Below are 193275 nucleotides of genomic sequence, written 5' to 3' on the forward strand. Positions count from 1 at the left end.
GCCAGCACGGCCGGTGCGGTGTAGGTCAGGGCCAGGATCATGGCCGGATCGGCGCCCCGCATCAGGGCCTGGGCGATGCGCAAGGCCAGGCTGGTGGTCTTGGCGGCACCGGCATTGGCCTCGATCAGCACATGGCGGGCGCGCGTGGCCTGGATCCGCTGCTGCTCCTCGGTCGGCGCGAAATGCTCGGGCACGAACAGGGCTTCGGGCTGCTCCGTGATCGATGCTTCGGCAGGATTGGCCAAATGGGCGGGTGGCTCGGCGCCCGGCGCCGCACCGGTGTCTGAAGCGCTCACCGGCCGCGGCTCAGTACTCGTCACCGACCGGGCTGACATAGTCCGGCGACAGGTTCTCGAACTTGGTGTGCATGCGCTGGAAGGCCAGCTTGATGGTGCCGACCGGGCCATTCCGCTGCTTGGCGATGATGATCTCGGCCACGCCCGGTTCCTTGCACTCTTCCTTGGTGTAGTACTCGTCGCGGTAGATGAACATGATGATGTCGGCATCCTGCTCGATGGCGCCCGATTCGCGCAGGTCGGACATCATGGGGCGCTTGTCAGGCCGCTGCTCCACCGAGCGATTCAGCTGCGAGAGCGCGATCACCGGGCATTTCAGCTCCTTGGCCAGGGCTTTCAGGCCGCGCGAGATTTCGCCGATGACGGTGGCGCGGTTTTCTTCATTGCCGCCGCCATTGCCACTCATCAGCTGCAGGTAGTCGATGATGATGAGGCCGAGCTGGCCGCTGATTCGGGCCTGGCGGCGCGCACGCGCGCGCACTTCGGACGGGCTCAGGCCCGGGCTTTCATCGATGTAGATATGGGCCTTGCCGAGCTTGTCCACCGCCTCGGACAGTCGCCCCCATTCGTCGTCATTCAAGCGCCCGAGGCGCAGACGGCTCTGGTCGATGCGGCCCACCGAACCCACCATCCGCAATGCCAGCTGGGCGGCGCCCATTTCCATGGAGTAGATGACGACGGGCAGGCCTTCGTTGATGGCCACGTTCTCGCCGATATTGACCACGAAGGCCGTCTTGCCCATGGAGGGTCGCGCGGCCAGGATGATCAGGTCGCCGGGCTGCAGGCCGGCGGTTTGCTTGTCGAGGTCGTAGAAGCCGGTGCGCACGCCGGTGACGTCCTCGGCGCCGTTCTCGGCCAGTTCGTTGACCCGGTCGATCAGGTCCACCACCAGGTTGTCCATGCTCTGGAAACCCTGGCCGCTGCGATTGCCTTCCTCGTTGATGCGGAAGATCTTGCCCTCGGCCTCGTCAACGATTTCCTTGACCGCACGGCCCTGCGGGTTCATGGCGGCGCTGGCGATTTCATCGCTGGCCGAGACCAGCTTGCGCAGCACGGCCCGCTCGCGCACGATCTCGGCATAACGCCGCATATTGGCGGCACTCGGCACGCTTTGCGCCAGGGCATTCAGATACGCGAGGCCACCGCATTCCTCGGCCTTGCCGACCGAGGTCAGCTCCTCGAACACGGTCACCACATCGGCCGGCTTGGCGGCATTGATCAGCTTGCCCAGGGCCAGATAGATGTGCTTGTGCTCGAAGCGGTAGAAATCCGATTCGCTCAGCAGATCGCCGGCGCGGTCCCAGGCGCTGTTGTCGATCAGGAGGCCGCCCAGCACGCTCTGCTCCGCCTCGATCGAGTGCGGCGGCACGCGCAGGCGGGCCACATCGTCATCGCGGCCGGCGCTGCCGCCTGGCAAGGAACCTGAGGATCCGGGCAAGGGAGTGGGAGAGAAAGTGGCGCTCATGGATGGCAGGAGGGGTCGCAGTTCGGGCGGGCTGAACAGGGCAAGGCAATCAAGACCGGGCTGTCCACAGGCCTGCCCTGTGGACAAGCCTGTGGATAGCCTGGGGGCAGCGTTGTATAAACCGCCGCCCAAAAACGCAAAAAGCCGACACTGCGGACAGCATCGGCTTTTCGACTGTCTGACCGCTGACGGTCAGTGACACCGGAGTTTACTCGGCGTCGCGCACCACTTGCACGCTGATTTCGACGACCACATCGGTGTGGGCGGCGACAGCGACGGTGAACTCACCGACAGCCTTCAGCGGGCCATTGGGCATGCGCACTTGCGCCTTGGCGATGGAGAAGCCCAGCTTCACCAGGCCTTCGGCCACGTCGGCGTTGGTCACCGAGCCGAACAGACGGCCGTCCACGCCAGCCTTTTGGCTGATGCGCACGGTCTTGCCGGCCAGGGCTTCGCCCACGGCTTGTGCAGCGGCCAGCTTTTCAGCAGCGGCCTTTTCCAGTTCGGCGCGCTTGGCTTCGAACTCGGCGATCGCGGTGGCCGTGGCACGACGTGCCTGGCGGGTCGGGATCAGGAAGTTGCGTGCGTAGCCGTCCTTGACCTTGACGACGTCGCCCAGGTTGCCGAGGTTCGCGACCTTTTCAAGCAGAATGATTTGCATGTTGGGTTACTCCTCAGACCTTGTGCTGGTCGCTGTAGGGCAGCATGGCCAGGAAACGGGCGCGCTTGATGGCGACCGTCAGCTGACGCTGGAAGAAAGCGCGGGTGCCCGTCAGGCGAGCCGGCGTGATCTTGCCGTTTTCGCCGATGAAATCGCGCAGGGTGTCGATGTCCTTGTAATCGATCTGCTCAACACCGGTGACGGTGAAGCGGCAGAAACGCTTGCGGCGGAACAGCAGGGATTGGGTGTTGCGCTTGGGCTTCTTGTCTTTGGAGAAGCGACCCTTGCCACGTGGTGGTGCCATCGTATGACCTCTTTAATTTAATCCGGATTCGAACAATTCGGTGTTCAGTTGGGTGTCAGAGCGGTGATGTGGAAGATGGTTCCACGGCCGTTCTTCTGAGCGCTGAGGAAGCCTGTGAACAGTGCATTGCCTCCCACTCCCAGCGACTGCAGGCGCTTGCCGATCTCACCGATTGCGACCGCCTTGATTTCCATGGAAACCTTGCGCGGCTTGCCAGCTTCCTGGACCTGGGATTCGTGCTTGAGCATCGCATCCAGGGCCATCAGTCCGGCCGGTGTGTATCTGACAAGCCCCAGCTCCAGCAGCTGTGCTTGCAAAACCAGTTGGTTCAAAGTGAAAGAGAACGCAGTCGGGTCTTGAAAGGCACGCTGGTGGCCAGTTCGCTGGCAACCTTCATGAACACGGAGCTAAGCCTGATCAGGCCGTTGCGACTTGGGGCGCCTTGCGGGCGTCTTCGCGTTCCACGGTCTTCATCATCACCGAAGGCGTGGTTTCAGCCTTGGCCTTCACCACGGTCAGGTGGCGCAGGATGGCGTCGTTGAAGCGGAAGCCGGTTTCGAGCTCAGCCAGGGTTTCCTTGCTGCATTCGATGTTGACGCACAGGTAGTGAGCCTTGGCCAGCTTTTGAATCAGGTAAGCCATCTGACGACGGCCCCAGTCTTCAACGCGGTGCACAGCGCCGCCATTGCTGGTGATCAGGGTCTTGTAGCGCTCCAGCATGGCCGGAACTTGTTCGCTTTGATCCGGATGGATCAGCAAAACGATTTCATAGTGACGCATAAATACTCCTTGTGGATTCCAGGCTGAGCCGGCCGACGCCCGACAGTGGACCGCCCTGCTTTCGCCTGTGGAAGCCGCGCCACAGCGTCAGTTCACGTGGTCACGGCAAGGGGGAACCCGCGATTGTAGCGCAGTTTCTCGATTTCCACCAAGGTTTGCGTGCACGCAAAGCGGCGGGTTCGAGCTCAGAACTGTGTCGATGGCGGCTGCGGGCGCGGCGGGCTGCGCAACTGATCCAGCATATGGGCCTGCGCCGCCGAGGGCCGCGGCGTCAGCCAGCTGACCAGCACAATGGCCAGGAAACCGGCCGGTACACCAAACACCCCAGCCGAGACGGGCGCGATGCCGCCGATCAGCTGGGCCGGCCCCGGCACGCCCAAGGCCAGGCGCAAGCTGGGGCTGGCCGCCACCATGTAGTACACCGTCACCGCCAGACCGGTCAGCATGCCGGCCAGTGCACCCCAACCATTGGCACGGCGCCAGAAAATGCCCAGCACCAGCGCGGGGAAGAAAGTGGCGCCGGCGATGGAGAACGCCGCTGACACCAGCAGCAGGATGTCCGCCGGCTTTTGCGCCGCCACGGCGGCGGCCGCCAAAGCCGTGGCCAGCAGCAAGGCCTTGGACAAGGTGACGCGGCGCGTCATCGAGGCCTGCGGGTTGAAGAGCCGGTAGTAGACATCGTTGGACAAGGCGGCCGAGATGGTCAGCAACAAGCCATCGGCCGTCGACAGCGCCGCTGCCAGGCCACCGGCCGCCACCAGGGCCGAGATGACGAAGGGCAGGCCCATCAGCTCGGGCGCCATCAGCAGGATGATGTCTCCACTGATGCGCAGCTCACCGAGCTGCAGGATGCCGTCGCCATTGACGTCGCTGACCGCCAGCAAGCCGGGATCGACCCGGGTCCACTGCATGATCCAGCCGGGCAACTGCTCGAAGGGCGTGCCCACCAGATGGGTGAAGACCTCGTACTTGACCATCACGGCCAGGGCTGGCGCGGTGATGTAGAGCAGCGAGATGAAAAGCAGGGACCAGGCCACCGAACTGCGCGCCTCGCGCACCGTGGGCGTGGTGTAGAAGCGCGTCAACAAGTGCGGCAGGCCGGCCGTACCCACCACCAGGCAGAACACCAGGGCCAGGAAGTTGCGCCGCGACTCCTCGAACTTGTGCTGCTCCGGCGCACTGCCCTGCGGATGGCCCGCGTAGGCCAGCGCATGCTCCGGCATGCCGCCCAGCGGTTGCGCCCGCGCCTCGTTGTAAGCACGGCCTCGTTGCCATTGCTCGGCCGCCTCATGGGGCGTGCGAGGCAAGGCCGCCTGGCGCTTCTCGGCCGCCTGAATGGCGGCCAGCGGGGCATCCTGCGCCTTGAGTTCCGCCACCTGCCGGGCCGCCTCAGCACGCTCGGCCGCCAGCGCCTCGGGCACTTCTTGCAACTTGCGCTCAAAACCGGCTGCCCGCTCGGCGAAGGCGGCTCGCACCTGCAACTCGGCCGGGTCGCGCAGCAATCGCTGCTCGGTCACGCTGATCTGCTGCAGTTGCTGGCCGTAGCTGAGCTGGGGCAACGGCATGCCTGTCTGTTTGACACTCATCCAGATCACCGGCACCAGATAGGCCAGCAAGAGCACGATGTACTGCGCCACCTGGGTCCAGGTCACGGCCCGCATGCCCCCCAGAAATGAGCAGACCAGCACGCCGCCCAGACCGAGAAACACCCCGATCTCGAAACTGAAGCCCGTCAGGCGCGCCGTGATCAGGCCCACCCCGTAAATCTGCGCCACCACATAGATGAAGGACACCAGCATGGCCGCCAATGCGCCCAGCAGACGCGGCGCCATGCCGCCGTAGCGGGCACCGAGAAAGTCCGGGATGGTGTATTGCCCGAACTGGCGCAGATACGGCGCCAGGCACAAAGCCACCAGACAAAAGCCGCCCGTCCAACCCAGCACATAGGCCAAGCCGCCATATCCACTGAGGTAGAGCGTGCCGGCCAGGCCGATGAAGCTGGCCGCGCTCATCCAATCGGCACCGGCCGCCATGCCATTGAAAATGGCCGGCACGCGACGGCCGGCCACGTAGTACTCGTCGGCATCGGTGGTGCGACTGAACAGGCCGATGCAGGCGTAGACCACCACGGTGGCGGCCAGAAAACTGATGCCAATCGCGCTCTTGGACAGACCCAGCCGCTCCAGCACCGCCAGGCACAGCAGGAAGAACAGAAAACCCAGGGTGAAGCCCAGGTAGATGCGCTTCATGCGTGCCGCCAGAGGCAGCGGTGGCCGGGGGGCAAAGGAGCGGGAGCGAACAAAAGCCACGGTGGGTCTGCAGGTCTGGGCGACGAGAACACGAAAGAGGTGGCAGCGAGGGATGCGCCAGGGCCGGTGGCCTGCCCCCATCATGCGAGCCCCGGCCCCCTGCTGTCGATACCGAAAACCCGAGGCTTGCCGCCCCGAGGTCCGGCGGACGCCCAGACGCCCTTGCAAGAAACAAAAACGGCCCGCGTCAAGCGGGCCGTTCGGTCTCAATCCATCGAACCGGCGCCCAAGCACCGGCCCGTGGCCATCAACGCTTGGCCAGGCGCTGCCAGGTTTCGATCACTGTGTCCGGGTTCAGGGAGATGGACACGATGCCCTCGCTGGCCAACCAGTCGGCGAAATCGGGGTGGTCGCTGGGGCCCTGGCCGCAGATGCCCACGTACTTGCCCGTGGCGCGGCAAGCGGCGATGGCGCGCGAGATCATGGCCTTGACGGCCGGGTCGCGCTCGTCGAAATCACCGGCCAGTTGCTCCAGGCCCGAATCGCGGTCCAGGCCCAGGGTCAACTGGGTCAGGTCGTTGGAGCCGATGGACATGCCATCGAAGTGCTCCAGGAACTGCTCGGCCAGGATGGCGTTGCTGGGCACTTCGCACATCATGATGACGCGCAGGCCGTCGCTGCCGCCGTCGGCCGCACGCTTGAGGCCACGCTCGGCCAGCATACTGACCACCCGCTCGGCCTGGCGCACCGTGCGCACAAAGGGCACCATGATCTCGACATTGCTCAGGCCCATGTCGATGCGCACGCGCTTGAGCGCCTCGCACTCCATGGCAAAGGCATCTGAGAACTCACCGCTGATGTAGCGCGAGGCGCCGCGGAAACCCAGCATCGGGTTCTCTTCATCGGGCTCGTAGCGCGAGCCACCAATCAGCTTGCGGTACTCATTGCTCTTGAAGTCGGACAGGCGCACGATCACCGGCCGCGGGTAGAAGGCCGCCGCGATGGTGGCAATGCCCTCCACCAGCTTGTCGACATAGAAGGCGCGCGGCGAGGCATGGCCTCGGGCCACCGACTCCACCGCCTTCTTCAGATCAGCATCGATGTTCGGATAGTCCAGGATGGCCTTGGGGTGGACACCGATGTTGTTGTTGATGATGAACTCGAGGCGAGCCAGGCCGACGCCGGCGCTGGGCATCTGCGCGAAGTTGAAGGCCAGCTGCGGGTTGCCGACGTTCATCATGATCTTGATCGGGCAGTAAGGCAGCTCGCCGCGGTGCACCTCGCTGACTTCTGTTTCCAGCAAGCCGTCGTAGATGTAGCCGGTGTCGCCTTCCGAGCAAGCCACGGTGACCAGCTGGCCATCCTTGAGCGTTTCGGTCGCATTGCCGCAACCGACCACGGCCGGAATGCCCAGCTCGCGCGCAATGATGGCGGCGTGGCAGGTGCGGCCACCACGATTGGTGACGATGGCGCTGGCCCGCTTCATCACCGGTTCCCAGTTCGGGTCGGTCATGTCGGTGACCAGCACATCGCCGGGCTGCACGCGCTCCATCTCGGCCACGCTCTCGACCAGGCGCACCGGGCCGGTGCCGATCTTCTGGCCGATGGCACGACCTTCGGCCAGCACGGCGCTGTGGCCCTTGAGCTTGTAGCTGTGCTCGACCTGGCCTTCGGCCTGGCTCTTCACCGTCTCCGGGCGGGCCTGCAAGATGTAAAGCTGGCCATCGACGCCATCACGGCCCCACTCAATGTCCATGGGACGCTGGTAATGCTGCTCGATGATGAGCGCGTACTTGGACAGCTCGATCACTTCCGCGTCGTTCAGCGAGTAGCGGTTGCGCGCCTCGGGCAGGGTGTCCACGGTCTTGACCAGCTTGCCGCTGGCGGCCTTTTCCTCGGCCGAAGTGAACTCCATGCGGATCAGCTTGGATCCGAGGTTACGTCGGATGATGGGCAGCTTGCCGCGCGCCAGGGCCGGCTTGTGCACATAGAACTCGTCCGGGTTCACGGCGCCCTGCACCACGGTTTCGCCCAGGCCGTAGCTGGAGGTGATGAAGACCACATCCTTGAAGCCGCTCTCAGTGTCGATGGTGAACATCACACCGGCCGAGCCGAGGTCGGAGCGCACCATGCGCTGCACGCCGGCCGACAGGGCCACGTCGGCATGGGCAAAGCCCTTGTGCACGCGGTAGCTGATGGCTCGGTCGTTGTAGAGGGAGGCAAACACCTCCTTCATCTTGTGCAGCACCTCTTCGATGCCCACCACGTTCAGGAAGGTTTCCTGCTGGCCGGCGAAGGACGCATCCGGCAGGTCTTCGGCCGTGGCGGAGGAGCGCACGGCGAAGGACACGTCCGGGTGGTCGGCCGTGAGCTTGGCGAAGGAGCTGCGGATCTGCGCTTCCAGATCGGCCGGGAAAGGCTGCGCCTCCAGCCAGCCGCGGATTTCCGCACCGGCCTCAGCCAGGGCGCGCACATCGTCGGTATTCAAGGTCGCCAGGCGCGCTTCAATGCGCTTGTCCAGGCCCTCATGCTTGAGGAATTCGCGGAAGGCATGGGCCGTGGTGGCAAAGCCACCCGGCACACGGACGCCCGAGGAGGACAGCTCCGAAATCATCTCGCCGAGGCTGGCGTTCTTACCGCCAACGACCTCGACGTCGCTCATCCTCAGATTCTCAAAGGGGACGACCAGGGCGGTCGGCTCAAAGCGTGCAGACATGGGAAAACTCCGTGATGTTGAAAATTCCGGAGTCCCGCCGGGGCGCCCACGGCGCCCCCCATGAAATGCAGCCACACGGCATCCCGGCCGATTCTTGATTCTGTTTGTGAGGATGGGATGGTCATGGCGCGAAGGCAGGACATTTCGAACGATTCTACGGGCTCGCCCGACTTATGATGAAGAAAGACTCTAGAGCCTGCTGACCATGCCCAATCGCACCGTGTACTTTGTCTCGGACGGTACCGGCATCACTGCCGAGACCTTTGGTAACTCCATCTTGGCCCAGTTCCCGGGCAAGCCGCGCCATGTGCGCCGCCCATTTGTGGACACAGCCGAGAAAGCCCACCAGGTGGTGCACGAGATCAACCAGACCAGCGAAGAGGAAGGCCGGCGCGCCATCGTTTTCGCGACCCTGGTCAATCGCGAGGTGCTGCAGGTGGTGCGCGAACATTGCAAGGCCCTGGTGCTGGACATGTTCAACACCTTCATCGAGCCGCTGGAGGAAGAGTTCCAGGTCAAGAGCAACCACCGGGTCGGCCGCTTCTCGGATGTGGCGCGCAGCCAGGAGTACCACGACCGCATCGAGGCCATCAACTTCTCGCTGGCCCATGACGACGGCCAATCGGCCAAGAACCTGGAATCGGCCGATGTGATCCTGGTCGGCGTGTCGCGCAGCGGCAAGACGCCCACCTCGCTCTACCTGGCCATGCAGCACGGCATCAAGGCGGCCAACTACCCACTGATCCCGGAAGACTTCGAGCGCAGCAAGATCCCCTCGATGCTCGAGCCGCACAAGCGCAAATGCTTTGGCCTGACAATTGATCCCGAGCGGCTTTCACAGATCCGCAACGAGCGCCGCCCCGGCAGCAAATACGCCGACCTGATGAACTGCCGCTACGAGGTCAACGAGGCGGAGGCCATGATGAAGCGCAATGGCATCTCCTGGCTGTCCTCGACCCACAAATCCATCGAAGAAATCGCCACCACCATCCTGCGCGACATCCGGCCGGACCGGTTGATCTACTGACGCGCCAGCTGGCGAGCGGGCTCAGCGCGGCGCCAGCAGACGCTGGCGCGCCGACTCGTACAGACAGATGGACGCGGCACTGCCCACATTGAGCGATTCCTCGCCGCCCGGCTGCGGAATGCCCACCGTCAAGGAGCAGCGCGCCATCAACCCGGGCTGCACGCCCTGCCCTTCGTGGCCCATGACCCAGGCGCAAGGGCTGGGCAGCGCGATCTGGTGCAGCTGCGCCTCGGCATAGGAGCTGGTGGCCACCAGGGGCACGCGCAAGCCGCCCAGGTCCTCGGGTGCCAGGCCCTCAATCAGGCGCAGGCCGAAATGCGCCCCCATGCCGGCGCGCAGCACCTTGGGCGACCAGAGTGCCGCCGTGCCCTTGAGCGCCAAGACCTGGCGAAAGCCCATGGCCGCCGCGCTGCGCAGAATCGTGCCGACATTGCCGGCGTCCTGCAGGCGATCCAGCACCACGGTGTCCGCCTCCGGGGCCAGGTCTTGCCCGGCGTCCAGCGGCACCTCGAAGCCGATCTGGGCCGGCGACTCCAGGCCACTGATCTGCTTGAACAGCGCCAGCGGCACGACCAGCTGACGCGGCGCCGCATCGGCCAGGGCGCGCAGCACCGGATCGGCCGCCGCGGCCTCGGTCAGCACCGCCTGCAGCACCGGATGGCCGCGCTGCAGGCAGGCGCGCACGAGATGGTCGCCCTCCAGCCAGACGCTGCCCAGCTTGCGGTAGGCACTGCCGTCCTGGCTCAGCTTGCGCAGGCGTTGCAGGGCCGGGTTGTCACGCGAAGTGATGTGAAGAATCGGGCTGCTGGGGCTCATGCGTTCTCGAGGATGTCGCGCACCGGGCCGAAACTGCGCCGGTGCCAGGCCGTCACGCCATGGGCGCGCAAGGCGGCCAGGTGTTCGGCGGTCGGGTAACCCTTGTGACCGGCAAAGCCGTACTCGGGGTGGCTGTCGTGCATGGCCAGGCACTGGCGATCGCGCGCCACCTTGGCCAGGATGGAGGCGGCCGAGATCGCCTGCACCTTGGCGTCGCCCTTGACGATGGCCTCGGCCGGGATCTTGAGCACCGGCAGGCGGTTGCCATCGACCAGCACCTTGGCCGGCTTGAGGCGCAAGCCTTCCACAGCGCGCTTCATGGCCAGCAGGGTGGCCTGCAGGATGTTGAGCCGGTCGATCTCTTCCACGCTGGCCTCGGCAATGCAGCAGCACAAGGCCTTGGCGCGAATCTCGTCGAACAGGCGTTCGCGCTTTTTCTCAGTCAAGGCCTTGGAATCCGCCAGCCCGGCGATCGGGTTGGTATCGTCGAGGATGACGGCGGCAGCCAACACCGGGCCGGCCAGCGGGCCGCGGCCGGCTTCGTCCACGCCGGCCACCAGCCCCAGGCCATCCCAGCTCAGGCCGAGTTGCTCGGGCACACGCAGCTCAGGCTTGCAGGACTTGCGCGATCGCATCGCAGGCCTTTTGCGCGGTATTGCAGCGCAGCAGCTCGTGTTGTTGCTGAAAAATGGCCCGCACTCGCTCGCAGCGCGCCGTGTCGTCCAGCCAGGCCAGCCCCTCGCGGGCCAGGGCCTCGGGCGTGCATTGATCCTGAATCAGCTCAGGCACGATGAAGTCGCGCGCCAACACATTCGGCAGGCCCACCCAGGGCTGGTAGTTCTTGCCCTTCATGCGCCACCAATTGAGCGCATGCATGCGGTAGGCGATCACCATGGGCCGCTTGAACAGCGCCGCCTCCAGGGTGGCCGTGCCGCTGGCCACCAGGGTGATGTCACAGGCCGCCAAAGCCTCGTGCGAACGGCCGTCCAGCAGATCGAATTGCAGGCCCGGGGCGTGCCGAGCCACCAGCGGGTCAATCAGGGCGCGCAGGCCCGGTGCCACCGGCATCACAAAGCGCAGCTCGGGCCGCGCGCGTTGCATCAGGACGGCGGCGCGCAGCAAGGGCTCGGCGATGTAGCGGATCTCGCTGCGGCGGCTGCCGGGCAGCAAGGCAACCACGGTGTCGGCTCCGTCTAACTTCAGAGCTGAGCGGGCCTGAGCCTGCGGCGGCTGCAGCGGAATCGCATCGGCCAGGGGGTGGCCCACATAGCTGGCGCCGATGCCATGGGCCTGCAAAAGCTCGGGCTCGAAGGGAAACAGACACAGCACATGGTCGGCCGAGCGCTTGATCTTTTCGACCCGCTCGGCACGCCAGGCCCAGATCGAGGGACAGACAAAATGCACCGTCTTCACGCCCGCTTCGCGCAGGCGCTGCTCCAGGCCGAAATTGAAATCGGGCGCATCCACACCGATGAAGGCCGCCGGTGGCTGGGCCAGCAGGCGGTCACCCAGCTGGCGGCGAATCGCCAGCAGCTCGCGGATATTGAGCAGGGCATCGACATAGCCGAAGACCGAGAGCTTGCTCGAAGGCCACCAGGCCTCGAAGCCCTGGGCGGCCATGCGCGGGCCGCCGATGCCCTGGGTCTTCAGCTCGGGCCAGCGCGCTTTCAGGCCCTGGATCAGCAAACTGGCGAGCAGGTCTCCGGAGGCCTCGCCGGCCACCAGGGCTAGGCTCAGCGAAGGCTCAGCCATGGGATCAGCGCACCAGACCGCGCTTGGCGCCGGCGATGAAATCCAGCATCAGCTGCACATCGGCCTGGGCATCCTGGGCCTGCTCGTCCCGCAGTGCGGTGATCTGCTCGACCGCTTGCTCCAGCGTCAGGCCACTGCGGAAGATCAGCTTGTGCAGCTGGCGGATCACGGCGATGCGCTCATTGCTGAAACCACGGCGGCGCAGGCCGGTCAGATTGACGGCGCGCACGGCCAGCGGGTTGCCGTCCACCGTCATGAAGGGCGCAACATCCTGCGACACATGGCCCTGGAAGCCGATCATGGCGTGGGCGCCGATCTTGACGAACTGGTGCACGCCGGTCAGGCCACCGATCACCGCCCAGTCACCGACATGGACATGGCCCGCCAGCGTGGCGTTGTTGGCCAGCACGCAGTGGTTGCCCAGCTGCACATCATGGGCCAGGTGCACATAGGCCATGATCCAGTTGTCGGAGCCGACCCGGGTGACGCCCTCTTCCTTGAAGGTGCCGGTGTTGAGCGTGCAGAACTCGCGCACCGTGTTGCGGTCCCCGATCACCAGCTCGGTCACCTCACCGCCATGGCTCATGTCCTGCGGCATCGCGCCGATGGAGCTGAACTGGTAGAACTGGTTGTCGGCACCGATGGTGGTGCGCCCCTCGATCACGCAGTGCGGGCCGATGCGGGTGCCCGCGCCGATCTTCACCTGCGGGCCGATCAGCGTGTAGGCACCGACCGTGACCGAGCTGTCCAGCTCGGCTGCAGGGTCGATGATGGCCGTCGGGTGAATCCTGCTCGTCATGGCGCGTCAGGCCTCAGGCGTCGATGCGGCGCATGGTGCAGATCAGCTGCGCCTCGCAGGCCAGCTCCTCGCCCACCATCACCTTGCCGCTGAACTTGTAGATGCCGGCCTTGGCGCGGTCCAGGGTCACGTCCAGCAGCAGCTGGTCACCGGGCTCGACCGGGCGCTTGAAGCGCGCGTTGTCGATGCCGGCGAAGTACACCACCGTGTTTTCATCCAGCACCGTGCCATTGCTGTCCAGGGCCAGCAAGGTGGCGGCCTGAGCCATGGCTTCCAGCATCAGCACGCCAGGCATGACCGGGCGGTGCGGGAAATGGCCGACGAAATACGGCTCGTTGATGCTGACGTTCTTGATCGCCTGGATGCGCTTGCCCTTCTCGATCTCCAGCACACGATCCACCAGCAGCAGCGGATAACGGTGGGGGAGCTTCTTCAGGATCTCGTGGATGTCCATCATGTTGAATTCTTCTTCTCGAGTGCGCGGATGCGTTCGCGCGAGGCGGCGCTCGACCTAGGTCAAGCGCCTCTTTTCTCTAGCGCCCTGAGGCGCTCTCGCAAAGTATGCAGCTGACGCAAGGTCGCCGCATTCTTTTCCCAGCTGGCATTGTCGTCGAAGGGGAAGACGCCGCTGTACTGGCCGGGCTGCTTGATGCTGCGGCTGACCACGGTGGCAGCCGACACATGCACATGGTCGGCCAAGCTCAGATGCCCCAGCACGATGGCACCGCCTCCAACCGTGCAATGCGCGCCGATGCGCGCGCTGCCCGCCACACCGGCGCAACCGGCCATGGCCGTGTGGGCACCGACATGGACGTTGTGGCCGATCTGGATCAAGTTGTCGAGCTTGACGCCGTCTTCGAGCACGGTGTCCTCGAGCGCACCACGGTCGATGCAGGTGTTGGCGCCGATCTCCACATCGTTGCCGATGCGCACGGCGCCGAGCTGTTCAATCTTTTCCCACTGACCCTGATTCGGCGCGAAGCCGAAGCCATCGGCACCGATGACCACCCCGGCGTGCACGATGCAGCGCTCGCCGATCTGGCAATCGAAGCCCAGGGTCACGCGGGCGGACAGACGACTGCCGGCACCGATGCGAGCATTGCGCTCGACCACACAGTGCGGACCGATCTGCGCGCCATCGCCGATGTTCACGCCAGCCTCGATCACCGCCAGGGCGCCGATGCTGACATCCGCGCCGATCACCGCGCTGGGGTCAATCACAGCGCTGGGATGGATGCCGGCCACCGGGCGCGGACGCACCCGCGCCGCCCACCACTGGGTGAGCCGCGCGAAGTACAGGTAAGGATCAGGCGTGACGATGGCCGCGCCGCGGGCCGCGGCCGCTTCGGCAAAGGCCGGCGCCACGATCACGCAAGCGGCGGTACTGCCAGCCAGCTGCGCCTGGTAGCGCGGGTTGGACAGAAAGCTCAGGGTGCCTGCATCGGCACCCTCAAGCGGTCCGATGCGCGTGATCTGCGTTTCGGACGCACCATGAAGATCGCCGCCCAAGGCGGCGATCACATCAGCCAGTGAGACTGCGCCCACCGATTACTTCTGGGCGTTGAGCGCGTCGATCACCTTCTTGGTGATGTCCACGCGGGCACTGAAGTGGATGGCGTCTTGCAAGATCAGGTCGTACTTTTCAGCATCGAAGATCTGCTTGATGACCTTGTTGGCGCGGTCGACGACGGCTTGCAGCTCTTCGTTCTTGCGCTGGGTCAGGTCTTCCTGCCACTCGCGGCGCTTGCGCTGCAGGTCGCGGTCCAGTTCCATCAGGTCGCGCTGGCGGCGGTTACGTTCGGCTTCCGACAGGGTCGGCGCGTCTTTTTCCAGCTTCTCGGCCGAGCTGCGCAGCTTGGTCTCGATGTCCTTCAGCTCTTTTTCGCGCTTGCCGAATTCGATCTCGAGCTTCTGGGTCGCAGCCTTGCCGACATTGGCCTCACGCAGCACGCGATCGCTGTTGACGTAGCCAATCTTCAATTCCTGCGCCTGCACGCCCAGCGTCGACACAGACATCATGGCAGCCACAGCCACCGCCTTAAAAAGCTTGCTCTTCATCAGAATGCAGTCCCGATCTGGAATTGGAATTTCTCGATTCTATCCGTTGGATGTTTACGCAAAGGCACGCCATAGCTCAGGCGCAGCGGGCCCATCGGAGACACCCAGCTCAAACCGAAACCTGCCGAGGCACGCAACATGGAGGTGCCGTTCTTGAGGGTATCGAGATTGATCTTTTCATGCTCGGCCCAGACGTTGCCGGCGTCAACGAAGCCAAACAGACGGAAGGTCTTGTCATTGCCGCTGCCCGGCACAGGCAGGTACAACTCGGCATTGAAGTTGATGCGACGATTGCCACCCGAGTAGGAGCCGGTCACATCCACCGGACCGAGCGAGCCGGCCTCGAACACCCGCACCGAACCCAGGCCACCGGCGTAGAAGTTCTTGAAGATCGGGTACGGCTTGCCGCCGATACCGGCGCCCCAACCCAGCTCGCTGTTCAAGCCCAAGGTGATCTTGTTGGTGATGGGGATGTAGTGCTGGTACTGCAGGTTGGCGCGCACATAGCGGGCATCGCCGGCCGGGCTCATTTCCAGGTTGATGCGCTGGTACTTGCCGACCATGGGCGAGATGATGCTGTCACGGCTGTCACGCTGCCAGCCGATGGTCAGCGGCAAGGACAGGCTGTTGTTGCCGAAAGCGCGCCCGTAGAGCAAGTAACTCAGGGGCAGGCCCTGGTTGGTGGTCAGCTTGGTGCGCTCGTAGCCGGCACCGAAGAACACGGTGTCCTGCTCGGAGAAAGGCACGCCGAAACGGATCGAGCCGCCGTGCGTGACCAGCTCGAACTGCTCACCCAGGGTGTTGATCGGCTTCTGCGTGCGGTAGAACACATCGAGCGCGCGCGAGACGCCATCGACGGTGAAGTACGGGTCCACGGTCGACACCACCAGGGCTCGGCCGACCGAGGAGGTGTTGACTTCCACGCCCAGGTAATTGCCCGAGCCGAAGACGTTCTCCTGCTTGATGGCACCGCTGAAGGACAGCTTTTGCTGGCTGGAATAGCCGGCACCAACCTGGATGTTGCCGGTCGGGCGCTCTTCCACGGTCAGGATCACATCGACCTGGTCCTGTGCGCCCGCCACCTCATTGGTGTCGATGGTCACTTCCTTGAAGTAACCGAGGCGCTCCACGCGGTCGCGCGAAGCCTTGATGCGGCGACCGTCGTACCAGGCCGATTCGAACTGACGGAACTCGCGGCGGATCACTTCATCGCGGGTGCGGTTGTTGCCGGCGATCAGCACGCGGCGCACATAGACGCGGCGAGCCGGCTCGGCCACAAAGGTCACCACCACCTGGCCGGTGGCGCGATCGATCTCGGGGCGGCTGTCGACGCGAGCAAAGGCGTAGCCGAAGCTGCCGTACAGATCGGTGAACGCACGCGTGGTCTGGGCCACGGCCTCGCCCTGGTAGGGCTGACCGGGGCGCAGCAGCACCAAACGGCGGAAATCGTCTTCACGGCCCAGGAACTCGCCTTCCAGCTTGACGCCGGTGACGGTGTAGGGCTGGCCTTCATTGACCGTGATGGCGATGCTGATGCTCTGCTTGTCCGGCGAGATGGTCACCTGGGTCGAGGTGACGGCAAACTCCAGATAGCCGCGGTTCATATAGTAGGAGCGCAGGGTCTCCAGGTCGGCATTGAGCTTGGTGCGCGAGTAGCGGTCGGTCTTGGTGTACCAGGTCAGCCAGCCGCTGCTGGTCTGCTCCAGCAGGCCCAGCAAGGTGCCCTCAGAGAAGACCTTGCTGCCCAGGATGCGCACTTCGGCAATCTTGGCCGGCTCGCCTTCGGTCACGTTGAAGCTCACGTTGACGCGGTTGCGCTCCAGCGGCGTGATGGTGGTGGTGACTTCGGCACCGTAGAGGCTGCGCGTCAGGTACTGGCGCTTGAGTTCCTGCTCGGCGCGGTCAGCCAAAGCGCGGTCGAAGGGCTTGCCTTCGCCGATGCCCACATCCTTCAGCGACTTGCTCAGCGCCTCGGTGTCGAACTCCTTGAGGCCCACAAAGCTCACATTGGCAATGATGGGGCGCTCTTCGATGGTGATGACCACATCGTTGCCATCGATGTTGATGCGCACGTCCTTGAACAGGCCGGTGGCAAACAGGGCGCGCAAGGCGGCGGCGCCCTTGTCGTCGTTGTAGCTGTCGCCGACACGGAAGGGCAGGGACGCAAAGACGGTACCGGGGTCGGTACGCTTCAGACCCTCAACACGGATGTCCTTGAGAACAAAGGGATCCACCGCCCAGGCGGCGCCTGACTGCAGTGTGGCCGCAATGGCCAAGGTCAGGATGGAGGGGCGCAGGGGCGCTCCCGTTCTAAAGAATGAGGACATGCAAGTAGAGTCAATGCAGGCCCGTCAAGCGGGCCACGTCGTTGGAAAGGGCCAAAGCCATCATCAGCATCAGGATCAGCGCGCCCGCGCGCTGCAGTTGCGTTTGCCACCACTCCGAGACGGGGCGGCCGCTCAAACCCTCGAAAAGATAATACATCAGGTGTCCACCATCGAGCATCGGCAGCGGCAGCAGGTTCAGCACACCCAAACTGACGCTGACCAAGGCCAGAAAGCCCAGGTACTGCGGCAGACCCGACCGCGCTGACTGACCTGCGTAGTCCGCAATCGTCAGCGGGCCACTGAGGTTCTTCAGCGAAGCCTCTCCGACCAGCATACGGCCGAACATCTTGACGGTCATGGCCGAAACATCCCAGGTGCGTTCGACGCCCCGAAGCAGGCCATCCCACAGGCCGTAACGCACCAGCACCATGGCAGGCGCTGCGCCCACCATCGCTTCGATGCGGCCGATCTTGCGGCCGGCATCGACCATCACCTTGGGCCGCACCTCCAGCTCAACCATCTGGCCATGACGCTCCACCTGCCACTGCATGCTGCGCGCCGGCTCACTCTGGCCCGCCTGACGGATCAGTTCGCGCAAGCTGGCGGCGTCGGCCACTGCCACGCCATCGACACGGCGCACCAGATCGCCCTCCTTGAGCCCAGCAGCCTCGCCCGCGCCACCAGGCGTCAGGCGACCCAGCACCGGCTCGCTGAAGGCCGGGCCCAGACCCAGCTTGCTGACCACCTGGGCATCGATCTCATGGGCACCGAGGCTGTCGGTGTCCAGCACCACGCTACGGCGGCCATGGCCCTGGGCATCGCTGAGCTCCAGATGCAACTTGCGACCCTGCTCCACAGCCTGGGTCAGCTGCCAGCGCAGCTCGGCCAGGGACTGCAGCTCGCGCCATTGCTGGCCATCGGCGGACACGGCCTGCACCCAGTCACCAGCGCGCAAGCCCGCGCGTTCGGCCATGGATCCCGTTAGCGGCGCGCCCAGAATGGGCTTGGGCTCCTCTTGACCGACCCAGTTGACGCCGGCGAACAGCAAGGCGGCCAGCAACAAATTGGCCAGCGGGCCAGCCGCCACCACCGCCACGCGCTGGCGCAGCGGCCGATTGTTGAAGGCCTGCTCGCGCAGACCGGCCGGCACCGGGCCTTCGCGCTCGTCAAGCATGCGCACATAGCCGCCGAGCGGCAAGGCGCAGAGGGTGAACTCGGTCGAATCGGGCGTGCGCTGATGGCGCCAGAGCACGCGGCCAAATCCCACCGAAAAGCGCAAGACCTTGACGCCACAGGCGCGAGCCACGCGGTAATGCCCGTACTCATGCACGACCACCAGCACCGCCAGGGTCAGGATGAAGGCCAGCACGGTGCTCACGCGCCGAGCTCCTCAATCAGGGCCAGGGCCTGGCGGCGCGCACGCTGATCCAGGCCCAGCAAGCCTTCCACGCTGCTGCACTCACCGGCCTGCGGCAGGGTCTGCTCCAGGCTCTGGGCATTGACGCGGTGGATGTGATCGAAGCGCAGGCGGCCGTCGAGGAAGGCTGCGACGGCCTCTTCGTTGGCGGCATTGAGTACGGCAGTCGAACCCTCGGCCGCGCGCAGCGCTTGCCAGGAGAGATACAGACCGGGGAAGCGGCGCTCGTCCGCCTCTTCAAAGCTCAGCGCGGGCTGGGTCAGCAGATCGAGCCGGCTGGCGCCGGCCTCGATGCGCTCGGGGAAGGACAGGCCGTAGGCGATGGGGACGCGCATATCGGGCGTGCCCAGCTGGGCCAGCACCGAGTTGTCGCGGCACACCACCATCGAATGGATGATGCTCTGCGGATGGATCAGCACCTTGATCTGCTCGGGCTTGAGCGAGAACAGCCAGCGCGCTTCGATCACCTCAAGTGCCTTGTTCATCATGGTGGCCGAATCGACCGAGATCTTGCGACCCATCACCCAGTTCGGGTGGGCCACAGCCTGGGCCGGCGCCACCTCGTGCAGGGTGGCCGGGTCGCGCTGGCGGAAGGGGCCGCCGGAGGCGGTGAGCACGATGTGATCGATGCGCTGCGCCCAGGTGCTGCGATCCTCGGGCAGGCATTGGAAGATGGCGGAATGCTCGCTATCGATGGGCAGCAAGGTGGCACCGCCTTGCTCCACCGCCTGCATGAACAAGGCGCCACCGACGACGATGGCCTCCTTGTTGGCCAGCAGCAGGCGCTTGCCCGCTTTTGCTGCCGCCAGGCAGGGCGCCAGGCCGGCCGCGCCGACGATGGCGGCCATGACCATGTCCACCTCGGGATGGGCCGCCACGGCGGACAAGCTGTCCACGCCGTCCAGCACCTCGGTGCGGCTGCCCTGCTCGCGCAATTGGCTGCGCAGCTGCGCGGCCAGGCTCGCATCGGGCAAGACGGCAAAACGCGGCTGCCACTGCAGGCACTGGGCCAGCAAGGCATCCACCCGGCTCATGGCGCTCAGCGCGAAGACTTCGTAACGCTCGGGATGGCGACCCAGCACATCCAGGGTGTTGACGCCGATGGAACCGGTGGAGCCGAGCACGCAGATGCGCTGCGGACGGGTATGAAGACTCATGGCAGGGAGGAACTCAGGGAACTCAGCGCCAGGGCCAGCGGGAAGACCGGCAGCAAGGCATCGACGCGATCGAGCACACCGCCATGGCCCGGCAGCAACTGGCTGCTGTCCTTGGCGCCGACCGCACGTTTGATCAGGGATTCGAACAGGTCACCGACCACGCTCATGCTGGCCAGGAAAACCAGAGCCAGCAGGCCGATGGCCAGGCCCTGCCCTTGCAGCAGGCGCTGGTAGAGGCTGGCGGAATCGACCGCGAACTGGCGGTCGATGACAAAGGTCCAGAACAGACCCAGGGCGAGCACGCCGGCCATGCCGGTCCAGACGCCCTCCCAGCTTTTGCCGGGGCTGATGGTCACGGCCAGCTTGCGCCGGCCGAAGGTCCGACCACCGAAGTAGGCGGCGATGTCGGCCATCCAGACCAGGCAAAAGATGGAGAGCAGGAAGTTGATGCCGGTGGCCTTGGCCTCCAGCATGGCGCCCCAGGCCGCCCACAGCGCCAGGGCGCCGAGCAGCAGGCGCAGGGCCTTGGAGGCCTGCGGCCAGGCTGCCGGGCCGCCGCGCAAGGCATAGGCCCCGCCCAGCACCCAGATCAAGCCCGCCAGCCACCAGCACCAGGCCGGGCGCGGCGCCAGACCGAAGAACCAGAGCGTGCCCGCGCAGGCCGCGGCCAAGGCCGCACCGAAGGCCAGAGCCGGCAGGCCACCGCCAGCATTGAGCCTGCACCACTCCCAACCGGCCGCGCCGATCATCAGCAGGGTCAGCAAGGCGAAAGGCCAGGGCGAGGCGGCGAACAGAGCGGGCAACAAAACGGCCAGCAAGGCCAAGGCCGTGATGATGCGGGCTTTGAGCATGGGGTTCAAACGCCAGCCAGTGCCGGCGCCTCTTTGACGCCGCCAAAGCGGCGGTCGCGTTCACGGAAAGACTCGATGGCCGCGTCCAGCTGCGCCTCACCGAACTCGGGCCACAGGCAGTCGGAGAACACAAACTCGGTGTACGCGACCTGCCAGAGCAGGAAATTGCTGATGCGCACTTCACCGCCGGTGCGGATGAAGAGGTCGGGGTCGGGCGCGTAGTTCATGGCCATGAACTCGGACAGGCGCGCTTCGGTCAGCTCGGCCGGCGGCACGCCCGCCTGCATCGCTGCCTTGCAGGCCTGCACCACATCCCAGCGGCCGCCGTAGTTGAAGGCCACGGACAGGGTCAGCTTGCTGTTGTGCGCCGTGCTGCTCTCGGCCTCGTTCCAGGCATTGCGCAGCTTGTCAGACACTGCCTCGCGGTCACCGACGATGCGGATGCGCACCCCCATGGCCCCCATGCGCGCCAGGTAGCGCGACACGGCTGCCAGCACCAGACCCATCAGGCCCGAGACTTCATCGCTGGGGCGCTTCCAGTTCTCCGAGGAGAAGGCAAACACCGTCAGGTACTCGATCTCGCGATCGATGCAGGCCTGCACGATCTTGACCAGGGCATCGACGCCCTGCTTGTGGCCGAAGAAGCGCGGCAGAAAGCGCTTCTTCGCCCAGCGGCCGTTGCCATCCATCACGATGGCCACATGGCGGGGCACCGCCTTCTTCTCGGTCGTCACTGTCGCGAGCTCGCTCAGACCGCCAGGATTTCGGCTTCTTTGGCCGCGACCAGCTTGTCGATCTCGGCGATGGTGCGATCGGTCAGCTTCTGCACATCGTCCAGGCTGCGGCGCTCGTCGTCTTCGCTGATCAGCTTGTCCTTGGTCAGCTTCTTGGCTTGCTCATTGGCATCGCGGCGCAGATTGCGCACGGCGATCTTGGCGTCTTCGCCTTCGTTGCGCACCACCTTGGTCAGGTCGCGGCGGCGCTCTTCGTTGAGCGGCGGCATCGGCACGCGGATCAGCTCGCCTTGCGAAGCCGGGTTCAGGCCCAGATCGGACTCACGAATCGCCTTCTCGATCTTGGCACCCATGCCTTTTTCCCAGGGCTGCACGCTGATGGTGCGGGCATCGAGCAAGGTCACATTGGCCACCTGGGTGACGGGCACCATGGAGCCGTAGTAGTCGACACTGACCTGATCGAGGATGCCGGGGTGGGCGCGGCCGGTGCGGATCTTGTGCAACTCGTTCTTCAGCGCCTCGACCGACTTGGCCATCTTGGCTTCAGCGTTCTGCTTGATGTCTGCAATGCTCATGATTCTTGACCTTGAAAACCTTTGTTTCTCAAACGTGCACCAGCGTGCCTTCGTCTTCGCCCATCACCACGCGCTTGAGCGCGCCGGCCTTGAGGATGCTGAACACGCGGATCGGCAGCTTCTGGTCGCGGCACAGCGCGAAAGCGGTGGCGTCCAGCACCTGCAGATTCTTGGTGATGGCCTCGTCAAAGCTGATGCGCGAGTAGCGGGTCGCACTCGGGTCCTTCTTGGGATCGGCGGTGTAGACACCATCGACCTTGGTGGCCTTGAGCACGATCTCAGCGCCAATCTCGGCACCACGCAGCGCGGCGGCCGTGTCGGTGGTGAAGAAGGGGTTGCCCGTGCCGGCCGCGAACACCACGACCTTGCCTTCTTCCAGATACTGCAGGGCCTTGGGGCGCACATAAGGCTCCACCACCTGCTCGATGCCGATGGCCGACATCACGCGAGCGACGATGCCTTCCTGGCGCATGGTGTCGGCCAGGGCCAGGGAGTTCATCACCGTGGCCAGCATGCCCATGTAATCGGCCGTGGCGCGGTCCATGCCGACCGAGCCGCCCGCGACACCGCGGAAGATATTGCCGCCACCGATGACCACCGCCACCTCCACGCCGAGCTCGGTGACCTCGCGGATCTCCTGCACCATGCGCACGATGGTCGCGCGGTTGATGCCGAAAGCGTCGTCGCCCATCAGGGCTTCACCGGAAAGTTTGAGCAGGATGCGTTTGAGCGCGGGCATGAGGACCTCTTGATGGCTGCTGTTGCTGAATGGGATGTCGGGCTTGTGCCGCGTCTGCAGACCGCCGGGTAGGCAGCCATGCAGCCCAAGAATGGGGCCGCCGACTTCAACGGGCACAAGTGTAAAGGGCGCCAGAGGCGCCCTTTGTTTGCTTCAGGGCTTACTGGCCCTTGGCGGCGGCCACTTGCGCGGCCACTTCGGCGGCGAAGTCGTCCACCTTCTTCTCGATGCCTTCGCCCACCACGTACAGGGTGAAGCTCTTCACCGTGGTGGCCTTGTCCTTCAGCATGGCGGCGACGGTTTGCTTGCCGTCAGCGGCCTTCACGAAGACTTGGTCCAGCAGCGAGACTTCCTTCAGGAACTTCTGCACGGCGCCGTCCACCATCTTGGCGACGATGTCGGCCGGCTTGCCGGACTCGGCAGCCTTCTCGGCAGCGATCTTGCGCTCCTTCTCGACCAGCTCAGCCGACACTTCGGCAGCCGACAGGGCAGCCGGCTTCATGGCAGCCACGTGCATGGCGACGTCCTTGGCGGCCACTTCGTCGCCGTCGAACTCGACCATCACGCCGATGCGGGTTCCGTGCAGGTAGGAAGCCAGCTTGGTGCCCGATGCATAGCGCTGGAAGCGGCGGATCGACATGTTCTCGCCGATCTTGCCGATCAGACCCTTGCGCACGTCTTCCACGGTCGGGCCGAAGCCTTCTTGCGACAGCGGCAGCGCCGACAGGGCGGCCACATCGGCCGGGCCTTCGGTGGCGACCAGGCCAGCGACCGCGTTCACGAAGGCCAGGAAGGCATCGTTCTTAGACACGAAGTCGGTTTCGCAGTTCACTTCCAGCAGGGCGCCCACGCCGCCGACCACGGCCGAGGCGACCACGCCTTCAGCGGTCACGCGCGAAGCGGCCTTGCCCGCCTTGTTGCCCAGCTTGACGCGCAGGATTTCTTCGGCACGACCCAGATCGCCTTCGGCTTCGGTCAGCGCCTTCTTGCATTCCATCATCGGGGCATCGGTGCGGGCGCGCAGCTCAGCGACCATGCTTGCGGTAATTGCAGCCATTTGTTTCTCCGTTACTCAATGAACCTGCCCGGTTTCACGCGGGCAGACACTTCAACCAATTTGCTTTGAAAAAAAGGGGCTGAACACAGCCCCTTGATTCGGCGTCAGCCTGGCCGCTTGAAACTCAAGCGCCTTCGGCGACTTCCACGAACTCGTCGCCAGCCGGGGCAGCGGCTTGCACGACTTCGTTGCCGGCGTTGGCACGGCCTTCGATCACGGCGTCAGCGACGGCGCGAGCGTACAGCGCCACAGCCTTGGCGGAGTCGTCGTTGCCGGGGATGACGTAGTCGATGCCTTCGGGCGAGTGGTTGGTGTCAACCACGCCGATCACGGGGATGCCCAGCTTCTTGGCTTCGGCCACGGCGATCTTGTGGAAGCCCACGTCGATCACGAAGATGGCGTCGGGCAGACCGTTCATGTCCTGGATGCCGCCGATGTTCTTTTCCAGCTTGGCCAGATCGCGTTGGAACAGCAGGGCTTCCTTCTTGATGGCGGGCTGGGTGCCGGCTTCGACCTGGGCTTGCATGTCCTTCAGGTTCTTCAGCGAGGCCTTGACCGTCTTGAAGTTGGTCATCATGCCGCCCAACCAGCGTTGGTCGACGTAAGGCACGCCAGCGCGCTGGGCTTCCAGGGCCACCACTTCACGGGCTTGGCGCTTGGTGCCAATCATCATGATGGTGCCGCGCTTGGCCGACAGCTGGCGAATGAACTTCAGAGCCTCTTCAAACGCAGGCAGCGTCTTTTCGAGGTTGATGATGTGAATCTTGTTGCGGTGGCCGTAGATATACGGGGCCATCTTGGGGTGCCAGAAGCGGGTTTGGTGACCAAAGTGGACGCCGGCTTCCAGCATTTCGCGCATCGTAACGGACATGTTTTTAACTCCGAAGGTTGTGTCTAAAATCCGGCCCGAATTGCTCTGCTTCGTGACCTCTGCCCCATATCCAAACGGGGCCTGGCCTCTTGCAACAACTTGCAGCAGCAACACCTCTCAGTGGCCGGTTTGCGATTGATTCACCAGCACAAACCCCGGGCAAAAATTGCCTAGGGCGTCCGGCAAAACCCAAAGAGTATACACGACCTATGCCCAACGACCTGAGCAGTGCCTTGGCTGCCCTGCATGAAGGCCGCCTTCACGCTCTGGATGCCCTGCAGTCCAGCCAGCACGCCGCCCATTCCGACGCCTGCCGTCACGCCTACATCGACGACTCCCTCGATCGCATGGCGCCCGCCGCGCAAGCCGCCGCCGAGGCCTGCGATGCCGCGGCCCGCGCCGGCGCCCCCCGCCCTCGGCTGGGCGGCCTGGCCATCGGCATCAAGGACTTGTTCGATGTGGCCGGCGCCACCAGCAGCGCCGGTTCGCGCCTGCTGCAGGGCCATCCGCCCGCAAGCAGCGACAGCCCCGCGGTGGCCCGCCTGCGCCAGGCCGGCGCCGCCCTGCTGGGCCGCAACACCATGAGCGAGTTCGCCTTCTCCGGTGTGGGTATCAACCCGCACCAAGGCACGCCCGCCAACCCCGTCACCCAAGCCCTCGATCGCCACGAGCGCATCCCCGGAGGCTCCACCTCCGGCGGCGCGGTTTCGGTGGCCACCGGCGCCGCCTGGGCCGCCCTGGGCTCGGACACCGGTGGCTCGATCCGCATCCCGGCCGCCCTGCAAGGCCTGGTCGGCTTCAAGAACACCGCCCGGCTGACGCCGACCGAAGGCTGCATCCCCCTGTCCACAACACTCGACACCGCCTGCGCCATCACCCGCTCGGTGCGCGACGCCGTGCTGCTGCATGAGGTGCTGGCCGCGCGCACCGTGCACCTGCAAGCACGGCCGCTGAACGCCTGCCGCTTTGCCGTGGTGAAGAACCATTTCCTCGACGGCATGGACGACGCGGTCAGCACCGCTTTCGAAGCGAGCCTGCGCCTGCTGCGCCAACAAGGCGCGCAGATCGAAGAGATCCAGCTGCCCGCCTTGCAGGACCTGCCCCAGCTGCAAGCCCAAGGTGGCTTTGCCGCGGCCGAAAGCTGGGCCTGGCACCGCCCCCTGATGAACGCCCACGGCGACAGCGCCTACGACCCCCGTGTCGCCACACGCATCCGCCGCGGCGAGGCCATCAGCGCCGCCGACTACATCGACCTGATCCACGCCCGCCGCCGCTGGATCGCGGCGATGGAATCGCAGCTGCAAGGCTTCGATGCCGTGCTCAGCCCCACCGTGCCGGTGGTCGCCCCCCTGCTGCAACCCTTGCTGCTGAGCGACGAGGCCTTCTTCACCACCAACGCCCTGCTGCTGCGCAACCCCTCGGTGGTCAATCTGCTCGATGGCTGTGCCCTGTCCCTGCCCTGCCATGCGGCGGGCCAGTTGCCGGTCGGCCTGATGGTGTGGGCACCAGCCCTGCAGGACGAGCAGGTCCTGAGCCTGAGCCTGCACATCGAGCAGGCCCTGCGCGCGCACACCTCCGGCGAGGAGCACTGAGATGCGCATCGCCATCATCGGCGCCGGCGTGGCCGGCGTCTGCAGTGCCTACGAGCTGGCCGCGGCCGGCCACCAGGTCACCGTCTTCGAGCGCCGCGGCAGCGTGGCCGCAGAAGGCAGCTTTGCCACCGGCGGCCATATCGCGCCGGCCCTGATGCTGCCCTGGCTGGCCCCCGCCTTCCCGCGCCCCGGCGCTGGCCCGCTGGGCTGGCAATGGCAGCGCTGGCGCCAACAGCGCAAGCCGGCCACGCAAGAGGCGCAAGACCGCCTGCTGCAACTCGCCCGCTTCAGCTTCGAGCGCCTGCAAGCACTGCGCCGCCATCTGCAGCTGGATCACGAGCGCGCCGAGGGCCAGCTCGTGCTGCTGCGCCAGGACAAGGATCAGAAGGCCATCCAGGCCGGCCTGGAACGCCTGCAGCGCCTGGAGCTGCCGCACCGCCTGCTCGATGCCGCGCAATGCCTGGCCCTGGAGCCCGGCCTCAACCCCGAGATCGCCCTGCATGGCGGCGTGCAACTGGGCGTGGGCGAGGTGGGCAACACGCGCCAGTTCTGCCACCTGCTGCGCAGCGAAGCGCAGCGCCTGGGTGCGCGCTTTCGCTTCCACACGACGGTGCGCAGCCTGGAAGCGGGCGCGCCCACCCGCCTGGTGCACGAATACACCCCGACCGACGAGCAACTGGGCAGCAGCCCGCGCCGCAACGAGCCCCAGGAGGCCGGCGACACCCAGCCCGCGCCGCTGGGCCCGCAGGAAGAGCGCTTCGACGCGGTGCTGGTCTGCGCCGGCACCGGTGCAGCGCCGCTGCTCAAGGCCCTGGGATTGAAGCCTCGCTGGCGCGAGCTGCACACCCTGTCGATCACCGCACCACTGCGCGTGCTGGAGGCCCACCCGCATCTGGGCCCGGCGGCCGGCCTGCTGGACTGGCAGCGCCAGATCGGCATCGCCCGCATCGGTCAGCGCGTGCGCGTGTCCAGCCTGCCCCGGCCACATGCGCTTGAATTGAAGGCCAGCACCCTGGCGCCCTTGCATGAGACCCTGAACGACTGGTTCCCTGGCGCCATGCAGGCCGGCCAGGTGCAGAAGTGGCAAGGCAGTCATCTGGTTCTTGATGACGGCCTGCCGGTGCTGGGCGCCAGCGGGCAGCCCGGCATCTGGCTCAATCTAGGCCAGCAATCGCTCGCGCATTCAGGCTGGACCCTGGCCTGCGGTGCGGCCGCCGTGCTGGCGCATCAAATCAGCGGCAAAACAGCCAGTGACATGCACGGCAGCGAGCCGCCCGATATCCGCGGGCTGGACATCACGCGCTCCGCCTGACAAGCTGGGGCCGTGCTGCTCGACCTCCAACACCCCGCCCACGCGCTGCCCCTGCACAGCGCGGCACAAAGCCGCGCCATCGAGGCCGCAGCCCTGGCCCATTCGCCCTCGCCACCCTTGATGGAGCGGGCCGGCCTGGCGCTGGCGCGCCTGATCCTGGCCTTGCCGCGGCGCGGCGAGGGGCCGGTGCTGTTCGCCTGCGGGCCCGGCAACAACGGCGGCGACGGCCTGGTGGCCGCGCGCCTGCTGCATCAGCACGGCCTGCCTGTTCAGGTTCAGCTGATGGACGCCAGCCGCGCCGGCAGCCAGCGGCCTGCCGATGCGCAAGCAGCCCTGAAAGCCGCCCAAGCCGCCGGCGTGCCCATCCAGGTCGGCTGGCAGGCGCCGGAGCGCTGCAGCCTGGCCGTCGACGCCTTGCTGGGGCTGGGTCTGCAGCGCGCACCCAGCGGAGCGCTGGCCGAGGCGATCCGCGGCTTGAACGCCCTGCCCGCTCGCGGGTCCGGCTGTGCCCTGCTGGCGGTGGACCTACCCAGCGGACTGATGGCCGACACCGGCATGCCCGCCCCGGGCGACTCCACCAGCCCTGCCACTGCTGTACAAGCCCAGCATTGCCTGAGCCTGCTGACCTTGAAGCCCGGCCTGTTCACCGGCCAGGGCCGCGCTTTGTGCGGCCGGATCTGGTTTGACGATCTGGGCGTGGACCTCGGCGGCAGCGCCGCGCTGGCCCAGCTGATCGCGCGCGACAGCCTTCAGCCCTGGCTGCGCGGTCAGGGCGGCGCTCGGCACCTGCAGCACAAGGGCAGCCAAGGGGATGTGCTCGTGATCGGCGGTGCGCCGGGCATGCGCGGCGCCGCACGCCTGGCCGCCCGCGCCGCCTTGGCGGCAGGCGCCGGCCGGATCTACGCCTGGCTGCTGGACTCAGCAGCCGACGCCGACGTGGACCCGCAGCGCCCCGAGCTGATGCGCTGGAATTCCCCGTTATCCGATGGCAAGGGAGGCACCTGGCCTGGGCGCACCGTGGTCTGCGGTTGCGGCGGCGGCGAAGCCGTCGGCGGCGTGCTCGCCGAGGTGCTGGGCCATGCCGAGCGCCTGGTGCTCGATGCCGATGGACTCAATGCCGTGGCCCGCGAGCCCCGCCTGCGCGCCCTGCTCTCGGCTCGCATGGGCCTGGGCCTGGCGACGGTGCTGACACCCCACCCGCTGGAGGCCGCGCGCCTGCTGGGCTGCACGGTGACCGAGGTGCAAGCGGACCGGCTCCAGAGCGCGCGCAAGCTGGCAGATCAGCTGCACTGCACGGTGCTGCTGAAAGGCTCCGGCAGCGTGATCGCATCACCGAGCCAGGACCACACACCCCTCTCACACCTCACGCCCCTCACACCGCAAATCGCCATCAACTCCAGCGGCAATGCGGCCCTCGCCACACCGGGCAGCGGCGATGTGCTGGCCGGATGGCTGGGCGGCCTGTGGGCGCAAACGCCCTCGCTGCAACCCGCAAGCGTGGCCGGCGCCGCCTGCCACTGGCATGGCCTGGCGGCTGAAACGCAAATCGGCGGCCCCTTGCGAGCCGCCGATCTGGTGGAGCGCATGCATGCGCTCCATGCGCAAGCGCAGGCCTGAGCCCGGGTCTGAGCCCGGGTCAGAACCCGCACTCAGGCCGCAACTCAGGCCGTAGCCTTAGCGTCGCTTGCCACCCGTCTTGGCGGACGCGGCCGCAGACTTGCCGGCCTTGGCCGATTTGCCTGACTTGCTGGCCTTGGACGCCTGGTTCTTGCGTGCCACCTGACGCGCCAACTCCACGGGGTGCGGCGCTTGCGCCGCGGGGCTGCTGGCACCGCCGCTGCGGCTGCGGCCCGCCGTGCCGCGACGTGCCGCCTTGGCCACGGCCTTGACTTCCCGGTCGCGGCTCAGCAATTGCTCCAGTTCTTCTTCGGCAGTGACCGGCAAGGCCAGGGCCGCGGCGCGCGCACCCTGCCCAGCCTTGTCGCGAGCCGCACGGGCCAGCAGCTTGGCCTCGCCGCTCTCCTGCACCAGCCGGAAATCAATCTTGCGCGCATCGAGATCAACGCGGCCAACCTGCACCTGCACCTTGGCACCGGTCGCGTAACGGATGCCGGTGCGTTCGCCACGCAGCTCCTGGCGCACCTCGTCGAACTTGAAGTACTCGCCACCGAGCTCGGTGATGTGGATCAGGCCCTCGACGAACAAGGCGTCGAGCTGCACGAACAGGCCAAAGCTGGTGACCGCGCTGACGGTGCCGGCAAACTCCTCGCCCAGGTGCTCGCGCATATAGCGGCACTTGAGCCAGGCCTCGACATCGCGCGAGGCCTCGTCGGCGCGGCGCTCGTTGGCGCTGCAATGCGCGCCCACCACCTCCCAGCGTTCCAGCTCGGTCGCGGCCTTGGCCGGATCGATGGGCGCCGCGCGACCCGGGCGCTTGGCGGGCATGGGCACATCCATCTTGCCGGCGTCGAGCTGGTACTTCTTGTCCGACAGGATGGCCTTGATGACGCGATGCACCAGCAAGTCGGGGTAGCGTCGGATCGGGCTGGTGAAGTGGGTGTAGGCCTGGTAGCTGAGGCCGAAGTGCCCGGCGTTCGCGGCCGTGTACTGCGCCTGCTGCATGGAGCGCAGCAGCATGGCGTGGATCTGGGTCGCATCGACCCGGTCCTTGGTGGCCGCGGCAATGGCCTGGTACTCGCTGGGCTTGGGGTTGTCGCCGATGGAAAGGCCCAGGCCCAGGGCGCGCAGATAGGCCTGCAGCGCGACACGCTTCTCCGGCGTGGGACCCTCGTGCACGCGGAACAGTGAGCCGTGCTTGGAATGCTCGATGAAATCGGCCGCGCAAACATTGGCGGCCAGCATGGCCTCCTCGATCAGCTTGTGCGCCTCATTGCGGGTGCGCGGGATGATTTTCTCGATGCGGCCGTTGTCGTCGCAGACGATCTGCGTTTCCACCGTGTCGAAATCGATGGCACCGCGGCGGTGGCGCTCGCCCAGCAAGGCGCGGTAGACCTCGTGCAGGTTCAGCAGATGCGGCACCAGATCGCGGCGCTTGGCAGCCTCGGGGCCATGGGTGTTGCCAAGAATCGCCGCCACCTCGTTGTAAGTGAAGCGCGCATGGGAGCGGATCACGGCCGGGTAGAACTGGTAGGCCGAGACTTCGCCACTTTCGTTGACCAGCATGTCGCAAACCATGGACAGGCGGTCTTCGTAGGGGTTCAAGGAGCACAGGCCGTTGGACAGCTTCTCCGGCAGCATGGGGATCACGCGGCGCGGGAAGTAGACCGAGGTGGCACGCTCGTAAGCGTCGCCATCGAGCGGGTCGCCGGGTTTCACGTAATGGCTGACGTCGGCAATGGCCACCAACAGACGCCAGCCGCTGAAGGCCGTCTTGCCTCGCCCCTGCTTGTGCGGCTCGCAGTAGACGGCATCGTCGAAATCGCGCGCGTCTTCGCCGTCGATGGTGACCAGGGCGACATCGCGCAGGTCGATGCGGCCTTTGAGATCGACGGCGCGCAGCTTCTCGGGCAGCTTGGCTGCCTGCGCCAGCGTGGCGGCGCTGAAGCGGTGCGGCACGTCGTACTTGCGGACGGCGATCTCGATCTCCATGCCGGGATCGTCAATCTCACCCAGCACTTCAACGACACGACCCACCGGCTGGGCATAAAGCGAAGGCGGCTCGATCAACTCGACCGCCACCACCTGACCCGCCACGGCATTGGCAATGCCGGCCTTGGGAATCAGGATGTCCTGCCCCATGCGCTTGTCCTCGGGCGCCACCAGCCAGATGCCGGACTCAAGCAGCAAACGGCCGATGATGGGCTTCTTCTTGCGCTCGAGGATCTCCAGCACCCGACCCTCGGGCCGGCCGCGCTTGTCATAACGCGTGATTCGCACGCGCAGGCGATCGCCGTGCATGACGGCATGCATTTCCTGCTGCGAAAGGTAGATGTCTTGCGTGCCGACATCGGGCAGCAAGAAACCGTGGCCATCGCGATGGCCTTGCAGCGTGCCCTCGACCTCGCTCAGCAATCCGGGGGTTTCGGCAGGCGCGGCTGCTTTCGCATTCGCGGTACTTGAGTTCTTAAAGTTTTTGATGATAGAATCCTTGCTTTCCTGAAACGACAGGGCTTACTCGATACCGATCGAAAGATACTTGGAATCGAGCTCAGCTTTGAACCTTGCCCAGGTGGCGGAATTGGTAGACGCACTAGTTTCAGGTACTAGCGGGTAACTCCGTGGAGGTTCGAGTCCTCTCCTGGGCACCAAATCCATCAAAGGCCGATATCGCAAGATATCGGCCTTTGTCATTCTCGCGCCCAGAAAGCAAAGTCCGGCGGACTTTGCGTGAGGACGAGAAGGCTTCGCCCCAAAGGAGCGAAGCGGGGTCGCAGCCATGTGACCGAGTCCTCTCCTGGGCACCAAATCCATGAAAAGCCGGTATCGAAAGATACCGGCTTTTTTCTTGCGCGCACCCAATTCAAATTCGAGATCAGGTGCGACGCGCGCATCCGACAGTGCGGATGCCGCGAAAAAGAAAGTAGAGAAAAAAGAGAAAAGCCGGCCGACGCCGACCTGCATCAGGTCAGCGTCGCCGGCTTTTTGCATGGCCTGCAGCGTAGGCTCAGACAACGAATTTCTTGGCCAGCGCATCGGGGCGCATGTCGTCGTACTCTTCGAAGGGCTGATGGATCCAAGGGCTGGTTTCCAGCATTTCGACGTAGTAGTCGGGCGTGTAGCTGGACACACCCTTGGTCCAGATCACCGCGGAGCGCAGCTCGCTGATCGCCGGCATGCCGCGTAAGCGCTCGACCACCGCCTTCAGCGTCACGCCGGAATCCGCCAGGTCATCGACCAGCAGCACGCGGCCGGCCAACTCGCCCTTGGGCATGGTGATGTACTTGGCGATGTCCAGGCGGCCCTGGATGGTGCCGGCTTCGGCGCGGTAGGAGCTGGTGGACATGATGCCCAGCGGCTTGTCGAACACGCGGGACAGCACGTCGCCGGGGCGCATGCCACCACGGGCCAGGCACAGGATTTGATCGAACTCCCAGCCGGAAGCGTGGATCTTGAGCGCCAGGCGCTCGGTCAGCATGTGGTATTCGTCCCAGGACACGTACAGATGCTTGCCGTCGTCGGTCAACATGGATGGTTTCTCCTGTGGAGTGGGCGGGTGAGGCTCAAAAAACTAAGAAAGACTGGCCCTGCAGCGAGCGAGGCCAGAGCAGCGCGAGCGCGAGGCTCAGGCCGTGTAGGGATGACGCAGCAGGATGGTGTGCTCGCGGTCCGGACCGGTCGACACCATATCAATCGGCGCGCCGATGACTTCCTTGATACGTTGCAGGTAATTGCGCGCATTCAGCGGCAACGCGTCCCAGGAGGTGGCACCGAAGGTGGTCTCGGTCCAGCCCGGGAAGGTTTCGTAAATCGCTTCGCTGCCGACGATCTCATCGCCATCGAGCGGCAGGATGTCGAGCACGCGGCCGTCGGCCAGCTTGTAGCCCACGCACATCTTGATCTCGCTCAGACCATCCAGCACGTCGAGCTTGGTGATGCACAGGCCCGTGATGCCGTTGATGATGACCGAACGCTTGAGCGCCGCGGCATCAAACCAACCACAGCGACGGGCGCGGCCGGTCACGGTGCCTTTTTCCTGGCCCACGGTGGACAGGTGGTAGCCGACGGTGCCTTCCTTTTCCCACTCGAGCTCGGTCGGGAACGGGCCCGAGCCGACGCGGGTGGTGTAGGCCTTGGTGATGCCCAGCATGTAGTGCAGCATCTGCGGGCCCACGCCAGCGCCTGCAGCGGCATTGCCAGCCACGCAGTTGCTCGAGGTGACATAGGGGTAGGTGCCGTGGTCGATGTCCAGCAGCGTGCCTTGCGCGCCTTCGAACAGGATGTTGGCGCCTGCCAGATGCGCCTTGTGGATCATGTAGCCCACATCGGCCATCATGGGCTTGATCACCTCAGCCATCTTCATGGCCTGATCAAAGATGGGCTGGAACTCCAGAGCCTTGGCATTCAGATAACCAGCCAGCGCAAAGTTGTGCAGCTCCAGCAGCTCGCGCAGCTTCTTGGCAAAACGATCAGGATGCTTCAGGTCTTGCACACGCAGGGCACGGCGGGCGACCTTGTCTTCGTAGGCCGGGCCGATGCCCTTGCCGGTGGTGCCGATCTTGCCGGCGCCGCTGCTTTCACGCAGGGCTTCGCGAGCCTTGTCCACTTCCACATGGAAGGGCAGGATCAGCGGGCAGGACTCGCTGATGAAAAGGCGCGAACGCACTTCCACGCCCGCCTTCTCCAGGCGCTCGATCTCACCGAGCAAATGGGTTGGATCGACCACCACACCGTTGCCGATGTAGCAGGCCACGCCGTCGCGCATGATGCCCGAGGGGATCAGCTGCAGCGCGGTCTTCACGCCCTTGATGACCAAGGTGTGGCCGGCATTGTGGCCGCCCTGGAAACGCACCACGCCCTGGGCGTGGTCGGTCATCCAGTCGACAACCTTGCCCTTGCCTTCGTCACCCCATTGAGTGCCCACAACAACCACATTGCGGCCACGAGCGATTTCGCTATTCATCTTGATAACCCGATGATCAAAAGTAATTCCTGGCGACACGCGACTCAGAGCGCGCGCACCACCCACTGAGTGTCGATCTGGACCAGCTCGCGGTCGCAGTCGAATTCGTCGCCTTCGTGTTCATGCCCTGGCAGCACGCACACCACGGTTTCACCCGCCTCGCGCAGCCGACGCACCGCCGCCCGCAACTCGGCATCCTCGCCCCAGGGCGCCCGGACCGCCGCCCGCAAGGGGCTGGCCGGGCTCAGGGCCTCGAGCGTCTTCAGGTCGAGGCTGAAGCCCACCGCCGGGCGGCGACGGCCAAACACCGCCCCCACCTCGTCGTAACGACCGCCGCGCAGCACGGCATCGCTGAAACCCTCGGCGTAGAGCGCGAAGCGCACGCCGCTGTAATAGGCATAGCCCGTCAGATCCGCCAAGTCAAAGCCGATGCGGATGTCCGGATGGCTGTGCTGCAGGTGCTGAGCCAGCCATTGCAGATCGTCAAGCGCGGCCGTGATCAGCGGATGCGCAGGCAAGACCTCGCGCGCGCGCGCCAGCACCTCGACACCTCCGAACAGCGACAGCAGACTTTGCAAATGCGCCTGCACCGCCGCCGGCAAATCGACCGACAAGGCGCGCAACGAACCGGCATCCTTGCTGGCCATGGCACCCACCAGGGCATCCAGCTGCAAGGCCGACAGCTGCAGATCACCCAGCACACCACGCACCAGACGGGCATCGCCCATGTCCAAGGCGGCGTGCTTGAGGCCTGCACGTTGCACCGCATCGAGGGCCAGCTCCTGCACTTCCAGATCGGCCTCAAGGCCGGCATGGCCGTAGATCTCGATACCGAACTGCAGCGGCTCGCGGGTCGCATGCAAGCCCGCCGGACGGGTGTGCAGCACCGGGCCGCAGTAGCACAGGCGGGTCACACCGGCGCGGTTCAGCAGGTGCGCGTCGATGCGAGCCACCTGGGGCGTGGTGTCCGCGCGCAGGCCGAGGCTTCGACCCGAGAGCTGATCCACCAGTTTGAAGGTTTGCAGGTCCAGCGCGTGGCCGGTTCCGGAGAGCAGCGAGTCCAGATGCTCCAGCAGCGGGGGCATCACCAGCTCGCAACCGTAGCTGCGCGCCATGTCCAGAAGCTCGCGGCGCAGCTCTTCGATGCGGCGCGCCTGGGACGGCAGAACGTCAGCGATATGCTCGGGCAGCAGCCAAGCAGAGGCCATGGGGATTCGGGAGGGGGTTAAAAACGCATTGTACCGGCGCTGCGGCCGGATTGCCCCTCGGGCATCCCCAATTCCCCGCTTTCCCCCGTTTTTCCGCGCTCAGCGGCGCAAATCAAACACGCTTCACTGCGAAATCCACAACAAAGCGAGCAGCCCCGCCAGCATGCTGAGCAAGCCGACAAAACGGATCTGCCCGTCGGTCATGGCCAGCATGCGGGCGAAGACCTGGCGCCAGGAGGCCGGGCTGAGCAGGGGCAACAAGCCTTCGATCACCAGCATCAAGGCCAGCGCCGTCAACCAGCTGTTGCCACTCATGCGCCCTGCCCTCCTCGCGTGTTGCCAGCGATGCCGCGTTTACTTGCGCGGACCGGAGGTCGCCGCACCACCGGCAGCGCCGGAGCCACGCATGGCCCTGAAGAAGTCGCTGCTCGGGTCCACCACCATCACATCCGACTTGTTACGGAAGGTGCTGCGGTAAGCCTCCAGCTGGCGGTAGAACTGCGCAAACTGCGGGTCACGACCGAAGGCTTCGGCGTACAGGGCCGAAGCCTTGGCATCGCCCTCACCCTTGATCTTCTGCGCATCGCGGTAGGCCTCGGCCACGATCACTTCGCGCTGACGGTCGGCATCGGCCTTGATCTTTTCAGCATCCGCGCCACCGGTGGAACGCAGCTCATTGGCCACGCGCAGGCGCTCGGACTTCATGCGGTTGTAGACCGAGTCGGTGATGTTGGCGGAGAAGTCGACGCGCTTGATGCGTACATCCACCACCTCGATACCGAACTGCTTGGCCTCGTCTTCCAGGCGCTTGCGCACATCGTTCATGACCTTCTCGCGCTCGGTCGAGAGCACGGCCAGCACGGTGCGCTTGGTCACTTCTTCGTTGAACGCCGCTTGCACGATGGGGCTCAGGCGGTTCTCGACGTTACGCATGTCGGAGCCGTTGTTGCGGATGAACTGGCGCGGCTCGGCCACGCGCCACTTCACCAGCCAATCGATCACCAGGCTCTTCTTCTCGGCCGTGAAGATCGGGCGCGACTCGGGGCTGTCCAGGGTCTGCACACGGCGATCCAGCAAAACTGCGTTCTGCAGCGGCGGCGGCAGCTTGACCTTCAGACCGGGCTCGGTGATGACTTCCTTGATTTCACCCAGGGCGTAGACGACCGCGAACTGGCGCTGGTCGACGATGAAGAGCATGGAGCTGGCCAGCATGAAGGCGATCAGGGCGCCGACCGCGATGGAGGCAATACGGTTCATCTCTATCACTCCCTGAAATCAACGGCCGTCGCGGCTGCGCAGGCCGTCGCGCGAACGCATGTCGTTATTGCCCACGGTGGCCGGGGTCTCGCTGGACGGCACAGCCGCCGGCACGGTGCTGGTGACACTGCCACCGGCCTGCTGGATCAGCTTGTCCAACGGCAGGTACAGCAGGTTGGAGCCATTGCGGCTGTCCACCATCACCTTGCTGACGTTGGAATAAACCTGTTGCATGGTGTCGGTGTAGAGGCGGTCGCGTGTGACCGCCGGTGCCTTCTGGTACTCGGCCAGCACACTCTTGAAGCGCTGCGCATCACCTTCGGCCTGCGCCACCACACGAGCCTTGTAACCCTCGGCCTCTTCGCGCAGGCGCGCCGAAGTGCCTTGGGCCTTGGGGATCACGTCGTTGGCGTAGGCCTGGCCTTCGTTCTTCAGGCGCTCGCGGTCGGCGCCGGCCTTGAAGGCATCGTCGAAGGCAGCCTGCACCTGCTCGGGCGCCTGCACGTTCTGCACGTTCACGGCCTTGATCAGGATGCCGGCCTTCAGACGATCCATCTGGGCCTGCACCGACTTGACCAGCTCGGCCGCGATGGCATCGCGCTGCTCGTACAGCACCGAGTCCATCTTGCTTTTGCCGACGATCTCGCGCACGGCCGATTCGGCCGCCAAGATCACCGCCTCATCGGGCTTGTTGTTCTCGAACAGGTAGTCGCGCGCATCCTTGAGGATGAACTGCACGGTGAAGCGGATGTCGACGATGTTCTCGTCCTGCGTCAGCATGGAAGAGTCACGCAGCCCCGTGGCCGCCACCACCGAGTTGCGGCCCACCTCGACCTGGCGCAGCTGGGTCACGGCGACCACCTCGCTGGCCTGGAAGGGGAACGGCAGGCGCCACTGGAAGCCGGCATCGACCGTCTTGCTGTACTTGCCGAAGGAGGTGATCACCCCTTGCTGGCCTTCCTGCACGATAAAGAAGCCGCTGCCCAGCCAACCGACCAACACCACGCCGCCGATCAGCAAAGCGCCGACGCTGGCGCTCTTCATATCGGGCTGGTAGTTGTTGCCACCACCCGAGTCGCCGTTGTTGTTATTGCCGCCATTGCCGGCGGGCTTACCACCGAACATGCCGGAGAGCTTGCGATTGAAATCACGCCAGAGCTCATCCAGATCCGGCGGGCCGTCATTGCGGCCGTTGTTCAGCAGACGTCCTGCCCGCCAGTTCTGGGGCCACAGGCCGCGCAGCAAAGCGGCAGCCGCGGCCGCCAGAGGCTTGATGCGGCCGGCAGCGGGGCTGCTCATCACGGGCCGCTCGGGGCTCACGCGCTCGTAGGTGTTCATGCTCATGCCTGTGTGGGATGGGTGTCGGCAGGGTCGCACGTCACGGCGTCTGCCAGCGGTTGTTCGGAATCGTCGAAATCCAGTGAGGCGAAGTCCACCCCTGCATCTGGGGTGAGACCTGGGGAATTCAAGTCGGCCGGGCGCTGCGTCAGCAGGGCCTGCACGATCTGCTCGCGCAGCACATCAAGGCCGCTGCCATCGAGCGCGCTGACGAAGACACGCGGCACCCGCGCACCGACGCTGCCATCGCTCTGGCGCTCGATCCAATCCATGCCACTGCGTGGACGCTGGCTCTCTTCCAGCATGTCCTGCTTGTTGTAGACCAGGATCTGCGGGATGTGGTCGGCGCCGATTTCCTCCAGCACCCGCTCCACTTCCAGCATCTGCTCTTCCAGCACGGGCGAGGCCGCGTCGACCACATGCAAGAGCAGGTCGGCATCGGCCGCCTCCTGCAAGGTGGCGCGGAAAGCCTCGACCAGCTTGTGCGGCAGGTCGCGGATGAACCCCACGGTGTCGGACAAGGACACGCTGGCGCCGGCCTGCTCCAGATAGAGCGATCGCGTGGTGGTGTCCAGCGTGGCGAAGAGCTGGTCGGCCGCGTAGGTGCGCGCCTTGACCAAGGCATTGAAGAGCGTCGACTTGCCGGCATTGGTGTAGCCGACCAAGGACACGCGGAACACGCTGTTGCGGGCGCGCGCGCGCTGCTGGGTGCTGCGCTGGCGCTGCACTTTCTTGAGCTTTTCCTTGATGGCCTTGATGCGGTCATCGATCATGCGGCGGTCCAGCTCGATCTGGGCTTCGCCGGGGCCGCCGCGCATGCCGATGCCGCCGCTCTGTCGCTCCAAATGGCTCCAGCGGCGCACCAGGCGTGTGGCCAGGTATTGCAAGCGGGCCAGCTCGACCTGCATCTTGCCTTCATGGCTCTTGGCACGGGCGGCAAAGATCTCCAGGATCAAGGCGGTGCGATCGGCCACGGGCACGCCCAGCACACGCTCGAGATTGCGCTGCTGCGCCGGCGAGATCGCCTGGTCGAACAGCACGGTGTGGGCCTGGTGCATCTGCACCAGCAGCTTGATCTCGTCGGCCTTGCCAGAACCGACAAACAGCGCTGCATCGGGCGACTGGCGGCGGGCGATCACCCGGGCCACCGGCGTGTCGCCGGCGGATTCGGCCAGCAAGGCCAGCTCGTCCAGGGTGGGATCGAATGTGGATGCGAACGAAGACTTGGCGTGGCGGCCGAAATCAACGCCCACAAGAATGGCACGCGCCGCCTCAGAAGGCGGCGACGTGTGGGTGGAGTCAGCGGAACTCAAGGTGTGGGCAAGGGGCAAAAGCCCAGGTTTCAGTGCGCTTCGTCAGCGCTGTCGGCGGTGTGGAAATTCACCGCACGACCCGGCACCACCGTGGAGATGGCGTGCTTGTAGACCATCTGCGTGACCGTGTTGCGCAGCAGAACCACATACTGGTCAAACGACTCGATGTGACCTTGCAGCTTGATGCCGTTGACCAGGTAGATGGACACCGGCACATGCTCCTTGCGCAGCAGGTTCAGGAAGGGATCTTGCAGGAGTTGGCCTTTGTTGCTCACGATATGCTCCGTGTTGTGAGAGGGATTTGGAGGGAACGGCGTTCACCTTAACACAGGCCGGCCGCCACCGCTGCGGGCCCGGGAGACAGGCTTCAGCTGTCTTTGTCGCTGTAGGGATTCTTCGAGGAACGCATCTCGATGCGCATGGGCGTGCCGACCAGCTTGTAGTGGGCGCGGATGCGGCCTTCCAGATAGCGTTTGTAGGCCTCGGTCACGCCTTCCAGCGAATTGCCGTGCACGATCACCAGAGGCGGATTCATGCCGCCCTGGTGGGCGTAGCGCAGCTTGGGGCGGAAGTGCCCGCTGCGTTTGGGCGTTTGGTGCTCCACCGCTTCCTGGATCAGGCGCGTCAGCACCGGCGTGGTCATCTTGCGGTAGGCCGAAGCATAGGCATCGGCCAGAGCGCCCCAGAGCGGACCCAAGCCCTGGCGCTTGAGCGCCGAGATATTGTGGATCGGGGCGAACTTCAAAAACGCCAGGCGCTGCTCGATCGAGCGCTGCAGCTGCTCGCGCTGGTAGCTGTCGATGGCGTCCCATTTGTTGACGGCCAGCACCACGGCACGGCCGCTCTCCAGGATGTAACCCGCAATGTGCGCGTCTTGATCGGACACGCCTTGGGTCGCATCCAGCAGCAGCAGCACGACATTGGCGTCGGCGATGGCCTGCAAGGTCTTGACCACCGAGAACTTTTCGATGGCTTCGAAGACCTTGCCCTTGCGGCGCAGGCCGGCGGTGTCGATCAGCTGGAACTGCTGACCATTCCGCTCAAAAGGCACGGCAATGGCGTCGCGCGTGGTGCCCGGCATGTCGAAGGCCACCAGGCGCTCTTCACCCAGCCAGGTGTTGATCAGCGTGCTCTTGCCCACATTGGGGCGGCCGGCCACGGCCAGACGGATGACGCCGTCGTTCTCGGGCGCAGCCTCTTCGTCTTCTTCAAACTCGAAGGGCTCCAGCACCGCTTCCAGCAGGCTGCGGATGCCCTGTCCGTGCGAGGCCGAAATCGGGTGCGGCTCCCCCAGGCCCAGCTCATGGAACTCACCCAGCAGGGGCGAATCGCTCATGCCCTCGGCCTTGTTCACGGCCAGGAAGATGCGCTTGTTGGCCTGGCGCAGATAGCGGGCGATGTCACTGTCCTGGGCCGACAGACCCAGGCGCACATCGACCACAAAGACCACGGCATCGGCCTCGGCCACGGCCTGGCGGGTCTGCTTGGCCATTTCCTTGACGATGCCGGTGGTGCTGTCGGGCTCGAAACCGCCGGTGTCGATGACGATGAACTCACGATCACCCAGACGAGCGTCACCGTAGTGGCGGTCGCGCGTCAGGCCGGCGAAATCCGCGACGATGGCGTCGCGGCTCTTGGTCAGCCGGTTGAAGAGCGTGGACTTGCCCACATTGGGGCGTCCGACCAGGGCGATGACGGGTTTCATATTCTTATTGTTCTCACTGCTAGGGGTTCAAAGCCGGCCGGAGCCGGGTCTTACTCAGGTCGCAAGGCGTACAGCCCGCCATTGCGGGTGGCCACCAGAATGGTCGTGCCCAGGGCCACGGGGGCGGCCTGGATGGCCGAGCCATCGGTGGCCAGGCGCAGCTGGGTGCGGCCGTTGTCCAGGGCCAGGAAATGCACCTGGCCTTCGAAGTCACCGACCACCACATTCTTGCCCACCACCAGCGGCGCGCTCAGGCGGCGGTGCTGGAACTGATCGGCCGTCCACATCACATCGCCATTGCCCAGGCCCCAGGCCGTGATGCGATCCGAAGCGTCGGCTGCAACGACGGCGGTGGCACCGCCACCGATGCCATTCATGCCGCCGAAGTTGCGGCTCCAGAGCGCGCTGCCGCGTTCGGCATTGACGCAGCCCACGGCGGACTGGAAGGCGCGCGCGCAGATCATGTCGCCCTGACGAACAGCGGGGGCCACCAGATCGGCCAGGCGCTCGACTTCATTGGTGCCACGCGGGCTGGCCACGCTGGCCTCCCAGCGCACCGAACCACGCAGCGGATCGACACCCGCCATGCGCGGGCCCTGGCCGACGATCAAGGTGTCCTTGAAGGCGGCCAGCACTCCGGGCTGGGCCAGGGTCAGGGGCTCGCCGGGGCGGCGCAGATTCCAGAGCAGGCGGCCGTCCAGGGCATCGAAAGCCTGGACCTGGCGATCCACAGTCAGCACGAAGACGCGCTCGCCCGCCACCAGGGGCGCTGCCAGCACGGCACTGGGCAGCGGCTTGCGCCAGAGCACGCGGCCGGCTTCCAGCACCACCACCTCGTTCTCACGCGTCACCACGGCAGCGAAACGGCCGTCCGAGCCGACACCGGCGCTGAGCTTCTGGCCCACATCCACCCGCCAGGCCGAGCGGCCATCGCTGGCCTGCAAGGCCTCGACCACGCCGCCGCTGCCGGCGACCACGAACTGGTCGGCCACGGTGGCGATCGAAAGTGGGAACTGCACCGAATCGATGCGGCTGTTCCAGACCACGCGGCCAGCGATCTCGGGCGTCAGCGTTTCCAGCGGCGTGGGCTTGGGTGCGTTCGAGGAGCCGAACAGCGAGCAGCCCGACAAGCCGGTCAGCACGGCCGCAGCCGCCAGGGCCAGCGCACCAGCGCGCAGGCGGGACGCACCCATCTGCACCGTCGTCGTCTTCAGCGCGCCGCTCACTTGGCCGCTCCTTGGCCGGCGGCCGCTGCTTCTTCCACCGGCGGGGCCACGCCCAGGGTGCTCAGCTTGGCCTCGATCAGGCGGCGGTAGTCCTGGTTCTTGTCCATGGCGGCATAGGCTTTCTGGTACTCGGCCTTGGCCAGATCCGGCTTGGACTGCAAGACCAGCAGGTCACCGCGGCGGTCGGCCTGCAGGGCGACGAAATCGGGCGACTTGATCGCATCCAGGGTCTTGGCCGCCTCGTCGTACTGCTTGGCATCGAGTTGCAGACCGGCCAGACGCAGGCGGGCGACATCGCGCACATCTTCTTGCGAAGCGCTGCTGGCTGCCCAACTCAGGCTGGCGCGGGCGGCATCGGCCTGACCCTTGTCGAACTGAGCCTTGGCGGCCTGCAGCGCAGCTTGAGCGGCATAGGTGGTGCTGGGAAAACGCTCTTTCAGATCACCAAAAACGCGGCCGGCCTTTTCGGCATCACCGGCCTGCACGGCACGGTCCAGCTCGTCGTACATGGCCGCGGCCTTGCTGGCCTGGTCACGCTGGTACCAGTTCCAACCGTTCCAGCCGGCATAGGCCGCCAGGGCGATGGTCAGCGCCCAGGTGATCAGATTGCCCCAGGTTTTCCAAAAAGCCTTCAGCTGGTCCAGCTGTTCTTGTTCTTCGAGATCGAGATGCGACGCCATGAATGAAAGATTCTCGGATTGCGGTGGTGAAAACGGGAGGAAGGCCGCGATTATGCGTTGAGCAGCTCGGCTGCCCAGTCGGCCGCCGACGAAATGCTGCGGGTGTACTGCGCCGCCCCCTCGGGTTGCATTCCCTGGCGGAGCGGCTTGACGGCCACTTCACCGCGGGCGACTTCGTCCTCGCCGAAGATCAGGGCAAAGGCCGCACCGCTGGCATCGGCCTTCTTGAACTGCGACTTCATGCTGCTCTGCCCCGGGTGCAGGATCACGCTGATGCCGGCGCCCCGCAGGGCCTCCAGCGCCACCATGACCTGGGCCAGGCCGTTGGCCGAGGGCACGATGGCGTAGGCATGCGGGGTCGGCGCGGCCGGGGCCACGCCCACTTCTTCCAGCAAAAGCAGCATGCGTTCCATGCCCATGCCGAAGCCCACGGCCGGCGTGGCCTTGCCACCCAGCTGCTCGATCAGGCCGTCGTAGCGGCCGCCGCCGCAGACCGTGCCTTGCGAGCCCAGCTTGTCGGTGACCCACTCGAACACGGTCAGGTTGTAGTAGTCCAGGCCGCGCACCAGGCGCGGGTTGATGCGATAGGCCACGCCTGCGGCATCGAGGATGGCGCGCACGCCGTTGAAATGCGCCAGCGAGGCTTCACCCAGGAAATCCAGCAGCTTGGGCGCGGCATTCGCCATCTCCTGCAGGGCCGGATTCTTGGTATCCAGCACGCGCAGGGGGTTGGTGTAGAGGCGGCGCTGGCTGTCTTCATCGAGCAGGTCCTTGTGCGCCTCCAGGTGGGCGATCAGGGCCTCGCGGTGGGCGCGGCGCTCGGCCGCTTCGCCCAGGCAGTTCAGCTCCAGGCTGACATGCTCGCCATCCTTCAGACCCAGCTCGCGCAAGAGGCGGCTGCCCATCAAGATCACTTCGGCGTCGACATCGGGGCCGGCAAAGCCCAGGGCCTCGACACCCATCTGATGGAACTGGCGGTAACGACCCTTCTGCGGCTTTTCGCGGCGGAACATGGGGCCGAAGTAGTACAGGCGGCGGCCCGAGTCGCGCAGGAAGGAATGCTCGATCATGGCGCGCACCACGCCGGCCGTCATCTCCGGGCGCAGGGCCAGATGCTCGGCCTGGCCATGCTTGTCGGCACGGTCTTCGAAGGCGTACATCTCCTTCTCGACGATGTCGGTCACCTCGCCAATGCCTCGCACGAACAGGGCCGTGGGCTCAACGATGGGCGTGCGCACATTCTGATAGCCATAGCGTTGCAACACGCTGCGCATCTTGGCTTCCAGCCATTCCCAGCGCGCCGAGTCGGGCGGCAGGATGTCGTTCATGCCCTTGACGGCTTGCAGCTGGGGCAACTTCTTCGGTTCACTCATGGGTGTGGAATTCGCGGTGTTCTTTTTTTCAAGCAATGCCAGCGCTCAGGCCGCTTGCACGGCGCCAAAGCGCTTCTCGATGTAGTTCTCGACCAGGGCGTGGAACTCGTTGGCGATGTTCTCGCCGCGCAGGGTCAGGGCCTTCTCGCCGTCGATGAAGACAGGCGCAGCCGGCGCCTCGCCGGTGCCCGGCAGGCTGATGCCGATGTCGGCGTGCTTGCTCTCGCCGGGGCCGTTGACGATGCAGCCCATCACGGCCACCTTGAGGTTTTCCACGCCGGGGTACTTTTTGCGCCAGACCGGCATCTGCTCACGCAGGAAATCGTCGATCTGCTTGGCCAGCTCCTGGAAGGTGGTGCTGGTGGTGCGGCCGCAGCCCGGGCAGGCGGTCACGCTGGGGTTGAAGGCACGCAGGCCCAGAGACTGCAAGATCTCCAACGCGACCACCACCTCTTGCGTGCGAGATTCGCCAGGCTGGGGCGTCAGCGAGACACGGATGGTGTCGCCGATACCCTCTTGAAGCAGGATGGACAAGGCCGTGGCCGAGGCCACCGTGCCCTTGGTGCCCATGCCGGCTTCGGTCAGACCCAGGTGCAGGGCGTAATCGCAGCGCTGGCTGAGCGCACGGTAGACCGAGATCAGGTCCTGCACACCGCTGACCTTGCAGCTGATGATGATGTTGTCGGGGTTCATGCCCAGTTCGCGGGCGTACTCGGCCGAACTCAGGGCCGACTGGATCAGCGCCTGGTACATGACCTGCTTGGCATCCCAGGGCTCGGCGCGCTGGGCGTTCTCGTCCATCATGGCGGCGAGCAATTCCTGATCCAGGCTGCCCCAGTTGACGCCGATGCGCACGACCTTGTCGTACTTGATCGCGGCCTCGATCATCATCGCGAACTGGCGGTCTTTCTTGTCGCCCTTGCCCACATTGCCCGGATTGATGCGGTACTTGGACAAGGCTTGCGCCATGGCCGGGTACTCGCTCAGCAGACGGTGGCCGTTGTAGTGGAAATCGCCCACCAGAGGCACATCGATGCCCATGCGATCGAGCTGCTCGCGGATGTGCGGCACGGCCTCGGCCGCCTCGGGCGTGTTGACCGTGATGCGCACCAGCTCGGAGCCGGCAATCGCCAGCTCCTTGATCTGGATGGCGGTGCCGATCACATCCACGGTGTCGGTGTTGGTCATGGACTGCACGCGCACCGGCGCATCACCGCCGATGGTGACCACACGCGAACCCCAGCGAACCTGGGCCTGGCGCGAGCGGCGCGCAGCCGGTTGGGCGGCGGCCACGGCCAAGAAGGGAGAGGACGCCAGCGCGGGGCTGGTCTCGTCAGGCGTTGCGCTCATATGTCGATGCTGCTGTGAGGTTCGGCAAAAAACAGGGCTTGGATTCGCGAGGATGCAGGCTGGGGTGAGGGGTCAGGCGCCGGCACCGCTCGGATCCATCGGTCAATTCAGTTCCAGGCGTGCCACGTTATCCTTGGACCGCGACACCAGATCCACCGGCTCGCCACGCAAGATCAACTCAGTGCCGGCCACATTGCCCACGCGTACACGCAGAGGCGGCAGGCCGGCCAGATTCTGCGCATCACCGGGACGCAGGAGCTTGGACAAGAGGGTACGGCCCGAAGCGTCCACCACCTCGACCCAGGACTCGGAGCTGACCTTGACCACCAGCGGCACGGAGCCCGGCGGTGGCGCCAGCGGCTGCGCAGGTGCGATCGCAGCTGCCGAAGCGGCTGCGGCAAGTGGCTTCGTCAAGGCAGGTGACGGCGGGCTCAAACGCAAGTCCTGCCCAGTTGTGGACTGCAGGCCCACAGCGGCAGCGCTGGCGGGCGCTTGAAGCACCGGGCTCGACTGAGCCATGACGGCAGAGGCCGAAGCGGGCGCCGCGAGCACCGGGGCCGAAGCCGTGACCAAAGGCGCCTCGACCGGCACGGGCAAGGTGGCAGAGCTCGACTCCACCGCCTCGCTGGCCGCCGGGCCTGCCGCGCCGAGCGAGGCGGCCGAGGGCAGCCAGGCCGCAGGCATCAGGTAAACACCGACCGCAGCAGCCAGCAACAAGGCCGGCCCCCAAACCACCGGCCGCTGAATGAGCGCCAGCGAGAAACCACCCTCCCCGGCCGTGCGGTCGCGGAAAGGCTGATTCAGGCCGCGCGACATGGTCAGCTCGCGGTCTTCGCTGTTCGGCAGCAGGGCCAGCACCGGCGCAGCATCGATCTTGAGCACGCGGCAGATGGACTTGGCCAGCGCACGCACAAAGGTCGTGTCCGGCAGCTCATCCCAGCGGTCGGCTTCCAGCGCCTCGAGCTTGGACGGGTGAACCTTGAGCGTGGCCGCCAGGGCGACGATGTGCAGGCCATGGCGCTGGCGCGCATCGCGCAACCAGGCGCCCGCGGTCTGGCGCGGCGCGGCCATGCCCGACACGGGCGCGGCCTCGCTCAGGATCGAAGACATGCGATCTCCCTCTTCACTCATCGAAGCGCCCATTGTTCAAGGCTTGCAGCTCGGCCGACTGCGGATGACGACGACGCAGCAATTGGCCCAGTTCATCCACGCCGGCATTGTTGTTGAGACGGCGCTCGATGCGCAGGGCCAGCCAGAGCGTCTGCGCTGTGCTCTGGTCTTCCTGGGCATTGACCCGTTTGATGTAGAAGCGCGCGCGTTCGTACTGCTGATTGCGGTACAGCACCTCGGCCAGATTGACGGCCACGGCCGGGTTGCCCGGATCGAACTCGAAGGCCTTGACCAGGCTGGCTTCGGCTTCGGCCAAGCGGCCGGCGCGCGCTTCGCACACGCCCTTGGCCAGGTAGGTGCGCGCCGGCGCGCGGTAGCTGGGCTGCGCCAGGGCCTGCTCGAAGCGGCTGCTGGCTTCGGCCCAGCGCTGCTGCTGGCACATCAGCCAGCCGTAGTTGTGCAAGGTGTCGGGGTCTTGCGGGTAGAGCACCAGCGCGCGGCGGAAGTTGTCGTCGGCCAGCTGAGGTTCCCCCATGGCCGCATACACCAGGCCGCGCAGATTGATGGCCTCGCGCATATCGGGCTTGGCGGTCAGGGCCTGCTTGATTTCGTCGAGCGCGGTGTTGTACTGGCCGCGCGAGAAATAGCCGGCCGCCAACTCCAGGCGCACACCGGCGCGGCGGTCCGCATCGGTCTGATCGAAGGCGGTGCGCGGGCCCGTGCTGGCAGTGGGCGCCGGGGCCGCACAGGCCGCCAGCATCAGCACCAAGCCCGCCAACAGCATGCGGGACCCGGACTTCGCCACCAAAGATGCCAAACCTGTCTGCTCAGTTCTTGTTTTCATTGGGCTGTTGTCTTCACCAGGGGTTCGAAAAGTTCACTGCACTCAGGGAGAACTTGCGCCTTTTACCACCACTGGCGCACGCACCATGCGAATGTGGGCCTGGGTGCGATCCTGCACCTCGCCGGCCAGCTGCCCGCAGGCCGCGTCGATGTCGTCACCGCGCGTCTTGCGCACCGTCGTCACCAGGCCGGCATTGAGCAGCACCTCGGCAAAGGCCTTGACGCGCTCGTTCGAGCTGCGCAGCAGGCCAGAAGCCGGGAAGGGATTGAAGGGGATCAGATTGATCTTGCAGGAGACCCCGTGGGTTCCGCACAGCAGCTTGACCAGGGTCTGCGCCTGCTCGGGCGTGTCGTTGACGCCATCCAGCATGCAGTATTCGAAGGTGATGAAGTCGCGTGGCGCCTTGTCCAGGTAGCGATTGCAGGCCTCCAGCAGCTCGGCAATCGGGTACTTCTTGTTCAGCGGCACGAGCTGGTCGCGCAGCGGGTCGGTCGGCGCGTGCAGGGACACGGCCAGGGCCACCGGGCAGTCCTCGCGCAGGCGGTCGATCATGGGCACCACGCCCGAGGTCGAGACCGTCACGCGGCGGCGCGACAGACCATAGCCATGGTCGTCCAGCATCATGCGCAGGGCCGGCACCAGGGCGTTGTAGTTCTGCAGGGGTTCGCCCATGCCCATCATCACCACGTTGGAGATGATGCGTTCATCGCGGCCCAGGTCGCGGCGCAGCTGGTGCTCGGCGTACCAGAGCTGGGCCATGATTTCCCAGGTCTCGAGGTTGCGACTGAAGCCCTGATGGCCGGTGGAGCAAAAACGGCAGCCCACGGCACAACCGGCTTGGCTGGACACGCACAGCGTGCCACGGTCGCTTTCGGGGATGTAGACGGCTTCCACGGCATTGCCGGCGCCCACGTCAAACAACCATTTGACCGTGCCGTCCGCGGAGCGATGTTCAGAAATCACCGGCAACGCCTGAATATGCGCCCGGCTGGCCAGCTTGTCGCGCAGCGACTTGGCCAGGTCGGTCATCTGAGCGAAATCAGATGCACCTTTTTGATGGATCCAGCGGAACAGCTGGGTGGCGCGAAAACGCTTTTCCCCCAGCTGCTCGCAGTACGCAGCCAGGCCTTCCAGATCGAATCCAAGCAGGTTGACCGCGTCCATGATCTTGCCTCTATCTCTTGTCGTCAGGGCCGGGCCCGAAATGGCGCCGCCCTGGTTTGCAAAAACCGCCGCAAGCCCGAAGGCCGGCAAGCGGTTTACAGCTCAAACTCACAGCCTCCAGGCTGTCAGCACAAGAGGCGTCAGACCGAATTAACGGCTGTAGACATTCATGCCGGGGAAGAAGAATGCCACTTCCACGGCAGCGGTTTCGGGAGCGTCCGAACCGTGCACGGCGTTGGCATCGATGCTGTCGGCGAAGTCAGCACGGATGGTGCCCTTCTCGGCCTTTTTCGGGTCGGTGGCACCCATCAGATCGCGGTGCTTCAGGATGGCGTTCTCGCCTTCCAGAGCGGAGATCACGACCGGACCGGAGATCATGAAGTTCACCAGGTCGTTGAAGAAGGGGCGTGCCTTGTGCACAGCGTAGAAAGCCTCGGCTTCGCCGCGCGACAGGTGGGTCATCTTGGCCGCGACGATCTTCAGGCCTGCGCCTTCGAAACGAGCGTAGATCTGGCCGATCACGTTCTTGGCGACGGCATCGGGCTTGATGATGGAAAGGGTACGTTCGATCGCCATGGTATTTCTCCTGAAATCTAAGGGCTTGGCAAAACCCGCAATTGTACTGTGTGCCGGTGTCAGCGAGGTTTCAGCGCCGGGCTGAGCCGGGCCTGAAACCGCGCCATCCGCCACGCTGGATCAGCGCTTGCGGCCACCAAAGCCGCCGCCGCTGCGGCCACCGCCGCCGTTGCCGCCGCCCTGGCCGCCACGACCACCACCGCCACCACCCCGGCCGCTGCGGCGCACAAAGGCGTCCGCACCGATATAGCCGACCGAGGTTTGCATCGGATCGGGCTGACGCGGGCCGTCGCCCTTGCCGCCACGGGCGCCGCCGCGGCCTTGGCCGCCACGCGGCTCTTGGCTGCTGCTGCCGCCGGCACCGAAGCCCTGCGGGAAACCACGACCCTTGTTGCCGGCAAAGCGACGGTCAAAGGTCTGCTCCAGCGGGTTGATATTGCGCGGAATGAAGTCGTCAAACTCGTCGTCGCCACGATCCAGGTCGCGATCGCGGTCGCGCTCCTGGGCGCGCGGCGGCTCGCGATCACGCTCGGGCGCACGCGCCTCGGGGCCACGCGAAGGGCGCGGACCGACACCAGCCTGGCGACCATCGGCACGGCGGTTGTTGCCGTTGCCATTGCCATTGCGGCCCCGCTCGCCGCCGCGCTCGGGGCGTTGCTCACCCCGCTCACCGCGATCGGCACGCGCCTCGCCACGGTCACCGCGGTCACCGCGGTCGCCGCGCTCACTGCCTCGGTCGTTCCCGCGGGGGCCGCGCTCGGCACGGTCCTCACGGCCACGGCCTTGCGGCTCACCACCGGCCAGACGGCGAATGATCTTCACATCGTCTTCACCCAGCTCGATCCAGACGCAGCGCTTAAGGCCGCGCGGCAGCACCACGGTGCCGTAGCGAATGCGGATCAGGCGGCTGACCGTCAGGCCCACGGTGTCGAAGAGCTTGCGCACTTCGCGGTTGCGACCTTCGGTGATGACCACGCGGTACCAGTGGTTCACGCCCTCGCCGCCGCCGTCTTCGATGCTCTTGAACGCGGCCTTCTGACCCTCGACGATCACGCCTTCGAGCAGACGCGCCTTTTGATCAGGCTGCAAGGTGCCGAGTACGCGCACGGCGTATTCACGCTCCACACCGAAGCGCGGATGCATCAGCTGATTGGCCAGCTCACCCGAGTTGGTGAACAGCAGCAAGCCTTCGGTGTTGATGTCCAGGCGACCGACCGATTGCCATTTGCCCTGCTGCAGGCGCGGCAGGTGACGGAACACGGTCGGGCGACCTTCCGGGTCGTTGAAGGTGACCACTTCGCCAGCGGGCTTGTGGTAAGCCAGGATGCGCGGCGCCGGCGGCGAGATGCGCACGCGAATCGGCTTGCCGGCCACACGGACCTGGTCACCGAAGGAAATGCGCTGGCCAATGTGGGCCACTTCGCCGTTCACTTCGATCTTGCCGTCGGCAATCATGTCCTCGATGTCGCGGCGCGAGCCAATGCCGGCCTGGGCCAGCACTTTTTGCAGCTTGGGTGCATCGGGCTCGGCGGCCAGCACACGCTTGGTGTCGACTTCTTCTTCGTCCTCGACCACAGCCGTAGCCTCAGGCAGTTCGCCCTCGTCGCTGCCATCGAACTCACCCGCCAGCACCTCGGCGAAGCGCTCACCCACCGCCGCCAGCACCTCGGGTGCCGGCGCCACCGCCTGCACGGCCACGCGCAGCGGGCGCTCGCCGCCCTCGGCCGCAACGGCGCCCTCCGGACGCTCGGCGCGATCACCACGATCCTTACGGCCCCGGCGGCGGTTGCGATTGCGACCACCGCGCTCGCCACCCTCGGCCGAATCACCCGCGTCTTCGCCGGAGCCAGCTTCGGCGGCTTCCGCCACCGGTTCGGCCGCTGGCGCCGATTCGGCGTCCGGCGCCAGCGTGAACACCGGCTTGCGCGCGGCGGGTGCCGGTGCGGCTTCGGCCGGCGCTGGCGCCGCCTCGGGCGCAGCAGCCTCGGGGGAAGCTTCGGCCGATTTGGCAGCGGCGGTCTTGCGCGGGGCACGGCGCTTGGGCGCAGCGGCTTCTGCCGTCTCGGGTTCAAACGGAGCCGGAGCCGGCGCCGCAACTGAAGCCGAAGCTTCGCCACTCAGCTCCAGCACGGCTTCAGCGGCCTTCTTCGCCGCCGTCTTGCGCGGCGCGCGCGTCTTGACGGGCGCGGCTTCAGCGGCGGCTTCAACCGCAGCCGGCGCACTTTCGGCGCCTACCGCCACCTTGGACTTGGCCGGCGCACGCTTGCGCTTGGGCGCTGCGGCCTCGCTGCCAGGTTCAATGGCGGGGGCGCCGGAATCGGCTTGGGAATCGGTTTCGTTGGAATTCATGCGTCGGGTTGCACCGGTTCGGCGGCGTCAGTCTGAGAGTCCGGCTCGGCCGGAATAGAGGCGCCGATATCGTTGCCGATAGGCGCGGAATGGATCGAAGAAATCTTCGCGGTTTCTGCCGGCGGCTGCACAGAGGCATCCACCAGCGGCATGGGTTCAGCAGTCGCCAGATTCGCATCGGGCGCCGCTTCGGGTTCAAGGGCTTGCGGCGCCGTGGCCTCTGACGGCGCCTCGCCTGAGCTGCTGCTTTGACCGTCAACCGACAGCTGAGCCGGGCCTTCGGTTTCGGCTTCCGTTTCCAGCAACAAGCCCTGCAAACCTGCAGCTTCCGCCACGGCTGCACTCGGCGCCTGCCCGGCTTCCAGTTCGGGCAGTTGCTCCAGGCTGTTCAGGCCCAGATCGTCCAGAAACTGCTGCGTGGTCGCGTACAGCGCCGGTCGCCCGGGCGCTTCGCGGTGGCCGATCACTTCAATCCAGGCCCGATCTTCGAGCTGCTTAACGATCTGGGTGGAGACCACCACGCCGCGGATGTCTTCAATATCGCCGCGCGTGACCGGCTGGCGGTAGGCAATGATGGCCAAGGTCTCCATCACGGCCCGCGAGTAACGCTGCGGCTTTTCGGGATGCATGCGGTCGAGATACTCGCGCATCTCGGGCCGGCTCTGAAAGCGCCAACCGCTGGCCACCGCCACCAACTCCACGCCCCGGCCTTCCCAATCACGCGAGAGCTCGTCGAGCACCGAACGCAAGGTGTCGGGACCGACGGCATCGGCAAACAGGCTGCGCATTTCGCGCAGCGTCAAAGGCTGCTGGGCGCAAATCAGCGCGGTCTCGAGGACGCGCTTAGCATCCTGTGTGTTCATTGACTTTCGTCATCGTTCCCGTTCCATGCGGGTGTTGATTCGTCCGGGCCTTGCAGGGCTTGGCGCTTGCGTCTGACATCACTCAGCAAGCCAGCGGGGCGCACTCACGGCGCCTCGGCATGGGATGCGGCACCGAATTGAACACCTCGGCGGCGCTTCCACTCAAGCCAACAAGAAAGGCGGGGCTGGGTTTGCGGCGGGCGGATCGGGCGGCATCGACATCGAGTCCGGCGGCCACCACCTCACCAAGCTTGAGACGCGCCTTGCGGGCCAGAGACTGCTTCCCGCGCATCGTCACTGCGTCATCAACTGGCGCTGATTGTAGCGCGCTCAATCGAACACGGGGGCCAGACTCGGCGGCGGCAGTCCCAAAGTCTCCCAAGCCGCCGCCAAATCGGCCGGCAAGGTTGCCTCAAACTGCAAGGCCGCCCCAGTGACCGGATGGGCAAACGAGAGCCGGGCCGCATGCAGCGCCTGACGCGTCAGGCCCAGGCCGGGCACACCGCCGTACAGCGCATCCGAGACCAGGGGGTAACCTTTGTAGGCCAGATGCACGCGGATCTGGTGGGTGCGCCCACTGTGCAGCACGCAGTGCACCGCGCTGATCGGGCGCACACCCTGCTCTCCCATGCCGAGCAGGTAGACATCGGTGCGCGAGGGCTTGCCGGTGGCCAGCACGGCCATCTTGATGCGCGAGATCAGATCACGGCGCAGCGGCGCATCGACCGTCATTTCCTCCGGCACCCGGCCGTAGGCCAGGGCCACGTACTCGCGATGAACCTCGCGCGCGGCGATCATGCGCGTCAGCGCCGTCACGGCCTCGCGGCTTTTGCCCACCATCATCAGGCCGCTGGTGTCTTTGTCGAGGCGGTGCACGATGCCGGCGCGCGGCAGGGCCGCAGCCGCCGGGTGATGCGCAAGCAGGCCGTTCATGACCGTGCCCGTCCAGTTGCCTGAAGCGGGATGGACCACCATGCCGGCCGCCTTGTTCAAGACCAGCAGATGCTCGTCCTCGTAGACGATGTCCAGCGGCAGGGCTTCGGCACGGAAGGCGCGGCTTTCTTCGGTCGGCTGCAGCTCGACGCGCACGCGCTGGCCGGCCTGCAGCTTGCGCGAAGCGCTGCTGGCGGCCTGACCGTTGATCTGTACGCAGCCGCGCTCGATCAAGCTCTGCAGGTGATTGCGCGAAAACTCGGGCGCCAACTGCACCATCCAGCGATCCAGGCGCTGGCCGTGCCAATCGGCCTCGACCAGGGCCTCGCGCACTTCGACGGTCTCGTCTGCCGCTACTGCGGGGTCTTGTTCTCCGTCCCATTCATCATCGCCATCCATGGCGGCGAGGGTCGGACTTGCAGGCAGAGCCTGAACCATATAATCGTTGCTCCGTCTTCAGCTGAGGGCCGGTGATGAGCACCGCCCTGTAGGGATCATGATCGAAAATTGCGTGGAGCGCCGCCCGGCGCGGGCATCGAACGGCTCGTCAGCACGTTCACTCCAAGAGATGCCCCAAAAGGTGCTCCCCCAGGTTCAAACCACGGCCGCCTCTTCGGCGGCCTGGCGCAGCGGCTTCTTGGCCGCGGTCGCCCTGGCCTTGGCCGCCTGCTCGTCAGCCCCCAAGGACGACCCGAATTCTCAGGCCAGCCTGGACAAATTGTACGCAGAGGCCAAGGACGACCTGAGTTCGGGCAGCTACGACCGCGCCATCAAGAGCCTGGAGCGCATCGAAGGCCGCGCCGCCGGCACGATTGTCGCGCAGCAGGCACAGCTGGATCTGGCCTGGGCGTACCACAAGAGTGGTGAGCGCGCCCAAGCCGTCAGCACCCTGGACCGCTTCATCAAGCTGAACCCGTCCAGCCCGGCCATGGACTACGCGCTCTACATGAAGGGCCTGGTCAACTTCAACGAGGATCTGGGCCTGTTCGGCCGCCTGGCCAACCAGGACATCGCCGAGCGTGACCAGCAAGCCTCGCGCGACGCCATGCTGGCCTTCAAGCAGCTGATCGACCAGTTCCCCGATTCCAAGTACGCCGCCGAAGCGCGCGTGCGCGTGGACTACATCACCAACACCCTGGCGGTGTACGAGGTGCATGTGGCGCGCTATTACTACAACCGCGGCGCCTACCTGGCCGCGGCCAACCGCGCGCAGCAGGCGGTGCAAGAGTTCCAGCGCGCCCCGGCCGCCGAGGAAGCCCTGTTCATCATGACCCAGAGCTACGACAAGCTGGACCTGCCGGCCCTGCGCGACGACGCCAAGCGGGTGCTGGAGAAGAGCTTCCCCAACAGCGCCTATCTCAGCGGCAACTACGACGGCGGCAAGAAAGCCTGGTGGCGTTTCTGGTGACGCCTCAGGGCTGAAACCTCGCCCCCCACATAAACGCGTGCCATGGCACGCGTTTTTTATGGGCCGTCGGTCTGAGCTTCAGTCGGGCAGGCGCTCCGCCGCCAAGTGCTCCAACCAGGCGAGTGCCTCGCCTTCGCTCGCCAAGGGCGTCATCGGCGGCAAGGCCGCACGCAGGCGGCGGCCGTAGTTCATGCCGGCCATGCGCGGATCGCAAACGACGAGCAAACCTCGATCCTGCTCGGTACGGATCAAGCGGCCGGCGCCTTGCTTGAGCGAGATCGCCGCCTCGGCGATGAAGTACTCGGCAAAGGCATTGCGGCCGGCCGCCTCCAGACGCTGCACACGCGCCTCGACCAGCGGATCGTTGGGCGGCGGAAAGGGCAGCTTGTCGATCAGCACGCATTGCAGCTTGTCGCCGGGCACGTCGATGCCCTCCCAGAAGCTGGCCGAGCCGACCAGCACCGCGCGCGGGTTGTCCAGGAACTGGCGCAGCAGCAGCCGCTTGGGCGCCGCGCCCTGCTGCAGCACGGTGATGTCATCGCCCTCGGCTTCAAACGCAGCGCGCATGCCATCGCCGATGGTCTGCAAGGCGCGCAAGGTGGTGGTCAGCACAAAGGTTCGCCCGCCCAAGGCGCGCGCGCAGCGTGCGGCCATGGCGGCCACCTGAGGCGCATGATCGGGCTCGTTGGGCTTGGGGAAGCCGCGCGGCACGTAGAGCCGCGCGTTCTCCTCGTAATGGAAGGGGCTGCCCACGCGCAGCACCGTGGCATCGTCCAGGCCGGTGGGCTCGGTGAACCAGCGCAGGCGCTCGTCCTCGCCCAGCGTGGCCGAGGTGAAAATCCAGGCCTTGGGCGGGCCTTGCAGCTGCTCCTGCATGGCCTCGCGGATGTCCAGCGGCGACTGCACCAGACGCGCCTGGTTGGGGCTGAGGTCGATCCAGCGCACATCGCCGGGGTCAGGCTCCTGCGCAAAGGTCTCGGCCAGCCCGCGCAAGGCCACCGCACGCTCGTGCAGACGCTGAAAATCGGGTGAGAGCTCGGTCACCGTGGACAGGCATTCGATGGCCTGCTCGGCAGCGGCGGCCACCTCCTCCAGCGCGGCCGAAAAGCCCGGGCGCCCGGCGCGCTCCTTCCAGCCCAGCTTGAGCATGCCGCGCAGCTCGCGCCCGGCACTGGCCAGCGGGCCGGCGCAGACCAGGCGCAGCTCGCGCGCAGCCAGCTCCAGCCGGGTCTGCAGCGCCTGCCAGTCCTGCAGGCCCCGCGCTTGCGCCAAGCCCAGGCCGAGCAGATCGCGACCGAAATCGAGCAGCTGCGAGCTGCCCAGCAAGGTGCCGAGGAACTGTACGCCCGCCTCGGACAGCTGGTGGGCCTCGTCAAACACGGCCAGGTCGACGCTGGGCAGCAGCTCGGCCACCCCGCTGTCGCGCAGGCTCACATCGGCAAAGAACAGGTGATGGTTGACCACCACCACATCGGCCTCCATGGCTTCGCGCCGCGCTTTCACCACATAGCAGGACTTGTACTCCGGGCATTCCGAGCCCAGGCAGTTTTCGCGCGTGGAGCTGACGAGCGGAATCACCGGCGAGCGCTCGTCCAGGCCCTCCATTTCGGCCAGGTCGCCACTTTGCGTGCCCTGCGCCCAGCGTTCCACCCGAGCCAGGGCCATGACCGCGCGCCGGTCCGGCAGCTCGGCGCTGTGACGCGCATGGGCGAGCCGGTGCAGGCAGAGGTAGCTGCCCCGCCCTTTCAGCAGCGCCACGCGCACCGCCACCTGCAGCGACTCGCACAGCCGCGGCAGGTCGCGCATATACAGCTGATCTTGCAAATTCTTGGTCGCCGTGCTGATCAGGGCGCGCCCGCCGCTGAGCAAGGCGGGCACCAGGTACGCAAAGGTCTTGCCCACCCCGGTGCCGGCCTCCACCACCAGGGTCTCGCGCCGCGCAATCGCCTGGGCCACCGCCTGCGCCATGGCCAGCTGCTGCTCGCGCGGGGCGTAGCCCGGATCGCTGCGCGAGAGCGGGCCGCCGATGTCGAAGGCCGCCGTCACCCACTGCTCCAGCTCGCTGTGCTGCAGGGTCGTCGCCGCAGGCGCGGCCTCCATGGCGGCGATGAAGTCATCGTCGAGCTCCTGCGACATGACCGGCCATTCAGGCGGCACGCTGTCGTCGTCGGGAGGGGCAGGCATCTCAGCAGAGGTCACGGCGCGGGGGCCCAGGGTGCTTGTGGCGCGCCGCCGGCGGCCAGGGTGTTGAAGGAAATGGCCGGGCGCGCTGGCGCCGCATCAGGCCAGCTCATCGGGATCGCTCGCGCGCTCCAGCTGGGCGATCTGGTCACGCAGTTGCAGGCGGCGTTTCTTCAAGCGGCGCAAGGCCAGCTCGTCGAGCGGCTGCTCCAGGGCCACGCGGTCGATCAACCCATCCAGATCGCCGTGCTCGATGCGCAGCTCGATCAAGCGGCGTGACTGCGAGTGAAGTTGTTCATCCATGAGGGCTTTGCCCGGGCGAAGTGGCGCAGTTTAACGTTTATAGTTTTCGGCATGACGCGCACTCCACCGGGCTTTCGCCTGAGCGCGGCGACCGGCATCCACCGCGGCGACCGCCTGTACCAGCAAGACCAAGTCCAAGTCCTGACCCACGCCCGCCTCAGCGGTTGCCTGCTGGCCGTGGTGGCCGATGGCATGGGCGGCAAGAGCGGTGGCCGCAAGGCGGCTGACCAGGTGATGCTGACTGCGCAACAGCTGTTTGAGCGCTTCTCGCCCGAGAGCGAGCTGCCCGAAAGCCTGCTCGATCAGCTGGTGTCCGAAGCGCATCTGATGATCAAGCTGACCGCCCTGTCGGCCGAGGAAGAGCCGCACAGCACGGTCGCCGCCTTCCTGATCAGCCCCGATCGGCACTGCCACTGGATTCACTCGGGCGATTCGCGGATCTACCATTACCGCGGCCCCAATCTGGTCAAGCGCACCATGGACCATTCCTATGTGCAGCGCCTGGTGGACGAAGGCCAGCTCAGCGAGGCCGAGGCCAGCAGCCACCCACAGTCCAACCTGTTGACCGGTTGCCTGGGCACGGTGGCCGAACCAACCATCAGCACCCACACCATCGACACCCTGACGCCTGGCGACACCTTGATGTGCTGCAGCGACGGGCTGTGGCATTACTTCAGCGTCAACGAGATCGGCACCGTGCTGCACAGCCTGCCGCCGCGTGAGGCGGCAGAACTGCTGATCAGCAAAGCGCGCCAACGCGCCCGGGGCGGCGGCGACAACCTGTCCCTGGCCATTGCCAAGGTGGATGCGCTGGACTGAAGCAGGGCGCGCGCCTCAGCGCGCCGGGCCCGAGCCTGGAACCGCAGCGCGCGGCGCAGAAGCGGAGACCGAAACCGGCGCGGGCGACCTCAATGTGGCGGCAATTTCAGCCGCTGTGGGCACGGGCAGCGCTGCCGCTGCTGGCTTGTTGCGCGCCTCTTGTCGCTGCCTGACCTGGGCTTGATGGGCCCTCACACGCGCCTCCATCTGGGCGCGTTGCTGCGCATGCTGACGCGCCGCCTGCTCGGCCTGGCGCTGCCGGGCCTGGGCGCTCAGACCCGGCGAGCGATGGGGCACCGGCGCGGCCGAAGCAGCAACCCCGGGCTCACCCGCCGCACGACCGAGGCCCACCTGCTTCTTGATCGGCGCCGAGGCGGCATCGGCGGCCTGCAACAGACTTTCCGTGCGACGCTCACCCTCGCTGGCAGCGAACTCCAACTGACGCTGACGCACCCGTTCACGCTGCGCCTCGGCTCGCGCACGACGCAGGCTGGACTCAATGGCATCTCGCTCGCGCTGCAATGGCTGCATTTCGGCCCGGTGGCGCAGGCGCTGGGCCAGCAGGCAATCATTGATGGCGAACTGCTTGTGGCAAGCCTCCCGGGCCTCTGCATCACGCGCCAGAGCCTCGGATTGGGTTTGCTTGATCTCCTGCAAACGCAGCGACTCGTTGACTGAGGACGCCGGAGATTCGGCATGGCCCCATGCCGGGCTCAAAAGGACCATGAGCGTGAGCCCAAGCACGGGCATGCGGTGATGGCAAAGCTTCATGGGCGCCGGCCTCCTCAGGTCAAGCTGGTGTCGACATCCCGCCGGGCCAGCGACAGGTATTCCTGCGATTGCATCTCCTGCAGGCGCGAGACCGTACGCGGGAACTCATGGGCCAGGGGCCCGTCGGCATACAGCTGCTCGGGCGGCACGGCGGCCGAGATCACCAGCTTGACGCGGCGATCGTAGAGCACATCGACCAGCCAGGTGAAGCGGCGCGCCTCGCTGGCCAGGCGGGGCGGCATCTCCGGCACATTGGACAGGATCAGGGTGTGGAACTGGGTGGCCAGCTCCAGGTAGTCGTTCTGCGAGCGCGGGCCGCCGCAGAGCTGAGCAAAGTCGAACCAGACCACGCCACCCGCGCGGCGCCGGGCGCGGATCTGGCGCTGCTCGATCTGCAGGCGCGGGTCTTCATCGCGGGCCTCGGCCAAGGCTTCGAAGGTGGCGGTCAGTGCAGCCTCGGCCTCATCGCCCAGCGGCTGGTGGTAGAGCTGGGCCTGGTCCAGGGTGCGGCGACGGTAGTCGAAGCCGTTGTCCACATTGATCACCTCCAGCTTGGCCTTGAGCAGCTCGATGGCCGGCAGGATGCGGTCGCGGTGCAGGCCGTTCGGGTAGAGGTCGTCCGGATGGAAGTTGGAGGTGGTGACGATGGACACACGGTTGCGGAACAGCGAGTCGAGCAGGCGATACAGGATCATCGCGTCGGTCACGTCCGAGACATGGAACTCGTCGAAGCAGATCAGGCGGAAGCGCTTGGCGATGCGCTTGCCCAGCTCCTCCAGCGGATCGGCAATGCCTTTGAGTTCAAGCAGCTCGCGATGCACCTCGCGCATGAACTCGTGGAAATGCAGCCGGGTCTTGCGCGTCAGCGGCACGGCCTGGAAGAAGCAATCCATCAAAAAGCTCTTGCCCCGCCCCACCCCGCCGTACATGTAGACGCCGCGCGGCAGCGGCGGGCGCACCAGCAGCTTGGTCACAGCATTGCTGCGTCGTGCCTTGTAGTCGGCCCATTCGTCCTGGCAGCGCTGCAATGCCGCCACGGCGCGCAGCTGCGCGGGATCGGCGGTGTAGCCGCGCTCGGCCAGGGTTTGCTGATAAAGCTCGGTGACGCGGGTCATGAGAGAAACACTACAACCTTCTTCGAGATGGACCAAGGGGCGACCGCGGCCGCCCCTTGTTGCTTGCGAATTCCGACCGGAATCAGAAGTTCAGCGTGCGCTTGTCCACGGCCAGGGCCGCTTCCTTGGTGGCTTCGCTCAAGCTCGGGTGGGCATGGCAGATGCGCGCGATGTCTTCGGCCGAAGCCTTGAACTCCATGGCCACCACGGCTTCCGAAATCAGCTCGGAGGCCATCGGGCCGATGATGTGCACACCCAGGATTTCGTCGGTCTTGGCATCAGCCAGGAACTTGACGAAACCGTTGGTGTCACCCAGGGCGCGAGCGCGGCCATTGGCCAGGAAGGGGAACTGACCGGCCTTGTACTCGACGCCATCGGCCTTGAGCTGCTGCTCGGTGCGGCCGACCCAAGCGATCTCGGGGCTGGTGTAGATGACCCAGGGGATGGTGTTGAAGTTGACATGGCCATGCTGGCCGGCAATGCGCTCGGCCACGGCCACGCCTTCTTCCTCGGCCTTGTGCGCCAGCATCGGGCCACGCACCACATCGCCGACCGCCCAGACATTGGGCAGATTGGTCTTGCACTCGTCGTCCACCACGATGGCGCCGCGCTCGTCCAGCTTCAGGCCGACCGCTTCGGGGTTCAAGCCGATGGTGTTGGGCACGCGGCCGATCGAGATGATGAGCTTGTCGACGGCCAGGGTCTGGGCGGCGCCCTTGGCATCGGTGTAGGCTACCGTCACGCCGTCCTTGCTCTTGGCGACTTCGCCGATCTTCACACCCAGCTCGATCTTCAGGCCCTGCTTCTTGAACAGCTTGGCGGCTTCCTTGGCGACCGATTCATCGACCGCGCCGAGGAAGGTCGGCAGGCCTTCCAGCACGGTGACTTCCGCGCCCAGGCGACGCCAGACCGAGCCCATTTCCAGGCCGATCACGCCGGAGCCGATCACGCCCAGCTTCTTCGGCACTTCACCGATGCGAAGCGCGCCGTCGTTGGACAGGATCAGCTCTTCGTCAAACGCTGCGCCGGGCAGCTGGCGGGCATTGGAGCCGGTGGCCAGCACCACATGCTTGGCCAGGATGACTTCTTCACCGGCCTTGACTTCGTACAAGCCATCCTTGGCCGCCACGAAGGAGCCGCGGCCGTGGAAGAACGTGACCTTGTTCTTCTTGAACAGGTAGAGGATGCCGTCGTTGTTCTGCTTCACGACGGTGTCCTTGCGACCGATCATCTTCTTGATGTCGATGCGCACGTTGTCCGCCGAGATGCCGTGGTCGGCAAAGTGGTGGTTGGCGTGCTCGAAGTGCTCGCTCGATTGCAGCAAGGCCTTGGACGGGATGCAGCCGACATTGGTGCAGGTGCCGCCGGGCGCCGGGCCGCCCTTCTCGTTCTTCCACTCGTCGATGCAAGCGGTGTTGAAGCCCAGCTGGGCGGCACGGATGGCGGCGATGTAGCCGCCAGGGCCGCCACCGATGACGACGACGTCGAATTGTTTGGTGCTCATAGGTATTCCTGAATTGGGTGCGCCAACGCCAAGGCGTAGCGAGCGGCCTCAGGGCTAGGCGCGGGTGCCGATGCACCGGAACGTAGCAGCGCTACGTGAGGATGCGGAGGTCGGGACCCGCAACGACGGCCTGAGGTCGCGCAGTAGCCGTTTAGATATCAAACAACAAACGAGCTGGGTCTTCCAGGGCTTCCTTCATGGTGACCAAGCCCAGCACGGCTTCACGGCCGTCAATGATGCGGTGGTCATACGACATGGCCAGATAGTTGATCGGGCGCACCACCACTTGACCGTTCTCAACCACAGCGCGGTCCTTGGTCGCATGCACGCCCAGGATGGCCGATTGCGGCGGGTTGATGATGGGGGTCGACAGCATGGAGCCGAAGGTGCCGCCGTTGGAGATCGAGAAGGTACCGCCGGTCAGGTCGTCCAGCGAGATCTTGCCTTCCTTGGCCTTTTGGCCGAATTCGGCGATCTTCTTTTCGATGTCGGCAAAGCTCAGCTGGTCGGCATTGCGGATGATGGGCACGACCAGGCCGCGCGGCGAACCGACGGCGATGCCGATGTCGAAGTAGCCGTGGTAGACGATGTCATTGCCATCGACCGAGGCGTTCAGCACCGGGTACTTCTTCAGGGCGGCAACCGCGGCCTTGACGAAGAAGCTCATGAAGCCCAGCTTGACGCCGTGTTCCTTCTCGAACTTTTCCTGGAACTTCTTGCGCATCTCCATCACCGGGGCCATGTTCACTTCGTTGAACGTGGTCAGGATGGCGTTGGTGGCTTGCGATTGCAGCAGACGCTCGGCGACGCGGGCGCGCAGACGGGTCATGGGCACGCGCTGCTCGGGGCGATCGCCCAGATTCAGGGCGGCCGGGGCGGCCACGGCGGGCAGCGGCTTGGCCACAGCGGGCGCGGCGGCCACGGCCACCGGAGCGGCCACAGCGGCGGGCTTGGCGCCAGCGGCCAGGGCGTCGCCCTTGGTCACGCGGCCATCCTTGCCGGAACCGGCCACGTCGGTGGCCGACAGGCCCTTCTCGGCCAGGATCTTGGCGGCGGCCGGCATGGCCACATCACCCTTGGCGCCGCCGGTGGCGGCGGCCGGGGCTGCTGCTGCAGCCGGAGCAGCGGCGGCCACCACGGCCTTCACTTCCAGCGGGCTGGCTTGGGCCGTGCCTTCGGTGTCGATGCGGGCGATGACTTCTTCGCTGACCACGCTCTCACCGTCATTCTTGACGATCTGGGCCATCACACCGGCGCTGGGTGCGGGCACTTCGAGCACGACCTTGTCGGTCTCGATCTCCACCAGGATTTCATCGATGGCGACGGCTTGGCCGGGCTTTTTCTTCCAGGTCAGCAGCGTGCCTTCGGCAACGGATTCGGACAGCTGGGGGACTTTGACTTCAACGATTGCCATGATCTGTGTTCTTTCAACGTGTTCGCGGAGCTGAGGCGCCGTCTTGCGGCGGCTTCAACAACAACATCAACAAGGGCGGCAAAAAGCGGGCGCTGTCTTGGCAGACGCCCGCTTGGCCCTTCTTACTTGGTGAGGATGAAACCCTTGAGCTTGCCGAAGGCCTGATCCAGCAGCGACTTCTGTTGCTCCTGGTGCAGGTGGGCGTAACCGCAGGCCGGCGAGGCCGAGGCGGGACGACCCGCGTAGCCCAGCTTCTGGCCGTCCAGCATGTTCTCGTGCACATAGTGCTGGACGAAGAACCAGGCGCCCTGGTTTTGCGGCTCGTCCTGGCACCACACCAGCTCGGTCGCGCCGGGGTACTTTTTGATCTCGGCAGCAAACGCCTTGTGCGGGAAGGGATAGAGCTGCTCGACGCGGATGATGGCCACATCGCTGGCCTTCTTTTCCTCGCGCTTGCGGACCAGGTCGTAATAAACCTTGCCCGAGCAGACGATCACGCGCTTGACCTTGTCGGCGCTGATCGAGGCATCCTGCTCACCGATCACGGTGCGGAACTCACCCTTGGTGAACTCGGCCAGCGGCGAGGTGGCGTCCTTGGCGCGCAGCAGGCTCTTGGGCGTCATGATGACCAAGGGCTTGCGGAACATGCGCAGCATCTGGCGACGCAGCACGTGGAAGATCTGGCTGGCCGTGGTCGGCTGGACGATCTGCATATTGTTGTCAGCCGCCAGCTGCATGAAGCGCTCCAGGCGGGCCGAGCTGTGCTCGGGACCTTGGCCTTCGTAGCCGTGCGGCAGCATCATCACCAGGCCATTGGCACGGCCCCACTTCACTTCGCCGGAAGCGATGAACTGGTCGATCACCACCTGGGCACCGTTGGCGAAGTCGCCGAACTGGGCTTCCCAGATCGTCAGCGTGTTCGGCTCGGCCGCGGCGTAACCGTACTCAAAGCCCAGCACCGCTTCCTCGCTGAGGATGGAGTCGATGACCACGAAGGGCGCTTGACCTTCCGCCACATGCTGCAGCGGCACGTAAGCGCCTTCATCCCAGTTGCTGCGGTTCTGGTCATGAATGACGGCGTGGCGGTGGGTGAAGGTACCGCGGCCCGCGTCTTCGCCCGACAAACGGATCGGATAGCCGCTGGCCACCAGGGAAGCGAAAGCCATGCTCTCACCCATGCCCCAGTCCACATTGATCTCACCGCGACCCATGGCAGCGCGGTCTGCATACAGCTTCTGCACCAGGTTGTGCGCGACCAGATCCTTGGGCAGCGTCGTCAGCTTGTCGGCCAGGCGCTTCCACTCGGAGACGGGCAGCGCGGTGTCGCAGCTGTCGGTCCACTTCTTGCCCAGGAAAGGCGACCAGTCGGTGGCGTACTTGCTCTTGAAGTTGGTCAGCACCGGGTCCACGGTGTGGCGGCCTTCGTCCATGGCAGCGCGGTAGGCCTTGACCATCTCGTCGGCACCCGCAGCGTCGACCACATTCTGTGCAGCCAGCTTGTCGGCGTAGACCTTGCGGGTGCCGGGGTGGGCCGCGATCTTCTTGTACATCAGGGGCTGGGTCAGCGAGGGGGTGTCCTGCTCGTTGTGGCCCAGCTTGCGGTAGCAGACGATATCCAGCACCACGTCCTTGCGGAACTCGGCGCGGTAATCCATGGCCAGTTGCATGGCCCACACCACCGCTTCCGGATCGTCACCATTCACGTGCAACACCGGCGCCTCGATCATCTTGACGACGTCCGAGCAGTAGGTGGTGGAACGCAGGTCGCGCGGGTCGCTGGTGGTGAAACCGATCTGGTTGTTGATGACGATATGCACGGTGCCGCCGGTGCCGTAGCCGCGGGTCTGGGCCATGCACAGGGTTTCCTGCACCACGCCCTGGCCGCCGAAGGCCGCGTCGCCGTGCACCAGCACGGGCAGCACCTGGCTGCCGTCCTTGTCGCCGCGGCGCTCTTGGCGGGCGCGCACGCTGCCTTCGACCACCGGGTTGACGATTTCCAGGTGCGAGGGATTGAAGGACAGCGACAGGTGAACCGGGCCGCCCTTGGTGCTGACGTCCGAGCTGAAACCTTGGTGGTACTTGACGTCACCCGCCGGCAAGTCTTCAGCAGCCTTGTGCTCGAACTCGGCGAACAGGTCGGCCGGCATCTTGCCCAGGGTGTTGACCAGCACGTTCAGACGGCCGCGGTGGGCCATGCCGATCACGATCTCTTGCACGCCACGCTGGCCGGCGCGCTGGATCAGCTCGTCCATGGCGGCGATGAAGCTCTCGCCACCTTCCAGCGAGAAGCGCTTCTGGCCCACGTATTTGGTGTGCAGATAGCGCTCCAGGCCTTCGGCCGCGGTCAGGCGATCCAGGATGTGGCGCTTTTCTTCGGCGCTGAAGGTCGGCTTACCACGGGCCTTCTCCAGGCGCTCTTGCCACCAACGCTTCTCACCGGGGTCGGTGCAGTGCATGAACTCGGAGCCGACCGAGCTGCAATAGGTTTCACGCAGGGCCTGCACGATTTGACGCAGACTCATGGTCTCGCCACCAAAGTAGGTGTTGGAGGCCGAGAAGCTGATGTCCATATCGGACTCGGTCAGGTCGTAGAAGGCCGGATCGAGTTCGGGAATCTTGGGGCGCTCGGCGCGCTTGAGCGGGTCGAGTTCGGCCCAGCGATTGCCGAGGAAGCGGTAGGCGGCGATCAGGCTCTGCACATGCACTTGCTTGTGCGCCACAGCCAGATCGGCGCTGGAGGCCTTGGCGGCGAAGGCATTGGCCTTGGCGCGCTGAGCAAAGGATTCAATCACCGGCGCATGCGGGACATCGCGTCCTTCGCCGCCATCGGTGGCGGGCACATGCTGAAGTGCGTCAAAGTACGCACGCCAGTTGTCGGGCACGGAGCCCGGGTTGTCGAGGTAGGCCTCGTACATCTCTTCGACATAGGGCGCATTGCCCCCGAACAGGTATGAATTGGACCTGTATTGCTGCATCATCTTCGCTCACCTCTAGCCCCGGCTTCCAGGGATTTGGCTGGTTGATAAACCTTCCGCGACACGGCTCGACCGGTTGGCGGATTGCGACCCACCTTCGCTGTTGCCAGGAAAAGGGACGGGAAGGACCTGAAGTCTCAAGGGCGCGACTTTAACACCCTTGCCTTCCTTCCACCCCCGAATTACGCGGGAGTTACCGCAGCCGCCAGGCTCGCAGACCTTCGGCTGTATCGGCCGCCCCACGCTGAAGTTGAGGCTTTGTGCACGGAAATCGACGTCATGCTGCGCGGGGCTCTCCTGCCGCCTCGCTCGCCAGCCACCCGGCTGTTCTGGTCAAAACACGGCAACGCGTCACCGGCAAACGTTTGCGAATCGTTCTCGATTGGCGCTAGACTCAAGCCCGCGCGCCGCGGCCCCGCGATTGAATGGCACGGCGTCGGGACAAAGTTCAGGAGATCCCATGCAAGTTCGCGTCGTTGACTACCGGGCGGCCGATGCGGCCGAAGCCTTCACCCGTTCCCTGCACGAAACCGGTTTCGGTGTGCTGGTCAACCACCCCATCCAGCAGGCCCTGGTCGAAAAGATCTACGCCGACTGGCTGGCCTTCTTCAACACCGAAGAGAAGCACCAGTTCACTTTTTCCAAGGAAAAGCAGGACGGTTACTTCTCCACCGAAATCTCCGAGACGGCCAAAGGCGCCAGCCAGAAGGACATCAAGGAGTATTTCCACATCTACCCCTGGGGCCGCGTGCCGGCTTCGCTGAAGGCCGATGCGGACAGCTACTACGCCCAGGCCAACACCCTGGCACAGGAACTGCTGGGCTGGGTCGAGCGCTACACGCCGCCCGAGATTGCCCAGCACTACAGCCAACCGCTCTCGCAGATGATCCAGGACAGCCAGCAAACCCTGCTGCGCGTGCTGCGCTATCCGCCGCTGACCGGCCAAGAGCCGGCCGGCTCGCTCCGCGCCGCGGCCCATGGCGACATCAATCTGCTGACCATCCTGCCCGCAGCCAATGAGCCGGGCCTGCAGGTGCAGGACATGAACGGCCACTGGATCGATGTGCCCTGCGACTTCGGCATGCTGATCATCAACATCGGCGACATGCTGCAGGAAGCCTCGCGCGGCTACTACCCCTCGACCCAGCACCGTGTGGTCAACCCCACTGGCGAAGGCGCCAAGAAGAGCCGCATCTCCCTGCCTCTGTTCCTGCACCCGCGCAACGAGGTGGTGCTGAGCGAACGCTACACCGCCCACAGCTATCTGCAGGAACGTCTGCGCGAGCTCGGCGTCAAGACCTGAGGTCCGGCCGGCGCCACAATCGCGCCATGCCCGGCCCCGCCATCATCGAGATCCACCCCGAAGCGCCGCCCAAGCCGGCGCTGGGCCAGCCCTGCAACGGCTGCGGACTCTGCTGTCTGAGCGAGCCCTGCCCGGTCGGCATGCTGATCAGTCGACGTCGCTCCGGGCGCTGCGAGGCGCTGCGCTGGTGCGCTGAAACCCGGCGCTATGTCTGCGGCATGCTGAGCACCCCCTGGCACCATCTGGGCGCAGTTCGCCCTTGGGCGCGCGAGGCGGCGCGCCGCCGCAACCAACTGCTGGCCCGGCTCTGCCGGCGCTGGATCGCCGCCGGCATCGGCTGCGACGCCGATCTCGAGATCCAAGCCACCCCGCCATCCGGGCAAGCCACTACGAGCAAGCCCGAACAGCAGGGCTAGCATGCGCGCTGAAACCGCCCCGGCGCCATCCCGCGCGGGCCGCGATCGACACTCGACGGGAGTCCTCCTTGAAGCACGCACACAAGCCCCTGATTCAACGCAGCGCCACCGCGCTGTTCGGCAGTTCTGCTCTGACCCTGGCCCTGGCCTTCAGCGGCCTGATGAGCCCGCAGATCACAGCCCATGCCGCCCCTCTGCGCTGGGCGGCCCAGAATGACATCCAGACCCTGGATCCGCATTCGCAGAACCACTCGACCACCACCAACATCACCGGTTATGCCTACGAAGGCCTGACCCGCTACAACGAGAAGTTCCAGCCCGAGCCCTCGCTGGCCAGCAAATGGACGCAGATCAGCCCCACGCAAGTGCGCTTCGAGCTGCGCCGCGGCGTCAAATTCCATGACGGCACCCCCTTCACCGCCGACGATGTGGTGTTCTCTTTCGCCCGCATCCGTCAGCCGCAAGCCAATATGCAAATTTTTGTCAGCGGCATCAAGGAAGTGAAAAAGATCGACGAGCACACTGTCGACATGTTGCTCGACGGCCCCAACCCGGTGCTGCTGCGCAACCTGACCAATTTCCGCATCATGAGCAAGGCCTGGGCGGAGAAGAACAAATCGGTCAACCCGCAAGACTACAAGGCCAAGGAAGACACCTACGCCTCACGCAATGCCATGGGCACCGGCCCCTATCGCATCACCGCCTGGCAGCCCGATCAGCGCATCAGCATGGTGGCCAACAAGGACTGGTGGGACACCAACAAGGGCAATGTCACCGAAATCACCTATCTGCCGATCAAGAGCGATGCCACCCGCGTGGCCGCCCTGCTCTCGGGCGATGTGGATCTGCTGACCGACCTGCCCACGCAAGACGTAGCCAAGCTCAAGGCCGACCCCAAGCTCAAGGTGCTGGACGGCCCCGAGAACCGCACCATCTTCTTTGCCATGGACGAAGGCAGTGACGAGCTGCGCGGCTCCAGTGTCAAGGGCAAGAACCCCTTCAAGGACCGCCGCGTGCGCGAGGCCCTGAACCTGGCCATCGACCGTGAAGCGATCCGCCGCAGCCTGATGCGCGGCCTCTCGGTGCCGGCAGCCATCATGGTGGCGCCCGGCGTCAACGGCCATACACCCGATATCGACCAACCACTCAAGGCCGATGTGGAGAAAGCGAAAAAGCTGCTCGCCGAAGCCGGCTACGCCGACGGCTTCGAAGTACCGCTGAATTGCCCGAATGATCGCTACGTCAACGACGAAGAAATCTGCCAGGCCGCGGTGGCCATGTGGGCCAAGATCGGCATCAAGGCCAAGCTCAGCGCTCAGCCGATGTCGCAACACTCGGTGCTGCTGCAAAAGCTGGAATCGCCCTTCTACCTCTACGGCTGGGGTGTACCCACCTTCGACGGCCAGTACACCCTGCAGGACATCGTCCACACCAAGACATCCGGCATCGATGGCAAAGGCAATTACTCACGGGTCAGCGACGCCAAGATCGACCAACTGGTCACGGCCATGAAGACCGAGAACGACGTCGCCAAGCGCAACGGCCTGATCCGCGAAGCCCTTCTGCGCGTGCGCGATGAACACCTCTTCATCCCCATCCACCATCAGGTCCGCCCCTGGGCCATGCGCAGCAATGTGGACACCGTCCACCGCGCGGACGACAAACCTGAGGCGCGCTTCACCACGCTGAAGTGATCGAACCTCGAGACCGACACGAAGACAAGGGTCACCTACGCGGATGACCTTTTTTCCACCGGAGACACCCGAAGCCTCCGCCAAGCAAGCAAAGCTCGAAACGGTAGCGCTCAGCAAAGACCTCACATTGAAGGCAAATCGGCTTCGAGCAGCCTCTCGAAACTTAGCGCCAGGCAAACAAAAGAGGTCGCTTGCGCGACCTTCATGACAAACCCCGGATCTCAGCGGCCTTCAGGCAGCTCGATCTTAAGTTCCAGCACGTCCATATCGCCGTGATGCTGAACATCGACGTTGATGTCCTTCATGTCGATGTCGATGTATTTGGAGATCACGGCCAGCAGTTCGTTCTTGAGCTGGGGCAGGTAGTCTGCGCTGGGCTTGCGGCCGTTGCGTTCGTGGGCCAGGATCAGCTGCAGACGCTCCTTGGCGACGCTGGCGGTGCTTTTCTTTTCACCCAGAAAGTACTTGAGGAAACTCATCCGGTCCTCCCGCTTACTTGCCGCCGAACAGGCGTTTGAACAGGCTGGGCTTGACGGCTTCGATGAAGCGCATCGGCTTGTCTTCACCGAGGAAGCGGCTGATCACGTCCTTGTAGGCCTCCGACACATCGGTGCCTTGCATGTGGATGGCCGGTGAGCCCTGGTTGGAGGCTTGCAGCACCACTTCCGATTCCGGGATCACGCCGATCAGCGGCGTGCGCAGGATCTCGTGGATGTCTTCCAGCGACAGCATGTGGCCGCCCTCGACCCGGTTCGGGTTGTAACGGGTAATCAGCAGGTGTTCCTTGATGGGGTCTTTGCCTTCGATGGCGCGCTTGGTCTTGCTGTTGAGCATGCCCAGGATGCGGTCCGAGTCACGCACCGACGAGACTTCGGGGTTGGTCACCACCAAGGCTTCGTCGGCGAAGTGCATGGCCATCAGCGCACCGGTTTCGATGCCGGCCGGCGAGTCGCAGACGATGTACTCGAAGTCCATGGCCTTGAGTTCCTCCAGCACGCGCTCCACGCCTTCGTAGGTCAGCGCATCCTTGTCGCGGGTTTGCGAGGCGGCCAGGATGTAGAGCTTGTCCAGCTGCTTGTCCTTGATCAGCGCCTGGCTGAGCTTGATCTCGTCGTTGATGACGTTGATCAGGTCGTAGACCACGCGGCGCTCGCAGCCCATGATCAGGTCGAGGTTGCGCAGGCCGACGTCGAAGTCGATCACGCAGGTCTTGTGGCCGCGCAAGGCCAGGCCGGTTGCAAAACTGGCGCTGGTGGTGGTCTTGCCCACGCCACCCTTGCCCGAGGTCACCACGACGATCTTGGTCATCGAATCAGATCCTTTCAAAACTACAACTGAGAAGGACGGCACACAGGCCGGCCAGGGTTTTTGACTTGTTTGCGATGGCGCGGGATGTTCACGCAGCCATCATGACTCAAAGCTTGAGCGCCTCCATCACCAACTTCTCGCCCTCCAGCCGGATCTGCGCCGGCTTGCCCTGCACCGTGTCGGGCAGCGGGTTTTCGGTCGTGCGGTAGATGCCTGCAATCGAAATCAGTTCGGCCTCCATGCTGGCGGCAAAGATGCGCGCCTCGGTGTTGCCGCGCGCGCCGGCAATGGCCTTGCCGCGCAGCGGGGCGTAGACATGGATGTGGCCATCGGCGATCACCTCGGCGCCATGGTTGACCAGGGCCAAGACCACCAGGTCACCGCCCTTGGCGTAGATGCGCTGGCCGGAGCGCAGCGGCTTGTCGATCACCAGAGTGGGCACGCTCTCGGCCGGCACCGGCACTTCGCGGACCACCTCACGCACGACTTCGCGAATCACTTCCTGCACCACCGGCACCGCATCAACAGCGCGCCCACGCGGTGCGGCCTGCGCTTCAGGTTCCGGCGCTTCGGCCAGGCCCAGGGCCAGGGCCTGCTCCAGCTCGGCCGGCGTGGCGCCGTACACCGCCACCGGCGACATGCGATGGCCGCGCAGCATCGGCAGCAGCGCGGCCAGGTCCACCTCGGCGCGGCCTGGTACAACGCTGTCCAGGCTCAGCTGGGCCGGGGCTACTACGGCGGCCGTTGCGGCAGCGGGCGAGGGCTCCTGAGGCAGCTGGCTCAGGTCAATCAGCAGCGGTTCGTTGCTGAACACACCGGGCGTGGCGCCCACGCGAACCTGCAACTCGCGGCTCAACTCGGCCAGGTCCGTGGTCTTGAGGACCAGCGAGAGCAGACTCAAGCTCGCGCTCTTCAACTCAAAACCCTCAGCGCCCTTGGACGCTGCCCTCCCCTGTTGTGCCTGAGTCATCTTCTGCCTTGATGCCGCTACCGTGCAAAGTGCGCGATTTTAGCCATGCGTCAAGCGGCCGCCCCTCCGCATCGCCCCCGATAGGCCCCCATGTGCCTCGCGAATCGTGGCTTTCGCCGCCGGCAATTGCTGCAAAAACAGGCAGACCAGCAAAGTTCTCGGCCCATCAAGCACTTAGCGCCGCTGCCCGCGAAGCACCCACAAACTTGTCCACAGCAGATGTGCAAAACCGAGCGTTTTTCGTCACGGCGCTGTCACTGAATTTCGCGACGGCGGCCATTCAGCTCTTGACTTATCCCCATTTCTTGATCCACCGCAATCTGTGGCAGCGATCACCTTCGCCCTGGCGGAGAAGTCGATCACTCAAGGCTAAGTTGTTGATTCATATAGAAAGGCGCGCACTGCTGCGAAAAGAGGCAGATTAAGCCAGAGGGCCTCGCCACAAGGGTTTGGCGCTGACTCACCCCCCTTTTCCACAAAGTTATCCACAGTGAAAGTGGATAGTCTTTTTAGGCCATACGAATCATGGACTTAGGGGCGATGTTTCATGTCAGACCGAGCTTTTCACGCTAACTGAGACCGCCTTGGACCGCTCGCGGCGCGCCGGGTGCGGCGTGCAGCGGTTACATTGAAGGGACTATCTGCGCCCCGCAGATGCCTTGCAGGAGCATGTCCTTGGCCACACCGAACTACTCATACGAAAAACGCCAACGCGAATTGGCCAAGAAACGCAAAACCGAAGAAAAGCGTCAGCGCAAGCTGAACAAGCCGGAAGGCCAGAGCGACGAGCCCTCGGCCGAAGGCGACGCCGCAGCGGATGCCGGCGACACGGGCGCCACCCCGCCCACCCCAAACAACGCCGGCTGATCACCCGCCCGCGCAAGCTGCGGGGCCGCAAGCCGGCCCTGTTGCCAAAGCACATCGGATCGCCCCTATAGCCGCGGCGTGGGCGCTGCCCGACGCCCCGGCGAACGCCCCTCGTCAGCCCCGTCGAAGTGCCGTGCAGCCCTGGCCCTAAAATGCGCGCCTGCCCGGCACCGCCGCCAGGCCTGCAAAGACACCATGACACGCAAGCTCTTCGTCACCACCGCCCTGCCCTACGCCAACGCCAATTTCCACATTGGCCACATCATGGAATACACCCAGGCTGACGTCTGGGTGCGTTACCAGCGCATGCAGGGCCAGCAGGTGCATTTCGTCTGCGCCGACGACGCCCACGGCGCGCCCATCATGATTGCCGCCGAGAAGGCCGGCATCACGCCGCAGCAGTTCGTGGCCAATATCGCCGCCGGTCGCAAGGCCTATCTGGACGGCTTCCACATCGCCTTCGACAACTGGCACTCGACCGACGGGCCGGAGAACCACGAGCTGTCCAAGGAGGTCTACAAGGCCTTGCGTCGCAACGAGCTGATCGAGGTGAAGACCATCGAGCAGTTCTTCGACCCCGAGAAGTCCATGTTCCTGCCGGACCGCTTCATCAAGGGCGAATGCCCCAAGTGCGGCGCCAAGGATCAGTACGGCGACAGCTGCGAATCCTGCGGCGCCGTCTACACCCCCACCGAGCTGAAGAACCCCTTCTCGGTGCTGACCGGCGCCACGCCGGTGATGAAGAGCTCGGAGCACTACTTCTTCAAGCTCAGCGACCCGCGTTGCGTGGAGTTCCTCGAGCAGTGGACGCAAACCCCGGGCCGTTTGCAGTCCGAGGTGCTGAACAAGATCAAGGAGTGGTTCACCAAGGATGAAGAGGGCAAGGGCGGCCTGGGCGACTGGGACATCAGCCGCGATGCGCCTTACTTCGGCATCGAGATCCCCGACGCGCCGGGCAAGTACTTCTACGTCTGGCTGGACGCGCCCATCGGCTACCTCGCCTCGCTGAAGAACTACTTCGGCAAGAAGGGGTGGGATTTCGACGCCTTCATGGCCGACGAATCGGTCGAGCAGGTGCATTTCATCGGCAAGGACATCACCTACTTCCACACCCTGTTCTGGCCGGCCATGCTGCATTTCAGCGGCCGCAAGACGCCCAACCATGTCTTCGTGCACGGCTTCCTGACCGTCAACAACGGCGAGAAGATGAGCAAGAGCCGTGGCACCGGCCTGGACCCGCTCAAGTACCTCAACCTCGGCATGAACGCCGAATGGCTGCGCTACTACATCTCGGCCAAGCTGAACTCGCGCGTCGAGGACATCGACTTCAACCCCGATGACTTCGTGGCCCGCGTCAACAGCGATCTGGTCGGCAAGTACGTCAACATCGCCTCGCGCGCCGCCGGCTTCCTGGCCAAGCGCTTTGACGGCCGCCTCTCGGCCGATCTGGGCGTGGAGGGCCGCGCCCTGCTGGACGGCCTGCGCGCCCACAGCGCCACCATCGCCCAGCTGTACGAAGAACGCGAGTTCGGCAAGGCCTTGCGCGAGACCATGATGCTGGCCGACCGCGTCAACGAATTCGTGGACCAGAACAAGCCCTGGGAGCTGGCCAAGCAGGAAGGCCAGGACGCCGTGCTGCACGATGTCTGCAGCGTCTGCATCGAGGCCTTCCGCCTGCTGACCATCTACCTCAAGCCCGTGCTGCCGGCCCTGGCGGCCAAGGTCGAGAGCTTCCTGAAGATCGAGCCGCTGCAGTTCGCTGACGCCCAGCGCGCCCTCGGCGCCCACCAAATCGGCGCCTACGAACACTTGATGCAGCGCGTCGACCCCAAGCTGCTGGAAGCCTTGTTCGAAGCCCCCGCACCGGCCGTGGCCGCCAAGCCCCTGCCGGGCGGCGAGGAGCTGGCGCCCGAGATCAAGATCGACGATTTCACCAAGGTCGATCTGCGCATCGCCAAGATCGTCAAGGCCGAGCATGTGGACGGTTCGGACAAGCTCCTGCGCCTGAGCCTGGACGTGGGCGAAGGTCGCCTGCGCAATGTCTTCAGCGGCATCAAGAGCGCCTACAAGCCCGAAGACCTGGAAGGCAAGCTGACCGTGATGGTGGCCAATCTGGCGCCGCGAAAGATGAAGTTCGGCATCAGCGAGGGCATGGTGCTGGCCGCCAGCCACGCCGACGAGAAGGCCAATCCCGGTATCTTCGTGCTCGAGCCCTTCCCCGGCGCCCAGCCGGGCATGCGGGTGCGCTGAGGCCCACCCGGCCCATGCTGCGCAGCCGGCCGGTGGCGAGCCGCCGCCAGACCGTCCTGGGTCTGCTGCTGGGCGCCGTGGCGGGTGGTGCGGCATCTGCAGCGGCCCTCGTCGGCCGCGAGGCCCGGGCTGGCGCGGCGCGCCAGCCCCTGCTGATCAGCTACAACGACGACTACGCGCCCTACTCCTTCGTCGATCCGCAGCTGCATCCTCAACGGGTGCAAGGCATCCTGCCCGATCTGCTGCAGGCCCTGCTGAAGGATCTGGACAGCGTCCGGCTGGAAGCCTTGGGCCTGCCCTGGCGGCGCGCCCAAGCCATGGTCAAGCTGGGCCAGGCCGATGGCCTGTGCACCTTTGCCTCGGACGAACGCCGGCAGTACGCGCTCTTCAACGAGCTGCCCCTGGTGGAGCTGCGCCCCCATCTGTTCTTCAGTGCCCGCCATCCGCAGCGGGCGCAGCTGGAGCGCCTGCGCTCGCGCGAGGACCTCAAGGCCTTCCATCTGGTCGATCAAAAAGGCAATCAATGGGCCGAGCAGGTGCTGGCCGATTTCCCGCATGTCGAATGGACCATGGGCCACGACGCCGTCTTCCGCATGGTCTTGGCCGCACGCGGTGACGTCCATGTCTCGCTGAGCCCGCTGGTCACGCAGTGGCGGCTCAAGAAGCTGGCCATCCAGGCGCAGGTGATGTCCATTCCGGCGCCCTATCTGGCCGCCAACGTGCCCTTTCACCTCGGGCTGCGCCAGGACTTTCCCGGCGCGCGCCAGATCCTGGCCCATCTGGACCGCCGCCTTGCCCAGGCCGGCAGCGCTGCCCTGATCGAAAGCATCGTGCGGCCATACCACAGCGCCACCAGCAGCTGAGTTTTCTCAAAACCGCGAGCCGCAAGAGGCGCAGAATCGGTGCAAGACCTCGATCATGCCGCCGCTCCTCCACCGCTTCCGCCCCCGCTCGCTGAGCCTGCTGCAGGGCTACAGCCGCCAGCGCTTCATCGCCGACCTCGGCGCGGGCTTCACCGTCGGCATCGTCGCCCTGCCCCTGGCCATCGCCTTTGCCATCGCCTCGGGCGTCAAGCCCGAGCAAGGCCTGTTCACCGCCATCATTGCCGGCTTCCTGATCTCGGCCCTGGGCGGCTCCAGCGTGCAGATCGGCGGGCCGGCTGGCGCCTTCATCGTCGTGATCTACGGCATCGTGCAACGCTACGGCCTGGGCAATCTGCTGGTCGCCACCATGCTGGCCGGCTGCTTGCTGATCGCGCTCGGCGCCCTGCGGCTGGGCGCCTGGGTGCGCTACATCCCGGTCAGCATCGTCATCGGCTTCACCAACGGCATTGCCGTGCTGATCGGCCTGTCCCAGCTGAAGGACTTCCTGGGCCTGCCCATCGCCCACATGCCGGCCGACTTCTTCAGCCAGCTGAGGCTGATCGCCCTGCATATCGGCGACATCCACTGGGCCGCGCCCTTGCTGGGCGGCGCCTGTGTGGCCGTGGTCAGCCTCTGGCCCAAGACCTATGCCATGGACCGCGAGAGCCACAGCACCCGCGCACGGCTGCAGCGCTGGATGTCGCAGCTGCCCGGCACCGTGATCGCCTTGGTCGGCGCCACCGCGCTGTGCTACGGCTTGCAGCTGCCGCTGGAAACCATCGGCAGCCGCTTCGGTGGCATTCCTCAGACCTTGCCCAGCTTCGCCTGGCCCGAGGTCAGCTGGACCGGCGCCAAGCAGCTGCTCATCCCCACCCTGACCCTGGCGCTGCTCGGTGCCATCGAATCCCTGCTCTGCGCCCGCGTGGCCGACAAGCTCAGCGACCAGCCCCGCCACGACCCCAACCAGGAGCTGATGGCCCAGGGCATTGCCAACCTCGTGACGCCCTGGTTCGGCGGCATTCCGGCCACCGGCACCATCGCCCGCACCGTCACCAATGTGCGCGCCGGCGCCAGCAGCCCGGTGGCCGGCATGGTGCATGCGCTGGTGCTGCTGATCATCGTGCTGGTGGCCGCGCCGCTGGCCGCCCACATCCCGCTGGCAGCCCTGGCCGGCATCCTGCTGGTGGTGGCCTGGAATATGGGCGAATGGCATGAGTTCGCCCGCCTGCGTCATTTCAGCCTGCCTTACCGCACCGTGCTGCTGGGCACTTTTGTAATGACCGTGGTGTTCGATCTGATGGTGGCGGTGGAGGCTGGCCTGGTGCTGGCCTGCCTGTTCTTCATCTACCGCATGAGCACCTTGTTCCAGGTGCAGGAGCTGCCCCAGACCGGCCTGCCGCCCGGCACCCTGGCGCTCAAGCTCTACGGCTCGCTGTTCTTCGGCGCGATCGGCAAGGTCGAGGGCCTGGCCGAACGGCTGCAGCCCGATCAGCGCCTGCTGGTGCTGGACATGCACCAGCTGATCTCCATGGACACCTCGGGCCTGGACGCCCTGCTGCAGCTGCAGCGCGGCCTGCAACGCCAGGGTCAGGCCTTGCTGCTGTGCGGGCTGAACGAGCAGCCGGCCAGCCTGGTCCGACGCGGCGGCCTGGCCGAAGCCCTGGGTCCGGACGGCATTCATGCCGATTTCGAGCAATGGCGGGTCAGCGCCCGCACGGCCAGCCTGTAAAATCGCCGCCTTGCAGCCGGATTTCTGCCGACCGCCCACCTTGTTTGCGAAGCACTGCCACACCATGCCTCTGTTCTGGAAAGCCTACAAGTCCGACGCCAGCACCTTCATCGACGAGCTCAAGGCCAAGAAGCCGACGCTGGAAGCCGAGCAGCGCGCCGGCCGTGCCCTACTTTGGGACAAGGCGGTGGACCGCAGCGCCCAGGCCGACTACCGCGCCGCACGCGTCGAGCAACAGCCCTACGTCTACCAGACGCAAGCCAAGTAAGCGGCGCTCGGCGCCCAGCCGGACTGGTTCTGAGTTGCCATGAGCAGCAGCAACAACAGCGGCGAGCAGGCCGCAGGCCCTGAGCTGCCGCCGCCCCCGGCCGAAGAGCTGCCGGGGCTGCCCGAGACCGTGGACAGCGTGGCCGTGGCCCGCCTGTATGGCGAGCCGCTGTTCCAGATGCCGCTGGACCTCTACATCCCGCCGGATGCGCTGGAGGTCTTCCTCGAAGCCTTTCAAGGCCCGCTGGACCTGCTGCTCTACCTGATCCGGCGCCAGAACTTCAACATCCTCGACATCCCGCTGGCCGATGTCACGCGCCAGTACCTGAGCTACGTCGACCAGCTGCGCAAGCACAACCTCGAGCTCGCCAGCGAGTACCTGCTGATGGCGGCCATGCTGATCGAGATCAAGTCGCGCATGCTGCTGCCGCCCAAAAAGACCGAGGACGGCGCCGAACCGGAAGACCCGCGTGCCGAGCTGGTGCGCCGCCTGCTCGAGTACGAACAGATCAAGCTGGCCGCGGCTCGCCTGGACGCCCTGCCCGTGCTGGGCCGCGATTTCCTGCGCGCCCAGGTCTACATCGAGCAATCGCTGCAGCCGCGCTTCCCCGACGTGGAGGCCAACGATTTGCGCGAGGCCTGGCTGGACATCCTGCGCCGTGCCAAGCTCAACCAGCACCACAAGATCACGCGGGAGCAGCTCTCGGTGCGCGAGCACATGAGCATCCTGCTGCGGCGCCTGCAGGGTCAGCGCTTTGTCGAGTTCGAGCAGCTCTTCGATGTCTCACGCGGCCAGTCGGTGCTGGTGGTGACCTTCATCGCCATGCTGGAACTGGCGCGCGAGCGCCTGCTGGAAATCACCCAGGCCGAGGCCTTTGCGCCGATCTACGTGCGCCTGGCCTACACGCCCAGCTGAGCGGCAAGCGCCATCACGGCGCCCCGGCCCAGAAGCGGTCCGGTGCTCAGGGTTGCGCCACGCGCCAGGTCGAGAAATGCGCGTCGGGTTGACGCTGCACCATCTGCCCCACGGCCAGCACCGCCTGCGTGCGCGAACCCACGCCGAGGGCCTTGAGCACGGCGGCGACATGGTCCTTGATGGTCTCGACCGACACGCCCAGTTCGCGAGCGATGATCTTGTTCGGCTTGCCTTGCAGCAGCAGGGCCAGCACATCGGTCTGGCGCGGTGTCAGCGCAAGACCTTCCAGGCCGGTGGTGACCTGATAGTTGGAGTTCATGGCCTGCTGCTGAATCTGCTGCAGCTTGTTCTGCTGCGCGCTGATCGCCCCGGAGGCCGGAGCCGTCTCGAATTCAGCACCGCCTTCGTTGCCCAGGCCCATGGGTGGCACATAAATGCCACCGGACATCACCAGCTTGAGCGCCTGGGAGAGCAGCTCGGTCTCGGCCCGCTTGGGCACAAAACCCATGGCACCCTGGTCGATGGCACGGATCACATCGCTGGCCCGGTCCGAGGCCGAGATGATGACCACGGGCAGGGCCGGGTAGGCGGCACGGAACTCATCCAGCACATCAAAACCACTGGCATCGCCAAGCTGCAGATCCAGGAGCACGAGGTTGAAATCCTGGTGCGTCTGCAAGGCCTGACGGGCGGAGGCCGCACTGTCGGCGCCCACCACCTGCACATGCTCGCCCATGCCTTCGATGACGGTCTTCAAAGCCGCCAGGATCAGCGGGTGATCATCGATCAGCAAAACCTTCATGCCCATCCTTCGGCGCCACGTGTGCAGAGTTTCATGTCGGACCGCATGATAGAGCCCCGGCGTGGTGCATCGCACTCACCCCGATGGGTGATACCCACGCTGCCGTGTTAGGCCTGCGCACTTTTCTGGCGTCAGAACTCGCAAACGAAAGCTGCAAGCCGAACTCAACTTGCGTTTTAGCAATCACGCTTTCCTTGCGTCCAACCAGGCCGTTAGCGGCGCCCACTGCGCCAAGTCTCGCTCGACACGGCTGGGCGCCACATCCCAAAGGCTCAAGCCATGTGCGGCCAGCTGCACATAGTTCTGGGTGTCGCGCAGCATGCCCAGCACCGGCACCTCCAGCCCCTCCAGAAAGCCCTGCAGCTGCTGCACCGACAGCGTGCCTTCCTTGGCACGCATCCCGACCAAAGCCAGCTCGGGCTGGCGTTTGGGCGAATCTTCATCGCCACGCAGTTCGCGCAGCCTTTGAATGAAATCGAAACTGGCCTGGATATCGAAGAGGCTGGGCTGCAACGGCATCAAGAGCTTGTCGGCCAACTTGAGCAGGGTCTTCAAGCGCTTGCCGTCCAGCCCGGCCGGAGAATCCAGCACCACATGACTGACACCCTTGGGCGGCTTGACGACCTGGTCCCCTTCAAAATCCCAACCCTGGATGCGCGGAAGGTGGGACGGGCGCAAGGCCAGCCAGCGGCGCGCCGACTGCTGCTTGTCGACATCGCCCAGCATCACGCTGTGGCCTTGCGCGGCCAGGTAGCCGGCGATGTTGGTGGACAAGGTGCTCTTGCCCACCCCACCCTTGGGATTGGCGATCAGGATCACAGGCATGGGCTCACTCCTCAGGGCATGCACAAAAGCCGCTGCAAGCGACAACAACACAGCCCGACATCCTAAGCGCTGGGCGCTCGGGTTAACCTCAGGCCATGCCTGAGACTTCTGACATCCTGATTCTTGCCGCCCACCCCGACCGCGCCCGTTCGCGCGTCAGTGCGCGATTGATGGACGCCGCGCAAGCCCAAGCCACGCGCTGGACCCTGCACGACCTCTACCGCCGCTACCCGGACTACGCCATCGACGTGGCTGCCGAGCAGCGGGCGCTGGCCGCCGCGCGCCTGGTCATCATGCTCCACCCCCTGCACTGGTACAGCATGCCGGCTCTGCAAAAGCTCTGGGTCGACGAGGTACTGAGCTTCGGCTGGGCCTACGGCCCCGGAGGCCATGCCTTGCGCGGGAAAGACTTCTGGCTGGTCACTTCCACCGGCGGCAGCGCAGAAGCCTACAGCGCTCAGGGCCATCACGAACACCCGATCGAGCACTTCCTGCTGCCCTACACCCAGAGCGCGCGCATCTGCGGCATGAACTTCCTGCCGCCCCTGATCCTGCACGGCGCCCATCAAGCCGACGAAGCCGCGCTGCAGCAGCACACGAAGTCCTTTCTGGCCCGGCTGGAGGCCTACCCCCAGTGGTGCGTGCATGAAGCCGAACCCAGCCTGCCCGAAGTGCCGCTGGACGCCCGGCCGGCCTTGTTCAGCCCGTTGCGCCCGGCCACCCCGGCGCGTGCAGCCTCACATGAGGAGCCCCAGCCATGAGCGCGGCCGCCGGCAGCAACTGGCTGCAACTTCCCCTGGTCTGCCTGGGCGCGGCCGTCGTCGCCGTGCCGCTGGCGCGCTTTCTGCGCCTGGGCTCCATCCTCGGCTACCTGATCGCCGGCGTGCTGATCGGGCCCAGCGTGCTGGGCCTGGTCAGCGACCCGGGGCAGATCCTCGAGGTGGCCGAGTTCGGCGTGGTGCTGATGATGTTCCTGGTCGGCCTGGAGCTGGAGCCGAAACGACTCTGGGCCATGCGCCGGCCCATCTTCGGCTGGGGCTCGCTGCAGCTGCTCGGGTCTGCCGCCCTGCTGCTGGGCCTGGCGTGGCTGTTCGGCGTGCCGGCCGGCCTGGGCCTGGTGCTTAGCCTGGGCCTGGCCATGTCGTCCACGGCCGTGGCCTTGGCCGTGCTGGCAGAGCGCAACCTCGGGCGCACAACGGCAGGTCAAAGCATCTTGAGCGTGGCCTTGCTGCAGGACATCGCCGCCATTCCGGTGCTGGCCCTGGTGCCCATTGTGGCGGCCGGCAGCACCGTGTCGGCGGCCGAGGGCAGTGGAGCCTGGGCGGCCGCCAAGGCCCTGGGCATGGTCTTGCTGATTGTGCTCGGCGGGCGCCTGGCCCTGCGCCCGGCTTTGCGCTGGATCGCCGGCAGCCGCACGCCCGAGATCTTCACTGCCGCGGCCCTGCTGCTGGTGATCGGCACCGCGGCCCTGATGCACAGTGTCGGCCTGTCCATGGCCCTGGGCGCGTTTCTTGCCGGCGTGCTGCTGGCCGAGAGCGAATACCGGCGTGAGCTGGAAACCGATCTGGAGCCTTTCAAGGGACTGCTACTGGGCCTGTTCTTCATCGCCGTGGGCATGGGCCTGGACTTGCGGGTGCTGCGCGAGCAGACCGCCCTGGTACTGGGCCTGCTGGCCGCGCTGCTGCTGTGCAAAGGCCTGTTGCTGGGGCTGATGTCGCGCTGGATGCAGATCCCGGTGCTGGAGCGGCCTGTCTTCGTCATCCTGCTGGCCCAGGGCGGCGAGTTCGGCTTCGTGGTGTTCCAGCTGGCCCAGCAAGCCGGCTTGATCGACGCGATGCAGAACTCGGCCCTGGTGGCGGCCGTGGCCCTCTCCCTGGCTTGCACGCCGGCCCTGTTGCTGACCAGCGACCGCCTGCTGCTGCCGCGCCTGCAGCGCAAGACAGCCGCACGGCCGGCGGAGCAAGAAAGCCCGCCGCCCGCACCCATCCTGATCGCCGGCTTCGGCCGCTACGGGCAGATCGTCGGCCGCCTGTTGTTTGCCCACGGTTATGAAGCCACCGTGCTCGACCACGATGCCGAGGCCATCGAGGCCATGCGGCGCTTTGGCTGGCGGGTGTTTTTCGGTGATGCCACCCGGCTGGACCTGCTGCGCAGCGCCGGCGCGGCGCAAGCGCGGGTGCTGGTGATCGCGGTGGACGATGTGGCGCAGAGCCTGGCCATTGCCGAGCTGGCGCGCGAGCATTTCCCGCAGGCCCAGGTGGTGGCGCGGGCGCGCAATGTGCGGCACTACTTCAGCCTGCGCAATCTGGGCGTGCAGCTGATCGAGCGCGAAACCTTTGACGCAGCCTTGAACAGCGGCCGCAGCGTCATGGAGCTGCTGGGCCTGGAGCCCCATGCCGCCCGCAAGCTGACCTGGCGATTCCGCCAGCACAACCTGGATCAACTGGAACAGATGCTGCCGCTGCAGCACGACAACGGCGCCCTGATCGCCGCGTCGCGGCAGGCACGCCAGCAATTGGAAGCCCTGCTGGCCCAGGAGCGCGAACAGGCGCGGCGGGAACATGAAGCCCGCCATGGCGAAAGCTGGAGCGCGCCCACGGCGATCACCGGCGAGCCACCCACAAAATAGACGGGTGCGCAGCAGCGACAATCTGGCCCTATGTTTGCCCCATCCCAACTCGAGGTGCGCCGCTTCTTCTGCGCCACCTACCGCAAGCTGCGCGACGGCCAGCCCCTGATTCCCATGGAGGCCATCGCCGCCGACTGGATCGCCCAGCATCCGGAATACCACGCCGAACTGGCCGATGAAGAGGCGGCCCTGGCGGCGGTCTACAGCGTCGAAGAGGGGCGCACCAACCCCTTTCTGCATCTGTCCATGCACCTGACCATCAGCGAGCAGCAGTCCATCGACCAGCCGCATGGCATCCGCCAGGCCGTCGATCTGCTGGCCGCCCGGCGCAACTCCCTGCACGAGGCCCACCACGTGGCCATGGACTGCCTGGGCGAAATGATCTGGGAATCGCAACGCAGCGGCCTGCCGCCGGACGGCCACGCCTACCTGGACAAGGTGCGAAAAAAAGCCACGCAGTGAGCGTGGCTTGGGCTGCTTTCATGCCCGGCACCCATCGGCCGAGCAGCGAGCGGGCCGATCAGGCTTGAATCGAAGCGCCGCCCAGGCTCTTGCGCTCGTTCTTGCCCAGCGCCGAATACAGGCCGTTGGCTTCGCCGGGCATCAGCACGTCGATCGCACGGTCCAGCGCCGCCGTGGCGCGGGCCAAAGACTCACGCTGGGCGGCCACACGGCCCCCAGCCTGCACCAGACGATGACGCAGATGGGCCGGCACCGCACCGCTGCGAGCGGCTTCGCTGAAGCTGGTGATGGCCACCGCCAGCGCCTGATGCAGGCGGGCGGCATGTTGTTCGATGGCTTGGGTGTCGCGCCGCAGCAAGGCATCACCCAGCAAATTGAGGCAGCTTTCCACCTCCAGCAGCGGCTGCTCGAGCTGCTGGCCGAGCGCTGCGGGAGTGGAATCTGAGGGAGGCAAAGCGTGCATGGCTGTCCCCGCCATAAGGCGTTGAGAACGCGTTAGGGTTCAACAAACGAAACTTTGATCAACCCTTGCCCTGTCACAGCAGGCAAAGGCCCGAACCGCCTCGATCAGTGAGGCGTCATCCGGCTCAGCATTTCTTGAGCGTTGGCAATCAGCTTGTCGGCGATGACGTTGGCGTTGACCGTGAACTTGCCGTCCGAGATGGCCTGCGAGATGCGCCCGACCTTCTCGGCGTCGAAGCTGCCGTCTTCCGCCACACCCGCCAGGAGCTTGGTCGCATTGGTCGACAGCTCCAGGGTGGCGCTGGCCTCCGGCGCCTTCTTTCCGGCCACTTGTGCTGTCGCGCCCTGGCCTTGCGCTCGCCCTGTCTGGGCCGCGCCCGCCTTGTCGGCCGCGACGGCCGACGATGCGATCTCTGGGCTATTACCGATTTTCATGGTGCTCTCCATAGGCCTGGGTCATGCCCAAACCTGTCCAGGTTTTCCGGTGTATCGACGCTCAACATGAAGACTTTAGTACTTTCGACAAAACCGCTCCCGCCCCAGAAGCGGGGTTTTTCCGCCTCAGAGCTGAGTCTCAACACCGGTTGACGTGTGTCAGCGTTGTTCACAACAACACCTCCACCCGTCGTTCACCGACGACCCGACCCGTCACCATCCGCCCGTTTTCGAAGCGGATCTTGACGTTCTGTCCTTCCAAACCCGCGGCCATGGCCTGACCTTCGCCGGCGACCGCGAAGCCCGGCCCGGAAACCCGGACCTGCACCGTCTCACCCGCCGCAAACCACTGCCGCGCCCTCAAGCTGCTGCTGCTGATCGCTTCGCCAGCCGCCACAGGGCGGACCAGGCTGCGTCCAGTCAAGCCGGCCGCATCGGTGAACACCGCGCCGGCCACAGCCGCTATGTCTATTTCGGCCATTGCCAGCTGCGCTTGAGTCAGGCTCACCCCCGAAGCCAGGGGTTCGGCGGCCACCAGGGCACGGGCATAGACCTTGACCTGCACCGGCAGCGTGACGTTCCAACGGGCGCGGCCATCGACGCAGCGCAGACCGATGCGGGTGCGGCCCCACATCTGCAGGCCGGTGGGCAAGTACGGTTGCACCTGGGCACAGGGCGCCAGCTTGAGGCGCGGATCGAGTTGACCGACCTGCACCTCCACCCGTGCCTGCGCGGGCATGCCGGCCTTGGCGCCGGCCTGGGCCAAGTCCTGGACCTGCAAGCGCAATTCGGTGCTCAGCGTTTCGGTCACCACCGGCTTGGCCGTCTGGGCCTGAGCCTCGCTCAGCATCCCTACCAGCCACAAAGGCAGGCTCCAACTCAGGCTCAGGATCAGCCATGCCGCCAGGAGCGCCGGGCGGCGGAGCATCTGAGCGACAGGGATGGAGCGAGTCGAAAGCATGGATGGACTGTAGGCCGCCACCCCTTGGCCACGAGGGCCGAAATGCGCAGCAAAGCCCTTGCTATTCCCGCTAATGTTTTCAGAGCGGCCCAACACAATCCGTTCACATCGCCCATTCCCGTCCGACGGACAGGGACCTTGAGACCCTCCCCAGCCCCAAGGCGCGGCGCTCCAGCCCGAACCCAAGCAGGGGGCACGCATCATGCTGAACCGACTGACCGCCAACCTGAACTTCCAGACCGAGGCCCTGGCCCTGCGCTCGGAACGCCAGCGCATGCTCGCCAGCAATATTGCCAATGCCGACACCCCGGGCTACCAAGCCCGCGATCTTGACTTCTCCCGCGCTCTGCGTGAGGCCACCTCGTCCAGCCGCGGCTCGGGCCAGCTCCTGACCACCCAGGGAGGCCATATGGGCCCGATCGGCGGCGGGCGCAGCGAAGCAAGCAAGCTCTATGCCGTGCCGGCGCAGACCAATCTGGACAACAACACCGTCGACATGGACCGCGAACGGGCCAGCTTCGCCGACAACTCCGTCAAGTACGAAGCCACGCTGCGTTTCATCAACAGCTCGGTGCGCACCACGCTGGACGCCATGAAGTCGCCCAACGCGGCCTGAGCGGCCCGGCACTAGCAGACCACCGGCCAGGAGCAGACCATGTCCATGTTTCAAATCTTCAATGTCTCGGGCAGCGCCGTCAGCGCGCAGAGCCAGCGCCTCAATGTGGTGGCCAGCAATCTGGCCAATGCCGACACCGTGGCCGGACCCGATGGTCAGGCCTACAAGGCCCGCCAGGTGGTGTTTCAGACCGCCCTGATGGGCGCCAACGGCGACCAGGGTGCCGCCGGGGTGCGCGTCAGCACCATCAGCGAAGACCAGACGCCCGGGCGCCGGGTTCACGATCCCAAGCATCCCAAAGCCGACGCCGAAGGCTATGTGACCTACAGCAATGTCAACACGGTGGAGGAGATGGTCAACATGATCTCGGCCTCCCGCTCCTACCAGAACAACATCGAGGTGATGAGCACGGCCAAGAGCCTGCTGCTCAAAACCCTGCAGCTCGGCCAGTCCTGAGCTTCACCTGAAAGAGGCCCGCCATGGACGTCATCAGCGCCGTCAAGTCGACCGGCACCACCACCAACACCGCGGAAGAGTCGGCCAGCAAGAAGGCCGTGGACACGCAGGACCGTTTTCTCAAGCTGCTGGTCGCGCAGATGCAGAACCAGGACCCCATGAACCCCATGGACAACGCCCAGGTGACCAGCCAGATGGCGCAGATCCAGACGGTCAGCGGCGTCAGCACCCTGGACAACAGCATCAAGTCCCTGGCCAACCAGTTCACCCAGATGCAGGCCCTGCAAAGCGTCTCCTTGGTGGGCCGCGAAGTCAGCGTCGAGGGCAACCGCCTGCAGCAAACCAACGGGGTGGGCGAAGGCAGCTACGCCCTGAGCAGCCCCGCCGATGCGGTGAAGCTGGAGGTCTTGAGCCCCGCCGGTGCCGTGGTCGACACGGTGCAGCTCGGCGCGCAAGGCACCGGCCGCCACAACTTCAAGTGGGCCTCGGACAAGTACGCCGACGACGCCGGACTCAAGTTCCGCATCACTGCGACCAAGGGCACGGCCGCCGTGAGCAGCACGCTTTACGCCCAGGACAAGGTGCTGGCCGTCAACACCAGCGGCACCTCGCTGAAGCTGCAGCTTCAGAACGCTGGGCTGGTTGACTACGCCAGCATCAAGACTTTCGACTGACGCTCGCCGCGCCTGTCCCTTTCACGATTTCCCGCTAAGGACCCATCATGAGCTTCCAACAAGGCCTCTCCGGATTGAACGGCGCGAGCAAGAATCTCGACGTCATCGGCAACAACATCGCCAATGCCGGCACCTATGGTTCCAAGGCCTCGCGGGCCGAGTTCAAAGATGTGTATGCCGGCGCACTCAACGGCGCGGGCAGCAGCCCGGTCGGCATCGGTACGGCCCTGGCCGCCGTGGCCCAGCAGTTCACCCAGGGCAATATCACCACGACCGAAAGCCCCATGGACCTGGCCATCAACGGCGGGGGCTTCTTCCAGCTCAGCGATGGCAAGAACCCGACCATGTACAGCCGCAACGGCCAGTTCAAGGTCGACCGCAACGGCTTCATCGTCAACAACGACCAGCTCAAGCTCATGGGCTACCCGGCCGACGGCGCCGGTGTGATCCAGCCCGGCCTGGCCCAGCCGCTGCAGCTGCCCACCTCGGGCATCGCGCCCAAGACCACCACCGCCATCACCACCGAGTTCAACCTCGACTCGCGCTCCAAGGTCACGGCCAATGCTGCTATTCCCGGCATCGACCTGAAGAACCCGGCCACCTACAACAACGCCACCTCGCTGACGGCCTATGACGCCAAGGGCCAGGACGTGGCCATCACGCTCTACTTCCAGAAGAACGAGCCTGCCGCCGACGGCAGCACGACCTGGAACATCTTCGCCACCGCCAATGGCTCGCCCTTCACCACCGATTCGGCCGGTGGCGCCATCGGCACCGACGCCAGCGGCAACCCGCTGACGCCCTATGCCACCGTGACCTTCCCCAAGACCGGCGGCAAACCCATCGACCCCACGTCCAAGCTCAATATGGATGTGCCCGCCGGTCGCAACGCCGCGGGTGCCGCCACCTTAGACATTCCAGGCATCCAGTTCGACGTGTTGGGCGCCACCGAAAACGGCTCCAGCTTCGCTGTGACCAACCTGACCCAGGACGGCTACGCCCCCGGTCAGCTCTCGGGCATCCTGATCGAGAACAGCGGCATCGTCATGGCGCGTTACTCGAACGGACAGTCCAAGCCGGCCGGCCAGGTCGAACTGGCCTCTTTCCGCAGCCCGCAAGGCCTGCAGCCCATGGGCGGCAATGTCTGGTCGCGCACCTTCTCCTCGGGCGAGGCGGTGGTGGGCGTGCCGGGTGACGGCAACCTGGGCAAGCTGCAATCGGGCGCGCTGGAAGAGTCCAACGTCGACCTGACCGCCGAGCTGGTCAATATGGTCACCGCCCAGCGCGCTTACCAGGCCAGCGCCCAGACCATCAAGACCCAGGATCAGGTGCTGCAGACCATCGTCAACCTGCGTTGATGCTGAGCTCGCACTGAAGGCCTGATCCCGCATGACCCTGCCCAAGGACACGCCATGGACCGCATGATCTACCTCTCGATGGCCGGCGCCAAGGCGGCCATGCAGCGTCAGGACGTGCTGGCCAACAACCTGGCCAACGTCTCGACCAATGGCTTCCGGGCCGAGCTGCAGGCCTTTCGCTCGGTGCCGGTGCGTGGCGATGGCGCCAGCACCCGAGCCTACGCCCTGGAAACGACCACCGGCTACAACTCCGACCCCGGCGTCATGCAAGCCACCAGCCGCAGCCTTGATGTGGCAATGAAGGGCAACGCCTGGCTGGCCGTGCAGGGCCTGGACGGCACCGAGGCCTACACCCGCGCGGGCGCACTCGATGTCAATGCCGAAGGCCTGCTGGTCATGCGCAACGGCCTGCCGGTGCAAGGCGATGGCGGCCCGATCAATGCGCCGCCCAATACCGAGCTGTCCATCGGCGGCGACGGCACCGTCAGCGCCAAAGCGGCCAACGGCACCAGCACCACCATCGGCAAGCTGAAGCTGGTCACGCCCGAGGCACGCCTGACGCGCGGCGCCGACGGTCTGTTCCGTGCACCCGACGGCGACCTGCCCGCCGACCCGACGGCACGCCTGCAAGACGGCGCGCTGGAAGGCTCCAACGTCAGCGCCGTCGAAACCATGGTCAGCATGATTGCCGCCGGCCGCCAGTTCGAGCAACAGATGAAGCTGATGCAGATTGCCCAGACCCAGGGCCAGCAATCGGCCAAGCTGCTGGGCACCACCTGACCTCCCGATTCCCTGAAGGACACCGACCATGATCCGCTCACTCTGGATTGCCAAGACCGGCATGGAGGCCCAGCAGACCCAGCTGGACACCATCTCCAACAACCTGGCCAACGTCGCCACCAATGGTTTCAAGCGCTCACACGCGGTGTTCGAAGACTTGATCTATCAAAACCTGCGGCAAAGCGGCGCCAACACCACCGAGCAGACCCAACTGCCCACGGGTTTGCAGGTCGGCCTGGGCGTGCGCCCGGTGGCCAGCGCCCGCATCTACAGCCAGGGCAATCTGCAGCAAACCACCAACAACCTGGACCTGGCCATCAAGGGCAATGGCTTCTTCCAGGTGCAGATGCCGGACGGCACCACGGCCTACACGCGCGACGGCTCCTTCCAGCTCGACGCCAACGGCCAGATCGTCACCAACAACGGCTATACCGTGCTGCCCGGCATCACCGTGCCGGCCAATGCACTGAGCGTGTCGGTTGGCAATGACGGCACGGTCAGCATCACCGTCCCGGGTACACCGGCGCCGCAAACCCTGGGCCAGATCCAGCTCGCCAATTTCGTCAATCCGGCCGGCCTGGACCCCAAGGGCCAGAACCTGTTCTCGGAGACCGCCTCCTCGGGCACGCCCAATGCCGGCGCGCCCAATGCCAACGGTCTGGGCTCGCTGCAGCAAGGCTATGTGGAAACCTCCAACGTCAATGTGGTGGAGGAGCTGGTGTCCATGATCCAGACCCAGCGCGCCTACGAGCTCAATTCAAAGGCCGTGCAAACCTCGGACCAGATGCTGCAAAAGCTCGCACAGATCTGATGGAGCCTCTGCACATGAACACCCTGCCCCGCCATCACATGCTTCACGCCCGCCTGCCTCGCTTGCTGCTCGCCTTGTCCAGTGCCTTGCTGCTCGGCGGCTGCAGCACGCTTTACCGCGAACCCCAGGTCGAGCTGCAGCACACGCCGGTGGTGAACATGCCCGCCCTGCCCGCCCATGGCCCCAGCAATGGCGCCATCTACCAGGCCGCCGCCTACCGGCCGCTGTTCGAAGACCACCGCGCCCGCATGGTGGGCGACACCTTGACCATCCAGATTGTCGAGAAGGTCACCGCCAGCCAGAGCAGCACCAGCGAGCTCAACAAGACCGGCTCGCTGACCGCCGGCGTCACCGCCCTGCCCTTTGTCAGCGCCAACTCCTTCGGCCGCGCCTCGGCCGGCGGCAGCTCGGCCACCAAGTCCACCGGCAAGGGCACGAACGAGAACACCAACGACTTCTCCGGCAGCATCACCGCCGTGGTCACCGCCGTGCTGCCCAATGGCCATCTGATGATCAGCGGCGAGAAGCAGATCGGCGTCAACCATAACGTCGATGTTCTGCGCTTCTCGGGCCAGGTGGACCCGCGCGCCATCACCCAGGGCAATGTCGTGCCCTCGGCTTCGGTGGCCAATGTTCGGATCGAACAGAAGGGCCGCGGCGCCACCGCCGACGCCCATGGAATAGGCTGGTTGTCGCGCTTCTTTTTGAACCTTTGGCCGACTTAAGTTTGCCCAGAATCGGTCGTAGAGGATTCCCCCTCCACGACCATCATGCAAACAGCCACCGACAAATTCCTCCGCGCCCTGATCGGCCTCGCCGCCCTGCTGGCCAGCGCCGCCCTTTGGTGGCCCGCCGAGGCCTCCGCCGCCCGGATCAAGGAAGTGGCCGCCATCCAGGGCGTGCGCAGCAACTCGCTGACCGGCTATGGCCTGGTGGTGGGTCTGGACGGCACGGGTGACCAGACCACCCAAGCTCCCTACACCGGCCAAAGCCTGGCCGCCATGCTGCAGCAATTCGGTGTCATCCTGCCGCAAGGCGTGACCATGCAGCCGCGCAATATCGCCGCCGTCATGGTCACGGCCCAGCTGCCCGCATTTGCCCAGCCCGGCCAGCAGCTCGACATCGCCGTGTCCTCGGTCGGCAATGCCAAGAGCCTGCGCGGCGGCACCCTGATCACCACCCCGCTGCGCGGTGCCGACGGCCAGGTCTATGCCCTGGCGCAAGGCAATCTGATCGTCGGCGGCGCCGGCGCCTCGGCCGGTGGCTCCAAGGTGCAGATCAACCACCTCTCGGCCGGCCGCATACCCGGCGGCGCCCTGGTCGAGCGCTCGGTGCCGACGCCGCTGCAAAACGGCGACTACATCCAACTCGACCTCAACTCCGCCGATTTCGCCACCGCTCGCGCCGTGGCCCGCGCCATCAACAAGGCCAAGGGCAATGGCGTGGCCCAGGCCCTGGATGGCCGTGTCGTGCGCGTGCGCGCGCCCAACGACCCGGACGAGCGTGTCAACTTCCTGGCCGATATGGAAAACCTGGCCCTGGATCTGGCCGAGCCGGCCGCCCGCATCGTCATCAACGCCCGCACCGGCTCGGTGGTCATGAACCAGGCCGTCACCTTGGCCGCCTGTGCCGTGGCCCACGGCAATCTGTCGGTGACCATCAGTTCCACACCGCAAGTCAGCCAGCCCAATGCCCTGTCGGGCGGCCAGACCCAGGTGACCGAGAAGACCGACATCTCGATCAAGCAGGACCCCGGCTCGCTGATCCAGCTGCCCGCGGGTGCCAAGCTGGCCGATGTTGTCAAGGCGCTGAACTCGCTGGGCGCCACGCCGCAAGACCTGCTGGCCATCCTGCAAGCGATGAAAACCGCCGGCGCCTTGAACGCCGAGCTGGAGGTGATCTGATATGGCCCTCTCTCCCAACAATGGCATGGCCCTCGGTGGTGGCACCAGCCTGGGCAACGACCACCGCTCGATCGAAACCCTGCGTGCCGCCGCCTCGCGCGACCCCAAGAGCAGCATTCGCGAGACCGCGCGCCAGTTCGAATCCCTGTTCATGCAGGAGGTGATGAAGAGCATGCGCTCCAACACCATGGCCACCGGCATGCTGGAGAACTCCGCCACACAGATGGGCAGCGAAATGCTGGACACCCAGTTCGCCGGCAAGATGACCGGCCTGCCGGGCGGTCTGTCCGATGCAATTGCACGTCAGCTGCAGCGCCAGATGGGCGTGACTGACGGCAAGGCGGAGCCGCTCAAGACCGTGCAGCCCCTGCCCACGCTGGCCAAGAAGAATGTGGCGCCGCATGTGGCCAGCTTCATCCAGAAGCACGACGACGCGGCCAAGGCCGCCGAGGCCAGCACCGGCATCCCGGCCAGCTTCATGATCGCCCAGGCGGCGCATGAGTCCGGCTGGGGCAAGCGCGAGATCAACACCAAGGACGGCCAGCCCTCCTTCAACGTCTTCGGCATCAAGGCCACGCCGGGCTGGAAGGGCGCCGTCGCCGAGGTGCAGACCACCGAGTATGTAGATGGCAAGGCCCAGCGCGTGACCGCCAAGTTCCGCGCCTACGGCAGCTACGAAGAAGCGTTCAAGGACTACGCCAAGCTGATCAGCAACAACGAGCGCTACAGCAAGGTCGTGGCCCAGGCCCAGACGGGCGGGGCCAAGGGCTTTGCCCAGGGCTTGCAGAACGCCGGCTATGCCACCGACCCCGAGTACGCCAGCAAGCTGGCCCGGGTGATCAACACCACGGTGCGCGTGCAGCGCGCCCTGGCCTGAGCTTCGGGCCTGAGGAGCGCCAGCCATGAGCGGATTGCTGTCCATCGGCGTTCGAGCCATGTTCGCCAACCAGGCCGCCTTGCAGGCGGTTGGGCAGAACATTGCCAATGCCAACACGCCCGGCTATTCGCGCCAATCGGTGGTGCTGACCACGCCGGAAGGCCAGTTCACCGGCGCCGGCTACTTCGGCAAGGGCGTGACCATCGAGACGGTGGAGCGCGCACACAACGAATTCCTGACCCGCCAGGCCTACACCACCAAGGCCATCGCCCACATGGACTCGACTCGCATGAGTCAGCTGTCCCAGCTGGAGAAGATCTTCCCGCCCGGCGAGACCGGCCTGGGTGCCGCCGCCGGCCAGTTCCTGAACGCCATGGTGGACGTGAGCAGCCGGCCCTCCGACCCCTCCGCCCGCCAGGTGGTGATGGGCCGCGCCACCGAGGTGGCGGCGCGCTTTTCCAGCGCCGGCCAACAGCTGGTGGAGCTGCAATCGGGCGTGGTCAGCGACCTCAAGGCCAATGTCGATGTGGTCAATGAGCTGAGCAAACAGATCGCCTTTGCCAACGACCAGATCTCGCGCGCCAACGGCAATGGCCACACCCCGAATGACCTGCTGGACCAGCGCGACAAGCTGGTCTCCGAGTTGAGCAAGTACATCCAGGTCTCGACCCTACCCGCCAGCGACGGAACCCTGGGCGTGTTCATCGGCGGCGGCCAGCGACTGGTGCTGGGCGCGCAGGCGCAGGAACTCAGCGTCACCCAGGACCCCTACGACAGCTCGCGCGCCGCGCTCAGCATCAGCGATTCCGGCGGCCCGCGCTCGCTGGACGAAAGCGTGCTGACCGGCGGCTCCCTGTCCGCCCTGCTCCAGTACCAGAACAAGGATCTGCAGGACGCCCGCAATCTGTTGGGCCAGATGGCCGCGGCCCTGGCCTCGCGCGTCAACGGGCAGCAAGCCCTGGGCCTGGACCTGTCCGACCCGCCGGGCAAGGGCGTGCCCATTTTCGGCTTTGGTCAGCCGCGCGCCTTGCCCGCCACCACCAATGCGCGCGCGCCCGATGGCAGCTTTGCCTCGAACGTGAGCATGACCATCACCAACGCCAGCCAGCTGCAGGCCAGCGCCTACCGCCTGGAGAGCGATCTCAGCGGCTCCGGCACCTACAAGCTGACCCGGCTCAGCGATGGCTACACGCAGAACGTGGCCGATGGCGACACCGTCGATGGCTTCAAGATCAGCTTCGGCGCCACGCCGCCCGCCCCGGGTGACTCCTACCGCCTGGAACCCGTGGCCCAGGCCGCCGTGGAAATGCGTCGCGTGCTGGAGCAGCCCACCGGCATCGCCGCCGCTTCACCCCTGACTGCCACCACCAATGTGGACAACAAGGGCTCAGCCACGGTGAATTCCATCTACGCCGTCAACGACCGCTTCGACGCCACCAAGCTGCCCATCAGCCTGGCTTTTGGCGACCCCGATCCCGCCAACCCGGCCAAGCTGCAGTACACCCTGACCCTGGCCGATGGCTCGGTGCTCAACGGCACCTGGGCCGCAGGCCAGAACATCGGCAACGAGCCCAATGCCGTGCCGCCGATCGATCTGGGCTTCGAGATGAGCTTGAACGGCGTGCCACGCAAGGACGACACCATCTCGCTGGAGCGCACCCAGTTCCCCGCCACCAACAACGGCAATGCCAAGGCCTTCCTGAACATCCAGGGGGAAAAGTTCGTCGGCCAGCGCCAGCGACCTGACGGCAGCATCGCCGTGGGCGCCACCATCAACGAAGCCTATTCCGCCACCATGAGCGAGATCGGCTCGCGCGTGCAGGGTGCCACCTACCTCTCCAGCGTCTCGGTGGCCGTGGCCGCCGATGCCGAGCAGACCCGGGCCGGCCAGGCCGGCGTCAACCTCGACGAAGAAGCCGCGCGGCTGATGCAGTTCCAGCAGGGCTACCAGGCCGCGGCCAAGGTGCTGCAGGCCGCGCAAAAGCTGTTCGACGAGCTGCTGCAGATGGCGGCCCGCTGATGGCGCGCCCGCGCCCCAACCAGGAAGACCACCATGCGCCTGTCCACCGCCAACATCTTTGACAGCAGCATCGCGACCCTGCAGCGCCGCCAGGAATCCATGCAGGCCTCGCAGCAGCAGCTCACCACGGGCAAGAAGATCACCAAGGCCAGCGACGACCCGACCGGCGCGGCACGCTCCGAGCGCGCCCTGTCCACCATCGGCCGGGTCGATGCCAACCAGCGCGCGCTGGAGGCCAGCCGCAACGGCATGACACTGAGCGAAGCTGCGTTGGGCGACGCCAACGAGCTGCTGCAGCAGATGCGCGAAACCATGATCGCCGCCGGCAACGCCAGCTACAGCGATGCCGAACGCGCCGGCCTGGCCAACAAGATTGCCGGCCTGCGCAACCAACTGCTGGCCATCGCCAACCGTGGTGACGGCGCCGGTGGCTATCTGTTCTCGGGCCAGGGCGCCAGCGACCCGCCCTTCCTGGACCAGGCCGGCGGCGTGCGCTTCAACGGCGTCTCGGGCTCCATCCAGACCGGCAATATCGACAACTTCCCCCTGACCGTGGACGGCCGCCTGGTGTTCGAACAGGCGCGCAGCGGCAATGGCACGTTTGAGACCGGCCCCCTGCCCAATCTGATCTCGGTGCCGCCCGGCGTCGCGCCCAAGGGCTGGATCGACGCCGGCCGCACCGCCGATCCCTCGCTGCTGACCGGCCACAACTATCTGATCGAGATCAGCGGCGCCAGCCCGGCCCAGACCATCACCGTGACCGACACCGACCTCGGCACACCGGCCTTCAGCGCCCCTTTCACACCCGGCAAGGCCATCACCTTCGACGGCATGGCCGTCACCATCTCCGGCCAGCCGGTGGATGGCGACCGCTTCGAGGTCAAGCCTTCGACCAACTCGCTCAAGCTCTTTGACGTGCTGGACCGCACCGTGGCCGAGCTGCGCACGCCGCTACGCACCGGTGTGGAAATCTCGCAATCCAACTCGGGCCGGGTGCGCGACCTGGATGCGGTGATGACGAACTTACAAAATGTTCGCAGTCAACTGGGCGAGAGGCTGAATAATCTGGACGGCACCGAATCCCGCATGGCCGCGCTCAAGCAGTACAACCAGGCCGAGCGCTCGGCCGCCGAAGACCTGGACATGGTGCAAGGCATCTCCGACTTCCAGAACCAGCAAACCGGCTACGACACCGCCCTGAAAACCTACGCCATGGTGCAGCGCATGTCGCTGTTCCAGTACCTCAATGTTTGAACACCCCCGTATCGGATCCGCGGAGTCATGAACCATCCCATCCTGAGCGCTCTGGCCCTCGGCTACACCCCCTTGATCGACCGCCAGCGCATGGTCACGGCCACCCGCCTGACCGTGATCCCCTTGCGGCCGGACGCCCAGCTCGACGCGGCCGATCTGCTGGCCGCCGTGTCCGAGGTCTGGCCCGCGGGCGGGCCCCAGGTCATCCTCAATGTGCTCAACGAAGGCCTGCTGCAGGAGCTGCTGCGTGCCGAAGCGCCGGCCCATGTGCAGTTCGAGGTGCCTGCCTTCATGGCCGCCGATGCCGGCCTGGGCGAGGCGCTGCGCGCACTCAAGAAACGCGGCAACACCCTCTTGCTCAAGGGCCGGCCCAGCGCCGCCCTGCCGGCCGAGCTGAATGCTTGCTTTGCCCAGCAGGTGCTGGATCAGGACGAGGAACACCGCGCGGGCGAGGCCAGCGCCCTGCCCCGCCTGGTGGCCGGCCTGCGCAGCGCGGCCGACATCGATGGCGCCTTCGGCCGCGGTGCCGCCGGCGTGATCGGCTGGCCCATGCAGGGCGCCTACGAGGCACCGGCAAATGCGCCGCGCAGCGAGATCCAGGCCGATCTGCAGGTCATCGTCGAGCTGATGTCGCGGGTCGATCAGGATGAAGACATCGAGCGCCTGGAGCAAACCCTCAAGCGCGACCCCAGCCTGGCCTTCAAGCTGCTGCGCTACCTGAACTCGGCCGCCTTCGGCCTGCCGGTCGAGGTGTCCTCCTTCCGCCACGCCATCATGCTGCTCGGCTATCCGCGTCTCAAGCGCTGGCTGGCCCTCTTGCTGACCACGGCCAGCAAGGACCACAGCATGCGCCCCATCATGTTTGCCGCCCTGCGCCGCGGCCTGCTGATGGAAGAGCTGGCCAAGAGCATGAGCGACAGCGAGCTGCGCGACGAGATGTTCATCTGCGGCCTGTTCTCGCTGCTGGACCACATGCTCAAGCAGCCCTTCACCAAGCTGCTGCAATCCATCCCCATGCCCGAGCGCGTGCGCCAGGCCCTGGTCGATGGCAGCGGCCCCTACCAGCCCTATCTGGAGCTGGTGCATGCGATCGAGAACGAATCGGTCTACGACTTCCGCGCCGCCGCCGAACAGCTGATGCTGGGGGCGGAAGAGATCAACCACTGTGTGCTGCGCGCCCTGAACAAGGCCGCCCAGCTCGAGTGAACGGGAACCCGGCCGGGCGCCCCGTAAACTCGGCGCACATGTCCGCTCAACTGTCAGCCCAGCTTTCCCTCCTGCCCCAAGACCTCGCCGCCCTGCGCGGGGTGTTCGGGCTCATCAGCGACCCGGTGCTCCTGCTCGGCGAAGCGCTGGAGGTGCTGGAGGCCAACCCGAGCGCGCAAAGCCTGCTCGAGCAGGCCGCGGGCCTGAGCGGCGGCAAGGGCTTGCACGGCCTGCAGACCAGCCATGGCGGCCGTGTCGGCGACTGGCTGCGCCTGGCCAGCCGCGCCCTGCTGGACGGCCGCCAAGGTCCGCCACCCACCGGCATCAAGCTGGCCAACGGCCAGCGCGCCCTGCTGACCCTGGTCGCCCTGGAGCCCCGCGCTGACGATGCCGCGCGTTGGATGCTGCATGCCCGGCCGGAAGAAAAACACCGCGGCAAACCGGCCGCGGGCAAGCTGGCCGGCACCGCCGCCGAACACCCCCACGAAGGCCCGGCCCTGAGTGGCGACGCCAAGGCGCGCGAAGCCTTGCTGCGCGAGAACACCGAGCGCGCCCAGGCCGAGCTGGCCCAGTGGTTCGAGATGAGCCCCCTGCCCATGTGCAGCTTCGATGCCCAGGGCCTGCTGCTCAAGGTCAACAGCGCTTTCACCGCCTTGTGCCTGCAGCCGCCCAGCACCTTGCACGAGGCCGACCCGGCCATCCAGCAGCTGCTGGCCTGGGACAATGGCCGCCTGGCCGAAGCCCTGAGTGGCCACGACGACGGCCTGCTGACCCAGGCCACCCTGGTGGACCCGGCCGGTCGCACACGCTGGTTGCTCGGCCGCCTGCGGCCCCAGGCCGGCAGCAGCGGCCCGGCGCGGCGCTATCTGGCCGTGCTGGAAGACCGCAGCTCCGAGCAAGAGCGCGACCTCGCCCACCAGCAGCTCGATGCCTTGATGGACACCGCTGGCGTCGGCCTGGCCACCTTCCAGCAGGATGCCGGTTGGCTGCGCCCGCGCACGCCGCGCAGCCCGCCGGGCGGCGCCCATCTGGGCCAGGCCGCGGCCAGCCAGCGCAACTCCCTGGCCAGCCTGCAAGGCGTGGGCCGCGACATCGTCGAGCCCAGCTCGCTCCATGAATTCGAACGCCTGCAACGGGCGCTCAAGAAAGGCGACCGCATCGAGGTTCGCTACGCCGTGCGCCACCCCGAGCTGGGCCGGCGCTGGCTGTTGACCCGGGTCGAGCCCGGCCAGCTGGCCTCGGGCAAGCGCACCACCTCGGTGGTGACCCTGGATGTCACCGCCCAAACCCAGGCCGAAACCCGCAGCGAACAGCTGCTGCACGAGCTGACCACCATCATGGACAGCGCCAGCCTGGGCCTGGCCTATTTGCGCGGCGACCAGTTGGTGCGCTGCAACGGCGGCTTCGAGCAGATGCTGGGCCTGCCCGGCCTGCAACACGCCGGCACGCCGGTGGCCCAGCTCTTCGCCGCCCTGCCCGAGCTGGCCCAGCAGGTGCAGGACGCCCTGCCCACGCTGCAGGCCCAGCAGACCTTCGAGGCCGAGTTCCTGCAGGTCGGCAGCGAAGCGGCCCAGCCGCGCTGGCTCTCGCTGAGCCTGCGCCAGGTGCGCGCCGCTTCAGAAGCCAGCGAGCTCGAGAGCGGCCCGCCGCGTGAGAGCGAAACCATCGCCGTGATCAGCGACATCTCCCGCCTCAAGGCCCAGCAAGGCGAACTGGAAGCCCTGGTGCAGGACCGCGAGCTGATGTTCAGCCTCTCCGATGTGGGCATCGCCATCTTGCGTAAGGGCCGCATCGCGCGCGCCAATGACGCCCTGGCCGCACTGACCGGTTACCGCATCCACGAACTCGGCGGCCTGGCCCATGAGGCCTTGTTCGAGTCCCCCCAGGATTTCGAGCACCTCAGTGCCGAGGTGCGCGAGGCCTTGCAGCGCCAGGGCCTGTGGCGCGGCGAGCGCCGCGTGCGCCGCCAGGACGGCAGCGTGCTCTGGATGCAGGTGAGCAAGCGCGTGATGCGGCCCGGTGCGCCGGACGAAGGCATCATCGCCACCTACGTCAATGTGGACGACCGCTGGCGCGCCCAGCAATCGCTGATGCTGCAGACCGAGCGCGAGCGCGCGGTGCTGGACTCGGTGCTGGTGGGCATCGTCACCGTCGGCCGCGGCGGCATCGAATGGATGAACCGCTCGGCGCGGCGCATGTTCGGCGGCGACCTGAGCGAGTTCGCCGGCCAGCCCATGAGCATCGTCGCCACGCCGGCCTCGGACCACCCCTTCCGCCAGACCCATTACCTGGACGAGCTGACCGAGGGCCAGACCGAGGCCTTCGAGTGCCGGCTCAAGGCCCGCGATGGCCGCGAGTTCTGGGTGGTCGGCAATGTGGTGGTCACCGGCACCCGCGGCAGCGGCCGCCAGCTGACCTTTGCCCTGCTGGACATCGACCGCCGCCGCCAGGCCGAGGCGCAAACCCTGCAGGCCCAGGCCTCGCTCAGCCGCATCATCGAAGCCGCGCCCCTGGCCATCAGCCTGCACGACGCCAAGACCCTGCGCGTGGAGCAGATCAACCAGGCGGCCGCCGCCCTGGCCGGCCGCAGCGAGGACGAGCTGATGGGCGCCAGCCCGGAAGACCTGTTCGGCCCGCTGCAGGGCGAGATGATCCGGCGCGATATGTTGAGCGCCCTGTCGGCCAGCGCCAGCACCGTGCTGCAGCGCGAATACCGGCTCGGCGAAGGCGAGCGCGAGCGGGTCTGGGATGCGCGCATCCTGCACCTGGCCGGCACCGGCGACAGCCCGGACGCCATCGACGAAGGCACGCCCGAACAGCTGCTGCTGGTGGCCAGCGATGTGACCGAGCACCGTGCTGCCGAAGAGGCGCGCCTGCAAGCCGCCATCTCGCAGCGCGAGCTACTGGTGCGCGAGGTGCACCTCCGCATCAAGAACAATCTGCAAGGCGTGGCCGGCTTGCTGCAGCAGATCGCCGCCCGGCGCCCCGAGGTGGCCAGCGTCATCAACGAGGCGGTCGGTCAGGTGCAGGCAATTGCCCAGGTCTACGGCCTGCAGGTCGGCAGCTCCGGCCCGCTGCGCCTGCGCCGCGTGGTGGACGCCATCATCGGCTCGGTGCAGCGCATGAGCGGGCGCCAGATCGCCAGCCATATCGAGGGCCTGACGTCTGAGCGGGTCAATGACTGGACCCTGCCCGAGGCGGAATCCATCCCGATCGCACTGACGCTCAACGAGCTGCTCAGCAATGCGCTCAAGCACAGCCCGGCCGGCGCCGTCAGCTGCACCCTGCACTGCGGGGTGGACAGCGTCAGCGTCGCCATCACCAACCCTGGGACCCTGCCGCCGGACTTCAGCCTGGCACAGGTGCCCGGCGGGGTCTCGGGCCTGGGCCTGGTGCGCGCCCTGCTGCCGCGCCGCACGGCACGGCTGAGCCTGGAACAGCAGGGCGATCTGGTGGTCTGCCGGGTCGAGCTGCTGCAGCCCAGCGTCAACCTGCAAAGCGAACACTGAGCCGCAGCCGATACGCCGCGTCCGAAAAGCCGAGCCCGCACAGCCCCGTACTCACCCCAGGACGCCCCGGTCCCCGGTTTGGGCGACAATGCCAGCAAACACAAGGTCGGCAGCAGCCGGCCGCATTCCAGCACAGCGGGGGACCTCCAGCGGTGAGCAGCAAGGGCAAGATTCTCGTAGTGGACGATGACCGTCTGGTTCTGGCGACCCTGACCTATGGTCTGGCGCAGGCCGGTTTCGAAGTCATCGATGCCGACAATGGCGACGACGCCATCCTGTTGGCGCGCGAGCACCGCCCCGAACTGGCCCTGCTGGACATCCGCATGGAAGGCCTGAGCGGCTTCGACGTCGCCGCCTACCTGCGCGAGTACCTGCAAATCCCCTTCATGTTCCTCTCGGCCTTTGCCGACGAGGAGACCGTGGCCAAGGTCAAGGAGCTGGGCGCTGTGGCCTATCTGGTCAAGCCCCTGGACATCCACCAGATCGTGCCGGCCGTGGAAGCCGCCTTTGCCAACCGCCGCCAGGGCGGCCCGGCCGAGCCGGCCCCGGCCGCGCGGCGCGAGCCGCACCCGGTGCTGGACGAGGTGCAGGCGATTGCGGTGGGCGTGCTCATGCACCGTTACTCGCTGTCGCGTGCCGATGCCTTGGCCCGGCTGCAAAAGCTCAGCGCCAGCGAAGGCCGCTCGGACACCGAACAGGCCCGCCTGCTGGTCGAGGCCCTGGAGATGCTGGCTCAGCCGGCCAATGTGAAGTAGAAGCGGGCGCCCTCGCCCACGGCCGATTCGGCCCAGATGTCACCGCCATGGCGGCGCACGATACGCCGCACCGAAGCCAGGCCCACGCCGGTGCCCTGGAAATCGCTGGCGCTGTGCAGGCGCTGGAACACACCAAAAAGGCGGTCGGCAAAACGCATGTCGAAGCCGGCCCCGTTGTCGCTGACGCGGTAAGTCCATTGCCCTTCTTCGAGCTGCGCCTCGAATCGGATCTGCGCCTGCGCGCACTTGGCGCTGTACTTCCAGGCATTGCCGAGCAGGTTTTCCAGCACCATGCGCAGCAAGGTCGGGTCGCCTTGCACCACCATGCGTGGCTGAATGTGCACAGTCACCGAACGCTCGGGCGCACTGCGACGCAGCTCTTCGACCACAAAACCGGCCAGCTGCGAGAGGTCCACCGGCTGGCGCGCCAGCGGCTGGGCCGAGAGCTGGGACAGGGACAGCAGGGAATCGATCATGCTGTTCATGCGCGCGGCCGCGCCCATGACCCGGTCCAGGTGGTCATTGCCGATACGGTCCAGCAGGCGGCCGTAGTCTTCTTTCAAGATGCGGGCAAAGCCCTCGACCACGCGCAGCGGTGCGCGCAGATCGTGCGACACGGTGTAGCTGAAGGACTCATGCTCGCCCGGGTCCACGGCCGCAGGTGGGGCCGGGGGCGGCAGAGGCGGCAGCACGGCCAGGGCATAGCTGCCCGAGGCGTCGGTGTAGGGTTTGGGCAGCTGGCCGCTCAAACGCTCACTCAGTTCGGCCGGGAACTGGGCCTGGCAATCCTGCCAGCGCTCGCCCACCCGGGCGCCGGCGGCGGCCGCCTGGGCATTCTGGGCCAGCAGCACCACCGGCGGCGCCACGCTGAGCAGCCAGGCTGGGCCGGGCACCGCATCCAGCCAGGCGGTGCTGGCCTGGGCCGGGGGCTGGCTTGGCACTGCCGCCGCTTCGGGCTCCAGCAGGCGCGCCGTGCCGCAATAGCCCTCGAAACGGCCCTGGGCATCCCAGCGTGCCAGGCCGCGCAGCACCCAGGTGCCCGGTGCCAGCTCAGGCGCGATCGGCTGGAGCTGAAGTTCAAATTCCGCGGCCTGGCGGCTCAACTGCTCGCGCAGGTCGGCACCTTCGGGCAGGTCTTCACCGGGCGCCAGGCGGAAGCGCTCCCAGAGCGTCTGGCAATGCGTGCTGCCCACCCACTGCGAGCTGAGCACATCGCGCGGCCCTTGCCAGCGCACCAGGTGGTGCTCGGCGTCGGTGGCCCATTGCCAGCCGGTTTGGAGTTGTGAGAGCAGGCGGCTGTGCTGGCGCGCTTCGCGCAAGGCCTCATGCATGCGCTGGCGCGTCAGGCGCACGCCCACATGCCAACCCAGGCCGGCCAGCAACAGGGCCAGCACGGCCGTGCAGAAGACCGTCAGCACCACCACGGCCACGCTCAAATGCGCGGCATCTTGCAAGGTGATGAACCAGGCCATGGCCGCCAAGACCAGCAGGCCCAGCACCAGCGCCAGTGACGCAGCGGCGGCCCGACGGGGCAGTCGGCGTGTGCTGGCACGGGCATCGCTGAGGCTGTTCATGCGAGTCATTGTACGGAGCGCCTGCCCGGCTTTTGGGCAGTCGCCGGAAACGCCGGGCGAGAGCGCCGCAGACGCTTGGATCAAGTGCTTGACACTGCGGCTACATTCCATCAGTGACTGCCGGTTTTCCCCCTCCCTGCTGCCGTGATCCATTTGGCCTTTTCCAAGCCGACGGGACGCTGCACAAGGGGCAAAATAGGCAACTTCCGTCCGGCCTCTGGCCGGCCACAAAAGCACATATCGAGGGGTCTCTTGGGAGCGCAAGCTTTGTCATTCCAGCCACGCTATTCTGAGCCGCTGCAGCACGGCCGCTCCGCTCGTTCCGCCGGTCTGACACACTCGCCCCTGCCCCGCGTTTCCTGACATGTCCACGCCCACGCCGATTCCTTCCCCACTCGCCGAGCCGGTCGAAGCCAGCTTGGCGGCCGCCGCGAGCTCCTGCCTGGACCCGGTGGCGCTGGACCGCCTGCGTGAGCTTGACCCCGACGGCCACAACAAGCTGATCGAGCGGGTGCTGGCCGCCTACCTCAAATCCCTGGACCGCCTGCTGCCCGAGCTGGCGGCGGCGCGCGGGGAACAGCTGGACTTGAACGTGGTACGCCATGTCAGCCACACGCTCAAGTCCTCCTCAGCCAGCCTCGGGGCCATGGCCCTGGCCGAACGCTGCGCCGACATCGAAACCCGCGCACGCCAGCAGCAAAGCGAGGGCCTGGAAGGCTTGCTGGACGCGATGCTGGCCGACATTCAGCAGGTCAAGCTGGCCCTGGCCAGTCTGGCCCCGACGACACCATGAAATCAGCCGGCCCCCAGCTCGACGACGACCTGCCCGCACGCGCCAAGGTGCTGCTGGTCGATGACGACGAGGTCAATCTGCTGATGACCAGCGCCGCCCTGCAAGAGCGCGGCTTCGACGTCACCTCGGCCAACAGCGGCGCCCAAGCGCTGGACATGATTGCCCATATGTCACCGGACCTGATCGTGCTGGACGCGATGATGCCGGTGCTCGATGGCTTTGAAACCTGCACCCGCCTGCGCGAGATCCCAGGTTTTGAATCGACGCCGGTGCTGATGCTGACCGGCCTGGACGACGAGGCCTCGATCAACCGCGCCTACCAGGTCGGTGCCACCGATTTCTTCGTCAAGTCGCCCCAGTGGAGCCTGCTGGCCGGGCGCCTTCGCTACCTGCTGCGCAGTTCGCGCACCCGCATCGAGCTGGAGCGGAGCAAGGCCCGCCTGGCCCGCGCGCAAGACCTGGCCCGAATGGGCAGCTTCGAGTGGCATCTGGGTGGTGGCTTCACCCTGGCCGCCGAGGCGCTGCGCGTGTTCGGCCGCGGCCCGCAGGAAGGGCTCGATTTCATCGGCGTGATGCGCATGATCCCGCACGAGGAGCGCACGCTCTTCCTGCGCCTGCTGCGTGACGTGATCGCCCACAACTCGGTGCTGGTGACCGATCTGCCGGTGACCCTGCTCGATGGCCGCCAGCGCGTGGTCCACATCGAAGCCGAGCCCGAATTCAACGAGCATGGCAATGCCAACGGCTACACCGGCGTGATGCAGGATGTGACCGACCGCCGACAGGCCGAGGACCGCATCCGCCAGCTGGCCCACTTCGATGCCCTGACCGGCCTGCCCAACCGCCGCCAGCTGATCTGGCGCGTCGAGCGGGCCATCGAGCAGGCGCGCCGCGGCGGCCATGAGGTCGGCCTGCTTCTGATCGATCTGGACCGCTTCAAGATCATCAACGACACCTTGGGCCATGCCGCCGGCGACGAGCTGCTGATCGAGGTGGGCCGGCGCCTGCGCGCCTGCGTGCGCCACTCCGACCAGGTCATGGAAGGCATGCTGGAGACCATCGGCGGCCGCTCGCACCGCACCCTGGAGGCCGTGGGCCGCCTGGGCGGCGATGAGTTCGTGGCCCTGCTGCCCGAAATCGGCGACGAGCGTGATGCCGAACGCGTGGCCGAGCGCGTGCTCGATGCCATGCGCGAGCCCATCTTCATCTCGGGCCAGGAATGCTTTGTCACCGCCAGCGTGGGCATCGCCATCTACCCGCGCGACGGCCTGACCATGGCCGACCTGCTGCGCAACTCCGATGTGGCCATGTATGCGGTCAAGTCGCAGGGCCGCAATGCCGCCGCCCTCTACACCCCGCAGCTGGCCGGCCAGGGCCGCGAGAAGCTGGAGCTGGAAAGCGCCCTGCACAAGGCCCTGGAGCGCGGAGAGATCGTGCTGCACTACCAGCCCAAGATCGATGTGCGCGCTGCCCGCATGGTGGGTGCCGAGGCCTTGATGCGCTGGAAGCGCGGCGACAAGCTGGTGCCGCCGGGCGACTTCATCCCCCTGGCCGAAGAAACCGGCCTGATCGTGCCACTGTCCGAATGGGCGCTCAAGGAAGCGGCCCGCCAGGCCAAGGTCTGGCAGCTCAACTTTGGCTTCTCGGATTCGATCGCCGTCAACCTGCCCAGCCGCATGTTCGAGCGCTCCGATCTGGTCGAGCACATCCACCAATGCGTCAGTGCCTATGGCGTGCCGCACCGGGCGATCCAGCTGGAGATCACCGAAAACAATCTGATGAAGGATTTGCAGAACGTCATCCCGGCCCTGCACCGGCTCAACGAAGTGGGCGTGGAAATCTCCATCGACGACTTCGGCACCGGCTACTCCTCGCTGGCCTATCTGACGACGCTGCCGAGCTCCGAGGTCAAGATCGACCGCACTTTTGTGCGCGATCTGGGCATCACGCCGCAAAGCTCGGCCGTGGTCACCGCCATCATCGCCCTGGCCCGGGCCATGGGCTTGCGCGTGATCGCCGAAGGCGTGGAGACCCTGCGCCAGATGGACGTGCTGCATCGCCTCGGTTGCAGCCTGATGCAAGGCTTTCTGTTCAGCAAACCGCTGCCGCCGGAAGAAATCGAACAATGGCTCGCACAAACCGTGCTGCCACGCAAAGCGCCCTGGATTGCCCAGGCCCACAGTGATTTCGAGGGCGATCCGGGAGGCAGCCTCGGCAGCCTGAGCGGCGGCCCCTTGCGCCCGAGTGGCGGCAAACTGCTCTAGCGCGCCCCAGCTTCAGCCAGCACAACACCGATGGACGAATCTCGCCGCCCCACGCCTCTGCCCGCCAACTCCGCCCGCAAGCCGGGCGCCACGCCGCCGGCCCAGATCGCCAAGGCGGCGCTGCTGCGCCTGGCCCAGGCCCAGCTGGAGCCAACGCCGGAAAACTACGCCCGTGCCTACGCCATGGAATCCGGCGTCGAGGCCACGCCCGCCGCCCTGCCCGAGCGCGCCCAGGCCCTGCTGGCCAAGCTGCTGAGCATGGGCGTCAGCAACGCGCAGGCGCGGCTGGAGTTGCAGGTCTGCGTGCGCGAGTCGCGCTGGGATGAAGCCCTGCGCGAACTCGAACGCCTGCAACGCAGCGAGGGCCCCAGCGCCCAGGGCGAGGCCATGGCCCAGACCCTGGAACGCCTGGTGCGCGGCCTGGAACGCGGCGGCCGGCAATGGACCGTCGCACGCAAGAAAGACGGCCTGCAGCGCGTGCTGGAAGGCAACCGCGGCGACGGCCAGCGCCTGCTCAAGCGCCTGGACCAGTTGGTCAACAGCTGGGACGGCGATGTCGCCGATGCCAGCATCGCCACCTCGGAAGAGCCCGGCGGCACGCCGAGCCAGTTTTTCGCCGAAGAAGACTTCGCACCCAGCACGGTGGAGGCGGCCGACAGCGAGCTGCCTGCCAGCGGCGAGGGCGCGGCCGCACTGACTTTCCGTACCGCCGGTGCCGGTCTGAGCAGCCCCTGGCCGGGCATCGAGACCAGCTTGCACGGCACCGTCCAGCATGCACTGAAGAGCCCCGAAGGCTATGCCGATGAGCTGATGCGTCAGCTCGACGCCGCCCATCTGGACCTGCTGGCCGGCGGCCCCACGCCCGAGAAGGCGGCCTTGATCGAGGCCTTGTGCCAGCGTGCCCGCCATCTGCTGGATCACCGCCAGCATTTGTTCGGCGAGCTGGGCGAGCTGTGCCGCGAGTTGAGCGCCAGCCTGGTCGACCTGGCCGAGGACGATTCCTGGGCCAAGGGCCAGTGCGAGGCCATGAACCAGACCCTGGAGCAGGGCCTGAGCGGCCGCGGCGTGCGCTCGGTCACCGAGATGCTGGGCGGCACGCGCGAGCGCCAGCGCGCCCTGCGCGAAGAACGCAGCCGCGCGCGCGATTCCCTGAAAGCGCTGATCCACCAGATGCTGGCCGAGCTGGGCGAACTGGGCCAGCACACCGATCGTTTCCAGAACAGCGTCGGCCGCTATGCCGAGGTGATCGAGAAAGCCGATTCACTGGAAAGCCTGACCGGCGTGGTGCGCGAGATGGTGGAAGAAAGCCGCAGTGTGCAATCCCTGGTCAAGCAAACCCAGGAACGCCTGACCCTGGAGCACGACCGCGCCAGCAGCCTCAGTGCCAAAGTCGCCGAGCTCGAGGGCGAGTTGCAGCGCCTCTCCAACGAGGTGCAGACCGACCAGCTGACCCAGATCGCCAACCGCCGCGGCCTGCTGGCCGCCTTCGCGGTCGAGCAGGCCAAGGCCGAGCGCGAGACCGGCGACAACGCCCTGATCGCCCTGGCCCTGCTGGACATCGACAATTTCAAGAAGCTCAACGACACCCTGGGCCATGGCGCCGGCGATGTGGCGCTCAAATCCCTGGCGGAGCGGGTGTCGCAGCACTTGCGTCCGGGTGACCTGGTGGCGCGCTACGGCGGCGAAGAGTTTGTGCTCATGCTGCCCAGCACGCCGGTGGTGGAAGCGCAGGCGGTGCTGCAGCGCCTGCAGCGCGCCTTGTCGGCCAGCCTCTTCATGCACGAAGGCAAGGATGTGTTCGTCACCTTCTCGGCCGGCGTGACCCTGTACCGGCCGGGCGAAACCCTGGAAGCGGCACTCGACCGCGCCGACGTGGCGCTGTACGAGGCCAAGCACACCGGCAAGAACCGCGCCTGCGTGGCGCCCTGAGAGTCGCCATCAAAATCCTGCCGGCGTCGTTGGCTCGGCTTGCCGTACTGAGCGTACTGTCTGCACCGGTCCGCCTGGCCAGAACCGCTTCGCTGGCTTTTGCTGGCAACTCTGATGCTCGGAGCGCGCCAAGGCTTCAAAAGCCGAAGGCCAGACGCAAACCGCCCCAATGCCGCCCCTGCACGGTGATGGGCGCTGAGGCCTCCTTCAGCAGCACAAAGCGGCCGCCGCCCATATCACGCCGGTAGGTCTGCAGCAGAAACGGCCGCTGGTTGCGCGCCGAAGCCAGGCCGGTGCGGTCATTGAAGATGCGGCGATAGCGGCTGTTGGCGCTGTTCCACACCACATCACCCGGGCGTTGAGGCTGGCAGTACTTCTTGTTGTGGGTGGGCACATAACCGTTGCGATCCACGGCAATGCAGAACACGATCTTGTCGTCGAGCTGCAGCACGGGCTCCTGCACGGCCGGGAACAGGCGGTCCGTGAGCTCGACAAAGTCGGTCAGATGCTGAGCCGGATCGCTGCCTGCCAGAGGCCGATAGCGTTCATCAAAGAGCTGAGCCATGCTGATCTGACGGCGGGCCACGGCCTCCTCCAGCAGGGCGCTGATGCGGGTCGCGGCCTGCTGGGCGGCGGCGATGAAACGGGCATCCTCGACCTCGACGCCGGAGCCGGCAATCTGCTCGATCAGCTCTTCCGAGAGCTTCAAGAATCGATCGCTGCAGGCGGTGGCCACCTGCAGGCTGCCGCGCGCCTGCTGGATGTCGGCCGCCAACTCGTCCGCGCGGGCGCCGAGCGAGGCACTGATTTGCTCGCTCTGGCGGGCGGCATCGGCGATGTGCAGCACATCCTGCTCCACCGCGGCAAAGGCCTGGTGGATGGCGCTTTGCTGGGCCAGGCCGCCGCTGGCGCTGCGCAGCTCGATGCTGAAGCGTTCGATGCGGGCGTCGAGGGCCGACAGCGTGCTCATGATGGCCTTGGACGAACCGTCGACCTTGCCGGCCAGGTCCTTGACCGCATCGGCCACCACGCCAAAGCCCAGGCCGGCTTCGCCAGCGCGCTTGGCTTCGACCGAGGCATTGAACGCAACGAGACGGGTCTGCAGGGCGATCTTGCTGATGTCCGAGGCCGCGTCAGCGACCTCGTGCAGGGTCTGGACGATGCCGCCCACCTCATCGCCAACGCCGGACAAGGCCTGGCGGGCGCGCTGCACGGCCTGACGGCTTTGTTCACTGGCCCGGCTGATGCCTTGCTGGGCCTGGCGCACCTGGCCCAGCTCGCCCGACAGAGCGGCCATGGCCTGGGCCTGGGCATCGACAACTTTCTGTGTGTCATCCAGCACCCCGCGCACCTCGGCCGCATCGCGGCCGACATGGGAGACCGAACGGGACAGGCTGCCCAGCAGCTGGGTCAGCGCCTGGGTGCTGGGCGCCGCGGCGCCCGCAGTTGATTCGTGGTGCGCGATGGGCACGCTCGATCGGGTGGCGGATTGGCGCTTGGAGCCAAAGAACATGGCGTCTCCTCCCTAGAGTCGCGGTCGGCTCCGAGACCGAGCCTGACCACCCGGAAGGGTAGCAGCAAGAGCTGGGCGCCGCTTGGATCTGAAATTACGGCAGCGGGGCTTACCAGTCGCGCAGCTTGACACGCAGGCGGGCGATGGCCTGGCTGTGCAGCTGGCAGACGCGCGATTCGGTGACCTTGAGCACAACCGCGATTTCCTTGAGGTTCATGTCGTGCTCGTAGTACATGCTCATCATGTACTGCTCGCGCTCGGGCAGGTTCTTGATGGCGGCGACCAGGGCCTCGCGCATGCGATGGTCCTGCAGCTTCAACATGGGGTTGTTGCTGTGGTCGGCCACATGGCGGTCGAGGAAGTCCTCGTCGCCTTCGTCGCCCGACATGTCTTCCAGATAGACCAGCTGGGTGCCACGCACCTTACCGAGCAGGTCCTGGTACTCGGCCAACGGGATCTTCATCTCGGCGGCGATCTCGCTCTCGACCGGGGCGCGGCCCAGCTCTTGCTCGAGCTTGCGCACGGCGCCTTCGATCTCGCGCTGCTGGCGGCGGGTGCCGCGGCTCATCCAGTCGCCGCCGCGCAGCTCGTCGAGCATGGCGCCGCGGATGCGCTGGGTGGCAAAGGTCTCGAACTGCACGCCCTGGCCGACATCGAAGCGCGAGAGCGCGTCGGTCAGGCCGATCAGGCCGACCTGGATCAGGTCGTCGATCTCGATATTGGCGGGCAGCTTGGCGATCATCTGGTGCGCCAGACGTCGCACCAGCGGGCTGTATTGCTTGATCAGCGAGGAGTTATCGAGGCGGCCTTTGGCGGTGTACATCATCAGCTCCTGCGTCAATCAAAGAGTGGCTGCCATGGCCGGGCGCCCTGCACCCATCATGCGCACGGGCGGGCGCAGCGGGCTGGCGTTGACCGAGGCTTCCAGCGCGGCTCCCGGCGGGGCGGCCAGCAGCAGCTCACGGGCCAGGTGGCGGATCTCCGGGGAGACCGGTGCCGTCGGCGGTGTCTTGGGGTCCAGGCAGGCCCAGTCGCGCAGCACAGCGCCGAGGAAACCATCGGCGCAGGAGCTGATCTGCTGGGCAATGCGATCCGAGAGGCGCAGCTGCGGCGAGCTGGCCAGCAGCAGGCTGTAGACCATCAGGCCGGCGCGGCTGGCCAGCCATTTCATGCCGGCGTAGGCATGGGTGACGCTCATGCTGTCGGTGTCGGCCAGCAGTACCGGGCGCACCTCGCGCAGGGCGACCACACGGGCCAGTTCGGCCGCGCTGGCGTGCAGCAGCACGACATCGGCGAAGGGGGCGGCATCGGTCACGGCTTCCAAGAACTGGGCGGCCGAGCCGTTGGCGTTGATGTAGCGCATGGGCAGGCCACGCGCGGCCAGATAGGACACATCTTTGGACAGGCTTTCCACGCAGGAGGCCAGGTCCACACTCGCCAGCTCCGAGGGCTTGGGCGAGCTCTCGCCGGCATCGACCACCAGGGTGTGCAGGCCCAGCTCGGCGAAGGCCGCGCACAGGCCTTCCAGCAGCACGCCGCCGCCCACCACATGGGGGTTGCTGACGACCGGGATGAAGCGCACCCGTGAGCTGGCGAACAGGCGGCGCAGGCCGTGAGCCTGGTCCTGCGGGGCGTGGGATGAAGCAGAGGTGTGAGCGTCGCGCATGATGAGTGGGGTCTCGTGTGGCTTCAGCATCCGGGCTTAAAACATGCCCATGGCGGCCGGGTGTTGGGAGCCAAGCGCGGGCCCCCCGGCAAAAATCAGGTTCACATCGGCGCTGTCCATGCGCCAGGCGCCGGCGGCGGTGCTGCGCAGGGCGCGCTGCACCAGGGCCTGGCTTGACAGGCGGTGCCAGTCTTCCGGCACGCGCTGGCCGTTGGTCACGCCCAGCACGGTCAGCTTGTGGCGGATCAGGGTGTCCAGGGCCGGGGCCAGCTTGACGGCCTCGTCGATCTTGGACAGCACCAGGCCGTGGCAATCCTTGGCGCCCCAGGCATTGACCACGTCTTCGATGGTCTCGCCCTGCTGGGCGGCGTTGACCACCAGGATCTTGCGCACGCTGGGATGGGCCAGCATCTCGAGCAGCTCGTGGGTACGGCTGTCGCGCTGGGCCATGCCGGCCGTGTCGATCAGGACCATCTTCTTGGCCGAGAGCAGCTCCAGCAGGTCTTCCAGCGAAGCGCGGTCGTGGGCGGTGTGCACCGGCACGCCGAGGATGCGGCCGTAGGCGCGCAGCTGCTCGTGAGCGCCGACCCGGTAGGCGTCCAGCGTGATCAGGCCCAGGTGGGCGGCGCCGAAGCGGGTGGCAAAGGCGGCGGCGATCTTGGCCGTGGTCGTGGTCTTGCCCACGCCGGTGGAGCCGATCAGGGCGAACACGCCGCCCTGCTCTTCCAGCGCCGGGCTGTTTTCATCGGTGTGCAGATTGCGGGACAGCACATTGGCGGCCCACTGGGTTTCATCGGCCGGCTCACCCTTGGCGGCCTGCGCGCCCTTGAACTCATTGGGGCAGCCTTCCACCAGCTTGCGCACCAGGGCGGGCGAAAAACCCAGCTCCAGCAGCTTTTGGGTCAGGCGGGCCTGGATGGGCTGGCGCTGCAGCTTTTCCATGAAGGCCAGGGCGCCGAAGCGCTCTTCGATCAGGCCCTTGACCTGACGCAGCTCGTTCATCATGTCCTGCTGGTCGCGGCGGCCGCGGCCGGGCAGATCGGGCAACTCGGCCGTCAGGCTGGTGGCCGGCATGCGGATCTCGTCGCGCAGCACCGGCGGCGAGGGCGGCACCGGCACGGCGCGGCGAGCCGGCTGCGCCGCTTGAGCAGGCGCGGGCTGCGACTCCGGGCGGCGCGGCTGCATGGCTTGCAAGGCGGCCTGAGCGCGCTGCTGGCGCACCGCATTGAGGGAGCTGACGCCAGGATGGTCGGCCGTGACCGCCGGCGCTTCGGCCTGCTGGGCGTAGATGGGATCGGGCGCACCTTCCAGCTCGGCCTGGCGGCGTTTGAGCACGCGCTCGCGCACATAGTCCTGGAAGGACAAGGTGCTCATGGCCAGGGTCTGGACATCGTCAGCCACCTCGCCGCCGAAGCCGCTGGCGGGGTCGTTGTAGCCGAAGCTGGGTTCGCTGCGCTGGCCTGTGCGGGCGGCAAAGCTCTTGGCCGAAGGGTTGATCACGGGCGCGCCGGCGGCCGGGCGGCCCGGCTGGGCCTGCAGGCGGCCGGGCGAGGCCACGCGCGGCGCGGTGGCGGCCACGCGCTCGATCTGCGACATGCCTTCCGGCGCCATGGCCAGCACTTCCACGCCTTCCGGGCAGGGCTTGTTGGACAGCACGACGGCATCATCACCAAAGGCCTTGCGGACCAGGGCCATGGCTTCGCGTGATGTGCGGGCGGTGAAGCGTTTCACATTCATGCTGTGCCTCCGATGATGGAACCGATACGGATGGAGTGGGTTTCAGGAATTTCGCTGTGGCCCAGCACCTTGAGACGCGGCGCGGCACGGCGCAGCAGGCGGGCCATGGGGGCGCGGATCAGGTCGGGCACCAGGAGGCAGGCGGGCACGCCGCGGTCTTCCTGGGCTTGGGAGGTTTCGGCGGCGCTGCGGGCCAGGGTGTCGGCCACACCGGGGTCCAGGGCAGCGCCGTTGGGGGAATTCAGGGCTTGCGTGACCAGGCGCTCCAGCTCGGGCTCGAGAGCGATCACGTCCAGCTCCTTCACCGGGCCGTAGATCTGTTGAACGATGGCTGGGGCGATGTGGGTGCGGATGCGGCGGGCCAGCTCGGCCGGATCGCTGATCTGGGCGGCGTTCTCGGCGATGGACTCGACGATGGAGCGCATATCGCGGATGTGCACGCCCTCTTCCAGCAGGAGCTGGAGGACACGTTGCAGATTGGCGATGCCTAGCATTTTGGGAATCACATCTTCGATCAGTTGCGGCGCCTGCTTGGTCAGGTGTTCAACCAGGGCCTGGGTCTCGACTCGGCCCAGCAGCTTGGCCGCGTGAACCTGCATCAAGTGTGAAAGATGGGTGGCCACCACGGTCGAGCAATCAACCACGGTAAATCCGGCCATTTGCGCCATATCTTTCTGGCGGTCGTCGATCCAGACGGCGGGCAGGCCGAAGGCCGGATCGGTGGTCTGGGTGCCGATCAGTTTCTGGGTGGCCTGGCCCGGGTTGATGGCCAGCCACATGCCCGGGAAGGCCTCGGCCTCTCCCACCACGGCGCCGCGCAGGCTCAGGCGGTACTGGCTGGGGCGCAGCTCCAGGTTGTCGCGGATGTGCACGGCCGGCGGCAGGAAGCCCACCTCCTGCGCAAACTTGCGCCGCACGCCCTTGATGCGGCTGAGCAGATCGCCCTCACGGCTCTTGTCGACCAGGCTGATCAGGCGGTAGCCCACCTCCAGGCCCAGGGTGTCGACCGGGATGAGGTCGTCCCAGGTTGCTTCGCCATTGGGCTCGGCGGCCGCGGCAGCGTTGTCCTTGGGCTTGATCTCGGCGGCTTTCTGCGCCGCCTGGTCGCGGGTGCGCAGCCACCAGGCCAGGTAGCCCAGGGTGCTGGCGATCAGCAGGAAGACCACATGGGGCATGCCCGGGATCAGGCCCAGCATGCCGATCACACCGGCGGTGATGGCCAGGGACTTGGCCGAACCGAAGACCTGGCGGCCGATCTGGCTGCCGATGTCTTTCTCGGTGCCGACGCGCGACACCACCATGGCCGCGGCCACCGAGATCAGCAGAGCCGGCACCTGGGCCACCAGCGCGTCACCGACAGCCAGCAGGATGTAGGAATCCGCCGCCTGGCTGGCCGACAGACCATGTTGGGCGACGCCGATGATGAAACCACCGACGATGTTGATGGCCAGGATCAGCATGCCGGCCACCGCGTCGCCGCGGACGAACTTGCTGGCACCGTCCATGGAGCCAAAGAAGTCGGCCTCGTCGCCGAGCTCGGCGCGGCGGCGCTTGGCCTCGGCCTCGTTGATCAGACCGGCGTTCAGGTCGGCGTCCACCGCCATCTGTTTGCCGGGCATGGCATCCAGGGAGAAGCGCGCGCCGACTTCAGCGATCCGCTCGGCACCCTTGGTGACCACGATGAAGTTGATCACCACCAGGATGGCGAAGACGATCAGGCCGACCGCGAAGTTGCCCCCGATCAGGAAATGGCCGAAGGCCTCGATCACCTTGCCGGCCGCGCCGGTGCCGGTGTGGCCTTCCATCAGCACCACGCGGGTGGAAGCCACGTTCAGCGACAGGCGCAGCAAGGTGGTCAGCAGCAGCACGGTCGGGAAGGCGGCAAAGTCCAGCGGCTTGACCATATTGGCCGCCACCATCATCACCATCACCGCCATGGCGATGTTGAAGGTGAACATCAGATCCAGGGCGAAGGGCGGCAGCGGCAGCACCATCATGCCCAGCACCAGGATCACCGCCACCGGCGCACCCAGCGCGCTCAGCACGGCGGCGCGCGGGCCCAGCAGGGCTTGCAGATTGGCGATCAGCGGGCTCATTCTTCGTCATCCTCCAAACCGTCAAGATCGGTCGCGCTGCGGAAATGGGGTTTGTTGTGCGGGTCCAGCTCTGGCGGCACCTTCGGGGTCGGTTGCTCGGGCGTCTGGCCTCGGCCGGCCATGGCGGCGCGCAGCTGGTAGATGTAGGCCAGCACCTGGGCGACCGCACTGAACAGGGCGGCCGGGATCTCGCGGTCCACCTCGGCATGGGCGTACAGGGCCCGCGCCAAGACCGGCGACTGCAGCACCGGCACTTTGGAATCCTTGGCCAGATCACGGATCTTCATGGCCAGCAGGTCGGCGCCCTTGGCCACCACCTTGGGTGCGGCCATGCTGGCGTCGTCGTACTTGAGCGCGACGGCGTAGTGGGTCGGGTTCATCACCACCAGGTCGGCGGTGGGCACGGCAGCCAGCATGCGGCGCTTGGCCATCTCGCGCATCTTGGCCCGCATGCGGGCCTTGATCTCCATATTGCCCTCGACCTCTTTCATTTCCTGCTTGGCTTCTTCGCGCGTCATGCGAATGCGGCGCAGGTAGAGCTGGCGCTGCAGCGGCACATCGATGGCCGCGAACAAGGCCAGGGCCACGCCCAGCAGGGTCAGCCCGCTCATCAGCTGCTGGCCGGCATAGGCCAGAGCCGCCGGCAGCGGAATGCTCATGATGCCGATGTAGGCGGCGATCCGGTCCTTCAGCACCAGGGCGCCCACGGTGCCCAGCACCACGGCCAGGAGCACGGCCTTGAGCGCCTGACCCAGGCCCTGGCCGCTGAACAAGCGGCCAATTCCACTGATGGGATTGAGGTGGGAGAACTTGGGCTGCAGCGGCTTCATGGTCCAGTTCCAGCCACCGAGCGCGAGGTTGCTGCCGATCGCCACCACCAGCAGACCCAGGCAGATGGGCAGCATCAGGGTGCAGAACTGCAGGGTCAGCTCGGTCAGGCGCAAGGCCATGAAGTCGCCGCGCGAGAGCTGGCGTGCGTCGAATTGCAAAGCGCCTTCCAGCATGCGCTGCAGGGAGCTGGTGATGCCCGGGCCACCGAACGCCAGGATCGCACCGCCAGCCGCCATCATGGCGAAATGCGCCAGATCACGCGAACGCGGCAGCTGGCCCTCTTCCCGTGATCGTTGGATCTTGCGGGCTGAGGCCGGTAAATTTCGGTCCTGAGCGTCTTGGTCGGCCATGGCAAATGCGAGTGGACGGGCATGCAGATCGCCCGTGTCGCCATTGTTCGCGGCAGGCCGGAAAACTTAAGCCAGAAAAGGCCGGGGAAAGCGCGCTTTCACTGCGCCCCTGGTGAGGCAAGTTGCTCGGTACCAGAGGCTGAAGCGTTGGGGCGGCTTGCGGCATTTAGCCGCCTTTGGTTTTGCTCGTGAGGCCCTGCAGCCCGCGCCGCCACCGGGCTCATGGTTCCGGGGTCGGCCCTGGCGGGCCGACTTCCCTGCGCTGCTCGCACCTCGGGGCTGGCGCATAACTCACTCCGCTCACTGCGTTCGCTTCGTTCAGACAGAAGCGCCAAGTCAGAACTTGAAGCGCACGAGTACGTGCGCGCCCCGAGGCGCTGCGCTGCTCGGCCCGGCACAAATCGCCCGGCAGCGGCACGGGCTGCAGGGCGCTTGCATCGCGATCGATCTGCCTCATCCACGGTGGAACACGCCATCTCCGGAGGTGGCTCGGCCCGCCGATGGGCGATTTGTGCGCGGCCGAGGGCGCAGCGGAGCGGCTCAGGCGCGTGTACTCACGCGCTTCAAGCTCTGACTCGGCGCCACTGTTTGACCACAGTGAGCGCAGCGAACGGAGGGAGTTTGGCGCCGTTGAGCCGCAGAGTGAGCACCGAGGGAAGCCGGCTCGCAGAGCCGACCCGCGAACCATGAGCCCGGCGGCGGGACGAGACACCGCAGCGAGAACGACAAACACAACAGAGATCCGCCATGTGCCGCTTGCCACTGCCGCCCACCGTCTTCGCGCGAGCAACAAAAAACCCGCCGCAGCGGGTTTCTTTCCGGAGGGTCTGGAAGCCCTGGGTTTCAGAAGCCCAGGCTGGCCAGCAGGTCGTCCACCTCGCCTTGGTCGGCGACGATGTCGGTGCGGCCTTCGGGGTTCACGACCGGGCCTTGCAGGATGCTGGGGTCGACCTTCTCGCGCTGCTCGGGCGGGACGATGGACACCAGCAGCTTGACCAGGCTGTCTTCCAGGTCATTGGCCAGGGTCACCACCTTGGCCACGACTTGGCCGGTCAGGTCATGGAAATCCTGGGCCATCATGATGTCGGTCAGGTGGCCGTCGATGCGCGCCGTGCGGTCTTCGACTTCCTTGACAAAGTTCAGCACCGCACCGCTGGCCACGGCCTTGACCGGATCGGCCACGATGGCTGCGGCCATGGCATTGGTGGCGGCGGTGATGTGGGCGTGGTCTTCCTTGGCCTGGTCGACCGAGTTCAAGACCTTGTTGGCGGCGGCAGCGGTCTTGGTGGCGATGTAGCTCAGGCGGCTGCGAGCGTCGGGCAGGCCGTCGGTCGCGACCTGGAGCTTGGGCATGACACCCAATTGCTGCATGGTGTCGTGCAGCACGCGGGTGATGGTACCGATCTGCTGAAAGACTTCAGGAGAGACGGTCAGCGGATCGGTACCGCTGGTGAGTTTGCTCAGTTCTTCCATCTGCATGGTCGTCTCCCAGGGCTCAGGCCGAAGCGGCCAGTTTCTGCATGATCTTGACGACCTTCTCTTCCAGCGTGGCCTTGGTGAAAGGCTTGACGATGTAGCCGGCGGCACCGCTCTGGGCGGCCAGCACGATGTCTTCCTTGCGGGCTTCGGCGGTCACCATCAGCACCGGCAGATGCTTGAGGTTGGGATCTTCCTTGATGGCCTTGAGCAACTCGAAGCCGGTCATGTTCGGCATGTTGATGTCACTGACGACGAAGTCGTACTTGGCCAGCTTGAGCTTGCTCAGGGCGTCGACCCCGTCTTCCGCTTCTTCGCAGTTGTTGTAGCCGATTTCCTTCAGCAGGCCCCGCACGATGCGGCGCATGGTGGAGAAATCGTCGACAACCAAAAATTTCATGTCAGTGCTCATGGCTTTCCTCGCAGGGGCTAGAGAGACTTATCGGGGTTTGGGGTTGGAACTTGAGGGGTTTTTCGGTGCCCCAGGCGGGTCTGCAGCGCCAGCCTCTTCGCCGTCTTCTTCCGGGGGCACATTCTTCAAGACCGCATCCTCGGCATCGCGATTCATCACGATGATGCTGATGCGGCGATTGATCGGGCTTTCGGGTTGCTTGGGGTCGAGCAGCTTGCTGGAGGCCAGGCCCTGCACCCGCAGCGTACGCGATTCCGGCAGGCCGCCGGCGATCAACTCGCGCCGGGAGGAATTGGCACGATCGGCCGACAGCTCCCAGTTGCTGTAGCCACGCTCACCACCGGCAAATCCCAAAGCATCGGTGTGTCCCTCCAGGGTCAAACGGTTGGGCACTTCCTTTAGCACGGAGCCGAGCTCCTGCAACAAGGCCCGCATATAGGGTTTCACAACTGCGCTGCCGCTGTCAAACATGGGGCGGTTGTTTTCATCCACTATTTGAATGCGCAAGCCTTCCTTGGTCATGTCGAGGCGGATCTGCCCGCCCAGCGAGGCCAGTTGCGGGTTGTTGGCCAGCACCTCTTCGACCTTGTCCTTCAGCTCCTCCAGCCGGGCCTTTTCGGCCTTGCGCTGCTCTTCCTTGAGTGCGCGCAGGCTGAAAGTGCGCTGGCGCGCCTCGACATCGCCGGCCTTGACCTGGCCCGACTCACGCGTCAGGTCCTTGCCGCCGCCTTTGACGATGTGGGAGGAATCGCCCGAACCCGAGCCGCCCTGCATGGCCACCTTGAGCGGCGAGCCGAAGTAATCGGCGATGCCTTTTTTATCGCCCTCGGTGGTGGAACCGAGCAGCCACATCAGCAGGAAGAAGGCCATCATGGCCGTCACAAAGTCGGCGTAGGCAATCTTCCAAGCGCCGCCATGGGCGGCATGGCCGCCCTTTTTGACGCGCTTGATGATGATGGGCTGAAGCTTTTTGGCGTCACCGGCCATAACGAGCCCCCACGTCGCCGATTACGGCTCCTGCCCCCCGAGGGGGCGCGGCCCGCCTTGGGAGCGGCCCGGCGGCGGGCACAGCCCCCACCTCGCCGATTACGGCTCCTGCCCCCCGAGGGGGCGCGGCCCGCCTTGGGAGCGGCCCGGCGGCGGGCACAGCCCCCACCTCGCCGATGACGGCTCCTGCCCCCCGAGGGGGCGCGGCCCGCCTTGGGAGCGGCCCGGCGGCGGGCACAGCCCCCACCTCGCCGATGACGGCTCCTGCCCCCCGAGGGGGCGCGGCCCGCCTTGGGAGCGGCCCGGCGGCGGGCACAGCCCCCACCTCGCCGATGACGGCTCCTGCCCCCCGAGGGGGCGCGGCCCGCCTTGGGAGCGGCCCGGCGGCGGGCCTGACCACTTCGAACAAACGACTGCGCTTGCTGTGGGTCATGGTGCTCACTTCTTCTTCACATGAGCTTCAAGCTCGGCGAAGGTTGGGCGGTCGCCCGAGTACAGCACCTTGCGGCCGAATTCGATGGCCACCTGCGGGGCATAGCCCTGCATGCTGGCGAGCAAGGTGGTCTTGATGCATTGCAGTTCTTTGCCTGCGTCTTCGACCTTCTGCTCCAGCAAGCCGGCGAGCGGCTCGGCAAAGCCATAGGCCATCAGAATGCCGAGGAAGGTACCGACCAGAGCGGAGCCGATCATGCCGCCCAGCACGGCCGGGGGCTGGCCCACCGAGCCCATGGTGTTCACCACACCCAGCACGGCGGCCACGATGCCGAAAGCCGGCAAGCCACCCGCGATGCGCTGCAATGCGGCCACGGCGGCATGCTCTTCGGCGTGGTGGGTGTCGATTTCGGCGTCCATCAGCGACTCGATCTCGTGGGCATTGAGATTGCCCGAGACCATCATGCGCAGGTAATCGGTAATGAACTCGGTGACATGGTGATCATTGCCGACCACGGGGTATTTCTGGAACAGCGGCGAGCTGTGCGGGTCTTCGACGTCTTTTTCGATCGACATCAACCCTTCCTTGCGGGCCTTTTGCAAGATGTCGTACATCAGGGCCAGCAGCTCCATATAGCGGGCCTTGCTGAACTTGCTGCCCTTGAAGCACTGACCCAATCCAGCCACGGCGCCCTTGACCACCTTCATCTGGTTGTTGGCCAGGAAGGCGCCGATGGCGGCCCCCAGAATGGTGGTCACTTCAAACGGCAAGGCTTTCAAAATGACGCCGATATTGCCGCCGTGGGCAATGTAGACGCCGAAGATGCAAGCCATGGAAACGGCCCAACCGATGATGACAAACATGGTGTTTTCTTTGAAAGCTCTCCGGTCCTTATCGGCCGGAGCTTGATGCGCTTGAGTGTGCCCGGGGCCTGCTTCGCGCACTCCATGCAACTGGCCGGTTTTGACCGCCCAAACTGCAGCTGTGCCTCACCGAGAACCACAGCATCAGCGCACCGCACCTGGCAGCTGGTACAGCCAGACCCGATGCCGGCCACCCAGCTCCAGGCAGGCCACGGCGCCCTGCCCTTCGATCTCGAAATCCAGGCTGACCAGCCAGCTGCCCGGGCGCATCTCCGCACGGGCCTTGCTCCAGACCCGGGCCATGGACTCCGGCCGCTGGAACACATAGACCATGCCGAACGGCGCCCAGGGCTGCGCCCACATATCACCACGCTCGACCCGTGCCCAAGGGCAAAGCCAGCGGGCCAGGCGCGCCAACAAGGGGCTCCATTCGATGCCCTGCAGCTGCACCTGCGGGTAACAGCGACGCAGTTCACGCAGGCCGTGACCGAGGCCACATCCGGCATCCAGCACCACCTCGCCTGGCGCCACGGGCGCCAGCGCCGGCAAGTCCTTCAGGGCACCCACGGGGGTTGGAAAGAGCGGTGCATCACCCCAGCTGCGACGCGGGTAAGCCAGCAGCAGCAAGACCAGGGGCAGCAACCAGGACCAAGCCGGCCAAGCGGACGCACCGCCGGCCAGAAGAATTGACAGAGGAAAGCCCAAGGCCACCATCAGGCGCCGCCAACGGGCGCTGTGGAAGAAGGCCAGGCCGGCACCCAGCGCCGCGGCGGCAAGCAAGGCCGGCCACGCGGCAAAGCCCGCACGCTGCAGCTGCATGAACAGCAGCCAAGCAGCACCCCAGCTGAGCAGGGCAGGCAACGGCCAGCGCATCCAGGGCATGAAGGGGCGGAAAAGAAGGCTGAAGAGGAAAGCGTCGGCAAGGACTCAGCAGAGCACGGCCAGCGACCGAGGCGCTGGGGCTTGCAGAGCTCAGTGCATCTGGATCGCGCCCTGGGCGCGGCCCTTGCCCGCACGGGCCGGCGGGTTGCACATGCCGCAGACATAGTGACGGGCAATCTCGTGCGGGTGGGTCACGAAGTGGCCGCCGCAGCTCGAGCACTTGGTCATGGTCAGCATGCCGTTGTCGATGAACTTCACCAGGCGCCAGGCGCGGGTGATGGACAACATGGCCTCCAGGCCTTGCGCCTGCGTCTGCTCTTGATACAGCTGGTAGGCCTTGATCACCGCGTCAATCTCGTCCAGCTCCGACACCTTGTTCAGGTACTCGTGCACGTTCAGGAACAGCGAGGCGTGGATATTGGGCTGCCAGGTCATGAACCAGTCGGTCGAGAACGGCAGCTGGCCCTTGCTGGGGCTCTTGCCCGAGACTTCCTTGTACAGGCGCAGCAGTCGCTCGTAGGACAGGTCCGTTTCCGACTCCAGCACTTGCAGGCGCGCACCCAGATTGATCAGGGTCACCGCACGTTCGATCTGGCGGGCTTCGGTCAGGATGCTCTTGTTGCGCATGATGGAGTCTCTCGAAACTTGGTGTTGGTGTTTGCGGGGCAGCGCCGGGCCGCTATTTCCTTGAAGGAAGGGCGGCCCCGCGGAGCGAATCAGCGGCGGGCCCTGCCCGGCCTTGATCCGAACCCCCTCGGGGGGTGGCTGCGCGGTCCCGCGCAGCCGGGGGTCTACATTCAGGCGGCTTCTTGGTGGCGGCCGGCCATCAGGATGCTGGCGTGCAGGCGGCCGACGCCGTCGTTGGCCGCCGTCTTGCTATGGCTGGTCAGCAGGCCCCAGACCAGGTCATCGTCCATGCGGAAGCGGCACAGCAAGGTGTTGCCCGAGGAGATCTTCATCAGCTGCGCCGGGCTCAGCGTCGAGATCAAGGTGGCCGTGTCTTCCGAGATGCCCAGGCGGTACAGCGCCTGCTCGCGGTCCGTGCGGATCAGGTTCTGCGCCAGCATCAGGTAGTTCAGATTGGCTTCACGGATCTCGGCGAGGATTTGGTCTGCATTCATGGTCTGACTCCGGTCTGTTTGCGATTCGTCTCAACGTGAAACGAATTGTGAAGACCCGATCAGCCCCGCAACATCAGCCCAAATCCAGCTCTTGAGTCCCGGTTCTTCCCAGAACCTTGTCAGGCAACTTCCTACAAGCCCGCTGCAGACCGTGAAATATCTGGCTTTTCCTGCCCATGGCGGACGGCAGCTTGGCGCTGTCAGGCGCCCTGCCCTGGCGCGAGCACGGCTCAGAGCAACAGGGTCGCCAGCACTTCCAGGCGCAGGGCCCCGCGCTCCTGCAGAAGCTGCATCACACCCGGCATGAAACGCCGGTTGTGCTCGATATTGCGGGCCACACCGTAGACCGCACGGATGACGTCATTCACCCCAAAAGCCGGGCCACGCAGGGCCGCGAGTCCGACGAGGTAGAAGCGAATCAAGGCAAGGCGAACGGCCAGATCCATGTACTCCGTCTGCAGCTCGGCCGTGCCTCGACGCGGGAACACCGCGGCCTGCAAGGCATTGAGCGTGTAGTTCTTGAGCAAATGGGGATGCTGCGCCAGGAAGGGGCGCAGCACCTGCTGATCGGCATCTTGGTAACGGGCCAGGCACACTTCCATGGACTCGCCCAGCAGCAGGCCCTGGCTGACCTCATCCATCAGGGCGCGGAAGGAAGCCCTTCCACCATGCTCGCGCATGAAGCGCTGACAGGCGCCCAGCAAGAGGCTGAACTGAGCCTCCTTGGGCACAGGCAGTCCTTGCACCAGCTCGGCCGCGCACGACAGGGAATCGGGGCGCAAGAACTGATCAAGCACCTGCTCCAGCGCCGCATCGCTCGCTGCGGCTGAGCCCGGCTCCCCCAGGGCCGCGATACGGCGCCAGAGCAGACCGCCATACACCAGGGCCTGTTCTGCCGTGAGCGAATCCAGACGCACCAGGGCATCCATGAGCGTGGCCAGCATGGGCGCATGACGGCGAACCAGATCGGGTTCTTCGGCCGACGGGAAGGGGTCGCGCCGGCGATGCAAGGCCGGGGCAAGTTCGGGATTGATGTCCAGCGAAATCTCGCTCATGTCCAGGGCCGAGGCATCGCTGAGCGCAAGGCGTGCAGCCTCGGGGCAGCTCAGGCTGGCACACAGGCCCAGATGTTGGCCGTCATGGACATACATGCGCGGGTAGTCGTTGCAGGTGCCGGACAAGGCCTCGGCGCCCAAGGACTTCTGGATGCTGCAGAGGCGGTCGCTGTCGAGCATGGGACACATTTCGTCCACCTTGAGCGAAATGCTGGCGTAAGCGCCATGGGCCGACGCAGGATCGGCATGTCGCTGCACATGGTGCCGAAGCTGGCTCGCCAGTGGCTCGATGCGGATGGTTTGGTAGCGTTTGTAGGTGCGCTCATCGATGGCGATGCTCCAGCTTCCGCAGCAGCTTTCCACACAGTCAGCCCCCACACAACGAAATGTCTGCATGTAACGCGGCGCCATCGCCTGGATGCGGCGGGCCTGGGGATGGGCGGGTGTTTTCATGCCGGGGCTGCTCTTCGCTGTGAATCGCGCGCGGATGTGCGCGTCAGAGCATTGGATACCGCAGGCCCATCCGGCCATCGCCAGAAAAGCTGCGGACGCACCCAGCAGATCCAGAGCGAGCTCGAAGGCCGGCTCGCGAGCCCTCAGGCGGCCAGGGCGAAGCGCTGCCGCAAGGCCTGGGCCTCGTCCGGGCGGCCGGTGCCATCCAGCACCAGGGCCAGGTTGTGGGCGGCCAGATGGCTGCCGCGCCCGGCCACCGCGCCACTGAGCTCGGGTCGCTCACCGATCTCCAGGCAGCGCCGCCAGGCGTCTTCGATCATGGGGAGCAAGGCCGGCGCCTGCTCGGGCAGATCGGCGGCACAGTCGAGCAAAAGGTCGCCGAGGGCGAAAAAGAAGTCGGGCGACTCGGCGCAGACGTCCAGTTGGCTCTGTGCGAAATCCATGCCGGCATCGTGGCGCTTGAGCTGCTTGAGGCCGAACAACCGCCGCGCGACCAGGTCCATCCACCAACCCGGCGGCGTCGGCGCCAGGGCCGCCGCCTGGGCAAAGCTGGTCTCGGCCGCCGCATAGTCCTCGTAGACCGACTGGTCCTTGCCGAGCTGGTACCAAAGGTAAGCATCATCCGGGCGCTGCTGCAGCTCCTGGCGTAACAGCGCTTCATTGCGGCCGCGCTTGGCCTGCAGACGATCGGGCAGATAGCCATCGTGGCCGATCTGCACGGCCAGAGCGCGCAGCGGCAGCTGATGCTGGGGCTGCTCGTGGATGCGGCCGGCATAGCGCACGGCAGCCGGCAAGACGCGGCTCAGCCGGGCGTGCGCCTCGCGCTGCGCGCCATCGTGAAAATGGTCGACCAGCTCGATGCTGGCGACATGGTCCGGGGCTTGATGGCGCAAAGCCTGCAGGGCCGGGCCACCGGCGATCAGCCATTCATCGGCATCGAGCACCAGATGCCAGTCCGCCCCGCCCGCTTGCGCGGCGTCCAGTGCCGCGTTGCGAGCCGCGGAAAAATCGTCGCACCAGGCAAAGTGCTGCACGCGCGCGCCTGCCGCCTGGGCCAGGGCCGGCGTGGCGTCGCTGGAGCCGGTGTCCAGCACCAGCATCTCATCGACCCAGGGCCGGACGCTGTCCAGCAGGCGGCCTATCGTCGCCGCCTCATCGCGGGCGATGACGACCAGACAGACGCGGTACATGAGGCTTCGGTCTCAGAGCGGCTCAGTGCATCTGGATCGCGCCCTGGGCGCGGCCCTTGCCCGCACGGGCCGGCGGGTTGCACATGCCGCAGACATAGTGACGGGCAATCTCATGCGGGTGGGTCACGAAGTGGCCGCCGCAGCTCGAGCACTTGGTCATGGTCAGCATGCCGTTGTCGATGAACTTCACCAGGCGCCAGGCGCGGGTGATGGACAACATGGCCTCCAGGCCTTGCGCCTGCGTCTGCTCTTGATACAGCTGGTAGGCCTTGATCACCGCGTCAATCTCATCCAGCTCCGACACCTTGTTCAGGTACTCGTGCACGTTCAGGAACAGCGAGGCGTGGATATTCGGCTGCCAGGTCATGAACCAGTCGGTCGAGAACGGCAGCTGGCCCTTGCTGGGGCTCTTGCCCGAGACTTCCTTGTACAGGCGCAGCAGTCGCTCGTAGGACAGGTCCGTTTCCGACTCCAGCACTTGCAGGCGCGCACCCAGATTGATCAGGGTCACCGCACGTTCGATCTGGCGGGCTTCGGTCAGGATGCTCTTGTTGCGCATGATGGAGTCTCTCGAAATTTGGTGTTGGTGTTTGCGGGGCAGCGCCGGGCCGCTCCCAAGCGCCCCGCGGAGCGAATCAGCGGCGGGCCCTGCCCGGCCTTGATTCGAACCCCCTCGGGGGGTGGCTGCGCGGTCCCGCGCAGCCGGGGGTCTACATTCAGGCGGCTTCTTGGTGGCGGCCGGCCATCAGGATGCTGGCGTGCAGGCGGCCGACGCCGTCGTTGGCCGCCGTCTTGCTGTGGCTGGTCAGCAGGCCCCAGACCAGGTCATCGTCCATGCGGAAGCGGCACAGCAAGGTGTTGCCCGAGGAGATCTTCATCAGCTGCGCCGGGCTCAGCGTCGAGATCAGGGTGGCCGTGTCTTCCGAGATGCCCAGGCGGTACAGCGCCTGCTCGCGGTCCGTGCGGATCAGGTTCTGCGCCAGCATCAGGTAGTTCAGATTGGCTTCACGGATCTCGGCGAGGATTTGGTCTGCGTTCATGGTCTGACTCCGGTCTGTTTGCGATTCGTCTCAACGTGAAACGAATTGTGAAGACCCGATCAGCCCCGCAACATCAGCCCAAATCCAGCTCTTGAGTCCCGGTTCTTCCCAGAACCTTGTCAGGCAAACTCTTACAAGCGCGTCCAGCACGTGCCTGCTGCTTCGGGGCGCTGCCCTGTCCCAGGGCCGGCCCGCAGGGCGGGCGTGAACTGCGTCACGCCGCGCGCCCTGTCATCCTCGACGCTCAGTCGCCCAGACCGAGCAGGGAATTCAAACGCGCCAGCTCGGCCTCGGCCACCGGCAGCAGATCCGGGGCTTCGTCCAACAGGCTGTCCATGGCCAGCGGTTCCAGGCGCAGCAGATGGCGCAGGGTCTTCTGGGCCTGCAGGGTCTTGCCCAGGCCCGAGCAGGCGAAGCCCAGGGTGTAGAGGCTGGGGCCATGGTGCGGATGCAATTCCAGCGCACGCTTGGCGTAGGTCGCGGCCTGGGCCAGCTCGCCAGCGCTCAGCAGCAAGGCGGCCAGATCGCTCATCAGATCGTGCGACATCGGGGTCTGCTCCAGCGCCTGCTTGAGCATGGACATGCCCAGGCCCAAGCGGCCGTGCGCGGCCTCGACAAAGGCAGCATTGCGGGCCTGGGCCAGCAGAAGCGCCGCCTCGGTGCCCATTTCGGTCGGCTGCGCCTGCGGGGCCGGAGCGAGCGCGGCTTGCGACTCGATCTGGCCTTGCTTGCCGGCCTTCTTGCTTGCTTGCGTCGTTGTGTGCATTTCAATCTCCAAAGGTGTTGATGCCATTCACAGCCAGCGCCTGAGTCCAGCGCACCATCGTTCCCGATCGATCCAAAAAACCACGGACCAGCCACCCGACCCGGGCCACGTCATTCCGTGGCCAGTCGGGCTGTGCGTGCTGCGGCCTTGAGCTGGTACTGGCTTTGGAAGCGCACGCGCGGGGCGCGCATTTCGACCGCAATGGAGTGGACTTTAGGTGGGCGTGCACGCCTGATTCGCGAGAAAAGCACGGGCTTGGCGCCCTTACTCCAAGCCTGTGCGCAGCCGGTGCCGCCGAAAACAAGTCAGAGCGAGGCCGAATTCGAGATTGCTCCTCTCGACCGGCCGCGATGCCATCCCGCTCTGCTCCTGTTTCAGCTGACCTTGTGAAGTGATGGCATGAAGCAATCGAAGACCGAGACCTGCAGTTCATGCATCAACCCGGGTACTTGGCGGTTTGATGGACCATCCAGCCGCTGCCCACGCGGCCCCGGGGCCATGCATGCCTCCAGTTCAGCACATCCACGAAGAATAGGACTTTCCCAGCCACAGCTCGCACACGCGCCTCACGACAGCTGCACGACACCCTCGCATGCCGCTGGCCCTCTTCACTTGTTGTTTGCGCCTGTCTCTGCTCTCTCAGCCCTCGCTGCATCCGGCCGTCGGGGCCCGCAGGCTCGGGGCGCCAGGCGATCCGAAGAACAAGACCAGGACCCAGCCGCTTATCGAGCGATCCAGCCTCTTGACAAACAGCACTTAAGTTCCGACTGGTGCTGTCCGATACCACTTCCAACGGGTCTGGAAACAGGCGCGTGGTCCGGTAACAAGGCCGCTGGTTGAGCACTCTCGCAAGGGAATGCAGGGCTTCACAGGCTGACTGGCGCCGGGCGGGGTGGATGGAAGAGTCACAAGGCTTTCGTCCACGTCACAAATGCCGCAAGGCATTTGCCAACACGTCGGCGCTGAGCCGGGAATCTTCGTAGCTGAAACAGGAGCGCATCATGCCCGCAATCATCAATAGCAATATTGCTTCTCTGAACGCGCAACGCAACGTTGCCACGTCACAGTCTTCTCTCTCCATCTCCATGCAGCGCTTGTCTTCGGGCATGCGTGTCAACTCTGCCAAGGACGATGCCGCCGGTCTGGCCATCGCGGAACGCATGAGCGCCCAGGTGCGCGGCATGAACGTCGCGGTGCGCAATGCCAATGACGGCATCTCGCTGGCGCAGACCGCAGAAGGCGCGCTGGGCAAGGTGGCCGACTCTCTGCAACGCATGCGCGAGCTGGGTGTGCAGGCCCGTAACGCCACCAACACCACCACCGACCTGGACTCGATCGGCAAGGAGTTCGCCGAACTGGGCGCCGAAATCCAGCGGGTGCTGGGCGGCACCACCTTCAATGGCACGGCCATCCTCGGTGCTGGCGCAGGGGCCAAGGCCTTCCAGATTGGCGCCAACACCACAACCAATGACGTGGTCACGGTGACCACCACCAATATGGGTGGCAACGCCGACATCACAGCCGTCACCAGCGATGTGATCGACAACACCAAAACCGCTGCAGACCTGAAGACCACGATCGACAACATCGACACGGCCATCAACACGGTCAGCTCCGAGCGCGCCACCTTGGGCGCGGCCCAGAACCGCTTCGACGCCGTGATCTCCAATCTGATGGTCTCGGTGGAAAACCAGAGCGCTTCGCGAAGCCGCATTCTGGACGCCGACTACGCGACGGAAACCGCCAATCTGAGCCGCTCGCAGATCCTGCAGCAGGCGGGCACGGCCATGATTGCGCAAGCAAATCAGATGCCGCAGCAAGTCCTGTCGCTTCTTCGATGACCCCGGGCCAGCCTCGCTGGCCCTGAGTACGCCCGTCGTCACAGAAACGGCGACCCTCACCCCTCCAGCACAAGCCCCTTGACGCTGCCCTCTCGGCGGGGCAGCGTCTTTTTTAAGGGCTGTTTTTCAAAAAAAGGCAAGAAAAAATCTTCAAGGGATTCAAGACATTGCTCGATAACTTTCCCAACGGGCCCGAGGAAACAAGGGACACCGTGGTCCGGTCAGCCGGCCCTGTGCAGACGCCTCATGCGAGGCGCCGCACCAGGCAGGACGCGGACGGTGCAGAACAGGCGGCCCCGGCTGCCTGGCTGCTGGCAAAGCCGCTTTGCAAGCGGCCAAGTTATCGACCGTATAGACCGGGTTTCCGGGATGTCTTGAACACCGAAAGGATTGAAAATGCCCTCCATCATCAACACCAATATTGGCTCGTTGAACGCACAACGTAACGCGTCAACCACACAGCTCTCTCTGGCCACCTCCATGCAACGCCTGTCTTCGGGCATGCGCGTCAATTCCTCCAAGGATGACGCCGCTGGCCTGGCGATCGCCGAGCGCATGCAAGCCCAGGTGCGCGGCATGAACGTCGCCGTGCGCAATGCCAACGATGGCATCTCGCTGGCGCAGACCGCTGAAGGGGCCCTGTCCAAAGTGGGTGACTCCCTGCAGCGCATGCGTGAGCTGGCGGTGCAGGCCCGCAATGCCACCAACACCACCACGGACCTGGATTCCATCGGCAAGGAGTTCGCCGAGCTGGGCTCGGAAATCCAGCGCGTGCTGGCCGGCACCACCTTCAACGGCACCGCCATCCTCGGCGCAGGTGCGAAGGCCAATGACTTCCAGATCGGCGCCAACACGACGGTGAACGATATGGTGACGGTGACCACCACCAATCTGACCACCGATACCGACATCACGGCAGTCACCGGTGACGCGATCGACAACACCAAGACCGTGGCCGATCTGAAGACCACCATCGACAACATCGACACGGCCATCAACACGGTCAGCTCGACGCGAGCCACCTTGGGTGCGGCTCAGAACCGCTTCGAAGCGGTGATCTCCAACCTGATGGTGTCGGTGGAAAACCAGAGCGCTTCGCGCAGCCGCATCATGGATGCCGACTACGCCTCGGAAACCGCCAACCTCAGCCGCGCGCAGATCCTGCAGCAGGCCGGCACGGCGATGGTCTCGCAGGCCAACCAGATGCCGCAGCAAGTGCTGTCGCTGCTGCGTGGCGGCTGAGCCGCCGCTCGGCTGAAACGCCACCGAAGGCCGGCTCGCCGGCCCCGACAAACGACTCTCCGCTCGCTCCGCCACCCTGGCTTGCTCCAGGGCGCGGAGCTTTTTTATGGCTGTGGTTTCACGGCCTTTTCCTGCTTTCGAGGCACGACAGACTGCTCAAGAATTTGGCCATCGGGTTGAAACATGGAAAGCATCACCCGACGTCCGGACCCAAGCCCCCGGCCCCACCAGGCCCAAGCTTGAACAGACCGGGCGAGTTGACAAGCGAAGGCGCCGGCTCGGCCGGCTCCCCACACTTGGATTGACGCGCCGGCCTGGCCGGGAGTTACCGGATTCTGTAGGAGTGCTCAAATGCCGCAAACCATCAATACCAATATTGCCTCGCTGAACGCGCAGCGCAATCTGAACATGTCGCAGGGCTCCCTCGGGGTGTCCATGCAGCGCCTGTCCTCGGGTATGCGAGTCAATTCCGCCAAGGACGATGCGGCAGGCCTGGCGATTGCCGAGCGCATGCATGCCCAGGTCCGAGGCATGAACGTCGCCATCCGCAATGCCAACGACGGCATCTCGCTGGCACAGACCGCTGAAGGCGCGCTGTCCAAGGTCGGCGACACGCTGCAACGCATGCGTGAGCTGTCGGTGCAGTCCCGCAACGCCACCAACACCACCACCGACCTGGATTCCATCGGCAAGGAATTCGGCGAGCTGGCTCTGGAAATCGGCCGCGTGCTGGCGGGCACCACCTTCAACGGCAAGAAGATCCTGGGCGCCGATGCGGTGATCCCGCAGGAGTTCCAGGTCGGCCCCAACACCGGCGCGGAAGACACCATCACGGTGACCACCTCGGACATGACGGTGGACCCCACCATCACCGCAGTCACCGGTGCCACCATCGGCAATGCCTCGACCACAGCCGATATCAAGGTCATCATCGACAACATCGACATCGCCCTGAACACGGTCAGCAGCCAGCGCGCCACGCTGGGCGCCTCGCAGAACCGTTTCGAGGCCGTGATCTCGAACCTGCAGGTTTCGGTGGAAAACCAAAGCGCCGCACGCAGCCGCATCATGGATGCCGACTACGCGGCAGAAACCTCCAACCTCAGCCGCACCCAGATCCTGCAACAGGCTGGCAATGCCATGGTGGCCCAGGCCAACCAGCTGCCACAGCAGGTGCTGAGTCTGCTGAAGGGTTGATCGGCCCCGCCTCGCCGGCCTGGCGCCGACGAGCGCGCGCACGGTTTCTCTCAAGTTTTGAGCACCTTCGGCCGATACCGCCTTTGCGTATCGGCCTTTTTTGTCTCGACCCCGCGATCTGTCGCCGTTTGGACCACAAGACTCGGACGCGGATCTTTCGCACGCCACAGGGAGTCCCATCATGGCAAGCATCACCTCCGCCGGCATTGGCAGCGGCCTCGACATCGAGTCACTGATCACCAAGCTGGTCTCGGTGGAACGGAAGCCGATCGCCACCTTGAAGACCGCCACCGACGGCTTGAAAACACAGCTCTCGGCCTATGGCAAGGTGCAAAGCAGCCTCTCGGCCTTGCGCGATGCCGCGGCCAAGCTGACCAACCCCGACACCTGGGGCGCGGGCCTGGGCACCTCCAGCGACGCCAGCAGCGTCAGCGTCACCCCGGGCCCAGGCGCCGCTGCAGGCAATGTGGCCGTCTCAGTCAGCCGGCTGGCCACGGCGCAGTCGGTCTCCACCAGCTACCAGCCCGCCACCGGGCCAATCGGCCAAGGCAGCATCACCATCGAGCTCGGCAAATGGAATGCCGACCAGACCAGCTTTGACCCCAAGGCCGGCAGCACCGCGGTGACCATCGACATCAGCGATGGTGGCAACACCCTGGCCCAGATCCGCGACAAGATCAACGCCGCCAAGGCCGGCGTCACAGCCTCCATCGTCACCGATCAGGGCGGCTCCCGTCTGGTCATGCGATCCACCGAAACCGGCGCCAGCAATGGCTTTCGCATCGGTGTGATCGATGGCGATGGGCTGCTGGACGGCCAGGGCCTGGACGCCCTGTCCTTCGACCCGCGCACGCCCGACGCCTCCAAGGCCACCCAGAACCAGGCCGCCGGCAATGCCCTGGCCAAGCTCAACGGGCTGGACATTGAATCGGAAACCAACACACTCAAGGACTCCATCGACGGCCTGACCATCAACTTGCTCAAGCCCACCACCGCCGATGTCAACCTGACCATCTCGGCGGACAAAGAGGCCATCAAGAAAGCCGTCACGGATTTCGCCACCGCCTACAGCAGCCTGGCGGCCCTGGTGAAGGACCAGACCAAGTACGACCAAGCCAACAAAACCGCCGGCACCCTGCAAGGCGAAGGCTCGGTGCTGAGTGTGCAATCGGCCATGCGTGGCGTCAGCGGCGGCACCACCACCCTGGGTGGCAAGTTCAGCCGCCTGGCCGACATCGGCCTGGACCCCGTGGCCGACGGCAGCCTCAAGGTCACCACGACCAAGCTGGACAAATCCATGGCCGATCTGGACAGCCTCAAGCAGCTCTTCATGGCCGTGGACAACGGCAACGCCGAGAACAGCGGCATTGCGCAGCGCATGCGCAAGTTCGCCGACCAGGCCCTGGGCATTGACGGCAGCCTGAGCACGCGACAAAAAGGCCTGCAGGACCGCATCAACGGCAACGCTCTGCAAAGCACCAAACTGGAAGAAAAGGCCACACTGGCCGAGACCCGGCTGCGCGCGCGCTACACCGCACTCGATGTGCAGATGGGCAAGCTCAACAACCTGTCCAGCTATGTCAGCCAGCAAATGGCCTTGCTGAACAAGTAAGGGCCGCGGCCCCTCGACCCTGCACGCGCGCTGCAGCGTCTGATCCCCTCCGAGCAAGCGGTGGTTTCGCAAGAAGCCACCGCTTGTTTGCTTTGTGAAGCATGCAAAAGCACGGCGCCAGCCGCCGTCCAGCCGGCACAAATTCGCACTTTCTTCAAGCCCGCGTTTGCAGGCAGATGCGGTGTCTTCCAGCACTCAAGTTCAGCGCCCCGGGGTCGAAAACAATTCAACACGAGCTTCCCCGGAAAGAATCCCACCATGTACGGCAACGCAGCCTCTCCGTTCGCATCCAGGACACAGCGCGCCTCGATGTACCGCAAGGTCGGACTGGAGACCGATGTTCAAAGCGCCAGCCCGCACCGTCTGGTCGCCATGCTGTTCGACGGCATCTTTGCCGCCATGAATCAAGCCCTGGTCGCCATCGAGACCAACAACACCGAGCTGAAGAACAACTCGCTGTGCCGCGCGGTTCGGATTCTGGACGAGGGCCTCAAAGCCACGCTGAACCTGGAAGCCGGCCCGCTGGCCCAGGACCTGGGTGACCTCTACGCCTACCTGTGCATGCGCCTGACTCAGGCCAATTTGCGCAGCGATGCAACCCTGATCGAAGAGTGCCAACGCCTGCTCACCCCGGTACGAGACGCCTGGACCGCCATCGGCCAGTCGCCGGAAGTGCAGCGCGCGGCCTGATCCATCTAACACTTGTTTCTTGCGGAAATTGTGATGAACACCCAACTTCTGAGCTACTACGAAGCCATTGAGCAAGCCAGCGCCGATATGCTGTCCGCCGCACGCACCGGCAACTGGGACGAAGTCGTCAAGCTCGAGGGCGCTTGCGTGCTGCTGATCTCCCAGCTCAAGCATGCCGCTGCCGGTGAAAAACTGGCCCCCGAAGAGAACAAGCTGAAGACACGCATCATGCAGCGCATCCTGCTCAACGACGCCGAGATCCGCCATCTGGCCGAACCCTGGCTGGATGATCTGGACCAGGTGCTGTCCGGCAAGAGCAAAACCTTGCACTGAACACCGGCCCACGGTCTTTCAACGCGCCGCCCGGGAGCCTGCCAGACCCCCCGGGCGAAACCGCCCCTCCCGCATGAGCTCCACTCCGCCTCCCTCCACCTCGCCCGACTCGGCTGCCTCTGCCGACTCGGGCGATTTTCGTATCCAGTCCCCGGTCGAGATTCTCGGTCTGCTGCAGCGCCTGCAGCAGGAGCAGACCCCGCTGATCCTCAGCACACCGGAGGGCCTCAGCCTCTCCACCCGAGTCTGCGAACTCGATGCCGACAAGGGCCGATTGCTGCTGGACCGGCCCGCAGCCGCCAGCCCGCTGCCGAACCTGCTGGGCGCCCAGGAGCTGACAGCCGTGGCCTATCTGGACCAGATCCGCCTGCAGTTCGATCTGGAGGGGCTGATGCTTTTGCAAGCCGGCCCGCAAGCCAGCCAGGATGATCTGCTGCACGCCAATCTGCCTCAGCAGCTCTACCGCTTTCAGCGCCGCCAGGCCTTTCGCGTGCGCCCGACCAGCCGCACGCCGCAAGCCCATGTCTGCGTGCCCGGCGCCGACGAGGCCAGCCCCATCACCCTCAGCCTGCGCGTGCTGGACCTGAGCCTCGGTGGCCTGGCCCTGCTGCTGCCGCCCGGGCCGGCTGCGCCGGCCACCGGCCAGCTGCTGCAGGCCGTGCGGGTGGAGCTGGACCGGCACACCCGCCTGATGGTGGATCTGCGCCTGCAGCATGTGCGCCCGCAAACCGACGGCAGCCGCCAGCTGGGCTTGACCTTCGAGAACCTCGACCCACTCGCCGAGCGTGATCTGCAACACTATGTGGAACAGGCGCAGAAGATGGCACGCCTGCTGCGCAAGGCCCAGGGCACCCCATGAATCACAACAGCCGCCCGAACATGCACCGCGGCTTCACCCTGCTCGAAGCGGCCGTGGTCATGGCCGTGCTGGCCGTGGTGATGGCCGTTGCCGTGCCCAGTTACCGCAGCTTCATCCAGCGCCAGCAGCTGCGCGACGCGGCCAACAGCCTGCTGATGGACCTGCGCAACGCGCGGGAGATGAGCGTGTCCCAGCGCAGCCCGGTGTTCGTGAGCTTTCAGGCCGGGCCAGAGTGGTGCTGGGGCATCAGCCGCGACCACCCCTGCGACTGCGGCCCCACGGTGGCCGGCAGCAGCAAGTCCTTCGATCCAGCCACTGGGCGAGCCACCGCCTGCACACTGACCCGTAGCAAGGGGCGTGACTACCCCGATGTTCGGATGGATTCAGCCGTCGATGCCGAGTTTGAGCCAGCCCTGGGCCAGGCGCCGCGACATGGCGCCACGGCCTTCAGCACCGGCAAGGGCCAAGCCCTGCGCGTAGAACTCAACAGCATGGGGCGGGTGCAGGTGTGCGGGCCGGCAGCCCAGACGGCCTCGCCCTGCTGAAGGCCTCGGGCCTGGAGCGCAACGCGGGAAGCCTTGCGCAAGAAACAGCATCGAATGCCGCGGGACGGGCGGAGCCTCAGCCCCCCCCTACCCCGTCAGACCTGCATGTTCATGATTTCCGAATAGGCGGACACCAGGCGGTTGCGGACCTGCAAGGTGGCTTGGAAACCGATCTGGGCCTTCTGCATGGCCACCATGGTCTCTTCCAGGCTGACGGTCGGGTTGTCCAGCTGCACCTCGCGCTGCAAGCGTGAGGCCTCGTTCTGCGAGCGACTCACGCCTTGCATGGCCTGGGCCATGGCGTCGCCAAAACTGGCGCCGCCCGTGGCCTTGGCCTTGGACAGCGGCTCGCCATTGATGTTCAGGCCAGCGCGCGCGGTGGCCTGGGCGAAATCAAAAGGTCTGAGCTTCAGTTCCATGACAAGGGACTCCATCCACGCCCCGTGGCCAAGGCGAAGCCAGGGCCGGAGCGATGGAGGGAACTGTAGGCCCGGACGCGCCGCCTGAAGGAGGGAACTGCGCTCGGTTCTTCGGCCTGTTCCAGGCTTTCTTGAGGGGGCAAATCCGAATAATTCAATGCATCGGCAATGCCTGTCGCCCGCCGTGAAAACCATCACGGATTGGCACCCGCCTCTTCACTTTCAGACCGACAGACCCGCCCTCCAGCCCGGCCCGACTCATGGACAACGCCCTCAGCCCCGCCGCCAACACCCTGCCCTTGGTGACACCCGAGCCTGCCAGCTTCGGTGCCCGCCTTGCAGCCTTGCCGGTGCGCAACAAGCTGATGATGGGCGGCGGCCTGGCCATGCTGGCCGCCGCCGTGCTGGCCATCACCCTGTGGTCCAACCAGGGCGACTACCGGCCGGTGTTCACCGGCTTGTCCGACAAGGACGGCGGCGCCGTCATCGCCCAGCTGGCCCAGCTGAACGTGCCCTACCGCCACGAACCCGGCGGCACCATTCTCGTGCCGGCGGCCCAGGTTTACGACGTGCGCATGAAGCTGGCCTCGGCCGGCCTGCCCAAGGGCAGCAGCGTGGGCTTCGAGCTGATGGACAAGAGCTCCATCGGCCAGACCCAGTTCAACGAACGGCTGAACTTCCAGCGCGGCCTGGAAGGCGAACTGACCCGCACCATCACCGCCCTGGCCGATGTGGCCGATGCCCGCGTGCACCTGGCCATGCCGGAGCAAAACGGCTTCTTCCGCGAGCAGCAAAAGCCCAGCGCCTCGGTCATGCTGACCCTGCGCGGCGGCCGCTCGCTGGATCGCGCCCAGATCGCCGGCATCGTCCACCTGGTTTCGGCCAGCGTGCCGGGTCTGTCGGCCAAGGCCGTCAGCGTGCTGGATCAGACCGGAGCCCTGCTGTCCAACAGCCCGGAAGCCAGCAATGGCCTGGACAGCCAACAGCTGCAATACAAGCAGCAAATCGAATCGAACTTCAACAAGCGCATTTATGAGCTGCTGGAGCCAGTGGTGGGCCGCGGCAATCTGCGCGCCACGGTGACGGCCGATGTCGACTTTTCGCAGATCGAGAGCACGGCCGAAGAGTACAAGCCCAATCGAGGCCAAGGCGCCACCGCCGCGGTGCGCAGCGCCCAGACCAACGAGTCCGTCAACGGCACGCCCGCGCCACCGACCGGCGTGCCCGGTGCCGCCGCCAACCAGCCGCAAGCCCCGGCCACCGCACCCATCGAAGGCGAAGCTGCGCCACTGCAGGCCGCCGGCGGTTCGCCCAGCAACAGCACCAAGCGCGACTCCATCACCAACTACGAGCTCGACAAGACCGTGCGCGTGGTGCGCAACGCCACCGGCAATGTGCGCCGCCTGAATGCGGCCGTGGTCATCAACCACCGCCCCAACACCGACCCCAAGTCCAAGGTTGCCAACATCCCTGTGCCGCAGGAAGAGCTGGACAAGCTGACCGCTCTGGTCAAGGAGACCATGGGCTTCAACCAGGAGCGTGGTGACTCGCTCAAGATCATCAGCGCGCCCTTCCTGCAAGACAAGCAAGAAGAAGTGGAACTGCCGCTGTGGAAGCAGCCCTTTGTGCTGGACCTGCTGCGCAGCGCTGCCGTGCCACTGGCCCTGGTGCTGGTGGCCCTGATTGCCGTGTTCGGCATGGTGCGCCCGGCCATCAAGGCCGCCAACCCGCCACCGCCGGAAGCCAGCGACACCGCCTCGCAGCTCAACGCCGTGGTCGACGACGAGAACGAACTGCCCGCCCTGGGCGCCGACGGCGGCCTGCCCGCCCTGAGCGGCCCGGTGGCTAACGAAAAACTTGAGCGTGCCCGCGCACTGGCTCGCGAGAACCCGATTGCCGTGGCCAACATCATGCGCAACTGGATCAACGGTGAGGTCGAGTGAGCCGGACCGGCCGCGCGTCTCCCCCGCCACATTGACCAACGAGCCCGACCATGGATGACAAAGGAATCGAAGACGCTGCCATCTTGCTGATGTCTCTCGGCGAGGAGGAAGCGTCGGAAGTCTTCAAGCATCTGGCCCCGAAAGAGGTGCAGAAGCTGGGCGAGACCATTGCCAAGCTGAAGGTCGTGGGCCGTGACAAGGTCGAGCAGGTGCTGACCCGCTTCGACGCCGTGGCCGAAACCCAGAGCACCCTGGTCTCCGACACCGATGAATACGTGCGTCAGGTGCTGCGCAAGGCCCTGGGCGAAGACAAGGCCAATCTGCTGCTCGACCGCATCCTGCAAGGCAGCGATGTGTCCTCGATCGAAAGCCTGAAGTGGATGGACGCGGCCTCGGTGGCCGAGCTGCTGCGCAACGAACACCCGCAGATCATTGCCGCCATCCTGGCCCATCTGGACTTTGACCAGACCAGCTCGGTGCTCAAGGTCTTCACCGAGCGTCAGCGCAACGAGGTGCTGGTACGCATCGCCACCTTGGACGGCATCCAGCCCATGGCGCTGAAGGACCTGAACGAGGTCATGAGCCAGGTGCTGGCCGGCGGCGAGCGCATGAAGAAATCCAACCTCGGCGGCGTCAAGACCGCGGCGGAAATCATCAACATGCTGGGCTCCAGCGTGGAGGCTTCGGTGCTGGATTACATCCGCGAAGCCGATGCCGATCTGGCCCAGAAGATCATGGACAACATGTTCACCTTCGACGATCTGGACAAGATCGACGACAAGGGCATCCAGGCCGTGCTCAAGGAAGTGCAGAGCGAATCCCTGGTGGTGGCTCTCAAGGGCGCGAGCGCCGAGCTGCGCGAAAAGATCCTGCGCAATATGTCGAGCCGCGCGGCCGAAACCCTGCGCGAAGACCTGGAATCGCGCGGCCCCGTGCGCCTGTCCGAGGTGGAAGCCGAGCAGAAGGAAATGCTCAAGATCGTGCGCCGTCTGGTGGACGAAGGGACCATCGTGCTGGCTGGCGGCGGCGACGATCAGTTTGTTTGAGGCGATTGAGTCATGACCCCTCGCCCGCCCCGCCAAGTGCCGCCGCCGCCGCGTGACCCGTCGGCGCCGCCGCGCACCAGCAGCTACAGCCGCTTCATTCCACGCGAGGAAGTGCAGAGCTTTGCCGCCTGGAACCCGGATGCCTTCCACGGCGCCGTGAACACCCAGCGCGCACCGATCAGCGCACCGGCCCCGGCCAACGCCCAGCCCGAGGTGGCCGAGCCCGCACCGCCGCCGGAACCCGATCTGCAGGAGCTGCTGCACGCCGCCCGTCAAGCCGGCTACCAGGATGGCTACCGCGACGGCATGGCCGCGCTCGATGCCTTCAAGAAAAGCTTTGCCCAGCAGATGAGCGCTCAGATCGGCCAGCTGGTGAGCAGCTTCGACGCCGATTTCCGCGCCCTGGAGGACGAGATGGCCCGCAGCCTGGCGCGCTGCGCCGTGGAGCTGGCCCGCCAGGTGGTGCGCAGCGAGATCACGCAGCGCCCGGAGCACATCGCCAAGGTGGCCCACGATGCCGTGGAAGCGCTGCAGCTCTCGGCCCGCCACGTGCGCGTGCGCGTCAATCCCAGCGACTACCCGCTGGTGCAGGAAGGCGCCGGCGAGGAGCTGCGCGCCCGCGATGCCCAGCTCCTGCCTGACCCCGAAGTACCACGCGGCGGCTGCCGGGTCGATTCCGACATCAGCAGCGTCGACGCCAGCCTGGCCGCCCGCTGGCAGCAAGCCGCCGCGGCCATGGGCCAGGCCTCGCTGTGGGAAGACCGCCGCAGCGGCCGCAACGATGCCGAGCCCACCCAGCCCACGCAGGAGGACCTGTGATGGAGCAGTACTACGGAACGCTGGCTGATGAGATCGAGGCCGAGCGCACCGACGACGAAGCCCAGGACGACAGCCCAGCCGCTGGCCGCCAAGGCCGCTGGCTGCAGTACCTGAGCAATCTGCAGGAGTTCGCCAGCAACAGCACGCCACTGGAATCGCAGGGCAAGCTGGTGCGTGTGGCCGGCCTGGTGCTGGAAGCCACGGGCGTGAAGGTGCCGGTGGGTTCGGTCTGCGAGATCCACATGCCCAGCTCCAGCGCCAACCCGCAACGCGGCCAGCGACCGGTCAAGGCTGAGGTGGTGGGCTTCTCGGGCGACCGCGCCTACCTGATGCCCACCGATGAAATCCAGGGGTTGTCTAGCGGCGCCATGGTCGTGCCGCGCGCCCTGCCCCTGATGGGCCCGCAGCTGGGCAAACCCCTGCACCCCTGGCGCCGCAACGAAGACCGTGGCCTGCACCTGCCCATGGGTCAGGGCCTGCTGGGCCGCGTGGTCGATTCGCACGGCCATCCGCTGGACCGCCGCGGCCCCCTGCAGATGACCCATGCCGAGCCCATGGTGCGCCGCCCCATCAATGCCATGGATCGCGACCCGGTGCGTAGCGCCCTGGACACCGGCGTGCGCGCCATCAACACCATGCTGACCGTCGGCCGAGGCCAGCGCCTGGGCCTGTTCGCCGGCACCGGCGTCGGCAAATCGGTGCTGCTGGGCATGATGGCCCGCTACACGCAGGCCGATGTCATCGTCGTCGGCCTGATCGGCGAACGCGGCCGGGAAGTGAAGGAATTCATCGAGGACATCCTCGGCGAGGAAGGCCTGCAGCGCTCGGTCGTGGTGGCCGCGCCGGCCGATGCCCCGCCTCTGGTGCGCATGCAAGGTGCGCATTACGCCACGGCGATCGCCGAAAACTTCCGCGACCAAGGCCTGCACGTGCTGCTGCTGATGGACTCGCTGACCCGCTATGCCATGGCCCAACGCGAGATCGCCCTGGCCATTGGCGAGCCGCCGGCCACCAAGGGCTATCCGCCGAGCTGCTTCGCCAAGCTGCCCCAGCTGGTGGAACGCAGCGGCAACGGCCTGCCGGGCGAAGGCTCGATCACCGCCTTCTACACCGTGCTCAGCGAAGGCGACGACCAGCAAGACCCGATCGCCGACGCGGCGCGCGGGATTCTGGACGGCCACATCGTGCTGAGCCGCGAGCTGGCCGAGGCCGGCCATTACCCGGCCATCGACATCGAACGCTCGATCTCGCGGGTGATGACCAATGTGGCGCCGCAAAGCCATATCGACGCCGCCCGCCGCTGCCGCCAGCTGCTCGCCAAATACAACAAGGCCCGCGACCTGATCCAGCTGGGTGCCTACGCGCCCGGGCATGACCACGAACTGGACCTGGCCGTGCGCCTGCACCCCGACATCAGCCGCCTGCTGCAGCAGGACATGCACAGCCCGGCCTTGCTGGCCGACAGCGTTCGCCAGCTGTCGGCCGTCATCAAGGACGCCTGAATTCTGCCGATACACCAGAGGTCCGCATCGGACCTCGCCGCTTTACCGAGGATCGCTACATGAGCAGCAGTTCCAGCAATCTCCAGGTCCTGAGCATCCTGCTCGAACGGGCCGAGGCCGAACGTGACGAGGGCCTGCGCCAGCTGCAAGACGCCCAGGCCCGCGCCCAGCGCGCGCGCGCCCAGCACGGCGATCTGGCCCAGTACCGCAACGACTACCAGCTGCGCTGGAGCCAGCAGTTCGCCCGCCAGGGCACGATGGACATCGTCGGCTGCTACCAGAACTTCGGCATGCGCCTGAACGACGCCATCACCAGCCAGAGCCACATTGCCGAGTTCGCCGACCAGCGCGTGCAAAACGCACGCGAACAGCTGCAAGCGCTGGAAATGCGCGTGGCCTCGGTGCGCAAGCTGCTGGAGCGCCGCCGTCTGGAAATCAGCCGCAGCGCGCAACGCCAGGAACAGAAGGCCACCGACGAGCAGGCCTCGCGCGCTGCCTACGCCGGCGCCAATCCCTTTGTGCGCCTGAGCGCCTGAGCCGGCCGCGCAAGCCAGGAGTGCCCCCATGTCCAGCCCTTTGAATGCCCAGCTGCTGGCCGCCCAGGACAGCGCCCGCGCGGCCGCCCTGCGCCAGTCTGGCGCCGCAGCCCCACGTTTCACGCCCAGCGCCAGCAGCGAAGAAACCGCCCTGCAGTTCAAGCAGATGTTGAACAAGCTGGATGTGGCCGCCGCCGCACCCAAGCCCACGGTCGCGGCTGCAGCAGCGCCCACGCCCCCAAGCACATCCCCGGCCAATCTGCGCCCGGCCACGCCCGACCGCAGCGCCGAACGTCTGGCCGAACGCCGCAGCGAAACGCAAAGCCAGGAACAGAAGCTGGCCGCACGCCGCGCCCAGAATCAGTCCGCCGCCAAAGCCGCGGGCGCGGCCGAGCGCCAGGCCTTGAGCGCACAGCCGCCCAGCAAAGCGGGCGGCAGCGACAGCGGTGCCGAACTCGATCGCAGCAGCGCCAGCACCCGCAAGCCCACAGCCGATGAACGCAGCGGCGACACCGCTGCCGCCCCCAAAGCCCCAGCCACGGCCGAGCCCAGCACACCGCGCAGCGACACGCAGGCCTGGAACGGCCAGAGCCGCGAGCAGGCTCAACCTGAGGACAAAGCAGAAGACAGCGATTCCGACGCACTCGCCATCGAGGCCGCTCGCGGCGGCCGGCCCGGCGAGATGGGTGAACTCGACGCCACCACGACCCCCACAACGGCCCGCCCGGACGGCAGCCGCAGCCTGCGGCGCGACAGCATCCCCGGTGCCAGCGATCTCGGCAGCCGGCGCGCCAGCACCGTGGACCGCGCCCAGGCTCAGGTGTTCGGCAAGGACCTGAATGCCACGGGCGCCAGCCCAGCCGCCACAGGCGCGGCCGGCACGCTGCCCTTGGCCGGCAGCGAAGGCAGCAGCTTCGCCCGCATGCTTCAAGGCGCCAGCGGCTATCCGGATGCAAACAGCCCCGCCCCCGCCGCCTTGACCGCAGCCCAGGCTGCCACAGGCCTGGATGCGCTGAGCCGCGGCCAGGCCGCCGACGCCACCGCCCAAACACCGGCCAACAGCGGCAGCGCCGAGAGCGCCCAGTTGCATCTGCAGTCGCCGCTGCATGCCCCGGCGTTCGCTCCCGAGCTGGGCGCGAGACTCAGTGTGCTGGCCGCCGATGGCGTGCAAGAAGCCCAGCTCCACCTGAATCCGGCCGAGATGGGCCCGGTGCAGGTGCAAATCGTGCTGGAAGGCCAGCAGGCACAGATCTCCTTCCACGCCGAGCATGCCGAGACGCGCCAGATTCTGGAGCAAAGCCTGCCCGACTTGGCAGCCGCCCTGCGCGACAGCGGCCTGACACTGAGCGGCGGCGGCGTGTTCCAGCAAGCCCGGGACCCCTCGGCCCAGACCGAAGCACGAGACGACAGCGGACGCGGCCACAAGGGCCGCGGCAACCGACTCGAGATGGGCGTGAGCAGCAGCGAAGCCAGCCTCTCTGGCCCGGCCGGCGGCACGCGACGCAGCCAGGGCGTGGTCGATCTGTACGCCTAGATGCAAGCCCATTCGGCAGCCCTGAAATGACGAGCGCCGGTCGGCCTTTTCTCCCCTTGAGACAGGACAGCAGCATCAATAATCAGCTTCAACCCGAACCCTGGCCCCTGCGCCCGGGCGCGACTGCGCCACGGTGGTGGCCGGCTGTTTGAGCAAGAAAGTACACAGGAGTCCTCATGTCTACACCGGCCGCAGCGCCTGCCGATGCCCCCAAAGGCGGAGGCAACAAAAAACTGATCATCATCATCGCGGCCGTGCTCGTGCTGGTTCTGGGTGGCGGCGGTGCCGCCTTGCTCCTGATGAAAAAGAAGCCGCCCGCGGACGATGAGGAAGGTGGTGAAGCCGCCGCCCATCAGGAAGCCCCGGCCCACGCTGCGCCCAAGCCAGGCACACCGCCGGTGTTCGTGCCCCTGGACCCCTTCACCGTCAATCTGTCCGACAAGGATGTGGATCGCTTTGCCCAGGTCGGCATCACGCTGGAGGTGATCGACGCCAAGACCGCCGATCAGATCAAGGCCTACCTGCCCGCCATCCGCAGCAATGTGCTGATGGTGCTGTCACACAAAACATCGGCCGAGTTGCTGAGCCGCGAGGGCAAGGAAAAGCTGGCCCGCGAGGTTCTGCGTGAATCGGTGCGCCCCATGGGCATCGAGCTCGAGGACGAAGACGAGCACGAGGAAGAGGCCGCGCCGAAGAAGAAAAAGAAAAAGAAGAAGCCAGCCGTGGTCAGCCCCGTCACCCAGGTGTTGTTCTCCACCTTCATCGTCCAGTGAGCCCGCTCTTGAAGCAGATCGGTGATTCGCCATGAATCAGCAAATCCTCTCCCAAGACGAAGTTGATGCGCTACTGCAGGGCATCACCGGCGAGAGCCAGAAGCTCGACGCCGAGGAGGAGCAGGTTGGTGGCATCCGCGACTACAACCTGGCCAGCCAGGAACGGATCGTCCGTGGGCGCATGCCCACGATGGAAATCATCAACGAACGTTTTGCGCGCAACATCCGCGTCGGCCTGTTCAACTTCATCCGCAAGAGCCCGGAAGTGGCCATCGGCGGCATCAAGGTGCAGAAGTACAGCGCCTTCCTGCGCGAGATCGTGGTGCCGACCAACTTCAACATCGTCTCGGTCAAGCCGCTGCGCGGCTCGGGTCTGATCGTCTGCGACCCGACCCTGGTGTTCGCCGTCATCGATTCGCTGTTCGGCGGCATCGGCAAGTTCCACGCCCGCATCGAAGGCCGCGATTTCTCGGCCACCGAGCAGCGCGTGATCCTGCGCCTGGTCGAGGTCATCACGGCCGAATACCACAAGGCCTGGAAAGGCATCTATCCGCTGGAGCTGGAATACCAACGCTCGGAAATGCAGCCCCAGTTCGCCAACATCGCCACCCCCAGCGAGATCGTGGTGTCGACCTCGTTCACGCTGGAAATCGGCGAGACCAGCGGCACGGTCTACTTCTGCATCCCCTACGCGACGCTGGAGCCGATCCGTGACGTGCTGTACTCGACCACAGTGGGCGATTCCACCGAGCCCGACCGCCGCTGGGTCAATCTGCTCAAGCACCAGATCCAGGCCGCGCAGGTGGAGCTGGTGGCCGAGCTGGGTACGGCGCCGGCCACGGTGGAGCAACTGCTGGCCTTCAAGCCGGGTGACTTCATCGAGCTGGACCTGGAAACCATGATCAAGGCCAAGATCGACGGCGTGCCGATTTACGACTGCCACTACGGCACCTCGAATGGCAAGTACGCGATCAAAGTGGAACAAATGCTGACCAGCCCTGACCAGGGTTGGCTGGGAGCACGCAATGTCACCTGATACCCCCTCCGCCGAAGAACAAGACGCCATGGCCGCCGAATGGGCGGCGGCCCTGGCGGAATCCAAACCGGCCGAAGTCGCCGAAGAAGTATCCCAGCCCAGCGAGCAGGTCGCGCCGGCCAGCTTCGCCAATTTCTCGCCCTCGCCCAACAATCTGCCCAGCGGCGACATCAACATGATCCTGGACATCCCCGTCCAGCTGACCGTGGAACTGGGCCGCACCCGCATTCCGATCAAGAACATCCTGCAGCTGGCGCAGGGCTCGGTGGTGGAACTGGACGCCCTGGCGGGTGAGCCCATGGACGTGCTGGTGAACGGTTACCTGATCGCACAGGGTGAGGTGGTGGTGGTGAACGACAAGTTCGGGATTCGCCTGACCGACATCGTCACACCCTCGGAGCGCATGCGCCGTCTCTCCAAGGCCTGATCGCGAGATTCGATCGCAAGGCTGGAGCGCCCCTGCACGCAAAAGCCTAAGTTCCCGGGGCAAGACCCGGCACTTCAGGGCGCATCGCCGCCCTGGCTTGGCCCACAATCGGGCCCATGAACTCCTCACCCCTGCTGCCCCTGCTCTGGTTTCTGGCCATTCTGTGCCTGATTCCCCTGGCCCTGTGGCTGCTCAAGCGCACGCCTCTGGGCGGCGCGGGCAGCCAGACTCACGGCGCCATGCGCCTGGTCGCGCAACTGCCCATCGCGCCCAATCAACGCCTGCTGACGGTGGAAGTCGGCCAGGGCGACGACCGCCGCTGGCTGGTGCTGGGGGTGACGGGCCAGCAGATCAACACCTTGCATGTGATGCCGCCGCAGGCCGAAGCCCCGAGTGCCACGGGCCTGGCGCCCTTTGCTAACGGCAGTTTCGCGCAGCAGCTGGGCGCGCGCCTGCGCGGCCAGACGCCAGCCCATGTCGAAGACAAATCTGCCGGAGGCCGCGATGCGAGCTGAAGCCTGGCTGGGCCGAGCTGCCTTGCTGAGCACCGGTCTGCTGCTGTCTGCCAGCGCCTGGGCCCAGAGCAGCACCCCGCCGGCCACAATCCCTTTGCTGCTGGGCCAGGGCGCCAATGGCGGCAGCTTCTCGGTGCCCATCCAGACCCTGCTGTTCTTCACGGCGCTGGGTTTTCTGCCCGCGGTGCTCTTGATGATGACGGGCTTCACCCGCATCGTCATCGTGCTCTCGCTGATGCGTCAGGCCCTGGGCACCCAGGCCGCGCCGCCGAATCAGGTGATCGTCGGCCTGTCGCTGTTCCTGACCTTCTTCGTCATGAGCCCGACCCTGGACAAGGTCTACGCCGAAGCCTGGCAGCCGTACAGCACCGGCGCCCTGCCCTTCGAGGAAGCCATTAAGCGGGCCGAGCCGCCGATGCGCAGCTTCATGCTCAAACAGACCCGCCAGGCCGATGTCTCGCTGTTTGCCCGCCTGGCCAAGCTCGATGACAGCGTGAAGGCCGAAGATGTGCCCTTCAAAGTGCTGGTGCCGGCCTTTGTGACCAGCGAGCTGAAGAGCGCCTTCCAGATCGCCTTCCTGATCTTCATCCCCTTCCTGGTGATCGACATGATCGTCAGCAGCGTGCTGATGAGCCTGGGCATGATGATGCTGTCGCCGGTGCTGGTGGCCCTTCCCTTCAAGCTCATGCTCTTCGTTCTGGCCGATGGCTGGAACCTCTTGCTCGGCTCGCTGGCCGCATCGTTCGTCACCTGAAGCCCCGGAGCCCTCAACGCATGGACGCACAACAAGTCTTCACCTTCGGCCAGCAAGGCCTCTATGTCCTGATGCTGGTGTCAGCGCCGGTGCTGCTGACCGTGCTCGCCGTCGGCGTGCTGGTCAGCGTGTTCCAGGCCGCCACGCAGATCAATGAATCGACCTTGAGTTTTGTGCCCAAGGTGCTGGCGGCCGTGCTGGTGCTGTCCATCACCGGGCCCTGGATGGTGACCACCCTGGTCGAATACATCCAGCGCACGCTGAAAACCATTCCGCAAGTGGTCAGCTGATGTTTTCCGTCACGGAGGCGCAGCTGCTGGCGTGGTTGAACCCGCTGCTTTGGCCCTTCGTCCGCACCCTGGCGCTGTTTGCCGGCATGCCGGTGTTCAGCCAGCGCAATGTGCCGGCGCGGGTCAAGGTCGGCCTGGCGCTCTTCATCTCGCTGGCGGCCCAGCCCTCGCTGCCGGTCATGCCACTGACCCCGCTGGATTCTTTGCCCATGCTCCTGCTGCTGCTGGCTCAGCAGATGTTGATCGGGCTGTCCATGGGGTTTGCGGTTCGCTTGGTGTTCGCCTCGCTGGAGTTTGCGGGGGAATTGATCGGCCTGCAGATGGGCCTGAACTATGCGGGCTTCTTCGATCCCGCCACGGGCAGCCAGGGCACGGCCAGTGCGCGCTTTTTCGGCAGCATGGTGGCTTTTCTGTTCATCGCCATCAACGGCCATCTGCTGCTGATCAATGCCTTGATCCAGAGCTTTCAGGTCTTCCCGGTCGGTGATGAGCCCTTCCACTTCTTGCGCGTGGCCAAGCCTCAGGTCTGGGGCGCCGAGATCTTCCGCATCGGCCTGTGGATCGCCTTGCCGCTGATCACCATGCTGATGTTTGTGAACCTGGTGCTGGGTGTGATCTCGCGCGTGGCGCCGCAGATCGGCGTGTTCTCGGTCGGCTTCCCGCTAACCGTGAGCATTGGGCTGATCGGCATGGTCGCCACCCTGCCGCTGATGCAAACGCCTTTCACCGTGGCGCTGGAGCGCTTGCTGGCAGCCTTCACCTGAAACGCTGGCGCGCTACTGGTGCCCAGGACGGGACTTGAACCCGTACGACCGTGAGGTCGGCGGATTTTAAGTCCGCTGCGTCTACCAATTTCACCACCCGGGCGGCGGTCAAGTCGCGCATTATCGCTGCGTCTGCTGACGCGAATGCACGGCGACTGTGGAATGCAAAAAGGGAAGCCGCTGGCTTCCCTTTTGCAGATCTGGAGCGGGTAACGAGGCTCGAACTCGTGACCTCAACCTTGGCAAGGTTGCGCTCTACCAACTGAGCTACACCCGCATTTTTCGAATCTGCTCCGCACCGGCAGCAAACCCGTTGGTAGGGTTGGGAAAACAAATCTGGAGCGGGTAACGAGGCTCGAACTCGTGACCTCAACCTTGGCAAGGTTGCGCTCTACCAACTGAGCTACACCCGCATCGTTTTCTTTCACCGGCTTGCCGAGCAAACCAGCTTCCGAAGTGATGACACTGTGTCCATCTTGTTTTCGCTCCGCTGTTTTTGCATTCAAATCATCAAATGCGTTATCAGCGAAGTCTTGCATTCTATACCGAATATTTGGCTTCTCGCAAGCCTTCTCGCGAGATTTTGATTTGACGCGAACTCTGTTCAGGCCCAGCTGCCACCGCCAGCCTCAGTTGCGCAGGTCATTGAACATTGGGCGCCCACAGCTCCAGTCTGCAACGCTGATTGCACGGCGCAAAACAAAAAGGGGAAGCCATCAGGCTTCCCTTCTTTAGTTCCAACGGCGCCTGGTTTCTTAGTCTCTGCATGAAGCAGTTTCTTCAAACACCGGCCAATCGCCTGTTTGGAGCGGGTAACGAGGCTCGAACTCGTGACCTCAACCTTGGCAAGGTTGCGCTCTACCAACTGAGCTACACCCGCATATGCACATCAAATTTTGGAGGCGCGATCCAGAGTCGAACTGGACTAACCGGATTTGCAATCCGGGGCATAACCGCTTTGCTATCGCGCCAAACTCTTCTTCCTTTAATCAGCAGAAACCGAGATTTCAGCTGATTAAAAAAGGGAAGCCGGGGCCTCCCTTTTTGCGAATCGCCTCATGCAAGCATGAGTGGATTCTTGTATTTCTGGAGCGGGTAACGAGGCTCGAACTCGTGACCTCAACCTTGGCAAGGTTGCGCTCTACCAACTGAGCTACACCCGCATCGCTTGCTACTTCAACATCTTGCTGATTTTGCTGTTTCCAGCTACCTCGGCAACCTGTCGAAGCGCAGATTCTAAACCAGATTTTTGCTGTTCTGCAAGCCCCCTGCCCGATCCAGAGGAACGAGCGGGGAGACGACTTCGCAGCGTCAGTGCGTGGCCGCAGGCGCAGCCACCACCGGCTCGGTCTTGGCCGCAGCCGCCGGTTCATCATCGGGCAGCGGCACGGGCATGGATTCCAGCGCCACTTCCAGCACCCGATCGATCCAACGCACCGGCACGATTTCGAGCTGGTTCTTGACGTTCTCGGGGATGTCTTGCAAGTCCTTGACGTTCTCTTCCGGGATCATCACGGTCTTGATGCCGCCACGATGAGCCGCCAGCAGCTTCTCCTTCAAGCCGCCGATGGCAGTGACCTCACCGCGCAAGGTGATCTCACCGGTCATCGCCACATCGGCACGCACCGGGATGCCCGTCAGGGCCGAGACAAAGGCCGTGGTCATGGCGGCACCCGCGCTCGGGCCGTCCTTAGGCGTGGCGCCGTCGGGCACGTGGACGTGCACATCGCGCTTCTCGAACAGCTCGTCCTTGATGCCCAGCAGGCGGGCGCGTGAACGCACCACCGTACGCGCCGCCTCGACGGATTCCTTCATCACATCGCCCAGCGAACCGGTGCGGATGATGTTGCCCTTGCCCGGCATGGCCGTGGCTTCGATGGTCAGCAGATCGCCGCCCACCTCGGTCCAGGCCAGTCCGACCACCTGGCCGACCTGGTTCTTCTTCTCGGCGCGGCCGAAGTCGTACTTGCGCACGCCCAGGAAGTCGTGGAGGTTGTCCTCGGTCACCACCGCCTTGCCCTCGATGGTCTTGAGCGTCAGGCCCTTCACCACCTTGCGGCAGATCTTGGAGACTTCGCGTTCCAGCGAACGCACACCGGCTTCACGGGTGTAGTAGCGGATGATGCCGCGAATGGCGGACTCGGTGACTTCCATCTCCTCGTCCTTGACGCCATTGTTCTTGCTCTGCTTGGGCAGCAGATAGCGCTGGGCGATGTTGACCTTCTCGTCCTCGGTGTAACCCGAGAGGCGGATCACTTCCATCCGGTCCAGCAGGGCCGGCGGGATGTTCATCGAATTGGAGGTGGCAATGAACATCACATCGGACAGGTCGAAATCGACCTCGACGTAGTGGTCACCGAAGGTGTGGTTCTGCTCCGGGTCCAGCACTTCGAGCAGGGCCGAAGACGGATCACCGCGGAAATCCATGCCCAGCTTGTCGATCTCGTCGAGCAAGAACAGCGGGTTGCGCGTGCCGACCTTGGACAGGCTTTGCAGCACCTTGCCCGGCATGGAGCCGATGTAGGTGCGGCGGTGGCCACGGATCTCGGCTTCATCCCGCACGCCGCCCAGAGCCATGCGCACGAACTTGCGGCCGGTGGCGCGCGCCACCGATTGACCCAGCGAGGTCTTGCCGACACCCGGAGGGCCGACCAGGCACAGGATGGGCGCCTTGACCTTGTCCACGCGCTGTTGCACGGCGAGGTACTCGACGATGCGGTCCTTGACCTTGTCCAGGCCGTAATGGTCTTCGTTCAGCACGTCGACGGCATTGGACAGATCGAACTTGATCTTGGTCTTCTTGCTCCAGGGCAGATTGACCAGGGTCTCGATGTAGTTGCGCACCACCGTGGCCTCGGCCGACATGGGCGACATCAGCTTGAGCTTCTTCAGCTCGGCGTCGGCCTTCTTGCGCGCTTCCTTGGGCATGCGGGCGGCCTGGATCTTCTTGTCCAGCTCTTCCAGATCGGCGCCCTCTTCGCCGTCGCCGAGTTCCTTCTGAATGGCCTTGACCTGCTCGTTCAGGTAGTACTCGCGCTGGCTCTTCTCCATCTGGCGCTTGACGCGGCCACGGATGCGCTTTTCCACCTGCAGGATGTCGACCTCATGCTCGAGCAGATCGAGCAGGGTTTCCAGGCGCTTGCTGACCTCGGCCAGATCCAGCACCGACTGCTTGGCGTCGAGCTTGAGCGGCAGATGGGCGGCGATGGTGTCGGCCAGGCGGCCGGCGTCGTCGATGCCGCCGATCGAGGTCAGGATCTCGGGCGGGATCTTCTTGTTCAGCTTGACGTATTGGTCGAACTGCTGCGTGACTGCGCGGCGCAGGGCCTCGACCTCGGGCTTGGGGTCGGTCTCGGGCGGGATGGGCAGCACCTCGGCCACGAAATGCTCTTCACCGTCGGTGATCGAGGCGGTGGTGGCGCGTTGCAGTCCTTCGACCAGCACCTTCACCGTGCCGTCGGGCAGCTTGAGCATTTGCAGGATGCTGGAGACGCAACCGACTTCGAACATATCGTCCGACTTGGGCTCGTCCTTGCCGGCAGCCTTCTGGGCCACCAGCATGATCTGGCGACCTGCTTCCATCGCGGCTTCGAGGGCCTTGATGGACTTGGGGCGACCCACGAAGAGCGGGATCACCATATGCGGGAACACGACCACATCGCGCAGCGGCAGCAGCGGCAGGGTGATGGGTTCCGCAGGCAAAACAGGATGACCGGACATGAAAACCTCTCTTTCTCAGACCCAGATGCGGTCTGAGGGCTGTATTGCAAGATGCCCGGGGGCATGGAACTGACGGCAATTCACCGCCAGTTCGTTTGTCTTCATTCGACCTCAGGCGCTGGCCTTGGCCTGCTCGCGATACACCAGCAAGGGCTTGGCGGCTTCGTCAATGTTGTGCTCGTCCAGCACCACCTTGGCCACGCCGTCCAGGGCAGGCAGCTCGAACATGGTGTCGATCAGCGAGAGCTCCATGATGGAGCGCAGACCACGGGCACCGATCTTGCGCGCCAGCGCCTTGCGGGCGATGGCCGTCAGGGCCGAGGGGCGAACTTCCAGCTCGACGCCGTCCATGGCGAACAGTTGCTGGTATTGCTTGACCAGCGCGTTCTTGGGCTCGGTCAGGATCTGCACCAGGGCGTCTTCGGTCAGCTCGCCCAGGGTGGCCACCACCGGCAGACGTCCAACCAACTCGGGAATGATGCCGAACTTGATCAGATCTTCGGGCTCCACTTCGCGGAACAGCTCGGCCGCGCGGCGGTCGGTCTTGCTCTGCACCGAAGCGCCGAAGCCGATACCGGACTTTTCCGAACGGTTCTGGATGACCTTCTCCAGGCCATCGAAAGCGCCGCCGCAGATGAACAGGATGTTGGTCGTGTCGATCTGCAGGAAGTCTTGATTCGGGTGCTTGCGGCCACCTTGCGGCGGCACCGAAGCCATGGTGCCCTCGACCAGCTTCAGCAAAGCCTGCTGCACGCCCTCGCCCGACACATCGCGGGTGATGGAGGGGTTGTCGGCCTTGCGGCTGATCTTGTCGATTTCGTCGATATAGACGATGCCGCGCTGGGCGCGCTCGACGTCGTAATTGCAGTTCTGCAGCAGCTTCTGGATGATGTTCTCGACATCCTCGCCCACATAACCCGCTTCGGTCAGCGTGGTGGCGTCGGCGATGACGAAGGGCACATTCAGCAAGCGCGCCAGGGTCTGAGCCAGCAAGGTCTTGCCGGAGCCGGTGGGGCCGATCAAGAGGATGTTGCTCTTGGACAGCTCGACCGTGTCCTTGGTGCCGGCCATATGGCGCAGGCGCTTGTAATGGTTGTAGACCGCGACCGACAAGGTGCGCTTGGCGACGTCCTGGCCGATCACATACTGATCGAGGCTGGCCTTGATCTCGCTGGGCACCGGCAGATCAGACTTGCTGGCGCGCGCCTGCGGCGTGTCGGCCGGCACTTCGTCGCGGACGATGTCATTGCAGAGCTCGATGCACTCGTCGCAAATGAACACCGATGGGCCAGCGATCAGCTTCTTCACCTCATGCTGGCTTTTGCCGCAGAAGGAGCAGTACAGGACTTTTTCGCTGGAATTGCCTTTTTTCTCGGCCATGGATCTGCTTGTCTTTCAGGCGTGAATGCCTGCAGTGATGATAGTTCAAACGGACAAGGGGCCCTTTTCTGGATAAGGGCCCCCTCCTGCCGTCAATTGGGCCTGGATTCAGGCCGCCAGCGAGCGGATGCTCAGGCGCGTTTTTCCACCACCTGGTCGATCAGGCCATAGGCCTGCGCTTCAGCGGCGGACATGTAGTAGTCGCGCTCGGTGTCGTTCTGGATCTTCTCCAGGCTCTGGCCCGAACGCTCGGCCAGGATGCGGTTCAGCTGCTCGCGGGTCTTGAGGATCTCGCGGGCGTGGATTTCGATGTCGGTGGCCTGACCCTGCGTGCCGCCCAGCGGCTGGTGGATCATGACCTTGGCATTCGGCAGCGCCATGCGCTTGCCCTTGGCCCCTGCGGCCAGCAGGAAGGCGCCCATGCTCGCAGCCATGCCCATGCACAGGGTCGACACCTGGGGCTTGATGAACTGCATGGTGTCATAGATCGACATGCCGGCCGAGACGCTGCCGCCGGGCGAGTTGATGTAGAGGAAGATGTCCTTGTCGGGGTTCTCGCTCTCCAGGAACAGCATCTGCGCGACCACCAGATTGGCCACGGCATCGTTCACCGGTCCGACCAGGAAAATGATGCGCTCGCGCAGCAGGCGGCTGTAGATGTCATAGGCGCGCTCACCGCGACCCGATTGTTCGATGACGATGGGCACCATGCCCAGGTTGTTGATTTCCAGCGCGCTCATGGATGTTCTTCCTCAGAAAAATGGGCTTGATGACCGAACGACTTGCTTGCACCGACTAGGTATGGGGACTGATTATGTGGCCGCAAGAGAAAGCCTGAAAAAATGAAAAAAGGCGCCGGCCTTGCGGTACGGCGCCTTTCAGGCTGTCAGCAGCCGACGAGATCAGTTGCCGGCGGTGGCCATCAGTTCGTCGAAGGGCAGCGTCTTGTCGCTGACCTTGGCCTTGGCCAGCACGAAGTCGGTGACGTTGTTCTCAACAACCACGGCTTCCACTTCGGCCAGACGGTTGCGGTCGCTCAGGTACCAACGCACCACTTCAGCCGGCTTTTCGTAGCTCTGGGCCAGCTCTTCGATGTGCGCTTGCAGCTGCTCGGGCTTGGCTTGCAGGTTGTTGGCACGCACCAGCTCGGCCACCACCAGGCCCAGGCGCACGCGGCGCTCGGCTTGGGGCTTGAAGATTTCTTCGGGGATCGGCGCCTTGTCGGCATCCTTCACGCCACGCTTCTTCAGGTCTTCGCGAGCTGCAGCCACCAGGCGCTCGGCTTCGCCGGCCACCAGGGCGTTGGGCACGTCGAGTTCAGCGCTGGCCACCAGAGCTTCCATCACGGCGCCCTTGTTGCGAGCCAGCACGCGGAACTTGACTTCGCGCTCGAGGTTCTTCTTGATGTCAGCGCGCAGGCCGTCGACCGAGGCTTCACCAATGCCCAGGGACTTGGCGAAGGCTTCGTTAACTTCCGGCAGATGCTGGGTTTCGATCTTCTTGACCGTCACCAGGAAGTCGGCTTCCTTGCCGGCCACGTCCTTGCCGTGATAGTCCTCGGGGAAGGCCAGGGGGAAGGTCTTGGACTCGCCCACCTTCATGCCGCGCACGGCCTTCTCGAAAGCTTCCAGCATCTGGCCTTCGCCGATGATGAATTGGAAACCGTCAGCCTTGCCGCCAGCGAAGGGCTCGCCGTCCAGCTTGCCTTCGAAATCGATGGTAACGCGGTCGCCATCGGCAGCGGCTTCAGCGGCGGCGCGCTGAGCGAAGGTGCGGCGCTGCTTGCGCAGGATGTCGACGGTCTTGTCGATCGCTTCTTCGGTCACTTCGCTGGCGACGCGCTCGACGTCGGCGGTGGACAGATCACCCAGCTTGACTTCCGGGTAGACCTCGAAGGTGGCGTCGAAAGCCATCTGGCCTTCGGGTGACTCTTCCTTCTGAGCGATCTTCGGAGCGCCGGCGACACGCAGCTGCGCTTCGTTGGCAGCGGCCGAGAAAGCCTCGCCCAGCTTGTCGTTCATGACTTCGTACTGGACGGAGTAGCCATAACGCTGAGCGACCACGCTCATCGGCACCTTGCCGGGGCGGAAGCCATCGGCCTTGACGGTGCGGGCCAGTTTCTTGAGACGGTTCTCGACTTCGCTGTTGATGTCAGCGGCCGCCAGCGTGAGCGTGATGCGGCGTTCGAGCTTTTCGAGGGTTTCGACGGTGACAGCCATTTTTGACTCAGTACAAAGTTATCTGGTGCGCGGGGCCGGACTCGAACCGGCACGCCGGTGAAGGCGTCAGGACCTAAACCTGGTGCGTCTACCAATTTCGCCACCCGCGCTAAGTGGATTCAAGCCTGCTTGGCTAGGCCCCCTCTCAGGAACCTTGCCTTGCAAGCCCGTGGCATTTCGGCAAACCGTGGATTGTAGCCAATTGGAGAGCCAAAAATTGAGCCCAAGGAAAACCCCCGGTCGGGGGCCATTCCTGGGGCTCAATCAGGAGCAGCAGCGAGGCCCGAAGTGGCGCCGCAACTGCGAGACATTCAGAGCCGGGACGGGCTCAGCTGCGAGGGATTGAGCTGCGAGGGCGGCAGCTGCGAGTGCCCCTCTTCCGGCCGGCGCACGCGAAACCAGGCCGCATACATGGCCGGCAGCGCCAGCAGCGTCAGGGCGGTGGCGACGATCAAGCCGCCCATGATGGCCACGGCCATCGGCCCCCAGAACACGCTGCGCGACAGCGGCACCATGGCCAGCACGGCGGCCGCAGCGGTCAGCACGATGGGCCGGAAACGCCGCACCGCCGACTCGACGATGGCGTTCCAGGCCGGCACACCGCGGGCCCGGTCCTGCTCGATCTGATCGATCAGGATGACCGAGTTGCGCATGATCATGCCCATCAGCGCGATCACACCGAGCAGGGCCACGAAGCCGAACGGTTTGTCCAGGATCAGCAGCGCCGCCGCCACACCCGCAATGCCCAGCGGCCCGGTCAGGAACACCAGCATGGAGCGCGAGAAACTCTGCAGCTGCAGCATCAGCAGGGTGAAGGTGATGAACAGCATCACCGGCACGCCGGCCGCGATCGAGCCCTGGCCCTTGCTGCTTTCCTCCACGGCCCCGGCCACCGAGATGCTGTAACCCGGCGGCATCTTGGCCTGCAACGCTTGCAGCTGCGGCCAGATCTGGGCGCTGACGGTGGCGCCCTGCATGCCCTCGGTCACATCGCCCTGCACGGTCACCGCATAGCTGCGCCCCTGGCGGGCCAGCACGCCGGGCTCCCAGGCAAAGCCGACCTTGGCGATCTGCGTCAGCGGCACCGAGCGGCCGGTGCCGGTCATGACATAGGCATTGGCGATGTCGGTGATGGCATTGCGCTCTTCCTGCGGCGGGCGCAGCACGATATCCACCAACTTGTCGCCCTCCCGGTACTGGCCGATGGTGGTGCCGGAGAACATGGTGCGCGAAGCCTGCGCCAAGCTCTGGCTGGTGACGCCCAGCGCGCGTGCCTTGTCTTGGTCGACATCGAGCTTGAGCACCTTGATGGACTCGCGCCAGTTGTCGTTGACGCCGCGCATATGCGGGTTGGCGCGAACAATCTCCTTGGCCTGATCGGCCCAGTAGCGCACCTGCTCGACCTTCTCGCCCGAGACACGGAACTGCACCGGATACGCCACCGGCGGCCCGTTGGGCAGCAGCTTGACGCGCGCGCGCACCTCAGGGAACTCCGCCGCCAGCAGCTCGGGCAGGCGCTTGCGCAAGGCCTCGCGCTCCTTCATGCCCTTGGGCAGGACGATGGCCTGGCTGACCGCCGGATCGGGGAAGACCACGTCCATGGGCAGGTAGAAGCGCGGCACGCCCGAACCGATCCAGGTGCTGACCGTCGAGACCCCCTCCTCCTTCAGCATGCGCGCCTCGAAGCGCTCCGCCACGGCGCGGCTTTGCTGGATGGTCGAGCCCTCGGGCAAGGTCATGTCGACCAGGATTTCGGGCCGGCTGGAATCCGGGAAGAACTGCTGCTGCACCCGGGTCATGCCCAGCAGGCCGAGTGCGAACACCAGCACTGTGGCGCCAATCGTCAGCCAGCGGTGCTGCACGCACCAACCCACGGCCGTGCGGAAGCGGCTGTAGAAGGGCGTGTCGAACATCTCGTGCGCCTGCCCCTCCTTGGCCGGGTGGGTGTGCAGGAGCAGCGCACCCAGATAGGGCACGAAGTAGACCGACACAAACCAGGAAATCATCAACGCCGCCGCGGTGACGGCGAAGATGGCAAAGGTGTACTCGCCGGTCACCGACTTGGCCAGGCCGATCGGCAAAAAGCCCACCGCCGTGATCAGCGTGCCGGTCAGCATGGGCATGGCCGTCGCGTCGTAGGCGAAGGTGGCGGCGTACATCTTGTCGTAGCCTTCCTCCAGCTTGCGCACCATCATCTCGACGGCAATGATGGCGTCGTCCACCAGCAGGCCCAGGGCGATGATGAGCGAGCCCAGCGAAATCTTGTGCAGGCCCACGCTCCAATAAAACATGGTCACAAAAGTGATGGCCAGCACCAGCGGGATGGTGATCGCCACCACCAGGCCCGGCCAGATGTCCACACGCAGCGGCCGTGTGTGCAGGCCCAGGGCGATGAAGCTGACGGCCAGCACGATCACCACCGCCTCCAGCAGCACCTGCACGAACTCGTTGACCGAGCGGGTCACCGCCTGCGGCTGGTCCTGCACCTGCACCAGCTCGATGCCGGCCGGCAGGGTTTTGCGGATGGCGGCCGTGGCCTTCTGCAAGGCCTTGCCCATGGCGATGATGTCGCCGCCCTTGCCCATGGACACGCCCAGGGCGATCACATCCTTGCCCTGATGGCGCACCATCACGGCCGGTGGGTCGGCATAGCCGCGGCGCACCTCGGCGATGTCCGAGAGGCGCAAATTGCTGGCCTGGCCGGTCACCGGATTGATGGCGCGGATGGCGAAGTCCTTGAGCGCTTCCACCGAATTGAACTGGCCGCCGATGCGGATCTGCAAATTGCCGGCACCGGCATTGAGCACGCCGCCACCCTCGACCGCGTTCTGCGCGCCAAGCTGGTTGATCACCTGACCGAAGTCCAGGCCCAGATTGGCCAGTCGCTTCTGCGAGACCTCGATGAAGACCTTCTCGGGCTGTGCGCCAAAGGTCTCGACCTTGGTCACATCAGGCACACGCAGCAGCTGCGAACGCACGCGCTCGGCATGCTCGCGCAGCTCTTCCGGCGAAAAGCCATCGGCCGAGAGCGCGAAAATGGAGCCGTAGACATCGCCGAACTCGTCGTTGAAGAAAGGCCCGTACACGCCTTGCGGCAGGGTGCCCTTCATATCGCCCAGGCGCTTGCGCACCTGGTACCAGACCTCGGGCACGTCCTTGGCGGCCGAATCGTCCTTGAGCTGGAACACCGTCAACGATTCACCGGGCTTGGTGCTGCTGAGGATCTTGTCGCCCAGCGGCACTTCCTGCAGGGTCTTCTCGATCTTGTCGGTCACCTGCTCGGCCATCTGCTGGGCGGTGGCGCCCGGCCAGAAGGCCTGCACCACCATCACCCGGAAGGTGAAGGGCGGGTCCTCATCCTGGCCCAGCTGGAAATAGGCGGCAAAGCCCATGACCATGAGCACGATCATCAGGTAGCGGGTCAGCGCCGGGTGCTCCAGCGCCCAGCGTGACATATTGAAAGAATGGCGGCCGGCAGCCGCGGGCGCGTGGGGCTCGTGAAGGCTCATGCAGCGTGCTCCGGATCAGCGCGAGGCCGCGGCAGATGCTGCGGCAGGCAGCGCCTGCTCGTAGCGCTTGACCTTCTGGCCGGCCTTGAGCACGTGCACGCCGGCCACCACCACCTCCTGGCCCGGCTTCAGGCCCGCAGCCACCACCACCTCGTTGCCGTCGGCGCCGCCGACCTGCACCGGCTGCTGCTTGACCGTCATCGAGCCCGGCTCCAACACCCAGACCGAGGTCTGGCCCTGGGTCTGCAAGACCGCCGACAGCGGCAGCTTGATCACCTCGGCCACCCGCGGCGAGCTCAGCAGCACAGCCGCGGTCTGGCCGATGCGGGCATCAAGCTTGCCGGCATCGGCCTTGATCTGGAAGGTGCGCGTCACCGGATCGGTGGCGGCCGACACCTCGCGCAGGTTCAGCGCATGGCTGGGTGCGGCGTCCGCGGCGCCGGGCTTGATTTCGCTCCACAGGCGCACCGTCAAGCCGCCGGGCAGACCGGCCGCCTCACGCAGGCGGCCAAGCTGGTCCTCGGGCACCGAGAACACCACATCGCGCGGCCCGTCATGCGCCAGCTGCAGCACCGGCGTGCCGGCGCCGACCACCATGCCGGGCTCGGCAAACACGGCCGTCACCACGCCGGCCGAATCGGCGGTCAGCTGGGCATAGGCCACCTGGTTGTTCTGAGCCTCGAACTGGGTGCGGGCCTGCTCCAGCTGAGCTTGCGCGGCCTTGAAAGCCAGGTCGCGGCGCTCCAGCTCGGCGGCGCTGATGAAGCCCTGCTGCTGCAGCTCGATGAAGCGCTTGAGCTCGGCGCCCAGTTGATCGCGGTTGGCGCGGGCGGCTTGCAAGCCGGCCTTGGCCGCCTGCTGACCGAGCACCAGGTCCTGCGGGTCGATCACCGCCAGCACCTGGCCGGCCTGCACCCGATCGCCGACATTGACCTTGCGGCTGAGCACCTTGCCACCGACACGGAAAGACAGACGGGACTCCACCCGGGCGCGAACCTCGGCGGCGTACTCATGAACCTGGCCGCTCGAGGCCGATTGCAGGGTCAGGGTGCGCACGGCCCGCTCGGGCTCGGGGGCGGTCTCCTGCTTGCCACAGGCACCCAGCAAGGCCACGAGCGGAAAAACAAGGGCGAGCGCAGAAAGCTGGCGGGCACGGCGGGTGACGGTGTGGGGCATGAATGACCTCGAATCGTGCTTCACCGCTGCGCGGTCGCTGGAGTCAGCGCCGCGGCTTGCCGGTGAGCGTGGAGCAGAAAAACCTGGGCCTGACCGGCCAGAATCGCCGTTACTGACCAACCGGTCAGCAATGTATTCAAGCGATTCGGCACTGTCAAACCAGTGAAAACGGCGCATTGCAGGCTTGTCTTGCCGCTGACAAGCCTGAACGCACCCACAATCCTGGCCGTGAGCATAGAACACTACGAAAACTTTCCTGTTGCTTCCTGGCTGTGCCCGCCGCATTTGCGGCCGGCTGTGGCCGCGATCTATCACTTCGCCCGCTGCGCCGACGATCTGGCCGATGAGGGTCTGGTCAGCACCGAGCAGCGCCAGCAGGAGCTGCAGGCCTACCGTGCCGACCTGAATGCCGTGCTGGCCGGCCGGCCCGATTCCGGCCGCTGGCACACCACCGTTTTCGCCGGCCTGGCCCGGGTCCTGCCCCAATATCGGCTGCCCGCGCCCTTGCTGAATGATTTGATCTCGGCCTTCGAGCAGGATCTGGTCAAGACCTCCTACTGCGATCGCACGGAATTGCTGGACTACTGCCGCCGCTCGGCCAACCCGGTCGGCCGCTTGCTGCTGCATCTCTACGGCATCGACGATGCCGCGGCCTTGCAGCGCTCGGACGCCATCTGCAGCAGCCTGCAACTGATCAATTTCTGGCAGGACTTCAGCCGCGACGGCCCGCGCGGCCGGCTCTACGTGCCCGAGAGCGATTTGCAGCGCCACGGGCTCAGCGGCGACGACATCCTGGCCTGCCGGGACAGCGCCTCGGCGCGGCGCCTGATCGCCGAGCTGTGCGACTGGGCCGAAGCCTTGATGCAGCAGGGTGCGCCCCTGGTGCACCAGATTCCCGGGCGGGCCGGCTGGGAGTTGCGGGCGGTGGTACAAGGCGGCCTGCGCATTCTTGCGAAAATCCGCGCCATGCATCACGCCAGTCTTCTTCACCGCCCGGCCATTGGGCCATTTGACGCCCCAGCCCTACTCTGGGCCTGCCTGCGCATGGGTCGCAGCCGCACGCTGAAACAAGCCGCCACGGCCGACCTGCGGCTGAGCGCCGCACAAGCCGAGGGCCGTCTGTGAGCCCGGAACAGTATGTGCAGGACAAGGCCGCCAAGAGCGGCTCGAGTTTCTATTACGCCTTTCTCTTTCTGCCGCCCGAGCGGCGTGCGGCCATCACGGCCTTCTATGCTTTCTGCCGTGAGGTGGACGATGTGGTGGACGAGATCGAAGACCTGGGCGTGGCCTCGACCAAGCTGGCCTGGTGGCGCAAGGAGGCGAGCCAGGCCTTCGCCGGCCAGCCCCAGCATCCGGTGATGAAGGCCTTGATGCCGCATTGCGCGGCATTCGACATCCGGCTCGAGCACTTGAACGCCGTCATCGAAGGCTGCCAGATGGATCTGGAGCAAACCCGTTACCTCGACTACCCCGGCTTGCAGCGCTACTGCCATCTGGTGGCCGGCGTGGTGGGCGAGGTGGCATCCGGCATCTTCGGCCGCAGCCAGCCCGAAACCATCGCCTACGCCCACAAGCTGGGCCAGGCCATGCAGCTGACCAACATCATCCGCGACGTCGGCGATGACGCGCGCCGCGGCCGCATCTACCTGCCCATTTCGGAGCTGCAGCAGTTCGATGTCAAGGCGCACGAGATCCTGCTGCGCAAAAAGCCCTGGGGCTACAGCGAGCGCTTCACCGCCTTGATGAAGTTCCAGGCGGCACGGGCCCACCAGCTCTACGATGAGGCCTTTGCCCTGCTGCCCGAGGCCGACCGCAAGGCGCAGAAGCCCGGCCTGATGATGGCCAATATCTACCGCGCCCTGCTGCGCGAGATCGAGGCCGAGAACTTCCGCGTGCTGGAGCAGCGCATCTCGCTGACACCGCTGCGCAAGCTCTGGCTGGCCATGCGCACCAACTGGCTGGGCCGCTAATGCCGGCAAAAGCGCGCGGCCTGCGCGTGGCCGTGATCGGCGGCGGCTGGGCCGGTCTCGCTGCTGCAGTGCGCGCCTGCGAGGCCGGCCACCAGCTTGAGCTGTTCGACATGGCCGGCCAGCTCGGCGGCCGCGCGCGCAGCCTGCCGCCCGACGAAGCCGGCATGCGTCTGGACAATGGCCAGCACATCCTGATCGGCGCCTACCGGCGCAGCCTGGCGCTGATGGGCCAGCTGGGCCTGTCTCCCGAGGCCGCCCTGCTGCGCCTGCCCCTGCGTCTGCGCTACCCCGGGCATGAAGGCCTGCGCCTGCCGCCCGGCGCGGCCCTGCCCGCCTTTATGCGCGGCGTGCTGGCCTGCCAGCGCTGGCCCTGGTCGGCGCGGCTGGGCCTGCTGCTCGGCGCGACCGGCTGGCTGCTGCGCGGTTTTCGCTGCGCGCCCGGGCTCAGTGTGGCCGAGCTCTGCCAAGGCCTGCCGCAGCCCATCAAGGACGAGCTGATCGATCCGCTCTGCGTCGCGGCGCTCAACACCCCGGCCGCGCAGGCCAGCGCCAGCGTCTTCCTGCGCGTGCTGCACGACGCCCTGTTCAACGGCCCCGGCAGCTCGGACCTGCTGCTGCCGCGCCGGCCGCTGAGCGAGCTGCTGGCCGAGCCGGCGCAGGCGTGGCTGCTGGGCCAGGGCGCCGTGCTGCGGCTCAGCCAACGGGTGCAATCGCTGACCCGCAGCGCCGAGGGCGGTTGGCAGGTCGATGGCCAGGCCTTTGACCGCGTCATCCTCGCCTGCAGCGCCGCCGAGGCTGCCCGATTGACCGCCAGCTTGAGCGCCCCGCTGGCGCCGGCCTGGAGCGCCCAAGCCGCCGCCCTGCACTACCAGCCCATCATCACGGTGTACCTGCAGCACCCCGGCCCCGCCTGGCCCGCGCCCATGCTGGCCTTGCAGGAAGGGCCGCAGGCGCCGGCCCAGTTTGCCTTCGACCTGGGGCAGCTCAGCGCCGAGGCCGCCGGCCGCTCGGCCTGGGTGATCAGCGGGGCCGCGCCCTGGGTCGAGCGCGGGCTGGACGCCGCCGCGGAAGCCGTGCGACTGCAGGCCCAACAAGAGCTGGGCTGGACAGAGGCGCCGACCTTGATCCGCGTGCTGGCCGAGAAACGCGCGACCTTTGCCTGCACCCCGGGGCTGCAGCGCCCGCCCGCGGCCATCGCTCCCGGCTTGTGGGCGGCAGGCGACTATGTCGAGGGCCCCTACCCGGCCACGCTCGAGGGCGCAGTCATGGCGGGGGAGTTTGCGGCGGCGAATCTATAGCCCGGTCGCCGCTTCCTTGCCTCAAAAAAGGCGGCGCAAACGGCGCCGCCAGAGGCTCACCCACAAACACCCCCTGCCCCGGCCAGGCCACGCTGTGCCAGTAGGCCTCCAGCGCACTCAAACCCTGGGCATAGCTGAGCAGCAGGATTTGTGGATGCGGGAACTTCTGCAGGTGGTTGCAGGGCTCGCTGACGGTGCCGTAGCTGGCCGTGGCGCCCGACTCCAACCAGTCGAGTGCGCTCATCTGCTCCTGCGGGCTGTTGCGCTCCAGCAGACCGCCGAAGGAGGTCAGGTGATCGGCCAGCGCGCCGGGCAGCCACTCGATACGGTCCAGGCCCTCCACCCGGGCCAAGCCGGTCACCATCAACAAGGCGCGAGGCAGGCGGGCGGGCAAGGCCTCGCTGGACTCGCGCCGCGCCTCCAAGCCCAGGGCCCGGATGCTGCTGGCCGGCGGGAACAGGACCGAGCGCACGCTGCGCGCCGCATCGGGCGTGCTGACGAAATAGGCCTGGGCCGGCAGGAAAGATGGCAGGCTGTGATCGGCGGCGATGCCGCGCTCGATCAAGGCCTGGGCGCTCTCGACCGATCGGGCGGCCAGCAGCATGGAGGGGCGCAGGCCCAGATCGCTGAAGGGCTTGCGACCTGAGTAGTTGAAGTACGGCGAAGGTCGGCTCGGCGCGCAGCTCTGCTTGCAGATCTCAGGCTGGAAACCCAGGGCCAGGGCCGAGGTGATGGAGTTGCATTCAACCGCATAGGGCTGGGTCCAGGCCAGGGCCAGGCCTTGCACCTGGGGGCCCATGCGCTGACGCACGGTGGCTTGCAAGGCCTCGAGTTCGGGCAAGCTCAAGCTCGCTCGCACAGGGAGCTGCACACGCAGGATCTGAGCCTCAGGGATGCCGCGCCGGCGCGCGTAGTACTCACCCACCGCCACGGAATAGGGGTCCTTGCTGTTGATCAGGAGGCCCAGGTCGGCCGCGGTCAGACGGCCTTGCAGCTTGGGCAGACGCAACCAGCTCGGAGCCGGAGCGGCCCGCGCTGGCGCGCTGGCTGCCGAGTTGGCACTCGAAGACGCGGATGAGCTGCCCGCCGCGCTGGATGCCGGCTGCTGCGGCCCGGCTGCCGGTGGCGCCTCGGTCAGCGCCGCGGCGGGATCGATGAGCGCTTGAGCCTGCACCGCCAGCGCCAGCGACATGCCGGCGGCTGCCAAGCCTAGCCATTGCACGATGCGAACTGCCGGCGCTGTTGCGCAGGCGAAACCATGTCGTGAGCTGAATCTATTTTTCGCAATGCAAAACAAGCCGAAACCTCGCACAATCTGCGCATGAAGAACAAAGAAGCTCAAACGCCTGCCATCCAGGTGCTGGAGCGCACGTTTGCGCTGCTCGATGTGCTGGCCAGCCACCAGGACCCGGTCTCGCTGAAGGAAATCGCCGAGACCACCGGCCTGCACCCCTCGACCGCGCACCGCATTCTCAACGACCTGGCCATCGGCCGCTTTGTCGATCGGCCCGAAGCCGGCAGCTACCGCCTGGGCATGCGCATGCTGGAGCTGGGCAATTTGGTCAAGGCGCGGCTTGATGTCCGCGACGCCGCCCTGGGCCCCATGCGCGAGCTGCACAAATTCACCCACCAGCCGGTCAATCTCTCGGTACGCCAGGGCGATGAGATCGTCTACATCGAGCGCACCTACAGCGAACGCTCGGGCATGCAGGTGGTGCGCGCCGTCGGCGGACGTGCCCCGCTGCACCTGACTTCGGTGGGCAAGCTCTTTCTGGCCAGCGACGACCCGACACGGGTGCGCGCCTACGCCACCCGCACCGGTCTGGCCGGCCACACCCGCAACAGCCTGACCGAGATTGGCGCCCTGGAGCGCGAACTGGCCATCATCCGCCAGCGCGGCCTGTCGCGCGACGACGAAGAGCTGGAGCTGGGCGTGCGCTGCATGGCCGCCGGCATCTACGACGACCAGGCCAAGCTGGTGGCCGGCCTGTCCATCTCGGCCCCGGCCGACCGGCTGGAAGAAAGCTGGCTGGCGCGGCTCAAGGAAACCGCCGCGCAGATCTCGGCCTCCTTGGGCTACCGCGGCTGAAGCCTCAGGCTTGCTTGCATCAGGTCGACAGGCAATAAAAAAACGCGCTCGAGGAGCGCGTTTTTCATGGCTGAAGCGGAGCCCGCTCAGATCGTCGGTTTGGCGTGCACCGCCGCAGTGGCGCTGGGGTTGCTGCTGATCCACTTGCGAACGCGCTCGGCGTCGGCGATTCGGGTGTATTTGCCGGTCGAATCCAGGAAGACCATGATCAGCTTGCGGCCGGCCATGCGGGCCTGCATGACCAGGCAACGGCCCGCCTCATTGATGAAGCCGGTCTTCTGCAGGCCGATGTCCCAGGCGGGGTTGCTGACCAGGGCATTGGTGCTGTGGAACTGCAGCTGGCGGCGGCCCAGGGCAACCTGGTATTCCTTGGAGGTGGACAGCTCGCGCAGCAGGGGCACCTCGTGCGCCACTTTCACCAGTGCCGCCAGATCCTTGGCGCTGGACTGATTGCGGCTGGACAGGCCGGTGGGCTCGACATAGTGCGTGTCCGTCATGCCCAGGGACTGAGCCTTGTGGTTCATGGCGGCCACAAAGGAGGCCAGACCGCCGGGGTAATTGCGACCCAGCGCATTGGCGGCGCGGTTTTCCGAGGACATCAGGGCCAGATGCATCATCTCGCCCCGGGTCAGCGTGGCGCCGACGGTCAGGCGCGAACGGGTGTACTTCTCCGAGTCGATGTCTTCCTCGGTGATGGTCAGCTTCTCGTCCATGGACTGGCCGGCTTCCACCACCACCAAGGCCGTCATCAGCTTGGTGATCGAGGCGATGGGCAGCACGGCCTGCGAGTTCTTGGCGAACAGGACTTCGTTGGTGTCTTGGTCGAGCACCAGCGCGACGCTGGACTTGAGCTTGAGCGAGTCCTCAACCGCGTGCAGGCCGTACAGCTGACCAAACGTCGGCTTGGCCGCCGCCTCAACTGCTGCCGCTGCGCCAAGCGCCACTGCGGTCTTGCCGGCCTTGGACTTCACCGAAGTACGGCCACTCGCCTTGACCGTCGATTTGGCTTGCGCGGCGCGGGCCGCTTTGCTCAGGTGCGTGCTGCGCGCGGCTGGCTTGGCGGCGCGGGCATTCTTGGCCACCGGGGCCTTGTTCGAGCTGGCGGCCTCGGCCACCGGTGCGGCGCCGAGAAAACCGGCCATGACCAGCGCCAGGCTGGCAGACAGGTGCGTCAACTGCTTCGAGAAATTGTTCTTCAAACTGGGCCCCCAACAACTGTCGGCAGTGTAGGTGAAAGGAAAAATACAGGCAAGATCAATCGCTTAGCGCAGACTCTTAAAGCTGGAGAAAGCCGTCAAAACAGCCCTCCCCAGCCCGCTGGCGCGCCGCCGAAAGGCCCCGGGGCCGCGGGCCTCAGCGACCGATCAGCCCTGCGCCGCGACCCGCTCGGTCTTGCTTTGCAGCTTGTTCAGCGCGCTCAAATATGCCTTGGCCGAGGCGACCACGATATCGGGATCGGCCCCCACGCCATTGACCACGCGACCGGCATGCTGCAAGCGCACCGTCACCTCGCCTTGCGATTCTGTGCTGCCGCTGGTGATGGCATTGACCGAATAGAGCAGCATCTCGGCGCCACTTTGGACGGTGGATTCGATGGCGCGTAGAACCGCATCCACCGGCCCGTTGCCGCTGCTCTCAGCCCGGTGCTCTTGCGCGCCGACCGCAAACACCACGCTGGCGTGCGGCTGCTCGCCCATCTCGGAGCGCTGCGACAGCGCGACCAGGCGGTAGTGCTCCTGGTCCGAGCTGACCGACTCGTCCATCACCAGGGCGATGATGTCCTCGTCGAAGATCTCGTTCTTGCGGTCGGCCAGATCCTTGAAGCGCACGAACGCGGCATTGACCTCGGCCTCGGACTCGAGCGCGATGCCCAACTCTTGCAGGCGCTGCTTGAAGGCATTGCGGCCACTCAGCTTGCCCAGCACGATCTTGTTGGCGCTCCAACCCACGTCTTCGGCGCGCATGATTTCGTAGGTGTCACGTGCCTTGAGTACGCCGTCCTGGTGGATGCCGGAGGCATGGGCAAAAGCATTGGCGCCCACCACCGCCTTGTTGGGCTGCACCACAAAGCCGGTGGTCTGCGAGACTAGGCGCGAGGCGGCGACGATATGCGACGCGTCGATATTGCAATCGAGGCCGAAGTAGTCGCGACGGGTCTTGACCGCCATCACCACTTCTTCGAGCGAACAATTGCCCGCACGCTCGCCCAGGCCGTTGATGGTGCATTCGATCTGACGCGCGCCGCCGATCTTCACGCCGGCCAGGGAATTGGCCACGGCCATACCCAGGTCGTTGTGGCAGTGCACGGACCAGATCGCCTGATCCGAGTTGGGCACGCGCTCGCGCAGGGTCTTGATGAAATTGCCGTAGAGCTCCGGGATGGCGTAGCCCACGGTGTCCGGGATGTTGATGGTGCGGGCGCCTTCCTTGATCACCGCTTCGATCACGCGGGCCAGGAAATCCGGATCGGAGCGATAACCGTCTTCCGGCGAGAACTCCACATCGCCGGTCACATTGCGAGCAAAGCGCACGGCCTGGATCGCCTGCTCCAGCACCTGTTCACGTGTCATGCGCAGCTTCTTCTCCATATGGAGCTCGCTGGTGGCGATGAAGGTGTGGATGCGCGAGCGCGCCGCGCCCTTGAGCGCCTCGGCCGCACGGGCGATGTCGCGATCGTTGGCACGGGCCAGCGAGCAGATGGTGCTTTCACGCACAGCGTCGGCAATCGCCTTGACCGCCTCGAAATCACCGTTCGAGGAGGCCGCAAAGCCCGCCTCGATCACATCGACCTTGAGCCGCTCGAGCTGGCGCGCAATGCGTAGCTTTTCGTCCTTCGTCATCGAGGCGCCGGGCGATTGCTCGCCGTCGCGCAAGGTGGTGTCGAAGATGATCAGCTGGTCAGCCATGAGGGTCTCCAAGTGGCTCGGGTTGATGGACAGAAAAACAAAACGGCCCGCGAAGCAGATGCTTGGCGGGCCGGTGATGTGCGAGGAAACTGGTGTGTAACGACGTGCGCGATCAGCGGGCCCGGGGCTCGATGGCTAGTAGCAGCAGTGCGGATGCGGAGATCGACAACATGGGCTTGAATATAGCACGCGAAATGCACGCCAAAGCGCGGGCGCCTCAGTCGTGCAAGCCCTTTTCATCGGGCTCGTCGGTCGATGTGGCAATCACGCTGACCGGCTTGCCCTTCATGCGCTTGTAGCCGTAGACCACATAGCCCGAGAGGCCGTAGGCACAGAACAAGCCAAAAAGCACACGCGGCGGGTCGATGTTGATAACGGCAATCCCCAGCGCAATCGCCACGATCACGATGAAGGGCACCGAGCGCTTGAAGCTCACATCCTTGAAGCTGTAGAACGGCGCATTGGTCACCATGGTCAGGCCCGCGTACAACGTGAAGCCAAACGCCACCCAGGCCAGCGACGGCGTGCTGTGGATGGCCTTGAAGCCGGCGTCATCCACCACCCAGACCAGGCCCATCACCAGGGCCGCGGCAGCCGGGCTGGGCACACCCTGGAAGAAACGCTTGTCCACCACCGCGATATTGGTGTTGAAACGCGCCAGACGCAGGGCGGCACCGGCGATGTAAACGAAAGCTGCGAACCAGCCCCACTTGCCCAAGCCGGACAAGGCCCAGATGTACATGATCAGCGCCGGCGCGGCGCCGAAGGAGACCATGTCGGAGAGGCTGTCCATCTGCTCGCCGAAGGTGCTCTGCGTGTTGGTCATGCGCGCCACACGGCCGTCCAGGCTGTCCAGCACCATGGCCGCAAAAATGCCGTAGGCCGATTGTTCGAAGCGGCCATTCATGGCCATCACGATGGCGTAAAAGCCGCTGAACAGGGCCGCCAGGGTGAAGAGATTGGGCAGGATGTAGATGCCCTTGCGGCGCCGGCGCACCGGCTCGTGCGCCTCGATGTCCTCATCGTCAGGCAGGGCTGCGGGCAGTGGATTCTTGGGATCGGTCATGGGGCGCAAGGATACAACAGGGGCTCCAAAGAAAAAGCCGCGAACAGGTCGCGGCTTTGAGATGCTTCACCCCTCAGCCTGGCCGCAAGCATGCGGCCCGGCCTTCGTGAGGCGCTCGACTCGGTCCTCACTCAGTTCTTGCTCTGATCGACCAAGCGGTTCTTCTTGATCCAGGGCATCATGGCGCGCAGCTTCTCGCCCACTTGCTCGATCGGATGCTCGGCGGTCAGGCGGCGACGGCTCAGCAGGGTCGGTGCGCCGGCCTTGTTTTCCAGGATGAAGCTCTTGGCGTACTCACCAGTCTGGATGTCCTTCAGGCACTGACGCATGGCGTTCTTGGTTGCCTCGGTCACCACGCGCGGGCCGGTCACGTACTCGCCGTACTCGGCATTGTTGGAGATCGAGTAGTTCATGTTGGCGATACCGCCTTCATAAATCAGGTCGACGATCAACTTCAGCTCGTGCAGGCACTCGAAGTAGGCCATTTCGGGCGCGTAGCCGGCTTCGGTCAGGGTTTCAAAGCCCGCCTTGATCAGCTCTACAGCGCCGCCGCACAGCACGGCTTGTTCGCCGAACAGATCGGTCTCGGTCTCTTCGCGGAAGTTGGTCTCGATGATGCCGGCCTTGCCGCCGCCGTTGGCGGAGGCGTAGCTCAGAGCCAGGTCGCGGGCGCGGCCGGTCTTGTCGGCGTAGACAGCGATCAGGTGGGGCACGCCGCCACCCTGGGTGTAGGTGCCGCGCACGGTGTGGCCGGGGGCCTTGGGCGCGACCATCCAGACATCCAGATCGGCGCGCGGCGTGACCTGGCCGTAGTGCACATTGAAGCCGTGAGCGAAGGCCAACGAAGCGCCGGGCTTGATGTTGGGCTCGACCTCGTTCTTGTAGACCTCGGCGATCTGCTCGTCGGGCAGCAGGATCATGACCACATCGGCGGCCTTCACGGCCTCGGCGATTTCGGCCACCTTCAGGCCGGCATTCTCGGCCTTGGCCCAGGACGCGCCGCTGCGGCGCAGACCGACGGTGACCTTGACGCCGCTGTCGTTCAGATTTTGCGCATGGGCATGGCCTTGTGAGCCGTAGCCGATGATGGTGACGTTCTTGCCCTTGATGAGGCTGAGGTCGGCGTCCTTGTCATAAAAAACGTTCATGTCGGTCTCCAGAAAAATTCAGTGAATCGGTCGAAAAAGAAGGGGTGGGTACTGCCAGAAGGATCTGATGAACTGGGGCGTCATCAAAGGCGCAGAATGCGCTCGCCGCGGCCGATGCCGCTGGTGCCGGTGCGCACCGTTTCAAGGATGGAGGCGCGGTCGATCGCGCCGATGAAGGCATCGAGCTTGCTGGCATCGCCGGTCAGCTCGATGGTGTAGGTCTTCTCGGTCACATCGATGATGCGGCCGCGGAAGATGTCGGCGGTGCGCTTCATCTCTTCGCGCTCCTTGCCGACCGCGCGCACCTTGATGAGCATGAGCTCGCGCTCGGTGTAATTGCCTTCGGTCAGGTCCACGACCTTGACCACTTCGATCAGGCGGTTCAGGTGCTTGGTGATCTGCTCGATCACCTCGTCCGAACCGGTGGTGACGATGGTCATGCGCGACAAGGATGCATCCTCGGTCGGCGCCACGGTCAGGCTCTCGATGTTGTAGCCACGGGCGGAGAACAAGGCGACGACGCGCGACAGCGCGCCCGGCTCGTTCTCGATGAGCAGTGCAATGATGTGTTTCATGGGTGTGGTCTCGTCCTTCGCGCTCTTCAATCCGGCGGCGGTAACCGACGGCTCTTGGCCACGCTCTTCGATGGAGGGAAACAGGTGCGAGGCTTGGGCGGAGTGCTGCGAGCAGGGCCTCTGGCATCAGCGCGGTAACGCTGGCACCCAGGCCCTGCCCTCAGGCACTCACAGGTCCTCGGACCCCAGGCGCATTTCCGAAATACCCTTGCCCGCCTGGACCATGGGCCAGACGTTCTCGGCCGGATCGGTGCGGATGTCGAGAAAGACCGTGCGGTCCTTCAGGCGCATGGCTTCACGCAGCGCGCCTTCGACATCACCGGGCTTTTCGACCAGCAGGCCGACATGGCCGTAGGCCTCGGCCAGCTTGACGAAATCGGGCAGCGCTTCCATATAGCTGTGGGAGTAGCGCTTGCCATAGTCGAGCTCCTGCCACTGACGCACCATGCCGAGGTAGCGGTTGTTCAAGGCGACGATCTTGACCGGCGTCTTGTACTGCTGGCAGGTGGACAGTTCCTGGATGCACATCTGGATGCTGCCCTCGCCGGTGACGCAGAACACGTCCGATTCCGGCTTGGCCAGCTTGATGCCCATGGCGTAGGGCAGGCCCACACCCATGGTGCCGAGGCCGCCGGAGTTGATCCAGCGGCGCGGTTCTTCGAAGCGGTAGAACTGGGCCGCCCACATCTGGTGCTGCCCCACATCGGAGGTGATGTAGGCGTCGCGGTCCTTGGTCAGGTTCCACAAGGTCTCGACCACCATCTGCGGCTTGATCACCTCGGTGGACGGCTTGTAGGCCAGACATTCGCGGCGACGCCATTCGTTGATCTGGCTCCACCAGGCATTGATGGAGGCCGAATCGGGCTTGGCCTGTGCTTCCTTGATCTGAAAGATCAGCTCTTGCAGCACGTCCTTGACGTCACCGACGATGGGGATGTCCACGCGCACACGCTTGGAGATCGAGGACGGGTCGATGTCCACATGGATGATCTTGCGCTCGACCTGGGCGAAGTGCTTGGGGTTGCCGATCACCCGGTCATCGAAACGCGCGCCCACGGCCAGCAGCACATCGCAGTGCTGCATGGTCATATTCGCTTCGTAGGTGCCGTGCATGCCCAGCATGCCCAGGAACTTGGGGTCACTCGAGGGAATGGCGCCCAGGCCCATCAAGGTGTTGGTGCAGGGGTAGCCCAGCAGATTGACCAGCTCACGCAGCTCGGCTGAGGACTCGCCCAAGATGACGCCGCCACCCGAGTAGATGTAGGGGCGTTTGGCCTGCAGCAAGAGCTGCACGGCCTTGCGGATCTGGCCCGAGTGGCCCTTGCGCGCCGGGTTGTAGGAGCGCATCTCCACATGCTTGGGGTACTCGAAGGCAGCGCCCAGCTTGGCCATGGAGACATCCTTGGGGATGTCCACCACCACCGGACCGGGCCGGCCGGTGCGGGCGATGTGGAAGGCTTTCTTCATCGTCATGGCCAAATCGCGCACATCCTTGACCAGGAAGTTGTGCTTGACGATGGGCCGGGTGATGCCGACGGTGTCGCATTCCTGGAAGGCGTCCAGGCCGATCGCCGGCGTGGGCACCTGGCCGGTCACGATCACCATGGGGATCGAGTCCATATAGGCCGTGGCAATGCCGGTGATGGCATTGGTCACACCCGGACCCGAGGTCACCAGTGCAACGCCGACATCGCCGGTGGCGCGGGCATAGCCGTCAGCGGCATGCACGGCAGCCTGCTCATGGCGAACCAGAACGTGTTGGATGGTTTCCTGTTTGTACAGTGCGTCGTAGATGTACAGCACCGCGCCGCCGGGATAGCCCCAAAGGAATTGAACACCTTCGGCTTGCAGGCAGCGCACCAGGATCTCGGAACCATTGAGTTCCGACGAGGAGGGGGAATTTGAGGAGTGAGGCTGCGCACGACCATCCGAGGCCGCAACGCGCTTGACTTCCGCGCTAGACATGTCCATTTCGAACCTTTGTGAATTTCTCTAACGAAAAACCATCGGTGTCCCTTCTCGCACCCTTGTGAGGTGGACTCGGAACCTGCGCGATCAAAAAACTTGGCACCCGGGTCGGGCAAGCCAGTCTGAGACCAGTGACTTCATTGTGCGAAGCAACATTATGCACCGACTCGGGTGCGCCTCCGTCGACTTGCTCGCCTAGAACGGCGCTCTGGCGCCACGCAATGCGATACTTCGCGCTGTTTTGCCAGTCCGGGCTTGCCGCCCTCCTCCTCCTTGGCCACCGACAAAGAACTCAACGATTTCCTGCGCAGCGTCGACCAACGCGCGTTCAAACGCACCGCCTACATGGTGCGTGACGACGATGCCGCGCTGGACATCGTGCAAGACGCCATGATCCGCCTGGCCGAAAAGTACTTCGACCGCCCGGCGGCCGAACTGCCCATGCTGTTCCAGCGCATCCTGTCCAACGCGACCATGGATTACTTCCGGCGCAAGAAGGTGCGCAACGGGGTGATGCAAAACATGTCGGACTTCGAAGGCAGCGACGACGACGGCGATTTCGACCTGCTCGAAATGCTGGAAGGCCAGGAGGGCGCGCTGGGCGCCTTGAGCGCGGCCGACGAGGTGTCGCGGGCCCAGATCTTGCAGGTCATTGATGCGGAAGTGGCGGAGCTGCCGGCGCGTCAACGGGAAGCCTTCCTGCTGCGTTACTGGGAGGAACTGGATGTCGCGGAGACCGCCAGCGTCATGGGATGCTCGGAAGGCAGTGTTAAAACTCACTGCTCCCGAGCCACGCATGCATTGGCAAAATCGCTGAAGGCCAAGGGAATCACACTATGAACACGTCGAAGCACTCACAGTTTGCGCAAGAGCTGGACGCCCGCGTGGCACGTTTCGGCCTGCGCGTGGCCGCTGGCCTGAGCGAACGCAACCAGGCCTTGCCGGCCGATGTTTCCGAACGCCTGCGTTTCGCCCGCGAGCAGGCCCTGCTCAAGGCGCGCAGCGCCCGCGCGGCCCAGAGCGAACTCGCGCCCAGCACCCAGCTGGTGCGCAACGGCGCCAGCTTGGCCCTGTTCGGGGGCAAAGGGTCGCCGCGCTGGCTGAAGTTCGCCTCGCTGATGCCGCTGTTCATGCTGGTTCTTGGCCTGGCACTGATTCAGCATGGTCAGTTCTACGAGCAAATTCTGGCCGCTGCCGAAGTGGACACGGCCTTGCTGGCCGACAACCTGCCCCCTTCGGCTTACAGCGACCCAGGTTTCTCTGAATTCTTGAGCGACGAGCAAGACTGACGGATGCGCACCATTGCCCCCTCGAAAGGCGCGTCCATCCGGTCCGACCTCTCGACGACTTTCTGCGGCGGGCTCGCTGCCGCTTTGCTGAGCCTGATCACGTCGACAGCCTTGGCGCAGATTCCGACGCCGGTCAGCGAAGCCGCCAGCGTGCCGGGCGCAATCGCTCCTGCAGCCAGCGCCGTGCCACCGCCCAAGGCTCTGCCCCCGGCCACCGCCGCCTCGGCGGTCAAGCGAGCGCCCGCTCCTATCCTCGGTGCCGGGACGGCCTTGCTCCCTCCGAACTGGACGGCCTTGAGCGCGGCGCAAAAGAAGATCTTGGCCCCGCTCGAACGCGATTGGGACGGTCTGGACACCGGCCGCAAGAGCAAATGGCTGGAAGTGGCTCAACGCTTTCCCGGTCTGCCGGCGGAAGAGCAAGCGCGCATGCAAGAGCGTATGCGCGATTGGACACGACTCAGTGCCGCCGAACGCCAGCAAGCGCGAGCCGGCTTCCAAGCCGCCGCCCAGCAATTGAATCCAGGTGACCGCCAGGCCAAATGGGAGGCCTACCAGGCCCTGCCGCCGGAGAAGCGCCAGCAACTTGCGGACAAGGCAGCCAAAAAGCAGGCGCCGAAGAAGGTCGGCGTTCCGGCTGCAGCCGCCATCGCAAGCCAGACCAAATCCAATCTTGTGCCAGCCCTGCCCAAGAGCTTGCCTGTCAAGCCGGTGGCCCCTTCTGTGCTGCAAGCAAAACCGGGGGTCAGCACGGTGCTGATCACACAGCATGCGCTGCGCCCCAGCCACCAGCGCGCGGGCCAAACCAAGGTGTGGGCCGACCCCAGCTTGGTCGACAGCAAGACCTTGCTGCCCAAGCGGCGCCCGGCTTCGGCCGCACCAGCGGCCGCAACGGCTTCCGCCCCTCCCCCAGCGAGCACTGCCGCGTCCGCCCCCTGATCCATGAGCGACTCTGATTCCCTGACACCCGCGCCGGCGCGGGCGCCCGGCTTGGCGCGACGCCTGGCGGCTTTCCTGTATGAAGGAATCCTGCTGTTTGCGGTGGCCATGGCCACGGGCCTGGTGTACTCACCGCTGGCGCAACAACGCCACGCACTGGAGCACCGCAACGGCTTGATGCTGGCCTTGGCTTGCAGCTTTGGCGCCTACTTCGTCTATTTCTGGAGTCGCAGCGGCCAGACCCTGCCGATGAAGACCTGGCACATCCGTGTGCTGCGCCTCGATGGCCAGCCCCTGAGCGTGGGTCAGGCCCTGCTGCGCTATGTTTTGAGCTTCGCCTGGTGGCTGCTGCCGGTGATGGCTGCACTGCAGATGCGCCAGCACGGCCTGGGCTTTGGCGCCATCAGTGTGGTGGGCCTGCTCGGTTTGCTGGGCTATGCCGCACTGAGCCGGGTACTGCCTGGCGGGCAGTTCCTGCATGATGTGATCGGCCGCACCCAGTTGGTCAGCCAGGTCCCGACTCCTAAATCCAAGTGAGCACTTCGAGATGAGCAACCCGCACAAGGGCCGTACCGGCATCGACCGCATCATCCATGCGGCCGGCTATTCCATGTCCGGACTGAAGGCGGCCTACACCGGGGAAAGTGCGTTTCGCCAGGAGGTCTGGCTGTTGATCCTGGCCACGCCGGCCGCTTTCTGGCTGGGCGAGGGCTGGGTGCAGGTGTCGCTGCTGCTGGGCTCGCTGCTGCTGGTGCTGATCGTCGAGCTGCTGAACTCGGGCATCGAAGCCGCGATCGACCGCGTGTCCTTCGAGATCCACGATCTGTCCAAGCGGGCCAAGGATCTGGCCAGCGCCGCCGTGCTGCTTGCTCTGCTGCTGTGCGTCGGTGTGTGGGGCGCAGCCTTGTGGCAGCGCTTCATGGCCTGAGCCAAGGCGGCCGAGCGCCTCATGGCGTCAGCGGCGCGAACCGCTGACGAGAGGTCTCAGACCGCGGCTTCGTCGGTCTCACCGGTGCGAATGCGCACGACCTGTTCAACCGGGGTGACAAAGATCTTGCCGTCGCCGATCTTGCCGGTCTTGGCGGCCTTGAGGATGGCGTCGATGCAGCGCTCGACGTCTTCGTCCTTGACCACCACCTCCACCTTCACCTTGGGCAGGAAGTCCACCACGTACTCGGCGCCGCGGTAGAGCTCGGTGTGGCCTTTCTGACGGCCAAAGCCCTTGACTTCGGTGACGGTCAAGCCCGATGCGCCCACCTCGGCCAGCGATTCGCGGACTTCGTCCAGCTTGAATGGCTTGATGATGGCGGTGATCTGCTTCATGGACGGATGCTCCTGGAAAGATGGGGACCTGGGGATTTAAGCACGGAACTTCGAGGTAATCGGATAGCGCCAATCCCGCCCGAAAGCGCGATGGGTGATGCGAATGCCGATGGGTGCCTGACGGCGCTTGTATTCGTTGATCTTGATCAGCCGGGTCACACGCTCGACATCGGCCGGATCAAAGCCCGCCGCGACAATCTCGGCCAGAGACTGATCCTCTTCCATATAGCGGGCGAGGATGGCGTCCAGCACCTCGTACGGCGGCAGACTGTCCTGATCCTTCTGATCGGGGCGTAGCTCGGCCGAGGGCGGCCGGGTGATGATGCGTTCGGGGATGATGGGGCCGACCGTGCCATCGGCACGCCGCGTGGGCTGCTCGTTACGCCAGCGCGCCAGGCGGAAGACCAAGGTCTTGGCAACATCCTTGATGACGGCAAAGCCACCGGCCATATCGCCGTACAGCGTGCAGTAGCCGGTGGCCATTTCGCTCTTGTTGCCGGTGGTCAGCACGATGGAGCCGAACTTGTTGGACAGCGCCATCAGCAAAGTGCCGCGGATGCGGGCCTGGATGTTTTCTTCGGTCGCGTCCAGCGGCAAGCCCTGGAACTCCTCAGCCAGGCTGGCGTTGAAAGCCTCGAACATGGGCACGATGGATTTTTCGTCGTAGCGCACGCCCAGGCGCTCCGCCATATCGCGGGCGTCGATCCAGGAAATATCCGCCGTGTAGGGCGAAGGCATCATCACCGTACGCACCTTGTCGGCGCCCAGTGCATCGACCGCAATGGCCAACACCAGGGCCGAATCGATGCCGCCGGACAGGCCGATCAAAGCCCCCGGGAAGCCGTTCTTGCCGATGTAATCCCGCACGCCGGTGACCAAAGCGCCCCAGGCTTGGGCCTCCAGCTCCGGCAGGGGCAAGACCTGACCCTGGACGTGACCCTGGGCATCCAGTTCGATCAGCAGCAGATCCTCTTCGAACATGGCTGCCCGAGCAGCGAGCTGGCCTTGGGCGTCAAGCGCGAACGACGCGCCATCAAACACCACCTCATCCTGCCCGCCCACCAGATGGGCATAGAGCAAGGGCAAGCCCACATCGGCCACCCGCTCGGCCATGCGCGCCTCGCGCTCGGCCACCTTGCCCAGATGGAAGGGCGAGGCATTGAGCACGCACAGCACCTGGGCGCCGGCCGCCTTGGCGGCGCGGGCGGGTTCGTCGAACCAGGCGTCTTCGCAGATGTTCAAGCCAAAACGCAAACCGCCGACCTCAAAGACCAGAGGCGCCTCGCCCGCATCTCGACCCGAGACGAAATAGCGCCGCTCGTCAAAGACCTGGTAATTGGGCAGCTCGCGCTTGGCATAGCTGCGCAAGACCTGTCCCCCTGCCAGCACTGAGGCTGCATTGAAGCGCGCCGGCACGGCCCAGCTCTTGGACCTAAGATCCGTCGCTCCCTCGCGTTGCAGTGGATGGCCGACGACGACATGCAAACCCGAGCAATCAGCCAGTTCGCTGGCGATCCAATGCAGCTGCTCATCGCAGGCCTGCATGAATGCAGGCCGCAGCAACAGATCTTCGGGCGGATAGCCGCACAGGCTCAGTTCGGGGGTCAGCAAGAGCTGGGCGCCGGCCTCATGGGCGCGGCGCGCGAACTCGACAATCTTTCTGGCGTTGCCCGCGAGATCACCGACGGTGACATTGATTTGCGCAAGCGCGACTTTCACGGACATGGGCCTCACACAGATGAAAACTAGCTCGGCCGATTATGTCATCCGGGTCCATTCCGACCTGCAGGAGCTGCCTCTCGACGCCTGGAATGCCTTGCTGGCCGAGCAAGCCCAGGCCACGCCATTCATGCGCCTGGAATACCTGCAAGCGCTGCAGCAATCGGGCAGCGCCACGGCCGCCACGGGTTGGCAGGCGCAGTTCCTGAGTGTCTGGCAGGGCGAGCGCTTGATCGCGGCCTGCCCGGCCTATTTGAAGAGCCACTCCTACGGCGAGTACGTGTTCGACTGGGCCTGGGCCGATGCCTACCAACGCCATGGCCTGGACTACTACCCCAAGCTGCTGGTGGCCGTGCCCTTCACCCCGGTGCCCGGCGCTCGGCTGCTGGCCGCGGATGGGGCTGCGCGACAGTTTCTCCTGGATGCGCTGCTGACTCTGGCGCGCCAACAATCGCTGTCCTCCGCGCACATCCTGTTTGCGAACGAAGCGGAGCAGTCCGCGGCAAGCGCGGGGGGCTGGATGGCGCGCAACGGCGTGCAGTTCCATTGGAGCAATCGCTCAGATACACCTTACCGAGACTTCGAGGACTTCCTCGCCTCGCTGCAGCGCGAGAAGCGCAAAAAGATTCAGCAGGAAGAACGCAAAGTGCGCGAGGCCGGCGTGAGCTTCGAAGCTCGCCAGGGCACGGAGATTCAAGAGGCGGATTGGGATTTCTTCTACCGCTGTTACCAGCTGACCTACCGCGCCCACCACAGCCGGCCCTATCTGACGAGGGACTTTTTTCGGCTCATGGCACAGCGCATGCCCGAACACTGGCTGCTGTTCATCGCCCGGCGCGAGGGACAGGCGGTGGCCGCCTCACTGATCGCGCTGGACCCGGAGCAAGGCGTGGCGTTTGGACGTTACTGGGGGGCAACCGAAGCCATCTCCTGCCTTCACTTCGAGGCCTGCTACTACCAGCCCTTGCGCTGGTGCATCGCCCGGGGCTACCAGCGCTTCGAAGGAGGCGCGCAGGGCGAGCACAAGATGGCGCGGGGCCTGATGCCGGTCAGCACCGGCTCCAGCCACTGGCTGGCACACCCGGACTTCAGCCAGGCCGTGGCGGAATTCCTCGGGCGCGAGGGGCAAGCCATGCATGCCTACGTCAACGAGCTGGAATTGCACCAGCCCTTCAAGCCCAGCTGACCCCTGTCCGGCGCTTGCCGTCCTCAATGGCCACAAAAAAAGCGCCGGCACAAGGCTGTGCGGGCGCTTTTGCGGCGGCAGGCTGAACGCAGCGTTACTGAGGAGCCAGCCTCAGCCAGCAGGAACTCAGGCCTTGGCCTGAGCCTTGGCGTAGTTTTCGATGCCGGCGGTGATTTCAGCCTTGGCGGCTTCAGGGCCTTCCCAGCCTTGCACCTTGACCCACTTGCCGGGCTCCAGGTCCTTGTAGTGCTCGAAGAAATGCTGGATGGCGTTCAGGCGCATCTTGTTCACGTCCTCGGGCTTTTGCCAGTGGGTGTACATCGGCAGGATCTTCTCGATGGGCACGGCCAGCAGCTTGGCGTCGCCGCCTGCTTCATCTTCCATCTTCAGCACGCCCACCGCGCGGCAGGTGACCACCACGCCCGGGGTCAGCGGGTACGGCGTCACCACCAGCACATCCACCGGGTCGCCGTCATCCGACAGGGTCTGCGGGATGTAGCCGTAGTTGCAGGGATAGTGCATGGCCGTGGTCATGAAGCGGTCCACGAACATGGCGCCGGTTTCCTTGTCGACCTCGTACTTGATCGGGTCGGCGTTCATCGGGATCTCGATGATGACGTTGAACTGTTCGGGCGCCTTGGCGCCGGGTGTGACGTTGTGCAGGCTCATGATTCTCTTGGTCTAACGCGAGGGGAAACCCGGATTCTAAGGGCTCCGCTTACACCGCCGTGACAGCGGTGGCGCAAGCTGCAACACCAGCGCTTGCGGCACACCGCTGGGTCTGGGCGTCAGCGCATCGTTTACCCGCAAACACTGGGTAAACACCCAGAGCGCTCGATTGCTTTACGCAAAGCCCTTCCCGTAGCATCAAACGCAGCGACCTGAGCCGCCACCGTGCAGGTCTGGCGTAGGGGCATCGAGGCGCATTCCGATTTGGCAGTTACACCAACAGGAGACCCGTTCATGACGACCCAATTGGCGCTGTACTTCGCGCTGGCCTGCGGTATCGCCGCAGTCTTGTATGGTTTCATCCAGAGAAGCTGGATCTTGAGTCAGGACGCGGGCAATCCCCGCATGCAGGAAATCGCCGCGGCCATCCAACAAGGAGCCGCCGCCTACCTCGCACGGCAGTACAAGACAATTGCCGTGGTCGGCGTCGTGCTGACCCTTTTGATTGCCTTCTTCCTGGACCTGCGCACCGCCATCGGCTTTGTCTTGGGCGCGGTGCTTTCGGGCGCCTGCGGCTTCATCGGCATGAATGTCTCGGTGCGTGCCAATGTGCGCACCGCCCAGGCCGCCACCAAGGGCATCGGCCCGGCGCTGGATGTCGCGTTCAAGGGCGGCGCCATCACCGGCATGCTGGTCGTGGGCCTGGGCTTGCTGGGCGTGAGCCTGTTCTTCTGGTACCTCAGTGGTGGCGAGAAGGTGGATTCCGCCACGCTCAAGCCCTTGCTGGGCTTTGCCTTCGGCTCTTCGCTGATCTCCATCTTCGCTCGCCTGGGTGGCGGCATTTTCACCAAGGGCGCCGATGTGGGCGCTGACCTGGTGGGCAAGGTCGAAGCCGGCATTCCCGAGGACGACCCGCGCAACCCGGCGGTGATCGCCGACAACGTCGGCGACAACGTCGGCGACTGCGCCGGCATGGCCGCTGACTTGTTCGAGACCTATGCGGTCACCTTGATCGCCACCATGGCGCTGGGCGCTCTGGTGGTCACTGCCGCACCGATGGCCGCCATCCTCTACCCGCTGATGCTGGGCGGCGTGTCCATCATCGCGTCCATCATCGGCTGCTACTTCGTCAAAGCCTCACCTGGCATGAAGAATGTGATGCCGGCGCTTTACAAAGGCCTGGCGGTAGCCGGCGTGCTGTCCCTGATCGCCTTCTACTTCGTCACCAATGCAGTCGTGCCCGATGACGCCCTGGGTGCCGGCACCCGCATGCGCTTGTTCGGCGCTTGCGCCGTCGGCTTGGTGCTGACCGCAGCCCTGGTCTGGATCACCGAGTTCTACACCGGCACCCAGTACTCCCCCGTCAAACACATCGCACAAGCGTCCACCACCGGTCACGGCACCAACATCATCGCGGGCCTGGGCGTGTCGATGCGTTCGACGGCATGGCCCGTGCTGTTTGTCTGCGCCGCCATTTTGGCGACCTATCAACTCGGCGGTCTGTACGCGATCGCCGTGGCCGCCACATCCATGCTGAGCATGGCCGGCATCGTCGTTGCACTGGACGCCTACGGCCCCATCACCGACAACGCCGGCGGCATTGCCGAGATGTCCGAACTGCCTTCCAGCGTGCGCGACGTGACGGACCCCCTGGACGCCGTGGGCAACACCACCAAGGCCGTGACCAAGGGCTACGCCATTGGCTCGGCCGGCCTTGCCGCGCTGGTGCTGTTCGCGGACTACACCCACTCGCTGGAAAGCCGCGGCCTGAGCGTGAGCTTCGACCTCAGCGACCCCAAAGTCATCGTGGGCCTGTTCATCGGCGGCCTGATCCCCTATCTGTTCGGCGCCATGGCCATGGAAGCGGTCGGCCGTGCTGCGGGCGCGGTGGTCGTCGAAGTTCGCCGCCAGTTCCGCGACATCAAGGGCATCATGGATGGCAGCGGTAAGCCCGAGTATGGCACCGCCGTCGACATGCTGACCACTGCAGCGATCAAGGAAATGATCGTGCCCTCACTGCTGCCCGTGGTGGTACCGGTCTTGGTCGGCCTGCTGCTCGGCCCCGCCGCATTGGGCGGCCTGCTGATGGGCACCATCGTCACCGGCCTCTTTGTCGCCATTTCCATGTGCACCGGCGGCGGCGCTTGGGACAACGCCAAGAAATACATCGAAGACGGCCACCACGGCGGCAAGGGCTCGGAAGCTCACAAGGCCGCGGTGACGGGCGATACGGTCGGTGACCCCTACAAAGACACCGCCGGCCCTGCCGTCAACCCGCTGATCAAGATCATCAACATCGTGGCCTTGCTGATCGTTCCGCTGCTGCCTTTGCCCACCACGGCACCGGCCGCAGCCCACGGCACGAACAGCCCAGCCGCCATTGCTGCACAACCGACCGATTCGCCACAGGCTGCGTCCGACACCAAGGTGCTTACCGCGGCGCCAGGCTCAGCTGCGGAACAAGCCAGCGCCGCCGCCTCTCAACCTTGACAGACTGAATCAAAAGTACTGGAGCGAGCGATTCGCCGATTGGCAGGCTCACACGGGTTAGCCCCGAGATAAAACAGCCCCTGCGGGGGCTGTTTTCATTTCAGGAACTTCACTCGTCACGCCACAATAGAACTGTTTGAATGACCGTCCAACCCACTCACTCGGTGCCATGAACAAATCTGCACTTTCAAGGCATGGACTGGACCGCCGAAGGGCTCAATTGCGAGAGCTGCAGCGCTATTTGCAAGCCCAGGAGCAGGAATTCTTCGAACTGCATGGCCACCTGAGGGCTTTCGTCGACCGGTATGTGGCCACCCTTGGCTCCTCCTATTTGGAATTGGATGCTCTGGAATCGCAGTTACACACGGCCACCCAATACTTGGCCGAAGCTTTGCGCCGCAATGGCATTTCAGCTCGCACGCCACGTGCGCCGCAAGCCACGGCCTTGCCAACCATCCCTTTCTTGCCCACAGCACCCCCACTTCCCGCGGAACCCGCTGCCGGGGTGATCGATCTGCCGCCACCGAGCTTAAAGACTTTGTATCGGCGCGCAGCCATGCGTCTGCATCCTGATTTCGCCGACAACGAGAACGAGCGTCAGCGCCGCGAGCAAGCCATGATGCTGGTGAACGAAGCCTACGCCTCAGAAAACCGAACACGCCTGGAAGCACTACTCCTGGCTGCCGGAGAAGATCCACTCAAAGTCACCGGAGGCAATGCCGACGCCTTGCGCGAATGGCTCAGCCGCTGCGAGAACTCGGTACAAGGCCGTCTCCGCGTGGTTCAAGCCCACCGTGTTGCGCTCGAAGCCCACCCCATGCACCAACTCTGGCAGGCCATCAGTCGGGCCGAAAAATTGGGGCTGGACCCATTCCATGTGATGGTCCAACGCCTGCGAAGCCAAATTGCAGAACGTCGCCAGGAGCTTTATATCGGCCAACGCCTACAACCGGAACCCGGCCTCGCCGAAGATTTTTTGCGTCGACGTATCGAACGCATGGGGGCGAGCTTAGGTGTTGATAGCGCCTGAGGAAGAGCGCGCCAAAACAATCTTCCCGCTATGCCTTCGCTTCATATTGAATCCAAAGGCACGGCGCAAGGTGCCTGGCCGATCCAAGGCAAAATTTTCATCGCCACAAGGATTTGCGACCTATAAAGCAAAACGCCCCCGATTCTTTCGAACCGGGGGCGTTGCATAGATATTAGCCTGACGATGACCTACTTTCACACGGGAACCCGCACTATCATCGGCGCTGAGGCATTTCACTGTCCTGTTCGGGATGGGAAGGAGTGGGACCGCCTCGCTATGGTCATCAGGCTTAACTGGTTGGCTTGCTGAAGTCTCGTCAGAGATTTTCAACAGGCCCAATTTGTAGAGCTGCGCAGTATACATGAGCTTGTCATGTATTGCACTTCGAATCAGCTGGTTTTGATTGCGTTCACACGTTGGATCATTTCGTTGAATGATCTGACTTCTGAAGAACGGTATAACTTGTGTCCTCAATAATCCTTGATCAGATCGGCTGATGTTTCCATCGCCTGAACTGTCAAAGTTATAGGGTCAAGCCTCACGGGCAATTAGTACTGGTTAGCTTAACGCATTACTGCGCTTCCACACCCAGCCTATCAACGTCCTGGTCTCGAACGACCCTTCAGGGGGCTCAAGGCCCCGGCAAGACTCATCTTGAGACGAGTTTCCCGCTTAGATGCTTTCAGCGGTTATCTCTTCCGCACTTAGCTACTCGGCGATGCCACTGGCGTGACAACCGATACACCAGAGGTGCGTCCACTCCGGTCCTCTCGTACTAGGAGCAGGCTCTCTCAATCTTGCAGCGCCCACGGAAGATAGGGACCAAACTGTCTCACGACGTTTTAAACCCAGCTCACGTACCTCTTTAAATGGCGAACAGCCATACCCTTGGGACCGGCTACAGCCCCAGGATGAGATGAGCCGACATCGAGGTGCCAAACACCGCCGTCGATATGAACTCTTGGGCGGTATCAGCCTGTTATCCCCAGAGTACCTTTTATCCGTTGAGCGATGGCCCTTCCATACAGAACCACCGGATCACTTTGTCCTACTTTCGTACCTGCTCGACTTGTCAGTCTCGCAGTCAAGCACGCTTATGCCAATGCACTATCAACACGATTTCCGACCGTATTTAGCGTACCTTCGAACTCCTCCGTTACACTTTGGGAGGAGACCGCCCCAGTCAAACTGCCCACCATACACTGTCCCCAATCCCGATAAGGGACCAAGGTTAGAACCTCAAACACACCAGGGTGGTATTTCAACGTTGGCTCCATGAGAACTAGCGTCCTCACTTCAAAGCCTCCCACCTATCCTACACAGATCTGTTCAAAGTCCAATGTAAAGCTACAGTAAAGGTTCATGGGGTCTTTCCGTCTTTCCGCGGGGAGATTGCATCATCACAAACATTTCAACTTCGCTGAGTCTCTGGAGGAGACAGTGTGGCCATCATTACTCCATTCGTGCAGGTCGGAACTTACCCGACAAGGAATTTCGCTACCTTAGGACCGTTATAGTTACGGCCGCCGTTTACTGGGACTTCAGTCAAGAGCTTGCACCCCATCATTTAATCTTCCAGCACCGGGCAGGAGTCACACCCTATACGTCGACTTTCGTCTTTGCAGAGTGCTGTGTTTTTAATAAACAGTTGCAGCCACCGATTCTCTGCGGCCCCATTCTGCTTCGAGAGTAAATCTCTACACATACTAGAGGCACACCTTCTTCCGAAGTTACGGTGTCAATTTGCCGAGTTCCTTCTCCAGAGTTCTCTCAAGCGCCTTAGAATACTCATCTCGCGCACCAGTGTCGGTTTGCGGTACGGTCGTCAATAGCTGAAGCTTAGTGGCTTTTCCTGGAAGCAGGGTATCACTCACTTCGTCTGCAAGCAGACTCGTTATCACGCCTCATCTAAGCTCTCCGGATTTGCCTAAAGAGCACGACTACACGCTTGAACCAACTATTCCAACAGTTGGCTGAGCTAACCTTCTCCGTCCCCACATCGCACTATTGATCGGTACAGGAATATTTACCTGTTTCCCATCAGCTACGCATCTCTGCCTCGCCTTAGGGGCCGACTCACCCTACGCCGATGAACGTTGCGTAGGAAACCTTGCGCTTTCGGCGAGGGGGCTTTTCACCCCCTTTAACGCTACTCATGTCAGCATTCGCACTTCTGATACCTCCAGCAGGCTTCACAACCCACCTTCACAGGCTTACAGAACGCTCTCCTACCACGTGCAATAAATTGCACATCCGCAGCTTCGGTAACTGGCTTAGCCCCGTTACATCTTCCGCGCAGGACGACTCGATCAGTGAGCTATTACGCTTTCTTTAAATGATGGCTGCTTCTAAGCCAACATCCTGACTGTTTTAGCCTTCCCACTTCGTTTCCCACTTAGCCAATTTTGGGGACCTTAGCTGGCGGTCTGGGTTGTTTCCCTCTTGAGTCCGGACGTTAGCACCCGGTGCTCTGTCTCCCAAGCTGTACTCATCGGTATTCGGAGTTTGCAATGGTTTGGTAAGTCGCCATGACCCCCTAGCCATAACAGTGCTCTACCCCCGATGGTAATACTTGAGGCACTACCTAAATAGTTTTCGGAGAGAACCAGCTATTTCCAAGTTTGTTTAGCCTTTCACCCCTATCCACAGCTCATCCGCTAATTTTGCAACATTAGTCGGTTCGGACCTCCAGCACCTGTTACGGTACCTTCATCCTGGCCATGGATAGATCACTTGGTTTCGGGTCTACACCCAGCGACTAATTCGCCCTATTCGGACTCGATTTCTCTACGGCTTCCCTATTCGGTTAACCTCGCCACTGAATGTAAGTCGCTGACCCATTATACAAAAGGTACGCAGTCACCCTTGCGGGCTCCTACTTTTTGTATGCATGCGGTTTCAGGATCTATTTCACTCCCCTCCCGGGGTTCTTTTCGCCTTTCCCTCACGGTACTAGTTCACTATCGGTCGATTACGAGTATTTAGCCTTGGAGGATGGTCCCCCCATATTCAGACAGGATTTCTCGTGTCCCGCCCTACTTGTCTTACGCTTAGTTCCACACCGCAGCATTCTCATACGGGGCTATCACCCGCTATGGCCGGACTTTCCATTCCGTTCTGATATACACGATGCTAAAACGTAAAGGCTACTCCAATTTCGCTCGCCGCTACTTTCGGAATCTCGGTTGATGTCTTTTCCTCGAGCTACTGAGATGTTTCAGTTCACCCGGTTCGCCACAATGACCTATGTATTCAGTCAGAGTTACCCCTCGCGGGGTGGGTTTCCCCATTCGGAAATCTCCGGATCAAAGCTAATTTGCCAGCTCCCCGAAGCTTATCGCAGGCTATCACGTCCTTCGTCGCCTGTAATCGCCAAGGCATCCACCACATGCACTTAGTCACTTGACCCTATAACTTTGACAGCGCTGACTGCACTGTCGTCAAGGACTCGTACAGAGCCTCTCAGCTCCATACGTTTATTGAGTATTCACGCGTTACGCCGTTCTTCATATCTAAACAATTTCTTGCTCAGTTGAAGTCTTGTGTTTGACGCAATCAAAAGCTACTAGCGGCACGGTACGCTCACCCCCTTTACGAGATGGCGCTTTCCGCTAGCAGCGCTGATTCGACTCTACAAATTGTTAAAGAACAACAGCCGACTCTTTCGAGCCTTATGACTGACAAACCAGAACAACCGCTCACGCCTTCGCGCAACGGATGCTTTGGTTTGTCAACCATGCCTTCAGAGTAAATTGGTGGAGGATGACGGGATCGAACCGACGACCCCCTGCTTGCAAAGCAGGTGCTCTCCCAGCTGAGCTAATCCCCCGGGATCTCTTCAAATCCGTGGTGGGTCTGGCTGGATTCGAACCAGCGACCCCCGCCTTATCAAGACGGTGCTCTAACCGACTGAGCTACAGACCCACGCGTTTCTTGCGTGCACTGCCTCTCAGTAACGCTCGCCTGTTGAGGCCAGCTCGGCAGGCTCACGCTATTACTCTGATGTTGTATTCACAGCCGATAAGTGTGGGCGCTTAAAAATGAGTCATGTGGATCTCGCTGGTCATCTGCTGCACGCAGCAAACAACTGCTCGACCATTTTCTAGAAAGGAGGTGATCCAGCCGCACCTTCCGATACGGCTACCTTGTTACGACTTCACCCCAGTCACGAACCCTGCCGTGGTAATCGCCCCCCTTGCGGTTAGGCTAACTACTTCTGGCAGAACCCGCTCCCATGGTGTGACGGGCGGTGTGTACAAGACCCGGGAACGTATTCACCGCGGCAAGCTGATCCGCGATTACTAGCGATTCCGACTTCACGCAGTCGAGTTGCAGACTACGATCCGGACTACGACCGGTTTTCTGGGATTAGCTCCCCCTCGCGGGTTGGCAGCCCTCTGTACCGGCCATTGTATGACGTGTGTAGCCCTACCCATAAGGGCCATGATGACCTGACGTCATCCCCACCTTCCTCCGGTTTGTCACCGGCAGTCTCATTAGAGTGCCCTTTCGTAGCAACTAATGACAAGGGTTGCGCTCGTTGCGGGACTTAACCCAACATCTCACGACACGAGCTGACGACGGCCATGCAGCACCTGTGTCCAGGTTCTCTTTCGAGCACTCCCACATCTCTGCAGGATTCCTGGCATGTCAAGGGTAGGTAAGGTTTTTCGCGTTGCATCGAATTAAACCACATCATCCACCGCTTGTGCGGGTCCCCGTCAATTCCTTTGAGTTTCAACCTTGCGGCCGTACTCCCCAGGCGGTCAACTTCACGCGTTAGCTACGTTACTGAGAAGAAACCCTCCCAACAACCAGTTGACATCGTTTAGGGCGTGGACTACCAGGGTATCTAATCCTGTTTGCTCCCCACGCTTTCGTGCATGAGCGTCAGTACAGGCCCAGGGGATTGCCTTCGCCATCGGTGTTCCTCCGCATATCTACGCATTTCACTGCTACACGCGGAATTCCATCCCCCTCTGCCGTACTCTAGCTATGCAGTCACAAAGGCAGTTCCCAGGTTGAGCCCGGGGATTTCACCTCTGTCTTGCATAACCGCCTGCGCACGCTTTACGCCCAGTAATTCCGATTAACGCTTGCACCCTACGTATTACCGCGGCTGCTGGCACGTAGTTAGCCGGTGCTTATTCTTCAGGTACCGTCATTAAGTCTCTGTATTAGAGAAACTCGTTTCTTCCCTGACAAAAGCGGTTTACAACCCGAAGGCCTTCTTCCCGCACGCGGCATGGCTGGATCAGACTTGCGTCCATTGTCCAAAATTCCCCACTGCTGCCTCCCGTAGGAGTCTGGGCCGTGTCTCAGTCCCAGTGTGGCTGGTCGTCCTCTCAGACCAGCTACAGATCGTCGCCTTGGTGGGCTTTTACCCCACCAACTAGCTAATCTGATATCGGCCGCTCCAATCGCGCGAGGCCTTACGGTCCCCCGCTTTCACCCTCAGGTCGTATGCGGTATTAGCCACTCTTTCGAGTAGTTATCCCCCACGACTGGGCACGTTCCGATACATTACTCACCCGTTCGCCACTCGTCAGCTTAACCTGTTACCGTTCGACTTGCATGTGTAAGGCATGCCGCCAGCGTTCAATCTGAGCCAGGATCAAACTCTACAGTTCGATCTTGATTTACTCAACGGAATCGACAAAACCATTTACATGATTCCATCTAATTTCCGTGAGCGTTTAAAGTCTAAGAGACTTGATACTCGTCACCGAGCATCAAAACTCACCTTCAAACGCCCACGCTTATCGGCTGTTAATTTTTAAAGAACCAAGAGAGCCAAGCTCATCTTGACAAGACCGACTCGCATCGAGTCTTGCGTCCGTCGACTGCTTTGCAGCTCGTCAACAGCACAGAAGCGAGATTATGACTGATGTTTTTACTATCGTCAACACCTATTGCATGCGATTTTCATCAGCCTGCAACTTCTGCTCTGCTTACCATCAGGCCTAGCCTGGCGGGATCCACAGATGCAAACGCTGCCACACACCAGGCAGACTTCGCTTGCATCTAGGGACCGAGTGCCCGACCTGCCTTAGCAGACCCACACTCAGAGACAGAAACGCCCGGCCATGTGACCGGGCGTTTTGCATAGATATTAGCCTGACGATGACCTACTTTCACACGGGAACCCGCACTATCATCGGCGCTGAGGCATTTCACTGTCCTGTTCGGGATGGGAAGGAGTGGGACCGCCTCGCTATGGTCATCAGGCTTAACTGGTTGGCTTGCTGAAGTCTCGTCAGAGATTTTCAACAGGCCCAATTTGTAGAGCTGCGCAGTATACATGAGTTTGTCATGTATTGCACTTCGAATCAGCTGGTTTTGATTGCGTTCACACGTTGGATCATTTCGTTGAATGATCTGACTTCTGAAGAACGGTATAACTTGTGTCCTCAATAATCCTTGATCAGACCGGCTGATGTTTCCATCGCCTGAACTGTCAAAGTTATAGGGTCAAGCCTCACGGGCAATTAGTACTGGTTAGCTTAACGCATTACTGCGCTTCCACACCCAGCCTATCAACGTCCTGGTCTCGAACGACCCTTCAGGGGGCTCAAGGCCCCGGCAAGACTCATCTTGAGACGAGTTTCCCGCTTAGATGCTTTCAGCGGTTATCTCTTCCGCACTTAGCTACTCGGCGATGCCACTGGCGTGACAACCGATACACCAGAGGTGCGTCCACTCCGGTCCTCTCGTACTAGGAGCAGGCTCTCTCAATCTTGCAGCGCCCACGGAAGATAGGGACCAAACTGTCTCACGACGTTTTAAACCCAGCTCACGTACCTCTTTAAATGGCGAACAGCCATACCCTTGGGACCGGCTACAGCCCCAGGATGAGATGAGCCGACATCGAGGTGCCAAACACCGCCGTCGATATGAACTCTTGGGCGGTATCAGCCTGTTATCCCCAGAGTACCTTTTATCCGTTGAGCGATGGCCCTTCCATACAGAACCACCGGATCACTTTGTCCTACTTTCGTACCTGCTCGACTTGTCAGTCTCGCAGTCAAGCACGCTTATGCCAATGCACTATCAACACGATTTCCGACCGTATTTAGCGTACCTTCGAACTCCTCCGTTACACTTTGGGAGGAGACCGCCCCAGTCAAACTGCCCACCATACACTGTCCCCAATCCCGATAAGGGACCAAGGTTAGAACCTCAAACACACCAGGGTGGTATTTCAACGTTGGCTCCATGAGAACTAGCGTCCTCACTTCAAAGCCTCCCACCTATCCTACACAGATCTGTTCAAAGTCCAATGTAAAGCTACAGTAAAGGTTCATGGGGTCTTTCCGTCTTTCCGCGGGGAGATTGCATCATCACAAACATTTCAACTTCGCTGAGTCTCTGGAGGAGACAGTGTGGCCATCATTACTCCATTCGTGCAGGTCGGAACTTACCCGACAAGGAATTTCGCTACCTTAGGACCGTTATAGTTACGGCCGCCGTTTACTGGGACTTCAGTCAAGAGCTTGCACCCCATCATTTAATCTTCCAGCACCGGGCAGGAGTCACACCCTATACGTCGACTTTCGTCTTTGCAGAGTGCTGTGTTTTTAATAAACAGTTGCAGCCACCGATTCTCTGCGGCCCCATTCTGCTTCGAGAGTAAATCTCTACACATACTAGAGGCACACCTTCTTCCGAAGTTACGGTGTCAATTTGCCGAGTTCCTTCTCCAGAGTTCTCTCAAGCGCCTTAGAATACTCATCTCGCGCACCAGTGTCGGTTTGCGGTACGGTCGTCAATAGCTGAAGCTTAGTGGCTTTTCCTGGAAGCAGGGTATCACTCACTTCGTCTGCAAGCAGACTCGTTATCACGCCTCATCTAAGCTCTCCGGATTTGCCTAAAGAGCACGACTACACGCTTGAACCAACTATTCCAACAGTTGGCTGAGCTAACCTTCTCCGTCCCCACATCGCACTATTGATCGGTACAGGAATATTTACCTGTTTCCCATCAGCTACGCATCTCTGCCTCGCCTTAGGGGCCGACTCACCCTACGCCGATGAACGTTGCGTAGGAAACCTTGCGCTTTCGGCGAGGGGGCTTTTCACCCCCTTTAACGCTACTCATGTCAGCATTCGCACTTCTGATACCTCCAGCAGGCTTCACAACCCACCTTCACAGGCTTACAGAACGCTCTCCTACCACGTGCAATAAATTGCACATCCGCAGCTTCGGTAACTGGCTTAGCCCCGTTACATCTTCCGCGCAGGACGACTCGATCAGTGAGCTATTACGCTTTCTTTAAATGATGGCTGCTTCTAAGCCAACATCCTGACTGTTTTAGCCTTCCCACTTCGTTTCCCACTTAGCCAATTTTGGGGACCTTAGCTGGCGGTCTGGGTTGTTTCCCTCTTGAGTCCGGACGTTAGCACCCGGTGCTCTGTCTCCCAAGCTGTACTCATCGGTATTCGGAGTTTGCAATGGTTTGGTAAGTCGCCATGACCCCCCCGATGGTAATACTTGAGGCACTACCTAAATAGTTTTCGGAGAGAACCAGCTATTTCCAAGTTTGTTTAGCCTTTCACCCCTATCCACAGCTCATCCGCTAATTTTGCAACATTAGTCGGTTCGGACCTCCAGCACCTGTTACGGTACCTTCATCCTGGCCATGGATAGATCACTTGGTTTCGGGTCTACACCCAGCGACTAATTCGCCCTATTCGGACTCGATTTCTCTACGGCTTCCCTATTCGGTTAACCTCGCCACTGAATGTAAGTCGCTGACCCATTATACAAAGGTACGCAGTCACCCTTGCGGGCTCCTACTTTTTGTATGCATGCGGTTTCAGGATCTATTTCACTCCCCTCCCGGGGTTCTTTTCGCCTTTCCCTCACGGTACTAGTTCACTATCGGTCGATTACGAGTATTTAGCCTTGGAGGATGGTCCCCCCATATTCAGACAGGATTTCTCGTGTCCCGCCCTACTTGTCTTACGCTTAGTTCCACACCGCAGCATTCTCATACGGGGCTATCACCCGCTATGGCCGGACTTTCCATTCCGTTCTGATATACACGATGCTAAAACGTAAAGGCTACTCCAATTTCGCTCGCCGCTACTTTCGGAATCTCGGTTGATGTCTTTTCCTCGAGCTACTGAGATGTTTCAGTTCACCCGGTTCGCCACAATGACCTATGTATTCAGTCAGAGTTACCCCTCGCGGGGTGGGTTTCCCCATTCGGAAATCTCCGGATCAAAGCTAATTTGCCAGCTCCCCGAAGCTTATCGCAGGCTATCACGTCCTTCGTCGCCTGTAATCGCCAAGGCATCCACCACATGCACTTAGTCACTTGACCCTATAACTTTGACAGCGCTGACTGCACTGTCGTCAAGGACTCGTACAGAGCCTCTCAGCTCCATACGTTTATTGAGTATTCACGCGTTACGCCGTTCTTCATATCTAAACAATTTCTTGCTCAGTTGAAGTCTTGTGTTTGACGCAATCAAAAGCTACTAGCGGCACGGTACGCTCACCCCCTTTACGAGATGGCGCTTTCCGCTAGCAGCGCTGATTCGACTCTACAAATTGTTAAAGAACAACAGCCGACTCTTTCGAGCCTTATGACTGACAAACCAGAACAACCGCTCACGCCTTCGCGCAACGGATGCTTTGGTTTGTCAACCATGCCTTCAGAGTAAATTGGTGGAGGATGACGGGATCGAACCGACGACCCCCTGCTTGCAAAGCAGGTGCTCTCCCCCCGCCTTATCAAGACGGTGCTCTAACCGACTGAGCTACAGACCCACGCGTTTCTTGCGTGCACTGCCTCTCAGTAACGCTCGCCTGTTGAGGCCAGCTCGGCAGGCTCACGCTATTACTCTGATGTTGTATTCACAGCCGATAAGTGTGGGCGCTTAAAAATGAGTCATGTGGATCTCGCTGGTCATCTGCTGCACGCAGCAAACAACTGCTCGACCATTTTCTAGAAAGGAGGTGATCCAGCCGCACCTTCCGTACGACTTCACCCCAGTCACGAACCCTGCCGTGGTAATCGCCGGGAACGTATTCACCGCGGCAAGCTGATCCGCGATTACTAGCGATTCCGACTTCACGCAGTCGAGTTGCAGACTACGATCCGGACTACGACCGGTTTTCTGGGATTAGCTCCCCCTCGCGGGTTGGCAGCCCTCTGTACCGGCCATTGTATGACGTGTGTAGCCCTACCCATAAGGGCCATG

165 protein-coding genes, 10 tRNA genes and 6 rRNA genes (1 of these 181 only partly in view) are annotated in these 193275 nt (G+C 64.8%); 70 read left to right on the forward strand and 111 right to left on the reverse strand.

Annotated elements, in window-relative coordinates; genetic code table 11:
• The 8 genes from OOB33_RS20100 to ppsA all read right to left on the reverse strand — a co-directional run.
• Positions 1–296, reverse strand: the 5' portion of a protein-coding gene (locus tag OOB33_RS20100) for a 3'-5' exonuclease (RefSeq protein ID WP_271009930.1). It extends 1747 nt beyond the left edge of the window; only the first 296 of its 2043 coding nucleotides appear in the window; it begins with the start codon at positions 294–296; its stop codon lies off the left edge, out of view.
• Positions 297–306: 10 nt separating this feature from the next.
• Positions 307–1761, reverse strand: a complete 1455-nt coding sequence (gene dnaB / locus OOB33_RS20105) for a replicative DNA helicase (RefSeq protein ID WP_102767398.1) — start codon at positions 1759–1761, stop codon at positions 307–309.
• Between the two features lie 208 nt (positions 1762–1969).
• Entirely contained in the window at positions 1970–2422 is a 453-nt protein-coding gene (gene rplI, locus OOB33_RS20110; RefSeq protein ID WP_102767399.1) for a 50S ribosomal protein L9, read from the reverse strand.
• A 13-nt stretch (positions 2423–2435) separates the two neighbouring features.
• Entirely contained in the window at positions 2436–2726 is a 291-nt protein-coding gene (rpsR, locus tag OOB33_RS20115) for a 30S ribosomal protein S18 (protein ID WP_102767400.1), read from the reverse strand.
• Positions 2727–2770: 44 nt separating this feature from the next.
• Positions 2771–3058: a primosomal replication protein N gene (gene priB, locus OOB33_RS20120; protein WP_102767401.1), complete on the reverse strand. Its 288-nt coding sequence runs from the start codon at positions 3056–3058 to the stop codon at positions 2771–2773.
• 85 nt (positions 3059–3143) lie between these two features.
• Complete coding sequence (gene rpsF / locus OOB33_RS20125; RefSeq protein ID WP_102767402.1) at positions 3144–3506, reverse strand: 30S ribosomal protein S6; 363 nt, start codon at positions 3504–3506, stop codon at positions 3144–3146.
• A 185-nt stretch (positions 3507–3691) separates the two neighbouring features.
• Positions 3692–5755, reverse strand: coding sequence for a sodium:solute symporter family protein (locus OOB33_RS20130; RefSeq protein WP_271009931.1), 2064 nt, complete (start codon positions 5753–5755; stop codon positions 3692–3694).
• 307 nt (positions 5756–6062) lie between these two features.
• On the reverse strand, positions 6063–8471 hold the full coding sequence (gene ppsA / locus OOB33_RS20135; RefSeq protein WP_102767403.1) for a phosphoenolpyruvate synthase: 2409 nt from the start codon (positions 8469–8471) through the stop codon (positions 6063–6065).
• A 205-nt stretch (positions 8472–8676) separates the two neighbouring features.
• Here ppsA and ppsR point away from each other — a divergent pair, with 205 nt between their 5' ends.
• Positions 8677–9498, forward strand: coding sequence for a posphoenolpyruvate synthetase regulatory kinase/phosphorylase PpsR (ppsR, locus tag OOB33_RS20140; protein WP_171825824.1), 822 nt, complete (start codon positions 8677–8679; stop codon positions 9496–9498).
• A 21-nt stretch (positions 9499–9519) separates the two neighbouring features.
• On the opposite strand, the gene OOB33_RS20145 is transcribed toward ppsR, so the two are convergent.
• The 16 genes from OOB33_RS20145 to rpsB all read right to left on the reverse strand — a co-directional run bounded on the left by OOB33_RS20145 (position 9520) and on the right by rpsB (position 24651).
• Positions 9520–10314 carry a TrmH family RNA methyltransferase gene (locus tag OOB33_RS20145; RefSeq protein ID WP_271009932.1) on the reverse strand — a complete coding sequence of 265 codons (795 nt, stop codon included), beginning with the start codon at positions 10312–10314 and terminating at the stop codon, positions 9520–9522.
• On the reverse strand, positions 10311–10949 hold the full coding sequence (gene rnhB / locus OOB33_RS20150; protein WP_271009933.1) for a ribonuclease HII: 639 nt from the start codon (positions 10947–10949) through the stop codon (positions 10311–10313). Before rnhB ends, OOB33_RS20145 begins: the two co-directional genes overlap by 4 nt.
• Positions 10921–12066: a lipid-A-disaccharide synthase gene (lpxB, locus tag OOB33_RS20155; RefSeq protein WP_271009934.1), complete on the reverse strand. Its 1146-nt coding sequence runs from the start codon at positions 12064–12066 to the stop codon at positions 10921–10923. The genes rnhB and lpxB overlap by 29 nt, the downstream gene beginning before the upstream one ends.
• 4 nt (positions 12067–12070) lie before the next feature.
• Positions 12071–12865, reverse strand: a complete 795-nt coding sequence (gene lpxA / locus OOB33_RS20160; protein WP_102767408.1) for an acyl-ACP--UDP-N-acetylglucosamine O-acyltransferase — start codon at positions 12863–12865, stop codon at positions 12071–12073.
• A gap of 13 nt (positions 12866–12878) precedes the next feature.
• A complete protein-coding gene (fabZ, locus tag OOB33_RS20165) occupies positions 12879–13322 on the reverse strand; it encodes a 3-hydroxyacyl-ACP dehydratase FabZ (protein ID WP_171825820.1) in 444 nt (147 codons plus the stop codon).
• Between the two features lie 59 nt (positions 13323–13381).
• Positions 13382–14410 (reverse strand): UDP-3-O-(3-hydroxymyristoyl)glucosamine N-acyltransferase, encoded by a 1029-nt coding sequence (lpxD, locus tag OOB33_RS20170; RefSeq protein WP_171825819.1) that lies wholly within the window; start codon positions 14408–14410, stop codon positions 13382–13384.
• Between the two features lie 3 nt (positions 14411–14413).
• Entirely contained in the window at positions 14414–14923 is a 510-nt protein-coding gene (locus tag OOB33_RS20175; protein WP_102767411.1) for an OmpH family outer membrane protein, read from the reverse strand.
• Positions 14923–17250 carry an outer membrane protein assembly factor BamA gene (gene bamA, locus OOB33_RS20180; protein ID WP_102767412.1) on the reverse strand — a complete coding sequence of 776 codons (2328 nt, stop codon included), beginning with the start codon at positions 17248–17250 and terminating at the stop codon, positions 14923–14925. The genes OOB33_RS20175 and bamA overlap by 1 nt, the downstream gene beginning before the upstream one ends.
• A gap of 10 nt (positions 17251–17260) precedes the next feature.
• Positions 17261–18628 carry an RIP metalloprotease RseP gene (rseP, locus tag OOB33_RS20185; RefSeq protein ID WP_271009935.1) on the reverse strand — a complete coding sequence of 456 codons (1368 nt, stop codon included), beginning with the start codon at positions 18626–18628 and terminating at the stop codon, positions 17261–17263.
• Entirely contained in the window at positions 18625–19824 is a 1200-nt protein-coding gene (locus tag OOB33_RS20190) for a 1-deoxy-D-xylulose-5-phosphate reductoisomerase (protein ID WP_271009936.1), read from the reverse strand. The genes rseP and OOB33_RS20190 overlap by 4 nt, the downstream gene beginning before the upstream one ends.
• The gene (locus OOB33_RS20195; RefSeq protein WP_102767415.1) at positions 19821–20675 is read right to left on the reverse strand and encodes a phosphatidate cytidylyltransferase; all 855 of its coding nucleotides are present in this window, start codon (positions 20673–20675) and stop codon (positions 19821–19823) included. Before OOB33_RS20195 ends, OOB33_RS20190 begins: the two co-directional genes overlap by 4 nt.
• 5 nt (positions 20676–20680) lie before the next feature.
• Positions 20681–21409, reverse strand: a complete 729-nt coding sequence (uppS, locus tag OOB33_RS20200; RefSeq protein ID WP_102767416.1) for a polyprenyl diphosphate synthase — start codon at positions 21407–21409, stop codon at positions 20681–20683.
• Between the two features lie 14 nt (positions 21410–21423).
• Entirely contained in the window at positions 21424–21984 is a 561-nt protein-coding gene (gene frr / locus OOB33_RS20205; RefSeq protein WP_102767417.1) for a ribosome recycling factor, read from the reverse strand.
• A gap of 28 nt (positions 21985–22012) precedes the next feature.
• Positions 22013–22723: a UMP kinase gene (pyrH, locus tag OOB33_RS20210; RefSeq protein WP_102767418.1), complete on the reverse strand. Its 711-nt coding sequence runs from the start codon at positions 22721–22723 to the stop codon at positions 22013–22015.
• A gap of 160 nt (positions 22724–22883) precedes the next feature.
• Positions 22884–23780: a translation elongation factor Ts gene (gene tsf, locus OOB33_RS20215; protein ID WP_271009937.1), complete on the reverse strand. Its 897-nt coding sequence runs from the start codon at positions 23778–23780 to the stop codon at positions 22884–22886.
• A 124-nt stretch (positions 23781–23904) separates the two neighbouring features.
• Positions 23905–24651: a 30S ribosomal protein S2 gene (rpsB, locus tag OOB33_RS20220; RefSeq protein ID WP_102767420.1), complete on the reverse strand. Its 747-nt coding sequence runs from the start codon at positions 24649–24651 to the stop codon at positions 23905–23907.
• Between the two features lie 209 nt (positions 24652–24860).
• On the opposite strand from rpsB, the gene OOB33_RS20225 reads away from it, so the two are divergent.
• From OOB33_RS20225 to OOB33_RS20235, 3 genes are read left to right on the forward strand one after another with little or no spacing between them, the layout of a single operon-like run.
• Entirely contained in the window at positions 24861–26243 is a 1383-nt protein-coding gene (locus OOB33_RS20225; RefSeq protein ID WP_271009938.1) for an amidase, read from the forward strand.
• A 1-nt stretch (position 26244) separates the two neighbouring features.
• Positions 26245–27555 (forward strand): FAD-dependent oxidoreductase, encoded by a 1311-nt coding sequence (locus tag OOB33_RS20230; RefSeq protein ID WP_271009939.1) that lies wholly within the window; start codon positions 26245–26247, stop codon positions 27553–27555.
• Between the two features lie 12 nt (positions 27556–27567).
• Positions 27568–29172, forward strand: a complete 1605-nt coding sequence (locus OOB33_RS20235) for an NAD(P)H-hydrate dehydratase (RefSeq protein WP_271009940.1) — start codon at positions 27568–27570, stop codon at positions 29170–29172.
• A gap of 57 nt (positions 29173–29229) precedes the next feature.
• On the opposite strand, the gene rnr is transcribed toward OOB33_RS20235, so the two are convergent.
• The gene (gene rnr, locus OOB33_RS20240; RefSeq protein WP_271010091.1) at positions 29230–31653 is read right to left on the reverse strand and encodes a ribonuclease R; all 2424 of its coding nucleotides are present in this window, start codon (positions 31651–31653) and stop codon (positions 29230–29232) included.
• A gap of 85 nt (positions 31654–31738) precedes the next feature.
• Between rnr and OOB33_RS20245 the strand changes: the two genes are divergently transcribed.
• A tRNA-Leu gene (locus OOB33_RS20245) sits at positions 31739–31823 on the forward strand.
• A gap of 356 nt (positions 31824–32179) precedes the next feature.
• Here OOB33_RS20245 and OOB33_RS20250 read toward each other — a convergent pair.
• From OOB33_RS20250 to OOB33_RS20345, 20 genes are all read right to left on the reverse strand, one after another.
• Positions 32180–32701 (reverse strand): phosphoribosyltransferase, encoded by a 522-nt coding sequence (locus tag OOB33_RS20250; protein WP_102767424.1) that lies wholly within the window; start codon positions 32699–32701, stop codon positions 32180–32182.
• A gap of 96 nt (positions 32702–32797) precedes the next feature.
• Entirely contained in the window at positions 32798–34135 is a 1338-nt protein-coding gene (locus OOB33_RS20255) for an adenylosuccinate synthase (protein WP_207795919.1), read from the reverse strand.
• Positions 34136–34179: 44 nt separating this feature from the next.
• Positions 34180–35343, reverse strand: a complete 1164-nt coding sequence (locus OOB33_RS20260) for an ATP phosphoribosyltransferase regulatory subunit (protein WP_271009941.1) — start codon at positions 35341–35343, stop codon at positions 34180–34182.
• Positions 35344–35466: 123 nt separating this feature from the next.
• Positions 35467–35658: a DUF2065 domain-containing protein gene (locus OOB33_RS20265; RefSeq protein ID WP_102767426.1), complete on the reverse strand. Its 192-nt coding sequence runs from the start codon at positions 35656–35658 to the stop codon at positions 35467–35469.
• A gap of 39 nt (positions 35659–35697) precedes the next feature.
• A complete protein-coding gene (hflC, locus tag OOB33_RS20270; protein ID WP_271009942.1) occupies positions 35698–36600 on the reverse strand; it encodes a protease modulator HflC in 903 nt (300 codons plus the stop codon).
• A gap of 18 nt (positions 36601–36618) precedes the next feature.
• Entirely contained in the window at positions 36619–37938 is a 1320-nt protein-coding gene (gene hflK, locus OOB33_RS20275) for an FtsH protease activity modulator HflK (protein ID WP_394341034.1), read from the reverse strand.
• Between the two features lie 2 nt (positions 37939–37940).
• Complete coding sequence (hflX, locus tag OOB33_RS20280) at positions 37941–39251, reverse strand: GTPase HflX (protein WP_442953030.1); 1311 nt, start codon at positions 39249–39251, stop codon at positions 37941–37943.
• A gap of 29 nt (positions 39252–39280) precedes the next feature.
• Positions 39281–39526 carry an RNA chaperone Hfq gene (gene hfq, locus OOB33_RS20285; protein ID WP_102767430.1) on the reverse strand — a complete coding sequence of 82 codons (246 nt, stop codon included), beginning with the start codon at positions 39524–39526 and terminating at the stop codon, positions 39281–39283.
• Between the two features lie 92 nt (positions 39527–39618).
• Positions 39619–40956 (reverse strand): ribosome biogenesis GTPase Der, encoded by a 1338-nt coding sequence (der, locus tag OOB33_RS20290; RefSeq protein ID WP_102767431.1) that lies wholly within the window; start codon positions 40954–40956, stop codon positions 39619–39621.
• Between the two features lie 50 nt (positions 40957–41006).
• Positions 41007–42182: an outer membrane protein assembly factor BamB gene (gene bamB, locus OOB33_RS20295; protein ID WP_271009943.1), complete on the reverse strand. Its 1176-nt coding sequence runs from the start codon at positions 42180–42182 to the stop codon at positions 41007–41009.
• Positions 42179–42862, reverse strand: a complete 684-nt coding sequence (locus OOB33_RS20300) for a YfgM family protein (RefSeq protein ID WP_271009944.1) — start codon at positions 42860–42862, stop codon at positions 42179–42181. Before OOB33_RS20300 ends, bamB begins: the two co-directional genes overlap by 4 nt.
• 50 nt (positions 42863–42912) lie before the next feature.
• Positions 42913–44235 carry a histidine--tRNA ligase gene (gene hisS, locus OOB33_RS20305; protein WP_102767433.1) on the reverse strand — a complete coding sequence of 441 codons (1323 nt, stop codon included), beginning with the start codon at positions 44233–44235 and terminating at the stop codon, positions 42913–42915.
• Between the two features lie 45 nt (positions 44236–44280).
• Positions 44281–45585 (reverse strand): flavodoxin-dependent (E)-4-hydroxy-3-methylbut-2-enyl-diphosphate synthase, encoded by a 1305-nt coding sequence (gene ispG, locus OOB33_RS20310; RefSeq protein WP_102767434.1) that lies wholly within the window; start codon positions 45583–45585, stop codon positions 44281–44283.
• Positions 45586–45687: 102 nt separating this feature from the next.
• A complete protein-coding gene (locus OOB33_RS20315; RefSeq protein ID WP_165794534.1) occupies positions 45688–46695 on the reverse strand; it encodes a helix-turn-helix domain-containing protein in 1008 nt (335 codons plus the stop codon).
• Positions 46696–46708: 13 nt separating this feature from the next.
• Entirely contained in the window at positions 46709–47479 is a 771-nt protein-coding gene (gene pilW, locus OOB33_RS20320) for a type IV pilus biogenesis/stability protein PilW (protein ID WP_223696505.1), read from the reverse strand.
• Positions 47480–47581: 102 nt separating this feature from the next.
• A complete protein-coding gene (gene rlmN, locus OOB33_RS20325) occupies positions 47582–48703 on the reverse strand; it encodes a 23S rRNA (adenine(2503)-C(2))-methyltransferase RlmN (protein WP_271009945.1) in 1122 nt (373 codons plus the stop codon).
• 150 nt (positions 48704–48853) lie between these two features.
• A complete protein-coding gene (gene ndk / locus OOB33_RS20330) occupies positions 48854–49279 on the reverse strand; it encodes a nucleoside-diphosphate kinase (protein WP_102767438.1) in 426 nt (141 codons plus the stop codon).
• 120 nt (positions 49280–49399) lie between these two features.
• Positions 49400–51628 (reverse strand): pseudouridine synthase, encoded by a 2229-nt coding sequence (locus OOB33_RS20335; protein ID WP_271009946.1) that lies wholly within the window; start codon positions 51626–51628, stop codon positions 49400–49402.
• A complete protein-coding gene (gene scpB, locus OOB33_RS20340) occupies positions 51625–52491 on the reverse strand; it encodes an SMC-Scp complex subunit ScpB (RefSeq protein ID WP_271009947.1) in 867 nt (288 codons plus the stop codon). Before scpB ends, OOB33_RS20335 begins: the two co-directional genes overlap by 4 nt.
• Before the next feature lie 330 nt (positions 52492–52821).
• The gene (locus OOB33_RS20345) at positions 52822–53823 is read right to left on the reverse strand and encodes an RluA family pseudouridine synthase (protein WP_271009948.1); all 1002 of its coding nucleotides are present in this window, start codon (positions 53821–53823) and stop codon (positions 52822–52824) included.
• A 169-nt stretch (positions 53824–53992) separates the two neighbouring features.
• Here OOB33_RS20345 and OOB33_RS20350 point away from each other — a divergent pair, with 169 nt between their 5' ends.
• On the forward strand, positions 53993–54832 hold the full coding sequence (locus tag OOB33_RS20350) for an outer membrane protein assembly factor BamD (protein ID WP_102767443.1): 840 nt from the start codon (positions 53993–53995) through the stop codon (positions 54830–54832).
• Between the two features lie 78 nt (positions 54833–54910).
• Here OOB33_RS20350 and OOB33_RS20355 read toward each other — a convergent pair whose 3' ends face one another.
• Positions 54911–56932, reverse strand: a complete 2022-nt coding sequence (locus OOB33_RS20355; RefSeq protein ID WP_442953052.1) for an ATP-dependent DNA helicase — start codon at positions 56930–56932, stop codon at positions 54911–54913.
• A gap of 180 nt (positions 56933–57112) precedes the next feature.
• Positions 57113–57316, reverse strand: a complete 204-nt coding sequence (locus OOB33_RS20360) for a YdcH family protein (RefSeq protein ID WP_102767444.1) — start codon at positions 57314–57316, stop codon at positions 57113–57115.
• Between the two features lie 51 nt (positions 57317–57367).
• Between OOB33_RS20360 and OOB33_RS20365 the strand changes: the two genes are divergently transcribed.
• Positions 57368–58135: a PP2C family protein-serine/threonine phosphatase gene (locus OOB33_RS20365; RefSeq protein WP_271009950.1), complete on the forward strand. Its 768-nt coding sequence runs from the start codon at positions 57368–57370 to the stop codon at positions 58133–58135.
• 159 nt (positions 58136–58294) lie between these two features.
• A complete protein-coding gene (locus OOB33_RS20370; protein ID WP_271009951.1) occupies positions 58295–58813 on the forward strand; it encodes a hypothetical protein in 519 nt (172 codons plus the stop codon).
• A gap of 107 nt (positions 58814–58920) precedes the next feature.
• On the opposite strand, the gene zapE is transcribed toward OOB33_RS20370, so the two are convergent.
• From zapE to OOB33_RS20390, 4 genes are all read right to left on the reverse strand, one after another.
• Entirely contained in the window at positions 58921–60021 is a 1101-nt protein-coding gene (gene zapE, locus OOB33_RS20375; protein WP_271009952.1) for a cell division protein ZapE, read from the reverse strand.
• An 82-nt stretch (positions 60022–60103) separates the two neighbouring features.
• Positions 60104–61525, reverse strand: coding sequence for a dihydrolipoyl dehydrogenase (lpdA, locus tag OOB33_RS20380; protein ID WP_271009953.1), 1422 nt, complete (start codon positions 61523–61525; stop codon positions 60104–60106).
• Between the two features lie 151 nt (positions 61526–61676).
• A complete protein-coding gene (odhB, locus tag OOB33_RS20385; protein WP_102767449.1) occupies positions 61677–62939 on the reverse strand; it encodes a 2-oxoglutarate dehydrogenase complex dihydrolipoyllysine-residue succinyltransferase in 1263 nt (420 codons plus the stop codon).
• Between the two features lie 122 nt (positions 62940–63061).
• Complete coding sequence (locus OOB33_RS20390) at positions 63062–65917, reverse strand: 2-oxoglutarate dehydrogenase E1 component (RefSeq protein WP_102767450.1); 2856 nt, start codon at positions 65915–65917, stop codon at positions 63062–63064.
• Positions 65918–66374: 457 nt separating this feature from the next.
• On the opposite strand from OOB33_RS20390, the gene OOB33_RS20395 reads away from it, so the two are divergent.
• The 3 genes from OOB33_RS20395 to OOB33_RS20405 all read left to right on the forward strand — a co-directional run bounded on the left by OOB33_RS20395 (position 66375) and on the right by OOB33_RS20405 (position 69327).
• Positions 66375–67217, forward strand: a complete 843-nt coding sequence (locus OOB33_RS20395) for an isopenicillin N synthase family dioxygenase (protein ID WP_102767451.1) — start codon at positions 66375–66377, stop codon at positions 67215–67217.
• A gap of 26 nt (positions 67218–67243) precedes the next feature.
• Positions 67244–67633, forward strand: a complete 390-nt coding sequence (locus OOB33_RS20400; protein ID WP_102767452.1) for a hypothetical protein — start codon at positions 67244–67246, stop codon at positions 67631–67633.
• Positions 67634–67794: 161 nt separating this feature from the next.
• Positions 67795–69327, forward strand: coding sequence for an ABC transporter substrate-binding protein (locus OOB33_RS20405; RefSeq protein ID WP_102769546.1), 1533 nt, complete (start codon positions 67795–67797; stop codon positions 69325–69327).
• Positions 69328–69548: 221 nt separating this feature from the next.
• Here OOB33_RS20405 and minE read toward each other — a convergent pair whose 3' ends face one another.
• The 3 genes from minE to minC all read right to left on the reverse strand — a co-directional run bounded on the left by minE (position 69549) and on the right by minC (position 71605).
• Complete coding sequence (gene minE, locus OOB33_RS20410; protein WP_102769837.1) at positions 69549–69806, reverse strand: cell division topological specificity factor MinE; 258 nt, start codon at positions 69804–69806, stop codon at positions 69549–69551.
• A 13-nt stretch (positions 69807–69819) separates the two neighbouring features.
• A complete protein-coding gene (gene minD / locus OOB33_RS20415; RefSeq protein WP_102769836.1) occupies positions 69820–70635 on the reverse strand; it encodes a septum site-determining protein MinD in 816 nt (271 codons plus the stop codon).
• Between the two features lie 106 nt (positions 70636–70741).
• A complete protein-coding gene (gene minC, locus OOB33_RS20420) occupies positions 70742–71605 on the reverse strand; it encodes a septum site-determining protein MinC (protein ID WP_271009954.1) in 864 nt (287 codons plus the stop codon).
• Between the two features lie 675 nt (positions 71606–72280).
• On the opposite strand from minC, the gene OOB33_RS20425 reads away from it, so the two are divergent.
• The 6 genes from OOB33_RS20425 to OOB33_RS20450 all read left to right on the forward strand — a co-directional run bounded on the left by OOB33_RS20425 (position 72281) and on the right by OOB33_RS20450 (position 78497).
• Positions 72281–72472, forward strand: coding sequence for a hypothetical protein (locus OOB33_RS20425; RefSeq protein ID WP_102770393.1), 192 nt, complete (start codon positions 72281–72283; stop codon positions 72470–72472).
• A gap of 195 nt (positions 72473–72667) precedes the next feature.
• Positions 72668–74722: a methionine--tRNA ligase gene (gene metG, locus OOB33_RS20430; protein WP_271009955.1), complete on the forward strand. Its 2055-nt coding sequence runs from the start codon at positions 72668–72670 to the stop codon at positions 74720–74722.
• Between the two features lie 14 nt (positions 74723–74736).
• Entirely contained in the window at positions 74737–75585 is an 849-nt protein-coding gene (locus tag OOB33_RS20435) for a substrate-binding periplasmic protein (RefSeq protein WP_271009956.1), read from the forward strand.
• Between the two features lie 55 nt (positions 75586–75640).
• Complete coding sequence (locus tag OOB33_RS20440; protein WP_271009957.1) at positions 75641–77314, forward strand: SulP family inorganic anion transporter; 1674 nt, start codon at positions 75641–75643, stop codon at positions 77312–77314.
• A gap of 64 nt (positions 77315–77378) precedes the next feature.
• Positions 77379–77582, forward strand: coding sequence for a DUF3460 family protein (locus OOB33_RS20445; protein WP_102770392.1), 204 nt, complete (start codon positions 77379–77381; stop codon positions 77580–77582).
• A gap of 39 nt (positions 77583–77621) precedes the next feature.
• Positions 77622–78497: a segregation and condensation protein A gene (locus tag OOB33_RS20450; RefSeq protein ID WP_271009958.1), complete on the forward strand. Its 876-nt coding sequence runs from the start codon at positions 77622–77624 to the stop codon at positions 78495–78497.
• 46 nt (positions 78498–78543) lie between these two features.
• Here the strand turns inward: OOB33_RS20450 and OOB33_RS20455 are convergent, their stop codons facing one another.
• Entirely contained in the window at positions 78544–79299 is a 756-nt protein-coding gene (locus OOB33_RS20455; RefSeq protein ID WP_102770391.1) for a response regulator, read from the reverse strand.
• Positions 79300–79482: 183 nt separating this feature from the next.
• On the reverse strand, positions 79483–80124 hold the full coding sequence (locus OOB33_RS20460) for a ParA family protein (protein WP_271009959.1): 642 nt from the start codon (positions 80122–80124) through the stop codon (positions 79483–79485).
• 95 nt (positions 80125–80219) lie between these two features.
• Here OOB33_RS20460 and kefF point away from each other — a divergent pair, with 95 nt between their 5' ends.
• The 3 genes from kefF to OOB33_RS20475 are packed head-to-tail and all read left to right on the forward strand — an operon-like array spanning position 80220 to position 83215.
• Positions 80220–80885 (forward strand): glutathione-regulated potassium-efflux system oxidoreductase KefF, encoded by a 666-nt coding sequence (gene kefF / locus OOB33_RS20465; RefSeq protein ID WP_102769829.1) that lies wholly within the window; start codon positions 80220–80222, stop codon positions 80883–80885.
• Positions 80882–82753: a glutathione-regulated potassium-efflux system protein KefC gene (kefC, locus tag OOB33_RS20470; RefSeq protein ID WP_271009960.1), complete on the forward strand. Its 1872-nt coding sequence runs from the start codon at positions 80882–80884 to the stop codon at positions 82751–82753. The genes kefF and kefC overlap by 4 nt, the downstream gene beginning before the upstream one ends.
• Before the next feature lie 30 nt (positions 82754–82783).
• Positions 82784–83215 (forward strand): DUF1841 family protein, encoded by a 432-nt coding sequence (locus OOB33_RS20475; protein ID WP_102769827.1) that lies wholly within the window; start codon positions 82784–82786, stop codon positions 83213–83215.
• A gap of 58 nt (positions 83216–83273) precedes the next feature.
• Here OOB33_RS20475 and OOB33_RS20480 read toward each other — a convergent pair whose 3' ends face one another.
• From OOB33_RS20480 to flgA, 3 genes are all read right to left on the reverse strand, one after another.
• Positions 83274–83678 carry a hypothetical protein gene (locus OOB33_RS20480; protein WP_102769826.1) on the reverse strand — a complete coding sequence of 135 codons (405 nt, stop codon included), beginning with the start codon at positions 83676–83678 and terminating at the stop codon, positions 83274–83276.
• Between the two features lie 104 nt (positions 83679–83782).
• Complete coding sequence (gene flgM / locus OOB33_RS20485) at positions 83783–84124, reverse strand: flagellar biosynthesis anti-sigma factor FlgM (RefSeq protein ID WP_271009961.1); 342 nt, start codon at positions 84122–84124, stop codon at positions 83783–83785.
• A 157-nt stretch (positions 84125–84281) separates the two neighbouring features.
• Positions 84282–85073: a flagellar basal body P-ring formation chaperone FlgA gene (gene flgA / locus OOB33_RS20490; RefSeq protein ID WP_271009962.1), complete on the reverse strand. Its 792-nt coding sequence runs from the start codon at positions 85071–85073 to the stop codon at positions 84282–84284.
• A 202-nt stretch (positions 85074–85275) separates the two neighbouring features.
• Between flgA and flgB the strand changes: the two genes are divergently transcribed.
• The 14 genes from flgB (at position 85276) to OOB33_RS20560 (ending at position 101293) form a co-directional block, all read left to right on the forward strand.
• Positions 85276–85689: a flagellar basal body rod protein FlgB gene (gene flgB / locus OOB33_RS20495; RefSeq protein WP_102769825.1), complete on the forward strand. Its 414-nt coding sequence runs from the start codon at positions 85276–85278 to the stop codon at positions 85687–85689.
• Between the two features lie 39 nt (positions 85690–85728).
• Positions 85729–86145, forward strand: coding sequence for a flagellar basal body rod protein FlgC (gene flgC / locus OOB33_RS20500; protein WP_102769824.1), 417 nt, complete (start codon positions 85729–85731; stop codon positions 86143–86145).
• A 23-nt stretch (positions 86146–86168) separates the two neighbouring features.
• Positions 86169–86819, forward strand: a complete 651-nt coding sequence (locus OOB33_RS20505) for a flagellar hook assembly protein FlgD (RefSeq protein WP_102769823.1) — start codon at positions 86169–86171, stop codon at positions 86817–86819.
• 47 nt (positions 86820–86866) lie between these two features.
• Positions 86867–88177: a flagellar hook protein FlgE gene (gene flgE / locus OOB33_RS20510; protein ID WP_271009963.1), complete on the forward strand. Its 1311-nt coding sequence runs from the start codon at positions 86867–86869 to the stop codon at positions 88175–88177.
• Between the two features lie 54 nt (positions 88178–88231).
• Positions 88232–88957 (forward strand): flagellar basal-body rod protein FlgF, encoded by a 726-nt coding sequence (flgF, locus tag OOB33_RS20515; RefSeq protein ID WP_171827892.1) that lies wholly within the window; start codon positions 88232–88234, stop codon positions 88955–88957.
• Between the two features lie 28 nt (positions 88958–88985).
• Positions 88986–89768, forward strand: coding sequence for a flagellar basal-body rod protein FlgG (flgG, locus tag OOB33_RS20520; protein WP_102769820.1), 783 nt, complete (start codon positions 88986–88988; stop codon positions 89766–89768).
• Between the two features lie 14 nt (positions 89769–89782).
• Positions 89783–90493 carry a flagellar basal body L-ring protein FlgH gene (locus OOB33_RS20525; protein WP_243392895.1) on the forward strand — a complete coding sequence of 237 codons (711 nt, stop codon included), beginning with the start codon at positions 89783–89785 and terminating at the stop codon, positions 90491–90493.
• A gap of 45 nt (positions 90494–90538) precedes the next feature.
• Positions 90539–91672, forward strand: a complete 1134-nt coding sequence (locus OOB33_RS20530) for a flagellar basal body P-ring protein FlgI (protein WP_102769819.1) — start codon at positions 90539–90541, stop codon at positions 91670–91672.
• Position 91673: 1 nt separating this feature from the next.
• Positions 91674–92549 (forward strand): flagellar assembly peptidoglycan hydrolase FlgJ, encoded by an 876-nt coding sequence (gene flgJ, locus OOB33_RS20535; protein ID WP_102769818.1) that lies wholly within the window; start codon positions 91674–91676, stop codon positions 92547–92549.
• A 25-nt stretch (positions 92550–92574) separates the two neighbouring features.
• Positions 92575–94569, forward strand: a complete 1995-nt coding sequence (gene flgK / locus OOB33_RS20540) for a flagellar hook-associated protein FlgK (RefSeq protein WP_102769817.1) — start codon at positions 92575–92577, stop codon at positions 94567–94569.
• Between the two features lie 33 nt (positions 94570–94602).
• The gene (flgL, locus tag OOB33_RS20545; RefSeq protein ID WP_102769816.1) at positions 94603–95823 is read left to right on the forward strand and encodes a flagellar hook-associated protein FlgL; all 1221 of its coding nucleotides are present in this window, start codon (positions 94603–94605) and stop codon (positions 95821–95823) included.
• A 27-nt stretch (positions 95824–95850) separates the two neighbouring features.
• On the forward strand, positions 95851–97029 hold the full coding sequence (locus OOB33_RS20550; RefSeq protein ID WP_102769815.1) for an EAL and HDOD domain-containing protein: 1179 nt from the start codon (positions 95851–95853) through the stop codon (positions 97027–97029).
• A gap of 38 nt (positions 97030–97067) precedes the next feature.
• The gene (locus tag OOB33_RS20555) at positions 97068–100538 is read left to right on the forward strand and encodes a PAS domain S-box protein (protein WP_271009964.1); all 3471 of its coding nucleotides are present in this window, start codon (positions 97068–97070) and stop codon (positions 100536–100538) included.
• Positions 100539–100690: 152 nt separating this feature from the next.
• Positions 100691–101293: a response regulator gene (locus tag OOB33_RS20560; RefSeq protein WP_171827897.1), complete on the forward strand. Its 603-nt coding sequence runs from the start codon at positions 100691–100693 to the stop codon at positions 101291–101293.
• Here OOB33_RS20560 and OOB33_RS20565 read toward each other — a convergent pair.
• Entirely contained in the window at positions 101272–102867 is a 1596-nt protein-coding gene (locus OOB33_RS20565; RefSeq protein ID WP_271009965.1) for a sensor histidine kinase, read from the reverse strand. The genes OOB33_RS20560 and OOB33_RS20565 overlap by 22 nt on opposite strands.
• A gap of 364 nt (positions 102868–103231) precedes the next feature.
• Here OOB33_RS20565 and OOB33_RS20570 point away from each other — a divergent pair, with 364 nt between their 5' ends.
• Genes OOB33_RS20570 through OOB33_RS20580 form a run of 3 tightly spaced genes read left to right on the forward strand, consistent with a single transcriptional unit; the run spans position 103232 to position 107853 of the window.
• Positions 103232–103660, forward strand: a complete 429-nt coding sequence (locus tag OOB33_RS20570) for an Hpt domain-containing protein (RefSeq protein WP_102769811.1) — start codon at positions 103232–103234, stop codon at positions 103658–103660.
• Positions 103657–105924 carry a putative bifunctional diguanylate cyclase/phosphodiesterase gene (locus tag OOB33_RS20575; protein WP_271009966.1) on the forward strand — a complete coding sequence of 756 codons (2268 nt, stop codon included), beginning with the start codon at positions 103657–103659 and terminating at the stop codon, positions 105922–105924. The genes OOB33_RS20570 and OOB33_RS20575 overlap by 4 nt, the downstream gene beginning before the upstream one ends.
• Before the next feature lie 30 nt (positions 105925–105954).
• Entirely contained in the window at positions 105955–107853 is a 1899-nt protein-coding gene (locus OOB33_RS20580; RefSeq protein WP_271009967.1) for a diguanylate cyclase domain-containing protein, read from the forward strand.
• Positions 107854–107989: 136 nt separating this feature from the next.
• On the opposite strand, the gene OOB33_RS20585 is transcribed toward OOB33_RS20580, so the two are convergent.
• The 19 genes from OOB33_RS20585 to OOB33_RS20675 form a co-directional block, all read right to left on the reverse strand.
• Positions 107990–109366, reverse strand: coding sequence for a methyl-accepting chemotaxis protein (locus OOB33_RS20585; protein ID WP_271009968.1), 1377 nt, complete (start codon positions 109364–109366; stop codon positions 107990–107992).
• 109 nt (positions 109367–109475) lie between these two features.
• The gene (locus tag OOB33_RS20590) at positions 109476–110189 is read right to left on the reverse strand and encodes an RNA polymerase sigma factor FliA (protein ID WP_102770387.1); all 714 of its coding nucleotides are present in this window, start codon (positions 110187–110189) and stop codon (positions 109476–109478) included.
• Positions 110190–110207: 18 nt separating this feature from the next.
• The gene (locus OOB33_RS20595; RefSeq protein WP_207796041.1) at positions 110208–111032 is read right to left on the reverse strand and encodes a MinD/ParA family ATP-binding protein; all 825 of its coding nucleotides are present in this window, start codon (positions 111030–111032) and stop codon (positions 110208–110210) included.
• Between the two features lie 36 nt (positions 111033–111068).
• Positions 111069–112769, reverse strand: a complete 1701-nt coding sequence (flhF, locus tag OOB33_RS20600; protein ID WP_271009969.1) for a flagellar biosynthesis protein FlhF — start codon at positions 112767–112769, stop codon at positions 111069–111071.
• The gene (flhA, locus tag OOB33_RS20605; protein WP_271009970.1) at positions 112766–114865 is read right to left on the reverse strand and encodes a flagellar biosynthesis protein FlhA; all 2100 of its coding nucleotides are present in this window, start codon (positions 114863–114865) and stop codon (positions 112766–112768) included. The genes flhF and flhA overlap by 4 nt, the downstream gene beginning before the upstream one ends.
• Complete coding sequence (gene flhB / locus OOB33_RS20610) at positions 114862–116046, reverse strand: flagellar biosynthesis protein FlhB (RefSeq protein ID WP_271009971.1); 1185 nt, start codon at positions 116044–116046, stop codon at positions 114862–114864. Before flhB ends, flhA begins: the two co-directional genes overlap by 4 nt.
• 843 nt (positions 116047–116889) lie before the next feature.
• Positions 116890–117525, reverse strand: a complete 636-nt coding sequence (locus OOB33_RS20615; protein WP_102769804.1) for a protein phosphatase CheZ — start codon at positions 117523–117525, stop codon at positions 116890–116892.
• Positions 117526–117541: 16 nt separating this feature from the next.
• Complete coding sequence (gene cheY / locus OOB33_RS20620; protein WP_102769803.1) at positions 117542–117934, reverse strand: chemotaxis response regulator CheY; 393 nt, start codon at positions 117932–117934, stop codon at positions 117542–117544.
• A 27-nt stretch (positions 117935–117961) separates the two neighbouring features.
• The gene (motB, locus tag OOB33_RS20625; protein ID WP_102769802.1) at positions 117962–118921 is read right to left on the reverse strand and encodes a flagellar motor protein MotB; all 960 of its coding nucleotides are present in this window, start codon (positions 118919–118921) and stop codon (positions 117962–117964) included.
• Positions 118922–119359: 438 nt separating this feature from the next.
• Positions 119360–120217 (reverse strand): flagellar motor stator protein MotA, encoded by an 858-nt coding sequence (gene motA, locus OOB33_RS20630; RefSeq protein ID WP_102769801.1) that lies wholly within the window; start codon positions 120215–120217, stop codon positions 119360–119362.
• A 144-nt stretch (positions 120218–120361) separates the two neighbouring features.
• Complete coding sequence (locus OOB33_RS20635) at positions 120362–121099, reverse strand: class I SAM-dependent methyltransferase (protein ID WP_271009972.1); 738 nt, start codon at positions 121097–121099, stop codon at positions 120362–120364.
• Between the two features lie 90 nt (positions 121100–121189).
• Complete coding sequence (flhC, locus tag OOB33_RS20640; protein WP_102769797.1) at positions 121190–121726, reverse strand: flagellar transcriptional regulator FlhC; 537 nt, start codon at positions 121724–121726, stop codon at positions 121190–121192.
• Positions 121727–121896: 170 nt separating this feature from the next.
• Positions 121897–122220: a flagellar transcriptional regulator FlhD gene (gene flhD / locus OOB33_RS20645; RefSeq protein WP_102769796.1), complete on the reverse strand. Its 324-nt coding sequence runs from the start codon at positions 122218–122220 to the stop codon at positions 121897–121899.
• A gap of 230 nt (positions 122221–122450) precedes the next feature.
• Positions 122451–123728 carry a flagellin lysine-N-methylase gene (fliB, locus tag OOB33_RS20650; protein WP_271009973.1) on the reverse strand — a complete coding sequence of 426 codons (1278 nt, stop codon included), beginning with the start codon at positions 123726–123728 and terminating at the stop codon, positions 122451–122453.
• A gap of 143 nt (positions 123729–123871) precedes the next feature.
• On the reverse strand, positions 123872–124918 hold the full coding sequence (locus OOB33_RS20655; RefSeq protein ID WP_271009974.1) for a glycosyltransferase: 1047 nt from the start codon (positions 124916–124918) through the stop codon (positions 123872–123874).
• A gap of 22 nt (positions 124919–124940) precedes the next feature.
• Positions 124941–125477 carry a flagellar transcriptional regulator FlhC gene (flhC, locus tag OOB33_RS20660; protein ID WP_102769797.1) on the reverse strand — a complete coding sequence of 179 codons (537 nt, stop codon included), beginning with the start codon at positions 125475–125477 and terminating at the stop codon, positions 124941–124943.
• A 157-nt stretch (positions 125478–125634) separates the two neighbouring features.
• Positions 125635–125958, reverse strand: coding sequence for a flagellar transcriptional regulator FlhD (gene flhD / locus OOB33_RS20665; protein ID WP_102769796.1), 324 nt, complete (start codon positions 125956–125958; stop codon positions 125635–125637).
• Positions 125959–126202: 244 nt separating this feature from the next.
• On the reverse strand, positions 126203–126724 hold the full coding sequence (locus tag OOB33_RS20670) for a tetratricopeptide repeat protein (RefSeq protein ID WP_102769795.1): 522 nt from the start codon (positions 126722–126724) through the stop codon (positions 126203–126205).
• A gap of 925 nt (positions 126725–127649) precedes the next feature.
• The gene (locus OOB33_RS20675) at positions 127650–127832 is read right to left on the reverse strand and encodes a hypothetical protein (protein ID WP_243392960.1); all 183 of its coding nucleotides are present in this window, start codon (positions 127830–127832) and stop codon (positions 127650–127652) included.
• On the opposite strand from OOB33_RS20675, the gene OOB33_RS20680 reads away from it, so the two are divergent.
• The 8 genes from OOB33_RS20680 (at position 127759) to OOB33_RS20715 (ending at position 135043) form a co-directional block, all read left to right on the forward strand.
• Positions 127759–128565: a flagellin N-terminal helical domain-containing protein gene (locus tag OOB33_RS20680; protein ID WP_271010093.1), complete on the forward strand. Its 807-nt coding sequence runs from the start codon at positions 127759–127761 to the stop codon at positions 128563–128565. The genes OOB33_RS20675 and OOB33_RS20680 overlap by 74 nt on opposite strands.
• A 396-nt stretch (positions 128566–128961) precedes the next feature.
• Entirely contained in the window at positions 128962–129807 is an 846-nt protein-coding gene (locus OOB33_RS20685) for a flagellin N-terminal helical domain-containing protein (RefSeq protein ID WP_102769793.1), read from the forward strand.
• Between the two features lie 351 nt (positions 129808–130158).
• Positions 130159–131004 carry a flagellin N-terminal helical domain-containing protein gene (locus OOB33_RS20690; protein WP_102769792.1) on the forward strand — a complete coding sequence of 282 codons (846 nt, stop codon included), beginning with the start codon at positions 130159–130161 and terminating at the stop codon, positions 131002–131004.
• A 181-nt stretch (positions 131005–131185) separates the two neighbouring features.
• Complete coding sequence (fliD, locus tag OOB33_RS20695) at positions 131186–132616, forward strand: flagellar filament capping protein FliD (protein ID WP_271009975.1); 1431 nt, start codon at positions 131186–131188, stop codon at positions 132614–132616.
• A gap of 258 nt (positions 132617–132874) precedes the next feature.
• Positions 132875–133306 carry a flagellar export chaperone FliS gene (gene fliS, locus OOB33_RS20700; RefSeq protein WP_102769790.1) on the forward strand — a complete coding sequence of 144 codons (432 nt, stop codon included), beginning with the start codon at positions 132875–132877 and terminating at the stop codon, positions 133304–133306.
• Between the two features lie 33 nt (positions 133307–133339).
• Positions 133340–133639, forward strand: a complete 300-nt coding sequence (locus OOB33_RS20705; RefSeq protein WP_102769789.1) for a flagellar protein FliT — start codon at positions 133340–133342, stop codon at positions 133637–133639.
• A 73-nt stretch (positions 133640–133712) separates the two neighbouring features.
• Positions 133713–134498: a flagellar brake protein gene (locus OOB33_RS20710; protein WP_271009976.1), complete on the forward strand. Its 786-nt coding sequence runs from the start codon at positions 133713–133715 to the stop codon at positions 134496–134498.
• On the forward strand, positions 134495–135043 hold the full coding sequence (locus tag OOB33_RS20715; RefSeq protein WP_271009977.1) for a pilus assembly FimT family protein: 549 nt from the start codon (positions 134495–134497) through the stop codon (positions 135041–135043). The genes OOB33_RS20710 and OOB33_RS20715 overlap by 4 nt, the downstream gene beginning before the upstream one ends.
• A gap of 95 nt (positions 135044–135138) precedes the next feature.
• Here OOB33_RS20715 and fliE read toward each other — a convergent pair whose 3' ends face one another.
• Entirely contained in the window at positions 135139–135462 is a 324-nt protein-coding gene (gene fliE, locus OOB33_RS20720; protein WP_102769786.1) for a flagellar hook-basal body complex protein FliE, read from the reverse strand.
• 260 nt (positions 135463–135722) lie between these two features.
• On the opposite strand from fliE, the gene fliF reads away from it, so the two are divergent.
• The 13 genes from fliF (at position 135723) to fliR (ending at position 147401) form a co-directional block, all read left to right on the forward strand.
• Positions 135723–137405: a flagellar basal-body MS-ring/collar protein FliF gene (gene fliF, locus OOB33_RS20725; protein WP_102769785.1), complete on the forward strand. Its 1683-nt coding sequence runs from the start codon at positions 135723–135725 to the stop codon at positions 137403–137405.
• Positions 137406–137455: 50 nt separating this feature from the next.
• Positions 137456–138451: a flagellar motor switch protein FliG gene (fliG, locus tag OOB33_RS20730; RefSeq protein WP_102769784.1), complete on the forward strand. Its 996-nt coding sequence runs from the start codon at positions 137456–137458 to the stop codon at positions 138449–138451.
• 12 nt (positions 138452–138463) lie between these two features.
• On the forward strand, positions 138464–139270 hold the full coding sequence (locus OOB33_RS20735) for a FliH/SctL family protein (protein WP_271009978.1): 807 nt from the start codon (positions 138464–138466) through the stop codon (positions 139268–139270).
• Positions 139270–140772, forward strand: a complete 1503-nt coding sequence (fliI, locus tag OOB33_RS20740) for a flagellar protein export ATPase FliI (RefSeq protein ID WP_102769782.1) — start codon at positions 139270–139272, stop codon at positions 140770–140772. Before OOB33_RS20735 ends, fliI begins: the two co-directional genes overlap by 1 nt.
• A 59-nt stretch (positions 140773–140831) precedes the next feature.
• Positions 140832–141308, forward strand: coding sequence for a flagellar export protein FliJ (fliJ, locus tag OOB33_RS20745; RefSeq protein ID WP_271009979.1), 477 nt, complete (start codon positions 140832–140834; stop codon positions 141306–141308).
• A gap of 28 nt (positions 141309–141336) precedes the next feature.
• Positions 141337–142842: a flagellar hook-length control protein FliK gene (locus OOB33_RS20750; protein WP_271009980.1), complete on the forward strand. Its 1506-nt coding sequence runs from the start codon at positions 141337–141339 to the stop codon at positions 142840–142842.
• Positions 142843–143018: 176 nt separating this feature from the next.
• The gene (locus OOB33_RS20755) at positions 143019–143615 is read left to right on the forward strand and encodes a flagellar basal body-associated FliL family protein (protein ID WP_102769779.1); all 597 of its coding nucleotides are present in this window, start codon (positions 143019–143021) and stop codon (positions 143613–143615) included.
• A gap of 31 nt (positions 143616–143646) precedes the next feature.
• Positions 143647–144651 (forward strand): flagellar motor switch protein FliM, encoded by a 1005-nt coding sequence (fliM, locus tag OOB33_RS20760; RefSeq protein ID WP_102769778.1) that lies wholly within the window; start codon positions 143647–143649, stop codon positions 144649–144651.
• Positions 144641–145078 carry a flagellar motor switch protein FliN gene (gene fliN / locus OOB33_RS20765; RefSeq protein ID WP_102769777.1) on the forward strand — a complete coding sequence of 146 codons (438 nt, stop codon included), beginning with the start codon at positions 144641–144643 and terminating at the stop codon, positions 145076–145078. Before fliM ends, fliN begins: the two co-directional genes overlap by 11 nt.
• 116 nt (positions 145079–145194) lie before the next feature.
• The gene (locus OOB33_RS20770) at positions 145195–145593 is read left to right on the forward strand and encodes a FliO/MopB family protein (protein ID WP_102769776.1); all 399 of its coding nucleotides are present in this window, start codon (positions 145195–145197) and stop codon (positions 145591–145593) included.
• Entirely contained in the window at positions 145583–146347 is a 765-nt protein-coding gene (fliP, locus tag OOB33_RS20775; protein ID WP_102769775.1) for a flagellar type III secretion system pore protein FliP, read from the forward strand. Before OOB33_RS20770 ends, fliP begins: the two co-directional genes overlap by 11 nt.
• A 20-nt stretch (positions 146348–146367) precedes the next feature.
• Positions 146368–146637: a flagellar biosynthesis protein FliQ gene (fliQ, locus tag OOB33_RS20780; RefSeq protein ID WP_102769774.1), complete on the forward strand. Its 270-nt coding sequence runs from the start codon at positions 146368–146370 to the stop codon at positions 146635–146637.
• Positions 146637–147401, forward strand: coding sequence for a flagellar biosynthetic protein FliR (fliR, locus tag OOB33_RS20785; RefSeq protein ID WP_171827918.1), 765 nt, complete (start codon positions 146637–146639; stop codon positions 147399–147401). Before fliQ ends, fliR begins: the two co-directional genes overlap by 1 nt.
• Positions 147402–147417: 16 nt before the next feature.
• On the opposite strand, the gene OOB33_RS20790 is transcribed toward fliR, so the two are convergent.
• The 13 genes from OOB33_RS20790 to OOB33_RS20850 form a co-directional block, all read right to left on the reverse strand.
• Positions 147418–147504 (reverse strand) — tRNA-Leu (locus tag OOB33_RS20790).
• A gap of 98 nt (positions 147505–147602) precedes the next feature.
• Positions 147603–147678: transfer RNA gene (locus OOB33_RS20795), tRNA-Gly, on the reverse strand.
• A gap of 60 nt (positions 147679–147738) precedes the next feature.
• Positions 147739–147814 (reverse strand) — tRNA-Gly (locus OOB33_RS20800).
• A 391-nt stretch (positions 147815–148205) separates the two neighbouring features.
• A tRNA-Gly gene (locus tag OOB33_RS20805) sits at positions 148206–148281 on the reverse strand.
• Positions 148282–148298: 17 nt separating this feature from the next.
• Positions 148299–148372 (reverse strand) — tRNA-Cys (locus tag OOB33_RS20810).
• A gap of 116 nt (positions 148373–148488) precedes the next feature.
• Positions 148489–148564 (reverse strand) — tRNA-Gly (locus OOB33_RS20815).
• 148 nt (positions 148565–148712) lie between these two features.
• On the reverse strand, positions 148713–151121 hold the full coding sequence (gene lon / locus OOB33_RS20820) for an endopeptidase La (protein ID WP_271009981.1): 2409 nt from the start codon (positions 151119–151121) through the stop codon (positions 148713–148715).
• 111 nt (positions 151122–151232) lie between these two features.
• The gene (gene clpX, locus OOB33_RS20825) at positions 151233–152501 is read right to left on the reverse strand and encodes an ATP-dependent Clp protease ATP-binding subunit ClpX (RefSeq protein WP_102769771.1); all 1269 of its coding nucleotides are present in this window, start codon (positions 152499–152501) and stop codon (positions 151233–151235) included.
• 131 nt (positions 152502–152632) lie between these two features.
• Positions 152633–153241 (reverse strand): ATP-dependent Clp endopeptidase proteolytic subunit ClpP, encoded by a 609-nt coding sequence (gene clpP, locus OOB33_RS20830; protein ID WP_102769770.1) that lies wholly within the window; start codon positions 153239–153241, stop codon positions 152633–152635.
• Positions 153242–153403: 162 nt separating this feature from the next.
• Positions 153404–154720 carry a trigger factor gene (tig, locus tag OOB33_RS20835; protein ID WP_271009982.1) on the reverse strand — a complete coding sequence of 439 codons (1317 nt, stop codon included), beginning with the start codon at positions 154718–154720 and terminating at the stop codon, positions 153404–153406.
• A 23-nt stretch (positions 154721–154743) separates the two neighbouring features.
• Positions 154744–154830: transfer RNA gene (locus OOB33_RS20840), tRNA-Leu, on the reverse strand.
• 201 nt (positions 154831–155031) lie between these two features.
• Complete coding sequence (locus OOB33_RS20845; RefSeq protein ID WP_271009983.1) at positions 155032–158229, reverse strand: efflux RND transporter permease subunit; 3198 nt, start codon at positions 158227–158229, stop codon at positions 155032–155034.
• A gap of 15 nt (positions 158230–158244) precedes the next feature.
• Positions 158245–159405 carry an efflux RND transporter periplasmic adaptor subunit gene (locus tag OOB33_RS20850; protein WP_271009984.1) on the reverse strand — a complete coding sequence of 387 codons (1161 nt, stop codon included), beginning with the start codon at positions 159403–159405 and terminating at the stop codon, positions 158245–158247.
• Between the two features lie 228 nt (positions 159406–159633).
• Between OOB33_RS20850 and hpnC the strand changes: the two genes are divergently transcribed.
• From hpnC to hpnE, 3 genes are read left to right on the forward strand one after another with little or no spacing between them, the layout of a single operon-like run.
• Complete coding sequence (gene hpnC, locus OOB33_RS20855; protein ID WP_271009985.1) at positions 159634–160530, forward strand: squalene synthase HpnC; 897 nt, start codon at positions 159634–159636, stop codon at positions 160528–160530.
• On the forward strand, positions 160527–161375 hold the full coding sequence (gene hpnD / locus OOB33_RS20860) for a presqualene diphosphate synthase HpnD (protein ID WP_171827923.1): 849 nt from the start codon (positions 160527–160529) through the stop codon (positions 161373–161375). Before hpnC ends, hpnD begins: the two co-directional genes overlap by 4 nt.
• Complete coding sequence (gene hpnE / locus OOB33_RS20865) at positions 161375–162673, forward strand: hydroxysqualene dehydroxylase HpnE (RefSeq protein ID WP_271009986.1); 1299 nt, start codon at positions 161375–161377, stop codon at positions 162671–162673. The genes hpnD and hpnE overlap by 1 nt, the downstream gene beginning before the upstream one ends.
• On the opposite strand, the gene OOB33_RS20870 is transcribed toward hpnE, so the two are convergent.
• The gene (locus tag OOB33_RS20870; RefSeq protein ID WP_271009987.1) at positions 162639–163895 is read right to left on the reverse strand and encodes a TIGR03790 family protein; all 1257 of its coding nucleotides are present in this window, start codon (positions 163893–163895) and stop codon (positions 162639–162641) included. The genes hpnE and OOB33_RS20870 overlap by 35 nt on opposite strands.
• A gap of 99 nt (positions 163896–163994) precedes the next feature.
• Between OOB33_RS20870 and OOB33_RS20875 the strand changes: the two genes are divergently transcribed.
• Positions 163995–164762: an IclR family transcriptional regulator gene (locus OOB33_RS20875; protein ID WP_102769765.1), complete on the forward strand. Its 768-nt coding sequence runs from the start codon at positions 163995–163997 to the stop codon at positions 164760–164762.
• Positions 164763–164848: 86 nt separating this feature from the next.
• Here OOB33_RS20875 and pbpG read toward each other — a convergent pair whose 3' ends face one another.
• The 6 genes from pbpG to OOB33_RS20905 form a co-directional block, all read right to left on the reverse strand.
• Positions 164849–165904, reverse strand: coding sequence for a D-alanyl-D-alanine endopeptidase (gene pbpG / locus OOB33_RS20880; protein WP_171827942.1), 1056 nt, complete (start codon positions 165902–165904; stop codon positions 164849–164851).
• A gap of 222 nt (positions 165905–166126) precedes the next feature.
• Positions 166127–167668, reverse strand: a complete 1542-nt coding sequence (locus OOB33_RS20885) for a 2-isopropylmalate synthase (protein ID WP_102770382.1) — start codon at positions 167666–167668, stop codon at positions 166127–166129.
• A 217-nt stretch (positions 167669–167885) separates the two neighbouring features.
• Positions 167886–168734 carry a CDP-diacylglycerol--serine O-phosphatidyltransferase gene (pssA, locus tag OOB33_RS20890; protein ID WP_102769764.1) on the reverse strand — a complete coding sequence of 283 codons (849 nt, stop codon included), beginning with the start codon at positions 168732–168734 and terminating at the stop codon, positions 167886–167888.
• Between the two features lie 131 nt (positions 168735–168865).
• Positions 168866–169882, reverse strand: a complete 1017-nt coding sequence (ilvC, locus tag OOB33_RS20895) for a ketol-acid reductoisomerase (RefSeq protein ID WP_263520937.1) — start codon at positions 169880–169882, stop codon at positions 168866–168868.
• 83 nt (positions 169883–169965) lie between these two features.
• Positions 169966–170457, reverse strand: a complete 492-nt coding sequence (gene ilvN, locus OOB33_RS20900; protein WP_102769762.1) for an acetolactate synthase small subunit — start codon at positions 170455–170457, stop codon at positions 169966–169968.
• Positions 170458–170625: 168 nt separating this feature from the next.
• Positions 170626–172428, reverse strand: coding sequence for an acetolactate synthase 3 catalytic subunit (locus OOB33_RS20905; protein ID WP_271009988.1), 1803 nt, complete (start codon positions 172426–172428; stop codon positions 170626–170628).
• A gap of 270 nt (positions 172429–172698) precedes the next feature.
• Here OOB33_RS20905 and OOB33_RS20910 point away from each other — a divergent pair, with 270 nt between their 5' ends.
• From OOB33_RS20910 to OOB33_RS20930, 5 genes are read left to right on the forward strand one after another with little or no spacing between them, the layout of a single operon-like run.
• The gene (locus OOB33_RS20910) at positions 172699–173265 is read left to right on the forward strand and encodes an RNA polymerase sigma factor (RefSeq protein WP_271009989.1); all 567 of its coding nucleotides are present in this window, start codon (positions 172699–172701) and stop codon (positions 173263–173265) included.
• A complete protein-coding gene (locus OOB33_RS20915; protein WP_102769759.1) occupies positions 173262–173714 on the forward strand; it encodes a DUF3619 family protein in 453 nt (150 codons plus the stop codon). The genes OOB33_RS20910 and OOB33_RS20915 overlap by 4 nt, the downstream gene beginning before the upstream one ends.
• A gap of 3 nt (positions 173715–173717) precedes the next feature.
• Positions 173718–174650, forward strand: a complete 933-nt coding sequence (locus tag OOB33_RS20920) for a DUF3106 domain-containing protein (protein ID WP_271009990.1) — start codon at positions 173718–173720, stop codon at positions 174648–174650.
• A 3-nt stretch (positions 174651–174653) separates the two neighbouring features.
• Complete coding sequence (locus OOB33_RS20925; RefSeq protein ID WP_171827928.1) at positions 174654–175187, forward strand: RDD family protein; 534 nt, start codon at positions 174654–174656, stop codon at positions 175185–175187.
• A gap of 10 nt (positions 175188–175197) precedes the next feature.
• A complete protein-coding gene (locus OOB33_RS20930) occupies positions 175198–175578 on the forward strand; it encodes a diacylglycerol kinase (RefSeq protein WP_102769756.1) in 381 nt (126 codons plus the stop codon).
• Positions 175579–175634: 56 nt separating this feature from the next.
• On the opposite strand, the gene OOB33_RS20935 is transcribed toward OOB33_RS20930, so the two are convergent.
• Complete coding sequence (locus OOB33_RS20935; RefSeq protein ID WP_102769755.1) at positions 175635–175973, reverse strand: P-II family nitrogen regulator; 339 nt, start codon at positions 175971–175973, stop codon at positions 175635–175637.
• A gap of 36 nt (positions 175974–176009) precedes the next feature.
• Positions 176010–177698, reverse strand: coding sequence for an NAD+ synthase (locus OOB33_RS20940; RefSeq protein WP_271009991.1), 1689 nt, complete (start codon positions 177696–177698; stop codon positions 176010–176012).
• A gap of 13 nt (positions 177699–177711) precedes the next feature.
• On the opposite strand from OOB33_RS20940, the gene OOB33_RS20945 reads away from it, so the two are divergent.
• The gene (locus tag OOB33_RS20945) at positions 177712–178878 is read left to right on the forward strand and encodes a GNAT family N-acetyltransferase (protein WP_271009992.1); all 1167 of its coding nucleotides are present in this window, start codon (positions 177712–177714) and stop codon (positions 178876–178878) included.
• A gap of 126 nt (positions 178879–179004) precedes the next feature.
• Here the strand turns inward: OOB33_RS20945 and ppa are convergent, their stop codons facing one another.
• Positions 179005–179547: an inorganic diphosphatase gene (ppa, locus tag OOB33_RS20950; RefSeq protein ID WP_102769753.1), complete on the reverse strand. Its 543-nt coding sequence runs from the start codon at positions 179545–179547 to the stop codon at positions 179005–179007.
• 294 nt (positions 179548–179841) lie between these two features.
• On the opposite strand from ppa, the gene OOB33_RS20955 reads away from it, so the two are divergent.
• Entirely contained in the window at positions 179842–182037 is a 2196-nt protein-coding gene (locus OOB33_RS20955; RefSeq protein WP_102769752.1) for a sodium-translocating pyrophosphatase, read from the forward strand.
• Between the two features lie 169 nt (positions 182038–182206).
• Positions 182207–183067: a J domain-containing protein gene (locus tag OOB33_RS20960; protein ID WP_271009993.1), complete on the forward strand. Its 861-nt coding sequence runs from the start codon at positions 182207–182209 to the stop codon at positions 183065–183067.
• 175 nt (positions 183068–183242) lie between these two features.
• Here OOB33_RS20960 and rrf (OOB33_RS20965) read toward each other — a convergent pair.
• The 8 genes from rrf (OOB33_RS20965) to OOB33_RS21000 form a co-directional block, all read right to left on the reverse strand.
• Positions 183243–183355, reverse strand: a 5S ribosomal RNA gene (gene rrf, locus OOB33_RS20965).
• A 239-nt stretch (positions 183356–183594) separates the two neighbouring features.
• Positions 183595–186475, reverse strand: a 23S ribosomal RNA gene (locus OOB33_RS20970).
• 345 nt (positions 186476–186820) lie between these two features.
• A tRNA-Ala gene (locus OOB33_RS20975) sits at positions 186821–186896 on the reverse strand.
• An 18-nt stretch (positions 186897–186914) separates the two neighbouring features.
• Positions 186915–186991, reverse strand: a tRNA-Ile gene (locus OOB33_RS20980).
• A 182-nt stretch (positions 186992–187173) separates the two neighbouring features.
• Positions 187174–188697 (reverse strand): 16S ribosomal RNA (locus tag OOB33_RS20985).
• Positions 188698–189182: 485 nt separating this feature from the next.
• Positions 189183–189295, reverse strand: a 5S ribosomal RNA gene (rrf, locus tag OOB33_RS20990).
• A 239-nt stretch (positions 189296–189534) separates the two neighbouring features.
• Positions 189535–192392, reverse strand: a 23S ribosomal RNA gene (locus tag OOB33_RS20995).
• 631 nt (positions 192393–193023) lie between these two features.
• A 16S ribosomal RNA gene (locus OOB33_RS21000) occupies positions 193024–193275 on the reverse strand; the annotation flags it as partial.

Source organism: Paucibacter sp. B51, assembly GCF_027863535.1.
Lineage (GTDB): Bacteria > Pseudomonadota > Gammaproteobacteria > Burkholderiales > Burkholderiaceae_C > Paucibacter_A > Paucibacter_A aquatilis.

Bases quoted from the DNA above. Each gene is read 5' to 3' on its own strand.
- dnaB (WP_102767398.1), bottom strand. From the start codon at position 1,761: ATGAGCGCCACTTTCTCTCCCACTCCCTTGCCCGGATCCTCAGGTTCC.
- rplI (WP_102767399.1), bottom strand. From the start codon at position 2,422: ATGCAAATCATTCTGCTTGAAAAGGTCGCGAACCTCGGCAACCTGGGC.
- rpsR (WP_102767400.1), bottom strand. From the start codon at position 2,726: ATGGCACCACCACGTGGCAAGGGTCGCTTCTCCAAAGACAAGAAGCCC.
- rpsF (WP_102767402.1), bottom strand. From the start codon at position 3,506: ATGCGTCACTATGAAATCGTTTTGCTGATCCATCCGGATCAAAGCGAA.
- OOB33_RS20130 (WP_271009931.1), bottom strand. From the start codon at position 5,755: ATGAAGCGCATCTACCTGGGCTTCACCCTGGGTTTTCTGTTCTTCCTG.
- ppsA (WP_102767403.1), bottom strand. From the start codon at position 8,471: ATGTCTGCACGCTTTGAGCCGACCGCCCTGGTCGTCCCCTTTGAGAAT.
- ppsR (WP_171825824.1), top strand. From the start codon at position 8,677: ATGCCCAATCGCACCGTGTACTTTGTCTCGGACGGTACCGGCATCACT.
- OOB33_RS20145 (WP_271009932.1), bottom strand. From the start codon at position 10,314: ATGAGCCCCAGCAGCCCGATTCTTCACATCACTTCGCGTGACAACCCG.
- rnhB (WP_271009933.1), bottom strand. From the start codon at position 10,949: ATGCGATCGCGCAAGTCCTGCAAGCCTGAGCTGCGTGTGCCCGAGCAA.
- lpxB (WP_271009934.1), bottom strand. From the start codon at position 12,066: ATGGCTGAGCCTTCGCTGAGCCTAGCCCTGGTGGCCGGCGAGGCCTCC.
- lpxA (WP_102767408.1), bottom strand. From the start codon at position 12,865: ATGACGAGCAGGATTCACCCGACGGCCATCATCGACCCTGCAGCCGAG.
- fabZ (WP_171825820.1), bottom strand. From the start codon at position 13,322: ATGATGGACATCCACGAGATCCTGAAGAAGCTCCCCCACCGTTATCCG.
- OOB33_RS20175 (WP_102767411.1), bottom strand. From the start codon at position 14,923: ATGAAGAGCAAGCTTTTTAAGGCGGTGGCTGTGGCTGCCATGATGTCT.
- bamA (WP_102767412.1), bottom strand. From the start codon at position 17,250: ATGTCCTCATTCTTTAGAACGGGAGCGCCCCTGCGCCCCTCCATCCTG.
- OOB33_RS20190 (WP_271009936.1), bottom strand. From the start codon at position 19,824: ATGAGTCTTCATACCCGTCCGCAGCGCATCTGCGTGCTCGGCTCCACC.
- OOB33_RS20195 (WP_102767415.1), bottom strand. From the start codon at position 20,675: ATGCTCAAAGCCCGCATCATCACGGCCTTGGCCTTGCTGGCCGTTTTG.
- frr (WP_102767417.1), bottom strand. From the start codon at position 21,984: ATGAGCATTGCAGACATCAAGCAGAACGCTGAAGCCAAGATGGCCAAG.
- pyrH (WP_102767418.1), bottom strand. From the start codon at position 22,723: ATGCCCGCGCTCAAACGCATCCTGCTCAAACTTTCCGGTGAAGCCCTG.
- tsf (WP_271009937.1), bottom strand. From the start codon at position 23,780: ATGGCTGCAATTACCGCAAGCATGGTCGCTGAGCTGCGCGCCCGCACC.
- rpsB (WP_102767420.1), bottom strand. From the start codon at position 24,651: ATGTCCGTTACGATGCGCGAAATGCTGGAAGCCGGCGTCCACTTTGGT.
- OOB33_RS20225 (WP_271009938.1), top strand. From the start codon at position 24,861: ATGCCCAACGACCTGAGCAGTGCCTTGGCTGCCCTGCATGAAGGCCGC.
- OOB33_RS20230 (WP_271009939.1), top strand. From the start codon at position 26,245: ATGCGCATCGCCATCATCGGCGCCGGCGTGGCCGGCGTCTGCAGTGCC.
- OOB33_RS20250 (WP_102767424.1), bottom strand. From the start codon at position 32,701: ATGTTGACCGACGACGGCAAGCATCTGTACGTGTCCTGGGACGAATAC.
- OOB33_RS20255 (WP_207795919.1), bottom strand. From the start codon at position 34,135: ATGAATAGCGAAATCGCTCGTGGCCGCAATGTGGTTGTTGTGGGCACT.
- OOB33_RS20260 (WP_271009941.1), bottom strand. From the start codon at position 35,343: ATGGCCTCTGCTTGGCTGCTGCCCGAGCATATCGCTGACGTTCTGCCG.
- OOB33_RS20265 (WP_102767426.1), bottom strand. From the start codon at position 35,658: ATGAGTGGCAACAGCTGGTTGACGGCGCTGGCCTTGATGCTGGTGATC.
- hflC (WP_271009942.1), bottom strand. From the start codon at position 36,600: ATGAACCGTATTGCCTCCATCGCGGTCGGCGCCCTGATCGCCTTCATG.
- hflK (WP_394341034.1), bottom strand. From the start codon at position 37,938: ATGAACACCTACGAGCGCGTGAGCCCCGAGCGGCCCGTGATGAGCAGC.
- der (WP_102767431.1), bottom strand. From the start codon at position 40,956: ATGAAACCCGTCATCGCCCTGGTCGGACGCCCCAATGTGGGCAAGTCC.
- OOB33_RS20300 (WP_271009944.1), bottom strand. From the start codon at position 42,862: ATGGCGTCGCATCTCGATCTCGAAGAACAAGAACAGCTGGACCAGCTG.
- hisS (WP_102767433.1), bottom strand. From the start codon at position 44,235: ATGAGTGAACCGAAGAAGTTGCCCCAGCTGCAAGCCGTCAAGGGCATG.
- ispG (WP_102767434.1), bottom strand. From the start codon at position 45,585: ATGAGCGCAACGCCTGACGAGACCAGCCCCGCGCTGGCGTCCTCTCCC.
- OOB33_RS20315 (WP_165794534.1), bottom strand. From the start codon at position 46,695: ATGTCTTCGATCCTGAGCGAGGCCGCGCCCGTGTCGGGCATGGCCGCG.
- pilW (WP_223696505.1), bottom strand. From the start codon at position 47,479: ATGCTGTTGGCGGGCTTGGTGCTGATGCTGGCGGCCTGTGCGGCCCCG.
- rlmN (WP_271009945.1), bottom strand. From the start codon at position 48,703: ATGGACGCGGTCAACCTGCTTGGATTCGATCTGGAAGGCCTGGCTGCG.
- ndk (WP_102767438.1), bottom strand. From the start codon at position 49,279: ATGGCGATCGAACGTACCCTTTCCATCATCAAGCCCGATGCCGTCGCC.
- OOB33_RS20335 (WP_271009946.1), bottom strand. From the start codon at position 51,628: ATGAATTCCAACGAAACCGATTCCCAAGCCGATTCCGGCGCCCCCGCC.
- scpB (WP_271009947.1), bottom strand. From the start codon at position 52,491: ATGAACACACAGGATGCTAAGCGCGTCCTCGAGACCGCGCTGATTTGC.
- OOB33_RS20345 (WP_271009948.1), bottom strand. From the start codon at position 53,823: ATGGATGGCGATGATGAATGGGACGGAGAACAAGACCCCGCAGTAGCG.
- OOB33_RS20350 (WP_102767443.1), top strand. From the start codon at position 53,993: ATGCCCCAAAAGGTGCTCCCCCAGGTTCAAACCACGGCCGCCTCTTCG.
- OOB33_RS20355 (WP_442953052.1), bottom strand. From the start codon at position 56,932: ATGGAGGCCGCGCCTGCGGCGACGACCCTGCAGCACAGCGAGCTGGAG.
- OOB33_RS20360 (WP_102767444.1), bottom strand. From the start codon at position 57,316: ATGGATGAACAACTTCACTCGCAGTCACGCCGCTTGATCGAGCTGCGC.
- OOB33_RS20365 (WP_271009950.1), top strand. From the start codon at position 57,368: ATGACGCGCACTCCACCGGGCTTTCGCCTGAGCGCGGCGACCGGCATC.
- zapE (WP_271009952.1), bottom strand. From the start codon at position 60,021: ATGACCCGCGTCACCGAGCTTTATCAGCAAACCCTGGCCGAGCGCGGC.
- lpdA (WP_271009953.1), bottom strand. From the start codon at position 61,525: ATGAGCACCAAACAATTCGACGTCGTCGTCATCGGTGGCGGCCCTGGC.
- odhB (WP_102767449.1), bottom strand. From the start codon at position 62,939: ATGGCAATCGTTGAAGTCAAAGTCCCCCAGCTGTCCGAATCCGTTGCC.
- OOB33_RS20390 (WP_102767450.1), bottom strand. From the start codon at position 65,917: ATGATGCAGCAATACAGGTCCAATTCATACCTGTTCGGGGGCAATGCG.
- OOB33_RS20395 (WP_102767451.1), top strand. From the start codon at position 66,375: ATGCAAGTTCGCGTCGTTGACTACCGGGCGGCCGATGCGGCCGAAGCC.
- OOB33_RS20400 (WP_102767452.1), top strand. From the start codon at position 67,244: ATGCCCGGCCCCGCCATCATCGAGATCCACCCCGAAGCGCCGCCCAAG.
- OOB33_RS20405 (WP_102769546.1), top strand. From the start codon at position 67,795: ATGAGCCCGCAGATCACAGCCCATGCCGCCCCTCTGCGCTGGGCGGCC.
- minE (WP_102769837.1), bottom strand. From the start codon at position 69,806: ATGAGTTTCCTCAAGTACTTTCTGGGTGAAAAGAAAAGCACCGCCAGC.
- minD (WP_102769836.1), bottom strand. From the start codon at position 70,635: ATGACCAAGATCGTCGTGGTGACCTCGGGCAAGGGTGGCGTGGGCAAG.
- minC (WP_271009954.1), bottom strand. From the start codon at position 71,605: ATGACTCAGGCACAACAGGGGAGGGCAGCGTCCAAGGGCGCTGAGGGT.
- metG (WP_271009955.1), top strand. From the start codon at position 72,668: ATGACACGCAAGCTCTTCGTCACCACCGCCCTGCCCTACGCCAACGCC.
- OOB33_RS20435 (WP_271009956.1), top strand. From the start codon at position 74,737: ATGCTGCGCAGCCGGCCGGTGGCGAGCCGCCGCCAGACCGTCCTGGGT.
- OOB33_RS20440 (WP_271009957.1), top strand. From the start codon at position 75,641: ATGCCGCCGCTCCTCCACCGCTTCCGCCCCCGCTCGCTGAGCCTGCTG.
- OOB33_RS20445 (WP_102770392.1), top strand. From the start codon at position 77,379: ATGCCTCTGTTCTGGAAAGCCTACAAGTCCGACGCCAGCACCTTCATC.
- OOB33_RS20450 (WP_271009958.1), top strand. From the start codon at position 77,622: ATGAGCAGCAGCAACAACAGCGGCGAGCAGGCCGCAGGCCCTGAGCTG.
- OOB33_RS20455 (WP_102770391.1), bottom strand. From the start codon at position 79,299: ATGAAGGTTTTGCTGATCGATGATCACCCGCTGATCCTGGCGGCTTTG.
- OOB33_RS20460 (WP_271009959.1), bottom strand. From the start codon at position 80,124: ATGCCTGTGATCCTGATCGCCAATCCCAAGGGTGGGGTGGGCAAGAGC.
- kefF (WP_102769829.1), top strand. From the start codon at position 80,220: ATGCCTGAGACTTCTGACATCCTGATTCTTGCCGCCCACCCCGACCGC.
- kefC (WP_271009960.1), top strand. From the start codon at position 80,882: ATGAGCGCGGCCGCCGGCAGCAACTGGCTGCAACTTCCCCTGGTCTGC.
- OOB33_RS20475 (WP_102769827.1), top strand. From the start codon at position 82,784: ATGTTTGCCCCATCCCAACTCGAGGTGCGCCGCTTCTTCTGCGCCACC.
- OOB33_RS20480 (WP_102769826.1), bottom strand. From the start codon at position 83,678: ATGCACGCTTTGCCTCCCTCAGATTCCACTCCCGCAGCGCTCGGCCAG.
- flgM (WP_271009961.1), bottom strand. From the start codon at position 84,124: ATGGAGAGCACCATGAAAATCGGTAATAGCCCAGAGATCGCATCGTCG.
- flgA (WP_271009962.1), bottom strand. From the start codon at position 85,073: ATGCTTTCGACTCGCTCCATCCCTGTCGCTCAGATGCTCCGCCGCCCG.
- flgB (WP_102769825.1), top strand. From the start codon at position 85,276: ATGCTGAACCGACTGACCGCCAACCTGAACTTCCAGACCGAGGCCCTG.
- flgC (WP_102769824.1), top strand. From the start codon at position 85,729: ATGTCCATGTTTCAAATCTTCAATGTCTCGGGCAGCGCCGTCAGCGCG.
- OOB33_RS20505 (WP_102769823.1), top strand. From the start codon at position 86,169: ATGGACGTCATCAGCGCCGTCAAGTCGACCGGCACCACCACCAACACC.
- flgE (WP_271009963.1), top strand. From the start codon at position 86,867: ATGAGCTTCCAACAAGGCCTCTCCGGATTGAACGGCGCGAGCAAGAAT.
- flgF (WP_171827892.1), top strand. From the start codon at position 88,232: ATGGACCGCATGATCTACCTCTCGATGGCCGGCGCCAAGGCGGCCATG.
- flgG (WP_102769820.1), top strand. From the start codon at position 88,986: ATGATCCGCTCACTCTGGATTGCCAAGACCGGCATGGAGGCCCAGCAG.
- OOB33_RS20525 (WP_243392895.1), top strand. From the start codon at position 89,783: ATGAACACCCTGCCCCGCCATCACATGCTTCACGCCCGCCTGCCTCGC.
- OOB33_RS20530 (WP_102769819.1), top strand. From the start codon at position 90,539: ATGCAAACAGCCACCGACAAATTCCTCCGCGCCCTGATCGGCCTCGCC.
- flgJ (WP_102769818.1), top strand. From the start codon at position 91,674: ATGGCCCTCTCTCCCAACAATGGCATGGCCCTCGGTGGTGGCACCAGC.
- flgK (WP_102769817.1), top strand. From the start codon at position 92,575: ATGAGCGGATTGCTGTCCATCGGCGTTCGAGCCATGTTCGCCAACCAG.
- flgL (WP_102769816.1), top strand. From the start codon at position 94,603: ATGCGCCTGTCCACCGCCAACATCTTTGACAGCAGCATCGCGACCCTG.
- OOB33_RS20550 (WP_102769815.1), top strand. From the start codon at position 95,851: ATGAACCATCCCATCCTGAGCGCTCTGGCCCTCGGCTACACCCCCTTG.
- OOB33_RS20555 (WP_271009964.1), top strand. From the start codon at position 97,068: ATGTCCGCTCAACTGTCAGCCCAGCTTTCCCTCCTGCCCCAAGACCTC.
- OOB33_RS20565 (WP_271009965.1), bottom strand. From the start codon at position 102,867: ATGAACAGCCTCAGCGATGCCCGTGCCAGCACACGCCGACTGCCCCGT.
- OOB33_RS20570 (WP_102769811.1), top strand. From the start codon at position 103,232: ATGTCCACGCCCACGCCGATTCCTTCCCCACTCGCCGAGCCGGTCGAA.
- OOB33_RS20575 (WP_271009966.1), top strand. From the start codon at position 103,657: ATGAAATCAGCCGGCCCCCAGCTCGACGACGACCTGCCCGCACGCGCC.
- OOB33_RS20580 (WP_271009967.1), top strand. From the start codon at position 105,955: ATGGACGAATCTCGCCGCCCCACGCCTCTGCCCGCCAACTCCGCCCGC.
- OOB33_RS20585 (WP_271009968.1), bottom strand. From the start codon at position 109,366: ATGTTCTTTGGCTCCAAGCGCCAATCCGCCACCCGATCGAGCGTGCCC.
- OOB33_RS20590 (WP_102770387.1), bottom strand. From the start codon at position 110,189: ATGTACACCGCCAAAGGCCGCCTCGATAACTCCTCGCTGATCAAGCAA.
- OOB33_RS20595 (WP_207796041.1), bottom strand. From the start codon at position 111,032: ATGCGCGACGCTCACACCTCTGCTTCATCCCACGCCCCGCAGGACCAG.
- flhF (WP_271009969.1), bottom strand. From the start codon at position 112,769: ATGAATGTGAAACGCTTCACCGCCCGCACATCACGCGAAGCCATGGCC.
- flhA (WP_271009970.1), bottom strand. From the start codon at position 114,865: ATGAGCCCGCTGATCGCCAATCTGCAAGCCCTGCTGGGCCCGCGCGCC.
- flhB (WP_271009971.1), bottom strand. From the start codon at position 116,046: ATGGCCGACCAAGACGCTCAGGACCGAAATTTACCGGCCTCAGCCCGC.
- OOB33_RS20615 (WP_102769804.1), bottom strand. From the start codon at position 117,525: ATGCAGATGGAAGAACTGAGCAAACTCACCAGCGGTACCGATCCGCTG.
- cheY (WP_102769803.1), bottom strand. From the start codon at position 117,934: ATGAGCACTGACATGAAATTTTTGGTTGTCGACGATTTCTCCACCATG.
- motB (WP_102769802.1), bottom strand. From the start codon at position 118,921: ATGGCCGGTGACGCCAAAAAGCTTCAGCCCATCATCATCAAGCGCGTC.
- motA (WP_102769801.1), bottom strand. From the start codon at position 120,217: ATGTTTGTCATCATCGGTTGGGCCGTTTCCATGGCTTGCATCTTCGGC.
- OOB33_RS20635 (WP_271009972.1), bottom strand. From the start codon at position 121,099: ATGCCCTGGATGCGCTGGCCGTTGCCTGCCCTGCTCAGCTGGGGTGCT.
- flhC (WP_102769797.1), bottom strand. From the start codon at position 121,726: ATGCGCAACAAGAGCATCCTGACCGAAGCCCGCCAGATCGAACGTGCG.
- flhD (WP_102769796.1), bottom strand. From the start codon at position 122,220: ATGAATGCAGACCAAATCCTCGCCGAGATCCGTGAAGCCAATCTGAAC.
- fliB (WP_271009973.1), bottom strand. From the start codon at position 123,728: ATGAAAACACCCGCCCATCCCCAGGCCCGCCGCATCCAGGCGATGGCG.
- OOB33_RS20655 (WP_271009974.1), bottom strand. From the start codon at position 124,918: ATGTACCGCGTCTGTCTGGTCGTCATCGCCCGCGATGAGGCGGCGACG.
- flhC (WP_102769797.1), bottom strand. From the start codon at position 125,477: ATGCGCAACAAGAGCATCCTGACCGAAGCCCGCCAGATCGAACGTGCG.
- flhD (WP_102769796.1), bottom strand. From the start codon at position 125,958: ATGAACGCAGACCAAATCCTCGCCGAGATCCGTGAAGCCAATCTGAAC.
- OOB33_RS20670 (WP_102769795.1), bottom strand. From the start codon at position 126,724: ATGCACACAACGACGCAAGCAAGCAAGAAGGCCGGCAAGCAAGGCCAG.
- OOB33_RS20675 (WP_243392960.1), bottom strand. From the start codon at position 127,832: ATGCCCGAAGACAAGCGCTGCATGGAGATGGAGAGAGAAGACTGTGAC.
- OOB33_RS20685 (WP_102769793.1), top strand. From the start codon at position 128,962: ATGCCCTCCATCATCAACACCAATATTGGCTCGTTGAACGCACAACGT.
- OOB33_RS20690 (WP_102769792.1), top strand. From the start codon at position 130,159: ATGCCGCAAACCATCAATACCAATATTGCCTCGCTGAACGCGCAGCGC.
- fliD (WP_271009975.1), top strand. From the start codon at position 131,186: ATGGCAAGCATCACCTCCGCCGGCATTGGCAGCGGCCTCGACATCGAG.
- fliS (WP_102769790.1), top strand. From the start codon at position 132,875: ATGTACGGCAACGCAGCCTCTCCGTTCGCATCCAGGACACAGCGCGCC.
- OOB33_RS20705 (WP_102769789.1), top strand. From the start codon at position 133,340: ATGAACACCCAACTTCTGAGCTACTACGAAGCCATTGAGCAAGCCAGC.
- OOB33_RS20710 (WP_271009976.1), top strand. From the start codon at position 133,713: ATGAGCTCCACTCCGCCTCCCTCCACCTCGCCCGACTCGGCTGCCTCT.
- OOB33_RS20715 (WP_271009977.1), top strand. From the start codon at position 134,495: ATGAATCACAACAGCCGCCCGAACATGCACCGCGGCTTCACCCTGCTC.
- fliE (WP_102769786.1), bottom strand. From the start codon at position 135,462: ATGGAACTGAAGCTCAGACCTTTTGATTTCGCCCAGGCCACCGCGCGC.
- fliF (WP_102769785.1), top strand. From the start codon at position 135,723: ATGGACAACGCCCTCAGCCCCGCCGCCAACACCCTGCCCTTGGTGACA.
- fliG (WP_102769784.1), top strand. From the start codon at position 137,456: ATGGATGACAAAGGAATCGAAGACGCTGCCATCTTGCTGATGTCTCTC.
- OOB33_RS20735 (WP_271009978.1), top strand. From the start codon at position 138,464: ATGACCCCTCGCCCGCCCCGCCAAGTGCCGCCGCCGCCGCGTGACCCG.
- fliI (WP_102769782.1), top strand. From the start codon at position 139,270: ATGGAGCAGTACTACGGAACGCTGGCTGATGAGATCGAGGCCGAGCGC.
- fliJ (WP_271009979.1), top strand. From the start codon at position 140,832: ATGAGCAGCAGTTCCAGCAATCTCCAGGTCCTGAGCATCCTGCTCGAA.
- OOB33_RS20750 (WP_271009980.1), top strand. From the start codon at position 141,337: ATGTCCAGCCCTTTGAATGCCCAGCTGCTGGCCGCCCAGGACAGCGCC.
- OOB33_RS20755 (WP_102769779.1), top strand. From the start codon at position 143,019: ATGTCTACACCGGCCGCAGCGCCTGCCGATGCCCCCAAAGGCGGAGGC.
- fliM (WP_102769778.1), top strand. From the start codon at position 143,647: ATGAATCAGCAAATCCTCTCCCAAGACGAAGTTGATGCGCTACTGCAG.
- fliN (WP_102769777.1), top strand. From the start codon at position 144,641: ATGTCACCTGATACCCCCTCCGCCGAAGAACAAGACGCCATGGCCGCC.
- OOB33_RS20770 (WP_102769776.1), top strand. From the start codon at position 145,195: ATGAACTCCTCACCCCTGCTGCCCCTGCTCTGGTTTCTGGCCATTCTG.
- fliP (WP_102769775.1), top strand. From the start codon at position 145,583: ATGCGAGCTGAAGCCTGGCTGGGCCGAGCTGCCTTGCTGAGCACCGGT.
- fliQ (WP_102769774.1), top strand. From the start codon at position 146,368: ATGGACGCACAACAAGTCTTCACCTTCGGCCAGCAAGGCCTCTATGTC.
- fliR (WP_171827918.1), top strand. From the start codon at position 146,637: ATGTTTTCCGTCACGGAGGCGCAGCTGCTGGCGTGGTTGAACCCGCTG.
- lon (WP_271009981.1), bottom strand. From the start codon at position 151,121: ATGTCCGGTCATCCTGTTTTGCCTGCGGAACCCATCACCCTGCCGCTG.
- clpX (WP_102769771.1), bottom strand. From the start codon at position 152,501: ATGGCCGAGAAAAAAGGCAATTCCAGCGAAAAAGTCCTGTACTGCTCC.
- clpP (WP_102769770.1), bottom strand. From the start codon at position 153,241: ATGAGCGCGCTGGAAATCAACAACCTGGGCATGGTGCCCATCGTCATC.
- tig (WP_271009982.1), bottom strand. From the start codon at position 154,720: ATGGCTGTCACCGTCGAAACCCTCGAAAAGCTCGAACGCCGCATCACG.
- OOB33_RS20845 (WP_271009983.1), bottom strand. From the start codon at position 158,229: ATGAGCCTTCACGAGCCCCACGCGCCCGCGGCTGCCGGCCGCCATTCT.
- OOB33_RS20850 (WP_271009984.1), bottom strand. From the start codon at position 159,405: ATGCCCCACACCGTCACCCGCCGTGCCCGCCAGCTTTCTGCGCTCGCC.
- hpnE (WP_271009986.1), top strand. From the start codon at position 161,375: ATGCCGGCAAAAGCGCGCGGCCTGCGCGTGGCCGTGATCGGCGGCGGC.
- OOB33_RS20875 (WP_102769765.1), top strand. From the start codon at position 163,995: ATGAAGAACAAAGAAGCTCAAACGCCTGCCATCCAGGTGCTGGAGCGC.
- pbpG (WP_171827942.1), bottom strand. From the start codon at position 165,904: ATGGCCGGTTTTCTCGGCGCCGCACCGGTGGCCGAGGCCGCCAGCTCG.
- OOB33_RS20885 (WP_102770382.1), bottom strand. From the start codon at position 167,668: ATGGCTGACCAGCTGATCATCTTCGACACCACCTTGCGCGACGGCGAG.
- pssA (WP_102769764.1), bottom strand. From the start codon at position 168,734: ATGACCGATCCCAAGAATCCACTGCCCGCAGCCCTGCCTGACGATGAG.
- ilvC (WP_263520937.1), bottom strand. From the start codon at position 169,882: ATGAACGTTTTTTATGACAAGGACGCCGACCTCAGCCTCATCAAGGGC.
- ilvN (WP_102769762.1), bottom strand. From the start codon at position 170,457: ATGAAACACATCATTGCACTGCTCATCGAGAACGAGCCGGGCGCGCTG.
- OOB33_RS20905 (WP_271009988.1), bottom strand. From the start codon at position 172,428: ATGGACATGTCTAGCGCGGAAGTCAAGCGCGTTGCGGCCTCGGATGGT.
- OOB33_RS20915 (WP_102769759.1), top strand. From the start codon at position 173,262: ATGAACACGTCGAAGCACTCACAGTTTGCGCAAGAGCTGGACGCCCGC.
- OOB33_RS20920 (WP_271009990.1), top strand. From the start codon at position 173,718: ATGCGCACCATTGCCCCCTCGAAAGGCGCGTCCATCCGGTCCGACCTC.
- OOB33_RS20925 (WP_171827928.1), top strand. From the start codon at position 174,654: ATGAGCGACTCTGATTCCCTGACACCCGCGCCGGCGCGGGCGCCCGGC.
- OOB33_RS20930 (WP_102769756.1), top strand. From the start codon at position 175,198: ATGAGCAACCCGCACAAGGGCCGTACCGGCATCGACCGCATCATCCAT.
- OOB33_RS20935 (WP_102769755.1), bottom strand. From the start codon at position 175,973: ATGAAGCAGATCACCGCCATCATCAAGCCATTCAAGCTGGACGAAGTC.
- OOB33_RS20940 (WP_271009991.1), bottom strand. From the start codon at position 177,698: ATGTCCGTGAAAGTCGCGCTTGCGCAAATCAATGTCACCGTCGGTGAT.
- OOB33_RS20945 (WP_271009992.1), top strand. From the start codon at position 177,712: ATGAAAACTAGCTCGGCCGATTATGTCATCCGGGTCCATTCCGACCTG.
- ppa (WP_102769753.1), bottom strand. From the start codon at position 179,547: ATGAGCCTGCACAACGTCACACCCGGCGCCAAGGCGCCCGAACAGTTC.
- OOB33_RS20955 (WP_102769752.1), top strand. From the start codon at position 179,842: ATGACGACCCAATTGGCGCTGTACTTCGCGCTGGCCTGCGGTATCGCC.
- OOB33_RS20960 (WP_271009993.1), top strand. From the start codon at position 182,207: ATGAACAAATCTGCACTTTCAAGGCATGGACTGGACCGCCGAAGGGCT.